Below are 225,255 nucleotides of genomic sequence, written 5' to 3'. Positions count from 1 at the left end.
GATCGCGAGCTGGCAGGTAGTCGACGAACCGGCGGCGTTGTTCGGGCCGGTGCCGGTGGCGCATACCGCGGTCGGCGCGCGGCCGAGCAGGATGATGCCGCCCCACTGGCCCTGCGTCGCGTCGGACACGCCGTTGTTCGCGAGGTTCTGCTGCGAGGTGAAGATGATCGGCAGGTCGCGCGTGCCGATCGCGTTCAGCTTCGAGCCGCGGTTGACGAGCAGCAGGTCGTTGGTCGCTTCCGACGAATCGGCGGCGATCACCACGCCCGGCTCGATCGTCAGCGTCACGCCCGAAGCACCGGTGGTGCCGAGGTCGGTGCCGACCTCGGTCTGGCCGCGCAGGCGGTAGAACACGCCCGCGATCTTCGGCAGCGTCAGGTTGGCGGTGATGCTGGTCGGCAGGCGGCACGCCTTGAAGGTCGAGACGACGCCGTCGTCGATCGTGCCGGTCGGGCAGGTCGCGCTCGAACCGCCGCTGCCGACCGCCGGGACCGCGGTGCACGACGTGCTGCTGCCGCCGAACTGCGCCGAGGTCGAGTTGCAGGTCCAGCCCTGGAACGACGTGTCGGAGGGACCGTTCAGCGCGCCGACATAGTTGGTGCTGGTGAAGAAGCTGTCGATCGACGACGGGTCGGTCGCGGTGACGGCGGAGGTCGCGCTGATCGGATAGACGCCGTTCAGCACGTTGGTGCCGTTGACATTGTTGTTGGTGCCCGCGTTCACGATCGCGAGCTGTTCGTCCGACGTGACGGTGATGCCGTTGACGGTCGTCTGCGCGGCGAACTGCGCGGCGGTCAGCGGCGAGGGCGTGGCCGCCGGGGTCGGCGTGGGCGTCGGCGCGGGGGCGGGAACGGTGATGTTCACGCTGCCTGCACCCGGCGAGGCGACGCCGTCGGCACCGCTGCAACCGCCAAGCGCGGCCGCGGCCGTCGAAGCCATGAGAATAAAGCCGAAGCGCGTGCTGCTGGCCATCACCGAGAACTCCCGAAACGTTGTTGGTCGTTTTGATCGTCCAAGGCTCCCCCTTCGGCCGATCCACGCGATGGCCGTTAGGGGTACTCCGTGACGCTACGGTGCGATTTCGATGACGTTTCGGCGAAACAATGATGGCGTAATTGTTACATCGCAGCGCGGCGACACGCGCGGGGCCGGAATCAGAAACGGCCCCCCGGCACGGCGCTCCGTTGGGAGTCGTCCGTGCCGGGAGGCCGTTGATCTGGTGGGCGCGACAGGGATTGAACCTGTGACCCCACCCGTGTGAAGGGTGTGCTCTACCGCTGAGCTACGCGCCCGGTGAACCGGAGGACGGCGCTCTAGTGCGAGCGGCGCGCCCTGTCCAGCGTTTAATTCACCGAATCCTTCAGGCCCTTGCCCGCCTTGAACTTGGGCTGCGACGACGCCTTGATCGTCATCGGTTCGCCGGTGCGCGGGTTGCGCCCGGTCGACGCCTTGCGCCGCGAAACCGAGAAGGTGCCGAAGCCGACCAGCCGGACCTCGTCGCCCTTCTTGAGCGCCGCCGAGATCACGTCGAATACCGATTCGACCGCCTTCGTCGCATCGCTGCGCGTCAGCCCGGAATGGTCGGCGACCTGCCCGATCAGCTCCTGCTTGTTCATCCCGGCTAACCCCCTTTGTCTGAAAAAATATCGTTACACTCGAACGCGGCAATAAGGCCGCAACGTCGGGCGGTGTCAAAGCAAATTGGCCTGCGGCGCGCAATGACATGCATTGCACCCCTGCGGTTCGTCGCATCCGGCGGGCGACGCGCGCGCGGCGCGCCGCCCCGCGGGATCAGTGCGGCCGCGACTCGGCGATGCCCGGCACCGGCTGCGGCGGTTGCGCCGCCAGATCGTCCGCCTCGCTCCAGTCGATCGCGGTCAACGGCTCGGTCAGCGCGAGGCGCAGCACCTCGTCGACGTGGGCGACGGGCACGATCTCCAGCCCCTCGCGGATGTTGGCGGGGATTTCCGCCAGATCCTTTTCGTTCTCCACGGGGATCAGCACGGTCTTGATCCCGCCGCGCAGCGCCGCGAGCAGCTTTTCCTTCAGACCGCCGATCGGCAGCACGCGCCCGCGCAGCGTCACCTCGCCGGTCATCGCCACCTCGCGCCGCACCGGCACGCCGGTCAGCGTCGAGACGATCGAGGTGACGAGGCCGATGCCCGCCGACGGACCGTCCTTGGGCACCGCCCCTTCGGGCAGGTGGATGTGCACGTCCTTGCGGTGGAACAGGCTGGGCTTGATGCCGTATCCGGGCGAGCGCGCCTTGACGTAGCTCCACGCCGCCTCAACCGATTCCTTCATCACGTCGCCGAGCTTGCCGGTGGTCTTGACCGAACCCTTGCCCGGCACGGTCACGCTCTCGATCGTCAGCAGTTCGCCGCCGACCTCGGTCCAGGCGAGGCCGGTGACGGCACCGATCTGATGCTCCTCCTCGCCCACGCCGAAGCGGTATTTGCGCACGCCTGCGAACTCGGCGAGGTTGTCGGGCGTCACCGTCACCGACGTCGCCTTGCCCTCGAGGATACGGCGCAACGCCTTGCGCGCCAGCTTCGCCACCTCGCGTTCGAGGGTGCGCACCCCCGCTTCGCGGGTGTAGTAGCGGATCAGGTCGCGCAGGCCCGCCTGGGTCAGCTCGAACTCGCCGGGCTTCAGGCCGTGCGCGTCGATCTGCTTGGCGACCAGATGGCGCTCGGCGATCTCGACCTTCTCGTCCTCGGTATAGCCCTCCAGCCGGATGATCTCCATCCGGTCGAGCAGCGGCTGCGGCAGGTTCAGCGTGTTCGCGGTGCACACGAACATCACGTCCGACAGATCGATGTCGATCTCCAGATAGTGATCGTTGAACTTCGCATTCTGTTCGGGGTCGAGCACTTCCAGCAGCGCCGACGCCGGATCGCCGCGGAAATCCTGGCCCAGCTTGTCGATCTCGTCGAGCAGGAACAACGGGTTGGACGCGCCCGCCTTCTTGAGGTTGGTGACGATCTTGCCCGGCAGCGAGCCGATATAGGTGCGGCGATGGCCGCGAATCTCGGCCTCGTCACGCACGCCGCCCAGCGACTGGCGGATGAACTCGCGGCCCGTCGCCTTGGCGATCGATTTGCCCAGCGACGTCTTGCCGACGCCCGGCGGCCCGACGAGGCACAGGATCGGCCCCTTCAGCTTGTTGGTGCGCGCCTGCACCGCCAGATATTCGACGATCCGGTCCTTGACCTTCTCCAGCGCATAATGGTCCTCGTCCAGCACGCTCTGCGCGACGGCGATGTCCTTCTTGAGCTTCGACTTCTTGCCCCACGGCAGGCCGAGCAGCACGTCGAGATAGTTGCGCACGACGGTCGCCTCGGCGCTCATCGGCGCCATGGTCTTGAGCTTCTTCAGCTCGGCGGTCGCCTTGCCGCGCGCTTCCTTGCTGAGTTTCAGCGTCGCGATCTTCTGGGTCAGCTCGGCGATCTCGTCGCCGTCGCCGTCCTCGCCCTCGTTGCCGAGCTCGCGCTGGATCGCCTTCAACTGCTCGTTGAGGTAATATTCGCGCTGGGTCTTCTCCATCTGCCGCTTCACGCGGCTGCGGATCTTCTTCTCGACCTGGAGCACGCCCAGTTCGCCCTCCATGAAGGCGAACACCATCTCGAGCCGCTTGTGCGGATCGGCCTCGACCAGCAGCGCCTGCTTGTCGGCGACCTTGACCGCGATGTTGCCCGCGACCGCATCGGCAAGGCGCGACGGATCGTCCAGCTCGGACAGCTGGGTCGCCGTCTCGGCGGGCAGTTTCTTGTTGAGCTTGGCGTAATTCTCGAACTGGTCGACGACCGAGCGCATCAGCGCCTTCAACTCGGCGCTGGGGTTGGCGACCGCTTCGGCGACGCGATCGGCCATGCCCTCGTCGGCGTCCTCGAGCGTGGTGTCGTCGGCCGCGACCCCGGCGACGGTACCCACCAGATAGCCGTCGACCGTCTCGATCCCGGTCAACGTGCCGCGCGCCTTGCCCGACACGAGCACCCGGACGGTGCCGTCGGGCAGCTTCAGCATCTGCATGACCTCGGCGGTCACGCCCACGTCGTACAGATCGTCGCGCGCGGGGTCGTCCTCGCCCGGATCGAGCTGGGCGACGAGGAAAATCTCCTTGGTGTCCTTCATCGCCGCTTCCAGCGCCGCGACCGACTTGTCGCGTCCGACGAACAGCGGCACGATCATGTGCGGAAAGACGACGATATCCCGCAGCGGCAGCACCGGCAGCGTGAGCGAGGGAACAGGAACAGGATCGATTTCGGACATGCAGACTCCACGACCCGGCCATCGTGCCGGATCCACGTTACTATATGGTGGCTTTGGCGACGCCATCAATCACCGAGCGGTCGCTTGATCGCGCTGTTCCCCGCGCTGCTGCTTGCCGGAGCGCAGGCCCCCGCCCCGCTCCCCGCGCCCGTGCCGCCCGCCACCGCGCGCTCGGGCGGGGCGATCGTTCCGGAACGCGCCGCGCTGCATCTGGCGCAGGCGGACATCGCGATCGAGGCCCTGCCTGCCGCCAGGCTGCTGTCCGGGCGGGTGACGCTGACGCTGCGCACCACCGCCGCGGTGCCGCGCATCCTGATCGACCTCGACCAGATGTTCGCCGTGTCGGAAGTCGCCCTCGACGGGCGCGCCCTGCCGCGCGACCAGTGGCGGCAGGCCGACGGGCAGATCGTGATCGACCGCGCGCTCGGCCCGGGTACGCAGGCGGCGGTGCGCGTCACCTATGCCGGGCCGCCGCGCGTGGCGAAGCGTGCGCCGTGGGACGACGGCTTCGTCTGGTCGCAGTCGAACGGCAAGCCGTGGTTCGCCAGTACCGCCCAGGGCATGGGCTGCGACCTGTGGTGGCCGTGCCTCGACTTTCCGAAGGGCGAACCGGATGCGGTGACGCTGCATCTGACGGTGCCCGCCGGGCTGTCGGCCCCGGCCAACGGCGTGCTGCTGGGCGTCGATCGGCTGAAGGACGGGCGCTCGACATGGCATTGGCGGTCGGGGCCGGTGAACCCCTATGCGCTGGCGATCTCGGTCGGGCCGTATCGCGAGCTGACCGGCAGCTACCGGAGCCGCTTCGGCAACGTCATCCCGCTGTCCTTCTGGCATCTGGAGGGGAATGAGGCGAAGGCCGCGCAGCTGTTCGCCGAATTCGCGCCGACGCTCGATTTCTTCGAGAGCGTGATCGGCCCCTACCCCTTCGGCGCGCAGAAGATGGGGCTGGTCGAGACGCCCTATCTCGGCATGGAGCATCAGACGATCAACGCCTATGGCAACGGCTACAAGCCCGCGCCCGAGGGGTTCGACTGGCTGTTCCAGCATGAATTCAGCCACGAATGGTTCGGCAACCAGATGACGGCGGCCGACTGGGACGATTTCTGGCTGCACGAAGGGTTCGCGCAGTACATGCAGCCGCTCTACGCGAAGTGGCGCGAGGGCGATGCGCGCTATCTGTCGATGCTGCTGATCCAGCGGCAGCGGGTCGAGGCGAAGGCGCCGCTGGTCACGGGCACGCCGCGATCGACGGTCGACATGGCGAAGGCGCCCGGCGCGGACGTGTATTTCAAGGGCGCGTGGATGCTGCACACGCTGCGCCACCTGATCGGCGACCGGGCGTTCCTCGCGGCGACGCGGCGGCTGGTCTATGGGCGGAGCGATCCGAGGCCGGGCAATTTCGCGCCCCGCTTCGCCACGACGCGCGACTTCACCGATGCGGCGGCGCAGGAGAGCGGGCGCGACCTGACGTGGTTCTTCGACGTGTATCTGCGACAGGCGGCGCTGCCCGAGCTGATCGAACGGCGCGACGGCGATACGCTGACGCTGCGCTGGCAGGTGCCGGGCGGCGGCCCCTTCCCCCTGCCCGTCGAGATCGAGGTCGACGGGGCGGTGCGGCAGGTGCCGATGACCGGGGGCGTCGCGGTGCTGCCGGTGCCCGCCTCGGCGCATGTGGTGATCGATCCGATGGCGCGGGTGCTGCGTCGTTCTGCGGCGGTCGAGCGGATGCAGGCACCCTCCGCCGCACCCGCGCGTTGAAGCGATATGAGCGACTTGCAGAAACGTGCCGCCGAGATGGCGGCGACCTTCATGATCGGCGACGGGCTGCTGGGGCTGCTCCAGCCGCGTCGCCATGTCGACCTGTGGCGCGAGGCGGCAGGCGGGGCCGAACTGCTCGTCCGCCCGTTCGTCGACCGGCCGGGGCGCAGACGGGCCTATGCCCTGCTCCAGATCGCCGCAGGGCTGGCGCTCGCCGCGCGGCAGGTCAGGGGACGATCGTCGTGAACAGATAGGCGGCGAAGATCACGAGATGGACGATTCCCGCCAGCACCGTCGTCCGCCCGTTGCCCAGCGTCAGCGTCGATACCAGCAGCGACAGCGCGAACAGCACCAGCGACTTCGGATCGATGCCGAGCGACAACGGCCAGCCCATCACCAGCGACACGATCGCCACGCTGGGGATCGTCAGCCCGATCGTCGCCAGCGCCGATCCCATGGCGAGGTTGAGGCTGGTCTGGAGCCGGTCCTTGCGCGCGGCCTTGACCGCCGCGAGGCTTTCGGGCGCGAGCACCAGCCCGGCGATCAGGATGCCGACGACGGTGAGCGGCAGCCCCGCGCCCAGCACCGCCGCCTCGATCGTCGGCGACAAATCCTTGGCGAGCAGCACCACCCCGACCAGCGCGACCAGCAGCGCGCCGAACGCGATCCATGCGGTGCGCACGCCCGGCGGCGCGGCATGCGCGTCCTTCGGCAGCGATCCGTCGGCGGCGGGCAGGAAGTAATCGCGGTGGCGCACCGTCTGCACCATCACGAAGGTGGCGTAGAGGATCAGCGACACGACCGCGACGAAGGCAAGCTGCGACGGCGAGAGCGTCGGCCCCGCGACGCTCGACGTATAGTTGGGCAGCACCAGCGACAGCACCGCCATCGCCGCCAGCACCGACAGCGCGGCGCTGACCCCGCGCAGCACGAAGCGCTGCTCGTGATGGCGGATGCCGCCGACCAGCAGGCAGATGCCGACGATGAAGTTCAGGATGATCATGATCGCGGCGAACACCGTGTCGCGCGCCAGCGTGGCGACATCGCCCGAACCCGACAGCATCAGCGATACGATCAGCGACACCTCGATCACCGTCACCGCCACCGCCAGCACCAGCGTGCCGAACGGCTCGCCGACCTTGTGCGCCACGACCTCGGCATGGTGGACCGCCGCGATGACGCAGCCGAACATGATCGCCGCCGCCGCGACCGTGCCGACGCCGCCGGTCTTGGCAAGGTCCAGCAGGATCGCGACGAGCCCCAGCACCGGCAGGACCAGCGACCACAGCGGCAATGCCGCCCGGTCGCGCAGGCCGCGCTTGACGCCCGGCGTCACCAGCGCTTCCCCATGTTCCGCCGCAATCGTCGCTTCCCGGTCGGTCGCGTTCGCCATCATGCCTCCCATATCGTTACGGAAAGGCAATGCATCAGCGTGCGGGATGTTTCCCTGAGGCGCGGCGTTTATACGATCGCGTCGATCCAGCCGGGCAGTTCGGACAGGTCGCCCAGTTGCCGGAAGCGCGGGTGCTCGCCCGGCGGTGCCGCGGCTTCATGGCCCCATGCCAGCGGCTGCGGCACGAATGCCGCCCAGGCGCCTGCGGCCAGCGCGGGCAGCACGTCGGACCGCATCGAATCGCCCGCCATCACCGCCCGGGCGGGATCGACGCCATAGCGCGCGAACAGGCGGGTGAAGGTCGCCTCGTTCTTGTCGCTGACGATCTCGATCCCCGCGAAACGATCGCCCAGACCCGAGGCGGCGAGCTTCGCCTCCTGATGCAGCAGGTCGCCCTTCGTCACCAGCACCAGCCGCCCGCGCGCCGCCAGCGCGTCGAGCGTCGCCTCGATATCGTGGAGCAGTTCGACCGGATGCGCGAGCAGCCGCCGCCCCGCCGCGAGGATATCCGCGATCACCCCGCGCGGCAGCCGCTCGCCGCCCAGTTCGAGCGCGGTCTCGATCATCGAGAGGGTGAAACCCTTGGCGCCGTAGCCGTAGAGCTTCAGGTTGCGCGCCTCGCACGCATCCAGCGTCTCGCGCGCGACGTCGGCGGCGACGAACGGCGCGAGCATCGCGACGAAGGCGGCGTGCGCCTCCTCGAAATGGCGCATATTGTGCCAGAGGGTGTCGTCGGCGTCGAGGCAGATGAGGTCGATCGGCATGGGTGCGGGGATAGCGTCGCAACGGATCCGAATAAAGCGGTCGTCCTTCCGGCGGAGGCCGGAATCCATGGATGGGGCGACTGGCGCGCGTCTTTCGCGAGCACCCGACACAATGGATCCCGGCCTTCGCCGGGATGACGAAGCGCGTTGGGCAACCTTCGTCATTCCCGCGCAGGCGGGAATCCATTGCCGCCGACGTATCGATGGATTCGCGCCCCCAGCGTCCATGGGTACCCGCCTTCGCGGAAACGACGGGAAACGAAAAACGGGCGCCGGTTGCCCGACGCCCGCTTCTCATCGAACGGTGGCGATCGTTACGCCGCGCCGCCCGCCTTCTTCTTCTCGGCATAGACGCGGACCGGTTCCTTGCGGCCGTCGATCACGTCCTTGTCGACCACGACCTCGTCCACCCCGTCCATCGACGGCAGGTCGAACATCGTGTCGAGCAGGATGCCCTCGAGGATCGAGCGCAGGCCGCGCGCGCCGGTCTTGCGTTCGATCGCCCGCTTCGACACCGCGACCAGCGCCTCGTCGTTGAAGCCGAGCTTCACGCCCTCCATGTCGAACAGCTTCTGATACTGTTTGACCAGCGCGTTCTTCGGCTCGGTAAGGATCTTGATGAGCGCGGTGACGTCGAGGTCCTCGAGCGTCGCGATCACCGGCAGACGACCGACGAACTCGGGGATCAGCCCGAACTTCAGCAGATCCTCCGGCTCGGTCTGGCGCAGCACCTCGCCGGTGCGGCGTTCCTCCGGCGCGGCGACATAGGCGCCGAAGCCGATCGACTTGCCCTGCAACCGGTCGGCGATGATCTTCTCGAGGCCCGAGAAGGCGCCGCCGCAGATGAACAGGATGTTGGTCGTATCGACCTGCAGGAACTCCTGCTGCGGATGCTTGCGCCCGCCCTGCGGCGGCACGCTCGCGGTGGTGCCCTCCATCAGCTTGAGCAGCGCCTGCTGCACGCCCTCGCCCGACACGTCGCGGGTGATCGACGGATTTTCCGCCTTGCGGCTGATCTTGTCGATCTCGTCGATGTAGACGATGCCGCGCTGCGCCCGCTCGACGTTATAGTCGGATGCCTGGAGCAGCTTGAGGATGATGTTCTCGACATCCTCGCCGACGTAACCGGCTTCGGTCAGCGTCGTCGCATCGGCCATGGTGAAGGGCACGTCGAGGATGCGCGCCAGCGTCTGCGCCAGCAGCGTCTTGCCGCACCCGGTCGGCCCGACGAGCAGGATGTTCGACTTGGCCAGTTCGACGTCGGCGCCCTTCTGCCCGTGGTTCAGCCGCTTGTAGTGGTTGTGCACCGCGACCGACAGCACGCGCTTCGCCTGCTTCTGCCCGATGACGTAGTCGTCGAGCACGTTGCAGATTTCCTGGGGGGAAGGCACGCCGCCGTCCTTCTTGGCGACCAGTGCCGACTTCGTTTCCTCGCGGATGATGTCGTTGCACAGTTCGACGCATTCGTCGCAGATGAACACGGTCGGACCCGCGATCAGCTTGCGCACCTCATGCTGCGACTTGCCGCAGAACGAGCAATACAGCGTGCTCTTGGAGTCGCCACCGCTCAATTTCGTCATTCAATCACCTCAATAGCGCGCCGCGACGCGCGCTTCGATCCGGGCCGCCTACCGTAAACCGCCCTTCCCCGATCGGGCAACCGCCAAAACGTGCCTTGGGCCGGGCGCGGGAAACTCCCCTGCGCGTGGGCGTCATATGATCGCGCGGTGCGCGCTGCACAAGGGACGGCGGATTTCCCGCGCGGTGCCGCTCTGGTACAGCACCCGCGGGGCAGCGGGAAAGGGGCGGACGTGCGACACCAATATGCCAATCTGGACGCGCTGCGCGGCGTCGCGGCGGGGGCGGTGCTGCTGTACCATGCGCACGACTGGTTCGGCACACGGGTCTGGTTCGGCCATGGCTATATGGCGGTAGACTTTTTCTTTGTCCTGAGCGGGTTCGTCATCGCCTTCGCCTATGAGCAACGGCTGGCGCAAACGGGGTCGCTGGCGCGGTTCGTGCGCGACCGGATCGTGCGGCTGTATCCGATGATCGTCGCGGGCGCGGCGCTGGGCGCGGTGGCGTTCGTGGCGCGGGCGAGGTCGAACGGGATCGCGATCGACGGCGGCGCGACCGCGGCGATCGTCGCGGCGGCGGTGCCGTGGCCGGTGACATGGACCGGCGGCGATCCATGGCCGGTCAACCCGCCGATCTGGTCGATCTTCTGGGAACTGGCGGTCAACCTGCTCTTCGCACTCACCGTACGCTGGTGGACGACGCGGATCGTCGCGGCGGTCGTGCTCGTCACGATGCTGGCGCTGGCGGTGCTCAGCTGGCGGATGGGCGGGTTCGTCCACATGGGGCCGATGGCGGACGGATGGGCATTGGGCGGCCTGCGGACGCTCGGCGGCTTCGGGCTGGGCGTCCTGACGCTCCGGCTGCACCGGCAGGGCATCGGTGCCGGTACGGGCAGGCGCTGGTGGGTGGTCGCGGCGCTGCTGCTGGCGACGACGGTGCTGCCCGGCGGAACCGGCGTCGCGCGCTGGCTCGACCCGTTGCTGGCGGCATTGGTGTTTCCCGCGATCGTGCTGGCGGCGGCGGGGAGCGCGTCGCTCGGACACCGGTTCGCGCGGATCGGCGGCGACCTGTCCTATCCGGTCTATGCGGTGCACATGCCGCTGCTGCTGCTGTTCGCCGGGCTGTGGACGCGGCTGGGGCTGAAGGGCGGGGTGTGGCAGCCGGTGGGCGGCGTGGCGATGCTGGTCGCGGTGATCGCGGCGGCGTGGATCGCGCACCGCTTCTGGGACGTGCCGCTGCGCGCCCGCCTGAAACGGCGCAGCGGATAGGACGGGCCGGGGACTTACACCCGGCCCGTCCGGAACGTCAGGCGTTGGCCGGTTCCTCGGGCGCGCCGGGACGCTTGTCGAACACTTGGTCGACCAGACCGAAGGCCTTGGCCTCGTCCGCCTCGAGGAAGGTGTCGCGGTCCATCGCCCGCTCGATATCCTCCAGCGGCTTGCCAGTGTATTTGGCGTAGAGATCGTTCATCCGGCGACGGATGCGCAGGATTTCCTTCGCCTGGATCTCGATGTCCGACGCCATGCCCTGCGCCCCGCCCGAGGGCTGGTGGATCATGATCCGCGCGTTGGTCAGCGCGACGCGCATCCCCGGCTCGCCCGAGGCCAGCAGGAAGCTGCCCATCGATGCCGCCTGCCCGATGCAGACCGTGCCGACGCGGGGGCGGATGTACTGCATGGTGTCATGGATCGCCATGCCCGCCGTGACGACGCCGCCCGGCGAGTTGATGTACATCCAGATGTCCTTCTTCGGATTTTCCGATTCGAGGAACAGCAGCTGCGCGGTGATGAGCGAGGCCATATGGTCCTCGACGCCGCCGGTCACGAACACGATGCGCTCGCGCAGCAGGCGGGAATAGATGTCGAAGCTGCGCTCGCCGCGGCTCGATTGTTCGATGACGATGGGGACGAGGCCGTCGTGAATATCCTGCATTGGGTTCCCGCTCAGTAGGTTTCGGTGCCCTACATCGGCGCTCGGCCAAGGGTACGCAAGGGGCGAAGCGGGGGCGCAAGCGGGCGGCAACGCTTTGGCAAGCGGCGGCGTGGCAGGAGGTGCCATGGCCGCCCCCCGCCCCGCCCCCGCGCCCGTAAGCGACCCCGCCGGGTCCGTCGCGCCCGTGCTGCTGGCGGGCGTCGCGATCCGGCTGCTGTGGCTGGTCGCGGTGCACGGGTCGGTCGATGCGGTGATCGGCGTGGGCGAGGCGACCCGCGTCGCGCTTTCGGTAGCGCGGGGGCACGGGCTGGCCGACCCGTTCTTCGCGGGACAGGGGCCGAGCGCGCATCTGATGCCGCTCTATCCGCTGGTGGTCGGCGGGCTGATCCGATGCTTCGGCAGCAGTTCCGGGGGGATGCTGGTGCTGCTGGCGTTCGCGCTGGCGCAATGGGCGGTGACGCTGCTGGTCGCGCGGCGGCTGTTCGCCGCGCTGGGGCTGTCGCCGGCGGCGCTCCGGCGGGCGACGCTGCTGCTGTGCCTGCTGCCGGTCTATGCCCCGCAGGAGGCGATCGACTTCCGCTATTGGGAAGGCGGGGTTAGCGCGCTGCTGGCGATGCTGTCGCTGTGGTGGATCGTCACGCTCGATCGCGCGGGGGTGCCGGGGTGGACGACGCTCGCGGGGGCGGCGATGCTGGCGGCGCTGACCTTCCTCGTCGCGCCGCCGGTCGGGCTGGCGGTATGCCTGTGCTGGGGATGCTGGGCGCTGCGCAGGCTGCCGGCGCGTCGGGTCGCGGGGTTCGCGGTGGCGGGCTGCTGCGCGGTGCTGCTGTTCGTCGCGCCATGGGCATGGCGCAACGAGCGGGTGCTGGGCAGCGCGATCACCACGCGGAGCAACTTCGGGCTGGAGCTGGCGATCGCCAACCATCCGGCGGCGGTGTCGGGGCGGCGACCGGCGGAAACCTTCGCCGAGCGGCTGCTGGCGGTCCATCCCTTCGCCAGCCCGACCGCGCGTGTCGCGCTGCGGGCGGAGGGGGAGGTCGCCTACAGCCGCCGGCTGGGTGCGGACACGCGGCGCTGGATCGCGGCGCATCCGCTGGACTTCGCGCGCCTGTACCTGCGCCACCTCGGGCAGTTCCTCTTCCCCCGGCCGTGGCAATATTATTTCTCGGGCTGGGAGGCGTTGCGCGTCGAGCGCGCGGTGATCGTGTCGCTGGTGCAGGCGCTGGGGCTGCTCGGCCTTGCCGTGCTGCTCGTCCGGCGACGGCGCGGCGCGGGCTATGTGGCGCTGTACGTCGCAGCGATCGCCCTGCCCTTCGCGGCATTCCAGCCGACGATGCGCTACAGTTATCTGCTGTGGACGCTGCTGGCCTTTGCGGCGGCGTCGCTAGGCGCCGGGGGCCGGATGCGCCAGATAGGCGAGCCGCCGCACCTCGCGTCGCCCGCGCACCACCGTGTCGAGGATCAGCCCGCTGAACAGGCATAGCGAGGCGAGGATCACGAGGCCCGTCGCGAGGATCGCGGTCGGGAAACGCGGCACCAGCCCGGTATGCAGATAGGTCACGACCAGCGGGATCGCGAGCACCACCGCCGCCAGTGCCAGCAGCAGCCCGATCGCGCCGAAGAACCACAAGGGCCGCTCGATCCGGTACAGCGTGGCGATGGTCCGCGCGATGCGGAAGCCGTCGCCATAGGTCGACAGCTTGGACGCCGATCCCTCCGGCCGCGCGAAATAGCGCGTCGGGATCTCCGCCACCGGCATGCGCAGTTCCAGCGCGTGGACGCTGATCTCTGTCTCGATCTCGAACCCGGCGGACAGCGAGGGGAAGCTCTTGACGAACCGCCGCGAGAATACGCGGTAGCCGGACAGGATATCGGTGAAACTGCGCCCGAACAGCCGCGCCAGCATGCCGGTCAGCACCGCATTGCCGAAGCGGTGCCCCCGACGATAGGCGAGCGCCGCCTCGCTCACCCGCTGCCCGACGACCATGTCGAGCTGCTCGTCCAGCAGCCGCGCGACTAGTTGCGGGGCGGCGGCGGCGTCATAGGTCGCGTCGCCGTCCGCCATCACATAGACGTCGGCATCGACGTCGGCGAACATCCGCCGCACCACCGCGCCCTTGCCCTGGATCCGTTCGCTGCGCACCACCGCGCCCGCCGCGCGCGCCACCGCGATCGTATCGTCACCCGAGTTGTTGTCGTAGACGTAGACGACCGCGTCGGGCAGCGCCGCGCGGAACCCCGCGACGGTCGCGCCGATCGCAGCGGCTTCGTTGTAGCAGGGCAGCAGGACGGCGATACGGGGAGCGAAGATGGTCATCGCCGACCCGATAATCTAGTTTCAAACCCGGCCAAAGCGACAACTGCAGAGGACGCATGACGACGACCGCACCCATCGCCGCCCCGCTCCTCCACCGCATCGACCGGTACCGGCAGGCAGTCGCCGGGTACCTCGCCACACGGCGCATCGCCGACCCGGAGATGGTCTTCGCATGGCCCATGGCGATCGGCTTCGGCTTGCTGTGTTTCGCGATCAACTACCCCGGCCGGATCAACATGGACCCGCTCGTCGCGCTGTACGGCGCGGCATCGCCCGCCGAGGTCGGGAACTGGCACGCCCCCGTCCTGGCGTGGTTGTGGGATATTCCCGGATCGCTGATCGGCCAGCCTGCCGGGGCGTTGCTGGTCCAGTCCGCGGTGTTCGCCGCCTATGCCGGGTTCATGCCGCGTGGCGGGCCGGGCATCCGGGATGCGGTCAGCCGGATGGGCGAGCTGCTCTGGCGCTTCATGCTTGCCGGTACCTTCGGCACCATCGGCAAGGACGTCATGCTGCTCGGCCTGCTGCTGATCGCGGTCCAGCTCGTCCGGCGCGGCGGACATCGACCGTTCGGCTTCGCGAGGGGTTTCGCGCTCGCCGCCCTGATCGCGACAAGCCTGACGATCAAGGCACCCAACATCATCCTGTATCTGTTTGCCGCCGCGCTGCTCCTGCCGTTCTTCGCGACGTCCGTCCGGCCGTATCTCGGGCTGGTCATCGCCGGTGCCATTGCGGCGCCGCTGGTCGTCACGGCGGTGCGGACGATCGACCGGAAGGTCTTCCTCGCCGTCGATCGGCATCCCGACCAGCAGATCGTGCTGTTCGACCTTGCGGGCATATCGGTCCTGACCGGGACCGACCAGTTCGCCACCGTCCCCGGCTGGCCCGAACGGACGCTGCCGCCGGTCGCCCGATGCTATACGCCGCATCAATGGGATTCGTTCGCGCCGTGGCGTGGCGGCCCGTGTTCCGGCTATTCCTTCGCCTATGACCGGCTGGACTCCCGCCTGCGCCACCGGTGGTTCGGCGCGATCCTGCGCCATCCGATCGCGTACCTCGATCATCGCCTGACGTTCGCGGCGCATCTCGTGACGACCGGCAAGCATGGCGATTGGGGTGCTGGGGGTTCCGCGCTCAACCGGCCTGATGCCGCCGGTGCGACGCGATCGTTGCAGGAGGTCGCGGCGCGCAGACGTTTCGCGCGGCCGATCCAGCCCTATCGCGATACGATCGGCCCGCTGCCCGCGCGCTGGATCGAATGGCAATTGTTCCGGTCGCCGGTCGGCAACCGGCTGGCGGTGTTCGGCGCGATCCCGCTGCTCGCCTTCTTCTGGTTCCGGCGCGGACGCGGCGTCAGGCCGGGCGCGATCGTGCCGGCGGCACTGGCGGGCGGCAACTTGCTCATGCTCGTCTTCTTCGGCGTGTCGGACGAAGGGCGCTACCTGTTGCCGGGCATGGCATTGTTCTACGTCGCGCTGCTCGCCGCGATCGCGCCGGAACGACCGCGAACCGAAGACGAAAAGGGCGGCGGCGATCCACCGATCGCCACCGCCCCCTGATATCCCGCAACCGCACCACCGGGGTGCGGCGGCAATCGAACGATCAGCCCTCGGCTGCCTCGTCGGCGACCTTCTTCTTGGCGCGCGGCTTCTTGGCCGGTGCCTCGCCCTCGGCCGGAGCGGCTTCCGCCTTCTTCGCCGGTGCCTTGCGGGTCGCGGCCTTCTTCTTGGGCGCTTCCGCCTCGGCAGGCGCGTCGGCGGCGGCTGGTTCCACGTCCTTCGCGGTCACGGCATGGGCATGGTCGTGCCCATGGTCATGATCGTGGTTGCAGTCCGGGCCGTGGACGTGCGGCACCGCGCCTTCCTCGCTCTCGATCGCCGCTTCCAGTTCCTCGCGCGTCACTTCGCGGTCGGTGATCTGGGCCTTGCCGAACAGGAAGTCGACGACCTTGTCCTCGTACAGCGGCGCGCGCAGCTGGGCGGCGGCCATCGGCTCCTGCTGGACATACTGGATGAAGCGCTGACGGTCTTCGGGGCCATACTGCTGCGCGGCCTGCATGATGAGGCGCTGCATCTCCTGCTGCGTCACCTCGACGCCGTTCGCCTGGCCGATCTCCGACAGCAGCAGGCCGAGGCGGACGCGGCGCACCGCGATCTGGCGATAGTCCTCGCGCTCGGCTTCCAGCTCGGCGCGCGCCGCTTCCGGATCGGCCTCATGGCCCGCCTCGTGCTGGAGCTGGTTCCAGATCTGCTCGAACTCGGCCTCGACCATCGACGGCGGCACGTCGAAGTCGTGACCGGCGGCCAGCTGATCGAGCAGCTTGCGCTTCATATGGGTGCGGGTCAGGCCGTTCAGCTCCTGCTCCACCTGCCCCTTGATGAGGCCGCGCAGCTGCTCGAGGCTCTCGAGGCCGAGCGACTTGGCGAATTCATCGTCCGGACCGCCCTCGGCAGGCACCTTCACCGCGGTGATCTTCAGGTCGAAGGTCGCGGGCTTGCCCTTCAGATTCTCGGCCTGGTAATCTTCCGGGAAGGTGACTTCGATCGTCTTCTCGTCGCCCGTCTTCACGCCGACCAGCTGGTCCTCGAACCCGGGGATCAGACGGCCCGAGCCGATCTCGATCGCCATGCCCTCGCCGGTGCCGCCGTCGAACGCCACGCCGTCGACCTTGCCGACGAAGTCCATCACGACCAGATCGCCGGTCGCGGCTGCATGACCCTCGGGCGCGTCGTCATGGCGCTTGTTGCTGCTGGCGAGCTGTTCGAGCTGGGCATCGACCACCGATTCGTCGGCGGGAACGGTCAGCCGCTCCAGCTTCAGATCGTCGATCGCGGGTGCGGGCACGTCGGGCAGCACTTCGAGCGAGACGGTGACGGCGGCATCCTCGCCCGGCGTATACTCACCCGCCAGCGACACCTGCGGCGCGGTGGCCGGGCGCAGCTTCTGCTCGCCGATCAGCGACTGGATGCCGTCCTGGATCGAGGTGTTGAGCGCGTCCTGCGCCAGCGCGGGGCCGTGCATCTTGCGGATCAGGTTCGCGGGCACCTTGCCGGGGCGGAAACCGGGCATGCGGATGGTCGGCGCGACACGCTTCACCTCGGCATCGACCTTGGAATCGATCTCGGCGGCGGTGATGGTCAGCGTGTAGGCGCGCTTCAGGCCCTCGTTCAACGTCTCGACAGTCTGCATTCTCGGGAGCTTTCGTCAATGGAATCGGTTCGGAGCGGCTCCGGCCCTGAGCGGGGCGGCGGCGTCACTGGTGCGGGCGAAGGGAGTCGAACCCCCACATCTTTCGATACTGGAACCTAAATCCAGCGCGTCTACCAGTTCCGCCACGCCCGCCGAGCGGACGCCGCCGGCACGGGCGCGTCTATAGCAGCCGTGCACGTCGGGGCAAGTCGCACGCTTTGCAGATCGCGGGCTCCCTCGCAACCCTCCGGTGCAGCGGGCGTTGAGGGGAGCCAAGGAGAAACCGACCATGCCCGTCGAACCCCCGATCCCCGCCGAGACCCCTGCCCCCGAGCCGGGCGTTGCGCCGACCACGCCGCCGCCGGAGCATCCGGCGCCGCAGAGCGAGCCCGGCCAGCCGAGCGCGCCGCCGCCCGAGATCGACGTGCCCGGCCCCGACATCGACGTGCCCAGCCCGATGCCCGGCGGCGATCCCGGCGTCACCCCGGTCCCCGGCCAACCCGTAATGGAGCAGTGACATGAGCGACCGCGATCGCAGCGCCCACCCCGACAGCGCACCGCAGGACGACACCGACCGCCGCAGCGACATCGAACGCGCAGTGGATTCGGTGAACGGCGATATCGAGCGCGGCGGCACCGACAGCGGTGCCGTGTCGCCGACCGAGCCGACCGTCTCGCCCGACGGCGCGGGCGGTGCAGGCGGGGTCGTTCGCAATCAGGAGGGCGACGGGCAGTAGGTTCGCCCGCTTCCTGGCGCGTTCTCCCCCGCCCCCCGTTCGTCCCGAGCGAAGTCGAGGGACGTGCCGCGGACGCTTCGCAGGGTGCCTCGACTACGCTCGACACGAACGGGCAGGTGCAGAGAACCCACCGCACGGAATACGCCCTACGGAACCCGCCGCGCGGTCAGCACCCGGACCGGCGCGGCGGGCATCTCGCCCTTGAACGCGCCGTTGCTCGATTTCGCCGGATCGACCGGCGTGTCGAGGATCTTCAGCAGGACGTCCCGTCCCTCGACGATCCGGGCAAAGGCCGCATAGCCCTGCCCGTCCGCCGGCACCCCCGGCTGCGCATCCAGCGCACGGCGCTGGTCGCCGACCGAGATGGTGAACTCCCCCCGCGCCGTGCCCAGTCCCAGGCGTGCGATCGAGAGCGTGCCGTCGGTGTGCGACAGCCCGGTCTGGGTCGTCGGCTCGTGCTTGATCGGCGGCAGTATCTTCTTCGCATCGCCATGCGGGCCGAACTGGACGAAGCCGAATTCGGGCGCGACCTTGACCACGCGATAGAAGCTCACGCCGTCGAGCCGCTTCTGATCGACATAGCGCAGGAAATTGGCGGCGCTGATCGGCGCGCGCTTCACCTCGACCTCGACGGTCAGCGTGCCCGCGGTCGTGACGATCGCGACGCGCGGCAGCGGCGGCTCGGGCGCCTGCGCCGCGCCCGGTACCGCCGCGACGACGGCCAGCGCCGCCACGATCGCCCGCCGCGTCGCGCGCATCAGCCCAGCGCCTTCCTGAGCAGGTCGTTGACGACGCCCGGATTGGCTTTGCCGCCCATCGCCTTCATCGTCTGCCCCACGAAGAAACCGAACAGCTTGTCCTTGCCGCCGCGATAGTCGGCGACCTTGTCGGCGTTCTTCGCCATCACCTCGGCGATCGCGGCCTCGATCGCGCCGGTGTCGCTGGTCTGCTTGAGGCCGCGTTCCTCGACGATCGCATTCGCGCCCTGCCCCGTTTCGAGCATGATCTCGAACACCTGCTTCGACAGCGTGCCCGACAGCGTCCCGTCAGCGACGAGACGGAGCAGTTCCGCCCCCTGCGCGGGCGAAACCGGGCTGTCGGCGATGCCTTTACCCAATCGGTTGAGCGCACCGAACAGGTCGGAAATCAACCAGTTGGCAGCGGACTTTGCCGCCACGTCCGAACCGCATGCCGCCAGCAGCGCCTCGAACCAGCGTGCCGTCTCCACCTCGGCGGTCAGCACCGCCGCATTGTAGCGCGACAGGCCCAGTTCGCCTTCATAGCGCGCCCGCTTGGCATCGGGCAGTTCAGGCAGCGACGCGCGGCACTCGTCGAGGAACGCATCGTCGAGTTCGAGCGGCAGCAGATCGGGATCGGGGAAGTAGCGGTAATCATGCGCATCTTCCTTCGACCGCATCGACCGGGTGACGCCCTTGTCGGGATCGAACAGGCGGGTCTCCTGCACGATCCGCCCGCCGTCCTCGATCACCGCGACCTGCCGGTTCGCCTCATATTCGATCGCCGCCATCACGAAGCGGACCGAATTGACGTTCTTGGTTTCGGTCCGCGTCCCGAACTCCTCGCCCGGACGCCGGACCGAGACGTTGACGTCGGCGCGCATCGACCCTTGGTCCATATTGCCGTCGCACGACCCGACATAGCGGAGGATCGTCCTCAGCTTCGAGAGGTAAGCCCCTGCTTCCGCAGGCGAACGCATGTCGGGGCGGCTGACGATCTCCATCAGCGCCACGCCCGACCGGTTGAGATCGACATAGGATCGCGTCGGATGCTGGTCGTGCATCAGCTTGCCCGCATCCTGCTCGACATGGATGCGCTCGACGCCGATCGCCTTGACCGGGCTGTTCGGGTCCTTCTCGTCCAGCACGATCTCGACCACGCCCTCGCCGACCAGCGGGTGGTAGAGCTGGCTGATCTGATAGCCCTGCGGCAGATCGGCGTAGAAATAGTTCTTGCGATCGAACCGCGACCATTTGTTGATGACCGCATCGATCGCCATGCCGGTGCGCACCGCCTGGCGGATGCACTCGCGGTTCGGCGTCGGCAGCATGCCGGGCATCGCCGCATCGACCAGACTGACCTGCGTGTTCGGCTCCGCGCCGAACGCGGTGGCCGCGCCCGAGAACAGCTTGGCGTTCGACGTGACCTGCGCGTGGACCTCAAGGCCGATCACGACCTCCCAGTCGCCGGTCGCGCCACGGATGCGGTAGGTGGATTCAGTCATCTTCTTCTGCTCCGACCAGAGCGTCTCACCGCCGGCTGTTTCCGCCGGCGAAACAACGCCCTGAACAATTCCACTATGGCCTCACCGATCGCTTCAACGAGCAATTCGGCGAGGAACCGCATCTCACCACCACCGGTCCGCGCGCGCGACGAACCCGGCGCGCTGCTCGATCGCCAGCCCGGCGTTCAGCACGCCCTGCTCGTCCAGCGGCTTGCCGATGATCTGCAACCCCAGCGGCAGCCCGTCCTTGTCGACGCCGCCCGGCACGCTCATCGCGGGCAGCCCGGCCAGCGACGACGGCACGGTGAACACGTCGTTGAGATACATCGCGATCGGATCGGCCGACTTCTCGCCCAGCGCAAATGCCGCCGACGGCGCGGTCGGGGTGAGCAGCACATCACACTGTTCCCACGCCCGCTCGAAATCCTGCGCGATCAGCGTGCGGACCTTCTGCGCCTGCGTATAATAGGCATCGTAGAAGCCCGCCGACAGCACATAGGTGCCGATCAGGATGCGCCGCTTGACCTCGTCGCCGAAGCCCGCCGCACGGGTCGCGGCATACATGTCCTGCAACCCGGCTCCGTCGGGCAGCACCCGCTGGCCGTAGCGCACGCCGTCATAGCGCGCGAGGTTCGACGACGCCTCGGCGGGGGCGATGATGTAATAGGCCGGGAGCGCGTACTTCGTGTGCGGCAGCGAAACCTCGACGATCTCGGCACCCGCGTCCTTCAGCCAGTCGATCCCGCGCTGCCACAGCGCCTCGATCTCGGCAGGCATGCCCTCGACGCGATATTCCCGGGGGATGCCGACGCGCTTGCCCGTCAGGTCGGCGTTCAGCCCGGCTTCCCACGCGGGCACGGGCAGGTCGAGCGAGGTCGAATCCTTCGGATCATACCCGGCCATCGCCTCCAGCATGATCGCGCAGTCGCGCACGTCGCGCGCCATCGGCCCCGCCTGGTCGAGCGAGGAGGCGAAGGCGACCACCCCCCAGCGCGAGCAGCGGCCATAGGTCGGCTTGATGCCCGTAATGCCGACGAAGGCGGCGGGCTGGCGGATCGAGCCGCCGGTGTCGGTGCCGGTCGCCGCAGGGCACAGCCGCGCCGCGATCGCCGCCGACGATCCGCCCGACGAACCGCCCGGCGCCATCGCCGCATCGCTCCCCGGACGCCGCCACGGCGAAATGACGTTGCCGAACGCGCTGGTCTCGTTCGACGAACCCATGGCGAACTGGTCGAGGTTCAGCTTGCCGAGCATCCCCGCGCCCGCCGCCCACAGCTTGCCCGAGACGGTCGATTCATACTGCGGCACGAAGCCCTTGAGGATGCCGCTCGCCGCGGTCGTCTCGACGCCCCTGGTGCAGAACAGGTCCTTCATGCCGATCGGCACACCCGCCAGCGGCTTAAGCGGCTCGCCCGCGGCCCGTGCCGCGTCGGCGGCATCGGCGGCGGCGCGGGCATGCTCCGGCGTCTCGACGAGGAAGGCGTTGAGCGGCTTCGCGGCACTGACGACCGCGCTGAACGCATCGGCGACGTCGCGCGCGGAAAAGCTGCCGTCGCGAACGCCGTCGCGGATCGCGGCGACGCCAAGGTCGGTAAGGTCGGTCATGCGGCAGTCCTGAAACGGGGTGATGGGGCGACGATCATTCGATCACCTTGGGCACGGTGAAGAAGCCGTGCTCGCCCTGCGGCGCGTTGGCCAGCACCGCGTCGCGCACGTCGCCGTCGGTGACGACGTCCTCGCGCAGCCGCAGATGGTTGGGGATGACGGCGGTCATCGGCGCGACGCCGCTGGTATCGACCTCGCCCAGTTGCTCGATCCAGCCGAGGATGTTGCCGAGTTCGGGGGCGAGCCGATCGGCTTCGGCGTCGGAGATGGCGATGCGGGCGAGGCTCGCCACGCGCTTCACGGTTGCAGGTTCGACGGACATGGCCCAAGCGGCTAGCATCCCGCCCGGCGCGCGACAAGCGGTCAGCTACAGCACGTCGCCCGCATGGACGATGACGATGGTACCGCCGGGTTCGCGCAGCCGCATCGTGCCGTCCGGCTCGATCCCGTCGAACACCCCCGCCCGCTCGCTGCCATCGGGCAGGCGCACGCGTACCGGCGTGCCGAGCGGTTGCGCCGCCGCGAGCCAGTCGGTGCGGATCGTATCGAGCCCGCCGCGCCGCCATTGGTCGAGCCGCTGCGCGAACCGGTCGCGCAGGCGTTCGGCGGCGTCGCGCGGGGTGAGCAGGATGCCATGGTCGATCAGTGCGGTCGTCGGACGCTCTGCCAGATCGGGATGCTCGGCAAGATTGACGCCGAAGCCGACCACCACCGCATTCCCTGCCCCGCGTTCGAGTAGGATGCCCGACAGCTTGGCCGGACCGATCAGCAGGTCGTTGGGCCATTTGATCCGCGCCCGCCCGGGCAGCAGCGCGTCGACCACGTCGAACAGCGCAAGCGGGGCGACCAGCGCCAGCGTCTGCGCCGGCGGATCGTCCGGGCGAAGGCGGACGATGGTGCTGGCGAACAAATTGCCGCCGCCGTCGATCCACGTCCGGCCCATCCGCCCGCGCCCGGCGACCTGCCGCCCGGCGCGCAGCCAGTCGCCCTCGGGCGCTCCGGCGGCGGCGGCGGTCAGCAGGTCGGCGTTGGTCGATCCGGTCTCGGCGACGAAACGGATCGTCAGAACAGCGCCCGTGCGGCGGTCATCGTCCAAGCGGTCAGCGCCGGCATCAGGAACATGCCGACCGGCGAGATGACGATGGCGCTCGCCGCGATCAGCCCGCCCTCGACCAGCGCAGGCTCGCGCTGGAACGCAGGCGCGGGATCGTCGAAGTACATCGTCTTGACGACGCGCAGGTAGTAATAGGCACCGATCACCGAGGCCGCGATACCGATCACCGCCAGCGGGAACAGCCCGGCCTGCACCGCCGCGTCGAACACCGCATATTTGGCCCAGAAGCCGAGCAGCGGCGGAATACCGGCGAGCGAGAACATGAAGATCGCCAGCGCCAGCGCCAGCGCAGGCCGGGTGCGCGACATGCCCGCAAGGCTCGCCAGCGTTTCCACCGGCTGCCCGTCCTCGCCCCGCATCTGGAGCACGATCAGGAACGAACCCAGCGTCATGACGATATAGATGGCAAGGTAGAACAGCACGCCCGCGACGCCCGCCTGCGTGCCCGCCGCCAGACCGATCAGCGCGAAGCCGACGTTGTTGATCGACGAATAGGCGAGCAGCCGCTTGATATTGCCCTGCCCGATCGCACCGACCGCGCCGAGCACGATCGAGGCGAGTGCCGCGAACACCACGATCTGCCGCCAGTCGGCAACCGCCGGGCCCATCGCCTCGACCGCGACACGCAGCGCCATGCCCATGGCGGCAACCTTCGGCGCGGAGGCGAAGAATGCCGTCACCGGGGTCGGCGCGCCTTCGTACACATCGGGCGTCCACATGTGGAACGGCACCGCCGCCAGCTTGAACGCGATCCCGGCGAACACGAACACCAGCCCGAACAGCAGCCCCGTCGTACGACCGCCGCTATAGGCGGTGGCGATGTCGACGAACAGCGTCGTGCCCGAGAAGCCGTACACGAGGCTGATGCCGTAGAGCAGGATACCCGACGCCAGTGCACCCAGCACGAAATACTTCAGGCCCGCTTCCGCCGAGCGCGTGTCGCGCCGCATGAAGCTGGCAAGGACATAGGCGGCAAGGCTCTGCAACTCGAGGCCGACATAGAGCAGCAGCAGGTCCGCCGCCGACACCATCATGCCCATGCCGCACGCCGACAGCAGGATCAGCACCGGATATTCGGGCTTCAGGTCGTCGCCGGTGGTCCGTGCGAAGAAGCGCGGCGCGATGATGATCGCCACCGCCGACGCGATGTAGATCAGCGCCTTGGCGAACCCGGCAAAGGCATCGGCGCGGTACATGCCGCCAAAGGCGGTGCCGCCCGACGATCCGTTGCCGACTAGCGCCACGCCCGCTCCGGCGAGAACGAATACCGCCGCGATGCTGATCGCGCGCGTCGCCGCCTGCTTGCCCCATGCCGACGCGAGCATCAGCACGATCGCCCCGATGCCGAGCACCAGCTCGGGCAGCGTCATCGTCAATTGTTCGGCGTAGCTCATCAGTGCGATTCCCCGTGCGCCGCTTCGCCGCCGCCCGTATGATGTTGCGCGGCCGCAGCCGCCGGATTGCCCGCGGTCGGACGCGAGTCCGACCCCGGATTGGCCCGCTCGATCCGTTCGAGCAGCAGCGCCACGTCGCCGCGCATCGGCTTCAGGAAGCTCTCGGGATACACGCCCATCCACAGCACCACCGCAGCGATCGGTGCCAGCAGCAGCAACTCGCGCGGATTGACGTCGCGCATCGCCTTAACATCGTCATGCACCAGATCGCCCAGCGCGATGCGACGATAGAGATAGAGCGAATAGGCCGCGCCGAGGATGATGCCGGTGGTGCAGATCAGCGCCGCCCAGGTCGAAACCTGATAGGTGCCGGCAAGGCTCAGAAACTCGCCGACGAAGCCCGACGTGCCGGGCAAGCCGATCGACGCCATGGTGAACAGCAGGAAGAACACGGCATAGCGCGGCATGTTGATCGCGAGACCGCCGTAGCGCGAAATCTCGCGGGTGTGCAGCCGGTCGTAGATGATGCCGACGCACAGGAACAGCGCGCCCGACACCAGCCCGTGGCTGAGCATCACGATCATCGCGCCCTCGATCCCCTGCTGGTTGAAGGCGAACAGGCCGATCGTGACGATCGCCATGTGCGCGACCGAGGAATAGGCGATCAGCTTCTTCATGTCGCTCTGCACCAGCGCGACGAGCGAGGTATAGACCACCGCCACCGCCGAGAGGGTGAAGATCAGCCAGGTGAACTGCCCCGTCGCCTCCGGGAACATCGGGATGGCGAAGCGCAGGAAGCCATAGCCGCCGAGCTTGAGCAGCACGCCCGCGAGGATCACCGAACCCGCGGTCGGCGCCTGCACGTGCGCGTCGGGCAACCAGGTGTGGACCGGCCACATCGGCATCTTGACCGCGAACGACGCAAAGAACGCCAGCCACAGCCATGTCTGCACGTCCGCCGGGAAGTCGTATGCCATCAGCGTCGGAATGTCAGAGGTGCCCGCGACGTCGATCATGTAGATCATCGCGATCAGCATCAGCACCGAGCCGAGCAGCGTGTAGAGGAAGAACTTGTACGATGCGTAGATGCGGTTCGCACCGCCCCAGATGCCGATGATGAGGTACATCGGGATCAGGCCGCCCTCGAAGAAGACGTAGAACAGCAGCAGATCCTGCGCCGCGAAGGTGCCGATCATCAGCACCTCGACGCCGAGGAACAGCGCCATATATTCCGGCACCCGGTTCGTGACCGAACTCCACGACGCGCCGATGCAGATCGGCATCAGGAACACGCTGAGCATGATGAGCATCAGCGCGAAGCCGTCGATGCCCAGCGCCCAGGCGAAGCGCCCGAACACATCGGCATGTTCGACGAACTGCCACTGTGCGCCGCCCACATCGAAGCTGGCCCACAGCGCGATGCCGAGCACGAAGTCGATCAGCGTGGCGACCAGCGCCGTCCAGCGCGCGGCGTTCGCCGACACGAACAGGCACAATACCGCCGCGATGGCCGGCACCGCCAGCATCACCGACAGGATCGGGAAGCCGTTCACTTGTTATTCCCCCGAACCAGTTGCTTGAAACCGCGCATCACGACGCGATCGCCCAGGTGACTGCCGCCGTCAGGCCGATCAGCATGACGAAGGCATAGGTGTAGAGATAGCCGGTCTGCATCTTCACCGCCAAGCGGCTCGACAGCCCGACCAGCGCCGCCGACCCGTCGGGGCCGAAGCGGTTGATCGTCTGCTCGTCGCCGCGCTTCCAGAAGAAGCGACCGAAGGCGAAGGCGGGCCGCACGAAGATCAGATGGTACAGCTCGTCGAAATACCACTTCTTCAGCAGGAAGCGGTGCAGCACGCGGAAGGTATCCGCGATGCCCGCCGCCGTGCCCGGCCGCGCGATATAGATGTAGAAGGCGCTCGCCAGGCCGATCAGCATCACGATCGTCGCGGCCAGTTTCACCATGAGCGGCACCTCGTGCATCGCATGCATCAGATGTTCGTCGAAGAACAGGCTGCCCTTCCAGAAGGTCTCGCCCGCCTCCGGCTCGATGAACCAGTGGTGGAAGACATAGCCCGCCGCGACCGCGCCGACCGTCAGCACGATCAGCGGGATCAGCATGACCAGCGGGCTTTCGTGCGGGTGATAGCCCGCCGTGCCCACGACCACGTCGCTGGCATGCGGGTCATGGGTCGACGGGGCATGGCCCGCGTCTTCCGCCGCCGGATGCGCGTCGTGGTCGTGGTGGGCGTGATCGTCATGGCCATGGCCATGCGCATCGTGCACCGCGTGCTGGATATGCTCCGACCCGGCCCAGCGCGGCTTGCCGAAGAAGGTCAGGAACATCAGCCGCCACGAATAGAAGCTGGTCAGCAGCGCGGCGAAGGTACCGACATAGAAGGCGCCATAGCCGCCCGGACCCGAGGCCCACGCCGCCTCGAGGATCGCGTCCTTCGAGTGATAGCCCGCAAAGCCGCCGACGCCGTAGATGCCGACCCCGGTGATCGCCAGCGTCCCCGCCATCATCGCCCAGAAGGTGAGCGGGATGTGCTTCCGAAGGCCGCCGTAGAAGCGCATGTCCTGCTCATGGTGCATCGCATGGATGACCGAACCGGCGCCGAGGAACAACAGCGCCTTGAAGAAGGCGTGGGTGAACAGGTGGAACATCGCCGCGCCGTACGCACCGACACCGGCGGCGAAGAACATGTAGCCGAGCTGCGAACAGGTCGAATAGGCGATCACGCGCTTGATGTCGGTCTGCACCAGCCCGATCGTCGCCGCGAACAGACAGGTCGCGGCGCCGACGGCGGTGACGACCGACAGCGCGGTCGGCGACACCTCGAACATCGGCGACAGGCGACAGACCATGAACACGCCCGCCGTGACCATCGTCGCGGCGTGGATCAGCGCCGACACCGGGGTCGGCCCCTCCATCGCATCCGGCAACCAGGTGTGGAGCCCGAGCTGCGCCGACTTGCCCATCGCGCCGACGAACAGCAGCAGGCACAGGACGGTCATCGTGTCGGCACGGAACCACAGGAAGCCGATCGTCGAACCCGCCATCGACGGTGCGGCCTCGAGGATCGCCGGGATCGAGATCGTCCCGAACACCAGATAGGTGCCGAAGATGCCGAGCATGAAGCCGAGATCGCCGACGCGGTTGACGACGAACGCCTTGATCGCGGCGGCATTGGCCGAGGGCTTGCGGAACCAGAAGCCGATCAGCAGGTAGGAGGCGAGGCCCACGCCTTCCCAGCCGAAGAACATCTGCACCAGATTGTTCGCCGTCACCAGCATCAGCATGGCGAAGGTGAACAGCGACAGATAGGCGAAGAAGCGCGGCTGATCGGGGTCCTCGCTCATATAGCCCCAGCTATAGAGGTGGACCAGCGCCGAGACGCTGGTGATGACCACCAGCATGACTGCGGTCAGCGCATCGACGCGCAGTTCCCACGCGATGTCCATCCCGCCCGACAGGATCCACGTCGACACCGGCGCGACGCCCGCCGTCGCGGTGCCGGTTAGGAAGGGGATGAAGATGCTCCACGACAGCGCGGCGGCCGCCAGCAGCCCCACCGTCGTCACGATCTTGGGAAAGGCGATCCCGAAGGCGCGGTTCGACAGCCCGGCGACGATCGACGCCAGCAGCGGCAGGAACACGACGATATGGATGGCGCTCATGCGAACGCCCCCGAAACCCGAAAAGCCACCGGCATCACCCCTTCATCCGGTTGACGTCGTCGACCGCGATGGAACCGCGACCACGGAAATAGATGACCATGATGGCCAGACCGATCGCGCTTTCGCCCGCGGCCACCGCCAGCACGAACATCGCGAAGATCTGCCCCACCAGATCGCCCAGCTGCGCCGAAAAGGCGACGAAGTTCAGGTTCACCGCCAGCAGGATCAGTTCGATCGACATCAGGATGACGATCAGGTTCTTGCGGTTCAGGAAGATGCCGAGCACCCCCAGCGTGAACAGGATCGCCGCGACGACCAGATAATGGGTGACCCCGATCACAGTTCGACCCCCTGCCCGACGGGCTGATTGACGTTGCGCGTGGCGTCCTTCGCCCGGCGGTTGATCTGCCGGTTGATGTTCTGCCGCCGCGAGTCGACGCGGACGCGGTGGGTCAGCACGATCGCGCCGATCATCGCCACCAGCAGCACCAGCCCGACGCCCTCGAAGACATAGAGATAGCGGGTGTAGAGCAGCCGCCCGATCGCCTCGATATTGGGCACCGCGACCTCGACCGGCGCGATGCGGCGCGCCATGTCGATCCGGCCCGCGGTCCACGCATAGGCCCCGACGATCAGTTCGACCGCGAGCAGCACCGCCAGCGCCAGCCCTGCGGGCAGATAGCGGACGAACCCGGCGCGCAGTTCGGTGAAGTCGATGTCGAGCATCATCACCACGAACAGGAACAGCACCGCGACCGCGCCGACATAGACGATGACGAGCAGCATCGCGATGAACTCGGCACCGGCCAGCACCATCAGCCCGGCGGCGTTGAAGAAGGCGAGGATCAGCCACAGCACCGAATGGACCGGATTGCGCGACGTGATCGTCAGCGCGGCCGATGCCACCACGATCGTGGCGAACAGATAGAAGGCGAGTGTCTGGATCACGAGCGCTGCTCTTCCCCCTGTTCGCCCCGCTTGCTGCGGGACGATACGCTTGTCAGTTGATCGGCGGCGCGGAGCACCCGCGTGCCGCCGTTACGGAATACCGGCGCCCTTACCGATAGGGCGCGTCGCTCGCAAGGTTCGCGGCGATGGCGCGTTCCCAGCGGTCGCCGTTCGCGAGCAGCTTGTCCTTGTGGTAGATCAGCTCCTCGCGCGTCTCGGTCGCGAACTCGAAGTTCGGCCCCTCGACGATGGCATCGACCGGGCAAGCCTCCTGGCACAGTCCGCAGTAGATGCACTTGGTCATGTCGATGTCGTAGCGCGTCGTGCGGCGGCTGCCGTCGGCACGCGGTTCGGCCTCGATCGTGATCGCCAGCGCCGGGCACACCGCCTCGCACAGCTTGCACGCGATGCAGCGCTCTTCCCCGTTGGGATAGCGGCGCAACGCATGCTCACCGCGGAAGCGGGGCGAGATCGGGTTCTTCTCATACGGGTAGTTGATCGTCGCCTTGGGCTTGAAGAAATACCGCAGCGTCAGCGCGTGCGCCTTCACGAACTCCCACAGGGTGAACGATCGGATGGTCTGGGCGATACTCATGCGGGCAATCCTACGCGGTCGATCATCAGATAACCGGAGACGAGGAAGACGAAGGTCAGCGACAGCGGCAGGAAGATCTTCCAGCCCAGCCGCATCAGCTGGTCATAGCGGTAGCGCGGGACCGTCGCCTTGATCCAGCTGAAGACGAAGAAGAAGAAGAAGGTCTTGGCGAGGAACCAGAGGATGCCCGGCACGAAATAGAGCGGGGCCCAGTCGACCGGCGGCAGCCAGCCACCCCAGAACAGCAGCGCGTTGAGCGCGCACATCAGGATGACGTTGGCATATTCGCCGAGCCAGAACAGCGCGAAGGCCATCGACGAATATTCGGTCTGATACCCTGCGACCAGTTCCGATTCCGCCTCGGTCAGGTCGAACGGCGCGCGCGCGGTTTCGGCGAGCGACGAGATCAGGAACACCACCGCCATCGGGAACAGCAGCGGGTTGAAGCCGAAGCCGTTGATGAAGCCGAGGATATGGCCGCGCTGCTCCATCACGATCGTCGTCAGGTTGAACGAACCGGCCCACAGCACGACCGCGATGAGCACGAAGCCGATCGCGACTTCGTAGCTGACCATCTGCGCGGCGGCCCGCAGCGCCGAGTAGAACGGATATTTCGAGTTCGACGCCCAGCCCGAGATGATGACGCCATACACCCCGAGCGACGACGCCGCGAGGATGTAGAGCAGGCCGACGTTGATGTCCGCCACCACGACGCCGACATCGAACGGGATCACCGCCCAGACGATCAGCGCCACGGTGAAGGTGATGATCGGGGCCAGCAGGAACAGCCCGCGATTGGCCGAGGCGGGGACGATGGTTTCCTGCAGGAACACCTTCAGGCCGTCGGCGAACGACTGCAGCAGTCCCAGCGGACCGACGACGTTCGGGCCGCGGCGCAGCGCCATCGCCGCCCAGACCTTGCGATCGACATAAATAATCATCGCCACCGCCAGCATCAGCGGCAGCGCGATCACGAGGATGCCGACCAGCGTGGCGATCGTCCACGCCCAGCCATAGGGCAGGCCGATGGTGGTTTCAAAAAACGAGGTCACTCGGCGGCCTCCGCGAAATCCTGGCCATGGACAAGTTCGGCCGAACAACGCTGCATCGTCGGGCTGGCCCGGCAGATGGCGTTGGTCAGATAGAAGTCGGCGACCGGATAGGTCACCGTGCCCGACGCCTTAGCGTCGAGCGCGGGCGGGTTCCAGTCAAACCGCACCAGACCTTCGGTCGCCAGTTCGGGCACCGCCGCCGCCATGCCTGCGCGGACGCCGGCGAAATCGTCGAACGGCAGCGTGACGCCCAGCACCTCGCCCAGCGCGCGCAGGATCGACCAGTCGTCGCGCGCATCGCCCGGCGCGAACACGGCGCGGTCGCCGCGCTGCACCCGGCCCTCGAGGTTCACATAGGTGCCCGGCTTCTCGGCATAGCTGGCGCCCGGCAGCACGATGTCCGCCGCCGCCGCGCCCTTGTCGCCGTGATGGCCGATATAGACCTTGGTGCTGTTCGCGAACTGGGTGAAATCCACCTCGTCCGCGCCGAGGAAGAACACCAGCTTCGGGCTCGCCGCCACGATGTCGGCGATGCCGCCCGGCTGCGCATAGCCCAGCATCAGCGCGCCCATGCGGGCGGCGGCGAGATGGACGACGTTGAAGCCGTTCCACGGCGTGCCGTCCTCCAGCGTGCGGACGAGATTGCCGTCCTGCGCCAGCTTGAGCGCGGCACCATGGCCGTTCCTCAGCGCGGCAGGACCGAGGATGACCATCGGCCGCTTGGCCGCATCCAGCGCTTCGGCGGCACGATCGGGCAGGCCGTTCAGCAGCCCCAGATCGTCGCCCAGCCATTCGGCGCGATAGGTCAGATCGACTTCCGGCCCGATGGCGAAGACGCGCGCGCCCTTCTTGATCGCCTTGCGGACGCGGGTGTTGATGAGCGGTGCCTCGTGGCGCAGGTCGCTGCCGACCAGCAGGATCGCGTCCGCCTCCTCGACACCGGCGATGGTCGAGTTGAACGCGACCGCGCCGAGGCTGGTCACGTCATAGGCCATGCCGGTCTGCCGCCCCTCGAGCAGCGTCGAGCCGAGCGCATTCACCAGCGCCTTGGCGGCGAACATCGTCTCGCAATCGAGCAGGTCGCCCGCGATCGCCGCGACCGAGCTGCCGGCGTTCACCGCCGCGATCGCCGCGAACGCTTCGTCCCATTCCGCCGCGACCAGCTTGCCGCCCTTGCGGACATAGGGCTTGTCGAGGCGACGGCGGACCAGGCCGTCGACGGCGTGGCGCGTCTTGTCGTGCGCCCATTCCTCGTTCACGTCCTCGTTGATGCGCGGCACGCAGCGCAGCACCTGCCGCCCGCGCGCGTCGAGGCGGATGTTGGTGCCGACCGCATCCATCACGTCGATCGCGAGGGTCTTCTTCAGCTCCCACGGACGCGCCTCGAACGCATAGGGCTTGCTGGTCAGCGCGCCGACCGGGCACAGGTCGACGATATTGCCCGACAGTTCGCTCGACACCGCCTGTTCGAGATAGCTGGTGATCTGCATGTTCTCGCCGCGATAGATCGCGCCGATCTCCTCCACGCCCGCAACCTCTTCGGCGAAGCGGATGCAGCGGGTGCACTGGATGCAGCGGGTCATGACCGTCTTGACGATCGGCCCCATGTACTTTTCGGTAACGGCCCGCTTGTTCTCGTCATAGCGCGAATGGCCGCGGCCATAGGCGATCGACTGGTCCTGCAGGTCGCACTCGCCGCCCTGGTCGCAGATCGGGCAGTCGAGCGGATGGTTGATGAGCAGGAACTCCATCACGCCCTCGCGCGCGGCCTTCACCATCGCGCTGTCAGTGCGGATTTCCTGATTGTCGGCGGCGGGCAGAGCGCACGACGCCTGCGGCTTGGGCGGCCCCGGCTTCACCTCGACGAGGCACATGCGGCAATTGCCCGCGATCGACAGCCGCTCGTGATAGCAGAAGCGCGGGATTTCCTTGCCCGCCGCTTCGCATGCCTGGAGGACGGTCGCGCCCTGCGGCACCTCGACCTCGATCCCGTCTACCTTGACCTTCGGCATTACCTGGCTTCCTGCGACACGGTCCGCGCGACGGGGACGGTTCCGCGATACAGAACCTCACCCAAAGCGCCTTCCAAAATGGTCTTTCCCAACTTGATCTCCTGCCCGCTCGGCAGGCACGGTCCCAGGAGCGGCGCGAGCGCGGCGAACGCGGCGTCCTGTTCCTTGCTGGCGGCCGGCTTCAGGACGACCGCCTTCGCCGTTTCGGGGTCGCGCTGCACGACGCAGGCCGCGAACGACAGCAACGCGAGTTGCACCGCGATCTCGGGATCGGCAGCGGCCACCGGGGTATGCGCGTCGAACGCCACCGCCGGCATGCGCCACGCCGCCCCGCGACGTTCCGCCTGGTTGCGCCGCCGGTACAGTTCCGTGAACAGCGCGCCGCGCATCAGCAGCGGCTTCATCCGCATCTGGCCCGACGACAGACAATCGTCGTCCGCAGCCTTCGCGACCAGCGTGTCGCCCAGCCGCTCCGCCGGTTGCGCGACGATCGCGGACACCTGCGACGGCTTGCGGTCGACAGTGCAGCGGGCGAACTGCGCCAGCGTCACCCGCGCGCGGGCATGCTCGGACAGGCCGGGCGAGTCCGGAATGCGCGCGCGACGCGGCACAGCGATCCGCGAGCCGGTGTCTTCCTCCACCTGCCGCTGCGCGAGCGCGGGGGACGCGACCGACGACAGTGCCACCATCAGGAGCAGCGCTCGTGTCACTCGGCGGCTTCCTGCATCGGCAGCGCGCCGCGACCGTGCTTCTCGTTGATCCGCCGCTCCAGTTCGGGGCGGAAGTTCTTGATGAGCCCCTGGATCGGCCATGCCGCCGCATCGCCCAGCGCGCAGATGGTGTGGCCCTCGACCTGCTTCGTCACCTGCTGCAGCGTGTCGATCTCGGACAGGTCGGCGTCGCCGGTGCGCAGCCGCTCCATCACCCGCCACATCCAGCCGGTGCCCTCGCGGCACGGCGTACACTGGCCGCAGCTCTCGTGCTTGTAGAAGTACGACAGGCGGCTGATCGCGCGCACGACGTCGGTCGACTTGTCCATGACGATCACCGCCGCGGTGCCGAGACCCGACCCGACCGCCTTCAGCCCGTCGAAGTCCATCGGCGCGTCGATGATATGCTCGGCCTTGACCAGCGGCACCGACGATCCGCCGGGGATGACGCACAGGAGGTTGTCCCACCCGCCGCGGATGCCGCCGCAATGCTTCTCGATCAGCTCGCGGAACGGGATGCTCATCGCTTCCTCGACCACGCAGGGGCGGTTCACATGGCCGCTGATCTGGAACAGCTTGGTGCCGCGGTTGTTCTCGTTGCCGAAGCTCGCGAACCATTCCGCACCGCGCCGCAGGATCGTCGGCACCACCGCAATCGATTCGACGTTGTTGACCGTCGTAGGGCAGCCATACAGGCCCGCCCCCGCCGGGAACGGCGGCTTGAGCCGGGGCTGGCCCTTCTTGCCCTCGAGCGATTCCAGCATCGCGGTCTCTTCGCCGCAGATATAGGCACCGGCACCCCGGTGGGCGAACACGTCGAAGTCATAGCCCGAACCACAGGCGTTCTTGCCGAGCAGCCCCTTGGCATAGGCCTCGGCGATCGCCGCGAACAGCACCTCGGCCTCGCGGATATATTCGCCGCGGATGTAGATGTACGCCGCACGCGCGCGCATCGCGAAGCCCGCGACCAGTGCGCCCTCGATCAGCTTGTGCGGATCGTGACGGATGATCTCGCGGTCCTTGCACGAACCGGGTTCGGACTCGTCGGCGTTGATGACGAGGAAATTGGGCCGGTCGGGCTTCGGCGCCTTCGGCATGAACGACCATTTGGTGCCGGTCGGGAAGCCCGCCCCGCCGCGCCCGCGCAGGCCCGATGCCTTGATGCGGTCGATGATATTGTCCGGCCCCAGCGCCAGCAGCGCCTTCGTATTGTCCCAGTCACCCCGCTTCTGCGCGGCGTCGAGGTTCCACGGCTGGAACCCGTAGACGTTGGTGAAGATGCGATCCTTGTCGGCCAGCATCCTTATCGTCCCTTCCCGATCGCCTTTTCGGCGATGAAATACACGGCGACCATCGCGGCGATGCCGATGGCGATGCCGATCAGCTTCAGCGCACCGACAAACAGTTCGAGCGCGATCCACAGCACCACGATCCCGACGAGGACCGCGAGCAGCAGGCTGCCCAGCGCCCTCATGCCGCCGTCCCCGGCGTCACGCCCCATTCCGGGCGATAGTCGTGGTTCTCGGTCATCATCGCGGCGAGGTTGGTCGGTTCCCCGACCGGCTCGACGGTGTGGCGACCGGGCTCCTGCGTGCCGGGCTTGGGCGTCTCGCCCTTGGCCAGCGCCTCGAGGATCGCGGTGGTGCGATCGTAATCGAGATCCTCGTAATTGTCGTCGTTGATCTGGACCATCGGCGCGGAGGCGCAATTGCCCATGCACTCGACCTCGGTCAGCGTGAACAGGCCGTCCGGCGTGGTCCTGCCCTTCACCAGCCCGCGGTTCTTGCACGCGGCGAACACGTCGTCCGACCCGCGCAGCATGCACGGCGTCGTGCCGCACACCTGCACGTGATAGCGCCCGACCGGTGCGAGGTTGAACATGGTGTAGAAGGTCGCGACCTCGTACACCCGCATGTACGGCATATCGAGTTCGCGCGCGACATATTCGATCACCGGAACCGGCAGCCAGCCCTGCGTCTGCGTCTCCGCCCCCACCTGCCGCTGGGCGAGGTCGAGGAACGGGATGGTGCACGACTGCTGGCGGCCCGCCGGATAGCGCCCGACGATCTCGCGCGCCTTTTCGGCGTTCGCCGGGTTCCACGCGAACCCGCCCCAGCGGGCGCGGACTTCGGCTTCGTCGGGGATCTGGGGTGCGTCGGCCATCAGCGAATGAACTCCACGCGGCTGACCTTGTCGCCGCTGAACGAATAGACGGTCATCACGTCGAACGGGGCGGCTTCGGTCGAGCGGCGGACGCGCTCGTGCAGCACGACGCGCTCGCCCAGCTCGAACGACTGCAACACCTCGGCATGGTTCTGCGGGAATTCGGCGAACACCGCCGCCATGCCGCTTTCCACGCCCGCCCGTCCTTCGCGCACCACGTCACCGCGATACTGCGCCTCGCAGCCGTCGTCGGCGAAGAAGGCGGCATAGCCCGCCGCGTCGCGCGCGTTGTAGCGCGCCATCATCGCCGTCACGGTATCGAGACGGCTCAACGGTCGCACTCCCCGAACACGATGTCCATCGCCCCCAGGATCGCGGTGATGTCGGCGAGCATATGGCCCTTCGACATGAAGTCCATCGCCTGGAGATGGCTGAACGCGGTCGGGCGGATCTTCACCCGGTACGGCTTGTTGGTGCCGTCGGACACCATGTAGATGCCGAACTCGCCCTTGGGGCTTTCGGTCGCGACATACACTTCGCCCGCGGGGACGTGATAACCCTCGGTGTACAGCTTGAAGTGATGGATCAGCGCTTCCATCGACTGCTTCATCTCGCCGCGCTTGGGCGGCACGACCTTGCGGTCGAGGCTGCCGACCGGACCTTCGGGCATCTGCGCGAGGCACTGCTTCATGATGCGCGCCGACTGCCAGACTTCCTCGACCCGGACCATGAACCGGTCGTAGCAGTCGCCCCGCGTGCCGACCGGCACGTCGAAATCGACCTTGTCATAGGCGTCGTAGGGCTGCGCCTTGCGGATATCCCACGGGATGCCTGCGCCACGGATCATCGGGCCGGAGAAGCCCCAGCGCACCGCATCCTCGCGGCTGACGATCGCGATATCGACGTTGCGCTGCTTGAAGATGCGGTTCTCGGCGACCAAGCTGACCGCGTCGCCGAACAGCCGCGGCAGGCGGGTGTCGAGCCATTCGGCGATGTCGGTCAGCAGCTTGAGCGGCACGTCCTGCCGCACGCCGCCCACGCGCAGGAAGTTGGCGTGCATCCGCGCACCCGACGCCCGCTCGTAGAAGTTCATCGTGTCTTCGCGCAGCTCGAACATCCAAAGGTTCGGCGTCATCGCGCCCACGTCCATGACATGCGAGCCGAGGTTCAGCATGTGGTTCATGATGCGGGTCAATTCGGCGAAGAACACGCGCAGATACTGGGCGCGCAGCGGCACCTCGATGTCGAGCAGCTTCTCGACCGCGAGGACATAGCTGTGCTCCATGCACATCGGCGAACAGTAATCGAGCCGGTCCATGTACGGCAGCGCCTGCGCGTACGTCTTGTACTCGATCAGCTTCTCGGTGCCGCGGTGCAGCAGGCCGACGTGCGGGTCGATCCGCTCGATGATCTCGCCGTCCAGTTCGGTGACGAGGCGGAGCACGCCGTGCGCCGCCGGGTGCTGCGGGCCGAAGTTGATCGTATAGTTCTGGATCTCGACATCGCCCGCGGTGGGGTTCGCAGCGTCGATCTGCGCGTCGTAATCGGCCATCACTTGTTCTCCGCCGACGAGGCCTTCGCATCGGGCGAGGGCACGTCGGAATCGACCGGCTTTTCATGCGGCTGGTTGCCGGGATGCGGCGTGCCCGCACCGGTCTGCGCGGTGGACTCGGTCGTCTTCGCCTCGGGCGAATCCGGCTTGGCGTCCTTGACCCGCTCATCGGCACGCTTGACCTGATCGGCGGTCACGGGCGACGGCGAACCCGGCGCCTGCCCCACGGCGGGCTTGGGTGCGGCGGCCTTTTCGTCACCCGGCAGGACGTACTCGGCGCCCTCCCACGGGCTGAGGAAGTCGAAGGTGCGGAAGTCCTGTGCCAGCTTCACCGGTTCGTAGACGACGCGCTTGGCCTCTTCCGAATAGCGCATCTCGACATAGCCGGTCAGCGGGAAGTCCTTGCGCAGCGGATGGCCGCGGAAGCCATAGTCGGTCAGGATACGGCGCAGGTCGGCATTGCCGCTGAACAGCACGCCGTACATGTCGTACACCTCGCGCTCGAGCCAGCCGGCATTGTACCAGATGCCGGTGACGGACGGCACCGGCCGTTCCTCGTCGGTGGTCACGCGCACGCGGATGCGGTGGTTCCGCGTCATCGACAGCAGGTGATACACCACGTCGAACCGCTCGGCCCGCTCGGGATAGTCGACGCCGGCGATCTCGGCGAGCATCTCGTAGCTGAGGCCCGGCGTCTCGCGCAGCGCGGTCATCGCCGCGACCAGCCGGTCGCGGTCGACGGTCAGCGACACCTCGCCGACCAGATCCTGCGCGTGGAGCAGCATGTCGCCGAGCGCGGCGGTGGCCGCATCGATCACGCCCTCGTTGGGCGCATGGCGGGGTGCGGGCGCCCTCAACGCTCGATGCTCCCCGAGCGGCGGATCTTCCGCTGCAACTGCATCACGCCGTACAGCAGCGCCTCGGCGGTCGGCGGGCAGCCGGGGACGTAGATGTCGACCGGCACCACCCGGTCGCAACCGCGCACGACGCTGTAGCTATAGTGGTAATAGCCGCCGCCGTTCGCGCAGCTGCCCATCGAGATGACGTATTTCGGTTCCGACATCTGGTCGTACACGCGGCGCAGCGCCGGGGCCATCTTGTTGCACAGCGTGCCTGCGACGATCATCACGTCGCTCTGGCGCGGGGACGCGCGCGGGGCGGCACCGAAGCGCTCCATGTCGTAGCGCGGCATGTTGACGTGGATCATCTCGACCGCGCAGCAGGCGAGGCCGAACGTCATCCACCACAGCGAGCCGGTCCGCGCCCACTGGAACAGCTCCTCGGTCGAGGTGACGAGAAAGCCCTTGTCGGTCAGTTCGCCGTTCAGGTCGTTGAAGAAACCCTGATCGGGGGCCTGCACCGGCACACCGGCGGCGTTACCCGCGCCGAAGCCGTGCGGCGGCGTGGTCAGTTCTACTCCCATTCGAGAGCTCCCATCTTCCAGGCATATACGAGGCCGAGCGCCAGTTCGCCGATGAACACCATCATCGAGATCCACGCGGTCCAGCCGAGATCGAACACCGAAACCGCCCACGGATAGAGGAACGCCGCTTCGAGATCGAAGATGATGAACAGGATCGCCACCAGATAGAAGCGCACGTCATACTGGCTGCGCGAATCCTCGAACGCGGGGAAGCCGCATTCATATTCGCTGAGCTTTTCCGGCGTGGGCTTGTGCGCCCCGGTGAAGCGCGACGCCACCATCGGCAGCACCACGAACGCCGTCGAGAGCAGCAGGGCGATGCCGAGGAACATCAGGATCGGCAGATATTGCGACAGGTCGACCAAGGCAGGGTCTCTCGCGGTTGCGGTAAGGATTGGCTCAGGCTTTAGGCGGATGGGCGCGGGGCATCAAGGGCGGAACAGGATGAGAATCATTCGCAGCTTCGCCCGCCCTGTCCGCACACGCCCGTCATTCCCGCGCAGGCGGAAATCCATTGCCGCCGGCGCATCGTTCAGAACCGCGACGTCCGTGGCTATGGATTCCCGCCTTCGCGGGAATGACGTTGGCAATCAGGGAGAACCCGCCGCCTCAGCGCAGCGCGCCCGCCACCAGCTTGTGCAGGCGGGTCTGCATCTGTTCGTTGCTCGCGAGCACCTCGCCCTTCTCATACGCGCGGTCGGCCCCGCGATAGTCGGTGACGAAGCCGCCCGCCTCGCGCACCAGCAGCAGGCCCGCTGCGATGTCCCACTTGCTGAGGCCCGATTCCCAGAAGCCGTCGAACCGCCCGGCGGCGACATAGGCCAGATCGAGCGCCGCCGAACCGAAGCGCCGGATGCCCGCGACTTCCGGCGCGACCGCACCGAAGATGCGGGTCCATTCGGCGAAATTGCCATGGCCGAGGAACGGGATGCCGGTCGCGATCAGCGCTTCGGACAGGTCGCGCCGCGACGACACGCGCAGCCGCTGTCCCTGCAACCATGCCCCCCGGCCCTTCTCCGCCCAGAAGCCTTCGTCGGTGATCGGGTTATAGACCATCGCGCAGGTGATCTCGGGCTTGCCGCCCGGACCATTGGGTTCCTCGACCGCGACCGAAATGGCGAAGTGGGGGATGCCGTGCAGGAAGTTGGTGGTGCCGTCCAAGGGATCGACGATCCAGCGCGGCTTGGTGGGATCGCCCTTCACCTCGCCGCCTTCCTCCAGCAGCATGCCCCAGTCGGGCCGGGCTTTCCGCAGTTCCTCGACCAGCGTCTCCTCGGCGCGCTTGTCCGCCATCGACACGAAGTCCGCAGGCCCCTTGCGGCTGACCTGGAGATGCTGGACCTCGCCGAAGTCGCGGCGCAGGCGCGGGCCGGTCTTGCGGACGGCGCGTTCGATGACGGTGATGAGGCCGGATTGGGCGGACATTTCTGGTTCCTGTTGGTTCTTATTTGGCAGCGCCGCGGGCGAAGCCCGCGTCGTCGGTCGCGCGTGCGCGCGCCGGCCGGGCTGGCGGCTTGGCGGAATAGCGTTCGCTATTCCGTCCGGCCGCTGCGCCTCAATCCGCGCGCCTCACATACGTCTGCTCATACACGTCCACGACGATCCGCGTGCCCGAGGCGATATGCGGCGGCACCATCACGCGCACGCCGTTGTCGAGCACGGCGGGCTTGTACGACGACGACGCGGTCTGGCCCTTCACCACCGCATCGGCCTCGACGATGGTCGCCTCGATCGTGTCGGGCAGCTGGACGCTGATCGCCTCGTCCTCATAGAGTTCCATGACGACATCCATGCCGTCCTGCAGGAACGCGGCGGCCTCGCCCAGCAGGTCGCGCGGCAGCGACACCTGGTCGTAGGTTTCCTTGTCCATGAACACCAGCATGTCGCCTTCGGGATACAGGAACTGGAAGTCCTTGGTATCGAGGCGGATACGCTCGACCGTCTCGGCCGAGCGGAAGCGGACGTTGTTCTTGCGGCCGTCGCGCAGGTTCTTCATCTCGACCTGCATATAGGCGCCGCCCTTGCCCGGCTGGGTGTGCTGGATCTTCACCGCCCGCCAGATGCCGCCTTCATATTCGATGATGTTGCCGGGGCGAATGTCGACGCCGCTGATCTTCATGGGAAACCATACCTGTTGGAAAGAGCGAAGCCGCGCCCTTACTCCGCACGCGCGCCACGGGCAAGCAGCGGATAGGGATCGATCGCCTGCCCGCGGTACCACGGCGCCGCCGGGTCGGTCCGCTCGATGCCGAAGTGCAGATGGGTGTTGCCGCGCCCGGCATTGCCGCTGTCGCCGACATAGCCGATGACCTGTCCGGCGCGGACACCCCGCCCCTCCTCGCTTCCCGCCGCATAGCCCGCGAGATGCGCATAATAATAGGACAGCCGCCGGTCGGGCGCGCGGACGTAGAGGGTGATGCCGCCCCCGCCGGGACTGAAGAAGCGCTTCTCCACCACCCCGTCCGCCGCCGCCACCACCGGCGTGCCGAGCGGCGCCATGATGTCGGTGCCGGTATGGCCGCGCGTGCCGTCGCCCCGCACCTCGCCCCAACTACCGCGCAGCGCGGCGGGATCGACGCCCCGCACCGGGACCAGCAACTGGCCGGGCGCCGCACCGACTGCCCCGGCGGCGGCAGTCGGCAGCGCTGCGGCAGGTTGCGGGGCAGCCGGTCGCCCGCCGAAATCGACGAAGAACGCGACGAACAGGCCACCCAGCGCGAACAGGCCCAGAAACGCCCAGCCGATCCGGTTCATGCCGCCCCCTCCCTGCCCGTTACGGCTGGAAGATCGCCGGGGTGCCCGGCTTCACCATCAGCGACAGCCGCGCCACGTCCCAATTGGTCAGCCGGATGCAGCCGTTGCTCTCGGTCTTGCCGATCTTGTCGGGTTCGGGGGTGCCGTGGATGCCGTAATGCTCCTTCGACAGATCGATCCAGACGACGCCGACCGGATTGTTCGGCCCCGGCGGTACGATCTGCTTACTGTCGGACTTGTCGGCGTTGCGCAGGATCGCCGGGTTGTACTGCCAGTCGGGATTAGGCGCGATGCCCTTGATCGTCCATTTGCCGATCGGCAGCGGGTCATGCGCCGACCCCATCGTCGCCGGAAACTGGGCGAGGATGCGGTCGCCGGCATAGGCGCGCAGCCAGCCCTCAGACTTGTCGACCACCACCCGGTCCGCCTGCGGCTGGCTGGCATCGACATTCAGATTGGCCAGCGTCTGGCGATACTCGCCCGACAGGTCGCCCGGATAGTTGCGCGACGACGGCAGCACGTTCGGGAACACCACCCGCGTGCCCGCGCGCAGCGGCGTCTGCGGGCTGTTCAGCGCGACCAGCGTGGCGGGCGTGGTGTGGAACATCTCCGCCAGCTTTTCGAGCGGCGAGCGATAGCCGATCGTGGTCAGCCTCGCCTGATCGGCATAGTCCTTCGGGATCGGATTGGTGTACGGCCCGGCCAGCGCGCGATCGGACAGGGTCAGCGTCACCGTCGCGGGGCGCATGTTCGGACCGAGCGCGGCGGTGGTGCGCGGATCGAGGTTGCCGGTCACCGGCAGGCCTTTCGCGGCCTGGAACCCGCGCAGCGCCTTGGCAAAGGCCGGGCTGGCCTTGCCGTCGATCACGCCGGTGGTGAAGCCGTGGCGATCGAGCAGCACCTGCGCGTGCAAGATGCCCTGATCGATCGGGGGCACCGCCGCCGGTTGCGGTGCCTGCGCCATCGTCGCGGTCCCGATCGCCGCCGCCGCCAGAGCCAAACGCTTCATACCTACCCCATGAAAATCGTTGAGGCAGGATAACGAACGCAGCCTGAAGTCGTTGCGCTACCGGCCGAGGACTTCCCCGAACGCACGGACCGCCGCCGCCTCGTCGCCGTTCCACACCGCGCCGGACACGGCAAGGAAATCGGCCCCCGCCGCCACCAGCGGCGCGGCATTGGCGGGGGTGATCCCGCCGATCGCGACGCACGGCAGCTCGAACACCGCCGACCACCACGACAGGATCACCGGTTCGGGCACGTGGCGCACTTCCTTGGTGGTCGTGGGATAGAATGCGCCGAACGCGACATAGTCCGCGCCGCCCTCGCCCGCTTCCATCGCAAGGTGGCGGCTGTCGTGCACGGTCACGCCAATCTGGACATTGGGGCCGAGCACGTCGCGCGCCTCGCGCGGGTCGCCGTCCTCCTGCCCCAGATGCACGCCGTCCGCGCCCAGCCGCCTGGTCAGGCTGATGCTGTCGTTGACGATGAACGCCACGTCGCGGTCGGCGCAGATGCGCTGCAACGGCTCGGCAAGGCGGGCGGCGGCATGCTGGTCGATGTCCTTCACCCGGAACTGGAACGCCGCGACCGGCCCGGCATCCAGCGCACGGGCGAGCCGATCGGGGAAGCCCCCGGTCACGTCGAGCGGGGAGATGAGGTAGAGCTGGCACGGCGGGCGGCGCACGTCGCGGACGAACTGGGTCGCGAAATCGGGGGACAGCGGGCCGAGCGGATCTTCGTCGAGGGTCATGCCGCCTCCCTGCCCCGGCGGACGCGGCGAGGGAAGCGCGAATCCACGCGACGGCGGGCGGGGCGGGATCGGCATTCGACTTCCCCAGGGTCGTGTTGCATCGATAAGTCTGTCCGCGTCGTCACCCCGGACTTGTTCCGGGGTCCACGGTGCGGCGATCGATGACGCTTGTATGCGGTCCACCGCGTTTGCGGCTTGGTGGACCCCGGAACAAGTCCGGGGTGACGAGACAGGATCGGAAGGTCGGCCCGCCCTAGCGGCTGCGCGACAATTCGGTCGCCATGTCACTTGCGATGGCGATGTCGTCGGCACCGCCCCGTGCCCGCAGCGCCGCGATCCGCTGTCGCATCGCCGGCGCCCGCGCCCGCGACGCGGCGATCGCGACATATTCGCGTACCGTCTTCGCCCAGAGCGAATCGGGGCCGTCCACATCCTCCGCATCGCGCGCGAAGGCGGAACGATAGGGCACGAGGTGTCCGCCGGCGTCGCGCTTCAGGAACAGCAGCACGCGCGTGCCGCGCGGAAAGCGGTAGCGCACGCATCCCCCGATCAGCGCGCCGGGATGCGGCGCGCGCAACTCGCGCGGATCGCTGCGCTCGGCCCCCTCGCCGCCCTTCGCCAGAAAGGCGTCGGGCAGTTCGATCCGCCGCGGCGCGGTCGAACCCTTCAGCACCGCCACCGGCGTCGCCAGCACGGTGCCGTCATATTCGCCCGGGCCTTTGCGCTCACCGTCGATACGCGCGATGACGATCGCATCGGCGGTCGCCGCCAGGTCGAGCGCGGTCGGTACCTTGTAGCCCGACCGCACCGAACAGGCGACGGCCGGGCCGACCGGAACCGCCGCCAGCAGCAATGCCACGACGATCCCGGTCCGCACCGGCGTCACGCCGCCAGCAGCGTCTTCTCGGTCGAGGCGCAGTGGATCTCGTCGATCGCTTCCGCCAGCGCCCTGTCGAACTCCGCTTCGCTCATCTGCGCGCGCAGGTCCGAGAGGAGCGCACGGCTGAAGCTGGCGATGATGCCGGGATTCTTCGCCAGTTCGGCGCACGCCTCGGTCCGGCCGAACCCGCCCGACAGCGCCACGACGCGCAGCACGCGCGGGTGACCGACCAGCGGCTGGAACAGACCGGCCTTCTCCGGCAGCGACAGCTTGAGCATCACCTTCGTCTCGCCGTCCAGCGCGTCGAGCGCCTTGAGCAGTTCGGCGAGCAGCATGTCGTCGGCCTGTGCGCGCTCGGCGCTCTTGATGTTCACCTCCGGCTCGATGATCGGCATCAGGCCGTGGGCGAGCACCTGGCGAGCGACGTCGAACTGCTGCTGCACCACGGCGGCGATGCCTTCGGGGTTCGCAAGGTTGATGACCGAGCGTTCCTTCGTCCCGAAGATGCCCAGCTTGGCGGCACGCGACAGCAGCGTGTCGAGGCCCGGATTGGGCTTCATCAGCTGCACGCCGTTCGCCTCGTCCTCCAGACCCTTGTCGATCTTCAGGAACGGCACGATGCCCTTGTCGGCCAGCGCCTGCGGCACGGGCTTGCCGCCCGCCTGCCCGTCCATCGTCCGCTCGAACAGGATCGCGCCGATCACCTTGTCGCCGGTGAAGGCGTCCGAGGTGATGATGCGGGCGCGCATGTCGTGGATCAGCCCGAACATCTCCTCGTCGCTGCTCCACGCGCCTTCCTCGACGCCATAGCCCTTCAGCGCCTTGGGCGTCGATCCGCCGCTCTGGTCGAGCGCGGCGATGAACCCCTGGCCGTCGGCGATCTTCGCAGTCATTTCAGCGGTATTCATGCTCGGTCCCCTTGGTATCCGATGGAAAACATCACAGCGCCAGCCAGCGCCGCAGCGCCTGGTCGACCTGTTCCATGGCGGTGGCGTCCGCCTGTCCCAGCACGCGCACGATGCGGCTGCGGCGCAGCGTCTTGATCTTGTCGACCTGCGCCTCGCTCTCGACCGAGATGCCGGTCTTGTCCGAAGGTGCGAAGGGCACGCGGAACAGCGTCTCGCCGCCGGTCAGGCTGGTCATCGGGACCAATGTGACCGAGGCATGGGCTTCGTTGAACAGATCGGACTGGACGACGAGGAACGGGCGGCGCTTGACCGACAGGGCCTCCGGCCCTTCGACCAGCACGATCATGCCGCGCCTTATCTCCACCGGCCGTCCTCCGCCTCTACCTTGTCGAAGAAGGCCCAGTCGGCCCCGTCGTCGCGCGCGGCGGCGCGTTCGGACTGGCGGCGCGCTTCGGCGCGGAACGCCTCGTCGTGCAGTTCGACGTAGCGGCGCACCGCATCGCGCGCGATGTCGCTCTTGGAACGCCCCTGCGAACGGGCGACGTTCGCCAGCCGTTCCTCCAATTCGGTATCGAGTCGTACCCCTAGCACCCGCCACACCTCGTTTAACGTGTTGAACGGGTAGCCGGGGTTGCCGCCGGGATCAAGCGGAATGTATTGCTGTCCTACGCTGGCAGCAAGCCGCCATGCCGGGGCCGGGCGTTGCGTCGGCCCCGGCGAACGCTCAGCGCGCCAGTGCGGCGACGCCGGGCAGTTCCCTGCCTTCCATCCATTCGAGGAAGGCGCCGCCCGCGGTCGAGATGAAGCTGAACTGGCCCGACACGCCTGCCTGATTCAGCGCCGCGACGGTATCGCCGCCGCCCGCGACCGACACCAGCGAGCCGTCGGTGGTCAGCGCCGCCGCGGTCCTCGCCAGCGCGACGGTCGCGGTGTCGAACGGCGGCGTCTCGAACGCGCCCATCGGCCCGTTCCACACCAAGGTGCGGCAGTTCTTGAGCACGTCGCCCAGCGCCTCGGTCGCGGCGGGGCCGACGTCGAGAATCATCTCGTCGGCGGCGACTTCGTGGACGTTGACGGTGCGCGTCGCCGGGTTCGGCCTGAACTCGGTCGCGACCACCACGTCGTACGGCAGGTGGATGGTGCAACCCGCCTTGTCCGCCGCGTCGAAGATTTCCTCGGCGGTGCCGGTCAGGTCATGCTCGCACAGCGACTTGCCGACATCGACCCCGCGCGCCGCGAGGAAGGTGTTGGCCATGCCGCCGCCGATGATGAGGTGATCGACCTGCCCGACCAGATGCTTCAGCACATCGAGTTTCGACGACACCTTCGCCCCGCCGACGACCGCCGCGACCGGGTGCTGCGGATTGCCCAGCGCCTTGTCGAGCGCGTCGAGTTCGGCCTCCATCTGCCGCCCGGCGAAGGCGGGCAGCGCGCGCGCGAGGCCCTCGGTCGAGGCATGGGCGCGGTGCGCCGCCGAGAAGGCGTCGTTGACGTAATAGTCGCCGAGCGCCGCCATCTTTTCAACGAGTTCCGGGTCGTTCTTTTCTTCACCGGCGAAGAATCGCGTGTTCTCCAGCACGGCGATGTCGCCGCCCTGCATCGTCGCGATCGCATCCGCCGCGCCGTCCCAGTCGACGAAGCGGACCTCGCGGCCCAGCACGACGCTAAGCGGCTGCGTCACCGGGGCCAGCGACATGCTGGGGTTCGGCTGCCCCTTGGGCCGCCCGAAATGGGCGAGGATCAGCACGATCGCGCCGCGATCGGCCAGTTCGCTTACGGTGCCCACCGCCGCGCGCAGGCGGGTGTCGTCGGTGACGGCCCCGTCGGCCATCGGCACGTTCAGATCCTCGCGGACCAGTACGCGCTTGCCCGTCAGGTCGCCCATGTCGTCGAGCGTCTTGAAATTCCGGCTCATGTCTTCGCTCCCAAATGCCGTTCGGTTCGAGCAGCATGCGAAGCGAGTCGGATGCGTCCGTCGAGAATCCTTCTCGACAAGCTCGAACCTAACGGGGTTGTTCCAACGTTATCGTATCGCCCACCGCGATCTCGCCGCCCTCGATCACCTGCGCCAGCGCGCCGCCGCGCCAGTCGGGGGTGAGCGCGGCGCGAAGCCCTTCGGCGATCGTCTCCATGCGGCTGCACGGATCGCATTCCTTGGTGATTTCCAGCAGCACCGCGCCCACGCGCACCCGCGCGCCGACGGTCTGCGGCAGGTCGAACCCCTCGACCAGCAGGTTGGCACGGCGTTCCCACCACGGCAGGTCGTGGCCGATCAGCGTCATCGCCTGTGCCCAGTCGCCGACTTCCATCAGCGACACCTGCCGCTTGTTGCGGCCGGGTTTCAGGCTGCCGCGGAAATCGCCGTCCAGCCCGCCCTCGCGCGTCACCCGGACCGACGAGACCAGCTCGATCGGCCCGCGCGAGAAGGCGTGGCGGGCGATGCCCTTCAGGATACCGCCCGCCATCGCAGGTCAGCCCAGCTTGGCCATCGCGGTCGCGGTGTCGACCATGCGGTTCGAGAAGCCCCATTCATTGTCGTACCACGACACGACGCGCACCAGCTTGCCGTCGAGCACGGCGGTCTCGAGGCTGTCGACCGTCGACGACGCCGGGGTGTGGACGATGTCCGCCGACACCAGCGGATCGGTCGAATATTCCAGCACGCCCTTCAGCGCGCCCTCGGCGGCGTCCTTGAGCAGCTGGTTGACCTCTTCCCTGGTCGTGTCGCGCTTCGGCGTGAAGGTCAGGTCGACGAGGCTGCCGGTGGGCACCGGCACGCGCACCGCCGAACCGTCGAGCTTGCCCTTCAGTTCGGGCAGCACTTCGCCGACCGCGCGGGCGGCACCGGTGGTCGTCGGGATGATCGACAGCGCGGCGGCGCGCGCACGGCGCAGGTCCGGGTGGATCTGGTCGAGGATCTTCTGGTCGTTGGTATAGGCGTGGACCGTGGTCATCAGCCCGCGCTCGATGCCGATGGCGTCGTTCAGCACCTTGGCGACGGGCGCGAGGCAGTTGGTGGTGCACGATGCGTTCGACACGATCGTGTGGCCCGCCTCCAGCTTGTCGTGGTTCACGCCGTAGACGACGGTCAGGTCGACGTTCTTGCCCGGCGCCGAGATCAGCACGCGGCGCGCGCCCGCGTCGATATGCTTCTGGCACGAGGTGCGGTCGGTGAAGAAGCCGGTGCATTCGAGCACCAGTTCGACGCCCAGTTCGCCGTGCGGCAGGTTGGCCGGATCCCGCTCGGCGGTCACGCGGATGCGCTTGCCGTCGACGACCAGGTCGTCGCCCTCGGCCGACACCGCGCCCGGATACTTGCCGTGGATCGAATCGCGGCTGAACAGCCATGCGTTCGACTTGGCGTCGGCCAGGTCGTTGATCGCCACCAGCTCGAGCCCGCTCTCGGGACGCTCGAGGATCGCGCGCGCCACCAGACGGCCGATACGCCCGAACCCGTTGATCGCTACCTTCGTCATAACCCTAAGTCTCCCTTAGTTCCCGAGCCGCGCCAGCACTTTCGGAGCGATGGCGTCGGCGGTGAGGCCGAAATAGTCGTAGAGCTTGTCCGCCGGGGCCGACGCGCCGAACCGGTCGATGCCGAAGCGCAGGCCGTCGACCATCGTATAGCGTTCCCAGCCGATGGTCGTCCCCGCCTCGATCGAGACGCGCAGGATGTCGTCGGGGCGGGCGTGCGGGAGCACGTCCTCGCGGTACGCGGCGTCCTGCACGTCGAAGCGCGACCAGCAGGGCATCGACACCACGTCGGTACCGACCCCGGCGGCTTCGAGCTTCGCCGCGACGGCGAGGGCGATCTCGACCTCCGAACCGCTGGCGATCAGGATCACCCGGCGCGCACCTTCCGCCGCCTTGAGGCGATAGCCGCCGCGCGCGCTGCGGTTCTCCGATGCGTCGGTGCGCACCTGCGGCAGGTTCTGCCGCGACAGTGCCAGCAGCGACGGTCCGTCGCGGCGCTGCACCGCCAGTTCCCAGCATTCCGCCGTCTCGACCGCATCCGCAGGGCGATAGACGTCGAGGCCCGGGATCAGGCGCAGGCTCATGACGTGCTCGATCGGCTGGTGCGTCGGGCCGTCCTCGCCCAGCCCGATCGAATCGTGGGTCATCACATAGACGACGCCCGCATTCTGCAGCGCCGACAGCCGGATCGCGGGGCGGGCATAGTCGGCGAAGACAAGGAAGGTGCCGCCATAGGGCAGCACGCCGCCGTGCAGCGCCATGCCGTTCATCGCCGCCGCCATGCCGAACTCGCGGATGCCGTAATGGACGTAGCGGCCCGAATAATCGTCGGCGGTCAGCGGCTGGAGCGCCCTGGTCTGGGTGTTGTTCGACGGCGTCAGGTCGGCCGATCCGCCGATCGTCTCGGGCAGCGATGCGTTGATCGCTTCGAGCGCCAGCGACGAGGCGACGCGGGTGGCGATCTTCTTCGGTTCGGCGATCAGGCCAGCGACATGGTCCTTCAGCGACCAGCCCTCGGGCAGGCGATTGGCCATGCGGCGCTCGAACTCGGCGCGATCCGAATGGCTTGCCAGCCGTTCGTTCCATGCGGCATGAAGGTCGCGCCCCTGCGCGCCGATCGCCTTCCACGCATCGGTCAGCGCGTCGGGCAGATGGAAGGGTTCATGTTCCCACAGCAAGGCGGCGCGGGTCGCGAGGATCTCTTCCGACCCCAGCGGCGACCCATGGACCTTGTGGCTCCCGCCCTTGTTCGGCGCGCCCTTGCCGATGACGGTGCGGCAGCGGACCAGCGACGGGCGCGGATCGGCGGCGGCTTCCGCCAGCGCACGCTCGATATCGGCGAAGTCGTGGCCGTCGCACGCGACGACGTGCCATCCGGTCGCGGCATAGCGCGCGCTCACGTCCTCGCTGGTCGACAGGTCGGTCGATCCGTCGATGGTGATGCGGTTGTCGTCCCACAACACGTTCAGCCGCCCGAGCTTCAGATGCCCGGCAAGGCCGATCGCCTCGTGGTTGATGCCCTCCATCAGGCAGCCGTCGCCCGCGATCACCCAGGTGCGGTGATCGACGAGGTCGTCGCCGAACACGGTGTTCAGATGCCGTTCGGCAGTAGCCATGCCGACCGCCATCGCCAGCCCCTGCCCCAGCGGGCCGGTGGTGCATTCGACACCGGGCAGCTCGAAATTTTCGGGGTGTCCCGCGCACGGGCTGCCGAGCTGGCGGAACGACGCGATGTCCTTCAGCGACGGCTTGGCATGGCCGGTCAGGTGCAGCAGCGCGTAGATCAGCATCGACCCGTGCCCCGCCGACAGGACGAAACGGTCGCGATCGGCCCAATGGGGATCGGCAGGATCGAACTTCAGGAACTTCGACCACAGCACGGTCGCGACATCGGCCATGCCCATCGGCATGCCGGGGTGCCCCGAATTGGCGGCCTCCACGGCGTCCATCGAGAGGACGCGGATGGCGTTGGCGAGTTCGAGCTGGGAAATGGTCACGCGCACTCCTGTTGGGCGCCGGAAGACAGAGGTTCGCGCGAGCCTTTGGAACCGCCGCGACGATCCGTCAACCGCCAACGCGCACTCTTGTTTAACATGTTAATCAAACCTAGATGGACAGCATGAGCGAAGGGCCCCAGGCTGCCGCGATCGAGCGGATCGAGCGTGCGCTGGCGCGCATCGAACGCGCGGGACAGGTGCGTGCCTTCGCCACCCATGCGCTCGGCCGTCGCCACGGCGTGCTCAAGGCGCGGATGGAGGAAGCGATCCATGCGCTCGACGCGCTGATCGCGCAGGAAGAGGCGGATCGCTGATGGCGCAACTGACGCTGACCATCGCGGGCCGCCCGCATCTGGTCGCCTGCCGCGACGGCGAGGAGGCGGCGTTGCGCGGATTGGGCGCGATGCTGGAACGACACGCCGCCGCCGCGCAGCGCGCATCGGGCGGATCGTCGGAGCGGACCTTGCTCTACATCGCGCTGATGCTGGCCGACCAACTGGCCGAACGCGAGGCCAACCCGGCGGCGGGCCTGCCGCCCGCGCTGCTCGAACGAATCGCCGAGCGGCTCGAGGCGGTGGCGGCGACGCTGGAGGAACCGGTCGGCGACGACTGAGCATCGCCGACCGGCCATTGTCCCGCGCGCTTCCCGGTCCTATATGGGGATCGGCGGGTACTGCCCGGTGCGAGCCTTGAACTATCCCTGAGGCTATTCCTTCATCCATGGGGGTTGTCCCTGCGCAGATCCTGGTCTGACGTACATGATCCCCACCTGACGTACTGTGCGTCGGTGGATACTCCGGCAAACGGCCCATGGTGGTCCCGCCACCCCATGCTGCCATGATCGACAAGCGCGTGCTGCGGGCACGGCTGCGCGCGGCGCGCGATGCGTTCGTCGCGGGCGGTCCGCCCGCGATCCTGCCGCCGCAGCTGTTCCTCGAGGCGCTGCGCCCCGGCGTAGCGGTGGCGAGCTATGTTCCGCTCGGCAGCGAGGCCGATCCGGCGGCGTTCGATGCGGTAGTGCGGCGCGCGGGTGGCCTGCTTGCCCTGCCCCGGGTGATCGACCGCGCATCGCCGATCGATTTCCGCGATGCCGCCGCGCCGCTGGAGGCCGGGCCGTTCGGCCTGACGCAGCCGGGGGCGACGGCAACGGCAGTCGATCCCGATATCATCCTCACCCCGCTGGTCGGGTTCGATTCGCGCTGCAACCGGCTGGGCCAGGGTGCGGGCCATTACGACCGGGCGTTCGCCCGCTGGCCCGATGCGCTACGGATCGGTATCGCATGGTCGGTGCAACGGGTGGCAGCGCTGCCGGTCGATCCATGGGACGTGCCGCTGCACCTGATAGCGACCGAAACCGACACATGGATACCGGAACCGAATCGATGAACGAACCGAGTTGGCGCAAGCCGGTGGGCGTGCTGGCGATCCTCGCCATGCTGACGCTGTGGGCGGTCGCCGTCGCGATGCTGTCGACGACGGTCGGCGGCTGGCACTGGGCGGTGCAGCTCGGCTTCTATCTGGTCGCCGGGATCGCATGGCTGTGGGTGCTGCCGATGCGGGCGATGCTGCGCTGGATGGAGACCGGTCGCTGGCGGTAGGCGCCGCTTTCCATCACGGAAAGTGGCGCGAGTGACGGGGCTCGAACCCGCGACCTCCGGCGTGACAGGCCGGCGCTCTAACCAACTGAGCTACACCCGCTCTCTAGCGAGGAGGCGGGCTTTAGAAGCGCCGTTCCGGCGTGTCAACGACAGGGTGCAAGAAAGTTTCTGCATCGCCGGACGACACGCGCGAGGCGTCGCTGCGGCAGGGATGGAAGGAGGAAAATCCGCGAGGGCCACCGCGTCCGACGACGCGCTGTGGCGCGAGTGACGGGGCTCGAACCCGCGACCTCCGGCGTGACAGGCCGGCGCTCTAACCAACTGAGCTACACCCGCTCTCTAGCGAGGAGGCGGCCTTTAAGGGGCGGTCGGGGGGCTGTCAACGCCCGCGTTGCCGCCCGCTGCATTTCTTGGGACCGGCACGTCCTGGATCAACGTGCCGTGCTCGAACAGGAAGCCCGCGATGTCGGGCTTCCCCGCGCCCTTCAGCACCGTCTGGATGATGATGAGCAGCGGCACCGCCAGCAGCGCGCCGGGCGTGCCCCACACCCAGCCCCAGAAGCTGAGCGTAATGAGGATCATCAGCGGATTGATCGTCAGGCGGTGGCCGACGACCAGCGGGGTGATGACGTTCGCCTCCACCAGATGTGCGCCGATCATGATCGCAGCGGGCAGCAGCGCGTACCAGATGTCGGTGAAGGTCATCAGCCCGCCCAGCGCCAGCAGCAGCGCGGCGAAGATCGGTCCCAGATAGGGCACATAGTTCAGCAGCGCGACGATCCCGCCCCACATCAGCGGCGTCGGCATGCCGATGTACCAGAGCGCGGCGGCGACCAGCGCGCCGAGCATCAAGTTGATGAAGGTGATCGTGCCGAGATAGGCCGAGGTATCGTCGACGACGTTCTGGATCACCCGCGCGGTCGCCATCGCGCCGCCGAAGCTGGACCGCTTGGTGATCGCCGCCCGGCGCAGGTCGCTCCACCCGGCGAGGAAGAAATAGATGACGAGGATCGCGAAGAACATCTCGAGCAGCGCCGAGGGTGCCGAGGTGGTGACGAGATCGAGCAGCGACTGCGGCGGGGCGACGCTGGTCGTCGTCTGGCGCGCGGGCGCGCTGGCTACTCCGGCGAGCAGGCCGTTCACGAACTTCTCGAGGCTCGCGTAGAAATCGATCAGCGGCGCGACATTGTGCTGCACCCGGTCGATCCGTTCGGGCAATATCTGCGCCCAGCCCCATGCCGGGACCACGATCGAGGCGAGCGCCCCGTTGGCGACGATCAGGAACAGCAGCACGCAGAAAAACGCGGCGAGTGGGGCGGGCACCCGGTGCCGCTCCTGCCATTCGAGCAGCGGCACCAGCGCGATGGCGATCACGATCGCGGCGGTCAGCGGCAGGAAGAAGCGTGCCCCCGCCTGCAACGCGAACGGCAGCGCCAGCACCAGCCCGACGCCCGCGATCAGCGTGAGCGAGGCGAGCAGCCGGTCGCGGCGCAATTCCTCCGGGCTGGCGTCGTCGGCGCGGGGGGCGGGTTCGGGCGGGGGCTGCACGGGATCGACCATGGACGAATCCCTAGCCGGTCGCCGCGGCGCACGCCATCCACCGGGTTCGAATCGCGAACATTCCGGGGCGGAATTGCGCCTGCCCCCATCAGCCGATATGCGCGTCGCCCCGGCCAGGCCGTGCCGGGTGCCGATGCGAGCCTGTCCGTGACGCCTTCCTCCTCTCCGCTGCGACCGCTGGTCGACGATCTCGCGCGGCTGGCGGCGATCGACCGGCGCCGCGCGCTGCTGCCGATCCGGGGGCGGGACTTCGCGTCGAACGATTATCTGGGGCTGGCGGGCGCGCCGGTGCTGGCGCAGGCCGCGACCGACGCGATCGCGCGCGGCGTGCCCGTCGGCGCGGGCGGATCGCGGCTGCTGCGCGGCAACCATGCCGAGCACGAGGCGCTGGAGGCGGAAGCGGCGGCGTTGTTCGGCAGCGAATCGGCATTGTGGTTCTCCAGCGGGTTCGCGGCCAATGCCGCCCTGCTGGCGACGCTGCCGCAGCGGGGCGACCTGATCGTGCATGACGCGCTGGTCCATGCCAGCGCCCACGACGGGATGCGGCTCGCCCGCGCACCGGCAACGGCGGCGGCGCATAACGATGCGCAGGGCTTCGACGATGCGATCGCCCGGTGGCGGGCGGCGGGCGGCAAGGGCACGCCGTGGATCGCGGTCGAGAGCCTCTACAGCATGGACGGCGACCGTGCGCCGCTTCCGGAACTGGCGCAGGTCGCGGCGCGGCACGACGCGGTGCTGCTGATCGACGAGGCGCATGCGACCGGCGTGTTCGGGCCGCAGGGACGCGGGCTGGCCGCCGCACTGGAGGGGCAGCCGAACGTCGTGACGCTGCGCACCTGCGGCAAGGCGCTGGGGTGCGAGGGCGCGCTGGTGTGCGGTCCGGCGGTCGTGCGCGACTTCCTCGTCAACCGCGCGCGCGGGTTCATCTTCTCGACCGCACCCTCCCCGCTGATGGCGGCGGCGGTACGGGCGGCCTTGCGGGTGCTGGCGGACGAACCGGAGCGGCAGGCGGCGCTGCATGCGCTGATGGCGGAGGCGGAAGCGCTGCTCGCGCCGCCGGGGGTCCGGGCGACGGGATCGCAGATCCTGCCGCTGATCGTCGGCGGGGACGGCGCGGCGATGCGGCTCGCTTCGGGGTTGCAGGCGCGGGGCTTCGACGTGCGCGGCATCCGCCCGCCGACCGTCCCGCCCGGCACCGCACGGCTGCGCATATCGCTGACGCTGAACGTCACACGCGACGATGTGGCGGCGCTGGCCGAGGCACTGGGGGAATTGTCGTGAGCGCGATCGTCGTCACCGGAACCGATACCGACGTCGGCAAGACGGTGTTCGCCGCCGCGCTGACCGGCGCACTGGGCGCCCGCTATTGGAAGCCGGTGCAGGCGGGGACCGACGACGGCACCGACCGGATGCGCGTCGCACGGCTGGCGCGTATCGCCGACGATCGGCTGCTGCCCGAAGCCTATGCCCTCGCCACCCCCTGTTCCCCGCACCGGGCGGCGGAACTGGACGGGGTGACGATCGATCCCGACCGGCTGGCGCTCCCCGCGACCGACGGGGCGCTGGTGGTCGAGGGGGCGGGCGGCGTGCTGGTGCCGATCGTCGGCGGCTTCACCTATGGCGACCTGTTCGCCCGCTGGGCGGTGCCGGTGGTGCTGGTCGCGCGCACCGCGCTGGGCACGATCAACCACAGCCTGCTCTCGATCGAAGCGCTGCGGGCGCGCGGGTTGCCGATCCGCGGCGTCGCCTTCGTCGGCGATGCGGTGCCCGACAGCGAGGCGACGATCGTGCGGCTGGGCAAGGTGCGGCGGCTGGGACGCCTCCCCCGGCTCGACCCGCTGACGCCGGAAGCGCTGGCCGCCGCTTTTGCCGCGAACTTCGACGTGGACGACTTCCGGTGAGCGGCTCGCCGATCTGGCATCCCTTCACGCAGCACGGCCTGGGCGAGCCGATCCCGCATATCGTGCGCGGCGACGGGGCGGCGCTGTGGACCGACGACGGGCGGCGGATCGTCGATGCGATCTCGTCATGGTGGGTGACGACGCATGGCCACAACCACCCGCGCATCGCCGCCGCGATCGCCGATCAGGCGCAGCGGCTGGACCAGATCATCTTCGCCGGATGGACCCACGAACCCGCCGAGACGCTGGCAACCGAACTGCGCGCCATCCTGCCGGACGCGCTGACGCGGGTGTTCTTTTCGGACTCGGGATCGACCAGCGTCGAGGTCGCGCTCAAGATGGCGCTCGGCTACTGGCGCAACCGGGGCGAGGATCGGCACCGCATCGTCGTGATGGAGCACGGCTATCACGGCGACACGATCGGCGCGATGTCGGTCGGCGCGCGGGGCGTCTTCAACCGCGCCTATGCCCCGCTGCTGTTCGACGTGGAAAGCATCCCCTTCCCCGCCGCCGGGTCGGAGCAGCCATGCTATGATGCGCTCGAAGCCGCATGCCAGGCGGGCGCGGCGGCGTTCATCGTCGAACCGCTGGTGCTGGGCGCGGGAGGCATGGCGATGTATCCGCCGCCGGTCCTTGCCGAACTGGCGCGCATCTGCCGCCGCCACGACGTGCTGTTCATCGCCGACGAGGTGATGACCGGATGGGGCCGCACCGGCACGCTGACCGCGTGCGAGCAGGCGGACGTGGTGCCCGACCTCATGTGCCTGTCCAAGGGGCTGACCGGCGGCGCGATCCCGCTGGCGGTGACGATGGCGAGCGAGGCGGTCTATCAGGCGCATTACGGGCCTGACCGGGCGACGATGTTCTTCCATTCGTCGAGCTACACCGCCAACCCGATCGCCTGCGCCGCCGCCTGCGCCAACCTCGCCATCTGGCGCGAGGAGCCGGTGCGCGAGCGGATCGCCACGCTCGCGCAGCGACAGGCGGCGCGGCTGGCGGCGCTCTCCGCGCATCCGAAGGTCGCGAACCCCCGGCAATGCGGGACGATCGCCGCGTTCGATCTGGGCGGGCCGGAGGGCTATCTGTCGGCGCGTGCGCCGCGCCTGCTCGCGCGGTTCCGGGACGCCGGGGTGCTGCTGCGGCCGCTGGGCTCGACGCTCTATGTCATGCCGCCCTATTGCATCGACGATGCCGATCTCGACGCGATCTACGCCGCGCTGGGTGCGGCGTGCGACGACGCCTGATCGACCGCCGCCACCAGCATCGAGAGCGCCTCCTCCAGCGCGGCCACCCGCACCGCCCCGCGCCCGATGTCGCCGAAATGGCACTCGCGCGTCGTCTCCGCGCCGTTCCGGATCGCACAGGCGAAGTGGACGAGGCCGGGTTCGTCGCCCGGCGCGCCCGGCCCGGCGAAGCCGGTGACGGACAGCGCGATATCGGCATCCGACCCGCGCAGCGCGCCGCGCGCCATCGCGACCGCGACGTTGCGGCTCACCGCGCCGCAATCGTCGAGCATGTCGCGCTCGACGCCCAACAACTCACATTTCGCGCCCTCGCTATAGACCACGAACCCGCGGTCGAAGGCATGCGACGCCCCCTCGACATCGGTCAGCAGCGCAGCGAGCATGCCGCCGGTACAGCTTTCGGCGGTGACGAACGACAGGTCGCGCGCGCAGGCCGTCTCGAGCAGATCGGCGGCCTTGCGCTCGATCGCGTCAGGCAGCGCGGGGGAGAGCGTCTCGGTCATTGCGCGGCCTTGGCGCGGCGCGTCTCCCACCCCTTTTTGGCGGCGGCGGAACGGTCGGCGGCGGAGCGGTTCGCCGCCGCCTTGCCGCCGCGCCGTGCCGAGGCATGGGTTTCGGGATGGCCACGGCCCGAGCCGGACTTGTTGCCGCCGCCCGAATCCTTGTTGACGGTCGCCCAGGCGCGGGCTTCGGCTTCCTTCTCGGGAAGCCCACGCGCCTCATAGCTTTCCTCGATATGCTGCGCCTTGCGCTTCTGCTTGTCGGTATAGCTGCTCTTGTCGCCGCGTGGCATGATGGCCTCCGTTCTAGCTGCGAAGCCTATAACAAACAGCAGCTTACACCGGTTTCATGCGCTCAGGATCGATCGGTATAACCCATGATAGGCCTCGGCCATCGCCTCGACCGAGAAGCGTTCGGCGACGCGCGCGCGGCACGCTGCGCGGTCGATCGCGCCCACCTGCCCGATCGCGGCGATCGCCTCGTCCAGCGTATCGACGAGGAAGCCGTTGACGCCGTCCTCGATCAGTTCGGGCATCGATCCGCGGTTGTAGGCGATGACCGGCGTACCGCACGCCATCGCCTCGATCACCGACAGGCCGAAGGGTTCGTCGAAGCCGATCAGATGGAGCAGCGCGCGTGCCTGCCCCAGCATGTCGGTGCGCCGCTTGCCGCCGACCGCGCCGTGATAGACGACCGACGTACCATCGATGTGCGGCTCGACCTCGTCACGCCAGTAGCGGTCATCCTGCACGATCCCGGCAAGGTGCAGCCGCCTGCCTGCCGCCTTTGCCGCCGCGATCGCGTCCGCCGCGCCCTTGTCCGGGTGCATCCGCCCGAAGAACAGCAGGTCGTCGCTGCCGGTGGCATCGAACGGAAAGTCGCCCAGCGGAATGCCGTGATGGATCGTCGCGGCATAGCGCAGCGACGGGTGCCGGTCGGCATCGCTGATCGCGACATAGTGCACCCGGTCCTGATAGGGCTGGTACATCGGCAGGATACGGTCGGACGAGAAGCCGTGGATCGTCGTCACCATCGGCGTGTCGACCAGCCCGGAAAAGGCGTGCGCAGGAAAATCGGCCTGGTTGTGGATCAGGTCGAACTCGCCCGCCCGCTCGAAGACATGCGCGAGATGGGCGAACTCCCACACTTTCGCATCGATCGCCGGGTCTTCGCTGTACGGCGCGGGGACCACGCCCGCCAGCGTCGCGCTGGTCACGCTGTCCTGCGTGGCGAACAGCGTCACGTCCAGCCCGCGCGCGACCAGCGCCTCGGTGAGCAGGCTGGTGACGAGTTCCCACGGGCCATAGTGGCGCGGCGGCGTGCGCCACGCGATCGGGGCGAGCATGGCGATGCGCATCAGGAAACTTTCAGGATCAGCCCCTCGGCGGGGCGGAGGTGCAGCGGATCGGCGGGGCCGTCCGGGCGGGTCGAAAGCACGGGATCACCTTCGACGGCTGCGGTCGCATCGCCGAGGTTCAGCGCGACATGATAGCGCGCGGTCCCGTCGCTGCGGACGTACTGCAGCACGTCCCCCTCGGCCCGCACGTCCTCGATCGTGCCGGTCGCCAGCGCGGGCGTCGCGCGGCGCAGCGCCAGCAGACGGCGGTAGAAGCCGAGCATCGACGCCGGATCGCTCGCCTGGTCCATGACGTTCAGCGGCAGGTGCGCGGGATCGATCGGCAGCCACGGCTCGCCGGTGGTGAAGCCGCCGTCCGCAGTCCACGGCAGCGGCGTGCGCACTGGGTCACGCCCCAGTCCCAGCCCCGGCTCGCGCAACTCACGCGGGTCCTGCACCCGGTCGGCGGGCACCTGCGCGTCGGGCAGGCCCAGTTCGTCGCCCTGATACAGCGTCGGCGTGCCGCGCAGCGTCAGCAGCAGCATCGCCGCGACCCGCGCCTGTGCCGCCCCGACCCGCGTCGCGATGCGCGGGCGGTCGTGATTGCCGAGCACCCAGTTGGGCCAGCCGCCCGGCGGCAGCGCGGCTTCATACTCGACGATCCGCGCGGCCAGTTCTGCCGCGTCCCATCTCGCCTCGATCAGCTGGAAATTGAACGGCAGGTGGACGCCGGGCGCGTCGTCCTGCCCGTAATAGGTCATCAGCCTCGGCACCGGCAGATAGATTTCGCCGATCAGCACCGCGCCATATTCGTCGGCCTGCGCGCGCATCGCGGCGGCGATCGCATGCACTTCGGGCTGGTCGGTGGAATGGAGCTGGAGCACGCGGTGCATCTCGCCCATGCCCTCGCGATAGTCGGGGTTGGGCGGATTGTCGGGGAAACCGGCGTGCTTGACCATGTGCCACAGCACGTCGATGCGGAACCCGTCGACGCCGCGCTCGAACCAGAAGCGCATCGCCGCGAGCATCGCGGCCTGCACCTCCGGATTGCGCCAGTTCAGGTCGGGCTGTTCGGGCAGGAAGGCGCGCGAATAATATTGGCCGGTGGCGGCATCGAACGTCCATGCCGGGCCGCCGAAATCGCTGATCCAGTTGTTGGGCGGTCCGCCGTCCGGCGCGGGATCGCGCCAGATGTACCAGTCGCGCTTCGGGTTATCGCGCGACGACCGGCTCTCGACGAACCACGGATGCCGGTCCGAACTATGGTTCGGCACGAAGTCGAGCAGCACCCGCAACCCGCGCGCATGCGCCTTCGCCAGCAGCGCATCGAAATCGGCGAGGGTGCCGAAGCGCGGGTCGATGCCGGTATAGTCCGCCACGTCATAGCCGAAATCCGCCATCGGCGACGGAAAGATCGGCGAGATCCAGATCGCATCCACGCCCAGTTCGACCAGATAGTCGATCCGGTCGGCGATCCCCGCCAGATCGCCGATCCCGTCGCCGTTCGCATCGGCGAACGAGCGCGGATAGATCTGATAGACGGTGGCGGATTCCCACCATGGTTGCGCGGATGAAACGATCGTCACCCGGGCGATAAGCGTCGGACGGGCAAAGGGTTCCGCCCTACCGCTCGAACTCCATGATGACCGCATCGACCGCAAGGCTGTCGCCGGGTTGGTGCGCGATCTTCGCGACCGTACCGGGGCGTTCGGCGCGCAGGATATTCTCCATCTTCATGGCTTCCACCACCGCGAGCGGCTGGCCCGCCTCCACCCGATCCCCTTCGGCCACCTCGACGCGGGTGAGCAGCCCCGGCATCGGGCACAGCAGGAAGCGCGACAGGTCGGGCGGCACCTTTACCAGCATGTGGCGGGTGAGGTCGGCGACATGCGGCGGCAGGACGGTGACGTCATGCGCCTTGCCCCGCGTGGTCAGTCGCCAGCCGGTGATGGTGCGCGCGATGCGGACGGTCAGCGGTGCACCGTCGATCCGCGCGGTGACGGTCCGGTCGGCAGGGCGCCAGTGCATCACGACGTCGAGCGGCGGGGCATCGTCGATGTTGACCGACATGCCTTTCGAATGACCGTCGACGGAAAGGGCGAAGCGCTGCCCGCCGATCGTGACGACCCGTTCGGTCGATCCCGCGATGCGCGCGCCCAGTTGCCCGTCGATCCGGCCGGCGCGGTGCGTCCGCTCCAGATCGGCGACTACCGCGATCGCCGCCAGACGGCGCAGCAGCGCGCCGTCGGCGGGCGCACCGTGGAACCCTTCGGGATATTCCTCGGCAATGAAGCCGGTGGTCAGCGCACCCGAGCGAAAGCGCGGATGCTGCATGATGGCGGAGAGGAAATCGATGTTGTTGCCCACGCCCGCAACCTCGAACGCATCGAGCGCGGCGATCTGCGCATCGATCGCCGCCGCGCGCGTCGGGGCCCAGGTGATGAGCTTGGCGATCATCGGGTCGTAGAACATGCTGACCTCGCCGCCCTCGGTCACGCCGTCGTCGACGCGGACGATCGGCGTATCCTGACCGGCAAGGGGTAGCGGCACCGCCTGCGGATGCCCGCGTCCACGATGCTGCGCATGGCCCCCCTCCCCGTGCCGGGGAGGATGGTAGCGGACCAGCCGCCCGGTGCTGGGCAGGAAGCCGCGATAGGGGTCTTCGGCATAGACGCGGTTCTCCACCGCCCAGCCGTTCAGCGTCACCTGATCCTGCGTGAAGCCGAGCGGTTCGCCCGCCGCCACGCGCAGCATCTGTTCGACCAGATCGAGGCCGGTGATCATCTCGGTGACGGGATGCTCGACCTGCAACCGGGTGTTCATCTCGAGGAAGTAGAAGCCCCGCCCCGTCGTATCCGCGCCCGAGACGATCAGTTCCACCGTACCGGCGGAGAAATAGCCGACCGCGCGGGCAAGGGCCACCGCCTGCTCGCCCATCGCCCGGCGCATCTCGGGCGTGACGAAGGGCGACGGCGCTTCCTCGACCACCTTCTGGTGGCGGCGCTGGATCGAGCATTCGCGCTCGCCGAGATAGACGATGTTGCCGTGCCGGTCGCCCAGCACCTGGATTTCGATATGGCGCGGGCTTTCGATGAACTTCTCGATGAACACGCGGTCGTCGCCGAAGCTCGCCAGCCCTTCGCGCTTGGTCGCCTCGAACCCCTCGCGGACGTCCTGTTCGCTCCACGCTAGGCGCATGCCCTTGCCGCCGCCGCCCGCCGACGCCTTCATCATCACCGGATAACCGATGTCGGTGGCGATCCGCACCGCCTCCTCTGTATCGGCGATCTCGCCCAGATAGCCGGGCACGACGTTCACCCCGGCGGCCTGCGCCAGCTTCTTCGATTCGATCTTGTCGCCCATCGCGGCGATGGCTTGCGGCGGCGGCCCGACGAAGGTGATGCCCGCATCGGCACAGGCACGCGCGAAACTCTCGCGCTCCGACAGGAAGCCGTAACCGGGGTGGATGCAGTCCGCGCCGGTCGCCTTCGCCGCAGCCAGGATCAGTTCGGGGTCGAGATAGCTCTGCGCGGCGGGCGCGGGGCCGAGCCGCACGCTCTCCTCGGCCATCAGGACGTGCGGCGCGCGCGCATCGGCATCGGAATAGACCGCGACCGTCGCGATCCCCATGCGCTTCGCCGTCCGCATTACCCGGCAGGCGATCTCCCCGCGATTGGCGACCAGTATCTTCTTGAACACGTCCACTCTCCTCGTCCGCCCCGTTTGCCGGGGTCAGGCGTTCAATTTCGGCGCAACTCGCGCAGCTGCTGCGCCCGGTCGTTCGTCATGCGCTCCATGCAGGAGAAGCGGGCCAGCGGTTGCGCCGAGCCGCCGCCGTAGATCCCGCCTTCGAGCACGCAGTGCGTATCGCGCAGTTTCAACCACGCACGCTGGCTTTCCAGTGCCGCCGCCGCATAGCCGAACCCGCCGCCGTGCGGCTTGTCGCGGGCGTCGCGCGCCTTCATCGCGGCATAGGTCGCGCGCCACTCGCGGGTCATCGCAGCATCGGCGGCCTGCCAGCCTTGCTGCGCGCAGCGGTTCATCAGCGCCTGCGTCGGTGCCTTGCCGCAATTGCCGCCGACGGCATCGGCCAGCAGCAGCAGGCTCAGCAGCATGACGACTTCCGCATCGGCTCCTCCGCGACCATCGGCACCATCCCCAGTTTCGCGAGCAGCGCCGCATCGGCATCGTCGCCCGCATTGCCGGTGGTCAGCAGCCTGTCGCCGGTGAAGATCGAGTTCGCGCCCGCCATGAAGCACAGCGCCTGCGTCGCATCACCCATGCTCTCGCGACCCGCGGACAGGCGCACCATGCTCAGCGGCATGGTGATCCGCGCGACGGCGACCGTGCGGACGAACTCGATATCGTCGATCTTCGCCAGCGGCGTGTCGGCCAGCATGTTGCCGAGCACCGTGCCCTTGACCGGGACCAGCGCGTTGACCGGCACGCTTTCGGGATGGCGCGGCAACGTGGCGAGCGCATGGACGAAACCGACGCGATCGGCGCGTGTCTCGCCCAGCCCGACGATCCCGCCGCTGCACACGTTGATCCCGGCTGCCCGGACATGCGCCAGCGTATCCAGCCGGTCCTCGAAGCTGCGGGTCGAGATGATGTTCGCGTAGTTTTCCGGCGAGGTGTCGATATTGTGGTTGTAGTAATCGAGGCCCGCCGCCGCCAGCCGCTGCGCCTGATCGGGCGTCAGCATGCCCAGTGTCATGCAGGTTTCCATGCCCATCGCGCGGACGCCCTCGACCATCGCGATCACCGCGGCCATGTCGCGGTCCTTGGGGTTGCGCCATGCCGCGCCCATGCAGAAACGCTGCGATCCCGCCGCCTTTGCCTCGGCGGCGGCGGTCAGGACCGCCTGTACCTCCATCAGCTTCTCGGCCTTGAGCTTCGTATCGGCGCTGGCCGACTGCGAGCAATAGCCGCAATCCTCGGGACAGCCGCCGGTCTTGATCGACAGCAAGGTGCACAGCTGGACCTGCCCGACGGCGTGGTGCGCGCGGTGGACGGTCTGCGCGCGGTACATCAGTTCATCGAACGGCAGGTCGAACAGGTCGGCGATCTCGGCGCGGGTCCAGTTGTGCCGAACCTGTTCGGCACACCCCCGCGCAGGCGGGGGCCCAGCGCCAATAGCGTCGCGCTCGCTGCCCTGGGCCCCCGCCTGCGCGGGGGTACGTCCGTCCGTCGGGGCAACCGGAGCAGTCATCACGTTCATTCCACAGTCTCTCCCACCGGCGGCAGGTTGTGGCCGAGCAGCCGCAACACCTCCGCCGCCGCATGGACCAGGTTGGTGCCCGGTCCGAAAATCGCCGCCACCCCGGCCTCACGGAGCAGCGCATAGTCCTGCGGCGGGATCACGCCGCCCGCCACCACCCGGATATCCGCCCGGCCCGCATCCGCCAACCGGGTGATGAGTTCGGGGATCAGCGTATTGTGCCCGGCGGCAAGGCTCGACGCGCCGACCACATCGACGCCTTCCGCAATCGCGAGGTCGGCGGTTTCCTGCGGCGTCTGGAACAAGGGGCCGGACACGATCTCGAACCCCAGGTCGGCAAAGGCGCTGGCGACGACGTTCGCGCCGCGGTCATGCCCGTCCTGCCCCATCTTGGCGACCAGCATCCGCGGCTTGCGGCCCAGCCGCCGCTCGACCGCCGCGACGCCCTCGCCCGCGCGCGCCCAGCCGTCGTCGTCCGCATGGGCGGGGCCGTAGATGCCCTTGACCGGCGTCACCGCCACCGCATGCCGCCCGAAGGCGACCTCCATCGCCGCCGACATCTCGCCCAGCGTACAGCGCGCCCGTGCCGCCGCGACGCACAGCGCCAGCAGGTTGGCATCGCCCGCCGCCCCGTCCCGCAACGCACCCAGCGCAGCCTGCGCCGCGCCTTCGTCGCGTGCCGCCTTCACTGCCTCGATCCGGCGGATCTGGTCGGCGCGGACCTTGGCATTGTCGATCGAGAGGATGTCGATCGGGGTCTCTTCCGCCAGCCGGTATTTGTTGACCCCGACGATCACGTCCTCGGCGCGGTCGATCCGCGCCTGCCGCGCGGCGGCGGCGCGTTCGATATGCTCCTTGGGCAGCCCCTTGTTCACGGCATCGATCATGCCGCCCGCCGCCTCGACCTCCTCGATCAGCGCCCATGCCTTGTCGGCCAGTTCCGTGGTCAGCGCCTCGACATAATAGCTGCCGCCCAGCGGATCGGCGACATGGGTCATGCCGGTCTCTTCCTGCAGGATCAGCTGCGTGTTGCGTGCGATCCGCGCGGAGAAATCGGTCGGCAGCGCCACCGCCTCGTCGAGGCTGTTGGTGTGCAGCGACTGGGTGCCGCCGAAGGTCGCCGCCATCGCTTCGATGGTGGTGCGGATGACGTTGTTGTACGGGTCCTGCTCGGTGAGCGAGACGCCGCTCGTCTGGCAATGGGTGCGCAGCATCTGGCTGCGTGGGCTACCGCCGAAATCGGCGATGATCCGGCTCCACAGCGTCCGCGCCGCGCGCAGCTTGGCGATCTCCATGAAGAAGTTCATGCCGATGCCGAAGAAGAACGACAGACGGCCCGCGAACGCATCGATGTCCAGCCCGCGCGCCATCGCCGCGCGGACATAGGCCATGCCGTCGGCCAGGGTGAACGCCAGTTCCTGCACCGCGGTCGCCCCCGCCTCGTGCATGTGATAGCCGCTGATCGAGATGCTGTTGAACCGCGGCATGTGCTCGGCGGTATAGGCGATGATGTCCGACACGATCCGCATCGATGGTTCGGGCGGATAGATGTACGTGTTGCGGACCATGAACTCCTTGAGGATGTCGTTCTGGATCGTGCCCGACAGCAGGTCCGGCGACACCCCCTGTTCCTCCGCCGCAACGATGTAGAAGGCGAGGCAGGGCAGCACCGCGCCGTTCATCGTCATGCTGACCGACATGGTGTCGAGCGGGATGCCGTCGAACAGGATCTTCATGTCGTCGATCGTGTCGATCGCGACCCCGGCCTTGCCCACGTCCCCGGCCACGCGCGGATGGTCGCTGTCGTAACCGCGATGGGTGGCGAGATCGAACGCGACCGACAGCCCCTTCTGCCCCGCCGCCAGATTGCGGCGGTAGAAGGCGTTCGATTCCTCGGCGGTGGAGAAGCCCGCATATTGCCGGATCGTCCATGGCCGCCCGGCGTACATCGTCGCCTTCACCCCGCGCGTGAACGGCGCGAAGCCGGGCAGGCCGGGATCGGGCGCATCGGCGGCGGTGTAGAGCGGCTTGACCGTGATCCCCTCGGGCGTGGTCCAGGCTAGGTCCGCGCCCTTCACCTCGCGCGCGGCGAGCTTCTGCCAGTCGTCGATCGTCGGGCCGGTCATGATGCAGTTCCTTGGGCCATGCGGGCCGTGAAGTCGAGCCGTGCCATTCACCGCCCCTCGAACCGGGGGGAACGCCTGGCGAGAAAGGCGGTCGCGCCCTCCACCGCATCGGCGGTGGCACGGGCGGTCGCCTGCGCCTCCGCCTCGCGCGCCATCGCGGTCGGATAGTCGCTGTCGAACGCATGGGTCAGGTTGCGTCGGGCAAGCCCCAGCGCCACGGTCGGCCCCGCCGCCAGCCGCTGCGCCAATGCCAGCGCCTCGGCATCGAGCGCCTCGTCGGGCACGACCGCATGGATCATGCCCCAGTCGAGTGCGGTCGCGGCATCGATCCGCTCGCCCAGCAGCATCATCCGCGCGGCCCGCGCCCGCCCGATCAGGCGCGGCAGCATCCAGCTCGCGCCGCCGTCGGGGACGAGGCCGATGTTGACGAACGCCTGGAGGAAATAGGCGCTGTCCGACGCGACGCAGAAATCGGCGGCGAGCGCGAGGCTGCACCCGATCCCCGCCGCGGGCCCACGCACCGCGCTGACCACCGGCACGTCGAGATCGGCGATCGCCTGCAACGTCGGATGATAGTGATCGGTCAGCGCCGCGCGGGTCGCCGCCGGGCCGTCGACGGCTCCGGCGAAGGCGGCGATGTCCGCCCCGGAACAAAAGGCCCGCCCCGCCGCGTCGATCAGCACCGCGCGTGCATTCCCGCGATCGGCCAGGGCCGCGCGGATCGCATCGAACAGCGCCGGCGGCGCGGCGTTCAGTCGTTCGGGCCGGTCGAGCGTGATGCGCAGCACGTCACCCACGCGCGCCACCCGCAGTTGATCGCCCATCGAATCGCTCTCCCGTATCATTTGTTACGGTTTTGCGGAAAGGCGTCGGCGATTGCCAGCATTAACGTGCCGCGACGCTGTGGCTGCGTCGCGGCACGGGGTCGGCCTACCAGAAGATGTCGTATTCCACGTCGACCACCCGGCCGGTGCGGATGTCGACCAGCAGCGCGTCGTTGTAGTACCGCACCCAGCGATACGGGCCGTATGCCTCAGGCAGGCGATAGTAGAAGGGATCGTTGATCCAGTAATTCTGCCCGAACAGGAACGAATTGAGCGTCACGCCGATGCCGAACCGGCGATAGCCGTATCCCCAGCCCTGCGGCGCGTAATAGCGCGGCAGGCGATAGAGGTTGCGGTTGTTGTTGCGGTATCCGTTCCAGTCGTAGCGGCGGTCGCGGCGCCAGTCGCGGTTCCACTGGCCGCGATCGCTCCACTGGCGGCGGTCGTTCCAGTCGCCCCGATAGCGCCCGTTGTCGCGCCAGTCGTTGTCGCTGCGGTTCCAGTCGCCCCGGTTGCGATCGTCCTGCCGCCGCCACTGGTCGCGCTGCCATTCGCGGCGCTGGCGGTCGCGCTGCGCGTCGTCCTGACGGAAGCGGCCCTGCTGCCATTCGCGGCGCAGCTGGTCGCGATCGATCTGGCCGCGCGCGTCGCGCGGCGGGTCGCGGCGGTCGTTGAAGTCGGGGCGCGGGGCGTCGGGGCGCGGGGCGTCGGGGCGCGGACCTTCGGGGCGCGGACGCTGCCACTCGCCCCGGTCGGGGCGCGGCTGATCGGGGCGCTGCCAGTTGCCGCGGTCCGCACCGCGATCGGGCCGGGGCTGGTCGGGACGCTGCCAGCCGCCGCGATCGCCACGCTCGCCACGGTCCCCGCCGCGCGGCGCTTCGCCACGGGGTTGCGGCGCGTCGACCCGCACACCCGCGTCGAATTCGGCGCGCGCGGCAGGACGCTCGCCGCCCATCCGCTCGATGCGCTCGCGCATGCGCGGCCCGCGCGCCTCGGGTTCGGCCTGCGCCATCGCAGTCGCCGGGATCAGCGTCGTCGCGGTCAGCAACGCCAGCAGGAAACGCTTCGTCATGTCAGCCCTCCATCCGCGTGGCATATGCCTCCGCGTCGATGACACGCTTCTGCACTACATGCGATCAATCGTTGCTGAATGGCGATGACAGGAGATTGAAAGAATATGGTACGCAGGAACCTAAGGCCGGGGCGGGGCAAGCGCAGGCACCTCGCGCGCGGCCTCCGCCGGATCGATGCCGGGCTGCGGCGGCGGATCGAGCGTGGCATCGCCCCGCCCGGCGGCGGCGGCGCGGCGGACCGCATCGATCAGCCGGGGATAGATGCCGCAGCGGCACAGATGGTCGAGCGCGGCGGCGATCTCGGCCTCACCCGGATCGCGGTTGGTCCGCAGCAGCGCGGCGGCGGCCATGACGAAGCCCGGCACGCAATAGCCGCACTGCACCACCTGCGCCGCGAGGAACGCCGCCTGCACCGGATGGCTGCGATCGCGTGACAACCCCTCGATCGTGGTGACGAACGTGCCTTCGAGGCTGCCGATACTGACCTGGCACGACTTGACCGCACGCCCGTCGACATCGACGACGCACGCCCCGCAATGCCCGGTGCCGCAGCCATATTTGGTCCCGGTCAGGTTCGACACGTCACGCAGCGCCCACAGCAGCGGCGTTTCGGGATCGATCCGGTACTCGACCGGATTGTTGTTGACGGTCAGGCGGCTCATCGCCGCGCCTTGTAGGGGCATGTGCGGGCGGATGCCACGCGAAACGGGTCGTTTCCCACGTGCGCCTTGTTCGCGCGCGACCATGACGCGACGTTGGCGGGCATGAGACTCCCCACGCTCTTCGTGCCGCATGGCGGCGGTCCCTGCTTCTTCCTGAACCCCGGCGCGCCGCCCGATCCGATGTGGCGGCCGATGCAGGCATATCTGGCAGGGCTGATCGCATCGCTGCCCACACGGCCGAGGGCGATCCTGATGGTGTCGGGCCATTGGGAAGCGCCGGTCGCGACCGTCCATGTCGGCGAACGGCCCGCGCTGCTGTACGATTATTACGGCTTTCCCGAACATACCTATCGCCTGCGCTGGGATGCGCCGGGCGCACCCGATGTCGCCGCGCGGGTAGCGGCGCTGCTGGGGCGGGCTGGCCTTGCGACCGATACCGAGACGACGCGCGGGTGGGATCACGGCGTGTTCGTGCCGATGATGGTGGCGGTGCCCGACGCCGACATCCCGCTGGTGCAACTGTCGCTGATCGACACGCTCGATCCCGTCGGGCATGTCGCGCTGGGGCGGGCACTGGCCCCGTTGCGCGACGAAGGCGTGCTGATCGTCGGGTCGGGGATGAGCTTCCACAACCTGCGCGCACGGGGGCCGCAGGTGACGCCGGTCGCCGCCGGATGGGATGCGGCGCTGACGGCCGCCGTCACCGATCCCGATCCTGCCGCCCGTGCCTTGCGCGTCACCGCGTGGGAAACCCTGCCCCACGCCCGCTTCGCCCATCCGGAAGCCGAGCATCTGCTGCCGCTGATGGTCGCGCTCGGCGCGGGCGGCGAGGATCGCGCGGTATGCGACTATCGCGATACGGTGCTGGGCTGGGTCGTCTCCGGCTATCGCTTCGGGTGACGCAAGAATGTTGCGCTCCCCCCCACCGGGCTGGCACAAGGGGGGAAACAACCGCAACCGGCGGCAAGGAGAGACGATGCTCGAAGCACTGGAGGCTTTGGAGAAGCGGCGCGCAGGCGCCCGCGCGGGCGGCGGCGAGAAACGGGTCGCGGCACAGCACGCCAAGGGCAAGCTGACCGCGCGCGAGCGGCTCGAGGTGCTGCTCGACCCCGGCTCGTTCGAGGAGCTCGACATGTATGTCGAGCACAATTGCGTCGATTTCGGCATGCCGGATCAGGTGATCCCCGGCGACGGGGTCGTGACCGGATCAGGCACGGTCAACGGGCGGCTGGTCTATGTGTTCAGCCAGGACTTCACCGTGTTCGGCGGATCGCTGTCCGAACGGCATGCGCAGAAGATCTGCAAGATCATGGACATCGCGCTGAAGGTCGGCGCACCGGTGATCGGGCTGAACGATTCGGGCGGCGCGCGCATCCAGGAGGGCGTCGCGTCGCTCGGCGGCTATGCCGAAGTGTTCCAGCGCAACGTGCTGGCCTCCGGCGTGGTGCCGCAGTTGAGCCTCATCATGGGGCCGTGCGCGGGCGGCGCGGTGTACAGCCCGGCGATGACCGACTTCATCTTCATGGTGAAGGATTCGAGCTATATGTTCGTCACCGGCCCCGATGTGGTGAAGACCGTCACCAACGAGGTCGTGACCCAGGAGGAACTGGGCGGCGCGATCACCCACACGACCAGGTCCTCGGTCGCCGACTGCGCGTTCGAGAATGATATCGAGGCGCTGCTGGCGGCGCGCGACTTCATCGATTTCCTGCCCGCCTCCAACCGTACCGGCGTGCCCGAGCGGCCCGGCGACGATCCGTGGGACCGGCTGGAGCCCAGCCTCGACACGCTGATCCCGCCCAGCGCCAACCAGCCCTATGACATGCACGAGCTGATCGTACGCACCGTCGACGACGGCGAATTCTTCGAGCTGCAGCCGGGCCATGCGGGCAACATCCTCATCGGCTTCGCCCGGATCGAGGGGCGCACCGTCGGCATCGTCGCCAACCAGCCGATGGTGCTGGCCGGGTGCCTCGACATCAATTCGTCGAAGAAGGCGGCGCGGTTCGTGCGCTTCTGCGATGCGTTCGAGATTCCGATCGTGACCTTCGTCGACGTGCCCGGCTTCCTGCCCGGCGTCGGACAGGAGCATTCGGGAATCATCAAGCACGGCGCGAAGCTGCTGTTCGCCTATGCCGAGGCGACGGTGCCCAAGATCACCGTCATCACCCGCAAGGCCTATGGCGGGGCCTATGACGTGATGGCGTCGAAGCATCTGCGCGGCGACCTGAACTATGCCTGGCCGACCGCCGAGATCGCGGTGATGGGGGCCAAGGGCGCGGTGGAGATCATCTTCCGGTCGAAAGACCCGGCGGAAGTCGCGGCGCGGACCGCGGAATATGAGGCGCGCTTCGCCAACCCGTTCGTGGCGGCGAGCAAGGGGTTCATCGACGAGGTGATTCTGCCGCACTCCACCCGGCGGCGGGTGGCGCTGGGGTTGCGGAAACTGCGGAACAAGAAGCTCGAGAATCCGTGGAAGAAGCATGACAATATCCCGCTTTGATCGCCGTTGCCTCGGAGGGACGCCATGCCGCTCGGCCGCCTGAACCATGTCGGCATCGCCACGCCGTCGATCGAAGCGTCGATCGAGACCTATCGCACCCTGCTCGGCGCCGAGGCGATCGGGGTGCCGTTCGACCTGCCGGCGCAGGGGGTGAAGGTGTGCTTCATCGACGCACCCAATACCCAGATCGAATTGATCGAGGCGTATGACGATGCGTCGCCGATCGCGGGGTTCCTCGCGAAGAATCCGGCGGGCGGGCAGCATCACCTGTGCTTCGAGGTGGCGGACATCCATGTCGCGGTCGCCGAACTGGTGGCGAAGGGCGCGCGCGTGCTGGGCAGCCCGCGGATCGGCGCACACGGGACGCCGATCGTGTTCGTCCATCCGCGCGACATGGGCGGGGTGCTGGTGGAGTTGATGGAGTCGCCTGAGCACTGAGCGTCATTCCGGCGCAGGCCGGAATCCATGGATACGAGCGTTATCGATGGATTCGTGAACACCCGACACAATGGATTCCGGCCTTCGCCGGAATGACGAGGAGTCTCTCTCGACACCGCCGCCCAACTTTGTTTGAGTCGTGCCCATGACCACCATCGTCCGCAAGCCGCCTGGCGGCCCCTCGCCCGTTCGTGCCGATTTCGGTCGCGATGTCGCGGCAAGGCTCGCCGCCGTGCCCGGCATCCGTCGCGCCAAGACCGACGCCGCCGTGATCTTCGCGCTGCCCGACTTCCTGTCGGCGGAGGAATGCCGCTTGCTGATCGCGACGATCGACCACGGCAGCCGCAAGTCGACGCTGCTGACCAGCAGCCACGATCCGAACTTCCGCACCAGCGACAGCTGTGACCTCGATCGCTGGCACCCGCTGCTCCAGCCGATCGACGAGAAGATCGCCGACCTGCTCGGCATTGCGCGCGAGCATGGCGAGACGATGCAGGGGCAGCGCTATGCGCCGGGGCAGCAGTTCCGGGCGCATAACGACTATTTCAACGAGAACGAGCCCTATTGGGCGTCGATGGCGGTCCAGGGCGGGCAGCGGACGTGGACCGCGATGGTCTATCTGAACGAGGTCGAGCAGGGCGGCGCGACATGGTTCCCGCAGGCGGGCGTCCGCTTCAACCCGCGGCCCGGCATGCTGGTCGCGTGGAACAACATGAACCCGGACGGCAGCCCCAATACGGCCACGCTGCACGAGGGCATGGCGGTGGTCGAGGGGACCAAGTACATCATCACCAAATGGTTTCGCGAACGGGCCTGGACGCCGACGATCGAGCCCTGACGGCGCCGGTTCCGCCCCTCCCTGACCGGGATTTCGCTGCAAGAACCTCCCTTTCGTACCCCGGCGAAGGCCGGGGTCCAGGAGTCCCGGGCGCAAGCCGCTGTTCTACCTGGCTCTGGACCCCCGCCTGCGCGGGGGTACGGCAGGATCAAGTGCTGACCCTGGACTTTCGCGGAGGAATCCCTTTCAGCGAGGGGAGTGTCGGAGAATCAATCCACCCGGATGCGCGTGCCCGTGTCGAAGCCGTCCGCCATCAGTCGCACGATCGCATCGGCCACCCGCCCGGGCGGCTTGACGCTCTGCGGGTCCTCGCCCGGATAGGCACGCTCGCGCATCTTCGTCCGCGTGGCGCCCGGATCGACGATCGCGGTGCGCACCGGCGAGATGTTCGCCATCTCCAGACCATAGCTGGCGACGATATTGTCGAACGCCGCCTTGGACGCGCCGTACATGCCCCAATAGGCCCGCGGCTTGGCCCCGACCGAGGAAGTGACGCCGACCACGCGGCCCGCCCTTGCCAGCCGCAGCATCGGCGAGAAGGCGGCGATCAGCGCGGCGTTGGCGGTGACGTTCAGCGCCATCACCTTGTCGAACTCCTTCAGGTCGAACGACGGCACCGGTCCCAGCGTGCCGAGCGAACCGGCGTTCAGCACCAGCATGTCGAGCGCGCGCCACCGCTCGGCGATCGCCGAGACGAGGCGGGGAATCGCGGTGAGATCGTACAGATCGACCGGGGCGATCGTGGCCGATCCGCCCGCGGCATAGATCGCGTCCTCGACCGCCTCGAGCCCGCCCGCCGTTCGTGCGACGAGGACGACATGCGCGCCCTCCGCCGCCAGCGCCGTGGCGGTGGCCGCGCCGATCCCGCGGCTGGCGCCGGTGACGAGCGCCAGCTGCCCCTTCAACCGGTCACTCATCCGACACGTTCGGCCAGCATCGCGAGTTGATCGACCGTCGTCGTCTCGTCCTGATCGGTCAGCGGCGTCGGATAGTCGCCGGTGAAGCAGGCATCGCAATATTTCGGGCGGACGGCGGTGCGCGACGCCTCGCCCAATGCCCGGTACAACCCGTCGATCGAGACGAAGGCGAGGCTGTCGGCCTGGATATAGTCGGTCATCCCGCCCAGATCGAGCTTGGCCGCGAGCAGCTTGGCGCGCTCGGGCGTGTCGACGCCGTAGAAGCAGGAATGGCGCGTCGGCGGCGAGGCGATGCGCATATGCACCTCCGCCGCGCCCGCATCGCGCATCATCTGCACGATCTTGAGCGAGGTGGTGCCGCGCACGATCGAATCGTCGATCAGCACGATCTTCTTGCCCTCGATCAGCTTGCGGTTGGCGTTGTGCTTCAGCTTGACGCCGAGGTGCCGCACCTTGTCGCCCGGCTGGATGAAGGTGCGCCCGACATAGTGCGAGCGGATGATGCCCAGCTCGAACGGGATGCCCGACGCCTGGGCATAGCCGATCGCAGCGGGGACGCCCGAATCGGGCACCGGGATCACCAGATCGGCATCGACCGGATTTTCCTGCGCCAGTTCGGCCCCGATCGCCTTGCGCACCGAATAGACCGAACGATCGTCGCTGATCGAATCGGGCCGCGAGAAATAGACCCATTCAAAGATGCACGGACGCGGGGACAGCGGCGCGAACGGGCGGATCGAGCGGAGTTCACCGTTCTTGACGATGACCAGCTCGCCCGGCTCCACCTCGCGCACGAATTCCGCGCCGACCACGTCGAGCCCGACGGTCTCCGACGCGAAGATATAGGCGTCGCCCAGCCGCCCCATCACCAGCGGACGGATGCCCAGCGGGTCGCGGCAGGCGATCATCCCCTCGGGCGTCATGCAGATCAGCGAATAGGCGCCTTCGACCTGCTTCAGCGCATCGATGAAGCGATCGAGCAGCGTGCGATAGTTGGACGTCGCGACGAGGTGGATGATGACCTCGGTATCGCTGGTCGACTGGAAGATCGATCCGGTGCGTACCAGATCCTTGCGCAGCCGCATCGCGTTCGACAGGTTGCCGTTATGCGCCACCGCGAACCCGCCCGACGCCAGTTCGGCGTACAGCGGCTGGATATTGCGGTTCGACGTCTCGCCGGTGGTCGAATAGCGGACATGGCCGCAGGCGGTGGCGCCGGGCAGCGCCTCGATCACGTCGGGGCGGTCGAAATTGCCCGCGACATGGCCCTGCGCGCGCTGGGTATGGAACATCGCCCCGTCCCAGCTGCAGATGCCCGCCGCCTCCTGGCCGCGATGCTGGAGCGCATGCAGGCCCAGCGCCACCAGTGCGGCCGCGCCGTCCGCGCCGGAAACACCGAAGATGCCGCACTCTTCGCGCAGCTTGTCGTCGTCGAAAGGATGGGTGGTGAACATAGGCCCTTCCGGGGATAAGCGTGTCACACGACCGCCATATAGGCAGGCGAATTCGATTTGTCGCCCTTTGATCGCCGATTGCGGCGGAACCATGTTTGGGGATAGGGGTTGCGGCGATGGAAAACCGCGACACCGGCATGGTGCTGAACCCCAGATACGACGCCGACGGATTGCTGACGGCGATCGCGGTCCATGCCGAAACCCTCGCCCCGCTGATGGTCGCGCACATGAATGCCGACGCGCTGCGGCTGACGCTCGAGACGCGCGAGGCGACCTTCTGGTCGCGCAGCCGGGCGCGGCTGTGGAAGAAGGGCGAGACGTCGGGCAATGTCCTGCGCGTGGTGGAGGCGCGGATCGATTGCGATCAGGACGCGCTATGGCTGCGGGTGATTCCCGCCGGGCCTGCCTGCCATACCGGGGCGGAAAGCTGCTTCTTCCGCCGGATCGAGGGGGATCGGCTGGTCCCGGCGGCATGAGGGTCGCGGCGCTGCTGGTGGTGCTGCTGGCGGGATGCTCGCCGGGCGGGCCGAACCGGCAGGCGGATGCGGGTACCACGCTGGAGGAAGCGGCGATCGCGCGCGGCGTGGTCCGCGATCCGGCCTCCACCGCGATCACCGGCCTGTATGCGCGCGAGGGCGACCGGCTGTGTCTGGTGGAGCAGGATTCGTCGGCGCGGGTCGGCATGTTCATCGATTACGGCGACGGCATCGGGTGCAGCGCCCGCGGGACGGCGGAGCGTGCGGGCGACCGGCTGGCGATCGACCTGGGGCAAAGGTGCCGGTTCGACGCGGGGTTCGACGGCGACCGCATCCGCTTTCCGGGCGCGCTGCCGGGCAGTTGCGCACGGCTGTGCACGCGGCGGGCATCGCTGGCCGGTCTCGCGCTCGATCGGCTGAGCGAGAGCCGGTCGGAGGCGCAGGCGTTGCGCGATCCGCGGGGAACGGCGCTGTGCGGGTGAGACTTATCTCCCCTCCCTGACAGGGAGGGGTCGGGGGTGGGTCGGCCAGCGAGGGAGCGGTACGCTTGCCTCACACCAACCCACCCTCAGCCCCTCCCTGACAGGGAGGGGAGCAGTCAGATCCCCTTCGCCGCCGCCAGCGCCCGTTCGCGCGCCTCGCGGTGGCCGATCAATTTCCGGGGATATTCCTCCGGGCAGCACCCCGCCGCCTCCGGGTCATGGATCGCCGCGTCGGACAGATGCGCCAGTTCGGGCACCCAGCGGCGGATATAGTCGGCGGCGTCGAACTTCTCCGACTGGGTGAGCGGGGCCATGATCCGCCCGAACATGTTGGAATCGACGCCGGTGCCCGCGACCCATTGCCAGTTGACCGCATTGTTGCCGTAGTCGGCATCGACGAGGCAGTCCCAGTACCACCGCTCGCCCTCACGCCAGTCGATCAGCAGGTGCTTGATGAGGAACGACGCGGCGATCATGCGGACGCGGTTGTGCATCCAGCCGATCTGCCACAGCTGGCGCATGCCCGCATCGACGACCGGATAGCCGGTGCGCCCCTGCTGCCATGCCCGAAGGTCGCGCTTCGCCTCGGCGCCGGTGCGCCATTTCAGCCTGTCGTAGCGGGGGCGGCCGTTCGCGTCGGCGTAGTCGGGCATCGACAGGATCACGCCGCTGGTGAAGTCGCGCCACGCCAGTTCCTTGCGGAAGGTGGTCAGGCTGTCGCCCGATCCGGGCAGCGCGTGCCAGATCTGGCGCGGGGTGATCTCGCCGTGGTGCAGGTGCGGCGACAGGTTGGAACTGCCGTCGATCGAGGGCAGGTTGCGGGCCTCGCCGTATGCGTCGATGCGGGATGCGAAGGATTTGAGCGCCTGCTTCGCGCCTTCCTCGCCGGGGGTCCATGCCTTGCCGAAGGCGATGGACCAGTCGGGCCGGGTCGGCAGCAACTTCCAGTCGGCAAGCGTGTCCGACCTAGGCCATCCGGCGGGCGCATCGATCCGGCGCGGGGCGGTGACGGGTTCTTCGGGCGGAAGCTGCTGGACCAGCGCCTTCCAGAAGGAGGAATAGATTTTGAACATGCCGCCCGATCCGGTCGTGACCTGTTCGGGCGGACGCAGGTGGTTGCCGTCGTGGAGCGTCAGCCGGTCGTCGAGCGCGTCCTGCGCCTTCACCCACCAGGGTTCGTAGTGGCGCATGGCGTGGATGCCGCCCGCGCCGGTTTCCTTGATCAGCGCGTGCAGTTCCTTGACCGCATCGCCGCGGCGCAGGATCAGGCGGCTGCCCCTGGCTCTCAGCGCTTCGTCCAGCGCGGCGAGGCTGTGGTGCAGCCACCAGCGCTGCGCCCCGCCGATCGCCCAGTCGCCCGGTGCCGTGTCGTCGAGGATATAGACCGGGATCACCGGCCCGGCCGCTGCCGCTGCCGCTGCGACCAGCGCGGGTTGATCCGACAGGCGAAGGTCCTGGCGCAGCCAGAGGAGGACGGGTTCGGTCATGCGGGGACGTTACGCCCGCGCGACGACCCCGGTTCCCTCCGCGACGGCGAAGATCGACGCGACATGGCGGTGCGCCACCTCGAGCAGATCGCCGTAGCCGCCGCCCAGCGCGCTGGCGATCGGCAGCCCCCGCGCCCTTGCCAGCGCGCCCATCCAGCGGTCGCGCGCGTCGAGCCCGGCCTGCGTCAGCGCCAGCCGCCCCAGCCGGTCGCCCGCGAACGGATCGACCCCGGCCTGGTACAGGATCAGCGACGGTGCGAAGCGGTCGATCAGCGGCACCAGCGTCGCGGCCAGCGTGGCGAGATATTCGTCGTCGCCCACCCCGTCCGCCAGCCCCACGTCGAGCGTCGAGCGGGCCTTCCTCGCCGGGAAATTCTTCTCGGCATGGATCGAATAGGTCGCAAGCCCGTGCCGCCCGGCGAGCAGCGATGCGGTGCCGTCGCCCTGATGCACATCGACATCGACCACCAGCACCCGCGCGCACGTCCCCTCCTCGACCAGCCGGTTGGCGGCGATGGCGAGGTCGTTGAACACGCAATAGCCCGCGCCGGTATCGGCCAGCGCATGGTGGCTGCCCCCGGCGGTATTGGCGGCATAGCCATGGTCGAGGGCGACCAGCGCGGCGGCATAGGTGCCGCCGGGCACCGCCTGTGCCCTCAGCGCCATCGGCGGGGTGACGGCGAAGCCGATGCGGCGTTCCTTGGCCGGGGGTACCCGCGCCGCGATCACCTCGGCGACATAGGCGTCGTCGTGCACCGCCTCGATCCACGCGCGGGGCATGTGCATGCCGCCGTGCCAGCGCACATCATCGCCGCGCTCGATCAGCAAGTCGCGGACCAGCCCGTTCTTGCCCCAGCGATAGCGGCTCCCCGGCGGCGCCTCGGCGACGTAATCGGGATGATGGACGACATGGATCATGCCGCATAGCTAGGCGTTCGACCCCCGCCGCGAAAGCGGCCCGTATGGAGACGCCGCTTGCCCGACCCCTATGTCCGCCCCGATGTGGCGGTGTTCCTCGACTATCTGACGCGCATGCCGGGGCCGAAGATGCACGAGCTGGACGCCCCCGCCGCCCGCGCGCAATTCGTGGCGATGAAGGACGTCGCCGATCTGCCGGTCGGCGACCTGGCGGTGATCCGCGACATGGACATTCCCGTCGCGGGCGGCAGCATCCCGGCGCGGCTGTTCGACGCACGCGACGATCGCGTGGCCGGGCCGGTGGTGGTCTTCTATCACGGCGGCGGCTTCGTGATCGGCGACATCGCTACCCATGCGGCTTTCTGCGCGGAGATGGCACGGACGCTCGACCTGCCGGTCGTGTCGGTCGCCTATCGCCTCGCCCCCGAACATCCATGGCCGACCGCACCCGACGATGCGGAAGCGGCGGCGCGGTGGATCGCGACGGCACCCGAAGCGCTCGGCCTGAAGGTCGCGTCGCTGGTGCTGGCGGGCGACAGCGCGGGGGGCAAGCTGACGATCACCACCGCCATGGCGCTGCGCGATGCCGCGGCGGCGGTGCCGGCGATCGCGCAGTTCCCGATCTATCCGGCGGCGGATTTCTCGCGGCCCTATCCGTCGTTCGAGCAATTCTGCTCGGGCTATCTGCTGACGCGCGAGGGGTTGCAGTATTTCGCCGATGCCTATCGATCGGACCCGGCCCATGTCCGCGCGTCGCCGCTGCTGGGCGACTGCCACGGCCTGCCGCCCGCGCTCGTCCTGACCGCCGGCCTCGACCCGATCCGCGATCAGGGGCGCGCCTATGCCGCGAAGCTGGCCGAAGCGGGCGTGGCGGTGACGTTCCGCGAGGCGCGCGGCATGATCCACGGCTTCGTGACGCTGCGCCGCGCGATCCCGTCCAGCGTCGGCGACGTGGCGGGTGCGCTCAAGGTGCTGAAGGCGATCGTGGCGGAGGCGGAGGCGGACCGGGTGATGGCGCAGGCGGCGGGCACGCTTCCCTCCCCCGCCCCGACCGTCTAGGAACCCGCCGATGGACAAGACCGCCCTTCCCTATCGCCCCTGCGCGGGCGTCATGCTGATGAACCGCGCGGGACAGGTGTTCGTCGGCCAGCGGCTCGATTCGACGCTGGAGGCGTGGCAGATGCCGCAGGGCGGGATCGATCCCGGCGAGGATGCGATCGCCGCCGCCGTCCGCGAACTGCGCGAGGAAACCGGCGTGCAGGCCGACAAGGTCCGCCTGATCGCGGAGGCGCCGGAGGAACTGTTCTACGACCTGCCCGACGACATGGTCGGCCGGATCTGGCAGGGCAAATGGCGCGGGCAGCGGCAGCGCTGGTTCCTGTTCGCCTTCGACGGCGAGGACAGCGATATCGACATCGCGACCCCCGAGCCGGAGTTCCGCGCGTGGCGCTGGGCCGATCCGCAAGACCTGCCGGGCATGATCGTGCCGTTCAAGAAGACGCTGTACGAAGCGGTACTGGCGGCATTTTCCCCGCACCTGCACCGATGAACCGCCCCGTCGTTGCGACGGGCCGTTCACGCTGGCGCAAGCGGATCGGCTATAGTCGCCGCGCATGCTGAACCCCGCGCTCCTCCTGCCGCTCGGCGCCTATTATGCGGAACTGCCGCCCGAGCCGGACATGCCGATCGAGCTTCGGACGATGCTGGAGGAGGCAATGGCGTCGGGCAACGACGGCGACGTCGCGACCATCGTGAAATACGCCCGCAAGGCCGCGCCGAAACATGCGCAGAAGATCGCCGAACTGGCGTCGCACTATACTTTCGAGCGGACCGAGAAGAACGTGAAGATGCTGCGGACCGCATCGTTCGGTGCCCTCATCAAGGGGCGGGCCGAGATCGGCGGCTGGATCAACGGCGGCAATTCCAACACGCTGGGCGTCACCGCCGTGCTCGACCTGTCGCGCGAGGGCTATCGCTGGCGGCACAAGCTGAAGTTGCAGGCGGATTATCAGGAGAACAACAACGTCACCAGCCGCGAACATTATCTCGCGGCGTTCGAGCCGAACTACAAGGTCGACGACCGGCTCTATGTCTATGGCGCGGCGCAGTATGAATCGGACCAGTTCCTGGGCTATTTCGATCGCTATTCGGCGTCGGGCGGCGCAGGGTACACGGTGCTGGCGCGCGGGCCGGTGACGCTCGACCTCGAACTCGGCCCGGCGTTCCGCTACACCAGCTTCACCGACGGCAATGTCGAGCGCAATCTGGCCGGGCGCGGATCGTTCGACCTCGACTGGAAGCTGACCCCGGCGCTGACCTTCCGTCAGGATACCTCCGCCTATCTCCAGGCGGCGAACAGCACCGTCACCAGCCTGACCGCGATCGACGCCAAGCTGCTGGGGCCGCTGTCGGCGCGTTTCTCCTACAACATCCAGTATGAAAGCCTGCCGCCCGCGGGCCGGGTCAATACCGACACCACCGGGCGTGCGTCGCTGGTCTACGCCTTCTGAGCGCGCTAGAGCGGGGCATGGAGAGACTGTCCCCGGACGAACGGCGGCTGATCGAGCACATCGACGGCGCGGCGATGCTTGCCCAAGTGGAACGCTGGGTCGCGGTCAACAGCGGCACGCGCAACCTTGCCGGGCTGGCGACGATGGCCGGGCTCCTGGCGGATGCGTTCGCGGTGCTGCCGGGCGATATCGAACTGGTCGAGCCTGCGCCGGTGGAGGCGGTCGAGCCGGACGGGCGCATCCGCGCGATCGACCATGGCCGCCACCTGCTGCTGCGCGTGCGTCGGCAAGCGCGCTGCCGGATGCTGTTCACCGGGCATATGGACACGGTGTACGGGGCCGACCATCCGTTCCAGACCGCGCGCTTCAGCGAACCGGGTGTCCTCAACGGCCCCGGTGCCGCCGACATGAAGGGCGGGATCGCGGTGATGCTGGCCGCGCTGGCGGCGGTCGAGGCGAGCGGGATCGCGTCGGACTTCGGCTATGACGTGGTGCTGAACGCCGACGAGGAGACCGGCTCCTTCGCCTCCGCCGCGCTGATCGAGGCGCAGGCCGCGGGCAAGGTCGCCGCCTTCACCTATGAGCCCGCGCTGCCCGACGGGACGCTCGCGGGCGCACGCGGCGGCACCGGCAATTTCTCGCTGACCGTCGCCGGGCGCAGCGCGCATGCCGGGCGCAACCCGGAGGAAGGGCGCAATGCCATCGTCGCCGCCGCCGATCTCGCGCTGCGGCTGGCCGGGGAGCGTCGTCCGGGCCTTGCGGTGAACCCGGCGCGGATCGACGGCGGCGGGCCGAACAACGTCGTGCCCGACCATGCGGTGCTGCGGGTCAACTTCCGGCCGAGGGGCGCGGACGACATTGCGCGGGCACAGGCGGCGATCGACGGCGCGGTGGCGGCGGTGGCCGCGGCGCACGACGTCTCGGTCCATACGCACGGCAGCTTCAACCGCCCGCCGAAACCGATCGACGCGCAGGCCGCGCGGCTGTTCGCGCTGGTGCAGGCAGCCGGGGCCGACATGGGCGTGCCGATCGGCTGGCGCGACACCGGCGGGGTGTGCGACGGCAACAACATCGCCGCACAGGGCGTGGCGGTGATCGACACGATGGGCGTGCGCGGGGGCGCGATCCATTCGGCGGAGGAATATATGATCGTCGACAGCCTGGCCGAACGCGCTGCGCTGTCGGCGGTCGCGATCGCGCGCATCGCGCGAAAGGGGGGATTGTGACGTTCCGCATCCGTGCCGCGCGCGAAGACGATCTGAAATATCTGTATGAAATGGCCAAGCTGACCGGCGGCGGCTTCACCAACCTGCCGCCCGATCGCAACGCGCTGACGACCAAGCTGGAACGCAGCGCCGTCGCCTTCAGCCACGAGGAGGATGCGCCGCGCGACGAGGCGTTCGTGCTGGTGCTGGAGAATATCGACACCGGCGAGGTGCGCGGCACGTCGCAGATCTTTACCAAGGTCGGGCAGCGCTGGCCCTTCTATTCCTATCGCGTCGCGACGCTGACCAAGCACAGCGAGGCGCTGGGGCGGACGTTCCGCGCCGAAATCCTGAACCTCGTCAACGACCTGGAAGGATCGAGCGAGGTCGGCGGGCTGTTCCTCCATCCCGGCGAGCGGGCCGGCGGGCTGGGGCTGCTGCTCGCCCGCTCGCGCTACCTGTTCATCGCGCGGCACCGGGGGCGCTTCGCCGACCGGGTACTGGCCGAGTTGCGCGGGATCATCGACGAGGCGGGCGGTTCGCCCTTCTGGGACGGGGTCGCCGGGCGGTTCTTCGGCATGACGTTCCAGGATGCCGACCAGTTCAATGCGATCCACGGCAACCAGTTCATCGCCGACCTGATGCCGCGCCATCCGGTCTATATCGCGATGCTGCCCGATGCGGCGCGCGCGGTCATCGGCCTGCCGCACCCCACGGGGCGCGCGGCGATGCGGATGCTGGAGAACGAGGGCTTTGCGTATGAGAACTACGTCGACATCTTCGACGGCGGCCCGACGATGACCGCGCGGACCGACCAGATCGCGACGATCCGCGGACGGCGCGAGGCGAAGGTGGTGGCGATCGCCGAGGGGGGCACGCCGTCGATCCTGTCATGCGGGCGGCTGGCCGATTTCCGCGCGGCGCTGGGCGACGTGACGGTGCGGGACGACGGCATCGCGATCGACGCAGGCGCCGCGCGGGCGCTGGGCGTCGAGGTGGGCGCGACGCTGTGCCATGTGGCGCGCTGACATGCTCACCGAGATCAACTTCGACGGGATCATCGGCCCCAGCCACAATTATGCCGGGCTGAGCCACGGCAACCTCGCCGCGACGCGCAATGCGGGCGCGGTGTCGCGCCCGCGCGCGGCGGCGTTGCAGGGCGTGGCGAAGATGCGGGCGAACCTCGCATTGGGGCTGACCCAGGGCATATTGCTGCCCCATGCCCGGCCCGACCGGCGGTGGCTGGCGGCGCTGGCGACCGACTATGCGTCCGCCGCGCCGCATCTGAAGGCGCAGGCGCTGTCCGCTTCGGCGATGTGGGCGGCCAATGCCGCCACCGTCTCGCCCGCGCCGGATACGGCGGACGGGCGCTGCCACCTCTCGGTCGCCAATCTGGTGACGATGCCGCATCGCAGCCACGAATGGCCGCAGACGCTGGCACAGTTGCGCACCGCCTTCGCCGATCCGGCATTTGTGGTGCACGGCCCCGTCCCCGCCCCGTTCGGCGACGAGGGCGCGGCGAACCATATGCGGCTGTGCGAGCAACACGGCGCGCCCGGCTTGGAGGTCTTCGTCTATGGCGTCGGCGGCGGCCCCTTCCCCGCGCGTCAGCATCGCGAGGCGGGCGCGGCGATCGCGCGCGCGCACGGCCTGTCGCCCGCGCATACCCTGTTCGTGCGCCAGTCCGACATGGCGATCGCGGCGGGGGCATTTCACAACGACGTGGTGGCGGTCGCCAACGAACGGGTGCTGTTCGCGCACGAACAGGCGTTCGAGGATCGCCTGCAATTCCACGCCGACCTGCGCGCGGCGATGCCCTCGGTCGAGATCGTCGAGGTACCCGCCGACCGGGTCAGCCTGTCGGACGCCATCGCCTCCTATCTGTTCAACGCGCAGCTGGTGACGTTGCCTGAGGGCGGCGGCATGGCGCTGATCCTGCCTGCCGAGGCGCAGGCGACGCCCGCCGTCTGGGCGTGGTTGCAGGAACTGGTCGCGGGCAACGGGCCGATCCGGCGGCTGGAGGTCGTCAACGTCCGCGAATCGATGGCGAACGGCGGCGGCCCGGCCTGTCTGCGGCTGCGGGTCGTGGCCGATCCGGCGACGATCGACCCGCGCTTCCTCGTCGACGACGCCCGGCTCGACCGGATCGCCGCGCTGATCGAGGCGCATTGGCCTGAGGCGATCACACCCGACGATATCGGCGATCCGGCATTGATCGCGCAGATCGAGGCCGCTCGCGCGAAGCTGCTCGAAACGCTCGACCTTGTCGGGTTAATTGACATTTAACCATATTGCCGGAGTCCAGAACCGCGGATATCCGTTGGTGGCATAGTGCTTGCGAGGTACCTTGCCATGCTGACCCGCCTCAAGAACCTCTTCACCATCAAGTCCAAGTTCGAGGCGTTCCTCGTCATCTACGGCCTTGCCGTCGGCGCGACCGAGCGCGGCGTGGGCTATGTCGAGCAATATCCCGGCGTCATCGGCTGGTTCCTGTTCGCGCTGTGCCCGATCGCGGTGTTCATGGCGGGCGCGCGCATCCTCGATTCGATCGACGCGGAGCGGGCGTTGCGCTAACCGGTCGCCATGCCTCGTGAGATTACCGCCTATTCCAACCCGCAGGTGAAGGCCGCGCGCAGCTTGCGCGAAAAGCGCCATCGCCGCGAACAGCGCCGCTTCCTTGCCGAAGGGCTGCGCATCCTGACCGAGGCGCGCGAGAGCGGGTGGCTGCCCGCCGAACTGTTCTTCGCCAGCGACGAGCGCCACCCGCTGCTCGATACGCTGATCGCCGAGACCGAGGCGTCGGGCGGCATGGCGATCGCGACCACCCCCGACATTCTTTCCAAGCTGTCGGGCAAGGACAATCCCGGCGCGGTCGTCGGCGTCTATGACGAGTTTCCGACCGATCTTGCCGCGATCGACCGGCGCAACGCATCGCTGTGGCTGGTGGCCGAACGGCTGCGCGATCCGGGCAACCTCGGGACGATCCTGCGCACGGCGGATGCGACGGGTGCGGGCGGGCTGATCCTCGTCGACGATTGCGTCGATCCGTTTTCGGTCGAGGCGGTGCGCGCCAGCATGGGCGCGATCTTCACGGTCAGCGTGGCACGAACCGACTGGGCGTCCTTCCACGCATGGCTGCGCAGCGGACCGGGAACGCTGGTGGGGTTGAGCCTCGACACCACGCACGACTATCGCGCGGCGACCTATCCCGATCCGACCTTCCTGCTGACCGGGAACGAGGCGCAGGGGATGCCGCAGCACATGGCCGATGCCTGCGACCTGTTGGTCAAGATTCCGATGCTGGGGCGCGCCGACAGCCTGAACGCAGCGGTGGCGACGGCGGTGATGGCGTACACCGTACTGGGCCAGCATCGCCCGGCCTGAACCTTTGCGGGCACGGCGCATTGAGGCGGCCATGACCCGTCCGACCTTCGCCGCCCTGCCCGCCGTTGAACTCGATGCGCTGAGATCGCCGACGATCGTGCTGTTCGGCGCGAGCGAGGCGACGCCGTACAACAGCGCCGAGCCGAGCCATTCGGCGGATGCTCCCGCAGCGATCCGCAGCGCGTCGATCGGCTTTGCGCGGCAATTGTCGCAGATCGATTTCGACTTGGGCTTCACCCCCTTCCCCGATTCGAAGGATGCGCGTGGCGTCAGCGACGCGGGCGATATCGAAACCAGCCCTGAGGACGCGGCGGGCAATCGCGAACGGATCGAGGCGGCGACGCGCGCGGTGCTGGTGGCGGGTGCGGTGCCGTTCCTGCTGGGCGGCGACGATTCGGTGCCGATCCCGTTCGCGGCGGGTTTTGCCGAGGCGGGGCCGCTGACCGTCGTGCAGGTCGACGCACATGCCGATTGGGGCGACGTGATCCTCGGCGAACCGCTCGGCTATGGCTCGCCGATGCGGCGGCTGGCGGAGATGGACCATGTCGAACACATGATCCAGATCGGGGTACGGGGCCTGGGCAGCGGTGGCGCGTGGCAGATCGACGATGCGCGGAACTGGGGCAGCCGGATCGTCACCGCGTATGACCTGATCCGCCACGGCATCGACGCCGCGATCGCGCAGGTGCCCGCAGGCGGGCGCTATCTCGTGTCGATCGACTGCGACGGGATCGACCCGGCGGCGTTCCCGGCGGTGGCGATGCCGACGCCGGGCGGTCTGCGCTACGAAGAGGTCGTGCTGCTGCTGCGGGGGCTGGCGGAGAAGGGCACGATCGCCGGGCTGGTGCTGGCCGAATATGTGCCGAGCCGCGACGATCCGCAGCGGCTGTGCGCGCTGATGGCGGCGCGGATCGTCGCGGTGGCGATGGGGCTGGTGCTGGGGGCGGTGGACTGATCGCCCTGTTTCGTCACTCCCGCGAAGGCGGGAGGCCATAGTCGTAGCGGTCGCGCTTCCTGCCGGGAGGGTAGCGTATATGGATTCCCGCCTGCGCGGGAATGGCGGCGGGTTTCCGGCGGCAGCCGAAGCCGTCATTCCGGCGAAGGCCGGAATCAATGGATTGGGTGACGTCTCGGCAAGAAGGGCAACGTGGCCGCGTCCCTGGATTGCGGCTTTCGCCGGAATGACGGGTGTAGTCGCGTTATTGTGCCCTGCGCCGGAATGACCGCGGGCACCGGCCTACCCCGCCGCCGCATCCTCCGCCTCGGCAATGGCCACCGTCAGCTTCGTCAGCGGGCGCGGCGACTGTTCGACGATCGGCAGCGGGTCGATCGACTTGCCGCCGGTATCGATGTTCAGCGCCTCGAACCGCTTGGCCGAGGTCATCACCTGCGATTCGAGGCTGCCGACGAAGGCGTTGTAGGCGGTGTTCGCGCCCTCCAGATTCTTGCCGAGACGCGCGACATGCTCGCCCATCTTGGCGAGGCGCGCGTGGAGTTCGCGGCCGAGCAGCCCGATCGCCCTCGCCTCGCCCGCCATCTTCTCCTGCCGCCATACCGCCGCGACGGTGCGGGCGATGGCGATCAGGTTGGTCGGGGTGGCGATCAGCACCCGCCGGTCGAACGCATAGTCCCACAGGTCCGGCGCATGTTCCAATGCCGCGGCGAGGAAATGCTCGCCCGGCACGAACATCACGACGTAATCGGGCGTATCCTCGAACTGCGCCTGATAGCTCTTGGCCCCCAGTTGATTGACGTGGTTCTTCATCGAGGCGACGTGCGCCGCCATGAACGCCGACCGCTCGCCCTCGTCCACCGCGCCGTGCGCGTCCTGATAGGCGTTGAGCGACACCTTGGCATCGATGATGAGGCTTTTGCCGCCGGGCACCTTGACGATCGCGTCGGGGCGCAGCCGCCCCTCCCCATGATCGACCGATACCTCCATCCGGAAATCGGTATGTTCGGCCAGCCCGCAGGTTTCCAGCACGTTGCGCAGCTGCTGTTCGCCCCAGCGCCCCCGCGCCTTGGGGGCGGAGCGCAGCGCGTTGACGAGCTTGGCCGCCTCGCTCTTGACCGATTCCTGCCCGATGCGCATCGCGTCCATCAGGCCCTTCAGCGTACCATACGCCTCCTGCCGCTCGCCCTCGACCTTGCTGATGCTGGCCTCGTAGCGCCGGAGCGTCGCCTCCACCGGGGCGAGCAGCGCCTTGAGCTTCATCTCGTTGGTGTCGCCCGCCTGCGCGAAACGTTCGTTGGCGCGGGTGAGGAACGCGCGCTGCGCCCCGTCGAGCATCACCTGCGCGGTTTCGCGGAACTGCGCCGCCATCGCCTCGCGCGCGTCCTTGAACTCGGCCAGCCGCTCCTCGAACGCGGCGGCATTGGCCTTGAGCGCGGCATGTTCCAGCAGGATCGCATCGCGATCGGCCCGCACCTCGGCCAGCTCGACGCGCAGCGACGGCACCTCGCGCGCGCGCTCGCTGGCCAGCGCAAGGTCGGCGATCGCCTGCTTGAAGTCGTTCTCGCGCCGGTCGCGTTCGTCGCGCAGCAACTGCACCTGGCGACTGCCCGCCAGCCAGCCGATGACGAGTCCGGCCAGCAGTACGGCGATGACGACGAGCAGAAGAACGGGATCCATGCGATACTCCGGGGGAACGGAGTAGGAACCTACCCGTCGCGCGCCGTGGCATCAAGCGATGGCGGACGCGGTTCGTCGCAGCCCTTGCGCATCACATGCGTACCGCGGCGAAGGCCGGGCTCCAGTGGCGAGGCCTGCGTACAGGCTGCTGTCCGTTCCGAACTGTACCCCGGCCTTCCCCGGGGTACGGCGGTATCGAAGCCCGCTTACGCCGCCTTGCGTGCCTTGTTCAGCTTCTTGATGACCATGTCGCGCTTCAGGCGGGACAGATGGTCGATGAACAGCACGCCGTTCAGATGATCCATCTCGTGCTGGAGGCAGGTCGCCATCAGCCCTTCGAGCCATTCGTCATGGGCGTCGCCCTTCTCATCGAGCCACTTGACCCGGCAGCGCGCGGGGCGGACGACATCGGCGAACTGTTCGGGGATCGACAGGCAGCCTTCCTGATAGACCGACTGTTCGTCGGACGTCTCGACGATCTCCGGGTTGACGAACGCATGGGGCGCCTTGACCGGCTTGCCCTCCTCGTCCTGTTCGTCCTGGAGGTCGATGACCAGCACCCGCCTGGGCACCGCGACCTGGATGGCGGCGAGGCCGATGCCGGGGGCGTCGTACATCGTCTCGAACATGTCGGCGATAAGCGTCCTTACCTCGTCGGTCACGCCCTCGACGGGTTCGGAGACGAGGCGGAGGCGGGGATCGGGAATCTCGATGATCGGAAGAATGGCCATGACGCCCTAGCTAATAGCACAGTTTGCCGCGTCAAGCGACCGGGCGACGCGCGCGCAGCGCCTGCGCCAGCGTCCCCTCGTCGAGATAGTCGAGCTCGCCGCCGACCGGCAGGCCGTGCGCCAGCTGCGTCAGGCGCACCGGATATTTCTCGATCCGCTCCGCGATGTAATGGGCGGTGGTCTGCCCCTCCAGCGTGGCGTTCATCGCCAGCACGACCTCGTCGATGCCGCCGCCTGCGACGCGGGCGACCAGCGCGTCGATCGACAGGTCGTCGGGCCGCACCCCCTCCAGCGCCGACAGCCGACCGCCCAGCACATGGAAGCGCCCCGGAAACAGCCGCGAGCGATCGAGCGCCCACAGGTCGGCCACCTCCTCCACCACGCACAGCGAACGGTCGTCGCGGCGCGGATCGGTGCAGATCGCGCACGGATCGGTGGTGTCGACATTGCCGCAGGTCGAACAGGTAGCGAGGGTACGCGCCACCCGGTCGAGCGCCACGAGCAGCGGATCGAGCGCCGTCTCCCGCTTCTTGACCAGATGCAACACCGCGCGCCTGGCGGAACGGGGGCCGAGGCCGGGAAGGCGGGAGAGCGCCTGTGTCAGCGCGTCGATTTCGGGAGAAGCCATCGTGCCCCAAGATAGGGGGTTGCAACCCTAAGCGCCACGGTGTCGAGAGGCCCGATGCGGATCATCTTCATGGGAACCCCGGCCTTTGCGGTGCCGGTCTTGCAGGCTTTGGTCGATGGCGGGCACGATGTCGTCGCGGCGTACAGCCAGCCGCCGCGCCGCGCGGGGCGGGGCAAGGCGCTGACCCCCTCGCCGGTGCAGCAACTGGCCGGGACGCTGGGGATCGCGGTGCGCACGCCGGTCAGCCTGAAACCGGCGGAGGAACAGGCGGCGTTCGCGGCGCTCGATGCCGATGTCGCGGTCGTCGCCGCCTATGGCCTGTTGCTGCCGCGCGCGGTGCTGGATGCGCCGCGGCTGGGGTGCCTGAACGTCCACGGCTCGCTGCTGCCGCGCTGGCGCGGGGCCGCGCCGATCCAGCGCGCGATCCTTGCCGGGGACGCCGAAACCGGGGTCGGCATCATGCAGATGGCGGCGGGGATGGATACCGGGCCGGTGCGGCTGGAGGAGCGGACCCCGATCGGCGACAAGACCGCCGGGGAACTGGCCGAGGAACTGAGCGCGATGGGCGCACGGCTGATGCTGGAAGTGCTGGTCGATCCCGATCGTCATCCCCCGGTCCCGCAGGCGGCAGAAGGCGTGACGCACGCCGCGAAGATCGACAAGGCGGAGGCGCGGCTGCGCTTCGACGGCAGCGCGGTACAGGCCGAGCGGCAGGTGCGTGCCTTCAACCCCGCCCCCGGTGCCTTTCTCGAAGTGCAGGGCGAGCGGATCAAGGTGCTGGCCGCCCATGTCGATCCGGACGCGACGGGCGGGGAACCGGGCACCGTCGTCGGCGGCGCGCTGGAGATCGCCTGTGCCGAGGGCGTGTTGATCCCCACCGCGGTCCAGCGCGCGGGGCGCAGCGCGACCTCTGCCGGGGAACTGCTGCGCGGCTTTCCGATCCCCGCGGGAACGCGCATCGCATGACCCGCTTCGCGCTGGTGGTCGAATATGACGGCCGCCCGTTCGTCGGCTGGCAGCGGCAGGCGGAGGGCGCGAGCGTGCAAGGTGCGATCGAACGGGCGCTGCGTGAGGTGACGCAGGAGGACGCCACCGTCCATGCCGCCGGGCGCACCGACGCCGGGGTTCATGCTACCGCGATGCGCGCGCACGTCGATGTCGCGAAAGCGATCGATCCCTTCCGGCTGCGCGAGGCGCTGAACGCCCGGCTGCCGCCCGATCCGGTGGCGATCCTCGATTGCGTCGCGGTTGCCGAAGACTGGCATGCGCGGTTCTCCTGCATCCGGCGGTCGTACGAATATCAGATCGTCAATCGCCGTGCGCCGCTGACGCACGACCGGGGGCTGGCGTGGCGGGTGCCGCAGCCGCTCGATGCGGGCGCGATGGCGGCGGCGGCGGCACGGCTGGTCGGGCGGCATGATTTCACGACCTTCCGCTCGGCGCATTGCCAGGCGGACAGCCCGCTGCGCACGCTCGACCGGCTGGAGGTGGTACAGGACGGCGACCGCATCGTCATCCACGCCGCCGCGCGCTCGTTCCTGCACCATCAGGTCCGCTCGATGGTCGGCTGCCTCGCGATGGTCGGGCGCGGCAGGCGCACACCCGACGACATGGCGGCGATCCTCGCCGCGCGCGATCGATCGATGCTGTGGCTGAACGCACCGCCCGACGGGCTGTTCTTCGTCGGCGCGGACTACTGACGCGAGAGGCGGGCGACTAGTTCGACATGGGTCGACCAGCGGAACTGGCCGACCGGCTGCACCCAGTCGATGCGATATCCCTGTTCGCACAACATCTTCGCATCGCGCGCGAAGCTGCTGGGATTGCACGAAACATAGGCGATCACCGGCACCTTCGCCTGCGCCAGCGTCGCGGCCTGTTCCCGCGCACCCGCGCGCGGCGGATCGAGAATCACCGCATCGAACCGATCGAGCTCGGCGGGGGTCAGCGGACGGCGGAACAGGTCGCGGTGGTCCGCCGCGACCGCGCGGCCCGCACGCGCCGCCGCCAGTTTCAGCGCCATGATCGCCTCGCGCCCCGCCTCCCCGGCATAGACCCTTGCGCTGGGGGCGCGGGTCAGGGTGAAGGTGCCCAGCCCGGCGAACAGATCGGCGACGATCCCCGCCTCGCCGATCGCCGCGTCCACCGCCGCGACCAACGCCGCCTCGCCGTCGTCGGTCGCCTGGAGGAAGCTGCCCGCCGGGAACGGCACCGGCACGCCGCCCAGCGTGAACGTCACCGGCTGCGGCTCCCAGCGTGCCTCCGCGCCATAGCCGTCGTCGATCGACAGCCGGGCGAGCCCATGCGCCTGCGCGAAGCCGGTCAGCCCCTCCGCCGCCGCCAGCCCTTCGGCGATCGGCCCGGCGATCAGCACGTCCGCCCCCTGATCCACCCGCGCCAGATGGACGTCGGCGCGTGCGCGATCCTTCAACGCCCGCGCCAGCAGCGCCCGCAGCGGCGCGACGAGCGCGAACAGTTCGGGAAGCAGCACATGGCATTCGTGCAGGTCGACGATCCGGTGGCTCGCCCCCTCGGTAAAGCCGAGCGTGACCGCCTTGCCTCGCCGCTCGGCATGGAGCGTTGCGCGGCGGCGGGTGCGCGGGGCGGACAGGACCGCCGGGCGGACGGTCGCCGCCAGCCCCTGTCCGGCCAGCGCGCCTGCCACGCGATCGGCGACGAAGGCGGCCTCGCTCGCTTCGTCGAGATGCTGGAGCTGGCACCCGCCGCAGCTCGGGAAATGGCGGCAGGGCGGCACCTGGCGGTGCGGTCCGGGGACGAGCGTGCCGTCGGCGAGCAGTCGGTCGCCGGGCGCGGCCAGCGCGGCATGGCGTCCGTCGCCCGTCACCCCGTCGCCGCGCGCCGCCACGCGCGTGATGATATCCGCCTCTACCGACATTCCGCGATCGCCCGTCCCAAATGGTCGACCAGCGCATCGGCGATGAACGCCGGTCCGGCAAGCCCTGCCGCACGCCCGTGCAGCCAGACGGCGGTCGCCGCCGCCCGTGCCCCATCGGGTTTCAGCCGCGCGGCGAGGATACCGGCCAGCACGTCGCCCGTCCCGGCGGTGGACAGCCAACTGGGCGCGTCGGCGGCGACGACGACCGTGCCGTCCGGGGCGGCGATCACGGTATCCGGTCCCTTGTGGACGATCGTCGCGCGCGCCTGCCGCGCGGCGGCAATGGTGCGGTCGAGCTTGTTGCCGGACGCATCGGGAAACATCCGCGAAAACTCGCCGCCATGCGGGGTGAGCCACGTCGGCGCGGTACGTCCGGCGATCCGTGCGACACCTTCCGCGCCGAGCAGCGACAGCGCGTCGCCGTCGACCACCAGCGGCGCGGCGCAGGCGAGCGCGGCATCGACCAGCCGGTGCGCGTCGTCATCGCGCCCCAACCCCGGCCCGACCAGCACGGCGGACAGGCGTTCGTCGCCGAGCAATGCCTGCAATGCGCCGTCGTCCGCAACGTCGCGGTGGACGAGCGCGTCGGGCCCGGCACCGTCGTCGCCGGTGAGCATCACATAACCCGCCCCCGCCGACAGCGCCGCCCGCGCCGCCAGCCGGGCCGCACCGGGCATCGCCCCGCCGAGCACCACGACCAGTCCGCGCGTATATTTATGCGCGTCGCGTGCGGGCGGCGCGATCATCGGGCGGGCGATCGTCCGCATGCGGATCGGCAACGCGATGCCGAGATCGGCAAGCCGGACGATGCCGCAGCGCCCCGTCGTGTGCACGGGTTTCAGCGCGCCCAGTGCGACGGTCAGGTCCGGGCGGACCGACCCGGCGAAGTTGTGGACCGCATCGGCATCACAGCCACTCGGCACATCGATCGCCACCACATAGTCCGCCGCCGCGCAGAGCCGGGCGAGCGGCGCCGCCACGTCGGGCGCGAGCGGGCGGGTGAGGCCGATGCCGAACAGGCCGTCCACCAGCACGGGGCACGGTTCGGCATCGGCGAGCGCGATGGTCGGCCCGTTCCAGCGCGCACGCATCCGGGCGGCGCTGCCGTCGGCGCGAGTCGGCAGGGCGGCGACGGTGACCGCCAACCCCCATTCTCGCAAAAACCGTGCGATGACAAAGCCATCACCGCCGTTGTTACCCGGCCCTGCGAGGATCAGCACCGCCCGCCCCAGCGCCACACGCAGTACCTCGCGGGCGACGGCCAGCCCGGCGCGCTCCATCAGCGCATCCTGATCGACCCCGGCGGCGAAGGCGGCTGCCTCCGCCGCGCGCATAGCGGCGGCGGACAGGATCGGCGCGGCAGGCGGCAGGCCGATCATCGCTTCGCGACCGGGCCGATCGTGGCGGGAAGGCGATAGCGCGCGCCGCCGATTGCGACCTCGATCGCGTCGCTGCCCACGATCGTCACCCGCGCGGGTTCGGCACCGTCCGCCGCGACGACGCCCTGCCCGTCCCGCGTGATGCGCAGGCGACGGAACCCGCCGTCCGCCTGTCGCACCGTGAGGATCGTGCCGTCGGCGGAAAGGGTCTGTTCGACGCTACAGGTCCGCGCCAGTGCCGCGTCAGGAGTGGCGGCGCACTCGACCAGTTCGCCAGCATCGGTCGCCGGATTGGCGGGAACCGCATCGTCCCCGCCGCACGCTGCCAGCGCCAGTGGCAACAGCAGCGCGCCGGAGCATTGTCCGACCCGCTTGCGCCACCCTGCCGACCGTTCGTGTCGAGCGCAGTCGAGACACCACAGGCTGCGCTCGCGGCACGTCCCTCGACTATGCTCGGGACGAACGGGAACGGGTGGCAGGGATCGGTCGGAAGATGCGCTAGATATCCGCATAGACATGACGTTCGGCCTTCGCCCCGGGGTGCGTCACCGCCCCCTGGTAGGCGGGGCCGACCGTCGTCGAATAGCGCCACAGCGCCCCCGATTGATAGTCGTTCGTGCGCGGCTGCCACCGTGCACGGCGTTCGGCCAGCACGTCGGCGGGAACGTCGAGGTCGATGTTCCCCGCTTCCGCATCGATGGTGATGATATCGCCATCCTCGACCAGCGCGATCGGGCCGCCCTCGGCCGCTTCCGGCCCGACATGGCCGATGCAGAAGCCGCGGGTCGCGCCGGAGAAACGCCCGTCGGTGATGAGCGCCACGCTCTCGCCCATGCCGAGGCCATAGAGCGCGGCGGTGGTGGACAGCATCTCGCGCATGCCCGGACCGCCCTTCGGCCCCTCATAGCGGATGACGACGACGGTGCCCTCGCGGATGTCGCGCGCCTCGACCGCGGCGAAGGCGTCCTCCTCGCAATCGAACACGCGCGCGGTGCCGGTGAATTGCAGCCGCTTCATGCCCGCGACCTTCACGATCGCGCCTTCGGGGGCGAGCGTGCCCTTGAGGCCCACCACGCCGCCGGTCGGCGACAGCGGGGTGGCGACGTCGTAGATGACCTTCTGGTCGGGGTTCCACGTCACCTCGGCGATGTTCTCGCCCAGCGTCTTCCCCGTCACGGTCATGCAGTCGCCGTCGAGCAGGCCGTTCGCCAGCATCGTCTTCATCAGCATGTAGACGCCGCCCGCCTCGTGCATGTCCTTGGCGACATACCTGCCGCCGGGCTTGAGGTCGGCGATGTAGGGCGTTGATTTGAAAGCCTCCGCCACGTCGAACAGATCGAAATCGATCCCCGCCTCGCTCGCCATCGCGGGCAGGTGCAGCGCGGCGTTGGTCGATCCGCCGGTCGCCGCCACGACGCGCGCGGCGTTGATGAAGGCGGCGCGCGTCGCAATGTCGCGCGGGCGCAGGTTCAGCCGGACCAGCTCCATCACCTGCCGTCCGGCGGCGACCGCGATCTCCTCGCGGCTGCGATAGGGGGCGGGCACCATGTTGGAATTGGGTAGCGACAGGCCGATCGCCTCGCCGACGCAGGCCATGGTGTTGGCGGTAAACTGTCCGCCGCAGGCACCATGGCCGGGGCAGGCGACCTTTTCGAGCGCGGTCAGCTCATGGACCGGACAGGTGCCCGCCGCATAGCGGCCGACCGCCTCGAACACGTCGACGACGGTCACGTCGCGATCCTCGAACCGGCCCGGCAGGATCGACCCGCCATAGACGAAGATCGACGGGACGTTCAGCCGCAGCATCGCCATCATCATGCCGGGCAGCGACTTGTCGCATCCCGCGAAGCCGACCAGCGCATCATAGCAATGGCCGCGCACCGACAGCTCGACCGAATCGGCGATGACCTCGCGGCTGACCAGCGAGGATTTCATCCCCTGATGCCCCATGGCGATGCCGTCGGTCACGGTGATGGTGTTGAACCGGCGCGGCATGCCGCCGCCCGCCACCACGCCGCCACGCGCGGCATCCGCCTGGAAATCGAGCGTAGTGTTGCACGGCGCGCTGTCGTTGCCCGCCGATGCCAGCGCCACGAACGGCTTGGCGATATCCTCCTCGGCGATACCCATCGCGTAATAATAGGAGCGGTGCGGCGCGCGTTCGGGGCCGACGGAAACATGGCGGCTGGGCAGCCGCGACTTGTCGAAGGTCTGGGTCATGGCGACAGCCTATTGCGCCGCAGACCCCTTCAACGCAAGACCATTGCGCACCGCCGCGATCATATCGGCGAGGATGCCCGTCCAGCGCGTCACGCCTGCCGGGTCGGCGATCAGGTCGTTGCGGACCTCGACCGAGAGGGACGCGATCCCCTGCGCCAGCGCATGGCGGTTGAGCGTCGCGTTGAGCAGCCGTCCGGAATAGGGTTCGTTGTCGCCGGTTTCGATCCCCTGCCCGCGCAACCGATCGATCGCGATCCGGGCGGCGCGATCGTCGCGGCCATAGAGGATGCCCGCATGCCATGGCCGGTCGATGCCGACCGTCGCCAGCCGCGGCGTGAAGCTGTGGATCGCGACGATCAGCGACGGGCGGTCGCGGCGCACCTGCGCGCGGATCGCGGCGTGGTAGGGCGCGTGGAACCGGGCGATGCGATCCGCGCGGTCGGCGGTGCGGTTGCCGGGGATGGCGTGGCCGTCGGACACCGCCGGGATCAGCGCGGGGTGATCGCTCTCGCGGTGCAGGTCTATGACGAGGCGCGAGACGGTGCCGAGGATCGCGGGCGCATCGATCGCCCGGGCAAGCGCACGGGTCAGCGGGTCCGCGCCCAGATCGACGCCGACATGCAACGCCAGCAGTTCGGGCGGGATCGCCACATCGTCCGGCACGGCGGCGGAAGCATGGTCGCACAGCAGCAGCGTGCGATGATCGCCGCCGGGGAGGTGCTCGGCGGCGATCATGCGACCAGGCGGACGGCGTCTGGCGAGGCCGTCCACGGACGTCCCGCTCCCGGCGTCTGATCCGCGCTTCCCACACAGCAAGGATCAGGCCAAGCGACCGCCCCTCCGGCAACCGTAGTAAGGCGTACCATGATGGCACGACGGCCTGTCATGCCAGTACCGTATCGAGACACCACCAGCCCGGCCGGGCGGCGGCGATGGTGCGGGCGGCGGCGGTGCAGTCCGCCGCATCGTCGAACAGCGCGAAGCAGGTGGCTCCCGATCCCGACATGCGTGCCAGCCGCACGCCGGGCTGTTCGCCGAGCATCGCCAGCACGTCGTCGATCGCCGGGGCCAGCGCGCGCGCGGGCGGTTCGAGGTCGTTGCGCCCCGCCAGCGCGATCGCCAGCGCGTCGCCGTCCGGCAACGGTCCGCGGTCCGTCCCGTCCCATGCGCGGAACACCGCCGCCGTCGACACGCCGACGTCGGGGTTCACCAGCAGCGCGGGCAATTGCGGCGCGTCGAGCGGTTCGAGCCGTTCGCCCCGCCCGCGCCCGATCATCGTCCGCCCGGCAAGGCAGGCGGGAACGTCCGATCCCAGCGCCACGGCGATGGCGACCAGTTGCGGCGCATCGCTCGTCACGCCCGCCTGCCGCGCCATGGCGCGCAGCGTCGCGGCGGCATCGGCCGACCCGCCGCCGATCCCCGATGCGACCGGCAGATGCTTGTCCAGCGTGATGGCGAGCGGCCTGCCGGGGCCGAAGGCGGCACGGAACGCATCGCGCGCGCGCGTCACCAGATTGTCGCCCTCGCCCGACAGCGTGGCCGCGAACGGGCCGGTGATCGCGAAGGAATCCGCCGCCGCCGGGGCGATCGTCACCCGGTCGCCGTCGCGCACGAACGCGAACAGCGTCTCGAGTTCGTGATAGCCGTCCGCGCGCCGCCCCCGGACATGGAGCGCGAGGTTGAGCTTGGCGGGGGCGTTCTCGACGATCATCGTCCGCCGCTTGCTACGAAGCCGGGCCGTTCGCAAGCTTGGCGGTGAGGCGCGCCTTGTCCGCCCCGTCCGCAAAGGTCGCGGCGGCGGTCCATGCATAGCGCGCCTCGATCCGGCGACCCGATGCCCAGTACACGTCGCCGAGATGCTCGTTGATCTCGAGATCGTCGGGCGCGGCGCGGGCGGCCTCCTCGATCAGCGGCAGCGCGGCGGCGACATCGCCCCGGCGGAACCGCGCCCAGCCGAGCGAATCGGTGATCGCCGCATCTTTGGGAGCAAGGCGATGCGCCTGTTCGAGCAGCACGGTGGCCTTCGCCATATCGCCGCCATGCTCGATCATCGCATAGCCGAGATAGTTGAGCACGCTCGGTTCCTGCGGCGCCAGCACCAGCGCCGCCTGCAACACCGGCAGCGCGGCAGCCCATTGCCCGGCCTGATCGAGCGCGGCGCCATATTGCAGCAGCAGCGTCCAGTCGGCCTGCGTCCCCAGCCGCCTGACCGCATCGGCATAGGCATCGGCGGCCTGACGCGCCATGCCTTCCTCCAGCAGCAGGTCGGCATAGCGGCGCTGCGCCGTGACGTCGGTCGCCGCGTGCGCCGCCGCCAGTCCGAGCGCGGCATCGATGTCGCCGCCGCGCGCGAGGATGTTGATCCGCAGCGCCGCCGCACTCGGCGCGAACGGATCGTCGGCGGGGATCGCCGCCAGCGCCGCCTGTGCCGCATCGTCCGCGCCGCTGCGCCCCAGCGCATCGGCCAGCGCGAGCCGCGCCCGGCTGTATCGGGGATCGAGCACCAGCGCGGCGCGGGTCAGCATGATCGCGAGCGGTTCGGTGCCTTCCGCCGACAGGTCGCCCGCCATCCGGGCATAGAGCCGCGAGATGCCGAAGCGGGCGTCGCCCTTCATGCCCCGCCCCAGCGTCGCCGCCGTGCGCGTCAGCACCGGATCGCTCCCGGCCAGCAGCGCCTGCGCCGCCGCCCGGTCGCCGCCGCGCGCCAGCAACTGCGCGGCGTTGAGCCGCAGGTCGAGGTCGCCGCCCTGCGTACCGAGCAGCGTGCGCAGCGCGACCAGCCCCTCCGCCTGGGTCGAACGGTCGGACAGGAGGCGCAGGGCGCGGTTCTCGGCGGCATAGCGCCGCCCGACCGCGCCGCCCGCCGCTTCGGCGGCAGCGGGCGGCGCGCCGGTCCATTCGGCCAGCATCGGCGCGAGGAAGGCGATCGGCGTGCCCTGCAACCGGGCGAGCGCGGTGCGCTGTCCGGCGGCATCGCGCGCGACCACCGCATCGGCAAAGGCCAGCAACTCGACATCGGCAGGTGCGACATCGGCGGCGCGCAGCACCGCGCCCGCACGGCGGACCAGCGCCATGTCGCCGCTCGCCAGCCCCTCGCGCAGCGCGCGCACCGCGATCACCGGATCGTCCGGACGGGCGGCCAGCGCCGCGCCATATTCCGCCGCGGCCTGCGTCACCTGCCCTTCGGCATCGGCGGCGCGGGCGCGGACATAGGCACGCAACGGATCGACCGGGGTCCGCGGCGTATCCGCGAACGCGGGCGTCGCCAGCATCGCCGCCAGCAGCGCGCCCAGACTACATGTTCGGATAATTCGGTCCTCCGCCGCCTTCCGGCACGACCCAGTTGATGTTCTGCGTCGGGTCCTTGATGTCGCACGTCTTGCAGTGCACGCAATTCTGCGCGTTGATGACGAATTTCGGTTGATCGGTATCCGCCCCCACGATCTCGTAAACCCCCGCCGGGCAATAACGTTGCGCCGGTTCGTCATAGAGCGGCAGGTCGTAGGCGACCGGGACGTCCGGGTCCTTCAGCGTCAGGTGGACCGGCTGATCCTCCTCATGGTTGGTGTTCGACAGGAACACCGACGACAGCCGGTCGAAGCTGAGCACCCCGTCGGGCTTCGGATAGGCGATCGGCTGCACCTGATCCTTGCGCCACAGGCTTTCGTGATCGGGGTGGTGATCCATGGTGAAGGGCATGCGCAGGCCCAGATGCTCCGCCCACATCGTCGCATTGGCGAGGCCGGAGCCGACGAAATCGCCGAACTTCTTGACCAGCGGCACCACGTTGCGGACCTTGCGCAGCTCCTCATACACCCAGCTCGCTTCATAGGCGGCGGGGTATGCGGTCAGTTCGTCGCCCTGCCGCCCGTCGCGGATCGCGGCGAAGGCGGCCTCGGCGGCCATCATGCCCGATTTCATCGCGGTATGGATGCCCTTGATCCGCGGCACGTTCAGGAACCCCGCCGAACAGCCGATCAGCACGCCGCCCGGATAGGTGAGCCTGGGCACCGACTGCCACCCGCCGTCGTTGATCGCGCGCGCGCCATAGGACACGCGCTTGCCGCCCTTCAGGATCGCCGCGATCGCCGGATGGGTCTTCCACCGCTGCATCTCTTGGAACGGCGAGAGATAGGGGTTGGCGTAGTTCAGCCACGTCACGAAGCCCAGTGCCACCTGCCCGTTGGCCTGGTGATACAGGAACCCGCCGCCGTTCGACCCGCGCGTTTCGCTCAGCGGCCAGCCCTGGGTATGGATCACCCGGCCCGGTACGTGGTTTTCCGCCGGAATGTCCCACAATTCCTTGATGCCGAGGCCATAGACCTGCGGCTGGCTGTCCTTCGCCAGATCGAAGGTGCGGATGATCTGCTTCGACAGGTGCCCGCGCACCCCTTCGGCGAGGAACAGGTACTTGGCGTGCAGCTCGAGGCCGGGCTGCCAGTCGGGCTTGCGCGTGCCGTCGCGCGCCACGCCCATGTCGCCGGTCGCGACGCCCTTTACCGATCCGTCGTCGTGATAGAGGATCTCCGCCGCCGCGAAGCCGGGGAAGATCTCGACGCCCAGCCCCTCCGCCTGTTCCGCCAGCCAGCGGGTCAGATTGCCGAGCGATCCGGTGTAGGTGCCCCTGTTCTGCATGAACGGCGGCAGGATGCGGTGCGACACCTCGCTGCTGCCGGTTTCGCTCAGCAGCCAGTGGTGGTTCTCGGTAACGGGCACCTCGGCCATCGGGCAGCTCATGGTCCGCCATTCGGGCAGCAGTTCGTCGATCGCGCGCGGATCGAACACCGCGCCCGACAGGATGTGCGCGCCGACTTCCGACCCCTTTTCCAGCACGCAGACCGCGATCTCGTCGCCGGTTTCCGCCGCCATCTGCTTCAGCCGGATCGCCGCCGACAGACCGGCCGGCCCCGCGCCGACGATCACGACGTCATAGGGCATCGATTCCCGTTCGCTCATCTCACACCCCCGTCTCTGGCGGCGGCGCACCTGCCGCCCCTGTCGTCGCGTGCAGGCAACGACTTGTCCTTCTCCCCGATTTGGACAGATTGACGGGGAGGTCAAGGACAGCCTTAACGGCGGCATGGGGGCGGACCAGCATATCGATTGGCACGGACAGGCGGCGAGCGTGCTGGAATGGTGGCGCGACGCCGGGGTCGATGTGCTGGTCGAGGACGATCTGCGCGACTGGTTCGCCGCCCCCGCATCCCCGGCCGCCGCGCCGGCCGCAGCCGCCCCCGCTCCTCCTCCCGCAGCGGTAGTGCCCGACACGCTCGACGCCTTTCTCGCATGGCGGATGGGCGAGCATGCGCCCGAGGAACGCTGGAACGCTTATCGCCTGCCCGTGGCGATCCGGGCGGGCGCACCGCTGATGATCGTCACCGACCTGCCAGAGGAAAGCGATTCGGAGGCGGGGGCATGGATGACCGGACCGGTCGGCATGCTGCTCGACCGGATGCTCGCCGCGTGCGGCCTTGCGCGCGCGGACGTGGCGATCGCCGGAGTCGCCTGGGCGAGGCCGCTGTCGGGGCGCATCCCGATGGGCGCGACCGATACGCTGGCCGATCTCGCCCGCCGCCTCGTCACCCTTGCCGAACCGCGCCGCGTGCTGCTGTTCGGGCCGGAGGCGTGCCAGGCGATCCTGGGGGCCGACGGGCGGCGCGGCGGTTTACGCGCGCTTAACCACGGCGGGCTATCCTGCCCGACCATCGCCACCCTGCACCCGCGATTCCTGCTGGAGCGACCGCAATACAAGGGCGAGGCGTGGCGGGACCTGCAGTTGCTTTTCAGGGAAACCGACGCATGAGACTTGCCCCACTCGTGTTCGCGGCGCTGATGTTGCCCGCCCTGTCCACCCCCGCGCTGGCCGGGGACGATATTCCCCGCCGGTCGGGCGCAAGCGTCGCCCTTGCGCCGGAACCGCGCATCCCGGCCCAGCTGGCCGATGACGAGCGCGAGGCATATCGCGCGGTGTTCGCCGCGATCCGTGCGGGCGCATGGGCCGATGCCCGGCTCCGGCTGGACGCGATGAAGCCCGGCCCGCTCCACGCCATCGCGCGCGCCGAACTCTATACCGCCAAGGGTTCGCCCAGGGTCGAGCTGCCGCAACTTGCCGCGCTGCTGGCCGAGGCGCCCGACCTGCCGCATGCGCCCGATCTCGCCCGGCTGGCGAAGCTGCGCGGGGCCGACGTCCTGCCCGAACTGCCAGCACAACAGCGGCTGGTGTGGTTCGACGCCGCACCCGTCCGCGTCCGCGCCAGGGCGGTGCGCAGCGACGCCGCCGCCGCGCAGCTGCTGGAGGCGATGAAGCCCTATGTGAAGGCCGACGACGGTGCCGCCGCCGAGGCGCTGATCGCGACCCGCGCCGCCGACCTGACGGCCGAGGCGCTGACCGAGATGCAGGGCCGGGTCGCGTGGATCTATTTCGTCGCGGGCGACGATGCCAATGCCCGGCGGCTGGCGGCGGTGGCGCAGCGCGGCAGCGGCGACTGGGCGGCGCAGGCCGACTGGACTCAGGGGCTGGCGGCATGGCGGCAGCAGGATTGCGCCGCCGCGCAGACCGCCTTCGCCAGCGTGGCACAGCGCGCGACCGACACCGAACTGCGCTCCGCCGGGCTGTACTGGGCGACGCGCGCCGACATCGCCTGCGCCCGCCCCGATCTGGTACAGGCCCGGCTCCAGACCGCCGCGCAATATGGCGAGACCTATTACGGACTGCTCGCGCGGCAGGCGCTGGGACTGGTCGAGCCGAAGGGCGGGACGACCGCGCCCGTCACCGCCGACTGGCGCACGCTGGAACGCCGCCCCAATGTGAAGGTCGCCGCCGCGCTGGTCGAGGTGGGCGAGGACGCTCTGGCCGACAAGGTGCTGCGGCATCAGGCGCGGATCGGCGGCGCGGAGGATTATGCCGCGCTGACCCGCCTGTCGGGCAATCTCAACCTGCCCGCGACGCAGCTGTGGCTGTCGCACAACGGCCCGCAGGGCGCGCGCCCGCTGACCGAGGCGCGCTATCCCGCGCCCGACTGGACGCCCGAGGGCGGCTGGCGCGTCGACAAGGCGCTGGTGTTCGCCCACACGCTTCAGGAATCGCGCTTCAATGCCGATGTGGTCAGCCCGGCGGGGGCCAAGGGGCTGATGCAGGTCCGCCCCGGCGCACTGGCCGACTATGCCCGCGCCCATGGCCTGACGCTGGACAAGGCGTCGCTTGCCAAGCCGCAGATCAACATGGCGGTGGGTCAGGGCTATCTCGAACAGCTGCGCGACCGCCCGTTTACCGGCGGGCTGCTGCCCAAGGTCATCGCCGCGTATAATGCGGGGCCGACCCCGGTGGAGGCATGGAACCTGCAATCGCGCGACGGCGGCGATCCGCTGCTCTACATCGAATCGATCCCGTTCTGGGAGACGCGCGGCTATGTGATGACGGTGCTGCGCAACTACTGGATGTACGAGAAGCAGGCGGGCAAGGCCTCTGCCAGCCGCGCCGCGCTGGCGCAGGGGATGTGGCCGAAGTTCCCCGGCCTGCCCGGTGCCGCCGCGGTGCGGGTGGTCGCGGGCGTCGCGAAGCGGGTCGCCGATGCCAATTGACGAAGCCCGTGCGTTCGTTCCGGTGCGGATCGCGGTGCTGACGGTGTCCGACACGCGCGGACTGGCGGAGGATCGCTCCGGCGATACGCTGGTCGCGCGGATCACCGGTGCGGGGCATATCCTCGCCGATCGCGCGATCGTGCGCGACGATGTGGAGACGATCGTCGCGCGACTGCATGCGTGGATCGACGATCCGCAGGTCGATTGCATCGTCACCACCGGCGGCACCGGCGTGACCGGTCGCGACGTGACGCCCGAGGCGGTCGAGGCGGTCGCGACCAAGCTGATCCCCGGTTTCGGCGAGCTGTTCCGCTGGCAGAGTTACGCCAAGATCGGCACCTCGACCATCCAGTCGCGCGCCACCGCCTGTGTCGCGCGCGGCACCTATGTCTTCGCGCTGCCCGGCTCCACGGGCGCGGTGAAGGACGGGTGGGACGGCATCCTCGCCGAACAGCTCGACATCCGCCACCGCCCCTGCAACTTCGTCGAGCTGATGCCGCGCCTGCTGGAGCGGTAACCGGACGCGCGCTACTTCTTCGCCGCGGCGCGCTTCTCCTCGATGAACTTCGCGAGCTGACCGTCGAGCTGGGTGTACCAGTCGACCAGTTCGGCGAACTGCGCCTGGCTCATGCCGCCGACCACGGTCGCGTCGATCGCCTCGCGCATGTCGCCGTCGCTGTCGATCCAGACCTTCAGGAACCGGTAGCGGTTGTTCCATTCGTTGGCGAGCGCGGGGGTGAGCAGCGGGTCCTTCTTGTACCACGACCAGATCTGGAACGACTTGCAGTCCTTCAGCCCGTCGCACTCGAAGAAGTCGATCGTGAAGTTCGCGCCGTTGGTCGCGCTCTGGACATAGGGCTCGCCCGATTTGTTGACCTTGACCTCGGCCTTGTACCCCGCCGTCCTGAGCGCCGCCGCGACATTGCCCGGCTGGCGCAGGTCGGCAGGCTCCGCCGCCTGCGCACCCAGCATCGCCAGCACACCCATCACCGTAACGATCATCCCGATTCCCCCGTTTCAGCCCCGCCCCGTCCTATCGCATCATCCGGCGTCCGCCACCATCGCCGCCAGCACATGGCCGTCGGGATCACGGAAATGGAACCGCCGCCCGCCGGGAAAGGCGAAGACCGGCTGCACCACCGTGCCGCCCGCCGCCTCGACCGCCGCCAGCGTCGCCTCCAGGTCCGCGACCTCGATCACCGGCAGCAGCGTGGTGAGCGTGGTATCGGCATCCAGCCCGACGTCGGTATCGCCGGTCGTCGTCGCGGCATAATCCGGCCCGAAGTCGGTAAACGTCCAGCCGAGCGCCGCCGTGTAGAACGCCTTTGCCGCGCCGGTCGAACCGACCGGCAGTTCCAGATAGTTGAGCCGTGCCATATCGCCCCCCTGTTCTTGATTCGTTCATGCTACCGCAGGCGTGGCAGCCGATGCAAGCGCGTCCATCAGCGCCCTCCGGACAGCCCGCCGTCACTTCCTCCGGCGAATCGCCCCCAATTCCGGGGTTCATCGGGCAGGATGGCAAGCGCGTGGCGGGCGAGCGACCTGACCTCGTCCCAGCGCGGATCGTGGAACAACGCTTCCCGCCGCCAGAATGCCGCGTTCGCCTCCCCGCTCCACCGCACCAGCGACGCATCGAGCGGACGGATCGCAGCCGCCTCCGCCTCGCTCAGTTCGTCATGCGCGATCATGTCGTTCGCAGCCATGAAGATGTCGTCGAGCCCGATGGCGAGTTCGTCGTTGCCATAGGCCGCCGCCGACCCGCCCCCGGTCAGACGGACGAACATCGCGTCGAGACAGGCGACCTGCTCTGGCGCAGGCGCGGCCAGTTGCCGCACCGCTTCGCGCAACAGTTGATATCGGCTCGGCACAGCCGAACCTACCGCACCGCCCACGCGGCGCAAGCGGAACCGGCGCTTGCCGTTTTGTTCGATATATGTTCTCTCACTCTCCATGAAGATCGCGGGACGAGGTGCTACCGTCAATGCAGCAAGCAGCCGCTTCGCCCTGCCCGAGCGTGAGGCCGACGGCGACTGGCTCGACTGGCGCGAGACGGTGGACGGCGCACTGCCGGTGCCGCGGACCAGTGTGACGGTCGAGCGACCGCGCACGATCCTTGCCCGCAACGCCTCGCCCGACATTCCCTTCGACCGTTCGATCAACCCCTATCGCGGCTGCGAGCATGGCTGCATCTATTGCTTCGCACGACCCACGCATGCCTATCACGACCTCTCCCCCGGCCTCGATTTCGAGACGCGGCTGTTCGCCAAGCCCGATGCCGCCGCGCTGCTCCGCGCCGAACTGGGCAAGCCGGGCTACAGCGTCCGCCCGATCGCGATGGGCACCAACACCGATCCCTATCAGCCGATCGAGCGCGAATGGCGGATCACGCGCGATTGCATCGCGGTGCTGGCCGAGACGCGCCATCCGCTGACCATCACCACCAAGTCCGACCGGGTGGTCCGCGACCTCGACCTGCTGGGCGGGATGGCGGCGCAGGGGCTGGTGTCGGTGACGCTCTCGGTCACGTCGCTCGACCCGGCGATCGCCCGGACGCTCGAACCGCGCGCGCCGCATCCCGAAAAGCGGCTGGCGGCGGTGGCGGCGCTGTCGGCGGCGGGCGTGCCGACCTATGTGTCGATCTCGCCGGTCATTCCCGCGATCACCGATCATGAGGTCGAGCATCTGATCGAGCGTGCCGCGCGGGCCGGGGCGCGCGCCGCCTATTTCCTGCCGGTGCGGCTGCCGCATGAGGTGGCGCCGCTGTTCCGCGCGTGGCTGGACGCACATTTCCCCGATCGCGCGGGCAAGGTGATGGCGACGATCCGGGACTTGCGCGGCGGGCGCGACAACGACCCCGGTTTCCATTCGCGGATGCGGGGGCAAGGTCCATGGGCAGAGCTGCTCGCCACGCGCTTCGCCATCGCCTGTCGCCGCCACGGGCTGACCCGGCGGGGCACGCCGCTGCGCTGCGACCTGTTCCGCCCGCCTGCGGGCGCGCAGGGCGAATTGTTCTGAGCGGCATCCACGGAACCGTTGCCCTATCGCAACGTATTCGCCGGGAGGAAGCGACAGGGACAGGACGGATGACGGCAGGGAAATGGACGGCGGCGATGCTGGTCGCGGCAAGCGTGGCGGCCCCGGCGGCGGCACAGCAGACGCGATCGATCTCGCAGAGCGACCGGGCACAGGGCGCGCAGGCCAATCCGCAGCTCGTCGCGCAATATGGCGGCAAGTACAGTGGCCCGCAGGCGGCCTATGTCGAGCGCGTCGGCAAGCGCGTCGCGGTGCAGTCCGGCTTGTCGAACGCCAGCGGCGACTTCACCGTCACGCTGCTCAATTCGCCGGTCGAGAACGCCTTCGCCATCCCCGGCGGCTATGTCTATGTGACGCGCCAGCTGCTGGCGCTGATGAACAGCGAGGCGGAGCTGGCGGCGGTGCTGGGGCATGAGGTCGGCCATGTCGCCGCGCGGCACAGCAATTCACGCAGCACGCGATCCACGATCGGCAGCCTGTTCGCGGCGGGCCTCGGCGCGCTGACCGGCAGCGACATCCTCGGCCGGGTGGCCGGGATCGGGTCGCAGCTCTACACCCTGTCCTACAGCCGCAGCCAGGAATATCAGGCCGACCAGTTCGGCGTGCGCTACGCGACCGCCGCGGGCTATGCCCCGATCGGCATGGCCGAGGCGCTGGCGCAGCTGAACGAGGCGCAGGGGCTGGCGGCGCAGACCTCGGGCCGCGGCGGCAATGCCACGCCGACATGGATGAGCACCCATCCCAACGGCGCGGAACGGGTCCGCCGCGCCGAGGGACTGGCGCGGCAGGCGGGCGGTGCCGCCGCCCCGGCGCAGGACGTGACCTATCTGCGGATGCTCGACGGGCTGCGCTATGACGACGATCCTGCACAGGGGGTGATCGAGGGCAGCACCTTCCGCCATCCGGGCTTGCGCATCCGCTTCACCGCGCCGACCGGCTATGCGATGGCCAACGGCACTGATGCGGTATCGATCAGCGGCCAGGGCGGGCAGGCGGAGTTCCGCATGGCCGCGGCAGGCGATCCGGCCAACGTCGCGCAGCAGCGGCTGACCGCGCTGGGCGCGACCGCCGTCGGCGAGCCGCAGCGGACGCGGATCAACGGCACCGAAGTCGCGATCGCGACCACCCGCGCCACCGCCAACAATCGCGCGGTGGACGTGACGATCGCCGCCTATCGCTATCCCTCCGCGACCTATTATTTCCAGATCGTCACGCCCGCGGGCCAGGGCATCGGACCGTTCGAGCCGCTGCTGAACAGCTTGGCCCCGCTCAGCCAGGCGGAGGCGCAGGCGATCACCGGCAAGCGCATCCGCATCGCCACCGTGCGCGCCAGCGACACGATCGACAGCCTGTCGCGCCAGATGGCCTATCCGGATTTCCAGCGCGAGCGGTTCCTGACACTGAACGGACTCGGCGACGACGCGCGGCTGGTGCCGGGGCAGCTGGTAAAGCTGGTGGTGCGGGGGTGACATATTCCCCCGCCGGGAAGGATTCGTCCGCGACGGTCCTTTCCCGTACCCCCGCGCAGGCGGGGGTCCAGGAGCCACGGACGCAAGCCGTTGTTGTGCTTGGCTTTGGACCCCCGCCTATGCGGGGGTACGGCAGGACCAGGGGTTAACCTTGGACTTTCGTAGAGGAAGCCTCGACGGAAAGGGTTGGGGGCGGATTGGCATGCGACGCGCGCGACGCTCCCTCGCGGGCCGACCCACCGCCGGTCCCTCCCTGCCACGGAGGCGCGGTAATCAACCCGATCGCAGCCGCCCGACCCCGGCGTCGCGCTCGAAGAGGTACAGCGCCACCCGCGCCGCCTGCCCTCTCGGTCCGGTCAGGCCGCCGTCGCGATCGACCAGCAGCCGCGCGTCGGCGTTGGCGCTGGGCAGCAGTTCGCCCAGCATCTCCGGCGTCGCGATACGAAAGCCCGCCTCCCCCGACTGACGGGTGCCGAGCAGTTCGCCGCCGCCGCGCAGGCGCAGATCCTCCTCGGCGATGCGGAAGCCGTCGTTGCTCTCGCGCATCAGCGCGAGGCGCGCGCGCGAGGTTTCCGACAGCGCGTTGCCGCGCAGGAGCAGGCACACCGACCTGCCGCCGCCGCGCCCTACCCGACCGCGCAGCTGGTGGAGCTGGGCAAGGCCGAAGCGGTCCGCCGCCTCGATCACGATCAGCGTGGCGTTGGGCACGTCGACGCCCACCTCGATCACCGTCGTCGCGACCAGCACGCCCGCGCGGCCCGAGGAGAACTCGGCCATCACCGCGTCCTTCTCCAACGGCTTCATCCGGCCATGGACCAGCGCGACCTTCTCGCCGAAGCGCGCGCGCAGCGCCTCGGCCCGCGCCTCGGCGGCGGCGAGGTCGGACTTCTCGCTCTCCTCGACCAGCGGGCAGACCCAATAGGCCTGTTTCCCCGCCGACAGATGCCGGGCGAGGCCGTCGACCACTTCGTCCAGCCGGTCTTCGGACAACACCACCGTTTCGATCGGCTCACGCCCCGGCGGCATCTCGTCCAGCCGGCTGACGTCCATCTCACCGTACTGCGCCAGCGTCAGCGTGCGCGGGATGGGGGTGGCGGTCATCACGAGGAGATGCGGCGGGGTCTGCGCCTTGGCCTGCAACATCATCCGCTGCGCCACGCCGAAGCGATGCTGTTCGTCCACCACCACGAGTCCCAGGTCGCGGTAGCCGACCGTTTCCTGAAAGATCGCATGGGTGCCGACGAGGATGTCGATCTCGCCCGACGCCAGCCCCATCAGCACGCCCTCGCGCGCCCGCCCCTTGTCGCGCCCCGTCAGTGCCGCGACGGTCACGCCGGTCCCGGCCAGCTGGCGTTGCAGCGTCGCATAATGCTGTCGCGCGAGGATTTCCGTGGGGGCCAGCAGCGCCCCCTGCGCCCCGCCCTCCACCGCGATCAGCAGCGCCATCAATGCGACCAGCGTCTTGCCCGACCCGACATCGCCCTGCAGCAGGCGGAGCATCGGCTGGGCCTGCGCCATGTCGCCCTCGATCTCGGCGATGGTGCGCGACTGGGCACCGGTCGGCCGGTACGGCAGGTCCAGTTTGCTCCGCAGCCGCCCGTCGCCGGTCAGCGGACGCCCCCGCCGCGCCCGCGCCTCGCCGCGCACCAGCAGCAGCGCCAGCTGGTTGGCGAACACCTCGTCATAGGCCAGCCGCTCGCGCGCCTTCGCATCGGCGGGATCGGCGTGGATGCGCGCCAGCGCCGCGCGCCATGCGGGCCAGTCGTGTTTGGCGAGCAGGCTCGGCTCGATCCATTCGGCAAGCTCGGGCGCACGCTCGACCGCCTGTTTCGCCAGCAGCCCCAGCCGCCGCGAGGTCAGCCCCTCCGACAGCGGATAGATCGCCTCGCGCTCGGGCAGCGCATCGGGCTCGTCGATCGGCAGCACATGATCGGGGTGGACCATCTGCAAGTCCTGCCCATAGGTTTCGAGCTTGCCCGACACCAGCCGCGTCTCCCCCAGCGGGAACAGCTTCTTCGCCCAGCCCGACGATCCGCCGAAATAGACGAGGCTGACGGTGTTGCCGTGCGCGTCCTCGGCGCGCACCCGCGTCGGCCCGCGCCCGGCGCTGACACGATAGTCGACGGCGGTCAGCGGAATCGCGATCACCCGCCCCGCATCCTGCGCCATCAGCTCGTCGCGCTTCAGCCGGTCGACCCAGCCGCTCGGCAAATGGAACGCCACGTCGACCACCCGCGCCAGCTTCAGCCGTTCGAGCGGCCTTGCCAGCGCGGGGCCCACCCCTTTCAGCGAGGTGACTTCGGCGAACAGCGGGTTGAGGACTTCGGGACGCATGACTATTTCACGCCCTATCGCGAGTTTGTCGCCTGTGCGAGCCTCGCTGCCCGATATCCGCATCAAGGACACGCAATGGACCGCGAAACCCGCCTCAAGCGCCTGAAATTCCGCAGCTGGCACCGCGGCACGCGCGAGGCGGACCTGATGATCGGCGGCTATTTCGACCAGCATAGCGCGACGTGGAGCGACGCCGACATGGACTGGTTCGAGACGTTTCTCGAGGAACAGGACGTCGACATCATGGCATGGGCGATGGGAGTGCAGCCGCCACCGGTGCAGTTCGACCATCCGGTGCTGCATGCGATGCGGGCGATGGATTTCGTGCCGGTCAGCCGATAACTCCCTCTCCCCGCCAGCGGGGAGAGGGGCGGGGAGAGGGGGCTTCCGGCAACGTTCCGCCCTCCCCCTCTCCCAACCCTCTCCCCGAAGGGGAGAGGGCTAAAGGTACAAGATGCCCGACCTTTCCAAGATCCTTGCCGCCCCCCGCAGCCTGACACTCTCCGGCGTTCCCGCGGGCTTCCTCCCCGTCCTGCTCGCCGACCTCGCGCGCGGCGCGAAGGGCGATCTGGTGCACATCGCGCCGGACGAGGCGGCGATGCGGGCGATCGCGGCGACCGCGCCGTTCTTCGCGCCCGATCTGAGCGTGGTCCAATTCCCGGCATGGGACTGCCTGCCCTATGACCGGGCCAGCCCGACGCTGCGTTCGATGGCCGAGCGGCTGGCGGCGCTCCACGCGCTACAGGCCAGGCCGAAGGGCCCGCGCCTGATCCTGACCACGGTCAATGCCGCGACCCAGCGCACGCTCACCCCGTTCCGCATCCGGCAACTGGTGGCGCGGCTGGCGCCGGGCGAGCGTATCTCGCTGCCCCGGCTGTCGGCGCTGTTGCAGGCCAATGGCTACAACCGGGTCGATACCGTCCATGACGCGGGCGAGTTCGCGGTGCGCGGCGGCCTCGTCGACCTGTGGCCGTCGGGGTCGGAGAGCGGGCTGCGGCTCGACCTCTTCGGCGACGAGATCGAGACGGTGCGGACCTTTTCGCCCGAGGACCAGCGGACGACGGGCCGGGTCGACGGCTTCACCCTGCTTCCTGCCTCCGAAGCGCTGCTCGACGAGGAATCGATCAAGCGGTTCCGCACCCGCTATCGCGAGAAGTTCGGCGCGAACGCGACCGGCGACCCGATCTATCAGGCGATCAGCGACGGCCGCCGCCTGTCGGGGATGGAGCATTGGCTGCCGTTCTTCGAGGAACGGCTCGAAACCTTCTTCGACCATCTGTCACCCGACGCGGTGATCGTGCGCGACGCGGGCGTACCCGCCGCCGCCGAGGCACGGTTCGAATCGATCGCCGACTATCACACCAACCGCGTGCGCGCGCAGACCAGCGATCCGGGCAGCTACCGCCCGCTGCTCCCCAATGCGCTCTACCTGTCGGGCGAGGAATGGGCGAACCGGCTGACGGATGCCGCCGCGCATCAAGTGACGTCGTTCCACGAACCCGAAAGCGCGACCGTCGTCGATTTCGAGGTCGACAGCCCCCGCGACTTCACCCCCGAGCGCACGCAGCAGGCGAATATCTACGAGGCGGTGGTCGATCACATCACCGCGCTTCGCAAGCAGGGCCGCAAGCCGGTGCTCGCCAGCTATTCCGAAGGCGCGCGCGAGCGGTTGATGGGCCTGCTCGCCGATCACGACCTGACCGGCGTGTCGACCGTGGAGACGTGGCAGCAGTCGCTGGGCGGCGCGAAATCCACCGTATCCTTCGTCGTCCTGCCGCTCGACCATGGCTTCACCAGTGCCAGCGTCGCGGTGCTGACCGAGCAGGACATGCTGGGCGACCGCCTCGTCCGCCGGGCGAAGCGGCGCAAGAATACCGACGCCTTCTTGCAGGAACTCGCCACCCTGTCGCCCGGCGACCTCGTGGTGCACAGCGATCACGGCATCGGGCGCTATGTCGGGCTGACGCAGGTACCGGTGGCCAAGGCGCCGCACGACTGCGTCGCGCTGGAATATGCGGGCGGCGACAAGCTCTACGTGCCGGTCGAAAATCTCGAAGTGCTGAGCCGCTATGGCGCGGGCGAGGAAGGCGCATCGCTCGATCGCCTCGGCGGCGAGGCGTGGCAGCGGCGCAAGGCGCGGATGAAGGAGCGCATCCGCGAGATCGCGGGCGAGCTGATCGCCACCGCCGCCAAGCGCGCGCTGCGCCCTGCCGACGTGGCCGAACCCGACAGCGGCGGCTATCCCGCCTTCGTCGATCGCTTCCCCTATCAGGAAACCGAGGATCAGGAACGCGCGATCGCGGACGTGATCGAGGATCTGGGTGCGGGCCGGCCGATGGACCGGCTGGTCGTCGGCGACGTCGGCTTCGGCAAGACCGAGGTGGCGTTGCGCGCGGCGTTCGTCGCGGCGATGGCGGGGATGCAGGTCGCGATCGTGTGCCCGACGACACTGCTGGCGCGGCAGCACTACAACAATTTCAAGGCGCGGTTCGAGGGCTTCCCGATCGAGGTCGGTCGCCTCAGCCGCCTCGTCACCGCGACCGAGGCGAAGAAGGTGCGCGACGGCCTCGCCAACGGCACGATCGATGTCGTGGTCGGCACCCATGCGGTGCTGTCGAAACAGGTCGATTTCAAACGCCTCGGCCTCGTCATCGTCGATGAGGAACAGCGCTTCGGCGTGACCCACAAGGAACGGCTGAAGGCGATGAAGGCCGACGTGCACGTCCTGACCCTCACCGCCACGCCGATCCCGCGCACGCTCCAGATGGCGATGAGCGGCCTGCGCGAATTGTCGGTGATCCAGACCCCGCCGGTCGATCGCCTCGCCGTCAGAACCTATATCATGCCATGGGACCCGGTGGTGCTGCGCGAGGCGTTGCTGCGCGAACATTATCGCGGCGGCCAGGCCTATTTCGTCACCCCGCGCATCGCCGACCTGCCCGATATCGAGAAGTTCCTGACGCAGGAGGTGCCCGAGATCCGCTATGTCGTGGCGCATGGGCAAATGGCCCCGACCGAGGTCGAGGAACGCATGTCGGCCTTCTACGACAAGCGCTACGACCTGCTGGTGTCGACCACCATCGTCGAGAGCGGGCTGGACATTCCGTCCGCCAACACGCTCATCATCAACCGCGCCGACAAGTTCGGCCTCGCCCAGCTGTATCAGTTGCGCGGGCGCGTCGGGCGATCGAAGACGCGCGCCTATGCCTATATGACCACCCCGCCCGAACGGCTGGTGAGCGAGGCGGCGGAGAAGCGGCTGAAGGTCCTGTCCGACCTCGAATCACTCGGCGCCGGGTTCCAGCTTGCCTCTCACGACCTCGACATTCGCGGGGCGGGCAACATGCTGGGCGACGAACAGTCGGGGCATATCAAGGAAGTCGGCTTCGAGCTGTACCAGTCGATGCTGGAGGAGGCGATCCTCGACGCCAAGGCGGGCGGGCTGCGCGCCGACGCGCCCAAGGACTATTCGCCGACGATCACCATCGACGCGCCGATCCTGATCCCCGAGGACTATGTCCCCGACCTCGACCTGCGCATGGGGCTGTACCGCCGCCTGAACGACGTGGAGGATCGCGCGGGGATCGATACCTTCGCGGCGGAGCTGATCGACCGGTTCGGCAAGCTGCCGCTGCCGACCGCCAACCTGCTGCAACTGATCGAGGCGAAGCTGAACGCCAAGAAGGCGTGCATCGCCAAGATCGACGTCGGTGCCAAGGGCGCGATCGTCAGCTTCCACGAGGACAGGTTCCCGAGCGTCGACGGGCTGCTCGCCTATGTCGACAAGCTGAACGGCACCGCGAAGCTGCGGCCCGACATGAAGCTGGTGGTCAGCCGCAGCTTCCCCGATCCGCAGGCGCGGCTCAACGCCGCCTTGCAGATTTCGCGGGGCCTCGCCAAGGCGGCGGGATGAAGCGTATACTCATGATCGCCGTTCCGCTGGCCGTGATCGTCGTGGCGACGATCACCGCCTATGTCCTGATCGGCAATCCCAAGCCCGCGAACCCGCGCAGGCCCACCCCCTATGCCACCACGCCGATCGACACGCCGACACGCGATCCGCTGGCCAGGCAGGAGGCGCGGCTGGCGCACATGCTCGCCCCGCCGCCGCAGGACGGGCTGCGCTTCGTGGCGGTGCCGCAGGGCGGGCAGGCTGATTACGCCTTCCAGATCGCGGTGCACGCGCTGGGCGCACCGGCCAAGGCGATCCTGATCGTGACGCCGCATGACGGCGGGCGTCCGCAGCGCCACCGCTTCAACGTCCCCCGGCAGGAGGAAAGCGCGTTCTTCCGCGTGATCGACGCGGTGCTCCCCCGGCTGCCGCGCGGCGACACGGCGGCGGGCGGCGGCACCCCCGCCGCGCTGGAGCGGATCGGCGGCGGCGGCAGCCGGACGTGGACCACCACCCTGCCCGACGCCGACTGGGCGGTCATCGATACCGCCATCCGCGACCTGATCGCGCGTCATGCACCGGCGGGCGCGTTGCCGAACGGGGCGGACTGGGTACGTCAGCGTCCGATCCGATAGGGTCGGACCGCGCAGTACGTCGTTATCTCTTGTCGATTCCGCCCTTCCACTGGGCGAGGCCCTTGGCGCGCTTGGTGAACTCGGCAGCGTCGGAGGGCAGCAGATTGGGTTTGTAGGTCAGCCCGCCCGCGCCCATCTTGCATTGCACATAATAGGTTTCGCCGGGCTCGACCTCCAGCGTCAGCACATCCTTGCTGTCGGCCGACGTGGTATAGGCATGCTGGCCCGGCGCGACCGATACCGCGTGGTACTTGCCCGCGCCCAGTCGTGCGACCTCCGCCGTGCCTTCGCGGACGGTACACCCGAGCGCGCCGCCCATCATGGTGCCCGACCGGAAGAACACGACCTGCCCCGCGCCCGCCGCCGGTGCGACGATGCGACCGGTCTTGGTCGCGATATCCTGCGCCACGGCGCTACCGGCACACAGCGCCGCCGCGAGCCCGATCATGATGCGATACTGCATGTCATTCCCCCTCTTTCATCGTTCCGCAACCCGGTGCGACCGGCGTCGTGACCGCCACGATGGCGCGACCCTGCTGCCCGGCAGGAATCACGCGGTTATGGCCCGCGACCAGGAACCCCGCGAACGGGATCGTCGATGCGACGACCGCAGCCCCTTCGTTGCCTGCTCCCTTGGCGATCAGCCGCAGGCCGCGCAGCGGCACGATCGTGCCGCCGCAATCGATCCGGCGCGCCGCGACGATCAGTTCGCCGGGACGGCCGAGGCCCCCGGCCTTTGCGGCATGGACCACCTGCCCCACGCCCGGCGTCCCGGCGTCCCGGCGGGCAGCAGGACGCGGCCGTCGACCGTCACGTCGCTCGCGACGCGCAATGCAAAGAAATCGCCGTTGACAACGGTATTGGAGGCGACCGGAACGGCAAGTTCGACGATCACCGGCGTGTCTGCCGGCACGTCGACCGGCGTCGCGGACTGCACGCCGCCCGCCGCCAGCATCAGCGCGACCACCCGATTCGCCATCATCCGGCACCCCCTCGGGACCGGAACGTATACCCTCATTTGGCGGCGATCAACGCCGCCAGCGCAGGAACCTCCAGCGGTTCGGCGCACAGGAACCCCTGGTACAACTGGCACCCCTCCGCCGCCAGCGCCTCGCGCTGTTCGACCGTCTCGACTCCTTCGGCGACGACGGTGAGGCCCAGCGCGCGGGCCATGTCGATCACGCCGCGCACCACCACCCGGTCGCGCGCCGACCCGACGATGTCCTGCGCCAGCCGCTTGTCGATCTTGAGATAATCGAGCGGCAGCGCCTTGAGATAGGCGAGGCTGGAATAGCCGGTACCGAAATCGTCGATCGCCACCTGACAGCCCGCCGCCCGCAACGCGGCGAGCAGCCCCGCCGCCGCGCCCAGTTCGGCGATCAGCCCGCCTTCGGTGATCTCGATGGTCAGCCGGTCGCGCGGGAATCCGCTGGCATCGGTGCGGGCCAGCAGCGTGTCGGCGAAATCGGCGTGGGTCACGTCCTCGGCGGTCACGTTGATCGACAGCCGCAGCGCGCCCAGCGCTTCCGGCCATGCCGCCGCGATCCGCAGCGCCTCCTGCTGGACATGCGCCGACAGGCTGGTGGTCAGCCCGGCCTGCGCCGCCGCCTCGAACAGCAGTTCCGGCCCCAGTTCGCCCTCGCGCCCGTGCCGCCAGCGCGCCAGCGCCTCCACGCCGATGATCCGCCCGTTGGTGAAGCGGACCTGCGGCTGGAACAGGATCGCGATCTCCCGCCGCTCGATCGCGCGCGCCACGTCCGCCGCCAGCCGCTGCGCGTCGCGCGGCAGGACCGGGCGCTCGCCGTCGCCCGCGCGCGCGCCGGGCAGCTTCGACTGTACCCGCCGGACCAGCGCCGCCCCGTCCTCGCCGGGCATCGCCGTCCCGCTTGCCTGACGCAGCGTCAGCGCCACCATGTCGCTGCCCGCGACGAACGGGCGGGCGAACGCCTGCGTCAGCGACTGCTCCAGCGTCCGTTCCTGGCCGTGCGGCAGCAGCACGGCGAACTCGGTCCCGCCCAGCCGCGCCACCGCCGCGCGCGGCGTGCCGATGTCGCGCAACGTCCGCTCGACCCGGCGCTCCACCGCGCGCAGCAGCGCGTCGCCCGCCGCCCGACCCTGCCGCCGGTTGACCGGATCGACCCCGCCGATCGCCAGCACGCGCACGCCCGGTGCCTCGCCCGCGTCGATCCGCCGGTCGAGCCAGCGCAGCGTGCTGGTCAGGTCGCGCACCGATCCCAGCGCATCGCGCACTACCGCGCCGATGTCGCCGACCCGCGCCAGCGGCTCGACCAGCGCGTGCAGCCGCCCGCTGTGCGGATCGCGCGCGACATGCTGCACCACCCGGCCCAGCGCGGGCAGGTCATGCGCGAAGGCGGTGGCCGGTGCCGTAGCCCCCAGCCGCCGCATCGCCGCCAGCGCGGTGCGCCGCCCGTCACGCCCCAGCAGCCGCAGCGCCTCGCGCGGGGGCAGCGCCTCGGCCGCACCGATCGTCTCGGCCAGTGCGGCGGTCAGTTGCACGCTGCCCCGCCCCCGGTCGAGCCGCCAGCCGAGCGGGGCACCGCCCCCGGCCAGCGGATCGTGCCAGCTGCCGCCGGTGCGCTGGACATGGCGCTCGGCGAAGCGCACCGCCTGCACCAGCATCTCCTCGGTCACGGGGCTGACGAGGAAATGCGTCGCCCCCACATCGAACAGGCTGCCCAGCCGGTCGGCATCGCCCCGCGCCACCAGCACCAGCAGCGCATCGCCATGCCCCGCCACCCGCGCCAGTTCGGCGGTGGCGGCGATCCCTTCCTCGATCGCGCCGCGCGCATCGACGATCGCGATCGCGGTGCCGCTGGCCGCCACGCGCTGGCGCAGGCCGTCTGCGCGGCGCGCGGCGACCACCCGCCATCCCGCCCGCGCAAGGATCAGGGCCAGTTCGTCACGCTGCCGGAACGACAATACGAACAGCGCTCGCTCGTGCGCCGCATCCAGGCCGTGCCCGTTGGATATGCCCCCACCCATCGCACGACCCTAGGGGGCGGATTTCCGCACTGCAATGGACACCTTGTATGGTGGCGCAAGGCGTCCTAGCTCTGGCGCGATGACCTGCGCCCCCTCCCTGATCGACGCGCATGGCCGCACCATCCGCTACCTGCGGATATCCGTTACCGACCGCTGCGACCTGCGCTGCCGCTATTGCATGGCGGAGGCGATGACCTTCCTGCCGCGCGACCGCCTGCTCAGCCTCGAGGAGATCGCGGTGATCGCCGAGCGATTCGTGGCGCGCGGCATCGACAAGATCCGCCTGTCGGGCGGCGAGCCGCTGGTCCGGCGCGACGTGACCGACCTGTGCCGCCGCCTCGGGCGGATGCTGGGCAACGGGCTCGACGAACTGACGATGACCACCAATGCCACCCGGCTGCGCGCCCATGCGCCCGCGCTGGCGGAGGCGGGCATCCGGCGGATCAACGTCAGCCTCGACAGCCTCGATCCCGCCACCTTCCGCTACGTGACCCGCCACGGCGATGTCGCGCAGGTGCTGGACGGCATCGCCGCCGCACGCGACGCGGGACTGGCGGTCAAGATCAACATGGTGGTGCTCAACGGGCTGAACGAGGATCAGGTCGGCGACATGCTCGACTGGTGCGGGCGCGAGGGGCACGACCTGTCGCTGATCGAGACCATGCCGCTGGGCGCGATCGACGAGGATCGCACCGACCGTTTCGTGCCGCTGACCCGCGTGTTCGATTCGCTCCGCGAACGCTTCACCCTGACGCGCGACAGCCACCAGACCGGCGGTCCCGCGCGCTACTGGCGGGTCGGGGAGCATGGCAACCGGCTGGGGCTGATCTCGCCGCTGACCGCCAATTTCTGCGCCGGATGCAACCGCGTGCGGCTGACGACCGAGGGCAGGCTGTACCTGTGCCTCGGCCATGACGATCATGTCGATCTGAAGGATGCGCTGCGCAGCGGCGGGATCGACGCGCTCGACGCCGCGCTCGACGCCGCGCTGCCGCGGAAGCCGATCGCGCACGACTTCCGGATCGCGGCGGGGGCCGCGCCCGCCGTCGCGCGCCACATGAGCGTCACCGGCGGATGACCCGGCTGGCATTGCTCGCCTCCCCCACCCCGCCCGCACGCGCGGCTGAGGAGGCGCTGCGCGAACGCTACGACTGGGTCGGGATCGAGGATGCCGACCTGATCGTGGCGCTGGGCGGCGACGGCTTCCTGCTCCAGGTGCTGCACATGCTGCTGGAGCGGCGGCGGACGGTGCCGGTGTTCGGGATGAACCTCGGCACCGTCGGGTTCCTGATGAACGAATGGCGGATGGACGATATCGAACGCCGCCTGAGCCGCGCCAAGCCGTTCAAGGTGTCGCCGCTGACCATGACCGCCACGACGATGGACGGCGAGGTGCGCGTGCTGCCCGCGATCAACGAGGTGTCGCTGCTGCGCGAGACGCGCCAGACCGCCAAGCTGGAGGTGACGGTCAACGACCGCATCGTGATGCCCGAGCTGGTGTGCGACGGCATCCTCGCCGCCACGCCCGCCGGGTCGACCGCCTACAACCTGTCCGCCAACGGACCGATCCTGCCGATGGGGTCGGGGATGCTGGCGCTGACCCCGATCAGCCCGTTCCGCCCACGGCGCTGGCGCGGTGCGATCCTGCCCGACAAGGCGCGCATCTCGCTGCGCGTGCTCGAACCCGACAAGCGCCCGGTATCGGCGGTCGGCGACCAGCGCGAGGTGCGCGACGTGGCGCAGGTGGACGTGTGCGTCGACCGGGTGCGCGACCTGACGCTGCTGTTCGATCCCGAACACGCGCTCGACGACCGCATCACGATGGAGCAGTTCGCGGGCTGACGCGGAAAAGTGAAATTAGGCGTTGCAAAGCCTGATTCGGCTGCTAAAGACGCGGCCTCGCAGTTGTTCCCTGATAGCTCAGCGGTAGAGCTCTCGACTGTTAATCGAGCGGCCGTAGGTTCGAATCCTACTCAGGGAGCCAGCGACACCCCGACATCATCGGCAAGACTTTCCCCGGTCCGGGGAAGTCGATGGTCATGGGCGGCGCGGCATCGCATCGCCTTGCGGGCGACAGCCGAATGCCTGGAACATGTCGGGAAGGTCGCCGCGTCTGGGCGAGCCGCGCAGCATCTCCGCTTCCATCACGCGGCACCGCCGATCATTGTGCCATGCCAGTTCCCGCGCCTGGACGAAGATCTGCGTGGCGAACAGCACGGTCATCACGGTCGCGCCGAGGAACATGCCTGCTGCAAGCTGCCGCACGCGACGAGTGCGCCCGCGGTGCGCGCGTTCCAGCGCGAGGACGATGACGAACGCGCTGAGGCCGCAGCGCGCCAGTTCGACCGCATCGGCATAGCGGATCAGCGGCGCACTGAACCACGCCAGCGTCAGCAGGCCGATGCCATATCCCCAGTACCGCTGGCCGATATCGTCCGTTGCCGCCCGCGCTTCCGCCATCGCCCGTCTCCCCGTTTCGGTTTGCATAAGCAGGACCATAGCCATTCGCGTAGCGAAGCTGTACCCGACGCGAACGTCGCCCCGTTCAGCCGCCGCTAATCTCATCTGGTGCACGGTCCACCGGCTTGAGCCACGGACCCGAACCGGCGACCGTTCGTTTACCAACCATGGAGAATCGCCATCGGTCGGGAACCATGGCGGCAGTGGAGAAACTGATGTTGCTGCATCCCAATTCCCGTGCCCGCCTTCGCGCGATCGGCACGACGCTCGTCGGTGCGCTGGCGCTTGCCGCCTGCGCCACGCCGACCCCCTATCAGCCCGCGTCGGGCAGCGGCTTCTACCGCAACGGCTATAGCGACCAGCAGATCGAACCCAACCGCTATCAGGTCAGCTTTTCCGGCAACAGCCTGACCTCGCGCGAGACGGTCGAGCGGTACCTGCTCTATCGCGCGGCACAGCTGACGCTGGAGCGCGGCTACGACTATTTCATCCTCGCCGACCGCGACACCAACCTGCGCAGCCGCACCTATTCCACGCCCGGCTTCGGCCCGGCATGGGGCGGCGGCTTCGGCTGGGGCGGCTGGGGTCCGGCATGGCGCTATCGCAGCCCGGCATTCGGCTGGCGCGCGTGGGACCCGTTCTGGGGTGATCCGTTCTTCGGCAATTCGATGGATATCCGCACCATCGACAAGTATGAGGCGATGGCCGAGATCGTGCTGGGGCGCGGTCCCAAGCCGGGCGACAACATCCGCGCATTCGATGCGCGCGACGTGCTGCGCAACCTCGGGCCCTCGGTCACGGCACCGGTCGATCGCCGCTGATCGACCGCCCCGCCCGACATGACAAAGGCCGCTGCCCCGTGGGGCGGCGGCCTTTCCTTTTGGGCGAACGCCCCCGTTTCCGGGGGCGCGGCGCGTCATGCGACCAGCGCGCCGTGGCAATGCTTGTACTTGCGCCCCGATCCGCACGGGCACGGCGAGTTGCGGCTGACGCGCCCTTCCCAGCTCGCCGGATCCTCGCCCAGCGCTTCCGGTTCGCCGATCGGCATCTGGAGCGTCGGCACATGGGTGGTGATCAGCCCCCGCGTCGCGGCGTCGATGTCCCACGTATCGTCCTCGCCGGTCAGCGGGTCGATGTGCATCGTCAGGAAATCGGGCAGCTCGGGCAGTTCGGGCGGCGGCGCAAAGTTGAAGTTGGCGTGCGCCATCGTCCGCGTCACATCCTCGCGGATACCCGCCAGCATCCGCTCGAACAGCGCGAACGCCTCCTGCTTGTATTCGTTGATCGGCGTCTTCTGCGCGTACGCCCGCAGGTGGATGACGGCGCGGAGCGCGTCGAGCATCGCCAGATGCTCCTTCCAGTGATGGTCGAGCGTCTGGAGCAGGATCGACTTCTCGATCTGGGTCCAGCCCTCGGGGTCCATCTCCGCCGACTTGGCGTCGACCAGCGCGTCGGCGTCCCTGCGGATGCGTTCTTCCAGCGTCTCCGCGTCCAGCCCGTCCTCGTGCGCGACCCAGTCCGCCACCGGTGCATCGACGCCGAGCAGTTCCTGCGCGCGCTCCTGCAGCCCCGCAACATCCCACTGTTCGGGATAGCTGTCGGGCGGCACCGCGTCGCCGACGATCGAATTGACCACCGCATGGCGCATGTCGACCACCACGTCGCCGACCGCATCGGCATCCATGATGTCGGCGCGCTGTTCGTAGATGACCTTGCGCTGGTCGTTCATCACGTCGTCATATTCGACGACCTGCTTGCGCACGTCGTAGTTGCGCGCCTCGACCTTCTTCTGCGCGGTCTCGATCGCGCGGGACAGCCACTTGCTGCCGATCGCCTCGCCATCCTCGATATTGTTGCGCATCATCTTGGCGAACAGCGTGTCCGGTCCGAAGATACGCAGCAGATCGTCGTCGAGGCACAGGTAGAAGCGCGACAGCCCCGGATCGCCCTGTCGCCCCGAACGGCCGCGCAGCTGGTTGTCGATGCGGCGGCTCTCGTGCCGTTCGGTGCCGAGCACGAACAGGCCGCCCGCCGCCAGCACCGCCTGCTTCTCCTCGACGATCTCGGCACGGATGCGCGCCGCCACCGCCTCATATTCGCTCGTCCCCTCGACCAGATCGGGATGCTCGTCGAGCATGCGGAATTCGAGGTTGCCGCCGAGCTGGATGTCGGTGCCGCGCCCGGCCATGTTGGTCGCGATCGTGACCGCGCCCAGCCGCCCGGCCTGCGCCACGATATGCGCCTCCATCTCGTGATAGCGCGCGTTCAGCACCTTGTGCGGCACGTCCTCGCGCGAGAGGAATTCGGACAGCAGCTCCGACTTCTCGATCGAGACGGTGCCGACCAGCACCGGCTGGCCCTTCGACGCATGTTCGCGGATCTTCCTGGCGATCGCGCGGAACTTGTCCTCCAGCGTCTTGTAGAACTCGTCCTCCTCGTCCACGCGGCGGACCGGCACGTTGGTCGGGATCGACACGACGTTCATCTTGTAGATGTCGAAGAACTCGGGCGCCTCGGTCGCCGCCGTGCCGGTCATGCCCGACAGCTTGGGGTACATGCGGAAGTAGTTCTGGAAGGTGATGCTGGCGAGCGTCTGGTTCTCCGGCTCGATATTCACGCCTTCCTTGGCCTCGCACGCCTGGTGCAGGCCGTCGGACCAGCGGCGGCCGTCCATCATGCGCCCGGTGAACTCGTCGATGATGACGACCTTGCCGTCCTTCACGATGTAATCGGTGTCGCGCTTGAACATCACGTTGGCGCGCAGCGCCTGGTTGACGTGATGCACGACCTGCGTGTTCTCGAAGTCGTAGAGGTTCGCCCCGACCAGCAGCCCGGCATCCTCCAGCATGCGCTCGACCTTTTCGGTGCCGTCCTCGGTCAGCACGATCGACTTCTGCTTCTCGTCCTTCTCGTAATCGTCGGGCGACAGCCGCTTCACGATCTCGTCGACCGAGCGGTACAGGTCCGACTTGTCGTCGGTCGGGCCGGAGATGATGAGCGGGGTGCGCGCCTCGTCGATCAGGATCGAATCGACCTCGTCGACGATCGCGAAGTTGAACGGACGCTGCGTCATCGACGCGCGGTCGAACTTCATATTGTCGCGCAGGTAATCGAAGCCGAACTCGTTGTTCGTGCCATAGGTGATGTCGCTGCCGTACGCCGCGCGGCGCTCGTGATCGGCGAGATTGGGCACGATCACGCCCGTGGTCAGCCCGAGGAAGCCGTAGACCCGCCCCATCTGCTCGGCATCGCGCCGCGCCAGATAGTCGTTGACGGTGACGACGTGGACGCCCTCGCCCGGCAGCGCGTTCAGATAGCAGGCGAGCGTGGCGACCAGCGTCTTGCCCTCGCCGGTGCGCATCTCGGCGATCTCGCCGCGGTGGAGCACGATGCCGCCGACCATCTGCACGTCGAAATGGCGCATGCCGAGCACGCGGCGCGACGCCTCGCGCACGGTGGCGAACGCTTCGGGCAGCAGCGAATCGAGCTTCTCGCCATTGGCGAGGCGTTCGCGGAACCTGGGCGTCTGCGCCGCCAGTTCCTCGTCGGACATGGCGGTCATCTGCGGCTCGAAGCCGTTGACCTTGGCGACGATGCCGCCGAGCGACTTGACGTAGCGGTCGTTGGACGAACCGAAGAGCGATTTGGCGAGGCCACCGAACATGGGCGTGGAATCCTTCAGGCGATAGGGCGTGCGCGCCGGGCCGGATGGGCCGCTGGTCGCGCGGGCATGAAAACGGGATGGGAACGCGCGAGGGCGCTATTCGTGACGACGCAGCGTCCGTGCGCGCACGTCGACATAGGGCGGCGGCGTGCGCGACAGCGGCTGCGGATCGCGCAGCAGCGGCTGTCCGGGCCGGGTGGCGACGGTGTGCCGCGCTTCGGCGGCGGTGCGCGCCACCTGTCCCGCCACCGCCTGTGCCGCCGCCACCTGCCGCGCCTGAAGCGCGCCCACGCCGGGCAACAGCCCGGTAAGGCCGGTCAGCAGCGCGGAGAGGAACAGCAGCAAACGCAAGCGATACGTCCGGACGTGATGGTTTCGCGACGGGTCGCCCGATCGCACTGGTTCGGGACATAGGGTAGCGGCGTGCCCGCGTCCACCCGGCGCGGGTTACTTCGCGGGCTGGAACGCCGTCGAGGTGGTACGGATCAGGCTGACCGGCGCCCGGCCCGGCTCCGCCTTGAACAACTGGCTGGGGGAGCAGGTTGCCGCCGGATCGGCGGAATCGACGACCCGGCAGTCCGAAACCCGCCCGTCGGCGTCGATCGTCATACGCTCCTCGCGCGTCCATCGCGGCGGAACGTCCGATCGGAACATCGCCTTCGCGGCGGCTGCGCCGTTGACGCGATCCTCGGTGATATAGGTCAGCACGCCTGGTTGCTGCTGGTTTCCGGCCATCAGCGCCCCGACCATCTTATCGTCGCCCGGACAGGGTTGCAGCACCGGCGCGGCATCCGCCGACGTCCAGAACTCGCATCGCACCAGCTCGCCCCCGGTACCGATGGTCACTCGATAGGCAATGGCGAAGGACTCGAGCCCGTCGTTCGGCAGGTTCCACGAGAAGCGCAGCTGCGCCGTCGACGCGATCGGCTTGCCCGCGGCATCGCGTGCAGGCTGGAACGCCGCGCGTGCGCTCAGCAACCCACAGGTCGTGTCGTTCAGGAGCGGGGTGGCGCCGCTTCCCTCGCAGGCGGTGACCTTGCCCGCCGCGTCGATCGTGAGCTTCGTCCGGACGACGCCTTCCTGTCCCTCGCGCATTGCCGTCACCGGATAATCGTCCGGCGTGACCCACGATCCCGGATCGATCGGCACCGGCCCCGTCTGCGCCAACGCCCCGCTACTCCAACAAAGCGTTGCAACCGCCGCGCCCATGCGTAGGAACCGCCGCATACCCATCCCCCTGCCCCGTGACCGGTGCAGGCTAGACCGGACCCGCGCCCCATGTCGACTGCCACCTCCCCGCTCGCCACGCCGTTTCCCGCGCTGCCGCCGATCGGGGGCGTGACGCTGCGCGTCGCGCGGGCGCGCTACAAGACATGGGACCGCTGCGACCTGACCTTCGTCACGCTGGCCGAGGGAACGAGCGTCGCGGGCGTGCTGACCAACAGCAAATGCCCCTCGCCCGAGGTGGAGTGGTGCCGCCGCGCGCTGGTGCTGGGCCATGCCCGCGCGCTGGTGGTGAATGCAGGCAACAGCAACGCCTTCACCGGCGACCGGGGCCGCGCCGCCGTGGAGGCGATCGCCGCGCGCACCGCGCAGGCGATGGGCTGCCAGCCCTCCGACGTGTTCGTCGCCTCCACGGGCGTGATCGGCGTGCCGCTGCCGATCGACAAGGCGGAGGCCGGGCTCGATGCCGCGTTCGTCGCCGAACCCTGCGGCTGGGAAGCGGCGGCGGAGACGATCGGCACCACCGACACCTTCACCAAGGGCGCGTTCACCACCGCGAAGGTCGGCGACCGGACCGTCAAGCTGGCGGGGATCATCAAGGGGTCGGGCATGATCGCGCCGGACATGGCGACGATGCTGGGCTTCGTCTTCACCGATGCGGCGGTCGATCCGGCGTTCCTGCAAGCCGCGCTGGAGGCGGCCAATCGCCGCACCTTCTCGTGCATCACGGTCGATGGCGACACCTCGACCAGCGACACGGTGCTGGCGTTTGCCACCGGGGCGGCGGGCAACGCCCCGATCGCATCGTTCGACGACGAGGGCGCGGACGCCTTTGCCGCCGCGCTTCACGACCTGTGCCGCCAGCTCGCGCATCTGGTGGTGCGCGACGGCGAGGGTGCGTCGAAGTTCATCGCCGTGACGGTCGAGGGCGCGACCAGCGACGGCAGTGCACACCGCGTCGCGATGAGCATCGCCAACTCGCCGCTGGTCAAGACCGCGATCGCGGGCGAGGACGCCAATTGGGGCCGCATCGTCATGGCCGTCGGCAAGGCGGGCGAACCGGCCGAGCGCGACAAGCTCGCCATCCGCTTCGGCACGACGCAGGTCGCGGAGGGCGGCCTGGCCGTCACCGGCTATGACGAAGCGCCGGTCTCTGAACATCTGAAGGGGCAGGAGATCGAGATCGGGGTGAACCTGCATCTGGGCGAAGGCACGGCCACGGTGTGGACCTGCGACCTGACGCACGGCTATATCTCGATCAACGCCGATTACCGGAGCTGACGCTCCGCAGCGTGGCGCTGCCCGGACCCGGGCAGCGCCACACGGGCCATCAGCCCAGTTCGCTTTCGAGCCACGCCTTCAGCTGGCTCTTGGGCCGTGCGCCGAGCAGGTCGGCGACCGGCTGGCCGTTCTTGAACAGCTTGAGCAGCGGGATCGACTGGACGCCCATCGACCCGGCGACTTCGGGGTTGGCCATGATGTCGACCTTGGCGATCGTCACCTTGTCGCCCAGTTCCTCCGAAATCTCCTCCAGCGCGGGGGCGATCATCTTGCACGGGCCGCACCAGTCCGCCCAGAAATCGACCAGCACCGGCTTGTCGGACTGCAGCACGTCGGCGGAAAAGCTGGTGTCGGTAACGGTCTTGGTCGGCATGGGGAAATCTCCTTTACGGCCCCGTATCTATGGACGGTTCGCCGCCACCTCAAGCATCCGCCGCGAAGCTTTGTTCCCCGGCCCCATAGCCCGGCTTGTGCCGCGCCAGCAGCGCGTCCGGCAGCACGAACAGCGTCGGTCCCGCCGTGTACAGCAGCGCCGCCTCGACCGCGTGGTCGGGAAAGATCACGCGCAGCGCGGCGGCATAGGCCGCCATCTGCTTGAGGTGATAGACCGGAATTTCGTCGATCCCGTCGGGAACGCGCCGCCCGGTCTTGAAATCGACCACCCGTACCCGGGTTTCGCCGATGCAGAGGCGATCGACGGTACCCGCCACCACGTCGCCGCCGGGCAGCGCCGCCGCGATCGGTGCCTCGGCCAGCGCGTCCGGCCCGAACAGGTCGGCGAAGGCGGGATCGTCGAGGATCGCCATCGCGTCGCGGGTCAGACGCCTGCGGAGCGCGGCATCGGCGATCCCCGCCGCCCCGGCCAGCCAGCGCTCCGCCGCTCCCGCACGCTCCTCGCGCGGCAGGTCGGGCAGCCGCTCGAACAACTGGTGGAGCAGCCGCCCGCGCTCCGCCGCGGCGCGCATCAGCGCGGTCGGCGGCGGGTCGGACACCTCGTCCTCGCCCAAGGCGGAAGGCGCGAGGGGGCGTGACGGGCGCGCCTCCTGCGGCGCGGCGGCGTGCAGCCACGCCGGGGGTGCGACAGGATCGGCAGGGGCCAAGGCGGAGCGTCCGCGCGGCTTGACCGGCCTGGCCGGTTCGCGCCCGGTGAACACCCGTTCGCCCTCCCCCGCCGCCACGCCCAGCCGGTCGAGCGCCGTCGCCGCCGCCGCATACCAGCTGAGGTCGGGCGGTACCCCGTCGCATTCCGCCGAGGGTGCGCCCGCGATCACCAGCCGCTCTTCGGCCCGGGTCGCCGCGACGTAGAACAGCCGCCAGTGTTCCTGCAACTCGCGCGCGTCGAGCGCCGCGACCACCGCGTCCACCGGCGTGCCCCGCTCGGTCTTGCGCGGGCGGAACACCGGGAAGGCGTCACCGCCATGATCCTCGGGCGCCCAGCGCACCATCGAACGCTGGCTGTTGGTCGGATCGATCGCGGAATCGGCCAGCAGCACCAAGGGCGCCTGCAACCCCTTCGAGCCATGCGCGGTCATCACCCGCACCGCCCCGCCCGATGCGCCCGCATCGCGCTTGATCTCCACCTCGCCCCGGTCGAACCATTCGACGAAACGTTGCAGCGAGGGCGTGGCGACATGCTCGAATGCCAGCGCGGCATTCAACAGTTCGTCGATCGGATCGCGTGCCTCCTCGCCCAGCCGCGCGACGAGCTTGCGCCGCCCGTCCAGCTCGCCCGACAGGATTTCCTCGAGGAAGCGATAGGGCGTGGTAAAGTCCGCCCGCCGCAGGATGCGCGACAGCGGCTCGACGGCATCGCTGTTCGTCTGCCGCAGATGCCGCCACAGGCTGCCGCCTTCGCGCAGTGCGCCGCGCAGCAGCTGTTCCTGAGTCCAGCCGATCAGCGGCGATACCAGCAGGTTGGCGAGGCTCAGGTCGTCCTCGGGCTGCAACGCAAAGCGGATCGCGGCCAGCAGATCCTGCACCGCCAGCGGCGCGTCGAGCCGCAGCCGGTCGACCCCCGCCACCGGCACGCCCTCCGCATACAGCCGTGCGACGATCAGCGACGCGAGGTCGCCGCGGCGCTTGACCAGCACCATGACGTCGCCCGGCTCCAGCATCCGCCCTTTGGACTCCAGCGGCAGCGTGCCGATCCAGCCCTTGATCGCCTTTGCGATCTGTCCGGCGATCTTGCGCGTGGCGTCGTCGATCCAGCCTTCCTCGCCCTCCGCCGGAGCCTCGACCACGGTCGGGGCCCACAGCGTCACGCTGCCCGGTCCCGGCACCTCGCTGTCGTGCGGTTCGGGAGTGGCGGTGCCCATCCCCTCGCCGGGCAGCGCGGCGATGGCGGCGTCGACGAATTCGAGCACCGGCCGCGTCGTGCGGAAACTATGGGTCAGCGACAGCGTGTCCAGCTCGCGCGCCGGGCCGACATAGTCGTCGGGCAGCTCGGCGCGTCGGGTGAAGTCGCGATGCGCCGCCTCGAAGAAGATCGGGTCGGTACCCTGGAAGCCGAAGATCGCCTGCTTGTAATCGCCGACGACGAACAGCGTCCGCATCCCCGCCGCGCGCACCGCGTCGCCGCTGAAATATTCCTCCACCAGCGACCGCACGATCGCCCATTGCTGCGGATTGGTGTCCTGCGCCTCGTCGATCAGGACATGCTCGGTGGTCTGGTCGAGCTTGAAGCGGACCCATTCGCCGATGCCCGGCTGTGCGAGCAGCGTCAGCGTCTCGCGGATCAGATCGTCGAAATCGACCCCGCCGATCCGCCGCTTGGCGCGGGCATAGCCATCGGCATAGGCCCGCCCCGCCTCCAGCGCACCCGCCAGCGCATCGGCATAGCCTGCCTGCCCGCGCAAGCCGATCAGCTCGCCCGCGCGGGTGCCGACCCCGGTGGCGAGTTCGTCATAGTCCGGCTCGGCGGCGAGCACCCTGGCCTTGGCGACCTTCAGCGTATCCTTCTGGGTGAAGAACATCGACCGGAGTTCGTCCAGCCGCTGCGCCCGGTCGTGGGGAATGCGCGCCAGCCAGCCGAGGATCGCCGCCGCCAGCTTGTCGCCGGTCGGCGTCCCCCATGCCCTGTTCGCGGCGGCCAGCCGTTCGAGCGCGTCGGTATCGAATTCGTCGTCGCTGCATGCCTCGGCAATCGCATCCTCGATATCACCGGTCGGCAGCGCGAAGGCGCGGCGCAGGAACGGCTGGATGCCGCTCGGCAGCCCGGCCATCGCCTGCGGCCATTTGGCACATTCGCGCAGGAACGCCTCCGCCGCGCCCTCGCCCATGCGCAGGCTCATCGCGGCGATCGCGTCGCCGATGCGGGTCGATCCGCCGCGCTGTTCCTCGACCAGCAGCTCGGCCAGCGCCTCGCGCGCCAGCCCCGCCTCCTCGCGCGCCTCGAGCGGGCGGAAGCCGGGCACCAGCCCCGCCTCGACCGGAAACCCCGCGAGCAGGCTCTGGCAGAAGCCGTGGATCGTCTGGATGCGCACCCCGCCGCCCGGCGCATCGAGCACGCGGGCGAACAATGCGCGGGCACGGGCCAGCAGCGCCTCGTCGTTCACGTCCTCGCCCAGCGCGAACAGGTCGAACTTCAATTCCTCGCGCGGCGCCCGCACCCAGCGCGCAAGACGGGTGGCGATCCGCTCGGCCATTTCCGCCGCGCCCGCCTTGGTAAAGGTCAGGCACAGGATCGCCGCCGGATCGACGCCGCGCAGCAGCAGGCGGAACACGCGGGCCGACAGCACGTGCGTCTTGCCGGTCCCCGCCGATGCCGACAGCCAGACATGGCGATGCGGATCGGACGCCGCCGCCTGATCGTCCTTCAGCCGCTGGAGCGCGCGGACCTCACTCACGGCCATACCATTCGTCGCGGCGCATCAGCTGGTCATATTCGGCATAGGGGGCATATTCGGGCACCAGCTTGGCGGTGAACGGCGCGTCGCCGGTCAGGAAGGTCGCGACGGCATCCTCGAAATGCTGCTTCGCCAGCGCGACGAATTCGGCGGTGGGCACCTTCCTGCCCTTCGATCCGTCGGGCGACACCGGCGAGCTCATCTTGCCGAAGCCGTCGCGGTCCTTGATGAGCGACCAATATTCAAACGCCGCCGCCGTGCCCGCCACCTTCGGAAACACGCCGCGCTCGGCCATCAGCCCCAGCAGCCCCAGTTGCAGGCTGTAGCCTGCCTTCACCGCCTTGGGACTGGGCGCCTTGCCGGTCTTGTAGTCGATGATGGCAAGGGTGCCGTCGGCGGCGCGGTCGATGCGGTCGGCCTTGCCCGACAGCTCGACCCCGGCGATCGGCAGCACGCCTGCCACCTCCACGCCGATCACGTCGCGCCCTTCGGCCAGCTTCTCCTGCGTGAAGCCCGCCACCCAGTCGATCGCCTCGCGCAGGCGCGGCACCCACAGCGCGCGCAGCAGCGGATGGATGCGCGGATCGTCGGACAGCGCATCGAGCCTGCGCCGCAGCTTCACCGGATCCAGCCCGTCCTCGCGCGCCCAATGTTCCAGCACGCCATGTACCGCCGTGCCGCGCCACGCCGCCGTCGGATCGGCATCCACCGCGTCGAGCGGCGACAGGCGCAGCATCCGCCGGGCGTAGAAGGCATAGGGGTCGGCCTTCAGCCGATCGACCTCGGTGACGGAAATGCGGCGCGGGCGCAGCGCGACCGCCGGCTGCGGCGCGGGTCGCCCGGCGGCGGCATAGCGCGCGGGCCGGTCGATCGCCCGCGCCCAGTCGCGCAGGTGGTTCGCCCGCTCCAGCCCGTCGTCCAGCGCCTGCAACCGCAGCCACAGCCGCGACGCGATGGTCGGCGCGGTCGCATCGCGCGCCGCCCGCGTCAATATCACCTCTCGCCCGCCCAGCGCCGTCGCGAAGTCGAACGCCGACAGCCCGATGCGCCGCTCCAGCCCGGCGAGCCCCAGCTCCTGCCGGATGCGCGGGGCGAGCCACGGATCGGGCGCGGGCAGCGCAGGCCACACCCCTTCGTTCAGCCCGCCGAGGATCATCAGGTCGGCGGTCTGCAACCGCGCCTCCAGCAATCCCAGGATCGCGAGGCGCGGGTGCGCGCCCTGCGCCGGGCGCACCGATGCCTCGTCGAGCAGCGTGCGCAGCAGCGCGGGGAGCGCCAGCGGCGCGACCGTCGGCGGCCCCTCGACGCTTCTGGCTTCCAGTTCGGCGATCAGTTCGGCGGCGCAGCGACCCTCGGGCCGCCGCCATGCCGCATCGCCCGCGAGCGCGCTCGCCGTCTCGCGCACCAGCGCCAGCAGTTCGGCGAGCGGCTGCGGCCCCTTCCCGAACCCGGTGGCGAGCGGTTCGAGGATCGGGCGCACCGTATCCCAGAACGGCAGTGCCGCCGCGCGCAGGCCCGCATCGCGCGGCTCGCCCTCGCGCAGGTGCCGGTCGATCCCCGCCAGCCCGGGTGCTGGCCGCGGCCCGCGCAGCACGCGGTCGAGCCGCCGCACCCCGTCGAGCCAGCCGATCCGGTCGTCGTCCTGGGCGACCAGCGGATGCTTGAGCAGCGCCAGCAGCGCGACCGGGGCGAAGCCTTGCGTTGCCGCCTCGACGATCGCCAGCAGCAGCGTGCCGGGCGCGAGCACCGCCAGCTTCTGCCCCGCCGAATCGTCGATGGTGATGTTCCACCGCGCCAGATGCGCCGCGACCCTTGCCGCCAGCATCCGGTCCGGCGTCACCAGCGCGGCGGTGCGCCCCGGCGTCTCCAGCGCCTCGCGCAGGGCGACGGCGATCGTCTGCGCCTCCTCCGCCGGGGTGGCGAGTTCGACCATGCGTACGCCCGACAGGCGGCGATCGGCGGCGGGAACGTCGATCCAGTGGTGGGTGCGCTCCGCCGGGGCCAGCGCGGTGGCGATGGCGCGGCTGCGCGTCGGGGTGGCGTCATGCTCGCTCGCCGCCTGCCAGCGTACGAAATCGTCGCGCGTCACCCGCATCCGGTCGAGCAGCAGCTTCAGGTGGAACTGCGGATGCGTCTCGATCGAGCGCTTCCGCCGCCCGGTGACGGGATCGGGGTCGTGCGGCCCGAGCGACTGCCACTCCTCCTCCGCCATCGCGGTGTCGAGGCCGGGCAGCACCACCATCCCCCGCTCCATCCCCGCGATACAGCGCAGCAGCTGCGCCACCGCAGGCGCGCTGGTGGTGATGCCCGCCGAACAGACGAAGCCCCTGGGCGGCGTGGCGGTCCAGCGCCTGCACAGCCGTTGCAGCAGCAGCGTGCGCCGCTCGGCCATGTCGATCCGCCCGCGCGCCGCCAGCTCGCCCGGCCAGCGATCGAGCACGATGCGGAACAGTTCGAGCGAGCGTTCCCAATGCGCCGACAGCGATTCGTCGAGCGCGATATCGTCCAGCGCGTGCGGCGACACCTCCTCGACCAGCAGCTGGTCGAGCGTGTGCGCGAGATCGCCCGCCAGCCGCACCGCCTCGCCGCCGTCGACCGAGCGACCGGCGCGGGCGCGCTCCTCCGACACCAGCCGGGCGAGGATCATGCGCCGCTCGAGCGGATCGATCGCGGGCGACACCGGATCGCCCATGTCGGCGGGATCGGCGAAGGCACCGGCGGCTTCCTCCACTTCCGGATCGCCGATCGCGACCAGCCGGGGGAGCAGCAGCCCGCCGCCGCTGGCGCGCACGAACGCCTCCTGCACCGTCCGCCTGGCACGGTTGGTCGGCACCAGCACGACACCCTGCGCCAGCCGCATCCGGTCCCCGCCGAACCGCCGGATCAGCCCGACCGCGAGCGCGTCGGCGAACGCCCGGTGGAGCGGGATGGTATAGAGGTTCATGCCGTGGCGGTCAGCCATCGGCGAGGACGGCCTCGGTAAAGGGAATCGCGGCAGGGGTGCCGACGTCGAACCACAGCCCCTGGTGCACCACGCCGAACGCGCGCCCCGCCTCGATCGCGCGGTTCCAGAACAGGTTGGTCGAGAACGCGCCCTCGGGCCAGTCGGCGATGAGGCGCGGCGACAGGATCTGGACCCCGGTGAACACGAACGGGGCGAGGCGACCGGGCTTGCGCCGCCCGGTGATGCGCCCCACCGCATCGATGTGGAAATCGCCCTGCCCCCGATGGCTCTGCGCCTGCGCCAGCGGCACCAGCAGCAGCAGCGCGTCCATCGCCGCATCGTCCCACAAATGGCTGAGCAACCGGATCGAATCGACCGGCCCGTCGACCCACAGATTGTCGCTGTTGACGCAGACGAACGGCTTGTCCCCGATCAGCTCGCGCGCCTTCACCAGCCCGCCGCCGGTTTCCAGCAGCTTGGCACGCTCGTCCGACACCGCGACCTCGATGCCCTTCACCCGGTGCTTCAGATGCGCTTCCATCGCATCGGCAAGGTAGTGGACGTTGACCACCGCACGCTTGACGCCCGCGCCGCGCAGCCGGTCGAACACATGGTCGATCAGCGGCTTGCCCGCCACCTCGACCAGCGGCTTGGGCCGCATCGCGGTCAGCGGGCGCATCCTTTTGCCCAGCCCCGCCGCCATCACCATCGCCGTCTCCGGCACCGGGGCGGTCGGGTTGGGGCGGATCGAACGGAGCGTGGTCATGCGAGTTCCTGCGGATCGCCGCGACGGTGCGGCGGGATATTGTCGTCGAACCAGCGCGCAAGGCCGGAGAGCGAGGGATGCGCCAGATCGCGCTCGATATAGCGCCATACGCGCGGGCACAGCGCGCCATAGCGCGGCTTGCCGTCGCGCCGCCACAGCCGCGTGAAGATGCCGAGGATCTTCGCATTCCGCTGCGCGCCGAACAGGTGGTAGGCTGCGTCGAACCCCTCGCCTACCCCGGTCGCCTGGACATAGCGGGCGAGCATCGTCGCCTCGATCACCGGCGGCACGTCGCGCCGCGCGTCCTGCAACAGCGACACGAGGTCGTAGGCGGGATGCCCGGCCAGCGCGTCCTGGAAATCGAGCAGCCCCAGCCGACCGTCGTCGAGCAGCATCAGGTTTTCGGCATGATAGTCGCGCAGCACCGTCACCACCGGCATCTCCGGCAGCGCGTCGAACGCCGCATTCCATGCCGCGCGATACCCCTCTGCATCGACCGCCAGCCCCAGCGCGTCGCAATACCATTCGATCAGCAGATCGGCCTCGCGCAGGATGAAGGCGCGGTCGTACGGCGGGACCGGCGCGGCCTCGTGCCGTTGCAGCCGCAGCAACTGGTCGACCGCCGCCGCATAGAGCCGCGCCTCGCTCTCAGGCGCGGCGTCCACCGTCTCGCGCAGCCGCATGTCGCCGAAATCCTCCAGCAGCATGAAGCCCTTGTCGGCATCGTCGGCAAGGATCGCAGGCGCGGCAAAGCCCCGCTCGGCCAGCCATTGCGCCATCTTCGCGAACTTGCGCGTATCCTCGGGCGGGGGCGCGTCCATCAGCACCGCGGTCCGCCCCGCCTCCACCACGCGGTAATAGCGGCGGAACGAGGCATCGACCGCCAGCGGCAGTATCTGCCCCGCGCCCCAGCCTGCGTGCGAGAGGAAAGCGGATGCCGCGTCGCGCGGGTTCAGGTCAGCGGCCATCGGCGTTCCCAAGCCTGCGGCACCCGCGCTGTCAAGATGCGCCCGCCGCCGTCGGCGAACGCCAGCGTCAGCCACAGCGCGTCGTGCCAATGGCTGTCGGGCAACCGCTCGGGCCATTCGACCAGCAGCGCCGCTTCGTCGCGCGCGTCGTCCAGCCCCAGTTCGTCTGCTTCGGCCGCATCCTCGATCCGGTAGAGATCGATGTGCAGCACCGGCAACGACACCTCGGGCGGATCGTACGGCTGGACGATCGCGAAGCTGGGCGACGGTGCTTCGCCGTCCAGCCCCAGCGCCGCCAGCACGCCGCGCGCGATGCTGGTCTTGCCCGCCCCCAGCGGCCCCGACAGCGCCACCACGTCACCCGCGCGCAATACCGCCGCAAGCCGCGCGCCGAACGCCTGCGCCGCCGCCTCGTCCGCCAGCAGCATCACGGCTCGCGCGGCAGGTCGATGGTGACGAGCGTCCCCACGCCCTTCTCCGACACCAGCTGGATCGTCCCGCCATGCGCCTCGACCGCCTGTCGCGCCAGCGGCAGGTCGAGGCTGAGCGCACGTTCGCCGACGCGGGTCGCGCCCGCCTGCGCGAACCGGTCGAAGGCGCGCGCCGCCGCATCCGCCGACATGCCGGGGCCGTCGTCGGACACCACGATCCGCACCCGCGCGGCATCGCCGTCGACGTGCAGCAGTACCCGCCCCCCGCTGCGCAGACCGGTGATCGCATGGTCGAGCAGATGGCCGATCGCCTGGCGCAGCCGCCGCGCGTCGCCCAGCATCACCCCGGCCGAGGGCATGATCTCCGTCGCCAGTTCGATCCCGCGCGCCGCGGCGCTGCCGCGCGCCGCGTCCGCCGCCTCGCTCGCGACCAGCTTCAGCGACACCGTCGCACGGGCGATCGGCGTCGTCTCATGCGCGGTCAGGTCGAGCGTGTCGTCGATCAGCCCGCTCAGCCGCTCGACCGATTCGAGGATCGCGTCGGTATAGCGCTGCCCGTCGTCACTGAGCGTACCGGCATAGCCGCCGTGCAGCATCTCGGCGAACCCCTTGATCGAGGTCAGCGGGGTGCGCAGTTCATAGCTCATCGAGGCGACGAACGCGGTCTTGACCCGGTCCGCCGCCTCCAGCGCCTCGTTGCGGTCGCGCAGCGCCTGTTCGACCCGGCGGCTGTCGGAAATGTCGAGCATCGTCAGCAACGCATTGCCGTCGGGCAGCGGCACCGCGCCGAATTCATAATGCCGCCCGTCCGCCATCGCGAAGCGGCCCGATCGCTGCATGCGCTGCTGCGTGGCGAAGCGGACCAGTTCGGGGATCAGCGATGCGCGGCCCGGATTGGCCAGCGTCTCTGCCACCCGCTCCGCCAGCGCATCGACGCGCGGGTGCGAATCGAGGAAGGCATCGTCCAGCCCCCACACCTGCCGGAACTTCGCGTTCCAGATCTGCAACCGGCCATCAGCGGCGAATACGCCCAGCGCCTCGAACAGATTGTCGAACGTCGCGGTCCGCACCCGCAGCAACGTGTCGCGCGCGCTGGCGAGTTGCACCTGTTCGGTGCGATCCTCGAAGATCAGCAGCAGCCCCCCTTCGGGCAGCGGCTGCGCGACGACGCGCAGGTGGGTGCCGCCCGGCAGGTGCCACTGCTCCTCGATCGCGCCCTCCGCCGCGCGGAACCAGTCGCGCCGCTCCGCCTTCCATCCGGGGAAGTCGCGTACCTCGGGCAGGCGCTTGGCCTCGCGCATGCGTTCCAGCACCCGGTCGAATTCGGGGCGGTCGGCCAGCCATTCGGGCCGCATCGCAAAGGTACGGCGGAACGGCTGGTTGCAGAATTCCAGCGTGCGGTCGGCCGAGAATTGCGCCACCCCCGCCGACAGCCGGTCGAGCATCGATCGCTGCGCATCGCGCGCCCGCTTGAGCCCGCCGCGCGCCTCCTCGATCTCGTGCACGTCGATCGCGAAGCCGCCGGTGCCGCCGTCGCGCAAGGGGGTGTCGTGCACCCGCAGCATCCGCCGCGCGCCGTTGATCGTCGCGGGCATGGCGGCGGCCTGCGGCTGGCCGGTGTCGCGCGCGATCGATGCGCTGGCCAGCGGCCCCCCCATCCCCACCCCGTCGACCAGCTCCACCTGCCGTCCGATGACCTCCGCCGCATCCGCCGCATCCACCGCGCGGACATAGGCCGTGTTCACCATCGCGAGGCGCAGCGTATCGTCGCGATACCACATCGGGATCGGCGCGGCCTCGATCAGGCTGGAAAGCGCCTCGAACGCCGCGCGATATTCCTCCGCCTCATGCCCCAGCGTCGCGATCTCGTCATGGAATTCGGTCGCGTCGAAGAACCAGACGAGCACCCCGCCCGGCGCGTTCAGCCTGGGCGGCGCACGGTCGCCGATCGCGAACAGCGAGCGGGCCGAACCGTTGGCGCGCACGACCGTGCGGAACGCGCGCCCGCCGCGCTGGGCCGCGGTGACCGCTTCGGTCAGCCGTTCGGCGCTGCCCGCCTCCAGCCCGCCGTCGCCCTGCGCGAGATCGCCCAGCATCACCGGCATCTCCGCCTGCCCCAGCCGGTCGGCCAGCGCACGGTCGAGGAACACCCGCCCGTCCGAACGGACCAGCATCGACAGGGCGGGCGAGGCGGCATGCTGCGCCGCCAATGCCTCGAACATCTGGCTGTCGCGCCGCGCCAGCCGCCGCGCGGCAAGCCCGCGGTGCATCATCCATCCACCGGCCGCGATCAGCAGCGCGATCAGCGCGCCGCACAGGATGGCGATGGTCGGGTCGATGACGATCAAGTGGCGGCTCCGCACAATGGCACCGGGAAACGGCACGCCCGTACGTCCATAGGACGAAGCGGGGGCATGCGGAAAGGGATCAACGGCTTCCCCGCGCGGCGGAGCGCGGTAAAGCTGGCCACGAAGGAGACGCCATGCCCGCGAACGCCACGCTGCCCGACCTGCAACGGATCCTCGACCAGGCGGCGGGCTATGACCCCGCCGCGACGCGGATCACGATCTCGCCCGGGCTGGCGGGATGGATGCTCGATCACCGCACGTCACTGGCGTTCACCTCCTACCAGACCGGCCAGCTGATCCTCGCCGGGGTCGATCCGCAGGGGCGCGTGGCGTTCGACGAACAGAATTACGCGCGCGCAACCGGCTTGTGCTTCGCGGAGGGGGCGCTGCACGTCGGGTCGCTGTTCCAGCTGTGGCGGCTGGAGAACATGTTGCAGCCGGGACAATATGCCAATGGGGCGCATGACGCGGTGTTCGTGCCCCGCGCGGCGGCGACGGTGAACTATGTCGACACGCACGAGATCGACGTGGACGCCGATGGGCGGGTGCTGTTCGTCAACACGCGCTATTCCTGCATCGCGACCGCCGACGCGCGGTGGAGCTTCCGCCCGTTGTGGAAACCGGCGTTCGTGTCGGAACTGGTCGCCGAGGATCGCTGCCACCTGAACGGCTTCGCGCTGGTCGACGGTCGCCCCGCCTTCGCCACCGCGGCGGGCATTTCGGACCGGAAGGGCGAATGGCGCGCCAGCCGGACCGGCGGCGGGGTGCTGATCGATATCGCGCGCGACGCGATCGTCACCGACCGCCTGTCGATGCCCCATTCGCCGCGCTGGCACGACGGCGCGATCTGGCTGCTCGATTCGGGGCGGGGACAGCTGGTACGGATCGATCCGGCGAGCGGCGCGATCACGCCGGTCGCCTCCTGCCCCGGCTTCCTGCGCGGGCTGGCGTTCCATGGCGGACATGCCGTCGTCACCGTCTCCCGCACGCGCGAGAGCAGCGCGCGCGACCTCACGCAGCAGACCGATTTCGAGCGCAGCGGCACGCCGTCGCAATGCGGGGTGCTCATCATCGAGCTGGCGAGCGGGCGGATCGTCGAATCGATCCTGTTCGACGGGCGCATTACCGAGATGTTCGCCGTCGCCGTGCTGCCCGGCATCCGCAACCCGATCTCGCTCGGGCCGCAGACGGTCGACATGATCGGCACGGTCGCATTCGATCCGGCATGGACGCCGCACCGCTGGTAGCGCGCGGCGGGATGCAGGCGCTGCACCCCGCCGCCCGATGGCCTGATCCGGCGGGACCGGAGCAGGCCGGTACCGCCTCCACGCACGTGGGTCAGACCCTACGCCCGCCTCAGAACCCGACCGAGGCGCCGACCCGGAAATACCGCCCCAGCACGCCGGGGAAGTAGGTCACGGTCCCGCCGCCGGTGGGCGAGGGATAGGGCGGCTTCTGGTCGAGCACGTTGTCGACGATCAGCCGCAAGCTGAAGTTCGGCTGCACACGGAACGTCGCGCCCATGTTCACGAACGCCACGTCGTTCAGCTTGTTCGGCGTGCGGAAGAACGCCGTGGCATTGGGGTCGATCGACACCGGCCCGGTGTAGTTCACCTGGACATAGGTGCTCAGGAAGTCGTCGTTGTAGCTCAGCGTGCCGACCGCCGAATGCTTGGGATAGCCGATTCCGTTGTCGGTCTGCGACGGGGTGGCCCCCGCTTCGGAGGTCGAGGTCAGCGTGTCGAGATACTGGTAGCTGACGTTCAGCCCGATCGTCCGGTCGCCGCCGAGCAGTTCGGCCGGGGTGCGATAGTCGACCGAGGCCAGGATGCCCTTGTAGTTCAGCGCCGCGCCGTTGAAGTAGCCGGTCTGGATGAAGCTCAGCTGCTTGTCGGCCGCACGGCGGAACAGCGAACAGAACGGGCTGTTCGGATAGCTCGGCGAATCATAGCAGTTGGCGACGATCTGGTCGGAGCTGAGCTGGGTGATGACGTCGTTCACCTCGATGTCGACATAATCGACCGAGGCGGTGAAGCCCTTCACGAAGCGCGGGCGCAGCACCGTGCCGACGGTGAACGCCTTCGACTTCTCGTTGCGCAGGTTGCGGTTGCCCGCCACCGCCTGCAGGAAGCTGGCGTCGTCCGACTGCGCGTCGAAATTGGCGGGGATCCCCGCCGCCGCGCAATTCTTGGCGCGGGTGGCGGCGTTGGCCCCCTGATCGCGCTGGAACTGGTCGCACGGATCGGTCGCGAAGCCGAAGAAGCTGGACGCCGGGTTGAACGCTTCGGTGATGAACGGCGAACGGATCGCGCGGGTATAGTTGCCGCGGACCGTGATGTCGGCGATCGGCTGCCAGCTGGCGCCCGCCGTCCACGTCGTGTCGCCCTGCGCGATCGAATGATCGACGTAGCGCGCCGCACCCTGGATTTCCAGCGAGTGGAAGAACGGGATATCGTTGTCCGGCCCGATCAGCGATGCGCGCAGTTCGCCGAACACCTCGTCGGTGTTGTAGCTGCCGCTCAGCGGCTGGATGATGACGAGCTGGCCATAGGGCACGCGGTCGTTGGTCGGATCGCCGTCGCCGTCGGCATCGGTGCGCGGATCGGGATCGGGCGCGCCGGAATAGGCCGGGCCGGGATCGAAGCTCTGGCTTTCCTCGCGATGTTCATAGCCGAGCGCGAACGACAGGTCGCCGCCGGGCAGCTTGAACAGCGGGCCGGTGACCGACGCCGTGACGATCCGCTGCTTGTTGACCGAATTGGGCGTGCCGAGCGCGGTCACATAGTCGCGCGCGGCCTGCGACGTCTGCTGCCCGAACAGGTTCAGCGGGGCGCAGGTGGTGCTGATCGTCGGGGCGGGCGAATTGACCGCGCCGGGGCGGCAGACGATGTTGCCGCTGGAATCGCGCACCGCATCCACCGCGTTGAGGAAATTCTGCGTCACGATCATCGGCGTGCGCGCGTTGGTTTCCGACCGGCCGTAGTTGCCGACGATCTCGAACGTCCATTCGCGCCCGAACGGCGAGTTGAACTTGCCGTCGATCCCCGCGACATAGCGCTGGATCTCGACGTTGCCGGTCGAGCGACCGGTGGTGACGTCGGTATTGGCGCGGTTGAGCAGGAAGGTGTCGCCGTCCGCCTGCGCCTGGATGATGCTGCGCGCCTGCGGCGACAGGAACGGGTTGTTGGTCGACAGGATGATCGCGCCCGCCGGATCGCCCGCATAGCCGAACAGATAGCTGTTGTATTCCGGCTGGTCGCGCAGGTTCACGCCCTGGCTGCGGCTGTACCAGCCTTCGCCGAACAGGCGGATATTGTCGGTCAGCTCGAAGTTGAGCAGCATGTTGGCGTTGTAGCGCTCGGTATCGGTCAGCAGGTTGTTGAGCGGTACGAGGCTGAAGCCGTTGCCGCCGTCCGCGTTGATGTTGAACGTCAGCGGATTGCCCTGCGCGTTCAGCGGGCCGAACGACCGGCCGAAATCGATCGGGATCAGATTGCCCGACGCATCGAAACGCAGCGCATTGCCCTGCGCATCGACGAAGCCCGCCTGCGGGAAGCGCAGCGTCGCCTGCTGCCCCTTGCTGACCGGAATGAAGTCGAAGATCAGCGGAATGCCGAATTCGGAGATGGTCGGGATGCGGCGATCACCGAAGATGACGTTGCTGAACGGCGAATTGCGGTCGTTGGGGCGCCCGTAGAAGCGGGTGAAGCCGATGTCCGGGCGATCGGTCTGCAACAGCCCCTCGCCCTTGTTGTATTCGCCCGAGACGGTGACGTTCAGCCGGTTGTCGATGAAGCTCCGGCCCGCCAGCGCGCGGAAGCGATAGTTCGCCGCGTCGCCGCGTTCGGAGATGCCGTACTGGCCGTCGAGCTCGAATCCCTGGAAGTCGCGCTTCAGGATGACGTTGACCGTGCCCGCGATCGCGTCGGAGCCATAGATCGGCGCGCCGCCGATGACGATCGTCTCGACCCGGTCGACCAGCTTGGTCGGGATGACGTTCAGATCGACCTGGTTGCCGCCCTGCCCGGTCGGACCGAAGATCGACGCGGTGTTCGACCCGACGAACCGGCGTCCGTTGACCAGCGTCAGCGTGCGTTCCGAGCCGAGGCCGAGGAAGTTGACGAAGCTCTGCCCCGGACCGAAGCTCGACTGCCCGCCGACCGGGCTCGACCCCGGCACGCCGAAGGCGGGAAGCTCGTTCAGCGCCTGCCCCAGCGTCTCGAAACCGCGCTGTTCGATCTGTTCGGAACTGACGACGACCGCCGGTTCGATCGAATCGAAATTGGGGCGCGCGATGCGCGATCCGGTGACGACGATCGTATCGTCGCTGGTGGTGGTGGTCGTCGTCGTCGTCGTGGTGGTGGTCGTCTCCGGCGAGTCCTGCGGCACTGCCGTCTCGTCCTGCGTGGCCGTCGTCGCGGCCTGTGCCATGGCCGTGGACGGAACACAGGCGATCGCCAGCGCGACGACCGACACGGATCGACCCGAAATTTTCCTCATCATGCGAAACCCCCGTTTAGCGCGTAACCGTATACAAGCGTGGCACCGGGGGGCGTCGCAATTCCCTGCAAGATCACACCGCGATAATTCCGGCGGCTGTGACATTGCGGCAACACGACAAACCCCGCCGGCAAATACCGGCGGGGTCTGGAAAAATAGAATGCTTACAGCAGGATCAGTAGCGGTAATGATCCGGCTTGAACGGCCCGTCGACCGGCACGCCGATATAGTTCGCCTGCTTCGGCGTCAGCTTCGAGAGCTTCACGCCCAGCTTTTCGAGGTGCAGCGCCGCGACCTTCTCGTCGAGGTGCTTGGGCAGGACGTAGACTTCGTTCTTGTAGTTCTCGCCCCTGGTCCACAGTTCGATCTGCGCCAGCACCTGGTTGGTGAACGACGACGACATCACGAACGACGGGTGGCCGGTGGCACAGCCGAGGTTCACGAGGCGGCCCTTGGCCAGCACGATGATCTGCTTGCCGTCGGGGAACTTCACCAGATCGGTGCCCGGCTTCACTTCGTCCCACTCATAGTTGCTGAGCGCGGCGATCTGGATCTCGCTGTCGAAATGGCCGATGTTGCACACGATGCTCATCGGCTTCATCTTCGCCATATGCTCGGCGGTGATGACGTCGGCGTTGCCGGTCGCGGTGCAGAAGATGTCGGCGCGCTCGACCGCCTCTTCCATCGTCACGACCTCGAACCCTTCCATCGCCGCCTGGAGCGCGCAGATCGGGTCGATCTCCGTGACCATCACGCGCGCGCCGCCGTTACGGAGCGACTGGGCCGAGCCCTTGCCGACGTCGCCGAAGCCCGCGACGCACGCGACCTTGCCCGCCAGCATGACGTCGGTCGCGCGGCGGATCGCGTCGACCAGCGATTCCTTGCAGCCGTAGAGGTTGTCGAACTTGGACTTCGTGACCGAATCATTCACGTTGATCGCCGGGAAGGGCAATTCGCCCTTCTTCGCGATCTCGTAGAGGCGGTGGACGCCCGTGGTCGTCTCTTCCGACACGCCCTTCAGGTTCTTGACCGTCTCGGTCAGATAGCCCGGACGCTTGGCGACGAACGCCTTGAGCGCGCGCTGGAACTCGACCTCTTCCTCGTTCTCGGGCTCTGGCAGGGTCGCGCCCGCCTCGATCTTCGCGCCCCACAGGGCGAACATCGTGGCGTCGCCGCCGTCGTCGAGGATGATGTTGGCGGTCTGCTCGCCCCAGTTGAAGATGTCGCCGACATAGTCCCAATAGTCCGCGAGGCTCTCGCCCTTGATCGCGAACACCGGAATGCCCTTGGCGGCGATCGCGGCGGCGGCATGGTCCTGCGTCGAGAAGATGTTGCAGGTCGCCCAGCGGACATCCGCGCCGAGCGCTACCAGCGTCTCGATCAGCACCGCGGTCTGGATCGTCATGTGCAGCGACCCGGTGATGCGTGCGCCCTTGAGCGGCTGCGACGCGCCGAACTCGCTGCGCAGCGCCATCAGGCCCGGCATCTCGGTTTCGGCGATCTCGATTTCCTTGCGACCGAAATCGGCGAGGCCGATGTCCTTGATGACGTAGTCGGTCGGCTTGTCAGCGATGGCGGTGGCCATGGGAACTCCTGCATGGGGCCATGGGGCACGCCCATGGCGGATGCGGCCCTCTACCCAGCCGCACGGAGAAACGCAAACCCCAATATAAAGACTTCTTTATATCGCGTTCAGGCAGTACCTGCGCCGGGCGACAGCAGCTTCGGATCGATCCCTGCGCGGGCGAAGCCGCGCCGCCACCGCTCCGGCGTCGGCACGTCGAACAGCAGGCCGCCGTCGCCCGCGACGTTCAGCCAGCCGTGGCGCGACAGTTCGGCCTCCAGTTGCCCCTCGCCCCATCCGGCATAGCCGAGCGCGATCAGGAAGCGGCGCGGCCCGCTGCCCTCCGCGATCGCGCGCAGCACGTCGATCGATCCCGACAGCGCCCAGCGGCCCGCCACATCGATCGTGTCCTGCCCGCCCCAGTCGGCGTCGTGCAGCACGAACCCGCGCCTCGGCTCCACCGGCCCGCCCAGATGCACCGCCACGTCGGGCGCGACGCCGGGCGCGATGTCGAGCTGTTCGAGCAGGCTGTGCAGCGTCAGCCCGTCGATCGTCTCGCCGATGCCGACGCCCATCGCGCCGCCCTCGTCATGGCTGCACATGGCGATGGCCGCATGGTCGAAGCGCCGGTCGCCGATACCGGGCATCGCCAGCAATATGTCACCCGTCAGGAATCGCGTCTGGTCCATGGTCCGGCGGACGCTAATCGCGCAAGCGGCGCGACGCCATGGTTGAAAAGCACCTGCCCGCCACCCACCCTCGCGGCAGCGGCATATTTTTCGTGCCCGGAGATACCAGCATGACCATCCAGACCGGCGACCGCCTGCCCTCCGCCAAGCTCGTCAAGGTGACGTCCGACGGCCCCGACCAGGTTTCGACCGACGATTATTTCGCCGGGCGCAAGGTCGCGCTGTTCGCGGTGCCCGGCGCCTTCACCCCGACCTGCTCGGCGCGCCACCTGCCCGGCTTCGTCGAACGGGCGGCGGCGTTCCGCGCGAAGGGCGTGGACGAGGTGGCCTGTACCGCCGTCAACGACGCCTTCGTCCTCTCCGCCTGGGCAAAGGCGAACGACGTGGGCGACAAGGTGACGATGCTGGCCGACGGCAACGGCGACTTCGCCCGCGCATTGGGCCTCGACAGCGACGCCTCGGCGTTCGGCATGGGCTTGCGCTCGAAACGCTATGCGATGCTGGTCGACGACGGCGTGGTACGGGCGCTGCACGTCGAACAGCCCGGCGCGTTCGAGGTCAGCTCGGCGGAGAACCTGCTCGCCGACCTGTGATCGCGCCGCGGGGGAACCGTCCGCGACGGACCGAGTTACGGAACGGTTACGTAACCATATCGAACCGGAAGGAGCGCATATGACCAAGGTTCCCCCCAATGATCCGCTGACCCCGACCGAGAAGTCGCTGGGCGAAAAGGCCTCGGCGGCCTTCGCCACCACCAGGGAAACGGTCAGCGACGCAGCCGCCCGGTCGCGCGACGCGGTGGCGGAAGCCGCCAAGTCGACCGCCGAGACGGTCAAGGCACACCCCGGCGCCACCGCCGCGATCGTCGCCGGAGCCGCCGCCGCGATCGCCGGAGCCGCATTCGGCGCGTCCAGGCTGATCGAGAAGAAGCGCGAGGCCGATGCGGTCGACACGCTGCCCGAGGTCGCGCCCTCGGCGGACTGACAACGATTGCTCCCCGGCGCATGGGATCATGCGCCGGGGGTTGCCTTGTCCCGACGGCCCGCTAAGCCATGGTCGATGACGCAGGCTTCCCAGATCGTCGCCGAACTCGATCGGCTCTACACCGCATCCGTCACCCGGCTGCGCACCGCACTCGACCGCTATCTAACCGACGGCACGCCCCCGCCTTCCTCGGCGCGGATCGACGGGTCGTTCGCCTATCCCGAAATCCGCCTGAGCTATCGCGGCGGCAGTGATCGTCCGATGCCGTCGCGCGCCTATGGCCGCCTCACCACGCCCGGCGACTATCGCATCAGCGTGACCAAGCCCGCGATGTTCGCCGCCTATCTGACCGAACAGCTCGACCTGCTGATCGCCACCCACGACGTGATCGTCGAGGCGGTGCAGGGGCGGCAGGAAATCCCCTTCCCCTATGTGCTCGACGCGGGCCATGCGCTCAGCCTCGACACGGTGTCGGCGGCGGAACTGGCGCGCTATTTCCCCGCGACCGAACTGGCGCATATCGGCGACGAGATCGCCGACGGGCTGTGGGCCGCGCATGACGACAGCCGCCCGCTGGCGCTGTTCGACGGGTTGCGCACCGATTTCTCGCTCGCGCGGCTGCGCCACTATACCGGCACCCCGCCCGAACACATCCAGCAGTACGTCCTGTTCACCAACTACCACCGCTACGTCGACGAATTCGTCCGCTGGGCGGGCGAGCAGCTGAAGCCCGGCGCGGACGGCACACCCAGCCGCTACACCGCGCTGTCGGGGGCGGGCGGGGTGCTGGCGACCGCGGGCGACGATGCCGAACGCATGGTCAGCGACAGCGCGTGGCGGCGGCACCAGATGCCCGCCTATCACCTCGTCGCGCCCGACGGCACCGGCGTCACGCTGGTCAACATCGGCGTCGGCCCGTCGAACGCCAAGACGATCTGCGATCACCTCGCGGTGATGCGGCCCGAGGCGTGGCTGATGATCGGCCATTGCGGCGGCCTGCGCCCCAGCCAGCGGATCGGCGACTATGTGCTGGCCCATGCCTATCTGCGCGACGACCATGTGCTCGACGACGTGCTGCCCCCGGAAATCCCGGTGCCCGCCATCGCCGAGGTGCAGGTCGCGATGGCCCGCGCGGCGGAGATCGTGTCGGGCCAGTCGGGCGACGAACTCAAGAAGCGGCTGCGCACCGGTACGATCGTCACCACCGACGACCGCAACTGGGAATTGCGCTTCAGCCGCTCGGCACTGCGCTTCTCGCTCAGCCGCGCGGTCGGCATCGACATGGAATCGGCGACGATCGCGGCGCAGGGATATCGCTTCCGCGTCCCCTACGGCACGTTGCTGTGCGTATCGGACAAGCCGCTGCACGGCGAACTGAAGCTGCCGGGACAGGCCAACCGCTTCTACGAACGCGCCATCAACGAGCATATGCGCATCGGCATCGAGGCGTGCGAGCAGCTGCGGCTGGAAGGCGCGCGCCTCCACAGCCGCAAGCTGCGCGCGTTCAACGAACCGCCGTTCCGGTAGGTACTCCCCCGGCTTTCGGGTCGGACATCATCGGGCCACCACGCGCCGTGTTCGCGGCCCGTCCCGCGACGATGCTCGGGACGAACGGTCGATCGCGCGAAGGGGCAAATCCCGATCCGTTCGTGTCGAGCGCAGTCGAGACACCTTGGGCTACCCTTGCCGCACAAACCTCGACACCGCTCGGGACGAACGCAGACGCCGCCTAGCGCGTGATGACGTGATGTTGACCCGTCGTGACGGAGCGGAATGTCGTTCGTGGACAGGAGCGAGGAAGGAACGGGGCCTTGCCCCCGTGACGGACGAGCGACGACGCCACGGACGACATTCCGCCCGCCGCGCAGCGGTTGTCCTGAGCCGCCCGCCGGACGTCGTCGCGCCGCTTGCACGGGCTACCAGCCCGCGCTGCGCGCCGCTCCTCGCCGACGAACGGCTCAGGACAATCACGACGGGTCAACATCACGTCATCACGCTCTAATAATTCCACTGCAACTGCGTGCGCAGCAGGCTGCCTTCCGCGCGCCCGATCCGCCGCTCGTCCGCCTCCGCCCGCTCCATCTCGGCATAGGCGATGGTCAGCTCGATCGGTTCCCACGGATGGAACTCGATGCCCAGCTCGACCTCTTCGGTATCGAGCGGCGGGGCGTTGAGCGCCGCCTTCCACCCGCCTTCGTATCGCTGCCAGCGGGCATAGGGCATGAACGGCCCCAGCGGCGAGCGCGCCACCCGCGCCATCGCCTGGACATAGCCGCCGCTCAGGCGACGATCGACGATCCGCCGCAGCGCCCGGTCATATTCCGGCCCGCGCCCCCAGTTCCATTCCGCCTGCAAGCCGAACGGCTGCGGATAGAGGATGGCGTGCAGCGCGATGCGTTCCTCGGTGAACGGCACCGCGCTCACCCCGCCGCCGCGCAGCTCGGGCTGGACCCGGTTGTGCAGCGCCGAGCCGCCGACCTCCAGCACCTGCCCCGCAAACGCACCGCCCAGCCCGTCGAGCGCGAACGGCCATGTCGCCATCGCCGTCACCATCACCGCGTCGTTGCTCTCCTCGCGGTTGACCCCTTGCCCGTTGAAGACGCCTAGGCCGAACGCGCCGTAATTGCCGAACAGCTTCTGCCCCTCCTTGCCCAGCCGGTCCCAGATCGCCTGCGTGGCCGCCGGGGTGTAATAGGCGACGACGCCGATATCGCGCTCGCTCGGCACCGCGCTGTTGATCGCATCCGCGCGGTCCAGCGTCAGCCGGTTGCCCGAGGATTGCAGATCCTCCCAGCCATAGGGAATCTTCGACTGGCCGAAACGCAGCCGGACGCGCTTGTCGGCGTCGAGGAACACGTCGGCATAGGCATCGCGCAGTTGCAGGAAGCCCTCGCGCCGCTCGCCGACCGACTGGTTGGCGACATTCTGCGCGAAATCGGGCTGGAGATAGAAGGACACGCGGTCGTTCAGGTCGCCCTGCAAGACCAGCCGGATGCGGCGGAAGGTAAAGCCGGTGTTGTCGCCGATCCCGCCGTCATGCACCGATCGCAGCCGGGCGACGCCGTCCGGCGCGGTCCGATCGCCCGACAGGATCTCGTTCAGCCGCAACTGGGTATAGCCGCGCAGCGTGATCCGTTCATACCACGGCTTGCGCTTCGGCACGGGCGCGGCGGCGAGGCGTTCGGGCGCGGGCGGCGGGCTGGTCGGCGCCGCCGCGACCGGCGCGGGGGCGGCGACCTGCGCCCGTTCGGCCTTCATCTCGGCGATGACCGCCTTCAGCTCGTCGATCTGGCGCTGGAGGTCCTGCACCGTCTGCGCAGGCGCAGGAGACGCGGCGAGGATGGAGACGGCGAGCGTCGCCGGGAACAGGTGCTGCATGGGCCCGCGCCATGCCGGGGGGCGATGGCGCGGGTCAAGCGGTCATTGTGACGGTTCGGTGACGGTCAGATGTGCAGCGCGCGGCCATAGGCGCCGAGCACCGATTCGTGCATCGATTCCGAGATGGTCGGGTGCGCGAACACCGTCTCGGTCAGTTCCTGTTCGGTCGTTTCGAGCTGGCGGGCGATGACATAGCCCTGGATCATCTCGGTCACTTCCGCGCCGACCATGTGCGCGCCGAGCAGCTCGCCGGTCTTCGCGTCGAACACCGTCTTGACGAAGCCTTCCGCCTCGCCCAGCGCGATCGCCTTGCCGTTGCCGATGAACGGGAACTTGCCGACCTTGACGCTATAGCCCGCTTCCTTGGCCTTCGCCTCGGTGAAGCCGACGCTCGCCACCTGCGGGCGGGCATAGGTGCAGCCGGGAATGTTGTTCTTGTCCATCGCGTGCGGGTGCACGTCCTTGTTGCCCAGCGCCCTGGCGATGGCCTCGGCGGCGATCACGCCCTCGTGGCTCGCCTTGTGCGCCAGCCACGGCGCGCCGGTCACGTCGCCGATCGCCCAGATGCCCTCGACATTGGTCTTGCCGTATCCGTCGGTCTTGATGTGGCCGCGCTCGGTTTCGATCTTCAGCGCTTCCAGCCCGATGTTCTCGGTATTGGGCACGATGCCGATCGCGACGATCGCATGGCTGAATTCGGCCTGCTCGACCTTGCCGTCCGGCCCCTTGATCGCGGCCTTGACGCCCGACGCGGTCGCTTCAAGCTTCTCGAGGCCCGACTTGGTGCGGATGGTCATGCCCTGCTTGGTCAGCGCCTTGGTCATGAACTCGCTGACTTCGGCATCCTCGACCGGCATGATCCGGTCGAGCATCTCGACGATGGTCACGTCGGCGCCCATGTCGTTGTAGAAGCTGGCGAATTCGACGCCGATCGCGCCCGATCCGATGACCAGCAGCTTGGTCGGCATCTCGGGCGGCACCATCGCGTGGCGATAGGTCCAGATCTTGGCCCCGTCCGCCTTGGCGAAAGGCAGGTCGCGGGCGCGGGCGCCGGTGGCGATGATGATGTGCCTGGCTTCCAGCTCGGTAGTCTTGTCGCCCTGCTTGACCGACAGCCTGCCCTTGGCGGTGATCGTGCCGACGCCCTCATGGACGGCGACCTTGTTCTTCTTCATCAGGCCCTTGACGCCCGCGTTCAGCTGGCCCGCCACCTTGCGGCTGCGATCGACCACCTTGGCGAGATCGAACGACGGCTTCTCGGTCGACAGGCCGTATTGCGCGGCGTGCATCATATAGTGATAGATTTCGGCCGAGCGGAGCAGCGCCTTGGTCGGGATGCAGCCCCAGTTGAGGCAGATGCCGCCCAGCCGCTCGCGCTCGACGATCGCGACCTTGAGGCCGAGCTGGCTCGCGCGGATCGCCGCGACATAGCCGCCGGGGCCGGAGCCGAGCACGATGAGATCGTAGGATTCAGCCATCACTTTGCCTTCTTGCTCGATGCTGCCCGGTCGAGCAGCCGTTGTCGTGGTGCGGGGGCCATCCCCGCGAACTCATCCGTCGATCGGGCGGGGGCGCCGATGCTCGTCGATCGCGACGAACACGAAGCGCGCCTGCGTCACCCGGTTCACCGCCTCGCCGAAGCGGTCGCGACGCCATGCCTCGACCTCGATCGTCATGGAGGTGCGGCCGACCTTGACGATATCGGTATAGACCGACACCTCGTCGCCCACCGCGACGGGGGCGTGGAACTGCATCGCGTCGACCGCGATCGTCACCGCGCGGCCCCGGGCATGACGCGCCGCGACGAGGCCCGCGGCCATGTCCATCTGGCTCATGATCCAGCCGCCGAAGATGTCGCCGTACGGGTTGGTGTCGGCGGGCATGGCGGTGACGCGCAGCGCGGGCTGACCGGGGGGTGGGGAAACCGCATCCTCAACGATCATCGACTGCCCCCTTCGCCCGTTCCTCGGCCATCGCGCGCTGCACCTGGCGGACGCCCAGCACCGCGACGACCGCCATCGCCACCCATGTCACCGTCCAGATATCGCGCCGCCCCAGCGGATAGGACCATGCCGACAGCGACCCGATGGCCCATGCCGCCGCGAGTCCCGCGACGACATGGACGATCTCGGTCAGCAGCCGCGCGCGCATTTACGCGATCAGGCCGAGCGGCGACTCCACCAGCGCCTTGAACAGCTTGAGCATCTCGGCACCGTCGGCACCGTCGATCGCGCGGTGATCGAAGCTGCCGGTCGCGGTCATCACGGTCGCGACGCCCAGCGCGTCGTCGACGATGTACGGGCGCTTCTCGCCCGCGCCGACCGCGAGGATCATGCCCTGCGGCGGGTTGATGACCGCCTCGAACTGCTTGATGCCGAACATGCCCATGTTGGAGAGCGAGGCGGTGCCGCCCTGATATTCCTCGGGCTTCAGCTTGTTCTCCTTGGCGCGACGGCCCAGGTCCTTCATCTCGGTGCTGATCTTGGCCACGCCCTTGTTCGCGGCGTCGCGGATGATCGGGGTGATGAGGCCGGTCGGCGTCGACACCGCGACCGACACGTCGGCGCGCGAATATTGCACCATCTCGTTGCCGAGGAAGGTGACGTTGCACTTGGGGCTCGATTCGAGCGCCACGCCCAGCGCCTTGATGAGCAGGTCGTTGACCGACAGCTTGACCCCGCGCGCGTCGAGCGACTTGTTGAGGTCTGCGCGCAGCTTGAGCAGCGCATCCAGACGGACATCGACCGTCAGATAGATGTGCGGGACCTGCTGCTTCGATTCGGTCAGGCGGCGTGCGATCGTCTTGCGGATGTTCGACAGCTTCTCGACCGTGTGCGGGATCGAATCGTCGAACCAGACGGCGGCGGGCTTGGGCGCTTCGGCAGCGGGCGCAGGTGCGGCGGCGGCGGTCGGCGCAGGGGCGGCGGCTTCGGCCTTGGATGCGGGGGCCGCACCGGGCTTCGCGCTCTCGACATCGGCCTTGACGATGCGGCCGTTCGGGCCGCTGCCGCTGATCGCGGAAAGTTCGAGGCCCTTGTCGGCGGCGATGCGACGGGCAAGCGGGCTGGCCTTCACGCGACCGCCGTCGGACGCGGCGGCACCGGCCCCGGCGGGGCGGCCATGGTCCGACGCACCGGCAGGAGCAGGTGCCGCCTCGCTGCCGGTCTTGTTCGGATCAGTCGCGTCCGGCTTGCCCTTGAACTGGCTGTCGGCGGGCTCCGGCGTCTCCGCCTTCGCCGGGGCCGAACCGATCGCGGAGGCGTCCTCGCCCTCCTCGAGCAGGATCGCGATGACCGCGCCGACCTTCACATTATCGGTACCCTCGGCGACCAGCACCTTGCCGATCGTGCCTTCGTCGACCGCCTCGAACTCCATCGTCGCCTTGTCGGTCTCGATCTCGGCCATGATGTCGCCGGACTTGACGGTATCGCCTTCCTTCACCAGCCATTTGGCCAGCGTCCCCTCTTCCATGGTGGGGGACAGGGCGGGCATCTTGATCTCGATCGGCATGGGGCAGATTGGTCCTCTCAGGCTCGTCGCGCCTCTTCGCCGCAGGGGCTCTCCGGGTCAAGCCCCGCACACCGACTTGCGCCGTTCCCCGCGTCCGGCGCATGAATAATTCCTGAAGGGGAGAGCGATGCGTATCTATCTTGTGGTCGTCGACGAACATCCCGAGAGCGCCGTCGCGCTGCGCTTCGCCGCAAGGCGTGCGGTGAAGACCAACGGCGGGGTCGAGGTGCTGTCGCTGGTCGAGCCGCAGGAGTTCGCTCCCTGGGGCGGGGTGCAGGCGACGATCGAGGAAGAGGCGAAGGAACGCGCAGAGGCGCTGGTGCAGGCGGCGGCGGGCACGCTGATCGCCGAATCGGGCCTGCAACCCAATCTGACGGTGCGCGTCGGCGACGGCCCGCGAATCGTGCGCGAGATGATCGCCGCCAATCCCGAGATCGCCGCACTGGTGCTGGGCGCCGCCGCCACGGGCGCGCCGGGACCGCTGGTCGCGCATTTTTCCGGCACCGATGCGGGGGCGCTGCCGGTACCGGTGATGATCATCCCCGGCAGCCTCGACAGCGCGGCGATCGACCGGCTGAGCTGAACGGCCGTTCAAGTCGGGTTCAGCTGCTTCGACGCATCTGCAAAGCTGGGTTGCCGTGCGGGGGAGAGCCGCGCAGTGCCTCGCGCTCGATCCCCCGCGGGCTGCTGCTGTTCGCCGGATGTCCGGCAGCGTCCTCTCTTATATTTCAGCGCAGCGCTGGCCGAATCCCGTTAGCGCGGTACGCAGACAAAAAAAAGGGCCGGCGGAGCCGACCCTGAAAAGTTTTAGGAGAGGATGCCTGAAAGGCACAGTCGTTGTGCACCGCGACGCAAACGTTAGCAATTGCAAAAAACGAAACCAAACATTCCATTTCTGCAATAATCAGACCGGAGCGATGGGTTTTGCCGCGCGACGGGTATCCGCTGAAACGGGTTGAGCCGGGCGGAACGACACGGCATCGTGCGCGTCATGCTACGCCAGACCGCGCTTGCCGCCCCCGCCCTTGCCCTGCTGCTCGCCACGCCGGTCGCGGCGCGGGACACCCCCTCCCCCGCCCGGCTGCGCGCCGACGTCGCGACGCTGGTGGGGTTCGGCACCCGCCACACCGCGTCCGACCCGGACCATCCGACGCGCGGCATCGGCGCGGCGCGGCGCTGGTTCGCGAACGAACTCACCCGCATCGGCACCGGTTGCGGCAACTGCATCACCGTCGCCAACATCGCACGCGGCTTCAGCGGCCCGCGCGCGCCGAACGGGGTCAACATCGTCGACGTGCTCGGGTTCCAGCAGGGCCGCGATCCGAAGCGCGTCGTGATCGTGATGGGCCATATCGACAGCCGGGTCAGCGACGTGATGGACGCGACCAGCGACGCGCCCGGCGCGAACGACGACGCCTCGGGCGTGGCGCTGGTGCTGGAGGCGGCGCGCATCCTGTCGAAGGAGAAGTTCGACGCGACCATCGTCTATGCCGCGCTGTCGGGCGAGGAACAGGGGCTGTGGGGCGCGCAGCTGCTGGCCGACACCGCGAGGGAACGCGGCTGGACGGTCAGCGCGGTGCTCAACAACGACATCGTCGGCAACACGATCGGGCAGGACGGCCGCCGCGTCGCCGACCGGGTGCGCGTGTTCTCCGAAGGCATCCGCGCATCCGAGACGATCGAGCAGCAGATCGCGCGGCGTGCGGCGGGCGGCGAGGACGACGGCCCCTCGCGCGCGCTCGCCAAGACGGTCGACGCGGTGGCCGCCACCCTGCCCGGCGGGCTCGATGCGTTCCTCGACCGGCGTCCCGACCGCTTCGGGCGCGGCGGCGATCACGAGCCGTTCCTGAAGCTCGGCTATCCGGCGATCCGCTTCTCGGTGGGCGTCGAGAATTACGACGCGCAGCATCAGGATCTGCGCCGCGACGGGGCGCGCGTCTATGGCGACACGATCGACCGGATGGACTTTCCCTATCTGGCGAAGGTGACGGCGCTCAACGTCGCGACCATCGCCCGGCTCGCCGCCGCACCTGCCGCGCCCCAGACCGCTTCGATCGAAGGCGCGCTGGCGACCGATACGACGGTGCGCTGGGCGACGGTGCCGGGCGCGGCAGCCTATCGCGTGCGCTGGCGGCGCAACGACGCGCCGGACTGGACCGGCGCGCGCGATGTCACGGGCACGGAGGCGGTGCTGAAGGGCGTGATCGTCGACGACCATTTCGTCGGCGTCTCCGCACTATCGGCATCGGGGGCGGAGAGCATCGTCACCTTCGCCGGGCGCGGCGTGCGATGATGGCGCGACGCCGCGTCACCGGCGGTCGGGGTTACTCGGCCGCATCCTCGACGGTGTAGGTCACGACCTCGTCGGTCGTGGTGGTGATCGGCGGATCGATCGTGATCGTCGTCACCGTGTGCGGCGGGTAATAATAGCCGTCGGCGACATAGCCGCCTTCGGGACCATAGCTGGTCGTCGTCGTCGTGTAGCTGGTGCCGGGCGTCAGCACGACCGGCGTCGCCTGCCCCCCCGCCGTGCCAGGGGCGATCGGCTGCGGCGACGCTCCGGCCAGAATGACCGGCCGGGTACCGTTGTAATAGCGTCGCTGCGACACGGTCTGCGCGGGTCTCAGCAACGGCGTGCCGGTGCGATAGCTGCGCGGGGTGCGGCCGCTCCAGTCGATGCCGCGACGATAGTCCAGCACGCGCCCCTCGCGATCGACCAGCACGGCGACGTCGTAATAACGGTACCAGCCGTTCCCGACCTGCGGCGTCGGCAGGCCATAGGTCGACCAGTCCCGGATATAGAAGCTGGGAGCGATACAGTAGCGCGGCATCACCGTACCGCGAACCGGCGTGCGATAGGCGTCCCTGCTGTCGGGTGCGGCGGAACCGGCCGCCCAGCGACCGTCCGTCATACCGCCCAGGCGCGCGACTTCGGCCTGCGCCCGCGCGGCATCGTTCGCGGTCTGGGCATGGGCGGCGGAAAAAGGCACTGCGGCGACAAGCAAGGCGGCGGCAGTCGCCAGGTTCGATATACGCATCGGTCAGGCTACTCCCTGATCGTCGCGCGCCATGACGCACGCGCGAACATGGTTATCAAAACCTTACTAGCACCCGGGTTCCCTTTTACAATATTTGCGTACGTATCGACGCCGTCGGAAATCAGGCGATGCGCGGGCCCAGCAGGCGCATCAGCGCCTCGCATCCGGCCGCGTCGCCCGCGTCGAATCGGCCCGCGACCGGGCTGTCGAGATCGAGCACGCCGATCAACGCGCCCTGCACGACGATCGGCACCACCAGTTCCGACCGGCTGTCGGCATCGCAGGCGATATGGCCGGCAAAGGCATGTACGTCGGGCACCAGCTGCGTCTCTCGCGTCGCCGCCGCGGTGCCGCACACCCCCTTGCCCAGCGCGATGCGGATGCAGGCCGCCTTCCCCTGGAACGGCCCCAGCACCAGCTCGCCCGCGACCAGCCGGTAGAAGCCCGACCAGTTGAGATCGGGCAGATACTGCATCAGCAGCGCCGACGCATTGGCCATGTTGGCGATCGGGTCGGGCTCGTCGGCGGTCAGCGAATCGAGCGCGGACAGCAGATCGCGGTAGAGATCGGCCTTGTCGGCGGCGGAAATGTCGAACTGGTACATGGGGGCGCATGTAGGCGCACGCTTCGGCGCGGCCAATCCGGTTCGTCGGGTTTTAACGATCGCCGCTGCGCTCGAGGCGCAATTTACGGATAGCCTGGATCATCGCCCCGACCGCAACGACGCCGCCGAGCAACCCGCGCCAGAGGCTGAACCCGTCTGACACGGCGACGATGGCCGCGACAAGCAACGCCAGTGCCAGCTGTCCGTACGTCACCTGCGCCAACGCTCGCTCGCGTACCTCCCGCTTCGTCCGGGCAGGCCCCGCCACGGGGCGTCGCGCCAGCGCCCGGGCGGGAGCGGTCCACGCCCAATAGCCGGAGCCGAGACAGGCCGTGAGGATGGCTGACAGGCCGACCGCCACGATAACGTTGCGCTCGTCGTTCGTGGCGTCGGGCATGGCCAGGACGGGCACGACGCACAGCAACAGCGTGGCAACCATCAGCGCCCACATGAGACGCTTCACCCGGTTCACGAACGCCGCCGCGAACGCATCGCGCTCGGCCGCACTGACGCGGATCGGTGGCCCCGTCATGCTCTTGCGGAAAACAACGCTGCCCTCGTCCGCCTCAAACTGATCGAGGAACAGCGAGCGCATCCGCTCCAGATGACGCTTGAAGAACATCGGCCGAGCATATCCCGCCCCGGACCGATGTGAAAGGGACGACCGTGCGACGCCGTTCCATCTATCGTCAATCCACCCGCACCCTTCCCCGCCCCGCCTTCACCTGCGACCGGCCCTTCTTCGCATCCACCCGCCGCACCTGCGACGCCTTGGTCGGCTTGGTCGCGCGGCGTTTCTTGGGCACGATCGTCGCCTCGCGGATCAGGTCGAACAGCCGTTCGCGCACCTCGCGCCGGTTCATCTCCTGCGAGCGCGAGGCGTCGGCGCGCAGCGTCAGTACGCCGTCCTTCGTCAGCCGCGATCCGGCAAGCACCGCAAGGCGCGCCTTCACCGCATCGGGCAGCCCCGGCGAGGCCGTCACGTCGAAGCGCAGCAGCACCGCGCTGTCGGTCGTGTTGACATGCTGCCCCCCGGGGCCGGAGGCGCGGGTGAAACTTTCGACCAGTTCGCCGCTATCGATCGAAATCGACCGGGTGATCGGGATGCGCGGCACCTATCCCTCGTCGAAACCGGCGGCGGCGAAGCTCCGGGGCCACGGCGCGGTCACGTCGATCGCGGGCTTGTTGTCGCGCGGCACCATCAGTCCGGCAGCGTGGAGCAGCATGCCCTTGCCCCCGCGACCATAGACCGGATCGCCCGCCACCGGGCACCCCAGCCCCTCGGCCATGTGCACGCGGATCTGGTGGGTCCGCCCCGTCTCCGGGAACAGCGCGACCAGCGCGCGTCCGTCCACCACCCGCAGCAGCCGCCAGTTGGTGCGCGCCGCCTTGCCACGGCGATCGCCGACCATCCGCCATCCGGCCTCGGCGGTGCTGACCTTGGCGAGCGGCAGGTCGATCTCGCCCGATTCCGCATCGGGCACGCCGTCGAGGATCGCCAGATAGCGCTTCGTCACCCGCCCCTGCTCGAACGCCTGCTGGAACCGGGCATGCGCCTTGGGATTGCGCGCGAGCAACAGGCAGCCGCTGGTGTCGCGGTCCAGCCGGTGGACCGGCGTCGGCTCGCGCTGGAAGGTGAAGCGCAGTTCGTCGGCGCGCGCGACGATGCTCGGCGATCCGTCGCGGGGCGGATCGACCGGAAGGCCGGCGGGCTTGTCGAGGACGATCGCCTCGCCGTCGATGAACAGTACCAGGTCGTCAAGCATTCCCCTCCCTTGCCATCCTTGCGCCCGCCATGCCAGTGCGCAGCGCAAGGACGAGAGGATGCAACCGGAGACGTTCGTGCGCCGACCGATTCCCGCCCCCGCCTGCCTGTCGCTGTTCGCCGCCGCCTGCGCGCCGGTCGCGGCACCGCCGCCCGCACCGGTCGCGACGCCGGTGCCGCAGGCCACCGCCTCCCCCGTCGCGCCGCCGGTCGTGTTCGCGCCGCCGCCGCCCGCGCCGGTCGCGCTGTGCGGTCGGGGCATGGTGCGGCCGGGCCTCGACGGGCGGCTGTTCAACCATTTCCGCTATGTCGATACCCCTGCGACGGCGCTGGTGCCCGCTCCGGCGGCACTCGGCGGATCATGCCGGGTGCATCCGGCGATGCTCGGCGACCTCGAACGGATGCTGGCGGCGGCGAACGGCGATCCCGCTGTCGCGGGTACGCTGCGCGCGGTGTCGTGCCACCGGTCGGAAGCGTTGCAGCGCCAGACCTTCTGCGGCGGCATCGGCGCCGACGGATCGGGCAGTTTCGCCGAGCGCGCCTGGGCATCCGCGCCGCCGGGGCACAGCGAACATGCCACCGGCTATGTCATCGACTTCGGGACCAGCACGTCGCGCGCGTGCGATGCGGAGGCATGTTTCGCCGCCACCCCGGCGGGACGCTGGCTGCGCGCCAATGCGCCGCGCTTCGGCTTCGAGATGTCGTTTCCCGCGGGCAACCGGCAGCAGGTGAAATGGGAGCCGTGGCACTGGCGCTGGGTCGGGACCACGCCCGAGGCGCCGGGCGCGGCCGTTCCGCGGGCGCTGTTCGCCGACGCGCGGGCGCGCTTTCCCGCCGGTCCCGCCGTTCCTTGATCGGAGCGTTACGATAAAGAAACGATCGACAGGTGACGGCGCCGCAATCGAATATCTCCGCGACCCCAACAATATGCACTTATTGTAACGAAGTATTTCCGTTACTCGAAGATTACGGGCATATTGCTAAGGCTTATCGATGAGCAATATACCTTTGTAACGAAATATTTCCATATGGTTGCGGTCATCGCATTGTGTTACTATAACGACACACCACGTTGCAAATCTTTGACACATGCTTGCGACCGTGATTGCGAAGTCCGGATCGCGTTGCTTTAACGGACCCCATGGACCGTCGGAACATCTTCCGCCGGGGCCAGATCAGTGCGCATGACCTGACGTGCGCCGGTCCAAACATTGGGGGTTTCAACAAGATGACAGGATTCCGTTCGCGATTGCTGACGACGACGCTGCTGGTCGGCGCGGCGGTGACGTCGATCCCGACGATCGCGCAGGCGCAGGTCGCCGAAGCCACGACCGGCACCGGGCTTCAGCCCGACGCCCCGGTCGCCGAGGGCCAGGACGAGGGCACGATCACCGTCACCGGATCGCGCATCCAGCGGCGCGACCTCACCTCGCCCAGCCCGATCGCGCTCGTGAGCGCCGAAGAGTTCAAGCTGACCGGCGCGGTCAACGTCGAACAGGTCATCAACACGCTGCCGCAGGCGGTGCCCGGCACCACCGGCTTCTCGAACAACCCGGGCAGCGGCGCGGCGACGCTCAACCTGCGCAACCTCGGCACCACCCGCACGCTGGTGCTGGTCAACGGCCGTCGCTGGATGTCGTACGACACCAACCAGATCGTCGACCTGAACACCATCCCGCAGTTCATGCTGCAGAACGTGGAAGTGCTGACCGGCGGCGCATCGGCGACCTATGGTTCGGACGCGATCGCGGGCGTCGTCAACTTCAACCTGCGCCAGGACCTCGACGGCGCGATCCTCGGCGGGCAGTACGCGCTGACCGAACAAGGCGACGGCGCGCGCTATGACGTGAACTTCGCGGTCGGCACCAAGTTCGACGACAACAAGGGATCGGTGACGGTCTACGCCAACTACACCCGTCGCGAACCGATCTTCCAGAGCGCCCGAGCCTTTTCGCGCAATGCCGCGGGTGACGGCTGCATCGTGCGCGGCACGACCAACTCGGCGACCGGCATCGGCACCAACCTCGGCGGTTCGCTGGCCACCTGCGCGGCGCGCGGCGGCGAAGTGGGCCTCGTGCCCCAGGGTTCGGCCTCGACCCCGATCGCGACGCTGCCCGGCCTGACCTCCTCGACCGGGCTCGGCTATATCTTCAATCCGACCGGCGGCGGCACGCGCGCGTTCAACGATCCGGCCGATCTCTACAATTTCGCGCCCGACAACTATCTGATGCTGCCGCAGGAACGCTACCTGATGGGCGGCTACGGCAGCTACGAGATCCTGCCGAGCGTCACCGCCTATACCGAAGTCAGCTTCGTCAAGAACTCGGTCCCGCAGGAACTGGCCCCGACGCCGATCGGCCAGGCGCTGAACCTGCAGATCGCCAGCCCGTGGTTCAACGAACAGACGCGCGGCCTGCTGCGTCCGCTCGACACCGACGGCGACGGCTATGTCACGACCAACGTTAGCTTCCGGTTCAACCAGTCGGGCCCGCGCAACGTCGACGCCAGCCGTACTGCGTTCCGCCTGCTCGGCGGCGTGCGCGGCGACATCACCGACGCGCTGCGGTTCGACGTCTACTATATGTACGCCCGGACCGAGAACCAGCAGTTCCAGCAGGGCAACATCTCGCGCAGCCGCTTCGCCGCGGCGACCGAGACGGAAATCGTGAACGGCACCCTGCGCTGCCGCAACGCCACCGCCCGCGCGGCGGGCTGCCAGCCGCTCAACGTCTTCGGCCTCGGCCTCGCCGATCCGGCGGCGATCCGCTATGTCACGATCAATTCGACCAACCTCGAACGCTCGGACCTGAAGAACTTCGTCGCTTCGGTGAACGGCGACCTGTTCTCCTTCGGGGCGGGCGTCGATCCGGTGGCGTTCGCCGCCGGTGTCGAATATCGCGGCATGTCGGCGAGCTACACGCCCGACACCTTCCTCGCCTCGGGCGACGTCGCGGGCTTCAACGCGGGCCAGCCGACCAGCGGCGAATACAGCGCGCGCGAAGTCTTCGGCGAACTGCGCGTGCCGGTGCTGAGCGAGAACTTCCTCCACAAGCTCGAGTTCGACGGCAACGTCCGCTATTCCGACTATTCGCTGGCGGCGGTCGGCGGGGTGTGGACCTATTCGGCGGGCGGGCAGCTCTCGCCGATCCGCGACATCACCTTCCGCGGCCAATATGCCCGCGCGGTGCGCGCGCCGAACGTGCAGGACCTGTTCGGCGGCAACTCCACCGGCTTCCCGGCGGCGCAGGACCCCTGCTCGGATCGCGGCGTGGCGGCGAACCGCACCGACGCCATCCGCGCGCTGTGCATCGCCAACGGCGTGCCTGCGGCCAACGTCTTCACCCGCGCGGTGCAGCCGAACGCCCAGATCCAGGCGAACTTCGGCGGCAACCCGAACCTGAGCGAGGAAACGTCCGACACCTACACCGCCGGTGTCGTGCTGCGCCCGAGCTTCATCCCGCGCCTGAACGTCACGGTCGACTACTTCAACATCAAGGTCGAGAACACGATCGCCACCTTCGGCGGCGGCCTCAACGATGCGCTGTCGCTGTGCTTCACCGTGGCGCAGAACCTGAGCAACCCGATCTGCTCGATCTTCCAGGGCATGCGCAACACCACGACCGGCGCGCTGGGCGAGACGGCGGGCGGGCGCAACCCGAACGTGCTGTCGGCGAACATCGCGACGCTCAAGACCTCGGGCATCGACGTGGCGGTCGATTATTCGCTGCCGCTGGAATTCTCGATGACCGGCAACGGCCGCTCGAACGTCAGCTTCTCGTTCCTCGGGACCTATCTCGACAAGTTCCGCAGCACCGCGGTGGCGAGCATTCCCGAGCGTGAAGTGATCGGCGAAGGTTCGGTGCCGCAGATCCCGACGACCAACCCGCTGCCGAAGTGGAAGCACAACGCCCGTCTGACCCTGTCCGACGGTCCGGCGCTGCTGTCGCTGCGCTGGCGGCACCTCGGCCCGGTCAAGGACCGCCGGCTAGAGAACACGTTCGTCGGCCTCGTCCGCACGCCGCAGGACGCTGCGCTGTTCCCGAACGCCCGCATCGCGCCTGCCGACTATTTCGACCTGTCGGCCGGGTTCGAGGCGACCAAGACGTTGCAGATCAACTTCGGCGTCAACAACCTGCTGAACGAGAAGCCGACCGTCCTCGGCTCGCTCCAGGAGCAGGCGAACACCTTCCCCGGCACCTATGACGTGCTGGGTCGCGACTTCTTCGTGGGTGCACGGCTTCAGTTCTGACGCTGCCACGATCGTACGGACAGGGGGGCATCCGCGGCGACGCGGGTGCCCCTTTTCCTGTCAGGCCACGTCGAAGGCGACGGTCATCCGCCTGCCCGCCGCGATCGGGCGGGTGCCGTGGAACAGGGTGCTGGGGAACAGCACGCAGTGGCCGACGCGCGGCACGATCGTCGCGATCGGCGGCAGGTCGAGCCGCAGATTCTCCGGCGCGCGCCCGAGTTCGAGCACGCCCGGCGCGGCTTCCGGCACGGTGAAATAGGCGGCGGACGACAGCAGCCCGTGCGGATGGACATGCGGCGCATGGCGACCGCGCCCGTCCAGCCGGATCGACCAACTGCCCACCACCCGCCACGGCGCGTCGCGACGCGCGAGCAGCGGATGCACCGGATCGACGGGCGGCAGCCCCTCGCGGTAGCGCGCGATCGCTTCGTCCACCGCGCGGGCGATCGCCCGGATCATCGGCGCGTCGCGCTGGAACAATGCCCCGCGCGTCTGGCTGCCCTGTTTGACCGACTGGCCGATCGGCATCGCCGCGCGGTCGTGCAGCGCGTCCAGCGTCGTGCACGCCGCTGCCCGCTGCGCCGCCGACAGGTCGAGCGGCAGTTCGCGGATCAGCGCCGGATGGCGGTGGAGCCATTCGTGCCGCGCATCGCCCAGCACGCGCCACGCCAGGTCGCGCAGGCTCCATGCGGTCACGTCATCGGCGCGCACGGCCAGCGCCGCGGCGAGCAGCCGTTCCGCCAGATCGGGTGCACCCGTCCGCAACGCCTGTCGCGCGCGGGCGACCTGCCAGTCGGGGGTGTCGCCGCCGAACCGATCGAACAGCGCCGCCGCCGCACCATCCTCCCCCGCCTCGCCGCGCGCGATCGCCTCCGCCAGCACCAGTTCGTCGCGGTCGCCGACCCGCCGCCGTGCCGCCGCCAGCACCTCGCCCGCATCGGCATGGCGATCGACCCCGGCCAGCATCGCCGCCCATGATCGCTCCGCCGCGCCGTCGGGATGCACCGCGACGGCGCGGGGATAGTGATCGCAGAACCCTTCGCGCTCGCCCGCTGCCCAGCGCAGGCCAGCGTAGAGTTCGAGCGCATCGACCCATTGCGGCAGGTGCAGCGCCAGATCGGCGGCAATGCCGAGTGCGGCGGGACGATCGCCCGCCGCCTCCAGCGCCTGTGCCAGTCCGTGCAGCAGCCATGGATCGCCGGGGCTGACGCGCAGCGCCCGGTCATACTGCGCCACCGCATCCTCCGCCCCCCGGTCGAGCGCGGTGCGGGCCGCGCCGTGCAGCGCGCGGACATGGCGCGGATCGCGGGCGAGCTGCGCGGCATAGCTGTCGGCGGCGGCGCGCAGGTCGCCGATCGCGGTTTCGGCGGCGGCGCGCGTCGTCCAGTAGCGCGGCAGCGCGGCGAGCGCGGCTTGCCCCGCGGTCAGTTCGGCGACCGCCTCGCCCGCGCGGCCCAGCCGGGTCAGCATCACCGCGCGGTTGATCGCCGCCTCGCCGAGGCGCGGATCGATCGCCAGCGCACGGTCGAACAGCGCCAGCGCCTCCGCCGCGCGTCCGGCGCCCGCGTGGAAATTTCCCGCGCTGTTGGCCAGCGCCGCATCGCGGGGAAAGGCGGCCAGCGCCTGTGCGAACAGCCGCTCCGCCCCGGCATCGTCCCCCCGCTTCGCCGCCGCCAGCGCCGCTGCCCGCATCGTCGCCGCATCGCTCATCGGTCGCGAAACCAGCCGGTGATCGAATAGCGTCCGACCGGCGCGAACGGCGGGACATAGCTGACGGCATGGGCGCACGGCACCGCGAACATGCTGAGCGCGTTGAACCGGGGCCGATAGCCCGCGATCACGTCGCCGTCGTCGTCGAGGAACTGGAGATAGCCGCCCCAGTCCGGCCGCCAGTCGAGCGCGCACAGCGACAGGACATAGGCGATGCGCCACCCCTCCCCGACATGCGAATCGCTGTGTTCCGCAAGGAACTGGCCGGGCGCGAACAGCGTCGCCTGCGCATCGGCCTTGCGCAACTCGGGGATGCCGGTGACGTCGCGCACGAGGTCGAGGAACGGCGCGTCGTTGATATGCTCCAGCAAGATGTCGTGCGGCCCACCGGGCGCCCACCGCTGGAGATAGCCGTCGAGGATCGGATAGCGGGCGTAGGAAAAGCCGTAGTCGCGCCCGCGCATCGCCGCCTCGATCCCCTCGCGGATCGCTGCGCGCCGATCGGGGGCGAGCGCGGCGAATTCGGCGGCGCTCAGGCCGACGGGCTGTTCGGTGCCGATGCCATAGGCGATGCCCCATGGCGTCTGTTCGGCGATCAGCCGGTGGAGCGCGCGCGCCGAATCGTCGGTCAACACGTCGCGGATCTGCACCCGGCGGTCGGTCGCGAACCGGCGGGCAAGTGCTGCGCGATCAAGGGCGGGGTTCAATCGGAGGAGTTCGATCATGTCCCGCGAATTTCGCGCAGCATCGCGCGCGGTGCAAGGCTTCACCCGCGCCGCGATCGATGGCAGGACTGCTAGCCGAAATGTTCGCGCTCCCACCCGCACTGGATCTGACAGCCCTCGCCGCCGCCTATCGCCGGGACGGGCGGGTGGTGATCGACGGCCTGCTGCCCGCCGACGCGGCGGTGGCGCTGGCCGCGCACCTGCGGACGCGGGGCGACTGGCGCAAGCTGGTGCTCAGCGGCACGCAGGTCGCCGAATTCGACCGCGCAGGATGGGCGGCGATCCCGCCCGACCGGGCCGAGGCGCTGAACCTCGCCGTCTATGCCGCCGCGCGCGCCGGGTTCCAGTTCCGGTTCGACAGCATCCGGGTGTCCGACGCCCGCGCCGACCGCGCGGCCGATCCGACGCCGCTCGGCGCCTTCGCCCGGTGGATGTCGTCGGATGCGGTACTGGCGATGCTGCGGACGATCACCGGCGCGGCGGATGTCGCCTATGCCGATGCGCAGGCGACCGCCTATGCCCCCGGCGACTTCCTGACCGCGCACGACGATGCGGTCGCGGGCAAGCACCGCCGTGCCGCCTATGTGTTCGGGCTGACCCCGGACTGGCGGCCCGAATGGGGCGGGCTGCTGCTGTTCCACCGGGACGGCGGGCGGCTGGACGCGATCGCCCCCGGCTTCAACCGGCTGACGCTGTTCCGCGTGCCGCAGGAGCATAGCGTGAGCGAGGTGACACGCGCCGCTCCCGCCCGGCGCTATTCCGTGACCGGCTGGCTGCGCGCGGGGATGCAGCCGTAGCGGCGGCGCGAGGTACGATCGCGGCGGTTCAATTCCGCCGGCAATCGCGGTAGCGTCGGGTCCGGTGAAGGATGGTCTGGGGGGGAAACGGTTTCATGCGGATCGATATCTTGCCGACGACCCTGCGGGGCATCGCCGCACTGTCGCTGGCCATGGACACACCCGCAGCAGCCGCGCCGGTCGCCGAGCAGCCGGTAACGCTCGTCCAGTTGATGCAGCGTTCCGGCGCGACCGCCAACTGGCACGACTTCCCTGCGCCGAAGGAGATTCGCGTCGATCCGGCGACGCTGCGCATGATCGCGGCGCTGCGTACCAGATTGACCGCCCCCGGCGAGGTCGCGACGATCGGCTATCTTACCGCGGACAGGGCGCCTGCCTTCACCGGGCTGGCGGGCGGCAACGTCAACAACGTCTCGACGGCGCAACTGCACCAGCAGGTGAAGGCCGCCGGGCATCTTCCCGCACTGGACCTGCATACCCACCCGCAATCGGGGTTGCTGCACAGCTTCTTCGACCTGATGCAGACCAGGAACGGCGGATGGCCCTCGATCGTCGTGAACGATGCGGGCACCTTCCTCGCGCTGCCGCCGTCACGCCCCGTCAAGACGAACGTCGAGGCGGTCGCGAATCTGGCGTCGCTGGAGGATGCGCTGGACCTGCCGTGCCTGATGTACCGACAGCCCGCCGCATTGCGCGACGAAGCCGGACGGATCGGGCAGATCCGGCGCTTCGCCCCGCTCGGCTACAGCTTCTATCAGCTCGATACGGCACGCGGCGTGTTCACCCGGATCGAGCCGATGGACCCGTTCAACCTGGTGGACTATGCCACCCGCTACAAGGCCGATCTGATCGCGGCGATGCGCATCCAGCCGTCGCGCCGGTCGATTACCGACATCCGCGACGCGCTGCGCGACAAGACGCTGGCTGCGGTGATCCGGCAGGATCTCGGCAGCGGCATCGACACCTATCTGCCGCTCCTCTACGCGGGATGGGACAAGTTCGTGCTGATGGACATGTATTCCGACAACCGGCGCGATCCCGCCAGCCCGGTGATGGCGATCGTCAAGCCCAGGGAAGCCGACGGACGCTGCATCGGCAGCCGCGCCATGGTCTATTTCCTGCCGGGCGGCGATCCCTATGCAGTTCCGGATTCGGGGTTCCGGATCGATTACGACGGCGCGGCGGTGACGATCGAAGAATTGCCGAAGCCGACGCGCTCGCCCTTTCGCTGACGAACGAAGGGGCGGCCCGTCGCCGGACCGCCCCGCCGCCTCAGCCGAAGACCTTGGCGGCCAGTTCGGCGATGCGCTTGCCCTGATGCCGCGCGCCGCCCAGTTCGATCTCGGTCGGCTGGCGGCTGCCGTCGCCGCCCGCGATGGTCGATGCGCCGTACGGGGTCGATCCGTTCACCTCGTCCAGCCCGGTATGGCCTTCATAGCCATAGTCGAGCCCGACGATCGTCATCCCGTGGTGCAGCAGGTTGGTGATGATCGAGAACAGCGTCGTCTCCTGCCCGCCGTGCTGGGTCGCGGTCGAGGTGAAGGCGCCGCCGATCTTGCCGACCAGCCCGCCCCTGGCCCACACCCCGCCGGTCGTGTCCCAGAACGCCGCCATCTGGCTCGACATGCGACCATAGCGGGTGCCGGTGCCGACGATGATCGCGTCATAGTCGGTCAGTTCGTTCGGATCGGTCAGTTCGGCATGATGGTCCGCCACGACGAAGCCCGCCGACTGCGCGACCTCCGCCGGGGCGGTTTCGCGCACCCGGCGGACGTCCACTTCCGCCCCGGCGGCGCGGGCGCCCTCGGCAACGGCATCGGCCATCTTGGCGACATGGCCGTAGGACGAGTAATAAAGGACGAGGACCTTCGACATGGGCAACACTCCTGGCAAACGAAACGTTCGGATCATTCGGCGTCGACGAGGACGATTTCGGCATCCTCGGTCGCGGTGATAGTGACGGTCTGCCCGCCCGACAGCGCGGCACCGTCGCGCGCCTGAAAGGCGACGCCGTCGATGGTGATCGCGCCGGTCGCGGCGACCAGATAGGCGTGACGCCCCGCCCCCACGCTATGTTCCACCGTTTCCCCGGCCTTCAGCGTCGCGCCGAGCACCCGGGCATCGGCGCGGATGCGCAGCGCTTCGGGATCGGCGTCCGACCCGCTGGCGAGCACGACGAACTTGCCGGAGCGTTCGCCCTTCGGGAACGGCTTGGCCCCCCATGACGGCTGGCCGCCCTTCTGGCGCGGCTCGATCCAGATCTGGAAGATGCGGGTCGTCTCGGGCTCGAGATTGTATTCGGCGTGGCGCACGCCGCTGCCCGCGCTCATCACCTGCACGTCGCCCGCCGCCGTGCGGCCCTTGTTGCCGAGCGAGTCCTGGTGGGTGATCGCCCCGGAACGGACATAGGTGATGATCTCCATGTCCTTGTGCGGATGCGGCGGAAAGCCCGAATTGGCGGCGATCTCGTCGTCGTTCCACACCCGGATCGCGCCCCAGCCCATGCGGGCGGGATCATAATAGTTGGCGAAGCTGAAATGGTGGCGGGCGTTCAGCCAGCCATGGTCTGCATGGCCGAGGCTTGCGAAGTCACGTTTGTCGATCATCGTCGATCTCCTTGCTTGACCCCCAAGATAGGTCGCGCGACAGTCGCGTAAACGGAAACGTCAGAAACCGATCGTTTCGCCGGAGGTATCATGCGACTTCCCGATTTCGAGGCATGGGCGATGTTCGCCTGCGTGGTCGAGCATCGTTCGTTCAGTGCCGCGGCCCAGTCGATCGGGGTGTCGAAGGCGACCGTGTCGAAGGCCGTCGCCCGGCTGGAGGCGTCGCTCGGCACCACGCTGTTCCATCGCACCTCGCGGCGGCTGACGCTGACCGATGCGGGCCGCTCGCTCAGCGAACGCGCCGCGCGTATCCTCGGCGAGGCGCAGGCGGCCGAGGAACAGGCGCGCGACGCCGCCGCCGCGCCCAAGGGGCTGGTCCGCGTCGCCGCGCCGATGTCGTTCGGGCTCGCCTATGTCGCGCCCGCCGTCGCCGATTTCCTGGGCGAGCATCCCGGCGTCGAGATCGACCTGACCCTGTCCGACGCGAAGGTCGATATCGTCGCGGAGGGGATCGACATCGCGCTGCGCATCGCGGAACTGCCCGACAGCTCGCTGCGCGCCCGCCGCCTCGCCCCCGTCGCGGTGCGGATCGTCGCCGCGCCCGCCTATTGGGACGCGCATGGCCGCCCGACGCATCCCGCCGACCTCGGTCATCATGCCTGTTTCGGCTATACCAACCTGACGCACCCCGTCTGGCATTTCCGGCATGGCGAGGAGGAGGTGGCGGTGCGCCCCGCCGGGCCGCTGGCCACCAACAACGGCGAGGCGATGCTGCCTGCGCTGCGTGCGGGCCTCGGCGTGGCGCGGCTGCCCGACTTCCTCGTCGATGCCGATATCGCCGCCGGGCGGCTGGAGGCGGTGTTGCCCGACTGGAGCAGCGGCGGCATCGCGCTGCACCTGCTCACCCCGCCGGGCACCCTGCGGCCCGCCCGGGTCGAGGCGCTGATCGCCTTCCTGTCGGAAAGGTTCCGGCGGATCTGCGCCGCGCGTTAACCGCGCTCGCTAACGTACCGTTGTCGTTTAAGCGCAAATTAACCTTTTGCCTTCATACGGCTTTCCATTAATGTTTCTGCTTTCACGCACTTCAGGGAAGGCGTGCCGCGAAACGGGGGACTGCCGATGCGCGTGTTGCTGATCGAGGACGAACCGACCACTGCCAAGGCGATCGAGCTGATGCTCTCGTCGGAAGGGTTCAACATCTACACCACCGATCTGGGCGAGGAAGGCCTCGATCTGGGCAAGCTGTATGATTACGACATCATCCTGCTCGACCTGAACCTGCCCGACATGCACGGCTATGACGTGCTCAAGAAGCTGCGCGTGGCGCGGGTGCAGACGCCGGTGCTGATCCTGTCGGGCGTGGACGAGATGGATTCCAAGGTCCGCTCGTTCGGCTTCGGCGCCGACGACTACGTCACCAAGCCGTTCCACCGCGAGGAACTGGTGGCGCGCATCCATGCCGTCGTCCGCCGGTCCAAGGGCCATTCGCAGTCGGTGATCCGCACCGGCAAGCTGGCGGTGAACCTCGATGCCAAGACCGTCGAGGTCGACGGTGCGCGGGTGCATCTGACCGGCAAGGAATATGCGATGCTCGAACTGCTCTCGCTGCGCAAGGGCACGACGCTGACCAAGGAAATGTTCCTCAACCACCTCTATGGCGGCATGGACGAGCCGGAACTCAAGATCATCGACGTCTTCATCTGCAAGCTGCGCAAGAAGCTCAGCACCGCCTGCGACGGCGAGAATTATATCGAGACGGTATGGGGCCGCGGCTATGTGCTGCGCGAGGCCGACGAAGTGGGGCAGGTCGCGGTCGCCTGACCGCGGCTCACCGCTTGGCGATCGCCCCGCCCATCTCCAGCCGCTTGCCGTTGGTGATGATGACGCGGTCGCCGAGCTTCGTCGCCGCGAACAGCTTCTTCGCGAATTCGATCGGCACGCCGATGCAGCCGTGCGTGGCACCGCCCGCCACCACCTGACTGCCGTGGATCGAGATGCCGTCGTCGGTCAGCCGCAGCATATACGGCATCGGCGCGTCGTAGAGGTTGCTGACATGGTCGGCATCCTTCTGCGTGATGGTCAGCGCGCCGAGCGGCGTCGGCTTCCAGTCCGCGCCGTACAGCACCACCGCGGTCCCGATCTCATAGCCGTCGCGGAAGATCGACAGCACCTGCGCGTCGAGATCGATGGTGATGACGATCGGCCCGGTCCTGGGCGCACCGCTTTCGTCCCATAGCCAGCGACCATGGGTGAACGGCCCGTCGATCTGCAGGATGCGGCGGACGACCATCGCGTCGGGCGGCGCGTCGGGCGACGGCGCGACCGGGGCGGGCTTCGCCGCGACGCGGACGGGCGAAGTCGCCGGGGACGGCGTGGCGCCGGGTGTCGGCGCATCCGGGCGCGCCCGCCCGATCAGCACGCCCGCCGCGCCGGTCGCGCCGAGCGCCCCGATCAGCAGCGCCACACCCAGTCCGGTTCGCAATCCGTATCCCATGCCACCCATATAGGGTCCGTTCACGCCCACGGCACGACCCGATTGTCGTGCCGCGATGATACGTTCGACGGACGTAGCGACATTATCGCCGGGGTGTGCCGTCCGCCTTCAGCGGCCACGCCTGATAGCCGCCGACCCAGGTTTCGAGCACGCGGGTGGCGCGCAGGTCGGCGGGGCTGGCCACCACCGGATCGCGATCGACGACGATGAAGTCCGCTTTCTGCCCCGGCTGCAGCGATCCGAAGCGGCCTTCCGCGAAACCGGCGAAGGCGGCGTCCTGCGTGAACGCCTTCCACGCCTGTTCGCGCGTCACCTTCTCCTCCGGCCGCCAGCCGCCGGGCGGCTGGCCACCGGCATCCTCGCGGGTGAAGGCGGCGGCCCAGCCGACGAACGGATTGGGATGCTCGACCGGATAGTCCGATCCGAACGCCAGCCGTCCGCCGCCGCGCAGCACGGTCGCCCAGGCATAGGCCCCCTTGAGCCGCGCCTCGCCCAGCCGCGCCTCGGCCATCGTCCGGTCGCCGGTGGCATGGACCGGCTGCATCGAGGCGATGATGCCGTTGCGGCCCAGCGCGGGCAGGTCGGCGGGATCGACGACCTGCGCATGTTCGATCCGCCAGCGGCGATCGTCCTTGTACGACGATGCGATCTCGGCGATCGCGTCGAGCACCTGCCGGTTCGCCTGATCGCCGATCGCGTGGATCGCCAGCTGGAACCCGTCCATCGTCGCGCGGCTCATGACGTTCAGCAGCGTGGTGTCGCCGATGAACGACAGCCCGCGCTGCCCGGGCGCGTCGCTATAGGGCGCCTTCAGCCACGCCCCGCGCGATCCCAGCGCGCCGTCGGCGTACAGCTTGATCCCGCCCATCCGCAGCCGGTCGCCATAGAGCCACGGCGTAGGCCCCGCGCCCGCGACGGTCAGCGCGGTGTCCAGCCCCATGCCGTAGCTCATGATCCGCACGCGCAGCTGGCCGATGTCGCCCATGCGGCGGAACACCTGCCAGTCGTCGACGGTCGTGCCCATGTCGGCGGTGGCGGTGATGCCGTTCGACAGCAACGTCTCCTGCGCCTTCAGGAAGGCGGCGTTGCGTTCGCGCGGCGAGGGCTTGGGCCGCGCGGCGTCGAACAGCGACGCGGCGGCATCGACGAACACGCCCGAGGGCTGGCCGTTCGCCATCTCGATCCGCCCGCCCGGCGGCGACCTGGTCTGCGCGGTGATGCCCGCCGCCTTGATCGCGGCGCTGTTGGCCCAGACGGCATGGCCGTCGGCGCGCTCCAGCAGCACCGGCTTGTCGCCGACCGCCGCATCGAGTTCGGCGGCGGTCGGGAAACGCCCCAGCCCCCATGCTTCCTGGTTCCAGCCGCCGCCGGTGATCCACGAGCGGTTGCCGTTCGACCGCGCATAGCTGCGGATCGCCTCCTGCGCCGCCCCGAGCGAGCGGGTCGCCGACAGGTCGATCTCCAGCCCGCGATAGCCGAGCGACATGACATGGCCGTGCGCGTCGATCATGCCGGGGATGACGATGCGCCCGCCCATGTCGCTGCGCCAGTCGGGGCGCTTGGGCGGCTTCTCGCCCTTCGGCACCAGCCGGACGACCCTGCCCTCCTTGTCGACGACGATCGCGGCGAAGCGCACCACCCGTCCCTGCGCGTCGAGCGTCACGCCGTTGACATTGTCGATCAACCCGTCGGCATGGGCGGTCCCGGCCAGCAGCAGCGCGGCGGCGGCGATCAGCGTCCGCCTCATTTCGGCAGCCTCCGCACCAATGCGCTGGTATCCTGTCGTCCGCCGCCCATCGCCTGTACCTCGGCATAGAATTGATCGACCAGCGCGCTGACCGGCAGCGTCGCTCCCTGCCGCCGCGCCTCGTCGAGCGCGAGGCCCAAATCCTTGCGCATCCAGTCGATCGCGAAGCCGAAGTCGAACTTGTCCTCCGCCATCGTCGGCCAGCGGTTCACCATCTGCCAGCTCTGCGCCGCGCCGCCCGAAACGGCGTCCAGCACCTTGTCGAGATCGAGGTCGGCCTTTTGCGCGAACCGCAGCGCTTCGGACAGGCCGCCCAGCACGCCTGCGATGCAGATCTGGTTGACCATCTTGGTCGTCTGTCCCGCGCCCGCGCCACCGACATGGACGATGCGCTGGGCATAGGCGGCCATGATCGGCTCGGCGGCGGCGAAGGCCTCGGCGGTGCCGCCGCACATGATCGAGAGCTTGCCGTTCTCCGCCCCTGCCTGTCCGCCCGACACGGGCGCATCGAGCACCAGCAACCCCTTCGCCGCCCCCGCCTCGGCCAGTTCGCGGGCGATCGCGGCGGATACGGTGGTATGGTCGGTGAACAGCGCGCCTTCCCGCATCGCGGCGAACGCGCCGTCCGCGCCCAGCGTCACCTGCCGCAGGTCGTCGTCTTTGCCGACGCAGGCGAATACCGCGTCCGCGCCCTCCGCCGCCTGTGCCGGGGTGTCGGCAACGGTGCCGCCGTGCGTTGCTGCCCATGCATCGGCCTTCGCCCGTGTACGGTTGTAGACGACCACCGAGTGTCCGGCGGCGACGAGGTGCCCGGCCATGGGCGCGCCCATGACGCCGGTGCCGATGAATGCGATATGTGCCATGGCCGGGGTGTAGGCCGGAGCCGGCGCGGGGGGAAGCAGGCGGTTGCGAACGGTCCGGTTTTTCGTTCGTCCGCAGGACCAGCGCCCTACCCCGGCGAAGGCCGGGGTCCAGTCGCCGGGTATCAGCGATCGATCGCCGATGCCTTCCATCTGGACCCCGGCCTACGCCAGGGTACGGGCGTTATCCGGATGGCACGGACTCTCCCGTCAGGCAGGCTGCCCGTTGCCGCCGCTTGCCCCGAAGATCTGCCCCGTCGAATAGCTCATCAGCGGGTCCGCCGCGGCGACATACAGCCCGGCGATCTCGGCGGGCTGGCCCGGCCGCCCGAGCGGCGCGCTCTTGCCGAAGCTCTGCTGCTTTTCGGGCGTCGCGCCGCCGCTGACCTGCAACGGGGTCCAGAACGGCCCCGGTGCGACCGCATTGACGCGGATGCCCTTGGCCGCGAGCTGCTTGGCCATTGCCTTGGTGAAGTTCAGCACCGCCGCGCGGGTCAGCGCATAATCGACGATGTCCGGCGACGGGTCGCCCGCCTGCTCGGACGAGGTGTTGACGATGACCGACCCCGGCCCCATCCGCGCCACTGCCGCCTTGGTCAGCCAGAAGGGCGCATAGACGTTGGTCTTCATCGTATCGTCGAAGTCCTGCGACGATATCGAGGCGATGTCGGGCCGGGTCTGCTGCCGCGCGGCATTGTTGACGAGGATGTCGAGCCCGCCCAACTGCTGAGCCGCTTGTGCTACGAGCTGGCGGCAGAAGCCTTCGTCGCGCAGGTCGCCGGGAATCGCCACCGCCTTGCGCCCGGCCTCGCGGATCAGCGCCACGACCTCGCGCGCGTCGCTTTCCTCGGCGGGAAGGTAGTTGATCGCCACATCCGCTCCTTCGCGGGCATAGGCGATGGCGGCGGCGCGACCGATGCCGCTGTCGCCACCGGTGATAAGCGCCTTCCTGCCTGCCAGACGGCCCGATCCCTTGTAGCTCGTCTCGCCATGGTCGGGACGCGGCGTCATCTTCGAGGTGAGGCCCGGCCACGGCTGGCGCTGCACCGGGAACGGCGGCCTGGGATAGGCGGCGGCGGCGGGCGTGGTCGCCTGTCCCCCGCTCCCCTGCGCGATCGCGGGTGCGGCAGCGGCGGCTGCCCCGGCAAGGGCTGCGCCCGCGACGAAGGTACGGCGATCGGTATCGGGCATGGCGTGCGGCTTTCCGGCTGGGGGTGTCGCATGGAGACGCTCGCGTGCCCGCACGGGTTCCCCTGCCGGTCCAAATCGGCTACGCGCCCGCGATGGCTACCAACCCGATCGCTCCGCCCGCCCTGCCCCTTTCCGTCAACGACGTGCGTCAGGCGGCGATGCGCATCGGCGGATCGATCGTCCGCACGCCGACCCTCGTCAGCCGCACCCTGTCCGAGCTGACCGGCGCGACCGTGTATCTGAAGTTCGAGAATCTCCAGTTCACCGCCGCCTACAAGGAACGCGGCGCACTCAACACGCTGCTGCAACTCGACGAGGCGACCCGCGCCAAGGGCGTGATCGCGGCATCGGCGGGCAACCATGCGCAGGGCCTCGCCTATCACGGCAACCGGCTCGGCGTGCCGGTCACGATCGTGATGCCCAAGCCGACGCCGACCGTGAAGGTCATGCAGACCCGCAGCCACGGCGCGACCGTGGTGCTGGAGGGCGAGACGTTCGACGCCGCCTATGCCCATGCCCGCAGGCTGGAGGCCGAACAGGGCCTGACCTTCGTCCACCCGTTCGACGATGCGCGGATCATGGCGGGCCAGGGCACCGTCGCGCTCGAAATGCTGGAGGACGTGCCCGGGATCGACACGCTGGTCGTGCCGATCGGCGGCGGCGGACTCATCAGCGGCATGGCGACCGTCGCCCGCGCATCGGGCCGCGATATCGAGGTCGTGGGGGTACAGGCCGAGCTGTTCCCGTCGATGTACAACCGGCTGCACGGCACCGCGATGGACTGCGCGGGCGACACGCTGGCGGAGGGGATCGCGGTCAAGCAGCCCGGCGGCCTCACCGCACAGGTGGTCGAGGCGCTGGTCGACGACATCGTGCTGGTGAGCGAACGGCAGCTGGAAGAGGCGGTCAGCCTGCTGGTCCAGATCGAGAAGACCGTGGTCGAGGGCGCAGGTGCGGCGGGGCTCGCGGCGCTGCTGGGCCATGGGCCGCGGTTCAAGGGCCGCACCGTCGGCATCGTCCTGTGCGGCGGCAATATCGACACGCGGCTGCTCGCCAACGTGCTGTTGCGCGACCTGGCGCGTTCGGGGCGGCTGGCGCGGCTGCGCATCCGGTTGCAGGACCGGCCCGGCGCGCTGTTCCACGTCGCCAAGATCTTCCACGAACACGGCGTCAACATCATCGAGGTGTATCACCAGCGCGTGTTCACCACCCTGCCTGCCAAGGGGCTGATCACCGACATCGAATGCGAGACGCGCGACCGGGCGCATCTCGACGGGCTGATCGAGGGGTTGCGCGACGGCGGCTATGAGGTGAGCACGGTCGAACTGGCCTGAACCGGCGGACCGCCCGCGCCGTCCGATCGGAGGCGCGGCGGCCCGTTAACCGTCAATCGGCGCAAAGCGGCTTTTCATGCGGGCGTCCGAGCGCCATATCTAGGCTCGTTCAGTTCCTTGACGCTGTCTGACGAAGGATCGACGGGTGACCGCGCCGTTTCGTTTTCCCCGTTTCTTCGTGACCGCCCCCGGCCCCTGCCCCTATCTGCCGGGGCGGCAGGAGCGAAAGGTCTTTACCGAGCTGAGCGGCCCCAATGCCGATGAGCTGAACGACGCGCTGGGCCGCATCGGCTTTCGCCGCAGCCAGGGGGTCGCCTATCGCCCCAGTTGCGTCGGATGCAGCGCGTGCGTTTCGGTGCGGGTCGTCGCGGGCCGGTTCGCCGCCAATGCTACCCAGCGCAAGCTGCTCAAGCGCCACGCCGACCTGGAAATCCGTGCCTGCAAGCCATGGGCGACCGAGGAGCAGTTCCGCCTGCTGCGCCGCTATCTCGACGCGCGCCATCCCGGCGGCGGCATGTCGTCGATGGACGAGAGCGACTATGCCGACATGGTCGAACATTCGCCGGTCACGTCGTGGATCGTCGAATATCGCGAGCCCGGCGTCGACGGACGCCCCGGACGGCTGGTGGCGGCGTGCATCACCGACGAACAGTCCGACGGGCTGTCGATGGTCTACAGCTTCTTCGAGACGGAGGACGAGACGCGGCCCGGCCTCGGCACCTTCGTGATCCTCGACCATATCCGCCGCGCGCGCGCGGGCGGGCTGCCGCACGTCTATCTCGGCTATTGGGTCAAGGGGTCGCCGCGCATGACTTACAAGACCCGCTTCCGCCCGATGGAAGCGCTGGGGGCCACCGGCTGGGCGCTGCTGGAGCAAGTGGATGCGATAAAGCCACCCCCGGTCGCGGTCGTCGCATAGGACTGGCCAACATCCAGCGACGGTGCGGCATCTCCGCTCCCTGAAAGGATGCCTCTGCGAAAGCCTCGCTTTCGTACCCCGGCGAAGGCCGGGGTACGGGCAGTTTCGGGTCAGCCGCGCGACGTTCGCAGCGGAATGCTGGAAGGGGGGAGCAACTTCGTCGATGATTCCGCGGAATGTCGATCCGCACACTGCCGGTACCCGACGCGGAACGGGCGCCCGGTCGTGTGACCGGACGCCCGTTTCCGTTCCGACCCGCCGGGACATGCGCCCCGGCGATCGCGCATCAGCCCTGGCGGGCCTTGAAGCGGCGGTTGGTCTTGTTGATGACGTAGATACGGCCGCGACGGCGGATCACGCGGTTGTCCCGGTGACGATCCTTGAGCGACTTCAGCGAATTGACGATCTTCATGGTTCGGCTCTCAAACGGCAAAAAGGCCGTTCGCACGGCCGGAAACGAAGCGTCGCCTATCCGCCCCCGCCCGTGCCGTCAAGACCCGCCCAGGGATTCGCGGTTCCGAAACGGTATCGCAATGAACCCAATCGCCACGTCCGCACGTTGAGCGCCACGAGAAGTGCCAGCAACGGGACGAATTACATGAACAGGACGATCGCCCTCGCCTTTGCCGCCGCCGCAGCGGTCGCGACCTCCGCGTGCACCACCACCGGGTCGCAGGTGCGTCCGGTCGATGTGACCCGGTTCCACCTGAACCAGCCGATCGCCAAGGGCAGCTTCTCGATCGAGCCGCTGTCGACCAATGCCGTGATCAGCCCCGAATTCCAGACCTATGGCAACGCCGTCGCGCGCGAGATGGAGAAGCTGGGCTTCGCGCGGGCCGGGACCACGCCGTCCGACCTGATCATCGCGGTCGCCTTCACCCGCGCGACCCGCGGCTTCGTCGAGCAGCGCCCGCCGGTGTCGATCGGCATCGGCGCGGGCGGCGGTGGCGGCGGCTGGCGCGGCGGCGGGCTGGGCGTCGGCGGCGGCGTGGGCTTCGGCGTCGGCGGTGGCCAGCGCGAGGTGGTGGGATCGGAACTGGCGGTGCAGATCCGCCGCCGCAGCGACGGCACCACCATCTGGGAAGGCCGCGCCGTGACCGACTCGCTCGAACGCACCGCAGGCGCGCAGCCGGTGTTCCAGGCCGATCGGCTGGCCAATGCGATGTTCCGCAACTTCCCAGGCGAGTCCGGAATCACTACGACGGTGAAATGAGCATCGTCATCAACGCCGCGTTCGACAGCGGCAACATCCGCGTGGTCGCCGTGCAGGGCGACGTGATCGACCTCGAGATCGTCGCCGACCATCTGTCGGACTTCTACCAATGGTTCCACTTCCGCGTCGCCGGGGCGCGGGGACGGACGCTGACCTTCCGCATCGTGAATGCGGGCGGCGCGGCCTATGCGTTCGGCTGGCCGGGCTATCGCACCCGGATGAGCACCGACCGGCAGGCATGGCGGCAGGTCTATACCGGCTATGCGAACGGGGTGCTGACCTTCACCGCCACGATTCCCGGCGATCTCGCGTGGTTCGCCTATTTCCAGCCCTATACGCTGGAGCGGCACGCCGATCTGGTCGCCCGCATCGCCGCCCGCCCCGGCGTCGCCCACCGCGAACTGGGCCAGAGCCTCGACGGACGCGCGATCGACTATCTGACGCTCGGCACCGGCGCGTTGCAGGTCTGGGCCTATGCCCGGCAGCATCCCGGCGAATCGATGTGCGAATGGTTCATGGAAGGGCTGCTGGAGAAGCTGACCGATCCGAAGGATGTGACCGCCGCGCGCCTGCGCGAGCGCTGCACCTTCCACTGCATCCCCAACATGAACCCCGACGGGTCGTATCGCGGGCATCTGCGCACCAATGCGGCGGGGGTGAACCTCAACCGCGAATGGCACGCGCCCACGCCGGAGCGCAGCCCCGAAGTGCTCTGCGTCCGCAATCGCATGGACGAGACCGGCGTCGACATCGCGATCGACGTGCACGGCGACGAGGCGATCCCGGCCAACTTCATCGCAGGCTATGAGGGCATCCCGAACTGGACCGATGCGCACGGCGCGCGCTTCACCGCGTTCGGGGCGGCATGGGCGGCGGCGACGCCCGAGTTCCAGACGAAGCTCGGCTATCCCGTTGCGGCGGCAGGACAGGCCAACCTGTCGATGTCGACCAACCAGCTCGCCCAGCGCTTCGGCGCGCTCAGCATGACGCTGGAGATGCCGTTCAAGGATCATGACGCCAACCCCGACCCCGAATTCGGCTGGTCGGGCGAACGCTCGAAGCGGCTGGCGCACAGCTGGCTGGAGGTACTGGCGGCGTTCGAGGCGTGATCGTCCGCGCAGGCGGGCTGGACCATCCCGCCACCGCCGCGCTGCTGACCGCGCATCTGGCCGACATGCAGGCGTCGTCGCCGCCGGGGTCCGTCTACGCGCTGGACCTGCGCGGCCTGGCGACGCCGGACATCGCCTTCTTCACCGCTTGGGACGGGGAGGCGCTGCTCGGCTGCGGCGCACTGCGGACGCTGGGCGACCGCGACGGCGAGGTGAAGTCGATGCGCACTGACCGCGACGCGCGCGGGCGCGGCGTGGCGCAGGCGATCCTCGACCGGATCGTCGCCGAAGCGCGTGCCGCGGGCCTCACCCGGCTGCTCCTCGAAACCGGGACCGGGGCGATGTTCGATGCCGCGCACCGGCTCTATGCCCGCAACGGCTTCGTGCCGTGCGCGGCGTTCGGCGACTATGTGGCGACCGACTTCAACCGGTTCCTCTGCCGCCTGCTTTAGGCTAGGCGCGCTTGAGACAACTGCAACGGAGGTTCCATGCCCACGCTCGTCCTGATCCGCCACGGCCAGTCGGCCTGGAACCTCGAGAACCGCTTTACCGGCTGGTGGGACGTGAACCTGACCGCGCAGGGCGAGGCGGAGGCCAAGGCGGCGGGCGAGCTGCTGGCAGCCAAGGGCCATGACTTCGACCAGTGCTTCACCAGCTTCCAGACGCGCGCGATCAAGACGCTGAACCTCGCGCTGGAGGCGATGGGGCGGCTGTGGCTGCCGGTGGAAAAGGACTGGCGGCTGAACGAGCGTCACTATGGCGGCCTCACCGGGCTGGACAAGGCCGAGACGGCGGCGCGCCACGGCGACGAGCAGGTCAAGATCTGGCGCCGCAGCTTCGACGTGCCGCCGCCGCTGCCGGAAGCGGACAGCCCGTGGGACCTGTCGGCCGATCGCCGCTATGCCGGGATCGACATTCCGCGGACCGAAAGCCTGAAGGACACGATCGCCCGCGTCCTCCCGTACTGGGACAGCCGCATCGCGCCCGAGCTGAAGGCGGGCAAGCGGGTGCTGATCTCGGCGCATGGCAATTCGTTGCGCGCGCTGGTGAAGCATCTGTCGGGCATCCCCGACGACGAGATCACGGGCCTCGAAATCCCGACCGGGCAGCCGATCGTCTATGAACTCGCCGACGACCTGACCCCGACCGACCGTTATTATCTGAGCGAGCGGTAAACCGCACGTTCGTCATTCCCGCGCAGGCGGGAATGACGATTACCAAAGGCAGGGTGACTCTCCCGCTTGCCCTGCCCCGCCCCCTTCCCTAAGCAGCGCCCTCCCACAAGCGTTACGGGCAGGCAATGGACGACGCACCGCTGGTCGGCATCATCATGGGCAGCACTTCCGACTGGGAGACGATGGCGCACGCCGCCGAGACGCTCGCGAAACTGGGCGTGCCGCACGAAACCAGGGTCGTCTCGGCGCACCGCACCCCCGCGCGGCTGGTCGATTATGCGACGAGCGCGGTCGAGCGCGGCCTCAAGGTCGTGATCGCAGGGGCCGGCGGTGCGGCGCATCTGCCCGGCATGGTCGCATCGATGACCCGCCTGCCGGTGCTGGGCGTGCCGGTGGAGTCCAGGGCGCTGAAGGGCATGGATAGCCTGCTGTCGATCGTCCAGATGCCGGGCGGTGTCCCGGTGGGGACGCTGGCGATCGGCAAGGCCGGGGCGATCAACGCCGGGCTGCTCGCCGCATCGATCCTCGCGACGCACGACGATGCGCTGGCCGAACGGCTCGACGCATGGCGCGCGGCGCAGACCGATAGCGTGGCGATCGATCCGCGATGAGCGCGCTCGCCCCAGGCGCCACGATCGGCATCATCGGCTCGGGCCAGCTCGGGCGGATGATCGGCATGGCGGCGGCACAGCTCGGCTATCGCATCCATGTCTATGCACCCGAGACGGGACCGGCGAACGACGTGGCCTTCGCCTATAGCAAGGGCGCGTACGACGATGTGACGGCGCTCAGGGCGTTCGCGGCGGCGGTCGATGTCGTCACCTACGAGTTCGAGAACATCGCCGCCGCGCCGATCGCGGCGCTGGGCGACAAGGTGCGCCCGTCGGCCCGCTCGCTGGAGATCGCGCAGGACCGGGTGCGCGAGAAGCGCTTCGTCGAGGAACTGGGCGGCACGCCCGCCCGCTGGGCCGAGGTCGCCGATCGTGCCGCGCTCGATGCCGCGATCGCTGCGGTCGGCTGCCCGGCGGTGCTCAAGACCACCCGCTTCGGCTATGACGGCAAGGGGCAGGCACGGCTGGCGTCGCCCGCCGATGCCGATGCGGCATGGGACGCGATCGGCGGCGGGCCTGCCGTGCTGGAGGCGTTCGTCGATTTCTCCGCCGAATTCTCGGTCGTGCTGGCGCGCGGGCGCGATGGCGTGGCGGCGCTCTATCCGTCGTCGCGCAATGTCCACAAGGCTGGCATCCTCGATACCACCACGGTCCCCGCTCCGGCGATCGAGCCGTGGCTGGCCGACGCGCGGGCGCTGGCGGGCAAGGTCGCCGAGGCGCTCGGGCATGTCGGGGTGCTGACGCTCGAGTTCTTCTGCGGCCCCGACGGCGCGGTGTTCAACGAAATGGCCCCGCGCGTCCACAATTCCGGCCACTGGACGATCGAGGGCGCGGAAACCTCGCAGTTCGAGAATCACGTGCGGGCGATCCTCGGCCTCCCGCTCGGCAGCGTGGACCTGACCGCCGCCCGCGCGGAAATGACGAACCTGATCGGGGACGACGTGAATGCGTGGGGCGAACTGGTCGCCGAAAGCGGCGCACACCTGCACCTGTACGGCAAGCGCGAGGCGCGTCCGGGCCGCAAGATGGGCCATGTGACCCGGATCGAGCGGTAGCAGTTCCTCCCCGGCACGGGGAGGGGGACCAGCGAAGCTGGTGGACGGGGGCGTCCGCAGACGCGGCGGTAGCGTTTGGCGATGCCCCCTCCACCACCGCCTTCGGCGGCGGTCCCCCTCCCCGTGCCGGGGAGGACCATGGGATTACCCCTCCACTCCCAGCTGCCACAGCACGAACGCCATTTCCTCCGCCGCCTCGCGCAAACTCTCCCACCGGCCCGACTTGCCGCCGTGGCCCGCGCCCATGTTGGTCTTGAGCAGCAGCACGTTGCGATCGGTCTTGGTCGCCCGCAGCCGCGCCGCCCATTTGGCGGGTTCCCAATAGGTCACGCGCGGATCGTTCAGCCCGCCGGAGATGAACACCGGCGGATAGTCCTGCGCCGTCACATTGTCGTACGGGCTGTACGACCGGATCAGCTCGAACGCCGCCTTGTCCTCGATCGGGTTGCCCCATTCGGGCCATTCGCCGGGCGTCAGCGGCAGGCTGTCGTCGAGCATGGTGTTCAGCACGTCGACGAACGGCACGCTGGCCACCACCGCGCCCCACAGATCGGGGTCGGAGTTCATCACCGCGCCCATCAGCTCACCGCCCGCAGAGCCGCCGGCGATGGCGATCCTGCCCCGGTCGGTGAAGCCCAGCTCGATCAGCCCCTTCGCCACATCGACGAAATCGTTGAAGGTATTGGTCCGCTTCTCCAGCTTGCCGTCGAGATACCATTGCTGGCCGAGATCGTCGCCGCCGCGGATATGCGCGATCGCGAACGCCATGCCGCGGTCGAGGAACGACATGCGGCTGGTCGAGAAGCCCGGCGGGATCGCATAGCCGTATGCGCCATAGCTGTAGAGATAGAGCTTGCCGGTGCCGTCGCGCGGGAAATCCTTCGGGTACACCACGGAACAGGGAATGGCGGTGCCGTCGCGCGCGGTGATGTGCAGCCGCTCGGTCGCATATTTCGCCGGGTCATAGCCCGAGGGAATCGTCTGCACCTTGCGCACGGTGAGGTCACCCGAGTTTACGTCATAGTCGTAGACGGTGCCCGGCGTGACCATCGATTCATAGCCGAGCCGCAGCGTATCGACCGCATATTCCGGATTGTCGCCGAGGCCGACGACATAGCTCGCTTCGGGAAACTCGATCGGCCTGGCCGCGCCGCCCGCGTAATCGTGCAGCCGGATCTGGTCGAGGCCGTCGAGACGCCCCTCGACCACGAAGAAATCGGCGAAGGTCGTCACCCCGGTCATGTAGAAATGCGGATCGGCGGGGATCGCCTCCTCCCACACGTCCGGCGTCTCCAGCTTCGCGGTGGCGAGGCGGAAGTTGGGATGGGTGTCGTTGGTGTGGATATAGAGCATGCCGTCATGCTCCTCCACGTCATACTCGACATGCTCCTCGCGCGCGCGGACGAGGATCGGGGTCGCGGTCGGATCGTCGGCGGGGATCAGATAGACCTCGCTGGTCACGTGATCCCCCGCCGAGATGACGAGGAAGCGGCGCGACTGGGTTTCGCCGACCGACACCCGCCAGCCCTCGTCCGCCTCGTGATAGAGTTCGATATCGTCCTCGATCGCCGTCCCAATGCGGTGCAGCCGGGCATTGTCGGTGCGCCACTGCTCGTTGGCGAGGCCGTAGAGGAAGCCGCTCGAATCGGCGGTCCAGACCAGTTCGGACAGCGTGCCCGGAATCGTGTCGGGCAGCAGTTCGCCGGTGGTCAGATCCTTGACCCGCGCCTCGAACCGTTCGCCGCCGTCGTCGTCGATCGCATAGGCTAGCAGCCGCCCGTCGGGGCTGACCGACAGCGCGCCCAGCCGGAAATATTCCTTGCCCTCGGCCAGCGCCGGTTCGTCGAGGATCAGTTCATCGTCGCCGCCCGCAACCGGCCTGCGCCACCAGCGGCGATATTCGCCGCCGGTCTCGAAATCGGACCAGTACCACCAGTCGCCGTCGCGCTGGGGAACGGTGGCGTCGTCCTCCTTGATCCGGCCGCGCATCTCGGTGAACAGCGTGTCGATCAGCGGCCGGTGCGGCTGCATCACCGCGTCGAAATAGTCGTTCTCGGCCTTGAGATAGGCGAGCACGTCGGCGTCCTCGACCTTGGGATAGTTCGGGTCGCGCAGCCATGCCCATGGGTCCTGCACGGTGATGCCGTGGCGTTCGTAGCGGTGGGGGCGCTGTTCGGCGATGGGCGGGATCGGGTTCGTCATAGGGCGCCCATGTGGGGCGGGTTCACCGGGAAGTCGAGCAGGGAAGAAGGAAGAAGGCTGGTTCGCGCGGAGGCGCGGAGGCGCGGAGGGGTGCGCTTGCGGCTCGGTCCGCCGCGATAGCGGCTGTCTTGCTTCCGGTTGCCGCAGGTGCAAGTGTTCCGCTGACGCGGAACGTTCACACGAACACACCCCCTCCGCGCCTCCGCGCCTCCGCGCCTCCGCGCGAACCAATATCTTCTTCCTTCCCGCCCCGCCCCGCTGGTATCGCCCGCGCCATGACCGATCATCACGCCCGCCTGACCGCCCTGCGCATCGCCCTCACCGACCAGAAGCTCACCGGCTTCGTCGTGCCGCTGACCGACGAGCATATGAGCGAATATGTCGGCGCCTATGCCCAGCGGCTGGAATGGCTGACCGGGTTCAAGGGCTCGGCGGGGAGCGCCATCGTACTGGCGGACAGGGCAGCGATGTTCACCGACGGGCGCTACACGCTGCAGGTGCGCGAGCAGGTCGACGCCGCCGACTGGGAATTCGTGCAGGTGCCCGCCACGTCGGTGACCGACTGGCTTGCCGTCCATGCGCAGGCGGGCGACCGGATCGGCTATGACCCGTGGCTGGCGACGACCGGATGGGTCGCGGCGGCGCAGGGCGTGCTGGCGGCGAACGGTGCGGAACTGGTCGCGGTCGACGCCAATCCGATCGACACGCTATGGGCGGACCGCCCCGCCCCCTCGCCCGCGCCGATGAACGTGTACGACGATGCACTGGCCGGGCGTTCGTCGGCGGACAAGCGCGCGGCGATCGGCGACTGGCTGGCCGAACGGCGCGCCGATGCGGTGGTGCTCTCCGCGCTCGATTCGATCGCATGGACGTTCAACGTGCGCGGGACCGACGTGGCGCGGACCCCGGTCGCGCTGAGCTATGCGATCGTCCATGCCGACGGCACCGCCGACCTGTTCGCGGCACCGGGCAAGGTCGGCGAGGAGGTCGCCCGCCATCTCGGCAATGCCGTCACCGTGCGTCCGATGGCAGACTTTCCCGCCGCGCTGGGGCAACTGGCGGGCAAGCGCGTCGCCGCCGATCCCGACCGCGCGGTCGCTGCGATCCACGACCGGCTCGCCGCCGCCGGTGCCGCGATCCTGCCCGAGCGCGATCCGACCGTGCTGGCCAAGGCGATCAAGCACCCCGCCGAGATCGCCGGACACCGCGCGGCACAGGCGCGCGACGGCGCGGCGATGGCGCGCTTCCTGAAATGGTTCGAGGAAACCGCCCCGGCGGGCACGCTGACCGAACTGTCCGCTTCGGACCGGCTGGCGGCGATCCGCGCCGAGACCGGGCTGCTGCTCGACCAGTCGTTCGACACGATCAGCGCGACCGGCGCGCACGCCGCCAGCCCGCATTACAAGGCGACCGTGGAGAGCGACGCACCGATCCTGCCGGGGCAACTCTACCTCATCGATTCGGGCGCGCAGTACCGGGACGGGACGACCGACATCACCCGCGTCATGCCGGTGGGGGCGGTATCGGACGAGATGCGCGACCGCTTCACCCGCGTGCTGAAGGGTCATATCGCCATCGACAGCGCGGTGTTCCCCGACGGGACGCTCGGTGGCCATATCGACGGCTTCGCGCGGCGGCCGCTGTGGGAAGCGGGGCTCGACTATGCCCATGGCACCGGCCACGGCATCGGCGCCTATCTGTCGGTGCATGAAGGGCCGCAGCGGATCGGCGCGCCGAACTATCCGGGCGGCGGGCCGCTCGAGCCGCTGCGCGCGGGCATGATGCTGTCGAACGAGCCGGGCTATTACAAGGCGGGCGAATACGGCATCCGCATCGAGAATCTGGTGCTGACGGTGGCGCGCGACATCCCCGGCGGCGACCTGCCGATGCTGGGGTTCGAGACGCTGACCTTCGTGCCGATCGAGCGGTCGCTGATCGTGCCAGCATTGCTGACCGACGGCGAGCGGGCATGGGTCGATGCCTATCATGCGAAGGTCGCCGACCTGCTCGTGCCGCTGCTCGACGGCGAGACGGCGGCATGGGTCGCGGCGAAGTGCGCGCCGCTGGGCGGATAGGGCCGCGCCGTCCGCTCGGTTCGTATCGGGCGTCGTCGGGACACGGCGCGGAGCGCGCGGCGCGCCCCTCGACTACGCTCGGGACGAACGAGGGTCAGGCGCGCCCCGAAGCGCCGCGACTCAGGCCGAATCGCGCTCCGCCAGCATCGGCGACAGCACGACCGAGGGTGCGTCCTCGCCCGCGATGCGGCGGAACAGCGCATCGACCATCGCCTTCGCGCCGGTCGCCAGGTCCTGCCGGACGGTGGTGATGCGCGGCACCGCGCTCAGCGCGATCGGCAGGTCGTCATAGCCCACGACCGGCATGTCGCCCGGCACCCTGATCCCGCGATCGGCGAGCACCCGGAGCGTCGTGACCGCGATCACGTCCGATGCCGCCGCGATCCCGTCGATATCGCGGCCCACCCGGTCGAGATGCCCGGCGATCTCCTGTTCCATGATGTCGGAGGCGAGATGGGTGTCGAGCTGCACCGGCCGGTCGGCGATGCCCGCCGCCGCCATCGCCTGCGCCACCCCGTCATACCGGTCGCGGATTTCGGGGGCACGGACCTCGCCGAGGAACGCGATGCGGCGGCAGCCGCGCGCGATCAGCCGCTCGCCCGCCAGCCGCCCGCCCGCGACATTGTCGGTGCCGACCGCGCAGTGGACCTGCCCCGCATGGTTGCTGCTGCCCCATGCGACGAGCGGGCGATAGCGCGCGGCGACCCGCTCGATCGTCGGCAACTGGTCCGACTGGCCGATCAGCAGCACCCCGTCCATCATCCCCGAATCGACGATCCGCTCCAGCCAGTCGGCGGCGTCGGGAATGATCCGCGACAGCATCAGGTCATAGCCGTCCTCGGTCAGCCGGTCGGCGAGATGGCCGAGCATCGTCATGAAGAACGGGTCGGACAGATGCTGCCGCCGTTCGTGCCCCAGCGGCACGACGATGCCGATCACGCCGGTGCGCTGGGTGCGCAGGCGGCTGGCCATCTGATTCGGGCGGAAGCTGTGCTCGGCGGCCAGCGCCTGGATTCGGTCGCGCGTCTCGGCGTTGACCAGCGACTTGCCCGCCAGCGCGCGCGATACCGTTCCTGCCGACACCCCGGCAAGCCGGGCAAGGTCGGCGATCGTGCGCACGCGGGGCGGAGAGTGGCGATCCTGATCCATCCGCCTGCTTGTAGGAGCAATCCGCGATCCGCGCCTAGCGCAAATCGTCGCCAGTCCATGCGGTTTGCAAAGGATTGCAAGGGTCGCTAATGCCGGTTCAGGGGGGATCGCGGACTTGCCCGGCGGGGCGGGAAGGCGCGACAACAGGGGATGGAAGGGCAAGACATGCACGAACCGATCGTCGCGGGCGTCGAACTGGGCGGGACCAAATCGATCGCGGTGATCGGTCGCGGGCGGGAAATCCTCGCGCGCTGCCGGGTGCCGACCACCACGCCGGACGAGACATTGGGCGCACTGTCCCGCCAGATGGCGGCATGGCGCACCGAATATGCGCCGGAAGCGATCGGGATCGCCAGCTTCGGCCCCATCTCGGTCGAACGCGGCACGATGCTCCCCACCCCGAAGCCGCACTGGGCATGGGCGGATATCGTCGGCCCGCTGGCGCAAGGGTTCGATTCGGTGGCCTTCCACACCGATGTGACCGGCGCGGCGCTGGGCGAGGGACGCTGGGGCGCAGCCGTGGGCCTGTCCGACTATCTCTATGTCACCGTCGGCACCGGGGTCGGCATGGGAGTGATCGTCGGCGGGCGTCCCGTCACCGGCATGATGCACCCGGAAGCCGGGCATATCCGCATCCGCCGCGACGCCGGGGACGATTTCGCCGGGGCCTGCCCGTTCCATGGCGACTGCCTCGAAGGGCTGGTGAGCGGCCCGGCGATCGCCGCGCGCTGCGGGCACGGCGCGCACCTGCTGGCGGCGGACGATCCGACGTGGCGCCATGTCGCCGATGCGCTGGGGGAAGCGTTCGCGATGCTGTTCCTCACCCTGTCGCCCGCGCGGATCATCGTCGGCGGCGGAGTCGGCTTGGGCCAGCCGCACGTCCTGCCGCTGGTGCGCGCGCGGACGGTGGCGGCGCTGGGCGGCTATCTCGGCTATGTCGATGCGGCGACGATCTCGGCGCAGATCGTCCCCGCCGCGCTGGGCGAGGAGGCGGGGCCGCTGGGCACGCTGGTGATGGCGCAGCAGTTGCTGAACACCGCATGATCGCGGGTGGCAGCGGCGCGCGGCGCTGCTAGGGTTCGCGCGATGAGCGAGCCCTCCGCCGATCCTTCCACCGCATCGCGCGGTACCCAGACGCTGATGCGCGGCCTCGATCTGGTGGAGGCGCTGCGCGACACGCCGCTGCGCGTCGCCGAACTGGCGCGGGTGCTGGGGCTGACGCGGACCACCACCCACCGGCTGGCGGCGGCGCTGGTGGAGCGCGGCTATGTCGCCCCGGCGGAGAAGGGCGCGCTGACCTTGGGGCCGATGCTGCTGCAACTGGGCTTCACGGCGCACCGCAGGATCGACATGGTGCGCGTCGCCCGCGCGCGGATGGAGGCGCTGTCCGCCGATACCGGGCTGTGCGTGTTCCTCGGGCGGCGCGAGGGCGACCATTCGCTCCACCTCGACCGTGCGGCGGGGCGGCAGCGGCTGGAGGTATCGACCCGCCCCGGCGACCGTCGCCCGGTGGCGCAGACGGGGCTGGGCAAGGCGCTGCTGTTCGACGAGGACAAGGCGACGCTGGCCGAACTGCACCGCGCCGCTGCGCCTGCGGCATCGGCGGCGGCGACCGCGGCCTGGGTCGCGGACATGCGCGCCAACGCCCGGCGGGGGCATGTCATCCATGACAGCGTCGGCAACGACGGCATCCGTTCGATCGCCGCGCCGATCCGCGACGTGACCGGCGGGATCGTGGCGGCGATCGGCATTCCGACCGCCGCGCAATATCTGACCGACGACAAGGTGGCGATCATCGGGCCGAAAGTGGCCGCCACCGCCGCCGCGATCAGCCGCGACCTGGGTTACGAATCGGACCCGCCGGTCCCGGTCGCGTGATTGTCCGCCCCGCCGGAGCCGCCGTGATAGTCCTTCAGGCTCTGCCCGCCGTCGAAGCGGCCTTCGTGCGCGTCGTCATGCGGATTGGGATAGGCCCCGCCCGATGATTCGCCGCCGCTCGGCGCGCGGTTGACCCCGTCGGGGGTTGCGGCGCCCTTGTGATCGGGCATCGCCTGATTGGGTTGCTTGTCGGCCATGGGAGCATCCTTCGCGTTGTGAGAAGCCGTTGCAACGCATGGGCTTACGCGAAGGATGCTCCTACCTTCCCTCCGTTCGTGTCGAGCGCGGTCGAGACACCGTTCGTCGCGCTACCGGCACGTCCCTCGACTTCGCTCGGGACGAACGGCGGGCAGGTTCACGCCACGGCGAAGCTGCCGTTCACCCCCTCCGCTTCCGCCGAGGGCGCGATCCAGATGCGGAAGCTGCCCGGTTCCAGCGTCGGGCGGTTGGCAGTGCCGATGAAGCGCAGGTCCGCCGCCTTCAGCACGAACTCGACCACCTTCGATTCACCCGGCGCCAGCGTCACGCGGGCATAGTCCTTCAGCTCGCGCACCGGGCGGGTGATGCTGGCGGCGACGTCATGGACGTAGAGCTGCACCACCTCGGTCGCGGCGAGCCTGCCGCTGTTGGTGACGCGCGCACGGACGGTCAGGCTGCCGTCCAGCGCCATCCGCCCGCCGCCCAGATCGAGGTCGCTGTACGCGATCCGGCCATAGGTGAGGCCATGCCCGAACGGGAACAGCGCGGCGTTGGGCCCTTCGCGATAGCGCGCCTTGTAGGTGGTGAGCGGTCCCGGCGGATTGGGCCGCCCGGTGGTCTTGTGCGCATAATAATAGGGCTGCTGCCCCGTCGCATAGGGAAAGCTGACCGGCAGGCGGGCGGAGGGCGCCATGTCGCCGAACAGGATGTCGGCGGTGGCAGGACCACTCTGCGAGCCGAGGAACCAGGTGACGAGGATCGCCCGCGCATCGAGCACCGGCTTTTCCAGCACCATCGCCCGCCCGTTGCGCAGCAGCACGACCGTCGGCTTGCCCGTCGCCAGCACCGCCTGCGCCAGATCGAGCTGGGCTTGGGGAATGCCGATATCGACGCGCGACTGCGCCTCGCCCGACATCGTCTGCGACTCGCCGATCGCCAGTACCACGATGTCGGCGACCGACGCCGCGCGCACCGCCGCATCGATCCCGCCGGGGATCGGATCGGTGATGCCGGAGCCGTCCACCGCGCTGACCATCGTCGGATCGCTGACCGCCGCCCGCACGCCGGTCAACAGGTCGACCGCCTCGGCATCCGATCCATAGACGTTCCAGGTGCCGATCAGCTCGCGCTGCCCCTGCACGAACGGACCGATCAGCGCGATGCGCTTGCCCGCCTTGGGCAGCGGCAGCAGGTCGCCGTCGTTCTTGAGCATCACGATCGACTTGGCACCCGCCTCGCGCGACAGTTTCAGATGCTCGGGCGTGCGCACCCGCGCCTTCTCGCGGCGGGGGTCGATGCGGCGGAACGGGTCGGCGAACAGGCCCAGCTGCACCTTCATCGCCAGCACGCGGCGCACCGCCTCGTCGAGCCGCGCCATCGGCACCTCGCCCTTCGCCACCAGATCGGGCAGGTGTTTGATATAGAAGCCCGACTGCATCGACATGTCGACCCCGGCCATGAACGCCAGCTTCGTCGCCTCACGCGCGTCGGCGGCGAAGCCGTGCGCGATCAGTTCCTCGTCGCCGGTATAGTCGGACACGACGACCCCGCCGAAGCCCCATTCCTTGCGCAGCACCTGATCGAGCAGCCACGGATTGGCGGTGGCGGGCACGCCCGACAGTTCGTTGAACGACGCCATCGTCGTCGGCGCGCCGGCGGCGAAGGCGGTCTGGAACGGCGGGAAATACACCTCGCGCAGCGTGCGTTCGGACACGTCGACCGTGTTATAGTCCAGCCCCGCCTCCGCCGCGCCATAGGCGGCGAAATGCTTGGCGCAGGCGGCGACCGCGTCGTCGGCGGTCAGCCCGCGCCGCCCCTGGAACCCGCGCACGCGCGCATCGGCCATGCGCTTGCCGAGCAGGATATCCTCTCCCGAACCCTCGATCCCCCGGCCCCAGCGCTGGTCGCGGGCGATGTCGACCATCGGCGCGAAGGTCCAGTCGATGCCCGCCGCCGACGCCTCGACCGCGGCGGCGCGGGCGGTCCGCTCGGCAAGGTCGGCATCGAAGCTGCCCGCCTCGGCCAGCGGCATCGGGAAGACGGTGCGAAAGCCGTGGATGATGTCGGCGGCGAACAGCAGCGGGATTTTTAGCCGCGCCTCGCGCATCGCGACGGTCTGCATCCGCCGCGCCATTTCCGCGCCGTTGCCGTTGAACACGCCGGTCAGCCTACCCGCGCGCACCTGCGCCAGCTGTTCGTCGAAGGTCGCGGTGGCGCTGATCGGGTTCAGCGCGTTGGCGGCACCGCCCGCCCAGGCGGCGGCCATCAGCGTCAGCTGCCCCGCCTTTTCCTCGACGGTCATCTGCCCGATCAGCGATTCGACCGATGCGGGCAACGTGCCCGGCGCCTGTGCCAGCAGGGCGCGCGCGGGCGATGCGCTCCACGCCGCCACCGCGCCTGCGCCCATCATCAGCGCGCGCCGCGAAATGCGGAAGTCTTCCATGCCATCCCCTCTGCTCTGTCGCCGCCAGCCTTAGCATCGGCTGCCCTGCGAATCTCGGTTGAACCGCGTTGTAGTTTCTTGTAACCGGTTACATCAAGAGCGATCGGCAGCAGGCCGACAGATTCGCCGCGACGACGCGGCGCAGGGAGTGGACGACGAAGGCGATGGCGAATGCCACCATCCGCGATGTAGCCCGGGCTGCGGACGTGTCCGTCGCGTCGGTGTCGCGCGTGCTCAACGGCCTGAACAACGTCCGCCCGGCCCTCCGCGAGAAGGTGGAGGCCGCCGCCGCGCAACTCGGCTATGTCCCGCATGCGGGCGCCCGCTCGCTCAGCCTCGCCCGGTCGAACGCGATCGGCGTGCTGCTGCCCGACCTGCACGGCGAATTCTTCTCCGAACTGCTGCGCGGCATGGACCGCGAGGCCTCCGCGCGCGGCCTGCAACTGCTGCTCTCCAACATGCATGCCGATCCGGCGCGTGCCGTAGAGGCGCTGCACACCATGCGCGGGCGGGTCGACGGGATGGTGGTGATGGCCCCGCATATCGATCCCGACCGGCTGGCCGGGCATATGCCCGGCGGCGTGCCCGCGATCCTCGTCAACTGCGCGCCGCACCACCTGCCCCGGCCCGAACTGCGCATCGACAATGTGCTGGGCGCGCGGATGATGGTCGAGCATCTGGTCGCCGCCGGGCGTCGCCGCATCCTGCATCTGGCGGGGCCGGTCGGCAACATCGACGCCGAGGAGCGCGTCGAGGGCTATCGCGCGGCGATGCGCGACGCCGGGCTGGAACCATGTGTCGAACGTGGAACCTTTCTCGAGGAATCGGGCGTTGCGCTGGCAGAACGACTGATCCGGGAGAGGAGCGGCATCGATGCGGTGTTCGCCGCCAACGACATGATGGCGATCGGCGTCCTCATGACGCTGCGCCGGGCGGGCGTCGCCGTGCCCGACGATATCGCCCTCGCCGGGTTCGACGACGTGCCGCTCGCCCGCCTGATCTCGCCCGCGCTCACCACGCTTCGCATCGACATCGCCCGTCTGGGCGAGCGTGCCGTCATCCGGCTGATCAACCTGATCGCCGGGGGCGAGGACCGCAATATCGAACATCGCGCACCGGTCCTGGTGGTGCGCGAAACCACCATATCCAGGGAAAACCCGGAACACCGGGTCGCAAGGGGAATGACAGCATGAGCAAATCCATCTTCCGCGCGGCGCTCGTCGCCGCGACGACGCTGGCGGGCGGCGCGGTGCTGCTGCCGGTGGCGGCACAGGCGCAGGTCGGGCAGGCATCGCTGCGCGGCACGATCACCTCGCCGCCGGGCAATGCCGTCACGTCGGTGACGATCGTCGAGGTCGCGACCGGCTATCGCCGCACCGCCACGCTCGACGCGAACGGCGCGTACAACTTCGCGTCGCTGCGCGCGGGCACCTATCGCCTCGAGATCCAGCTGACCAACGGCACGCGCAATTCGGACGAGTTCACGCTGCGCGTCGGGCAGACCGCCGGGCTGGACATCGACCTGTCGACCGCGACGGCGGCCCCCTCCCCCTCCGCCCAGACCGCGACCGGCGAGGATGTCGGCGCCGCGCCCACCACCGGCGGCCCCGCCACCACCGGCGAGGACGACGGCGGCAGCGACATCATCGTCACCGGCACCCGCATCCGCTCGCTGTCGGGCGGTCAGGTCGGCATCAACATCACCCAGCGGCTGATCGAGCAGCTGCCGCAGAACAACCGCAACTTCCTCGCCTTCGCCGATCTGGCGCCGGGCGTGCGCTTCATCGAGGAAGGCGCCAGCGGCCAGGCCCGTATCCAGGGCGGTGCGCAGCGCAGCAACTCGGTCAACGTCTTCATCGACGGCGTGAGCCAGAAGGATTACGTCCTGAAGAACGGCGTGACCGGCCAGGATTCGACGCCGGGCAACCCGTTCCCGCAGCTGGCGATCGGCGAATATCAGGTCCTGTCGTCCAACTACAAGGCGGAGTTCGACCAGGTCAGCTCGGTCGCGATCACCGCGACTACCAAGTCGGGCACCAACGAGTTCCACGGCGAGGGCTTCGTCGACTTCACCAACCAGGACCTGCGCGACTTCCGCCCGACCGAGCTGTTCCCGCGCCGCGTGGCGAAGGTGGATACCAAGGACATCCAGTACGGCGTGGCGCTGGGCGGCCCGATCGTGAAGGACGTGATGCACTTCTTCGTCAGCTACGAAGGCAAGCGGCAGGACCGCCCGGTCGACGTGCTGCCGGGCAACGGCGTCGACATCAACGTGCTGCCCGCCGACCTGCGCAGCCGCTTCGGCAACTTCACCAACACGTTCAACGAAGACCTCGTCTTCGGCAAGATCGACATCGTGCCGACCGCCGAGGATCTGATCGAGTTCACCGGCAAGTATCGCAAGGAAGGCGGCGACCAGCTCAACAGCGGCATCAACGCCTTCTCCACGCGCACGATCAATTCGGTCGAGGAACTGCGCGGCATGGCGCGGTGGCAGCATACCGCCGATTCGTGGATCAACGACTTCCGCGTATCCTATGAAGACGTGACATGGTCGCCGCAGCCCGCCGAACCGGGCATCAACCAGTTCTTCCAGCGGACCGAGCAGCGCGCGAGCGGCCCGGTGCGCATCGACCTGCTGCGCATCGGCGGCGGCACCAATTTCCAGGACAAGGGGCAGAAGGGCTGGACCGTCCAGAACGACTTCACCTGGACCGGGTTCGACAACCACACCTTCAAGGTGGGTGCCAAGGCCAAGTGGGTCACGCTCAACACGCTGGAACAGAATAACGTCAACGGCTCCTACACCTATGACGTGAACCTCAACAGCCCGACCGGCTTCCAGACCGACATCCCCTATCGCCTGCAATTCGGCGCGCCGAGCGGCTTCGGCAATTCGGTGATCGAATCGAAAAACTTCCAGTTCGGCATCTATGCGCAGGACGACTGGGACGTGACGAGCCGGCTGACGCTGAACATCGGCGTGCGCTGGGACTATGAACGCACCCCCGCCTTCCTCGACTTCGTGACGCCGCAGTCGAACCTGACCGCGATCTCGCCCGCGGTCTATCCGAACCTCCAGAACGCCGACTACAATATCAACGACTTCATCTCGACCGGGAACAACCGCAAGGCGTTCACCGGCGCGATCCAGCCGCGGCTGGGCTTCACCTACCGCTTCGACGAAGCGGGCCGGTTCACGATGTTCGGCGGCTATGGCCGGTCGTACGACCGCAACCAGTTCGACTTCCTGCAACAGGAGCTGTCGGTCGGCTCGTTCCAGCAGCGTACCTTCCTGTTCCAGGGCGCGAACCCGCTCAACCAGTGCACCCCGTCCGCGACCTGTATCCCGTGGAACCCGATCTACCTGACGGCGGAGGGTCGCGCACAGCTTGCCGCCAGCAGCACCGGCGGCGGGCGTGAGTTGCGCTTCATCAACAACGACCTGCGCATGCCCTATTCGGACCAGTTCTCGCTGGGCTTCCGCTCGCGCTTCAACCCGGTCGAGCTGGAAGTCGGCTATACCCACATCACCAGCCGCGACGGCTTCGTCTATCTGCTGGGCAACCGCCGTCCCGACGGGTCGTTCTTCGCGGCCGGGCCGACGGCGGCGGCGCCCACGCCGCAGTCGCCCTTCCCCTTCACCCCGCCGGGCTTCGGGTCGATCATCATCGGCGACAACGGGCTGAAGTCGGATGCGGACGCGGTGTACGTCAAGCTGACCAAGCCCTATTCGGCGACCTCGCCGTGGAGCCTCGACGCGACCTACACCTTCACCGAAGCCAGCGAGAACCGGCAGTTCGGCGAGACGTTCAGCCTCGATTTCCCGTCGATCGACGATTATCCGACGCTGCGTTCGGTGGGCGTTCCGCGCCACCGCTTCGTCGCGGCGGGCAGCGTCGATACCCCGATCGGGCTGACGCTGTCGGGCAAGTTCCAGATCGAATCCCCGCTGTATCAGGTCGCACCGCTCGATACGTCGACGCCGTTCCGGCGGACCTTCGTCGGTACGTTCCGCGAGAGCCTGGGCGACCAGTGGGGCCGTCGCCAGCTCGACGTGGCTGCGACGAAGTACATTCCGATCCGCTTCGTCAACGATACCGCGCGGATCCGCTTCCGCGTCGATATCATCAACCTGATGAACGACCGCAACTTCATCGATTTCAACAACAACCCGCGCGACAACAGCCGGACCGACGGCACGCAGTCCATCTATGGCGAGCGGTCGTCGTTCAGCATCGGCGGCAATCCGCCGCGCACGATCAAGCTGTCGGCGGGTTTCAACTTCTAACCAGCCCCCCCTTGCCGGAACGGGTGCCCCCTGCCCGTTCCGGCATTTTTCGTTCCCAACCGAAGGGCCAGCCCGTGATCGATCGCCGCCATTTCCTCCTTGCCGGCACCGCCGCGGTCCTTGCCGGTTGCGTGCATGCGGGCGGCACGGCCAGCGCCGCCGCGCCCGACCTGCTGACCGATATCCAGGAACGCGCGTTCCGCTTCTTCTGGGACACCACCGATCCCGCGACCGGCCTTGCGCCCGATCGCTGGCCGACGCCCAGCTTCGCCTCGATCGCCGCCGTCGGCTTCGCGCTGACCGCATACGGCGTCGGCGAGAAGTATGGCTGGATCACCCGCGATCAGGCGCGCGACCGCACGCTCGCCACGCTGGAGTTCTTCGCCAGGGCCCCGACCGGCCCCGCCGCGACCGGCACGTCGGGCTACAAGGGCTTCTTCTACCATTTCCTCGATGCGAAGACCGGCACCCGCTTCGGGCGGACCGAGCTGTCGACGATCGACACGTCGCTGCTGCTGGGCGGCGTGCTGTTCGCGCAGAGCTGGTTCGACCGCGCCGAGCCGAAGGAAGCGCGTATCCGCGATCTGGCGGAGCAACTCTATCGCGCGGTCGAATGGGACTGGATCGTGCCGCGCCCACCGTTCGTGTCGATGGGCTGGCATCCGGAGAGCGGCTTCATCCGTTCCGACTGGAACATCTATAACGAGGGGATGATCCTCTACGTGCTGGCCCTCGCCAGCCCGACGCATCCCCTGCCCCCGGCGACATGGGCCGCACTGACGAAGCAGTTCGACCGGAGCTGGGGCAATCGCTGGGGCGAACCGCACCTCCAGTTCGCACCGATGTTCGGCCACCAGTACAGCCATGTCTGGATCGATTTCCGCGGCATCCGCGACCCCTACATCGCATCCAAGGGCATCGACTATTTCGAGAACAGCCGCCGCGCGACCTATGCGCAGCGCGCCTATGCCAATGAAAATCCCGGCGGCAAGGTCGGCTACGGCGACGAGTGCTGGGGGCTGACCGCCTGCGACGGGCCGGGCGACTTCAAGGTCGTGATCGACGGGCGGGAGCGCGAATTCTTCAGCTATTCGGCGCGCGGCCCCGGCGAGCGCGACGACGGCACGATCGCGCCGACCGCCGCGCTCGGTTCGGTCGCCTTCGCGCCGGAGATCGTCGAGCCGATGATCGCGAAGCTGCACGCCCGCTACGGCGCGGGCGTCTACGACAAATACGGCTTCCTCGATTCGTTCAACCCGACGCTGACCCGCAGCGACCGGCCGCTCCGGCACGGCAAGATCGTGCCCGGTGTCGGCTGGGTCGACGGCGACTATCTCGGCATCGATCAGGGGCCGATCGTACTGATGATCGAGAACCGGCGGTCGGGCATGATCTGGGAGGTGATGCGGCGCAACCCGCACATCCGGCGCGGGCTGGCGCGGGCGGGCTTCACCGGCGGCTGGCTGGCGTGATGCTCGCCGCGCTGCTGGCCGCCGCCGCGCTGCAGGCGCAGCCGCTCGACCGGTTCGACGATGCGGCGGCGTGGGAGGCGGCATCGTCGGACGGGGTGACCGCGCGGTCGTCGGTCGCGGACGGCGCGTTGCGGCTCGACTATGACTTCGCGCAGGTATCGGGCTACGCCTTCGTCCGGCGGACGCTGCCGATCGTGTTTCCCGACCACTGGGAAATGCGGCTGAAGGTGCGCGGCAGCGGCGGGGTCAACGACCTGCAGATCAAGTTCACCGACGCCGACGGCACCAATGTCTGGTGGGTGGTGAAGCCCAGTTTCCGCCCGTCGGGCGAATGGCAGGAACTGCGCATCCGCCCGCGCGACGTGCAGTTCGCCTGGGGTCCGACGAGCGACAAGGCGCTGAAGGCGACGCAGGCGGTCGAGATCGTCGTCGTGCGCGGACGCGACGGCGGCGCGGGGCATGTCGAGCTGGACGACTGGACGTTCGAGACGCTGCCCCCGCCCCGCCCGCTGCCCGCCCCGGTCGCGAGCGATCCCAAGGCGATCGACGGCGACCGCACGACCGTGGCGAAGCGGCCGGTGACGATCGACTTCGGCGGTCCCCGCGAACTCGGCGGACTGGTGCTGCATTGGGCCGGGGCCGCCCCCGCCTATGCGATCGAGGCATCGGACGACCGCCGCCGCTGGCGCACGCTGCGCACCGTGACGGGGGGGGACGGCGGCAGCGACCCCGTGGCGCTGCCGGATACCGAGACGCGCTACCTGCGCATCACCGGCGCGACCGGGCTGGCCGAAGTCGAGGTCAAGGACCGCGCTTGGGCGGAAACGCCCAACGCCTTTGTCACCGCGCTGGCGAAGCAGGCCCCGCGCGGCAGTTTCCCGCGCGGCTTCACCGAACAGAGCTACTGGACGCTCGTCGCGAACGACGGCGGCGGCGCCAGCGGGCTGATCGGCGAGGACGGCGCGATCGAGGTCGCCAAGGGCGGATTCTCGATCGAACCCTTTGTCGTGGACGGCGGGCGGACCGTCGCATGGTCCGATGTGGCGACGACGCACCGGCTGGAGGACGGCTATCTGCCGATGCCCCATGCCGAGTGGCGCAGCGACGGCTGGACACTCGATACGCAGCTGTTCGCCGATGCCGCGACTGACCGGCTGATGGCGCGCTGGACGCTGGTCAACACGGGCACCACGCCGCGCACGCTGCGGCTGGTGCTGGCGGTGCGGCCGTTCCAGGTGAACCCGCCCGCGCAGTTCCTCAGCCAGTTGGGCGGGGTCAGCCGGATCGAATCGATCGGCTGGGACGGCACCGCGATGGCGGTGACGACGCCCGGCGCGATCCCCGGCGATCCCGCGACCACGCGGCGGCTGTACCCGCTGGCGAAGCCCGATGCGGCATGGGCGACGCCGTTCGATCGCGGCGCGCTGGCATTGCCGGCACTGCCGACGGCAGCCGCGCAGGTGAGCGACCCCACGGCGCTGGCCTCGGGCGGGATCGCCTATGACGTGACGCTGGCCCCCGGCGCGCGCTGGTCGACGGCGATGGCGATCGGCGGCGATGCGGCGATTACCCCGGCGCAGTTCGATGCCGCGCACGCCGCCACCGCCGCGCGCTGGCGCCAGACGCTGGGCGCGGTGACGATGACCGTGCCGGAGACGAAGCGCGCGGTGGCCGATACGGTCAAGTCCGCGCTGGCGCAGGTGCTGATGAGCCGCGACGGCCCCGCGCTCAAACCCGGCACGCGCTCCTACGACCGCAGCTGGATCCGCGACGGCGCGATGATGACCGAGACGATGCTGCGCATGGGTGTTGTGGCACCCGGCCGGGCCTTCGCCGACTGGTACGGGCCGAAGATCTTCGCGAACGGCAAGGTGCCGTGCTGCGTCGATGCGCGCGGCCCCGATCCGGTGCCCGAGAACGACAGCCACGGGCAGTACATCCACCTCGTCACCGACCTGTATCGCTATACCGGCGACAAGGCGGCGCTGGCGCGCGACTGGCCGAAGCTGGACGCGGCGCGGCGCTATATGGAAAGCCTCGCGCAATCGGAGCGGACCGACGCGAACCGGACGCCGGAGCGGCGGATGCTCTATGGCCTGATGCCGCCGTCGATCAGCCACGAGGGCTATTCGGCCAAGGCGCAGTACAGCCTGTGGGACGATTTCTGGGCGCTGACCGGCTACAAGGACGCCGCCTATGCCGCGCGCGTACTGAACCGGCCCGAGGCGGCGGAGATCGCGGCGCAGCGCGACCGGTTCCAGGCCGATCTGCATGCCGCCATCGCCGCGGCGGTCCGGCACTGGAAGATCGACTATATCCCCGGCGCGACCAGCATGGGCGATTTCGACGCGACCTCGACCACCATGGCGCTCGACCCGGCGGGAGAGCAGGCACGGCTCGACCCGGTCCTGCTCGCCCACACGTTCGACCGGCAATGGCGGCGGGTGATCGCCCGACCGGTCGGCAGCGACTGGACCGACTACACCCCGTATGAACTGCGCAACGTGTCGGCGATGGTGCGGCTGGGCCGGCGCGACCGGGCGAACCGGATGCTGGATTTCTACATGGGCGACCGGCGGCCCGGCGGCTGGAACGGCTGGGCCGAGGTCGTCGGGCGATCCCCACGCGACATCCGCTTCCTCGGCGACCTGCCGCATGCGTGGGTCGCATCGGACTTCATCCGCGCCGCGCTCGACCTGTTCGCCCATGTCGATCAGGACCGCCAAGCGATCGTGCTCGGCGGCGGGCTGGACGACGACTGGCTGGCCGGGAACGGATCGGACGTGAAGGGCCTGCGCACCCCCTATGGCACCGTCGATCTGGCGATGCGCAGCGACGGCGACCGGGTGCTCGCCACCATCGGCGGCGGGGCGATGCCGCCGGGCGGGTTCGTGCTGCGCTGGCCGCTGGCGGGCCGGGCGAAGCGCGCGACGATCGACGGCAGGCCGGTGCCGATCGACGGCGATACCGTGCGAGTCCCGGCACGCGCGGGACGGATCGCCGTCGTGATGGAACGCTAGCCACCGCAACTCGTTACGCCTGCGCGTCGTATACCAAGACGGAACGGCGCGAAGGGGGAACATGGGGCGGCCACGGGTCTGGATCGGGATATCGGCGTGCATCGCGCTGGCGGCGTGCAACCGCCATCAATCGGCGCTGTCGGTGTTCGGCGAGGAGGCGGCGACCGTCCGTCACCTGACCGTGGTGATGCTGATCGGCGCGGTGGTGATCGCCGCCGGGGTCGCCGGGCTGATGATCGCCGCCGTCCGTGCGCCGGAGGGCCGACTGACCCTGTCCGGGGGCATGCGGATGGTCGGCTGGCTGGGCGGCTTCGTGCCGGTCGTGGTGCTGCTCGGCCTGCTGCTCTACAGCCTGCCCGCGATGCGTCCGTTGCCGGTGGCGGCGGGCGACCTGCGCATCGCGGTGGAGGGCGAGCAATTCTGGTGGCGCGTCCGCTACCAGCCGCCGGGCGGCACCCCCGTAGAGAGCGCCAACGAAGTGCGGATTCCGGTCGGTCGCACCGTGCAGTTCGACCTGACCGCAGGCGACGTGATCCACAGCTTCTGGATTCCCGGCCTCGCGGGCAAGATGGACATGATCCCCGGCCGCACCAACCGGCTGGTGGTGCGCGCGACCAGGGCAGGCAAGTTCCGCGGCGTCTGCACCGAATTCTGCGGGCTGAGCCACGCGCTGATGGCGTTCGACGTGGTGGCGATGGAGCCCGCCGCGTTCGACGCATGGCTCGCGGCAGAAGCACGCCCCGCCCCCGCGCCACCTGGCGGCAGCGTCGCGGCGGCAGGCGCACGGGCTTTCGTCGCCGAGGGCTGCGCCGGATGCCATGCGATTGCGGGCACTGCCGCGAAGGCCCGGATCGCGCCCGACCTCACCCACTTCGCCAGCCGGACCTCGCTGGGCGCGGGTACGCAGCCGATGACCCGCGACGCGCTCGTCCGCTTCATCCTGAACGCGCCCGCCGTGAAGCCCGGCGCGCGGATGCCCGCCTACACCCATCTCCCGCGCGAAGAGGCACAGGCCATCGCCGCCTATCTGGAAAGCCTGAAATGAGCCTGCACGCGCAAGACGATCCCGCGCTCCGCGCCGCGCAGGAAGAACGGCTGCGCGCGGTATGGAAGGCGCCGCAGGGCATCTTCCTGCGCTGGACCGACTGCAACAACAACCGCGTCGGCGCGTGGTACACGCTGACCGCGTTCGGCTTCATGCTGTTCGCGGGCGTGCTGGCACTCGTCATGCGCACGCAGCTGGCGGTGCCCGACAACGATCTCGTGTCGGCGAACAGCTTCAACCAGCTGTTCACGCTGCACGGTTCGATGATGATGTTCCTGTTCGCCGTGCCGATGTTCGAGGCGGTGTCGATCATCCTGCTGCCGCAGTTGCTGGGTGCGCGCGACCTGCCGTTTCCGCGTCTGTCCGCCTTCGGATACTGGTCGTTCCTGCTGGGCGGGGTATTCGTCGGCGGATCGATCTTCTTCAACGTCGCGCCCGACGGCGGCTGGTTCATGTATCCGCCGCTCACCACCCGCACCGACCTGTCGGGACTGGGCGCCGACATCTGGATGCTGGGCCTGAGCTTCATCGAGGTGTCGTCGGTGGCCGCCGCCGTCGAGCTGATCGTCGGCGTGCTGAAATGCCGCCCGCCCGGCATGCGGCTGAACCTGATGCCGCTCTACGCCTGGTACATCCTCGTCGTCGCGGTGATGATCCTGTTCGCCTTTCCCCCGCTGATCGCGGGCGACGTGCTGTTCGAGATGGAGCGGCTGCTGAACTGGCCGTTCTTCGATGCGGCGCGCGGCGGCGATCCGCTGCTGTGGCAGCACCTGTTCTGGATCTTCGGCCATCCGGAGGTCTATATCGTCTTCCTGCCGTCGATCGCGCTGTTCGCGATGATGATCCCGACGTTCGCGCAGCGCCACCTGCTCGGCTATCCGTGGATCGTGCTGGCGGCAGTCGGCACCGCCTTCCTGTCGTTCGGCCTGTGGGTCCACCACATGTTCGCGACCGGCCTGCCCAAGATCAGCCTCGCCTTCTTCTCCGCCGCGTCCGAAGCGGTGGCGATCCCGACCGGCATCCAGATCTTCGCGTTCATCGCCACGCTATGGGCGGGCAAGGTCAAATGGTCGACACCGTTGCTCTATGCCAGCGGGTCGCTGGCCATCTTCGTGATCGGCGGCCTCACCGGCGTGATGGTCGCAATCGCGCCGTTCGACTGGCAGGCGCACGACACCTATTTCGTCGTCGCGCACCTGCATTACGTGCTGATCGGCGGCACGCTGCTGCCGCTGTTCGGCGGGCTGTACTATTACTGGCCGCTGATAACGGGGAAAAAGCTGTCCGACCGGATGGGGCGCACCGCCTTCTGGGTGTTGTTCGTCGGGGCGAACCTCACCTTCTTCCCGATGCATTTCAGCGGGTTGTTCGGCATGCCGCGGCGGGTGTTCACTTACCCCGCCGAACTGGGCATCGGCTGGCTGAACCTTGCCTCCACCTGCGGTGCCTATCTGTTCGCGCTCGGCACGCTCATCATCTGCATCGACCTCGCCCGCTCGCCGTGGCGGGCCAAGGCGCCGCGCAACCCGTGGAACGCGGGCACGCTCGAATGGCTGGCGCATCCGGACGACGAGGATTGGGGCATCCGCTCGGTCCCGCTGATCGAGGGGCGCTATCCGATCTGGGACCAGAAGGATTTCGTGAAGAAGGTCGACGAGGGTCGCTTCTTCCTGCCCGATGCCGAGGAAGGACGGCGCGAGACGATCGTCACCACCGTGCTCGACGCACGCCCGCTCTATGTCGTGCGCCTCGGCACGCCGAGCTGGGTGCCGATGCTGACCGCGATCGCGCTGGGCAGCGTGTTCATCCTGACGACCTATCACCTCTACTGGTGGTCGCTGGCCGGGGCGATCGCGACGCTGGGGTTCGTGCTCTACTGGCTGTGGACCGGCACCGCGGAGATTCCGGAGAAGGAGTGCAAGCCGATCGGCCACGGCATCGAGCTGCCGCTCTATGTCTCCGGATCGGCGGCGCCCGGCTGGTGGGCGATGTTCATCACGATGATGGCCGACGCGACCGCCTTTTCCGGCCTCGTCTTCGGCTATTATTTCTTCTGGACGGTACATCCCGAATTCCCGCCCTCGGGACCGGGGATGGACGGGCCGGGCGCCTTCTGGCCGATGGTGGCGCTGGGCCTTGCCGCGCTGAGCTGGGGTGCGACGGTCGCGGCGCGCGGGCTGAACCGGCGCGGCGGCGTGGGTGCGGCACGGTTGCTGCTGGGCATCGGCATCGCCGCCAGCCTTGCCGGGATCTGGGCGGGATTGCAGGGGCCGCTGACCACCGGGCTCGATCCCGAGCTGCACAGCTATCCCGCGATCGTGTGGGTGCTGGTGATCTGGACCACCGCGCACGCCGGGGTCGGGGCGATCATGCAGGGCTATACGCTGGCGCGCAGCATCGCCGGGCGGATGACGCCGCGCCATGACGCCGATCTGCGCAACATCACCGTCTACCAGCATTTCATGGCACTGACCGCCGTCGTCACCTATGCGACGATCGGCCTGTTCCCGGGGGTCGCATGAAGCACGGGCTGCACGGCATGGTGGGGCGGCTGAAGGTCACGCTCTGGTCGCTGATCGTCCCGCCGACGGTGTGGGCGGTGCATTTCCTCTTCTCCTATCTCTGGGCGGCGATCCATTGCGCGAAGGTCGGCGGTTTTCCGCGTCTCCCCATTCTCTACGCGGTCGGCACCGTCGCCGCGCTGGCGATCATCCTCGCGTCGGGGATCGTCGCGCATCTCCAGTCGCGAGTGCCGGGCGACGACCCCCCGCACAAGGAGAGCACCGACCGCGACCGCATCCGCTTCCTCGCCTTCTCGACCGTGCTGCTGGCGGCGCTGAGCTTCGTCGGCGTGATCTTCACCGCCGCGCCGGTGCTGTTCCTGACGGATTGCCGGTGAGGCGCTGGGCGCTCCTGACCGGGCTGACGCTGCTGCCGGTCGGGTGGTTCGCCGCCGCGCAGGCTGGGATGGTCGGCCACATGGCGGGCCATATGATCGCGGTCGCCGTCGCCGCACCGCTGATCGCGATCGGACTGATGGACGGCCGCCATGATCCGGCGCGGCGCTGGCCCGGAATCGTCACCCCGCTCGCCATGTCGCTGGTCGAACTGGTGACGGTATGGGGCTGGCACCTGCCCGCGCTGCGCATGCTCGCCGATACGTCGCAGCTGGCGATGGTGATCGAGCAGGCGTGCTTTCTCATCGCCGGGCTGCTGCTGTGGAGCGCGGTGCTCGGCACCGGGCGGGATCGGCGCGCGGGCGGGGTCGGCGCGCTGCTGCTGACCTCGATGCACATGACCCTGCTCGGCGCGCTGATCGGCCTTGCCCCGCGTCCGCTCTATCCGGCGATGGCCCACGGCATGCACGATGCGCTGGCCGACCAGCAGCTGGGTGGCGTCGTCATGCTGATGGTCGGCGCGGCCAGCTATTTTCTCGGCGGGCTGGCGGTGCTGGCAACGCTGCTCAGGCAACCGGAGCCGCAACCATGACCATCCGCCTGACGTGGAAGCGCGTGATCGTCACGCTGCTGGGGCTGTTCGCGCTCGGCATGGCCTATGCGTGGTCGGGGCTGTTCAACGTCGCCGCGTCGTCGGGGCATTGGGCGGTGACCGACTGGTTCCTGCACTGGGTCATGCGCAATTCGGTGCAGACCCGCGCGGCGCTGAGCGTGCCCGACGAAGCGTCGGATGCGAGCGGGCTGGTCAGCGCGGCGGGCTATTACGCCACGTCCTGCGCATCGTGCCACGGCGCACCGGGTGTCCGCCCGCTGCCGCTGATGCAGCAGGCGACGCCGCCTGCGCCGGACCTCGCGAAGAACGCGAAGGAATGGACCGACAAGCAGCTCTACTGGATCCTCGAACATGGCGTGAAGTTCAGCGGCATGCCCGCATGGGCCGCGAAGGACCGCCCGGACGAGGTGAAGCGGATGGTCGCGTTCGTCCGCCTGCTGCCGACGATGACGCCGCAGCAATATCGCCTGCTCGCCGGGAGCAACGCGCAGGGGTTCGGTGCCGCCAACGGCCGGTTCGACAGTTGCGCGGGCTGCCATGGGCCAGACGGCCTCGGCCGCGGGCAGAAGGATATTCCGGTGCTGGCCGGGCAGAACCCCGCCTATCTCGCCGCCGCGCTGGAAGCCTATGCCACCGGGCGTCGCCAGAGCGCAGTGATGGGCAATGCCGCCGCGCAACTGACGCCGGAAGAGCGGGTGGACCTCGCCCGCCGCTTCGCCGCGATGCCGAACGGAATCGGCGGGGCGGGGCGTCCTGCCCGCGATGCCGAAGCGCTGGCGATCGTCGAACGCGGCCTGCCGCGCGAGCAACTGCCCGCCTGTCGCAGCTGCCACCTGCCCGGCGTCGCCAACCGCTATCCGGTGATCGACGGGCAGCGCGCGGCCTATATCGCGCAGCGGTTGCGCCACTGGCGCGGCGAGAAGGAAGTGGTCGACGCGCGCAAGGATCAAGCGACGATGCCGGTGATCGCGCGGCGCATCCCCGAGGACATGATCGACCGGGTGGCGCGGGTGCTGGCGGGGGAATAAGCCCCCACGCCCCCCTCGACTGGCGCGGCTGAGGCGTTAGAGCGTGTTCAGGCTGGGTAGAGGCATCGTGACGGAGCCGATTTTGGTTCAGGGCAAGAAGCGAGGAGCGGAGCGATGCTATGGCATCGTGACCGACGAGCGACGCCGCGCTGGGCCAAAATCGGCCCGCCGCTTCGCGGTTGCCCTGTCGCGCCCGCCGGCTGCGTCGGGGTGCCCCGCAAAGTATTACTTTGCGGGGGCCCGGCTGCGCGCCTTGCAGGTAGCCCCGCTACCTGCTGCACCACGCTCCTTGCCGGACGAACACGACAGGGCAATCACGATGCCTCTACCCAGCCTGAACACGCTCTAGGGTCGGGTCGACCATGGCGCAACGACCCCTTTCTCCCGGCCCCGCCGCGATCGATCCGGCGGTCCTGCTGCGCGCCTATGCCGCGGGCATCTTTCCGATGGCCGACGATCGCGATGCCCCCGATATCTACTGGGTCGAGCCGAAATATCGCGGCATCCTGCCGTTGGAGGGGTTCCACCTGTCGCGCTCGCTGCGCAAGCTGATCGTGCGCGATCGCTATCGCGTCACCGCCGACCGGGCCTTCGCCGACATCATCCGCCTGTGCGCCGAATCCGCCGCCGACCGGCCCGACACCTGGATCAACGCGGCGATCGAAGCCGCCTTCCTCCGCCTCCACGCCATGGGCCATGCCCATTCGATCGAGGTGTGGGACGGCGACCGGCTGGCGGGCGGGCTCTACGGCCTCGCCCTCGGCGGCGCGTTCTTCGGCGAGAGCATGGTCAGCCGCGCGCCGAGCGCATCGAAGGTCGCGCTGGCATGGCTGGTCGCGCGGTTGCGCGTCGGCGGGTTCCGCCTGCTCGACTGCCAGTTCCAGACCGCGCATCTGGCGACGATGGGCGCAGTAGAGATTCCGCGCGCGCGTTATTCGGCGCTGTTGGCGGGGGCGCTGGGTTCGGACGGGGCCGGTTCGGACGGCGCAGCAGTCGCCGATTTCGGCGCGCTCGAGCGGCGCGCCGCCGGTGCGTCGGTGGCAGCGCCTCCGACCGATACCGTGTCCGGTCCCTTGTCCGGGAAGGACATCGTGCAGCTCTTGGGCCACACGTCATAGATCGGGTGCGGCACGACGTTGAGCGCCGGACGCTCCTTGAACAGCCAGCCCGAGAACGCCCGCCGCCACTTCGCGTCCGCGCCGCGCACGTCGAGTTGCACGAACGCGCCGGTATATTGCTCCTGCTCCCACGGCGCGGTGCGCTCGCACGCGCGCAGGCGGACGACGACATCGCCGATCCGCACCCCCTGTCCGGGGCGCAGCGTCAGGTCGCGGGTTTCGCCGTTGCGCTTGTTGAGCAGCCCGACCACCGCGACGCGCTGCGCCATCGGGGTGGCACCCGCTAGCAGCTTTTCATCCAGTCCGGTATCGACGCTGACGACTTCCGCCGCCTGTCCGGTGCGTGGGCGGGTGGCATCGGGCACCGTGGCTTCCGCCGCGACCGGGGCGTCGGCGGTGGAGCGATCCTGCCATTTCTGCCAGCCGAACCAGCCGAGCACCGCGACCAGCAGCGCGATCCCCAGCCCCGCCAGCCGGCGGCGGGCGTTCACGCCTCGGGGCTCCACGCCTCATAGTCGCCGGTGGCGCGGACGCGCGCGCCGCCCTTGTCCAGCACGCCGGGCGGGCGATAGGCGAGCGCGGTGCCGGTCTGGTTCTCGATCGGCGGCTGCTGCCACTGGCGCACCGGCGGCAGCGATTCGTCGGGCGTTCCCTCGATCTGGTGGTGCAGCCAGCTGAACCAGTCGGGCGGCACCCGGCTGGCATCGTTCGATCCCGCATAGATCACCCAGCGGCGCGGACGCCCCGCGGTATCCCGCCCGCCTTCGTAATAGGCGTTGCCGAGATGGTCGGTGCCGACCTGCTTCTTGCCGCGCAGGCCCATCCAGGTGCCGAAGGTGGCACCGTTCCACCAGGTGAAGATGTTCGCGAAGATACCCATGGCCGTCCGCTTAGCGCCCCGCCGCCGACACGACAATGGGGCGGTTCATTTCCACGTCACCTTGTCGCCCGCGGCGATACCCAGTTCGGCGCTGCGCCCGCCCGCCAGTTCGAGCACCGCCGACACCGGCTCGCCCGATGCGACCGGGGTTTCGCTGAACGGCACCGTATTCTCCGCGATCGTCGCGATCGTGCCGTCGGGTCGGATGAACAGGATGTCGAGCGGGCTCGGCGTGTTCTTCATCCAGAAGCTGGCGGCCTTCGGCGGACCGCCGCCCGGCGGATAGGGCGCGAAGAGCATGCCGCCGTCCGCCGGAATCGCGGTGCGGTACATCAGCCCCTGCTGCTGCTGCGCCTCGCTGGCGGCGACATCGACGTTGAAGCGATGCGCCGGTCCGGCGGCGGTCGCGATCGTCACCTCGGTCCGCGCCGGTTCGCCGCTCGCGGTCGAATCATTGCCGGGGGCGCTTCCCTGGCACCCGCCCAGCGTCGCCAGCAGCGCGCACGCCGCCAGACCCGCCAATCCTCGCATCGTCACGCCGTCACTCGCCCTTTTCGACCACTACCGCCAACGGGCCCTTCTGCCCCTCGACGATGCGGGCGACAAGCCGCTGCTCGGGATCGACCTCCTCGATCCCGCCGCGCCGCAGGGTCTCCATATGGACGAACACGTCGCCCGGCCTGCCGGTGCGGATGAGGAAACCATAGCCCTTCAGGCGGTTGAACCATTTGACCGTCACCGGCTCGAACGGTCCCGCCTGATCGGCCAGCGCAGCACGCTCGGCCCGTTCGGGCGCGCGGCGCACCGGCTCGACGGCGTTGGTGAGATCGATGTCGAGGATTTCGGTCGCCTGCATCCCCCGCGCGCGGCGCACCGCATGACAGGTTATCCGCGCCCCTTCGGGCAGGGTGCGGCGACCATGATCCTGCAATACCGAGAAATGGACGAGCACGTCGCCGACGTCCGCATCGTCGGACACGACGAAGCCGAAGCCGCGCGTGACGTCGAACCATTTGACGACACCCGCGACCAGCACGACATGCTCGTCGTCCCCGGGAACGGCCATGGTCCGGCCCGAAACGACCGAGAATTCGTCGCTGACTTGTCGTGCCTCCGCGCGCATGTATTCGCAATCCCCCTCGACCCTTTGTATCACGATGTTTCGTGAAGGCGACGATTTCTTTGCACTTAGGTGTAATCGTCGGGCGGCGCTTCGATGTCGACGGGGTCGAGCGACAGGATTCGCCGGGCGAGCGCCGGGGCATGCCCCGCGCGCACCATCGCCGCGACCTGCTTCTCGCGCGCGGGGCGTTCGACCGCCGCCGGTCCGAACGGGCCGATCCGCCGCCGCCGGGCGAACGCCATCGCGACGGCCCACGCCGTGCCGTCGATATCCTCGTCCAGTGCGGCGCTGTCCGCCTGCGCGACACCGGCATGGCGCAGCGCGTCGCGCACCCGGCGCGGACCCAGCCCGCGCCGCGCCATCGCCGCCGCCTTGCCCTCGGCAAAGGCTGCGTCGTCGATATAGCGCAGTTCGACCATGCGATCGGCCAGCGCGGCGGGATCGACCGCCCCCGCCTGCCCCCGCTCGCGCAGCTTGCGGCGCAGGTAATCGACCAGTTTCGCCCGCGTCGTCGCGAACCGCTCGACATAGCGCAGCGCGAGGCGTTCGAGCGCCTGCTGGTCGAGCGGCGGCGGCGGGCGGCGGGGTTCGCGGGGCATGCGCCATGTTTGTGCCACACTGGCCGATGATTTTGCAAAGCGACTGTGCCGCGCGGCCGGTTGTCGCTATGGCGATCCGCTTGGGAGCCGCGTGTTGCCCGTAATCGGTGCCGTGAGTTGGACGAGAATGACGACGAATATTGCAGTATCCCCCGCAGCAGCGCCGGTGGCGACGCCGACCGTCGACCCGCTTCCCCGCCGCTTCGCCGATTTCGCGACGCTGGGCGAGGCGATGGATTATGCCGCCACCGGCGCGCGCGGGCTGAACTTCCATGATGCGCGCGGCACGCTGAAGCGACCCTATCCGTTCCGCGAGATGCGCGAGGATGCGATCGCGCAGGCGCACCGGCTGATCGCGCACGGCGTCCGCCCGAAGGACCGCATCGCGCTGATCGCCGAGACGGGGCCGGAATTCGCCGCGCTGTTCTTCGGCGTCGTCTATGCCGGGGCATGGCCGGTGCCGCTGCCGCTGCCCACCTCGTTCGGCGGGCGCGAGGCCTATGTCGAGCAGTTGCGCGTGCAGCTGGCCAGCTGCGATCCCAAAACGCTGTTCTACCCGGCCGAACTCGAAGCGATGGCCGGTGAAGCCGCGCGGGTCGCGGGCGTCGAGGGGATCGACTGGGAGCGCTTCTCGACCACCGACGCACCGGCGGCGGAGCTGCCGCAGGCCGACACCGACGACATCTGCTACCTGCAATATTCCAGCGGCTCGACCCGCTTTCCGCACGGGACCGAGATCACCCATGCCGCGCTGCTGAACAACCTGTCGGCGCACAGCCACGGCATGCAGCTGGTCGGCGAGGATCGCTGCATCTCGTGGCTGCCGTGGTATCACGACATGGGGCTGGTCGGCTGCTTCCTGTCGGTGGTCGCCAACCAGGTTTCGACCGATTATCTCAAGACCGAGGATTTCGCGCGCCGTCCGCTCGCGTGGCTCGACCTCATCACCCGCAACGAGGGGAATTCCATCTCCTATTCGCCGACCTTCGGCTACGACATCTGCGCAAGGCGGATGTCGAGCCAGACCAAGGCGGCGGACCGGTTCGACCTGTCGCGCTGGCGGCTGGCGGGCAACGGCGCGGACATGATCCGGCCCGACGTGATGCAGTCGTTCGTCGACGCCTTTGCCGACGCGGGGTTCAAGGCATCGGCCTTCCTCCCCTCCTACGGCCTTGCCGAGGCGACGCTGGCGGTGGCGATCATGCCGCCGGGCGAAGGGATCATCGTCGAGCTGGTCGAGGAAACCGAACTGTCCGGCCATGCGGGCCGCGAGGACCGGCCGCAGCGCTATCGCGCGATCGTCAACTGCGGCAAGCCGGTCAAGGATATGACCGTCGAAATCCGCGAGGAGGACGGCACCCCCCTGCCCGAACGCGCGATCGGCAAGCTGTGGTGCCGCGGCCCCTCGCTGATGACGGGCTATTTCCGCGATCCCGAAGCGACCGCCGCCTGCATGGTCGACGGCTGGCTCGACACCGGCGACATGGCCTATATGTCCGACGGTTACGTCTATATCGTCGGCCGTGCCAAGGACATGATCATCGTCAACGGCAAGAACCACTGGCCGCAGGACATCGAATGGGCGGTGGAGCAGCTGCCCGGCTTCAAGGCGGGCGACATCGCCGCCTTCGCGATCACCACGCCGGGCGGCGAGGAAACCCCGGCGGTGCTGGTCCAGTGCCGTGCATCGGACGAGGGCGAGCGCCAGCGACTGCGCGAGGAGATTCGCGAGCGGGTGCGATCGGTCACGGGCATGAACTGCGTGATCGAACTGGTCCCGCCGCGCACCCTGCCGCGCACCTCTTCGGGCAAGCTCAGCCGGGCGAAGGCGCGCAAGCTGTATCTGGACGGCGAGATCAAGCCCTATGCGATCGCCGCCTGATCCAGCGCGCGGGGCATTTTTCGCTGTCCTACACCCCGCGCGATCGATACAAGCAACAAACGGCCTTGCCCTTCCGGTTCTACCGGGATAGAGGCCGCCTCCGCACACGAGTGTAGCTCAGCTGGTAGAGCATCGGTCTCCAAAACCGAGGGCCGGGGGTTCGAATCCCTCCACTCGTGCCAGCGCACTCGCGCGCCCAACCTTCAGGACGCCGACGATGTTCCGTGCGCTGTACGACTGGACGCTCCGCCTTGCGAACCACCGCCATGCGGTGCGCAGCCTTGCCGTCGTATCCTTTTGCGAAAGCTCGTTCTTTCCGATCCCGCCCGATGTCGTGCTGGTGCCGGTCATCCTGCAGCACCGCACCCGCGCGTACCAGATCGCGGCGATCTGCACGATCGCGTCGGTGCTCGGCGGGATCGTGGGCTACGGGATCGGCTATTTCCTGTGGGACACGATCGGGCGCTGGGTGATCGACCTGTACGGATTGCAGGACAAGGCCGCCGCGTTCCAGGCGTCGTTCGCCAAATACGGCGCGGCGATCATCCTGCTGAAGGGCCTCACCCCGATCCCGTTCAAGCTGGTGACGATCGCCTCGGGCCTCGCCAAGTTCAATTTCGGGCTGTTCGTGCTGACCGCCGCGATCACGCGGGCGTTCCGCTTCTTCCTGATCGCCTTCCTGCTCAAGCGCTATGGCCAGCCGGTGCAGAAGTTCATCGAGGAGCGGCTGACGCTGATCGGCACGCTGGTGGTGGTGGCGCTGGTCGGCGGGTTCGTCGTCGTCGGCATGTTGTAACCGTTTCGGATACGATACTGGCAATTCGTACACTATTCCGGGTATAGCCTTCGCCGCTGCATGCGCCCGCATGCGGTTGTTGGGGGATATATTCATGCGTTTCATGTCGCTCGCCGCGATCGCGGCGGCAGTTTTCGTCGTGCAACCGGCCGTCGCGCAGGATGCGCCGCCGGTCGAACCGCCGGTCGCGCCCGACGTACCGGGCAAGGACCCGCTGACCGGCCTGCGGGTCGAGGCGGCGGCGGGGTATGACCGGCTCGAAGCCTATTACATCGAGGACGACACGAAATATTACGACGGGGCCAACGGCATCCGCTATGGCTCTGAAATCGGCTATGATTTCGCGATCGGCAGCGTCGTGGCGGGGGCCTATGCGTCGTACACCGGGTCGAGCGTCGACCGGTGCGACGACCTCGACGTGTTCGTGCTGTGCCAGCAGGCGGGCAACGAGATCGCGGTCGGCGGGCGCGTCGGCGGACGGATCGGCTATGCGTCGCAGCTCTATGCGAAGCTCGGCTATTCGCAGCTGACGCTGAACCTGTCGGCGGCGGGCACCGCGTTCGAGGAGACGTATCGCGGCGTGCAGTACGGCATCGGCGGCGAGTACGGCATCGGCAACGGCGCGTATCTGAAGGCCGAGGTGATCGGCTCCAGCTTCGGCACCGGCGACACCATCTACGAAGACCTGAACTTCGAGCGGCGCAGCGTCACGGTCGGCCTCGGCTACCGGTTCTGATCCGCCGCGCGGGGGCGAGCGGCGCGACGCTCCCCCCGCGCGCTTGCGCTGCCGGTGGTTCGTCGCTAGATACCATGCCCAATCCGACAGCGTGGATGGGCCGCGCCGGTTTCCTTCGGAAGGAACCGGTCGGGGTCTTGTGCCCCGCTGCGGTCGACACAGTAACGAGGATGGGCGCGTGGCCAAGGTTTCCCCAGTCGAGTTCATGCGGCAGGTCCGTGCCGAAACCGCCAAGGTGACGTGGCCGACCCGCAAGGAAACGGTGATGACCGCGGTGATGGTGGTCATCATGACCACGCTGCTGGCGATCTTCTTCCTCGGCGTGGATTCGGCGTTCGACGCGATCGTCAAGGCGCTGCTGCGCCTCGCCCAGTAATCCCCGACCACGTAATCCCCGAACAAGCACAAGGGTAATTCATGTCGCGCTGGTACATCATTCACGCCTATTCGGGGTTCGAGGGCAAGGTTCGCGATTCGATCATGGCGGAGGCGACGCGGCTCGGCCTCGACCATGCCGTCGAGGCGATCGAGGTGCCGACCGAGAATGTGACCGAGGTCCGCCGCGGCAAGAAGGTGCAATCCGAGCGCAAGTTCATGCCCGGTTACGTGCTCGCCAAGCTGGACCTGAGCGACCAGGTGTATCACCTCGTCAAGAACACGCCGAAGGTGACGGGCTTCCTCGGATCGTCGGGCAAGCCGCAGGCGATCAGCGAGGCCGAAGCCACGCGGATGCTCAACAGCAAGGAAGAGGCCGCCGCGTCGCCCACCAAGCACAAGATCAAGGTCGATTTCGAGATCGGCGATTCGGTCAAGGTGCTCGACGGCCCGTTCGCGAGCTTCAACGGCGTGGTCGAGGAACTGGACTTCGACAAGTCGAAGGTGAAGGTCTCGGTCTCGATCTTCGGGCGCGCGACCCCGGTGGAACTGGACTTCGAGCAGGTGGAACGAAGCAAATAGGGCTACGCCCTATTTGCTGTCCGCACACGGTTAGCGCCAGCTAAGCGTGAGACGGCGGACACCGGCCGGCGGGTGCAACCCGACCGACGTTGGCGGCGCGGGGCGTAGGCCCCGCGCCGTTTACTTTTCAGAAATAGAAAGTTGCTCAAAATCCCCGAATTCGGACTGTAGCAAATCCAGTTGCTCCTGATCTTCTTCAGGAAATATGACATACGCTTCTCTGACCTGATTATTAATCCTGTATATACTGTACTCTTTGGGATGGTACGATCTTATTATAACTATGGCAGCACCCGCAGTATCTAGGCTATGCATATTAATTCGATAGCGAAGACTGATAGCCCCAGAAGAAGATTTATCCCCTCTATATATTCTAGAGTCTATACCTACGGAAACTTTTCCGTTTGTGGCAGTTACATCCCAAAGATTGGCGTCATTAGTATCGTCGTCGTTTTCTTCAAGAAGGAATAGTTTTGATTCGATTCCGTAGCTTTTAATCGACTCCGATACACCCTTCTCATACTCAAACCAATCTACACCGGCACTCTCCTGTGTATAGGAAAAGCATATTCTCGCTACAGCTTCGGGGAAATCTGTATTCTTCAGACTATTCAAAAAATCATTATCTGCATTACGCGACACTCTAACTTGGGCAGCCGCAGAATTAATTTTCGATTTTATCTGGTGAACAAGCAGATTTGCGAAACCGCATACTGCAATAATCGCTAAAAGTGCTTCATCGTGATCAAAATCCAATTTATAATCATGCGTTGAAGGATTTCTGTAATCTTGCCGGTACCTAGTAAATTTGGTTAAAACCCTTGGCCTGACAGTTCCATTACCCTCAAGATAGCTTTCAATATCAAATGGACTAACTTTTGCTGGATCTTTTCCAGCAAGAACGCGGTAAGCCTCTTTCAAAGATCCTTCATAAGCTTGATTTGTTCGGTATATAGCATCCGTGCACGCGTCGGGATCGACTGCTTTATCGCGTTCATAGTGACGGATAGCCGCCTTTACATGCCTGACGATTGCATTCAGGCCTGTAGAATGATCGCCCTTCGGTAGCTCTTGAATTGCCTGCTCTAATAGCAATATTAAATCCATCAGCGTAATCCAAAGGTAGGATAGCGAAATTTACTGAGTAACAGTGTTTTATTCAAATCGAAATTCAAGCTCGCCCTTCGAAATCTCAACTACCGCTCCCTAAGCGCCATCGCCAACATCACCTCCCACCCCACTGGCTCCTGCGTCCACCGCGCCGCCACTCCAGCTGCGCATGTTCCACCATCCGCGCCTCCTCCTCGTCGAGCATCCTGCGCACCCCGTTCTCGCGCACGCGGCGTTCGATCCATGCCGCGTTGCTCTCGCCGCGTTTCGGCCCGAACGCAGGGTCCGCCAGTTCCTTCACCCGCCGGTCGTTCCAGCCGATGAGCAGCATCGCCTGATGCACCGTCATCGGCGGGATCGGCGGGGGATCGTTGTGGCGCCAGTGGTCGTGGACGTTCGCCTCGGGCAGCGAGCTTTCGAGCAGCGCCGCTTCCAGCCGTTCGGCGCCCATGGCCAGCGCCACGCGCATCTCGCGGGCGAAGCCGGGGTGGGTGCGGGCGCGGGCGTAGAAGCTCGAATGGGCGAAGCCTGCCGCCTGTGCCGACAGGCGCACGTTGGCGGTGGCGCTCAGCGCCGCGAGGAAGCGCTGCTCGGCGTCGCGGTCGATGCGGCGGGCCTTGCCGGTGCGCAGTTGCAGGCGGCCTTTGGCGCGGACGACATGCGCCGTGTCGTCGGCGCGGGCGGGATCGGCCAGACGGGCGGCGGCGACGGCGAGGGCCGCTTCCCAGCGCTGGGCGAAATCGGGGTCGGCGTTCCGCCGCTTGGTCAGCATCGAGCGGTTGAGGTTCAGCGTGCGCGCGGCGTCGCGGGCGTTGCCGGTGCGCTCGAGTTCGGTCAGGAACGCGGCGTTCTGCAGCGCCTGGGCGCGGGTATAGGGTCGGCGGGCCATCCCTGAAACCGATCATGGCAAATCCTACATTGCAAGTGCGCATGGTTTCGACTATGCGCGCACCCTTCCCAAACGACAGTTTCGGAAACCATGGCGGGAGGCGCACCGGCAACGGGCTTGCGCCGCACGAACCGCTAAACTTGAAAGAGAGTGAACCATGGCCAAGAAGATTACCGGCTATATCAAGTTGCAGGTGCCCGCGGGCGAAGCCAAGCCGTCGCCGCCGATCGGCCCGGCGCTGGGTCAGCGCGGCGTGAACATCATGGAGTTCTGCAAGGCGTTCAACGCGCAGACCTCGGCGGGCGACACGCCCAAGGGCACGCCGCTGCCGACGATCATCACCGTCTATGCCGACCGTTCGTTCAGCTTCGAGACGAAGACGCCGCCGGCGACCTATCTCATCAAGCAGGCGATCAACCTGAAGTCGGGCTCGAAGGAGCCGGGCAAGGTGAAGGCGGGTACGATCAAGCGTTCGCAGCTGAGCGACATCGCGACGATGAAGATGAAGGATCTGAACGCCAACGACATCGACGCGGCGACGAAGATCATCGAAGGTTCGGCCCGCGCGATGGGCCTCGAAGTGGTGGAGGGTTGAGATCATGGCCAAGCTGACCAAGAAGGCGAAGGCCCTCGCCGCTGCCGTCGATTCGCAGAAGCTGCACGGCGTCGATGAAGCCATCGCGCTCGCCAAGACGCATGCGACCGCCAAGTTCGACGAGACGATCGAAGTCGCGCTGAACCTCGGCGTCGATCCGCGTCACGCCGACCAGATGGTCCGCGGCGTGGTGACGCTGCCCAAGGGCACCGGCAAGACGGTGCGCGTCGGCGTGTTCGCGCGCGGCGCCAAGGCCGAGGAAGCCACCACGGCGGGTGCCGATGTGGTGGGCGCCGAGGATCTGATGGACGCGATCCAGGGCGGCAAGATCGACTTCGACCGCTGCATCGCGACGCCGGACATGATGGGCCTCGTCGGCCGTCTCGGCAAGATCCTGGGTCCGAAGGGCCTGATGCCGAACCCGAAGCTCGGCACCGTGACGATGAACGTCGCCGCCGCCGTCGAAGCCGCCAAGGGCGGTCAGGTGGAGTATCGCGTCGAGAAGGCCGGTATCATCCATTCGGGCATCGGCAAGGCGTCGTTCCCGGCCGAAGACCTGCGCGCGAACTTCGATGCGCTGGTCGATGCGGTGGTGAAGGCCAAGCCGTCGGGCGCCAAGGGCAAGTATGTGCGCAAGGTCGCGCTCAGCTCGTCGATGGGCCCGGGGATCAAGGTGGACACGGCCGAGGTCGCAGGCGCCTGATCCGCACCGTTTTAGCGCCAAGCTAAAACGGAGACGGATGGCGCCGGCCGGCGGGGCGCAAGCCTCCGGCCGACGACGCGGGACTTGCTCCCGCGTCGGCCGCCACAGGAAACAGGGGTCGGACGCATCGCGCTTCCGGCCCCTTTCTCGTGCGTGGCGTTTCGATCGCGAGCACCCGACACAATGGATTCCGGCCTTCGCCGGAATGACGACGTGTGCCGATCAGATGTTGCCCTGCTCCTCCTCCGGCACCTCGTCGTCGGGGCCATAGTAGAGCGCGGCGCATTCCGCGCGCAGCACGCCGCCCTCGATCGCTATATCGTCGCGATAGGCATCCGCGATGAACGACAGCGTGTCGATATGGCGGTCCTCGAAGTACATGCGGTGCACGTCGTCGCGGCCCGCGCCATAGACGACGCGCGCGACCTTCGACCAGATCGTCGCCATCGTGCACATGCCGCAGGGTTGCAGCGTGGTGTAGAGCGTCGCCCCGCGCAGTTCCATGTCGCCCACGCCTTCACAGGCGCGGCGGATCGCCATCATCTCGGCGTGGGCCGTGGCGTCGGGGAGTTCCTCCGTCCGGTTCGGCTCGGCGGAGAGGATGCGCCCGTCGCGGACGATCACCGCGCCGATCGGGGTGTCGGCGGGGTCGGTGCCCTTGGTGCGGGCAACGGCGATGGCTTCGCGCATCCAGCGTTCGTCCTGGGTCATGGGGGCGGAACGCTGCTGGTGGCGATTTGTCTCTTTCAAGAGAAGAAGTTGTTTCACGCAAAGGCGCGGAGACGCGAAGGGGTCACGTACCGGGCGGCGGTGACCGTGCAGCAGTGATGATAGAAGGGGGAAAGGCGCTGGCGCGCCGCTGTCCTCTCCCCCCACCCCCGTCACAGATTCAACAACGCCGGATCGCCGCCCTTGGCCATGATGTTGATCGATGTCGTCCGCTCCGCCGCATAGCGCAGGAGGGCGTCGGGGCCGCCCGCCTTGGGGCCGGTGCCCGAGAGCCCCTCGCCACCGAAGGGCTGGACGCCGACGACCGCGCCGATGATCGAGCGGTTGACGTACACGTTGCCCGCCGGGACCAGCGCGGCCACTTCCTCGGCGAAGCGGTCGATCCGGCTGTGGATGCCGAGCGTCAGGCCATAGCCGCGTGCCGCCAGGGCTCCCGCGACCGCGGGCAGGTCGGCGGGATCGTAGCGGTAGATGTGGAGGACCGGGCCGAAGACCTCGCGCTCGAGGAAGTCGGGCGTCGGCACCTCGGCGATGACCGGGGCGAAGAAGCTGCCCCGGCCCTCCTGCCCCTGCGTATCCGCGCGGAAGAGGATCTTCGCCTCGCGCTCCAGCCGTTCGACGTGCCGGGCAAGCGCATCACGCGCCTCCGCATCGATCACCGGGCCGATGTCGGTCGCGGGGTCTGCGGGATCGCCGATCGCCATGCAGGCCGCCGCCCCCACCAGCGTCTCGATCGTCGCGTCGGCGGTGTCCTTCGGCAGGTAGAGCAGGCGGAGCGCCGAACAACGCTGCCCCGCCGAGCCGAAGGCGGAGAGCAGCACGTCGTCGACCACCTGTTCGCGCAGCGCGCTGGTATCGACGAACAGGCCGTTCAGCCCGCCGGTCTCGGCGATGAACGGCAGGATCGGCCCCTTCCGGTTGGCGAGCTGGCGGTTGATCGCCCAGGCGGTGTCGGTGCCGCCGGTGAAGGCGACGCCCGCGATGGCCGGGTGGCCGACCAGCGCCGCGCCGACCTCCGCGCCTTCACCGGGCAGCAGTGCCAGCAGGTCCGGGTTCAGCCCGGCGGCGTGGAACAGGCGGACCGCCTCGTACGCCACCAGCGGGGTCTGTTCGGCGGGCTTGGCCAGCACGGCATTGCCCGCCGCCAGCGCCGCCGCGACCTGTCCGGTGAAGATCGCCAGCGGGAAGTTCCACGGGGAGATGCAGACGAACACGCCGCGCCCGTGGAGTTCGATCTGGTTCACCTCGCCGACGGGTCCGCGCAGGACGGTGGGGCCAGCGAACCGGTCTTCGGCGAGCAGCGCGTAATAGCGGCAGAAGTCGATCGCCTCGCGCACTTCCGCCACCGCATCGTTCAGCGTCTTGCCCGCTTCGGCGGAGAGAATGGCGATGAAGCGGTCCATCTGCGCATCGAGCGCATCGGCCATGGCGCGCAGCACCTTGCCGCGGTGGTAGCCGCCCGCAGCGTCCCAGGCGGGTTGCGCGGCGCGGGCGCGAGCGGCGGCTTCGTCGATGTCGGCGCGGGTGGCGTTGACGATGCTGCCGATGGTCCGGCTGCGGTCGGACGGGCTGGTCATCGGCACCGCGCTGCCGGGCCGGGCCTGTCCGCCGACGAGCGGTCCGGCGGCGATCGGCCGGCAGGCAGCGGCGGCCCTTGCGGCTTCGGCGCGGACGGTGGCGATCGAATAGTCGCGGCCCGCCGGATTGGCGCGGCCGTGATAGATGGCGGCGGGCGACGGCAGGCGCGGATGCTGGTGCGGCTGGGCGGCGACAGCAGCGACCGGATCGGCGACCAGCGTCGCGGCGGGCACCTCCTCGTCCAGCAGCGCGTTGACGAAGCTGCTGTTCGCGCCGTTTTCCAGCAGGCGGCGGACGAGATAGGGCAGCAGTTCCTCATGCCCGCCGACCGGCGCATAGGCACGCAGGACGAGCGGGGCAGCGCCCCCCGCCCCGTTCGTGTCGAGCGCAGTCGAGACACCGCCCGCGCCTGCCGCGCGGTACAGCCCCTCGCCCATGCCGTGCAGGCGCTGGTGCTCGATCTTCACGCCCGCGCGTGCGGCCATATGGCGCACCGCCATCAGCGTATGCGCATTGTGCGTGGCGAATTGCGGATAGAGCGCGGGCGCGGCGGCGATCAGCTTGTGGCCGCACACCAGATACGACAGGTCGGTCGCCGCCTTGGAGGTGAACACCGGATAGCCCGGATGCCCCGCCACCTGCGCGCGCTTGACCTCGCTGTCCCAGTAGGCGCCCTTGACGAGGCGGACCATGATCCGCCGCCCGGTGTCGCGCGCAAGGCGTTCGAGGCCGTCGATCACGCCGCGCGCGCGCTTGCCGTACGCCTGCACCACGACGCCGAGGCCGGTCCAGTCGCCGAGATCGGCCTCGCGGGCCAGCCGGTCGATCAGTTTCAGCGACAGGGCGAGGCGATCGGCCTCCTCGGCATCGATCGCGAGGTTCAGGTTGTGGCGCGCGCCGATCCGGGCGAGGCGGTGCATGCGGGGATAGAGGTCGGCGAACACCTCCCCCTCGCGCACCGCTTCGTAGCGGGGGCACAGCGCGGAGAGCTTGACCGAGACGCCATGGCCCTCCTCGGGCGTGCCGCCCGGCGCGCGGGCGCGGCCCACCGCCTCGATCGCGGCGGCATAGATACGCTCGTACCGCTCGGCATCGGCGGCGGTGCGGGCACCTTCGCCCAGCATGTCGAACGAGCAGAGATAGCCTTCCTTCGCGGCGCGCTTCAGCGCGTCCTCGATGGTGGCGCCCAGCACGAACTGGTCGCCCATGATGCCGACGGCGGCGGCCAGCGCGCGGCGGATCACCGGCTCGCCCAGCCGCCCCGCCAAGCGCCGGATCGTCTCGCCCACGCCCGCCGCGCCGCCCTCGCCCACCAGCTTGCCGGTGAGGGTCAGGCCGATGGTCGAGGCGTTGACGAACAGGCTGGACGACTGCCCCAGATGCGCCGCCCAGTCCGCCGCGCCGACCTTTTCGGCGATCAGCCGGTCGCGGGTCGCGGCATCGGGGGTGCGCAGCAGCGCCTCGGCAAGGCACATCAGCGCAAGGCCTTCCTGCGTGCCCAATGAGAATTGCTGGAGGAAGCCTTCGACCACGCCGGGCTTGGCGGCGGCGGCGCGGGTGCGCTCGACCAGCTTCGCGGCGTCGCGCACGATATCGGCGCGGTCGGTGGTGGTCAGCGGCACCTGGGCCAGCAACTGGGGCAGCAGCACCGATTCGTCGGTGAACTTGTCGGAATCGAGGGCGTCCCAGTCGATTGCAGGCATCGGTCTCTCCATGTGGTATCGACGGTATATCGGGGATCGGGGTGAAGGTGCTTCGGTTGTTCGGGCGTGGTGGCGATGATGTGGTTGCATTTCGCCGTTCCGTGTCGCAAAACTTCGCCAATCCGGCGAAGGCCGGAATCCATGGTCACGGAACGCCGCGTGCAGGTCGCCAGCACCCGACACAATGGATCCCGGCCTGCGCCGGGATGACGAACCGAAGGGATTGGACGCACGCCCATGGACCAGACCGACCGCAAGCTGCTGCGCGTGCTGCAACACGACGGGCGGATCACCAATCAGGCATTGGCGGCGCAGTGCGGCCTCTCCCCCGCTGCCGCGTTCGAGCGGGTGCGTCGGCTGCGCGAGAGCGGGGTCATCCGGGGCTATGCCGCGCTGCTCGATCCGGCGAAGCTCGACCGGTCGCTGCTGGTGTTCATCGAGGTGCTGCTCGACCGGACGACGGCGGACGTGTTCACCGCCTTCGGCAGCCATGTCCGCGACCTGCCCGAGGTGCTGGAATGCCATATGGTCGCGGGCGGGTTCGATTATCTGCTGAAGGTGCGCATGGCCGACATGGAGGCGTATCGCGCGTTCCTCGGCCGCACGCTGACGACGGTGCCGGGCGTGCGCGAGACGCGGACCTATGCGGTGCTGGAGGAGGTGAAGGCGACGACCGCGCTGCCGTTGTAGCGACGGGGCTGTAGCGCCAGGGCGACCGATCGCCGCGACATGCGTTGTTGCGTCGGCCAAGGGCTGTGATAGCTTGGGCGAACGAGTCCGCCGGGAGACGGAAAGATGGTCGCGATCGCAATGCCGAACGGTCCACGGGTGCTGGCGCTGGCCGACGGGGCGCCGCCCCCCGCCATGGCCGACGCGATCGAGCGGCTGCGCGCGACGCTGCTGCCGCTGGGCCGCGCGACGGACGGGGACCGCAACCTGCTGGGTGCGAGGATCGACCGCTTCGTCGGCGACGGCGATGCGCCGGTGATCCTGCTGGCGCATGGCGCGGGGTGTCGGGCTGCGGCGTGGTGGGCGCGGCTGTCCCCGGCGCATTATGTGCAGCGGGTGGCGGGGGCGATCCTCGTCGATCCGGCGGTGGAGGCGGGGCGCGACCGCTTCGCCTCGCCCGGCATCGCGCTGCCGTTCCGATCGGTCACGGTCGATCGCCACGGCCCCGCCGCGATCGCCGATCTGGCGCGCGAATGGGGCAGCGAACTGGTCGCGGAGGGCGACGAGGAAGCGGCGCGCGGCGGGCGGCTGCTCAAGATCATCGAACGGCTGAGCGGCGCGGTGGTGGCGCATGACGTGCGGACGGCACGGCGGCTGGCGCGACTGGGGTAGGGATCGGGCGGGGGTGCGTTGCCCCCCGTTTGCTTCGAGCGCCGATCGAGCCTGTCGAGATCGCGGTCGAGAAGGCGGTTCTGCCGGCACGGCGTTCTCGACGGACGCTTCTCGACTTCACTCGAAGCTGCTCGAACCGAACGGTATCGGGTGAGGGCTACCCCCGCCGCCGCGGCAGCAGCGCGTTGCGCATCGCGAAGTTCGAATTGATCCGCGTCACGCCGGGCAGGCGCGACAATATGTCGGTGTGCAGCGCCTCGTACGCGGTCGCCGATTCCACCGCGACGCGCAGCCAGTAGTCGGACTGGCCGGTCATCAGCCAGCATTCCTCGATTTCCGGGTGGCGGCGCACCGCCGCCTCGAAGCGGGAGAGATATTCCTCGGTCTGGCGCTCCAGCGTGACCTGCACGATGACGGTCGCGCCATGATCCGCCGGGTCGGCGCGGGTGACGACGGTATAGCCGCGGATCGCGCCGTTATCCTCGAGCAGGCGGATGCGGCGCAGGCAGGCCGACGGCGACAGCCCGACCTCGGCGGCGAGCGCGTTGTTGGGGCGGCGCGCGTCTTGGCGCAACAGGCTGAGCAGTTTGCGGTCGATCGCGTCGAGGGTCATGATGTTGCGTCATGCGCTCAGGGCATTGCGTGAGGCAACAGATTTGGCAGATCATGCGACGGTTGCGAACCATCTGCCGCGTGGTCCGTAGTAGCATCGCCCCGACAAGGAGAGCGCATGAGCGTGGTGACGATCGATCTGGACGCACTGGTCGCCAATTACCGCACGGTCGCCGCCGCGGTCGCGCCTGCGCGGACGGCGGGCGTGGTCAAGGCCGACGGCTATGGGCTGGGCGCGGGGATCGTCGCCGATGCGCTGTACGGCGCGGGCTGCCGCGATTTCTTCGTGGCGCTGACGTCGGAGGCGGTGGCGCTGCGCCCCACCCTGCCCGCCGATGCGCGGCTGTTCGTGCTGAACGGCATCGCACCGGGCGAGGAAGCGGCGCTGATCGCGGCGGATGCGGTGCCGGTGCTGAACGCGCCTGCCGATATCGCGCGCTGGCGGGCGGCGGCGAAGGATGCGGGAAGGCGATTGCAGGCGGCGGTGCAGGTCGACAGCGGCATGTCGCGCCTCGGCCTCGCGCCGGGCGAGGTGCGGGCGATCGCCGACGATCCGGCGCTGCTGGACGGGATCGCGCTGGTGCTGGTGATGAGTCATTTCGCCTGCGCCGACGAACCCGGCACCGCCGCCAATGCCGCGCAGCGCGACCGGTTCGCCGAACTCGCCGCGCTGCTGCCGCCCGCCGGGCGCTCGCTCGCCAATTCGGGCGGGGCGTTCCTTGGGCAAGACCATCACGGCGACCTCGTGCGACCGGGAATCGCGCTGTACGGCGGCGATCCGCAGCCGGGGCTGGCGATGCGCCCGGTCGTCACCATCGAAGCGCGGATCGTACAGGTCCGCGATGTGGCTGCGGGCACCGGCGTCGGCTATGGCCTCACCTCGGTCGCCGGGCATGACCGGCGGATCGCGACGCTCTCCTACGGCTATGCCGACGGCTGGCCGCGCGCGCTGGGCAACAGGGGGATCACGCACGTCGGCGGCCATCCCGCGCCGATCGCGGGGCGGGTGTCGATGGACAGCATCTGCATCGACGTGACCGGCGTTCCGCCCGAGGTGCTGGCCGGGGCGACCCATGCCGAGCTGGTCGGCCCGCACCGTACGCTGGACCAGGTGGCAGCGGACGCGGGCACGATTTCCTATGAGCTACTGACCGGGCTTCGGCACCGGCACGCCCGGCGCATCCTGCCGGTCCGCACCGCGCGAGAGGAGAGCCCATGCGCATCGTGATCCTTGGCGCCGGGGTGATCGGCGTCACCTCGGCATGGTATCTGGCACAGGCGGGGCATGCGGTCGTGGTGATCGACCGGCAGGCGGGGCCGGCGCTGGAGACGAGCTTCGCCAATGCGGGCGAGATTTCGCCGGGCTATGCCTCGCCCTGGGCCGCGCCGGGCATTCCGCGCAAGGCGCTGAAATGGCTGTTCATGGAGCACGCCCCGCTGATCCTGCGCCCGCAGCTCGACATGGCGATGCTGCGCTGGCTGGTCGCGATGCTCGGCAACTGCAATGCGCGCGACTATGCGGTGAACAAGGCGCGGATGGTGCGGTTGGCGGAATACAGCCGCGACCAGCTGATCGCGCTGCGCCGGGCCACCGGCATCGCCTATGACGAGCGGTCGCAGGGCACGCTGCAACTCTTCCGCGAGGAGAAGCAGCTGGCCGGGATCGACAAGGATATCGCAGTGCTGAAGGCCGACGGCGTGGCCTATGAGGTGCTCGACCGCGCGGGCTGCATCGCCGCCGAGCCGGGCCTGTCGGGCAGCAACATGGATATCGCGGGCGGCCTGAGGCTGCCGGGCGACGAGACGGGCGACTGTTTCAAGTTCACCAACGCGCTGGCCGATATGGCGGCGGCGGCGGGGGTCGAGTTCCGCATGGGTACGACGATCACCGCCATCCGCCGGTCGGGCGACCGCATCACCGGCGTGGACACCAGCGGCGGGCCGGTGACGGGCGACGCCTATCTGGTGGCATTGGGCAGCCATTCGCCGAAACTGCTCGCACCCCTCGGGCTGCGGGTGCCGGTGTATCCGGTGAAGGGCTATTCGATCACCGTGCCGATCGTCGACGAAGGGCGCGCGCCGGTCTCGACGCTGCTCGACGAGAGCTACAAGGTCGCGATCACCCGGCTGGGCGACCGCATCCGCGTGGGCGGCATGGCGGAGATTTCGGGGTTCAACAACGACCTGCCCGAGGCACGGCGCGCGACGCTGGAATATTCGCTCGGCAGCCTGTTCCCCGGCGCAGGCGACATCGCGCGGGGCAGCTACTGGAGCGGGCTGAGGCCGATGACGCCCGACAGCACCCCGGTGGTGGGGCCGACCCGGTTCGCCAACCTGTGGCTCAACACCGGCCACGGGACGCTGGGGTGGACGATGGCCTGCGGATCGGCGGCGGTGATCGCCGACCTGATGACCCACGGCAAGGCGGCGATCGCGACGGAGGATCTGGGGCTGGCGCGCTACTGACGCCTTGCGGGCATGGAACGGTCGCGGATCAGGCGGCGACCATCTCCACCGGATAGCTGGCCGACAACACCGGCAGTATCTGGC

General features: G+C 68.8%; 213 protein-coding genes, 6 tRNA genes and 1 pseudogene (2 of these 220 running past the window's edge). 89 read left to right on the top strand and 131 right to left on the bottom strand.

Features of this window, described 5'->3' with window-relative positions; genetic code table 11:
- The 4 genes from ABLE43_RS05115 to lon form a co-directional block, all read right to left on the bottom strand.
- Positions 1–972 carry the 5' portion of a hypothetical protein gene (locus ABLE43_RS05115; RefSeq protein WP_348977399.1) on the bottom strand. The gene continues 642 nt to the left of window position 1, outside the view, so 972 of the gene's 1,614 nt are visible here — the first part of the coding sequence; it begins with the start codon at positions 970–972; its stop codon lies off the left edge, out of view.
- 245 nt (positions 973–1,217) lie between these two features.
- Positions 1,218–1,292, bottom strand: a tRNA-Val gene (locus tag ABLE43_RS05110).
- Between the two features lie 51 nt (positions 1,293–1,343).
- Entirely contained in the window at positions 1,344–1,616 is a 273-nt protein-coding gene (locus tag ABLE43_RS05105; RefSeq protein WP_348977398.1) for an HU family DNA-binding protein, read from the bottom strand.
- A 175-nt stretch (positions 1,617–1,791) separates the two neighbouring features.
- Positions 1,792–4,272 (bottom strand): endopeptidase La, encoded by a 2,481-nt coding sequence (gene lon / locus ABLE43_RS05100; protein ID WP_348977397.1) that lies wholly within the window; start codon positions 4,270–4,272, stop codon positions 1,792–1,794.
- A gap of 84 nt (positions 4,273–4,356) precedes the next feature.
- Here lon and ABLE43_RS05095 point away from each other — a divergent pair, with 84 nt between their 5' ends.
- Positions 4,357–6,030 carry a M1 family metallopeptidase gene (locus ABLE43_RS05095; RefSeq protein WP_348977396.1) on the top strand — a complete coding sequence of 558 codons (1,674 nt, stop codon included), beginning with the start codon at positions 4,357–4,359 and terminating at the stop codon, positions 6,028–6,030.
- Between the two features lie 6 nt (positions 6,031–6,036).
- Positions 6,037–6,276, top strand: coding sequence for a hypothetical protein (locus ABLE43_RS05090; RefSeq protein WP_348977395.1), 240 nt, complete (start codon positions 6,037–6,039; stop codon positions 6,274–6,276).
- Here the strand turns inward: ABLE43_RS05090 and ABLE43_RS05085 are convergent.
- The 3 genes from ABLE43_RS05085 to clpX all read right to left on the bottom strand — a co-directional run bounded on the left by ABLE43_RS05085 (position 6,257) and on the right by clpX (position 9,767).
- Positions 6,257–7,426, bottom strand: a complete 1,170-nt coding sequence (locus ABLE43_RS05085; protein WP_348977394.1) for a calcium:cation antiporter — start codon at positions 7,424–7,426, stop codon at positions 6,257–6,259. The two genes, ABLE43_RS05090 and ABLE43_RS05085, sit on opposite strands and share 20 nt — an antisense overlap.
- Positions 7,427–7,491: 65 nt before the next feature.
- Positions 7,492–8,187: an HAD family hydrolase gene (locus tag ABLE43_RS05080; protein ID WP_348977393.1), complete on the bottom strand. Its 696-nt coding sequence runs from the start codon at positions 8,185–8,187 to the stop codon at positions 7,492–7,494.
- A gap of 314 nt (positions 8,188–8,501) precedes the next feature.
- On the bottom strand, positions 8,502–9,767 hold the full coding sequence (gene clpX, locus ABLE43_RS05075) for an ATP-dependent Clp protease ATP-binding subunit ClpX (RefSeq protein ID WP_348977392.1): 1,266 nt from the start codon (positions 9,765–9,767) through the stop codon (positions 8,502–8,504).
- 231 nt (positions 9,768–9,998) lie between these two features.
- Here clpX and ABLE43_RS05070 point away from each other — a divergent pair, with 231 nt between their 5' ends.
- Positions 9,999–11,033, top strand: a complete 1,035-nt coding sequence (locus ABLE43_RS05070; RefSeq protein ID WP_348977391.1) for an acyltransferase family protein — start codon at positions 9,999–10,001, stop codon at positions 11,031–11,033.
- A 37-nt stretch (positions 11,034–11,070) separates the two neighbouring features.
- Here the strand turns inward: ABLE43_RS05070 and ABLE43_RS05065 are convergent, their stop codons facing one another.
- A complete protein-coding gene (locus ABLE43_RS05065) occupies positions 11,071–11,697 on the bottom strand; it encodes an ATP-dependent Clp protease proteolytic subunit (RefSeq protein WP_348977390.1) in 627 nt (208 codons plus the stop codon).
- A 124-nt stretch (positions 11,698–11,821) separates the two neighbouring features.
- Here ABLE43_RS05065 and ABLE43_RS05060 point away from each other — a divergent pair, with 124 nt between their 5' ends.
- Positions 11,822–13,180: a hypothetical protein gene (locus tag ABLE43_RS05060; protein ID WP_348977389.1), complete on the top strand. Its 1,359-nt coding sequence runs from the start codon at positions 11,822–11,824 to the stop codon at positions 13,178–13,180.
- Here ABLE43_RS05060 and ABLE43_RS05055 read toward each other — a convergent pair.
- A complete protein-coding gene (locus tag ABLE43_RS05055; protein ID WP_348977388.1) occupies positions 13,082–14,014 on the bottom strand; it encodes a glycosyltransferase family 2 protein in 933 nt (310 codons plus the stop codon). The genes ABLE43_RS05060 and ABLE43_RS05055 overlap by 99 nt on opposite strands.
- Before the next feature lie 56 nt (positions 14,015–14,070).
- Here ABLE43_RS05055 and ABLE43_RS05050 point away from each other — a divergent pair, with 56 nt between their 5' ends.
- Positions 14,071–15,570, top strand: a complete 1,500-nt coding sequence (locus ABLE43_RS05050; RefSeq protein WP_348977387.1) for a hypothetical protein — start codon at positions 14,071–14,073, stop codon at positions 15,568–15,570.
- Positions 15,571–15,613: 43 nt separating this feature from the next.
- Here ABLE43_RS05050 and tig read toward each other — a convergent pair whose 3' ends face one another.
- Together tig and ABLE43_RS05040 are read right to left on the bottom strand one after the other, a co-directional pair.
- Positions 15,614–17,200 carry a trigger factor gene (gene tig, locus ABLE43_RS05045; protein ID WP_348977386.1) on the bottom strand — a complete coding sequence of 529 codons (1,587 nt, stop codon included), beginning with the start codon at positions 17,198–17,200 and terminating at the stop codon, positions 15,614–15,616.
- Between the two features lie 68 nt (positions 17,201–17,268).
- Positions 17,269–17,353 (bottom strand) — tRNA-Leu (locus ABLE43_RS05040).
- A gap of 136 nt (positions 17,354–17,489) precedes the next feature.
- On the opposite strand from ABLE43_RS05040, the gene ABLE43_RS05035 reads away from it, so the two are divergent.
- Positions 17,490–17,717 (top strand): hypothetical protein, encoded by a 228-nt coding sequence (locus ABLE43_RS05035; protein WP_348977385.1) that lies wholly within the window; start codon positions 17,490–17,492, stop codon positions 17,715–17,717.
- A gap of 1 nt (position 17,718) precedes the next feature.
- The gene (locus ABLE43_RS05030) at positions 17,719–17,937 is read left to right on the top strand and encodes a hypothetical protein (RefSeq protein WP_348977384.1); all 219 of its coding nucleotides are present in this window, start codon (positions 17,719–17,721) and stop codon (positions 17,935–17,937) included.
- Positions 17,938–18,083: 146 nt separating this feature from the next.
- Here ABLE43_RS05030 and ABLE43_RS05025 read toward each other — a convergent pair whose 3' ends face one another.
- From ABLE43_RS05025 to tkt, 35 genes are all read right to left on the bottom strand, one after another.
- Positions 18,084–18,695 carry a peptidylprolyl isomerase gene (locus tag ABLE43_RS05025; RefSeq protein ID WP_348977383.1) on the bottom strand — a complete coding sequence of 204 codons (612 nt, stop codon included), beginning with the start codon at positions 18,693–18,695 and terminating at the stop codon, positions 18,084–18,086.
- Positions 18,695–20,179 (bottom strand): Asp-tRNA(Asn)/Glu-tRNA(Gln) amidotransferase subunit GatB, encoded by a 1,485-nt coding sequence (gene gatB / locus ABLE43_RS05020; protein ID WP_348977382.1) that lies wholly within the window; start codon positions 20,177–20,179, stop codon positions 18,695–18,697. Before gatB ends, ABLE43_RS05025 begins: the two co-directional genes overlap by 1 nt.
- A gap of 123 nt (positions 20,180–20,302) precedes the next feature.
- Complete coding sequence (gene gatA / locus ABLE43_RS05015) at positions 20,303–21,784, bottom strand: Asp-tRNA(Asn)/Glu-tRNA(Gln) amidotransferase subunit GatA (protein WP_348977381.1); 1,482 nt, start codon at positions 21,782–21,784, stop codon at positions 20,303–20,305.
- A gap of 34 nt (positions 21,785–21,818) precedes the next feature.
- Positions 21,819–22,106, bottom strand: a complete 288-nt coding sequence (gene gatC / locus ABLE43_RS05010) for an Asp-tRNA(Asn)/Glu-tRNA(Gln) amidotransferase subunit GatC (protein ID WP_348977380.1) — start codon at positions 22,104–22,106, stop codon at positions 21,819–21,821.
- A 45-nt stretch (positions 22,107–22,151) separates the two neighbouring features.
- Positions 22,152–22,880: a biotin--[acetyl-CoA-carboxylase] ligase gene (locus tag ABLE43_RS05005; protein ID WP_348977379.1), complete on the bottom strand. Its 729-nt coding sequence runs from the start codon at positions 22,878–22,880 to the stop codon at positions 22,152–22,154.
- Positions 22,847–24,292: an NADH-quinone oxidoreductase subunit NuoN gene (gene nuoN / locus ABLE43_RS05000; protein WP_348977378.1), complete on the bottom strand. Its 1,446-nt coding sequence runs from the start codon at positions 24,290–24,292 to the stop codon at positions 22,847–22,849. Before nuoN ends, ABLE43_RS05005 begins: the two co-directional genes overlap by 34 nt.
- Positions 24,292–25,845, bottom strand: coding sequence for an NADH-quinone oxidoreductase subunit M (locus ABLE43_RS04995; protein ID WP_348977377.1), 1,554 nt, complete (start codon positions 25,843–25,845; stop codon positions 24,292–24,294). Before ABLE43_RS04995 ends, nuoN begins: the two co-directional genes overlap by 1 nt.
- A 37-nt stretch (positions 25,846–25,882) precedes the next feature.
- Positions 25,883–27,973, bottom strand: coding sequence for an NADH-quinone oxidoreductase subunit L (gene nuoL / locus ABLE43_RS04990; protein WP_348977376.1), 2,091 nt, complete (start codon positions 27,971–27,973; stop codon positions 25,883–25,885).
- Positions 27,974–28,007: 34 nt separating this feature from the next.
- Positions 28,008–28,313, bottom strand: a complete 306-nt coding sequence (nuoK, locus tag ABLE43_RS04985; RefSeq protein ID WP_348977375.1) for an NADH-quinone oxidoreductase subunit NuoK — start codon at positions 28,311–28,313, stop codon at positions 28,008–28,010.
- Entirely contained in the window at positions 28,310–28,921 is a 612-nt protein-coding gene (locus ABLE43_RS04980; protein ID WP_348977374.1) for an NADH-quinone oxidoreductase subunit J, read from the bottom strand. Before ABLE43_RS04980 ends, nuoK begins: the two co-directional genes overlap by 4 nt.
- Before the next feature lie 109 nt (positions 28,922–29,030).
- On the bottom strand, positions 29,031–29,516 hold the full coding sequence (nuoI, locus tag ABLE43_RS04975) for an NADH-quinone oxidoreductase subunit NuoI (protein ID WP_056452175.1): 486 nt from the start codon (positions 29,514–29,516) through the stop codon (positions 29,031–29,033).
- Complete coding sequence (nuoH, locus tag ABLE43_RS04970; RefSeq protein ID WP_348977373.1) at positions 29,513–30,568, bottom strand: NADH-quinone oxidoreductase subunit NuoH; 1,056 nt, start codon at positions 30,566–30,568, stop codon at positions 29,513–29,515. Before nuoH ends, nuoI begins: the two co-directional genes overlap by 4 nt.
- Complete coding sequence (gene nuoG / locus ABLE43_RS04965) at positions 30,565–32,580, bottom strand: NADH-quinone oxidoreductase subunit NuoG (RefSeq protein ID WP_348977372.1); 2,016 nt, start codon at positions 32,578–32,580, stop codon at positions 30,565–30,567. The genes nuoH and nuoG overlap by 4 nt, the downstream gene beginning before the upstream one ends.
- Positions 32,580–33,269 carry a hypothetical protein gene (locus tag ABLE43_RS04960; protein WP_348977371.1) on the bottom strand — a complete coding sequence of 230 codons (690 nt, stop codon included), beginning with the start codon at positions 33,267–33,269 and terminating at the stop codon, positions 32,580–32,582. The genes nuoG and ABLE43_RS04960 overlap by 1 nt, the downstream gene beginning before the upstream one ends.
- Positions 33,270–33,286: 17 nt before the next feature.
- Positions 33,287–34,591 (bottom strand): NADH-quinone oxidoreductase subunit NuoF, encoded by a 1,305-nt coding sequence (gene nuoF / locus ABLE43_RS04955; protein WP_348977370.1) that lies wholly within the window; start codon positions 34,589–34,591, stop codon positions 33,287–33,289.
- A gap of 2 nt (positions 34,592–34,593) precedes the next feature.
- Positions 34,594–34,764 (bottom strand): hypothetical protein, encoded by a 171-nt coding sequence (locus ABLE43_RS04950; protein ID WP_348977369.1) that lies wholly within the window; start codon positions 34,762–34,764, stop codon positions 34,594–34,596.
- A complete protein-coding gene (locus ABLE43_RS04945; RefSeq protein ID WP_348977368.1) occupies positions 34,761–35,453 on the bottom strand; it encodes a complex I 24 kDa subunit family protein in 693 nt (230 codons plus the stop codon). The genes ABLE43_RS04950 and ABLE43_RS04945 overlap by 4 nt, the downstream gene beginning before the upstream one ends.
- Positions 35,453–35,794, bottom strand: coding sequence for a nuclear transport factor 2 family protein (locus tag ABLE43_RS04940; protein WP_425475227.1), 342 nt, complete (start codon positions 35,792–35,794; stop codon positions 35,453–35,455). The genes ABLE43_RS04945 and ABLE43_RS04940 overlap by 1 nt, the downstream gene beginning before the upstream one ends.
- The gene (locus ABLE43_RS04935) at positions 35,782–37,005 is read right to left on the bottom strand and encodes an NADH-quinone oxidoreductase subunit D (protein ID WP_348977367.1); all 1,224 of its coding nucleotides are present in this window, start codon (positions 37,003–37,005) and stop codon (positions 35,782–35,784) included. Before ABLE43_RS04935 ends, ABLE43_RS04940 begins: the two co-directional genes overlap by 13 nt.
- Positions 37,005–37,862, bottom strand: coding sequence for an NADH-quinone oxidoreductase subunit C (locus ABLE43_RS04930; RefSeq protein ID WP_348977366.1), 858 nt, complete (start codon positions 37,860–37,862; stop codon positions 37,005–37,007). Before ABLE43_RS04930 ends, ABLE43_RS04935 begins: the two co-directional genes overlap by 1 nt.
- A complete protein-coding gene (locus ABLE43_RS04925; RefSeq protein WP_348977365.1) occupies positions 37,859–38,428 on the bottom strand; it encodes a NuoB/complex I 20 kDa subunit family protein in 570 nt (189 codons plus the stop codon). Before ABLE43_RS04925 ends, ABLE43_RS04930 begins: the two co-directional genes overlap by 4 nt.
- Positions 38,419–38,793: an NADH-quinone oxidoreductase subunit A gene (locus tag ABLE43_RS04920; protein WP_348977364.1), complete on the bottom strand. Its 375-nt coding sequence runs from the start codon at positions 38,791–38,793 to the stop codon at positions 38,419–38,421. Before ABLE43_RS04920 ends, ABLE43_RS04925 begins: the two co-directional genes overlap by 10 nt.
- A 244-nt stretch (positions 38,794–39,037) precedes the next feature.
- Positions 39,038–39,853, bottom strand: coding sequence for an inositol monophosphatase family protein (locus tag ABLE43_RS04915; RefSeq protein WP_348977363.1), 816 nt, complete (start codon positions 39,851–39,853; stop codon positions 39,038–39,040).
- A 130-nt stretch (positions 39,854–39,983) separates the two neighbouring features.
- Positions 39,984–40,547, bottom strand: a complete 564-nt coding sequence (gene efp / locus ABLE43_RS04910) for an elongation factor P (protein ID WP_348977362.1) — start codon at positions 40,545–40,547, stop codon at positions 39,984–39,986.
- A gap of 38 nt (positions 40,548–40,585) precedes the next feature.
- Positions 40,586–41,182 (bottom strand): M23 family metallopeptidase, encoded by a 597-nt coding sequence (locus ABLE43_RS04905; RefSeq protein ID WP_348977361.1) that lies wholly within the window; start codon positions 41,180–41,182, stop codon positions 40,586–40,588.
- Positions 41,183–41,201: 19 nt separating this feature from the next.
- Positions 41,202–42,191, bottom strand: a complete 990-nt coding sequence (locus tag ABLE43_RS04900; RefSeq protein ID WP_348977360.1) for a L,D-transpeptidase family protein — start codon at positions 42,189–42,191, stop codon at positions 41,202–41,204.
- 57 nt (positions 42,192–42,248) lie between these two features.
- Entirely contained in the window at positions 42,249–42,935 is a 687-nt protein-coding gene (thiE, locus tag ABLE43_RS04895; RefSeq protein WP_348977359.1) for a thiamine phosphate synthase, read from the bottom strand.
- A 253-nt stretch (positions 42,936–43,188) separates the two neighbouring features.
- Entirely contained in the window at positions 43,189–43,821 is a 633-nt protein-coding gene (locus ABLE43_RS04890; protein WP_348977358.1) for a hypothetical protein, read from the bottom strand.
- Positions 43,818–44,723: a fructose bisphosphate aldolase gene (locus ABLE43_RS04885; protein WP_348977357.1), complete on the bottom strand. Its 906-nt coding sequence runs from the start codon at positions 44,721–44,723 to the stop codon at positions 43,818–43,820. The genes ABLE43_RS04890 and ABLE43_RS04885 overlap by 4 nt, the downstream gene beginning before the upstream one ends.
- Before the next feature lie 31 nt (positions 44,724–44,754).
- Complete coding sequence (locus ABLE43_RS04880) at positions 44,755–45,069, bottom strand: type II toxin-antitoxin system PemK/MazF family toxin (protein WP_348977356.1); 315 nt, start codon at positions 45,067–45,069, stop codon at positions 44,755–44,757.
- 8 nt (positions 45,070–45,077) lie between these two features.
- Positions 45,078–45,314 (bottom strand): ribbon-helix-helix protein, CopG family, encoded by a 237-nt coding sequence (locus ABLE43_RS04875; protein ID WP_348977355.1) that lies wholly within the window; start codon positions 45,312–45,314, stop codon positions 45,078–45,080.
- A gap of 133 nt (positions 45,315–45,447) precedes the next feature.
- On the bottom strand, positions 45,448–46,638 hold the full coding sequence (locus ABLE43_RS04870; protein ID WP_348977354.1) for a phosphoglycerate kinase: 1,191 nt from the start codon (positions 46,636–46,638) through the stop codon (positions 45,448–45,450).
- An 88-nt stretch (positions 46,639–46,726) separates the two neighbouring features.
- Positions 46,727–47,188, bottom strand: coding sequence for an MOSC domain-containing protein (locus ABLE43_RS04865; RefSeq protein WP_348977353.1), 462 nt, complete (start codon positions 47,186–47,188; stop codon positions 46,727–46,729).
- A 6-nt stretch (positions 47,189–47,194) separates the two neighbouring features.
- The gene (gene gap / locus ABLE43_RS04860; RefSeq protein WP_348977352.1) at positions 47,195–48,199 is read right to left on the bottom strand and encodes a type I glyceraldehyde-3-phosphate dehydrogenase; all 1,005 of its coding nucleotides are present in this window, start codon (positions 48,197–48,199) and stop codon (positions 47,195–47,197) included.
- Between the two features lie 15 nt (positions 48,200–48,214).
- Entirely contained in the window at positions 48,215–50,194 is a 1,980-nt protein-coding gene (tkt, locus tag ABLE43_RS04855) for a transketolase (protein ID WP_348977351.1), read from the bottom strand.
- Between the two features lie 122 nt (positions 50,195–50,316).
- Between tkt and ABLE43_RS04850 the strand changes: the two genes are divergently transcribed.
- The 4 genes from ABLE43_RS04850 (at position 50,317) to ABLE43_RS04835 (ending at position 51,792) form a co-directional block, all read left to right on the top strand.
- Positions 50,317–50,508 (top strand): hypothetical protein, encoded by a 192-nt coding sequence (locus ABLE43_RS04850; protein ID WP_348977350.1) that lies wholly within the window; start codon positions 50,317–50,319, stop codon positions 50,506–50,508.
- Complete coding sequence (locus tag ABLE43_RS04845; protein WP_348977349.1) at positions 50,508–50,807, top strand: cell division protein ZapA; 300 nt, start codon at positions 50,508–50,510, stop codon at positions 50,805–50,807. The genes ABLE43_RS04850 and ABLE43_RS04845 overlap by 1 nt, the downstream gene beginning before the upstream one ends.
- 224 nt (positions 50,808–51,031) lie before the next feature.
- Positions 51,032–51,580, top strand: coding sequence for a 5-formyltetrahydrofolate cyclo-ligase (locus ABLE43_RS04840; protein ID WP_348977348.1), 549 nt, complete (start codon positions 51,032–51,034; stop codon positions 51,578–51,580).
- Positions 51,577–51,792 (top strand): DUF2842 domain-containing protein, encoded by a 216-nt coding sequence (locus tag ABLE43_RS04835; RefSeq protein WP_348977347.1) that lies wholly within the window; start codon positions 51,577–51,579, stop codon positions 51,790–51,792. Before ABLE43_RS04840 ends, ABLE43_RS04835 begins: the two co-directional genes overlap by 4 nt.
- 23 nt (positions 51,793–51,815) lie before the next feature.
- On the opposite strand, the gene ABLE43_RS04830 is transcribed toward ABLE43_RS04835, so the two are convergent.
- The 3 genes from ABLE43_RS04830 to ABLE43_RS04820 form a co-directional block, all read right to left on the bottom strand.
- Positions 51,816–51,892 (bottom strand) — tRNA-Asp (locus ABLE43_RS04830).
- A gap of 159 nt (positions 51,893–52,051) precedes the next feature.
- A tRNA-Asp gene (locus ABLE43_RS04825) sits at positions 52,052–52,128 on the bottom strand.
- A 21-nt stretch (positions 52,129–52,149) separates the two neighbouring features.
- Positions 52,150–53,352 (bottom strand): AI-2E family transporter, encoded by a 1,203-nt coding sequence (locus tag ABLE43_RS04820; protein WP_348977346.1) that lies wholly within the window; start codon positions 53,350–53,352, stop codon positions 52,150–52,152.
- 147 nt (positions 53,353–53,499) lie between these two features.
- On the opposite strand from ABLE43_RS04820, the gene ABLE43_RS04815 reads away from it, so the two are divergent.
- The 3 genes from ABLE43_RS04815 to ABLE43_RS04805 are packed head-to-tail and all read left to right on the top strand — an operon-like array spanning position 53,500 to position 56,497.
- A complete protein-coding gene (locus ABLE43_RS04815) occupies positions 53,500–54,633 on the top strand; it encodes an 8-amino-7-oxononanoate synthase (RefSeq protein WP_348977345.1) in 1,134 nt (377 codons plus the stop codon).
- Entirely contained in the window at positions 54,624–55,253 is a 630-nt protein-coding gene (bioD, locus tag ABLE43_RS04810; RefSeq protein WP_425475229.1) for a dethiobiotin synthase, read from the top strand. Before ABLE43_RS04815 ends, bioD begins: the two co-directional genes overlap by 10 nt.
- Positions 55,250–56,497 carry an adenosylmethionine--8-amino-7-oxononanoate transaminase gene (locus tag ABLE43_RS04805; RefSeq protein WP_348977343.1) on the top strand — a complete coding sequence of 416 codons (1,248 nt, stop codon included), beginning with the start codon at positions 55,250–55,252 and terminating at the stop codon, positions 56,495–56,497. The genes bioD and ABLE43_RS04805 overlap by 4 nt, the downstream gene beginning before the upstream one ends.
- On the opposite strand, the gene ABLE43_RS04800 is transcribed toward ABLE43_RS04805, so the two are convergent.
- The 11 genes from ABLE43_RS04800 to ABLE43_RS04750 all read right to left on the bottom strand — a co-directional run bounded on the left by ABLE43_RS04800 (position 56,461) and on the right by ABLE43_RS04750 (position 68,240).
- The gene (locus ABLE43_RS04800) at positions 56,461–57,000 is read right to left on the bottom strand and encodes a CinA family protein (protein WP_348977342.1); all 540 of its coding nucleotides are present in this window, start codon (positions 56,998–57,000) and stop codon (positions 56,461–56,463) included. The genes ABLE43_RS04805 and ABLE43_RS04800 overlap by 37 nt on opposite strands.
- Positions 56,997–57,290, bottom strand: coding sequence for a plasmid stabilization protein (locus ABLE43_RS04795; protein ID WP_348977341.1), 294 nt, complete (start codon positions 57,288–57,290; stop codon positions 56,997–56,999). The genes ABLE43_RS04800 and ABLE43_RS04795 overlap by 4 nt, the downstream gene beginning before the upstream one ends.
- Before the next feature lie 54 nt (positions 57,291–57,344).
- Positions 57,345–58,355 carry a glycosyltransferase family 4 protein gene (locus tag ABLE43_RS04790; RefSeq protein WP_348977340.1) on the bottom strand — a complete coding sequence of 337 codons (1,011 nt, stop codon included), beginning with the start codon at positions 58,353–58,355 and terminating at the stop codon, positions 57,345–57,347.
- Positions 58,355–59,986, bottom strand: coding sequence for an alpha-amylase family glycosyl hydrolase (locus ABLE43_RS04785; protein ID WP_425475226.1), 1,632 nt, complete (start codon positions 59,984–59,986; stop codon positions 58,355–58,357). The genes ABLE43_RS04790 and ABLE43_RS04785 overlap by 1 nt, the downstream gene beginning before the upstream one ends.
- Positions 59,958–62,033: an ATP-binding protein gene (locus ABLE43_RS04780; protein WP_348977338.1), complete on the bottom strand. Its 2,076-nt coding sequence runs from the start codon at positions 62,031–62,033 to the stop codon at positions 59,958–59,960. Before ABLE43_RS04780 ends, ABLE43_RS04785 begins: the two co-directional genes overlap by 29 nt.
- A gap of 41 nt (positions 62,034–62,074) precedes the next feature.
- Positions 62,075–62,449, bottom strand: coding sequence for a lysozyme inhibitor LprI family protein (locus ABLE43_RS04775; RefSeq protein WP_348977337.1), 375 nt, complete (start codon positions 62,447–62,449; stop codon positions 62,075–62,077).
- Positions 62,440–63,546: a biotin synthase BioB gene (gene bioB / locus ABLE43_RS04770; protein ID WP_348977336.1), complete on the bottom strand. Its 1,107-nt coding sequence runs from the start codon at positions 63,544–63,546 to the stop codon at positions 62,440–62,442. The genes ABLE43_RS04775 and bioB overlap by 10 nt, the downstream gene beginning before the upstream one ends.
- A gap of 5 nt (positions 63,547–63,551) precedes the next feature.
- The gene (scpA, locus tag ABLE43_RS04765; RefSeq protein WP_348977335.1) at positions 63,552–65,681 is read right to left on the bottom strand and encodes a methylmalonyl-CoA mutase; all 2,130 of its coding nucleotides are present in this window, start codon (positions 65,679–65,681) and stop codon (positions 63,552–63,554) included.
- Between the two features lie 47 nt (positions 65,682–65,728).
- Complete coding sequence (locus ABLE43_RS04760; RefSeq protein ID WP_348977334.1) at positions 65,729–66,505, bottom strand: enoyl-CoA hydratase-related protein; 777 nt, start codon at positions 66,503–66,505, stop codon at positions 65,729–65,731.
- A gap of 106 nt (positions 66,506–66,611) precedes the next feature.
- Positions 66,612–67,577 (bottom strand): RcnB family protein, encoded by a 966-nt coding sequence (locus tag ABLE43_RS04755; RefSeq protein ID WP_348977333.1) that lies wholly within the window; start codon positions 67,575–67,577, stop codon positions 66,612–66,614.
- Between the two features lie 120 nt (positions 67,578–67,697).
- The gene (locus tag ABLE43_RS04750; protein WP_348977332.1) at positions 67,698–68,240 is read right to left on the bottom strand and encodes a (2Fe-2S)-binding protein; all 543 of its coding nucleotides are present in this window, start codon (positions 68,238–68,240) and stop codon (positions 67,698–67,700) included.
- Positions 68,241–68,342: 102 nt separating this feature from the next.
- Here ABLE43_RS04750 and ABLE43_RS04745 point away from each other — a divergent pair, with 102 nt between their 5' ends.
- From ABLE43_RS04745 to ABLE43_RS04730, 4 genes are all read left to right on the top strand, one after another.
- Entirely contained in the window at positions 68,343–69,140 is a 798-nt protein-coding gene (locus tag ABLE43_RS04745) for a DODA-type extradiol aromatic ring-opening family dioxygenase (RefSeq protein ID WP_348977331.1), read from the top strand.
- Positions 69,141–69,216: 76 nt separating this feature from the next.
- Complete coding sequence (locus tag ABLE43_RS04740; RefSeq protein ID WP_348977330.1) at positions 69,217–70,743, top strand: acyl-CoA carboxylase subunit beta; 1,527 nt, start codon at positions 69,217–69,219, stop codon at positions 70,741–70,743.
- Between the two features lie 24 nt (positions 70,744–70,767).
- Positions 70,768–71,181: a methylmalonyl-CoA epimerase gene (gene mce, locus ABLE43_RS04735; RefSeq protein ID WP_348977329.1), complete on the top strand. Its 414-nt coding sequence runs from the start codon at positions 70,768–70,770 to the stop codon at positions 71,179–71,181.
- Positions 71,182–71,326: 145 nt separating this feature from the next.
- A complete protein-coding gene (locus ABLE43_RS04730) occupies positions 71,327–72,019 on the top strand; it encodes a prolyl hydroxylase family protein (protein ID WP_348977328.1) in 693 nt (230 codons plus the stop codon).
- Positions 72,020–72,228: 209 nt separating this feature from the next.
- Here the strand turns inward: ABLE43_RS04730 and ABLE43_RS04725 are convergent, their stop codons facing one another.
- Positions 72,229–72,936, bottom strand: a complete 708-nt coding sequence (locus ABLE43_RS04725; protein ID WP_348977327.1) for an SDR family NAD(P)-dependent oxidoreductase — start codon at positions 72,934–72,936, stop codon at positions 72,229–72,231.
- On the bottom strand, positions 72,933–74,390 hold the full coding sequence (gene purF, locus ABLE43_RS04720; protein ID WP_348977326.1) for an amidophosphoribosyltransferase: 1,458 nt from the start codon (positions 74,388–74,390) through the stop codon (positions 72,933–72,935). The genes ABLE43_RS04725 and purF overlap by 4 nt, the downstream gene beginning before the upstream one ends.
- Before the next feature lie 116 nt (positions 74,391–74,506).
- Here purF and hisI point away from each other — a divergent pair, with 116 nt between their 5' ends.
- Together hisI and ABLE43_RS04710 are read left to right on the top strand one after the other, a co-directional pair.
- Positions 74,507–74,866 (top strand): phosphoribosyl-AMP cyclohydrolase, encoded by a 360-nt coding sequence (gene hisI / locus ABLE43_RS04715; protein WP_348977325.1) that lies wholly within the window; start codon positions 74,507–74,509, stop codon positions 74,864–74,866.
- Positions 74,863–75,348, top strand: coding sequence for a hypothetical protein (locus ABLE43_RS04710; RefSeq protein ID WP_348977324.1), 486 nt, complete (start codon positions 74,863–74,865; stop codon positions 75,346–75,348). The genes hisI and ABLE43_RS04710 overlap by 4 nt, the downstream gene beginning before the upstream one ends.
- Positions 75,349–75,464: 116 nt before the next feature.
- Here ABLE43_RS04710 and ABLE43_RS04705 read toward each other — a convergent pair whose 3' ends face one another.
- Together ABLE43_RS04705 and ABLE43_RS04700 are read right to left on the bottom strand one after the other, a co-directional pair.
- Complete coding sequence (locus ABLE43_RS04705) at positions 75,465–76,835, bottom strand: cryptochrome/photolyase family protein (RefSeq protein ID WP_348977323.1); 1,371 nt, start codon at positions 76,833–76,835, stop codon at positions 75,465–75,467.
- Positions 76,836–76,844: 9 nt separating this feature from the next.
- Entirely contained in the window at positions 76,845–77,753 is a 909-nt protein-coding gene (locus ABLE43_RS04700) for a histone deacetylase family protein (RefSeq protein ID WP_348977322.1), read from the bottom strand.
- Between the two features lie 57 nt (positions 77,754–77,810).
- Between ABLE43_RS04700 and ABLE43_RS04695 the strand changes: the two genes are divergently transcribed.
- The 9 genes from ABLE43_RS04695 (at position 77,811) to ABLE43_RS04655 (ending at position 85,807) form a co-directional block, all read left to right on the top strand.
- A complete protein-coding gene (locus ABLE43_RS04695) occupies positions 77,811–78,812 on the top strand; it encodes an alpha/beta hydrolase (RefSeq protein WP_348977321.1) in 1,002 nt (333 codons plus the stop codon).
- A 10-nt stretch (positions 78,813–78,822) separates the two neighbouring features.
- A complete protein-coding gene (locus ABLE43_RS04690; protein ID WP_348977320.1) occupies positions 78,823–79,302 on the top strand; it encodes an RNA pyrophosphohydrolase in 480 nt (159 codons plus the stop codon).
- Between the two features lie 64 nt (positions 79,303–79,366).
- Positions 79,367–80,263 (top strand): DUF481 domain-containing protein, encoded by an 897-nt coding sequence (locus tag ABLE43_RS04685; protein WP_348977319.1) that lies wholly within the window; start codon positions 79,367–79,369, stop codon positions 80,261–80,263.
- 17 nt (positions 80,264–80,280) lie between these two features.
- The gene (locus ABLE43_RS04680; protein ID WP_348977318.1) at positions 80,281–81,489 is read left to right on the top strand and encodes a hydrolase; all 1,209 of its coding nucleotides are present in this window, start codon (positions 80,281–80,283) and stop codon (positions 81,487–81,489) included.
- Complete coding sequence (locus ABLE43_RS04675) at positions 81,486–82,496, top strand: arginine N-succinyltransferase (protein WP_348977317.1); 1,011 nt, start codon at positions 81,486–81,488, stop codon at positions 82,494–82,496. The genes ABLE43_RS04680 and ABLE43_RS04675 overlap by 4 nt, the downstream gene beginning before the upstream one ends.
- Position 82,497: 1 nt before the next feature.
- Positions 82,498–83,754 (top strand): N-succinylarginine dihydrolase, encoded by a 1,257-nt coding sequence (locus ABLE43_RS04670; protein WP_348977316.1) that lies wholly within the window; start codon positions 82,498–82,500, stop codon positions 83,752–83,754.
- A 66-nt stretch (positions 83,755–83,820) separates the two neighbouring features.
- Positions 83,821–84,042 carry a hypothetical protein gene (locus tag ABLE43_RS04665; RefSeq protein WP_348977315.1) on the top strand — a complete coding sequence of 74 codons (222 nt, stop codon included), beginning with the start codon at positions 83,821–83,823 and terminating at the stop codon, positions 84,040–84,042.
- Between the two features lie 9 nt (positions 84,043–84,051).
- The gene (locus ABLE43_RS04660) at positions 84,052–84,852 is read left to right on the top strand and encodes a TrmH family RNA methyltransferase (protein WP_348977314.1); all 801 of its coding nucleotides are present in this window, start codon (positions 84,052–84,054) and stop codon (positions 84,850–84,852) included.
- A gap of 31 nt (positions 84,853–84,883) precedes the next feature.
- The gene (locus ABLE43_RS04655; protein ID WP_348977313.1) at positions 84,884–85,807 is read left to right on the top strand and encodes an arginase family protein; all 924 of its coding nucleotides are present in this window, start codon (positions 84,884–84,886) and stop codon (positions 85,805–85,807) included.
- 282 nt (positions 85,808–86,089) lie between these two features.
- Here the strand turns inward: ABLE43_RS04655 and ABLE43_RS04650 are convergent, their stop codons facing one another.
- The 3 genes from ABLE43_RS04650 to recR form a co-directional block, all read right to left on the bottom strand.
- Positions 86,090–87,484 (bottom strand): DNA recombination protein RmuC, encoded by a 1,395-nt coding sequence (locus tag ABLE43_RS04650; protein ID WP_348977312.1) that lies wholly within the window; start codon positions 87,482–87,484, stop codon positions 86,090–86,092.
- Between the two features lie 206 nt (positions 87,485–87,690).
- Positions 87,691–88,215, bottom strand: a complete 525-nt coding sequence (def, locus tag ABLE43_RS04645; protein ID WP_348977311.1) for a peptide deformylase — start codon at positions 88,213–88,215, stop codon at positions 87,691–87,693.
- Positions 88,216–88,246: 31 nt separating this feature from the next.
- Positions 88,247–88,843: a recombination mediator RecR gene (gene recR, locus ABLE43_RS04640; RefSeq protein WP_348977310.1), complete on the bottom strand. Its 597-nt coding sequence runs from the start codon at positions 88,841–88,843 to the stop codon at positions 88,247–88,249.
- A gap of 54 nt (positions 88,844–88,897) precedes the next feature.
- On the opposite strand from recR, the gene fmt reads away from it, so the two are divergent.
- Positions 88,898–89,809 (top strand): methionyl-tRNA formyltransferase, encoded by a 912-nt coding sequence (fmt, locus tag ABLE43_RS04635; protein WP_348977309.1) that lies wholly within the window; start codon positions 88,898–88,900, stop codon positions 89,807–89,809.
- Positions 89,806–90,543: a tRNA pseudouridine(38-40) synthase TruA gene (truA, locus tag ABLE43_RS04630; protein WP_348977308.1), complete on the top strand. Its 738-nt coding sequence runs from the start codon at positions 89,806–89,808 to the stop codon at positions 90,541–90,543. Before fmt ends, truA begins: the two co-directional genes overlap by 4 nt.
- Here the strand turns inward: truA and ABLE43_RS04625 are convergent.
- The 8 genes from ABLE43_RS04625 to ABLE43_RS04590 all read right to left on the bottom strand — a co-directional run bounded on the left by ABLE43_RS04625 (position 90,537) and on the right by ABLE43_RS04590 (position 100,294).
- Entirely contained in the window at positions 90,537–91,739 is a 1,203-nt protein-coding gene (locus ABLE43_RS04625) for a class I SAM-dependent RNA methyltransferase (protein ID WP_348977307.1), read from the bottom strand. The genes truA and ABLE43_RS04625 overlap by 7 nt on opposite strands.
- A complete protein-coding gene (locus ABLE43_RS04620) occupies positions 91,730–93,118 on the bottom strand; it encodes an NAD(P)H-hydrate dehydratase (protein ID WP_348977306.1) in 1,389 nt (462 codons plus the stop codon). The genes ABLE43_RS04625 and ABLE43_RS04620 overlap by 10 nt, the downstream gene beginning before the upstream one ends.
- Positions 93,115–93,459 carry a hypothetical protein gene (locus tag ABLE43_RS04615; protein WP_348977305.1) on the bottom strand — a complete coding sequence of 115 codons (345 nt, stop codon included), beginning with the start codon at positions 93,457–93,459 and terminating at the stop codon, positions 93,115–93,117. Before ABLE43_RS04615 ends, ABLE43_RS04620 begins: the two co-directional genes overlap by 4 nt.
- Before the next feature lie 157 nt (positions 93,460–93,616).
- Complete coding sequence (ilvD, locus tag ABLE43_RS04610; protein ID WP_348977304.1) at positions 93,617–95,338, bottom strand: dihydroxy-acid dehydratase; 1,722 nt, start codon at positions 95,336–95,338, stop codon at positions 93,617–93,619.
- A gap of 9 nt (positions 95,339–95,347) precedes the next feature.
- Positions 95,348–96,073, bottom strand: coding sequence for an N-formylglutamate amidohydrolase (locus ABLE43_RS04605; RefSeq protein WP_348977303.1), 726 nt, complete (start codon positions 96,071–96,073; stop codon positions 95,348–95,350).
- Between the two features lie 148 nt (positions 96,074–96,221).
- Positions 96,222–97,049: a 4-(cytidine 5'-diphospho)-2-C-methyl-D-erythritol kinase gene (locus ABLE43_RS04600; RefSeq protein WP_348977302.1), complete on the bottom strand. Its 828-nt coding sequence runs from the start codon at positions 97,047–97,049 to the stop codon at positions 96,222–96,224.
- A 13-nt stretch (positions 97,050–97,062) separates the two neighbouring features.
- Complete coding sequence (locus ABLE43_RS04595) at positions 97,063–98,610, bottom strand: hypothetical protein (protein ID WP_348977301.1); 1,548 nt, start codon at positions 98,608–98,610, stop codon at positions 97,063–97,065.
- Between the two features lie 22 nt (positions 98,611–98,632).
- Positions 98,633–100,294 (bottom strand): electron transfer flavoprotein-ubiquinone oxidoreductase, encoded by a 1,662-nt coding sequence (locus tag ABLE43_RS04590; RefSeq protein ID WP_348977300.1) that lies wholly within the window; start codon positions 100,292–100,294, stop codon positions 98,633–98,635.
- 124 nt (positions 100,295–100,418) lie between these two features.
- Between ABLE43_RS04590 and ABLE43_RS04585 the strand changes: the two genes are divergently transcribed.
- From ABLE43_RS04585 to moaB, 3 genes are read left to right on the top strand one after another with little or no spacing between them, the layout of a single operon-like run.
- The gene (locus ABLE43_RS04585) at positions 100,419–101,141 is read left to right on the top strand and encodes a uracil-DNA glycosylase family protein (RefSeq protein WP_348977299.1); all 723 of its coding nucleotides are present in this window, start codon (positions 100,419–100,421) and stop codon (positions 101,139–101,141) included.
- Entirely contained in the window at positions 101,138–102,919 is a 1,782-nt protein-coding gene (locus ABLE43_RS04580; RefSeq protein ID WP_348977298.1) for a lytic transglycosylase domain-containing protein, read from the top strand. The genes ABLE43_RS04585 and ABLE43_RS04580 overlap by 4 nt, the downstream gene beginning before the upstream one ends.
- The gene (gene moaB, locus ABLE43_RS04575) at positions 102,909–103,436 is read left to right on the top strand and encodes a molybdenum cofactor biosynthesis protein B (protein WP_348977297.1); all 528 of its coding nucleotides are present in this window, start codon (positions 102,909–102,911) and stop codon (positions 103,434–103,436) included. Before ABLE43_RS04580 ends, moaB begins: the two co-directional genes overlap by 11 nt.
- 11 nt (positions 103,437–103,447) lie before the next feature.
- Here the strand turns inward: moaB and ABLE43_RS04570 are convergent, their stop codons facing one another.
- From ABLE43_RS04570 to ABLE43_RS04560, 3 genes are all read right to left on the bottom strand, one after another.
- Complete coding sequence (locus ABLE43_RS04570) at positions 103,448–103,921, bottom strand: YbjN domain-containing protein (RefSeq protein ID WP_348977296.1); 474 nt, start codon at positions 103,919–103,921, stop codon at positions 103,448–103,450.
- 39 nt (positions 103,922–103,960) lie between these two features.
- Positions 103,961–104,296, bottom strand: coding sequence for a VOC family protein (locus ABLE43_RS04565; protein ID WP_348977295.1), 336 nt, complete (start codon positions 104,294–104,296; stop codon positions 103,961–103,963).
- Positions 104,297–104,361: 65 nt separating this feature from the next.
- Positions 104,362–104,787 carry a hypothetical protein gene (locus ABLE43_RS04560; RefSeq protein ID WP_348977294.1) on the bottom strand — a complete coding sequence of 142 codons (426 nt, stop codon included), beginning with the start codon at positions 104,785–104,787 and terminating at the stop codon, positions 104,362–104,364.
- 82 nt (positions 104,788–104,869) lie between these two features.
- Between ABLE43_RS04560 and ABLE43_RS04555 the strand changes: the two genes are divergently transcribed.
- Complete coding sequence (locus tag ABLE43_RS04555) at positions 104,870–105,934, top strand: PA0069 family radical SAM protein (protein ID WP_348977293.1); 1,065 nt, start codon at positions 104,870–104,872, stop codon at positions 105,932–105,934.
- A 68-nt stretch (positions 105,935–106,002) separates the two neighbouring features.
- Positions 106,003–107,421, top strand: a complete 1,419-nt coding sequence (locus ABLE43_RS04550) for a M48 family metalloprotease (protein ID WP_348977292.1) — start codon at positions 106,003–106,005, stop codon at positions 107,419–107,421.
- Between the two features lie 273 nt (positions 107,422–107,694).
- Here the strand turns inward: ABLE43_RS04550 and recG are convergent, their stop codons facing one another.
- Complete coding sequence (gene recG, locus ABLE43_RS04545) at positions 107,695–109,755, bottom strand: ATP-dependent DNA helicase RecG (protein WP_348977291.1); 2,061 nt, start codon at positions 109,753–109,755, stop codon at positions 107,695–107,697.
- 75 nt (positions 109,756–109,830) lie between these two features.
- Here recG and ABLE43_RS04540 point away from each other — a divergent pair, with 75 nt between their 5' ends.
- From ABLE43_RS04540 to ABLE43_RS04530, 3 genes are all read left to right on the top strand, one after another.
- A complete protein-coding gene (locus tag ABLE43_RS04540) occupies positions 109,831–110,097 on the top strand; it encodes an FAD assembly factor SdhE (RefSeq protein WP_348977290.1) in 267 nt (88 codons plus the stop codon).
- 112 nt (positions 110,098–110,209) lie between these two features.
- Positions 110,210–113,668 (top strand): transcription-repair coupling factor, encoded by a 3,459-nt coding sequence (gene mfd, locus ABLE43_RS04535; protein WP_348977289.1) that lies wholly within the window; start codon positions 110,210–110,212, stop codon positions 113,666–113,668.
- On the top strand, positions 113,665–114,282 hold the full coding sequence (locus tag ABLE43_RS04530; RefSeq protein ID WP_348977288.1) for a hypothetical protein: 618 nt from the start codon (positions 113,665–113,667) through the stop codon (positions 114,280–114,282). The genes mfd and ABLE43_RS04530 overlap by 4 nt, the downstream gene beginning before the upstream one ends.
- 22 nt (positions 114,283–114,304) lie before the next feature.
- Here the strand turns inward: ABLE43_RS04530 and ABLE43_RS04525 are convergent, their stop codons facing one another.
- From ABLE43_RS04525 to ABLE43_RS04510, 4 genes are read right to left on the bottom strand one after another with little or no spacing between them, the layout of a single operon-like run.
- Positions 114,305–114,745 carry a hypothetical protein gene (locus tag ABLE43_RS04525; RefSeq protein WP_348977287.1) on the bottom strand — a complete coding sequence of 147 codons (441 nt, stop codon included), beginning with the start codon at positions 114,743–114,745 and terminating at the stop codon, positions 114,305–114,307.
- 1 nt (position 114,746) lies between these two features.
- A complete protein-coding gene (locus ABLE43_RS04520) occupies positions 114,747–115,043 on the bottom strand; it encodes a hypothetical protein (RefSeq protein ID WP_348977286.1) in 297 nt (98 codons plus the stop codon).
- Positions 114,986–115,264, bottom strand: a complete 279-nt coding sequence (locus tag ABLE43_RS04515) for a hypothetical protein (RefSeq protein ID WP_348977285.1) — start codon at positions 115,262–115,264, stop codon at positions 114,986–114,988. The genes ABLE43_RS04520 and ABLE43_RS04515 overlap by 58 nt, the downstream gene beginning before the upstream one ends.
- 32 nt (positions 115,265–115,296) lie before the next feature.
- Positions 115,297–117,285: an EAL domain-containing protein gene (locus tag ABLE43_RS04510; RefSeq protein ID WP_348977284.1), complete on the bottom strand. Its 1,989-nt coding sequence runs from the start codon at positions 117,283–117,285 to the stop codon at positions 115,297–115,299.
- 79 nt (positions 117,286–117,364) lie between these two features.
- Here ABLE43_RS04510 and moaA point away from each other — a divergent pair, with 79 nt between their 5' ends.
- The 3 genes from moaA to ABLE43_RS04495 all read left to right on the top strand — a co-directional run bounded on the left by moaA (position 117,365) and on the right by ABLE43_RS04495 (position 119,269).
- A complete protein-coding gene (moaA, locus tag ABLE43_RS04505; protein ID WP_348977283.1) occupies positions 117,365–118,363 on the top strand; it encodes a GTP 3',8-cyclase MoaA in 999 nt (332 codons plus the stop codon).
- Entirely contained in the window at positions 118,360–119,127 is a 768-nt protein-coding gene (locus ABLE43_RS04500; protein WP_348977282.1) for an NAD kinase, read from the top strand. Before moaA ends, ABLE43_RS04500 begins: the two co-directional genes overlap by 4 nt.
- Positions 119,128–119,194: 67 nt before the next feature.
- Positions 119,195–119,269, top strand: a tRNA-Asn gene (locus tag ABLE43_RS04495).
- A gap of 53 nt (positions 119,270–119,322) precedes the next feature.
- Here ABLE43_RS04495 and ABLE43_RS04490 read toward each other — a convergent pair.
- Complete coding sequence (locus tag ABLE43_RS04490) at positions 119,323–119,745, bottom strand: hypothetical protein (protein ID WP_348977281.1); 423 nt, start codon at positions 119,743–119,745, stop codon at positions 119,323–119,325.
- A 215-nt stretch (positions 119,746–119,960) separates the two neighbouring features.
- Between ABLE43_RS04490 and ABLE43_RS04485 the strand changes: the two genes are divergently transcribed.
- A complete protein-coding gene (locus ABLE43_RS04485) occupies positions 119,961–120,566 on the top strand; it encodes a CC0125/CC1285 family lipoprotein (RefSeq protein ID WP_348977280.1) in 606 nt (201 codons plus the stop codon).
- Between the two features lie 95 nt (positions 120,567–120,661).
- Here ABLE43_RS04485 and secA read toward each other — a convergent pair whose 3' ends face one another.
- The 3 genes from secA to ABLE43_RS04470 all read right to left on the bottom strand — a co-directional run bounded on the left by secA (position 120,662) and on the right by ABLE43_RS04470 (position 124,576).
- Positions 120,662–123,409, bottom strand: a complete 2,748-nt coding sequence (gene secA, locus ABLE43_RS04480) for a preprotein translocase subunit SecA (protein ID WP_348977279.1) — start codon at positions 123,407–123,409, stop codon at positions 120,662–120,664.
- A gap of 96 nt (positions 123,410–123,505) precedes the next feature.
- Positions 123,506–123,760, bottom strand: coding sequence for a hypothetical protein (locus tag ABLE43_RS04475; RefSeq protein ID WP_348977278.1), 255 nt, complete (start codon positions 123,758–123,760; stop codon positions 123,506–123,508).
- A gap of 96 nt (positions 123,761–123,856) precedes the next feature.
- Entirely contained in the window at positions 123,857–124,576 is a 720-nt protein-coding gene (locus ABLE43_RS04470) for an energy transducer TonB (protein WP_348977277.1), read from the bottom strand.
- Positions 124,577–124,687: 111 nt separating this feature from the next.
- On the opposite strand from ABLE43_RS04470, the gene argJ reads away from it, so the two are divergent.
- Complete coding sequence (argJ, locus tag ABLE43_RS04465) at positions 124,688–125,914, top strand: bifunctional glutamate N-acetyltransferase/amino-acid acetyltransferase ArgJ (RefSeq protein WP_348977276.1); 1,227 nt, start codon at positions 124,688–124,690, stop codon at positions 125,912–125,914.
- 49 nt (positions 125,915–125,963) lie between these two features.
- On the opposite strand, the gene trxA is transcribed toward argJ, so the two are convergent.
- The 7 genes from trxA to ABLE43_RS04430 are packed head-to-tail and all read right to left on the bottom strand — an operon-like array spanning position 125,964 to position 137,141.
- Positions 125,964–126,287, bottom strand: a complete 324-nt coding sequence (trxA, locus tag ABLE43_RS04460; protein ID WP_348977275.1) for a thioredoxin — start codon at positions 126,285–126,287, stop codon at positions 125,964–125,966.
- 49 nt (positions 126,288–126,336) lie between these two features.
- A complete protein-coding gene (gene addA / locus ABLE43_RS04455; protein ID WP_348977274.1) occupies positions 126,337–129,765 on the bottom strand; it encodes a double-strand break repair helicase AddA in 3,429 nt (1,142 codons plus the stop codon).
- The gene (gene addB / locus ABLE43_RS04450; RefSeq protein WP_348977273.1) at positions 129,752–132,721 is read right to left on the bottom strand and encodes a double-strand break repair protein AddB; all 2,970 of its coding nucleotides are present in this window, start codon (positions 132,719–132,721) and stop codon (positions 129,752–129,754) included. The genes addA and addB overlap by 14 nt, the downstream gene beginning before the upstream one ends.
- Positions 132,714–133,469, bottom strand: a complete 756-nt coding sequence (locus tag ABLE43_RS04445) for a nucleotidyltransferase family protein (RefSeq protein ID WP_348977272.1) — start codon at positions 133,467–133,469, stop codon at positions 132,714–132,716. The genes addB and ABLE43_RS04445 overlap by 8 nt, the downstream gene beginning before the upstream one ends.
- Positions 133,466–134,437 (bottom strand): aminoglycoside phosphotransferase family protein, encoded by a 972-nt coding sequence (locus ABLE43_RS04440; RefSeq protein WP_348977271.1) that lies wholly within the window; start codon positions 134,435–134,437, stop codon positions 133,466–133,468. Before ABLE43_RS04440 ends, ABLE43_RS04445 begins: the two co-directional genes overlap by 4 nt.
- On the bottom strand, positions 134,422–134,865 hold the full coding sequence (gene tsaE, locus ABLE43_RS04435; RefSeq protein WP_348977270.1) for a tRNA (adenosine(37)-N6)-threonylcarbamoyltransferase complex ATPase subunit type 1 TsaE: 444 nt from the start codon (positions 134,863–134,865) through the stop codon (positions 134,422–134,424). The genes ABLE43_RS04440 and tsaE overlap by 16 nt, the downstream gene beginning before the upstream one ends.
- A complete protein-coding gene (locus ABLE43_RS04430; RefSeq protein WP_348977464.1) occupies positions 134,865–137,141 on the bottom strand; it encodes a sensor histidine kinase in 2,277 nt (758 codons plus the stop codon). The genes tsaE and ABLE43_RS04430 overlap by 1 nt, the downstream gene beginning before the upstream one ends.
- 209 nt (positions 137,142–137,350) lie before the next feature.
- Here ABLE43_RS04430 and ABLE43_RS04425 point away from each other — a divergent pair, with 209 nt between their 5' ends.
- Complete coding sequence (locus tag ABLE43_RS04425; protein ID WP_348977269.1) at positions 137,351–138,463, top strand: TIGR03032 family protein; 1,113 nt, start codon at positions 137,351–137,353, stop codon at positions 138,461–138,463.
- A 109-nt stretch (positions 138,464–138,572) separates the two neighbouring features.
- Here the strand turns inward: ABLE43_RS04425 and ABLE43_RS04420 are convergent, their stop codons facing one another.
- From ABLE43_RS04420 to ABLE43_RS04410, 3 genes are all read right to left on the bottom strand, one after another.
- Positions 138,573–141,719 (bottom strand): TonB-dependent receptor domain-containing protein, encoded by a 3,147-nt coding sequence (locus ABLE43_RS04420; RefSeq protein ID WP_348977268.1) that lies wholly within the window; start codon positions 141,717–141,719, stop codon positions 138,573–138,575.
- Between the two features lie 172 nt (positions 141,720–141,891).
- Positions 141,892–143,301, bottom strand: a complete 1,410-nt coding sequence (gene ahcY / locus ABLE43_RS04415) for an adenosylhomocysteinase (RefSeq protein WP_348977267.1) — start codon at positions 143,299–143,301, stop codon at positions 141,892–141,894.
- A gap of 107 nt (positions 143,302–143,408) precedes the next feature.
- Entirely contained in the window at positions 143,409–143,969 is a 561-nt protein-coding gene (locus ABLE43_RS04410; RefSeq protein WP_348977266.1) for a YqgE/AlgH family protein, read from the bottom strand.
- Between the two features lie 110 nt (positions 143,970–144,079).
- Here ABLE43_RS04410 and ABLE43_RS04405 point away from each other — a divergent pair, with 110 nt between their 5' ends.
- The 3 genes from ABLE43_RS04405 to ABLE43_RS04395 all read left to right on the top strand — a co-directional run bounded on the left by ABLE43_RS04405 (position 144,080) and on the right by ABLE43_RS04395 (position 146,480).
- Positions 144,080–144,562, top strand: a complete 483-nt coding sequence (locus ABLE43_RS04405; RefSeq protein WP_348977265.1) for a peroxiredoxin — start codon at positions 144,080–144,082, stop codon at positions 144,560–144,562.
- A gap of 79 nt (positions 144,563–144,641) precedes the next feature.
- The gene (locus ABLE43_RS04400; protein WP_348977264.1) at positions 144,642–144,953 is read left to right on the top strand and encodes a hypothetical protein; all 312 of its coding nucleotides are present in this window, start codon (positions 144,642–144,644) and stop codon (positions 144,951–144,953) included.
- 75 nt (positions 144,954–145,028) lie between these two features.
- Positions 145,029–146,480, top strand: coding sequence for an AMP nucleosidase (locus tag ABLE43_RS04395; protein WP_348977263.1), 1,452 nt, complete (start codon positions 145,029–145,031; stop codon positions 146,478–146,480).
- A 471-nt stretch (positions 146,481–146,951) separates the two neighbouring features.
- Here the strand turns inward: ABLE43_RS04395 and ABLE43_RS04390 are convergent, their stop codons facing one another.
- The 5 genes from ABLE43_RS04390 to ABLE43_RS04370 all read right to left on the bottom strand — a co-directional run bounded on the left by ABLE43_RS04390 (position 146,952) and on the right by ABLE43_RS04370 (position 151,841).
- Positions 146,952–148,331, bottom strand: a complete 1,380-nt coding sequence (locus ABLE43_RS04390; protein ID WP_348977262.1) for a porin — start codon at positions 148,329–148,331, stop codon at positions 146,952–146,954.
- A gap of 65 nt (positions 148,332–148,396) precedes the next feature.
- Positions 148,397–149,809, bottom strand: coding sequence for a dihydrolipoyl dehydrogenase (lpdA, locus tag ABLE43_RS04385; RefSeq protein ID WP_348977261.1), 1,413 nt, complete (start codon positions 149,807–149,809; stop codon positions 148,397–148,399).
- 72 nt (positions 149,810–149,881) lie between these two features.
- Entirely contained in the window at positions 149,882–150,274 is a 393-nt protein-coding gene (locus ABLE43_RS04380) for an acyl-CoA thioesterase (protein ID WP_348977260.1), read from the bottom strand.
- Complete coding sequence (locus ABLE43_RS04375; RefSeq protein ID WP_348977259.1) at positions 150,264–150,482, bottom strand: hypothetical protein; 219 nt, start codon at positions 150,480–150,482, stop codon at positions 150,264–150,266. Before ABLE43_RS04375 ends, ABLE43_RS04380 begins: the two co-directional genes overlap by 11 nt.
- On the bottom strand, positions 150,483–151,841 hold the full coding sequence (locus ABLE43_RS04370) for a pyruvate dehydrogenase complex dihydrolipoamide acetyltransferase (protein WP_348977258.1): 1,359 nt from the start codon (positions 151,839–151,841) through the stop codon (positions 150,483–150,485).
- A gap of 127 nt (positions 151,842–151,968) precedes the next feature.
- Here ABLE43_RS04370 and ABLE43_RS04365 point away from each other — a divergent pair, with 127 nt between their 5' ends.
- Positions 151,969–152,424, top strand: a complete 456-nt coding sequence (locus tag ABLE43_RS04365; protein WP_348977257.1) for a universal stress protein — start codon at positions 151,969–151,971, stop codon at positions 152,422–152,424.
- Positions 152,425–152,832: 408 nt separating this feature from the next.
- Positions 152,833–154,134: a M20/M25/M40 family metallo-hydrolase gene (locus ABLE43_RS04360; RefSeq protein WP_348977463.1), complete on the top strand. Its 1,302-nt coding sequence runs from the start codon at positions 152,833–152,835 to the stop codon at positions 154,132–154,134.
- 31 nt (positions 154,135–154,165) lie between these two features.
- Here the strand turns inward: ABLE43_RS04360 and ABLE43_RS04355 are convergent, their stop codons facing one another.
- From ABLE43_RS04355 to ABLE43_RS04335, 5 genes are all read right to left on the bottom strand, one after another.
- Entirely contained in the window at positions 154,166–154,879 is a 714-nt protein-coding gene (locus ABLE43_RS04355; RefSeq protein ID WP_348977256.1) for an RcnB family protein, read from the bottom strand.
- 121 nt (positions 154,880–155,000) lie between these two features.
- Complete coding sequence (locus ABLE43_RS04350) at positions 155,001–155,483, bottom strand: GAF domain-containing protein (protein ID WP_348977255.1); 483 nt, start codon at positions 155,481–155,483, stop codon at positions 155,001–155,003.
- A 52-nt stretch (positions 155,484–155,535) separates the two neighbouring features.
- Complete coding sequence (locus ABLE43_RS04345) at positions 155,536–156,105, bottom strand: hypothetical protein (protein WP_348977254.1); 570 nt, start codon at positions 156,103–156,105, stop codon at positions 155,536–155,538.
- A 67-nt stretch (positions 156,106–156,172) separates the two neighbouring features.
- Positions 156,173–156,598 (bottom strand): alternative ribosome rescue aminoacyl-tRNA hydrolase ArfB, encoded by a 426-nt coding sequence (gene arfB / locus ABLE43_RS04340; protein WP_348977253.1) that lies wholly within the window; start codon positions 156,596–156,598, stop codon positions 156,173–156,175.
- A complete protein-coding gene (locus tag ABLE43_RS04335) occupies positions 156,599–157,249 on the bottom strand; it encodes an RluA family pseudouridine synthase (RefSeq protein WP_348977252.1) in 651 nt (216 codons plus the stop codon).
- Between the two features lie 58 nt (positions 157,250–157,307).
- Between ABLE43_RS04335 and ABLE43_RS04330 the strand changes: the two genes are divergently transcribed.
- Both ABLE43_RS04330 and ABLE43_RS04325 read left to right on the top strand, forming a co-directional pair.
- Complete coding sequence (locus ABLE43_RS04330; protein ID WP_348977251.1) at positions 157,308–158,102, top strand: M15 family metallopeptidase; 795 nt, start codon at positions 157,308–157,310, stop codon at positions 158,100–158,102.
- 374 nt (positions 158,103–158,476) lie between these two features.
- On the top strand, positions 158,477–161,497 hold the full coding sequence (locus ABLE43_RS04325; RefSeq protein WP_348977250.1) for a TonB-dependent receptor domain-containing protein: 3,021 nt from the start codon (positions 158,477–158,479) through the stop codon (positions 161,495–161,497).
- 60 nt (positions 161,498–161,557) lie between these two features.
- Here the strand turns inward: ABLE43_RS04325 and ABLE43_RS04320 are convergent, their stop codons facing one another.
- Together ABLE43_RS04320 and ABLE43_RS04315 are read right to left on the bottom strand one after the other, a co-directional pair.
- A complete protein-coding gene (locus ABLE43_RS04320; protein ID WP_348977249.1) occupies positions 161,558–163,207 on the bottom strand; it encodes a putative 2OG-Fe(II) oxygenase in 1,650 nt (549 codons plus the stop codon).
- Positions 163,204–163,932 carry a 2OG-Fe(II) oxygenase gene (locus ABLE43_RS04315; protein ID WP_348977248.1) on the bottom strand — a complete coding sequence of 243 codons (729 nt, stop codon included), beginning with the start codon at positions 163,930–163,932 and terminating at the stop codon, positions 163,204–163,206. Before ABLE43_RS04315 ends, ABLE43_RS04320 begins: the two co-directional genes overlap by 4 nt.
- A gap of 80 nt (positions 163,933–164,012) precedes the next feature.
- On the opposite strand from ABLE43_RS04315, the gene ABLE43_RS04310 reads away from it, so the two are divergent.
- A complete protein-coding gene (locus tag ABLE43_RS04310; RefSeq protein ID WP_348977247.1) occupies positions 164,013–164,729 on the top strand; it encodes a 2OG-Fe(II) oxygenase family protein in 717 nt (238 codons plus the stop codon).
- A gap of 95 nt (positions 164,730–164,824) precedes the next feature.
- On the top strand, positions 164,825–165,961 hold the full coding sequence (locus ABLE43_RS04305; protein ID WP_348977246.1) for a hypothetical protein: 1,137 nt from the start codon (positions 164,825–164,827) through the stop codon (positions 165,959–165,961).
- 40 nt (positions 165,962–166,001) lie between these two features.
- Here ABLE43_RS04305 and wrbA read toward each other — a convergent pair whose 3' ends face one another.
- Entirely contained in the window at positions 166,002–166,604 is a 603-nt protein-coding gene (wrbA, locus tag ABLE43_RS04300) for an NAD(P)H:quinone oxidoreductase (protein WP_348977245.1), read from the bottom strand.
- A gap of 32 nt (positions 166,605–166,636) precedes the next feature.
- A complete protein-coding gene (locus ABLE43_RS04295) occupies positions 166,637–167,335 on the bottom strand; it encodes a pirin family protein (protein ID WP_348977244.1) in 699 nt (232 codons plus the stop codon).
- A gap of 90 nt (positions 167,336–167,425) precedes the next feature.
- Between ABLE43_RS04295 and ABLE43_RS04290 the strand changes: the two genes are divergently transcribed.
- Together ABLE43_RS04290 and ctrA are read left to right on the top strand one after the other, a co-directional pair.
- Positions 167,426–168,328: a LysR family transcriptional regulator gene (locus tag ABLE43_RS04290; protein WP_348977243.1), complete on the top strand. Its 903-nt coding sequence runs from the start codon at positions 167,426–167,428 to the stop codon at positions 168,326–168,328.
- 126 nt (positions 168,329–168,454) lie between these two features.
- Complete coding sequence (ctrA, locus tag ABLE43_RS04285) at positions 168,455–169,156, top strand: response regulator transcription factor CtrA (RefSeq protein WP_348977242.1); 702 nt, start codon at positions 168,455–168,457, stop codon at positions 169,154–169,156.
- A 7-nt stretch (positions 169,157–169,163) separates the two neighbouring features.
- On the opposite strand, the gene ABLE43_RS04280 is transcribed toward ctrA, so the two are convergent.
- From ABLE43_RS04280 to ABLE43_RS04265, 4 genes are all read right to left on the bottom strand, one after another.
- Positions 169,164–169,829 carry a L,D-transpeptidase family protein gene (locus ABLE43_RS04280; protein ID WP_348977241.1) on the bottom strand — a complete coding sequence of 222 codons (666 nt, stop codon included), beginning with the start codon at positions 169,827–169,829 and terminating at the stop codon, positions 169,164–169,166.
- Between the two features lie 82 nt (positions 169,830–169,911).
- The gene (locus ABLE43_RS04275; protein ID WP_348977240.1) at positions 169,912–171,576 is read right to left on the bottom strand and encodes an amidohydrolase; all 1,665 of its coding nucleotides are present in this window, start codon (positions 171,574–171,576) and stop codon (positions 169,912–169,914) included.
- Positions 171,573–172,439 carry an NAD(P)-dependent oxidoreductase gene (locus ABLE43_RS04270; protein ID WP_348977239.1) on the bottom strand — a complete coding sequence of 289 codons (867 nt, stop codon included), beginning with the start codon at positions 172,437–172,439 and terminating at the stop codon, positions 171,573–171,575. The genes ABLE43_RS04275 and ABLE43_RS04270 overlap by 4 nt, the downstream gene beginning before the upstream one ends.
- 207 nt (positions 172,440–172,646) lie before the next feature.
- The gene (locus ABLE43_RS04265) at positions 172,647–173,627 is read right to left on the bottom strand and encodes an SDR family oxidoreductase (protein ID WP_348977238.1); all 981 of its coding nucleotides are present in this window, start codon (positions 173,625–173,627) and stop codon (positions 172,647–172,649) included.
- Between the two features lie 92 nt (positions 173,628–173,719).
- Between ABLE43_RS04265 and ABLE43_RS04260 the strand changes: the two genes are divergently transcribed.
- A complete protein-coding gene (locus ABLE43_RS04260) occupies positions 173,720–174,961 on the top strand; it encodes a threonine ammonia-lyase (protein WP_348977237.1) in 1,242 nt (413 codons plus the stop codon).
- 145 nt (positions 174,962–175,106) lie between these two features.
- Positions 175,107–175,880, top strand: a complete 774-nt coding sequence (locus ABLE43_RS04255; RefSeq protein ID WP_348977236.1) for an arginyltransferase — start codon at positions 175,107–175,109, stop codon at positions 175,878–175,880.
- Between the two features lie 286 nt (positions 175,881–176,166).
- Here the strand turns inward: ABLE43_RS04255 and ykgO are convergent, their stop codons facing one another.
- A complete protein-coding gene (ykgO, locus tag ABLE43_RS04250) occupies positions 176,167–176,292 on the bottom strand; it encodes a type B 50S ribosomal protein L36 (RefSeq protein WP_055755695.1) in 126 nt (41 codons plus the stop codon).
- A 186-nt stretch (positions 176,293–176,478) separates the two neighbouring features.
- Between ykgO and ABLE43_RS04245 the strand changes: the two genes are divergently transcribed.
- The 6 genes from ABLE43_RS04245 (at position 176,479) to ABLE43_RS04220 (ending at position 181,043) form a co-directional block, all read left to right on the top strand.
- Positions 176,479–177,093 carry a DUF4136 domain-containing protein gene (locus tag ABLE43_RS04245; RefSeq protein ID WP_348977235.1) on the top strand — a complete coding sequence of 205 codons (615 nt, stop codon included), beginning with the start codon at positions 176,479–176,481 and terminating at the stop codon, positions 177,091–177,093.
- Positions 177,090–178,202, top strand: a complete 1,113-nt coding sequence (locus ABLE43_RS04240; protein WP_348977234.1) for a M14 family metallopeptidase — start codon at positions 177,090–177,092, stop codon at positions 178,200–178,202. Before ABLE43_RS04245 ends, ABLE43_RS04240 begins: the two co-directional genes overlap by 4 nt.
- Positions 178,199–178,654, top strand: a complete 456-nt coding sequence (locus ABLE43_RS04235; RefSeq protein ID WP_348977233.1) for a GNAT family N-acetyltransferase — start codon at positions 178,199–178,201, stop codon at positions 178,652–178,654. Before ABLE43_RS04240 ends, ABLE43_RS04235 begins: the two co-directional genes overlap by 4 nt.
- Before the next feature lie 36 nt (positions 178,655–178,690).
- Positions 178,691–179,377, top strand: coding sequence for a 2,3-diphosphoglycerate-dependent phosphoglycerate mutase (gene gpmA / locus ABLE43_RS04230; RefSeq protein ID WP_348977232.1), 687 nt, complete (start codon positions 178,691–178,693; stop codon positions 179,375–179,377).
- Positions 179,378–179,502: 125 nt separating this feature from the next.
- A complete protein-coding gene (gene purE, locus ABLE43_RS04225) occupies positions 179,503–179,988 on the top strand; it encodes a 5-(carboxyamino)imidazole ribonucleotide mutase (protein ID WP_348977231.1) in 486 nt (161 codons plus the stop codon).
- On the top strand, positions 179,985–181,043 hold the full coding sequence (locus tag ABLE43_RS04220) for a 5-(carboxyamino)imidazole ribonucleotide synthase (RefSeq protein ID WP_348977230.1): 1,059 nt from the start codon (positions 179,985–179,987) through the stop codon (positions 181,041–181,043). Before purE ends, ABLE43_RS04220 begins: the two co-directional genes overlap by 4 nt.
- Positions 181,044–181,187: 144 nt before the next feature.
- On the opposite strand, the gene ABLE43_RS04215 is transcribed toward ABLE43_RS04220, so the two are convergent.
- Positions 181,188–183,245 carry a S9 family peptidase gene (locus tag ABLE43_RS04215; RefSeq protein ID WP_348977229.1) on the bottom strand — a complete coding sequence of 686 codons (2,058 nt, stop codon included), beginning with the start codon at positions 183,243–183,245 and terminating at the stop codon, positions 181,188–181,190.
- A 275-nt stretch (positions 183,246–183,520) separates the two neighbouring features.
- Here ABLE43_RS04215 and ABLE43_RS04210 point away from each other — a divergent pair, with 275 nt between their 5' ends.
- Positions 183,521–185,320: an aminopeptidase P family protein gene (locus ABLE43_RS04210; RefSeq protein WP_348977228.1), complete on the top strand. Its 1,800-nt coding sequence runs from the start codon at positions 183,521–183,523 to the stop codon at positions 185,318–185,320.
- Between the two features lie 120 nt (positions 185,321–185,440).
- Here ABLE43_RS04210 and ABLE43_RS04205 read toward each other — a convergent pair whose 3' ends face one another.
- Positions 185,441–186,469 (bottom strand): LacI family DNA-binding transcriptional regulator, encoded by a 1,029-nt coding sequence (locus tag ABLE43_RS04205; protein ID WP_348977227.1) that lies wholly within the window; start codon positions 186,467–186,469, stop codon positions 185,441–185,443.
- A gap of 165 nt (positions 186,470–186,634) precedes the next feature.
- Here ABLE43_RS04205 and ABLE43_RS04200 point away from each other — a divergent pair, with 165 nt between their 5' ends.
- Positions 186,635–187,513 carry an ROK family protein gene (locus tag ABLE43_RS04200; RefSeq protein ID WP_348977226.1) on the top strand — a complete coding sequence of 293 codons (879 nt, stop codon included), beginning with the start codon at positions 186,635–186,637 and terminating at the stop codon, positions 187,511–187,513.
- Positions 187,514–187,555: 42 nt separating this feature from the next.
- Positions 187,556–188,347 (top strand): IclR family transcriptional regulator, encoded by a 792-nt coding sequence (locus tag ABLE43_RS04195; protein WP_348977225.1) that lies wholly within the window; start codon positions 187,556–187,558, stop codon positions 188,345–188,347.
- Here the strand turns inward: ABLE43_RS04195 and ABLE43_RS04190 are convergent.
- Complete coding sequence (locus ABLE43_RS04190) at positions 188,314–188,544, bottom strand: hypothetical protein (RefSeq protein ID WP_348977224.1); 231 nt, start codon at positions 188,542–188,544, stop codon at positions 188,314–188,316. The two genes, ABLE43_RS04195 and ABLE43_RS04190, sit on opposite strands and share 34 nt — an antisense overlap.
- Positions 188,545–188,702: 158 nt before the next feature.
- Positions 188,703–190,988, bottom strand: coding sequence for a glycoside hydrolase family 3 N-terminal domain-containing protein (locus ABLE43_RS04185; RefSeq protein ID WP_348977223.1), 2,286 nt, complete (start codon positions 190,986–190,988; stop codon positions 188,703–188,705).
- Positions 190,989–191,152: 164 nt separating this feature from the next.
- Between ABLE43_RS04185 and ABLE43_RS04180 the strand changes: the two genes are divergently transcribed.
- The 10 genes from ABLE43_RS04180 to aat all read left to right on the top strand — a co-directional run bounded on the left by ABLE43_RS04180 (position 191,153) and on the right by aat (position 206,472).
- Positions 191,153–192,181: a LacI family DNA-binding transcriptional regulator gene (locus tag ABLE43_RS04180; protein ID WP_348977222.1), complete on the top strand. Its 1,029-nt coding sequence runs from the start codon at positions 191,153–191,155 to the stop codon at positions 192,179–192,181.
- Positions 192,178–195,279, top strand: coding sequence for a TonB-dependent receptor (locus ABLE43_RS04175; RefSeq protein ID WP_348977221.1), 3,102 nt, complete (start codon positions 192,178–192,180; stop codon positions 195,277–195,279). The genes ABLE43_RS04180 and ABLE43_RS04175 overlap by 4 nt, the downstream gene beginning before the upstream one ends.
- Before the next feature lie 74 nt (positions 195,280–195,353).
- Positions 195,354–196,751 (top strand): glucoamylase family protein, encoded by a 1,398-nt coding sequence (locus ABLE43_RS04170; protein ID WP_348977220.1) that lies wholly within the window; start codon positions 195,354–195,356, stop codon positions 196,749–196,751.
- Positions 196,751–199,771, top strand: a complete 3,021-nt coding sequence (locus ABLE43_RS04165; protein ID WP_348977219.1) for a discoidin domain-containing protein — start codon at positions 196,751–196,753, stop codon at positions 199,769–199,771. Before ABLE43_RS04170 ends, ABLE43_RS04165 begins: the two co-directional genes overlap by 1 nt.
- Before the next feature lie 61 nt (positions 199,772–199,832).
- Positions 199,833–200,816 carry a cytochrome c oxidase subunit II gene (coxB, locus tag ABLE43_RS04160; protein ID WP_348977218.1) on the top strand — a complete coding sequence of 328 codons (984 nt, stop codon included), beginning with the start codon at positions 199,833–199,835 and terminating at the stop codon, positions 200,814–200,816.
- Positions 200,813–203,338: a cytochrome c oxidase subunit I gene (gene ctaD, locus ABLE43_RS04155; protein WP_348977217.1), complete on the top strand. Its 2,526-nt coding sequence runs from the start codon at positions 200,813–200,815 to the stop codon at positions 203,336–203,338. The genes coxB and ctaD overlap by 4 nt, the downstream gene beginning before the upstream one ends.
- Entirely contained in the window at positions 203,335–203,715 is a 381-nt protein-coding gene (locus ABLE43_RS04150) for a hypothetical protein (RefSeq protein ID WP_348977216.1), read from the top strand. The genes ctaD and ABLE43_RS04150 overlap by 4 nt, the downstream gene beginning before the upstream one ends.
- Entirely contained in the window at positions 203,712–204,305 is a 594-nt protein-coding gene (locus tag ABLE43_RS04145) for a cytochrome c oxidase assembly protein (protein WP_348977215.1), read from the top strand. The genes ABLE43_RS04150 and ABLE43_RS04145 overlap by 4 nt, the downstream gene beginning before the upstream one ends.
- Positions 204,302–205,354 (top strand): c-type cytochrome, encoded by a 1,053-nt coding sequence (locus tag ABLE43_RS04140; RefSeq protein ID WP_348977214.1) that lies wholly within the window; start codon positions 204,302–204,304, stop codon positions 205,352–205,354. Before ABLE43_RS04145 ends, ABLE43_RS04140 begins: the two co-directional genes overlap by 4 nt.
- Before the next feature lie 362 nt (positions 205,355–205,716).
- Entirely contained in the window at positions 205,717–206,472 is a 756-nt protein-coding gene (aat, locus tag ABLE43_RS04135) for a leucyl/phenylalanyl-tRNA--protein transferase (protein WP_348977213.1), read from the top strand.
- 35 nt (positions 206,473–206,507) lie between these two features.
- On the opposite strand, the pseudogene ABLE43_RS04130 reads toward aat, so the two are convergent.
- The 5 genes and pseudogenes from ABLE43_RS04130 to ABLE43_RS04110 form a co-directional block, all read right to left on the bottom strand.
- Positions 206,508–206,741: pseudogene (locus ABLE43_RS04130) on the bottom strand (DUF2155 domain-containing protein); the annotation flags it as partial.
- 218 nt (positions 206,742–206,959) lie between these two features.
- Entirely contained in the window at positions 206,960–207,352 is a 393-nt protein-coding gene (locus ABLE43_RS04125; RefSeq protein WP_348977212.1) for an NADH:ubiquinone oxidoreductase subunit NDUFA12, read from the bottom strand.
- Between the two features lie 45 nt (positions 207,353–207,397).
- Complete coding sequence (locus ABLE43_RS04120) at positions 207,398–207,883, bottom strand: DUF192 domain-containing protein (protein WP_348977211.1); 486 nt, start codon at positions 207,881–207,883, stop codon at positions 207,398–207,400.
- A 10-nt stretch (positions 207,884–207,893) separates the two neighbouring features.
- The gene (locus ABLE43_RS04115) at positions 207,894–208,418 is read right to left on the bottom strand and encodes a cold-shock protein (protein ID WP_348977210.1); all 525 of its coding nucleotides are present in this window, start codon (positions 208,416–208,418) and stop codon (positions 207,894–207,896) included.
- Between the two features lie 122 nt (positions 208,419–208,540).
- On the bottom strand, positions 208,541–209,074 hold the full coding sequence (locus ABLE43_RS04110; protein WP_348977209.1) for a regulatory protein RecX: 534 nt from the start codon (positions 209,072–209,074) through the stop codon (positions 208,541–208,543).
- A gap of 127 nt (positions 209,075–209,201) precedes the next feature.
- On the opposite strand from ABLE43_RS04110, the gene ABLE43_RS04105 reads away from it, so the two are divergent.
- The 6 genes from ABLE43_RS04105 to nusG all read left to right on the top strand — a co-directional run bounded on the left by ABLE43_RS04105 (position 209,202) and on the right by nusG (position 213,445).
- The gene (locus ABLE43_RS04105) at positions 209,202–210,956 is read left to right on the top strand and encodes a fatty acyl-AMP ligase (protein ID WP_348977208.1); all 1,755 of its coding nucleotides are present in this window, start codon (positions 209,202–209,204) and stop codon (positions 210,954–210,956) included.
- A 106-nt stretch (positions 210,957–211,062) separates the two neighbouring features.
- Positions 211,063–211,138 (top strand) — tRNA-Trp (locus tag ABLE43_RS04100).
- A 35-nt stretch (positions 211,139–211,173) separates the two neighbouring features.
- Complete coding sequence (locus ABLE43_RS04095; protein ID WP_348977207.1) at positions 211,174–211,752, top strand: YqaA family protein; 579 nt, start codon at positions 211,174–211,176, stop codon at positions 211,750–211,752.
- A 94-nt stretch (positions 211,753–211,846) separates the two neighbouring features.
- On the top strand, positions 211,847–212,488 hold the full coding sequence (locus ABLE43_RS04090) for an outer membrane beta-barrel protein (protein WP_348977206.1): 642 nt from the start codon (positions 211,847–211,849) through the stop codon (positions 212,486–212,488).
- A gap of 178 nt (positions 212,489–212,666) precedes the next feature.
- Positions 212,667–212,864 (top strand): preprotein translocase subunit SecE, encoded by a 198-nt coding sequence (gene secE / locus ABLE43_RS04085; RefSeq protein WP_348977205.1) that lies wholly within the window; start codon positions 212,667–212,669, stop codon positions 212,862–212,864.
- Positions 212,865–212,905: 41 nt separating this feature from the next.
- The gene (nusG, locus tag ABLE43_RS04080; protein ID WP_348977204.1) at positions 212,906–213,445 is read left to right on the top strand and encodes a transcription termination/antitermination protein NusG; all 540 of its coding nucleotides are present in this window, start codon (positions 212,906–212,908) and stop codon (positions 213,443–213,445) included.
- A 120-nt stretch (positions 213,446–213,565) separates the two neighbouring features.
- Here the strand turns inward: nusG and ABLE43_RS04075 are convergent, their stop codons facing one another.
- Together ABLE43_RS04075 and ABLE43_RS04070 are read right to left on the bottom strand one after the other, a co-directional pair.
- Complete coding sequence (locus ABLE43_RS04075; RefSeq protein WP_348977203.1) at positions 213,566–214,552, bottom strand: hypothetical protein; 987 nt, start codon at positions 214,550–214,552, stop codon at positions 213,566–213,568.
- Positions 214,553–214,670: 118 nt separating this feature from the next.
- Complete coding sequence (locus tag ABLE43_RS04070; protein WP_348977202.1) at positions 214,671–215,444, bottom strand: hypothetical protein; 774 nt, start codon at positions 215,442–215,444, stop codon at positions 214,671–214,673.
- A 157-nt stretch (positions 215,445–215,601) separates the two neighbouring features.
- On the opposite strand from ABLE43_RS04070, the gene rplK reads away from it, so the two are divergent.
- Complete coding sequence (gene rplK / locus ABLE43_RS04065; RefSeq protein WP_348977201.1) at positions 215,602–216,039, top strand: 50S ribosomal protein L11; 438 nt, start codon at positions 215,602–215,604, stop codon at positions 216,037–216,039.
- 4 nt (positions 216,040–216,043) lie between these two features.
- Complete coding sequence (gene rplA, locus ABLE43_RS04060) at positions 216,044–216,742, top strand: 50S ribosomal protein L1 (protein WP_348977200.1); 699 nt, start codon at positions 216,044–216,046, stop codon at positions 216,740–216,742.
- A gap of 222 nt (positions 216,743–216,964) precedes the next feature.
- Here the strand turns inward: rplA and ABLE43_RS04055 are convergent, their stop codons facing one another.
- Entirely contained in the window at positions 216,965–217,453 is a 489-nt protein-coding gene (locus tag ABLE43_RS04055) for a nucleoside deaminase (RefSeq protein WP_348977199.1), read from the bottom strand.
- A gap of 170 nt (positions 217,454–217,623) precedes the next feature.
- Positions 217,624–220,752, bottom strand: a complete 3,129-nt coding sequence (gene putA / locus ABLE43_RS04050; protein WP_348977198.1) for a bifunctional proline dehydrogenase/L-glutamate gamma-semialdehyde dehydrogenase PutA — start codon at positions 220,750–220,752, stop codon at positions 217,624–217,626.
- 237 nt (positions 220,753–220,989) lie between these two features.
- Here putA and ABLE43_RS04045 point away from each other — a divergent pair, with 237 nt between their 5' ends.
- Positions 220,990–221,442, top strand: a complete 453-nt coding sequence (locus ABLE43_RS04045; RefSeq protein WP_348977197.1) for an Lrp/AsnC ligand binding domain-containing protein — start codon at positions 220,990–220,992, stop codon at positions 221,440–221,442.
- A 105-nt stretch (positions 221,443–221,547) separates the two neighbouring features.
- A complete protein-coding gene (locus ABLE43_RS04040; protein WP_348977196.1) occupies positions 221,548–222,093 on the top strand; it encodes an alpha/beta hydrolase in 546 nt (181 codons plus the stop codon).
- A 157-nt stretch (positions 222,094–222,250) separates the two neighbouring features.
- Here ABLE43_RS04040 and ABLE43_RS04035 read toward each other — a convergent pair whose 3' ends face one another.
- Positions 222,251–222,706, bottom strand: coding sequence for an Lrp/AsnC family transcriptional regulator (locus ABLE43_RS04035; RefSeq protein WP_348977195.1), 456 nt, complete (start codon positions 222,704–222,706; stop codon positions 222,251–222,253).
- Between the two features lie 117 nt (positions 222,707–222,823).
- Here ABLE43_RS04035 and alr point away from each other — a divergent pair, with 117 nt between their 5' ends.
- Positions 222,824–223,933, top strand: a complete 1,110-nt coding sequence (alr, locus tag ABLE43_RS04030) for an alanine racemase (protein ID WP_348977194.1) — start codon at positions 222,824–222,826, stop codon at positions 223,931–223,933.
- The gene (locus ABLE43_RS04025; RefSeq protein WP_348977193.1) at positions 223,921–225,171 is read left to right on the top strand and encodes a D-amino acid dehydrogenase; all 1,251 of its coding nucleotides are present in this window, start codon (positions 223,921–223,923) and stop codon (positions 225,169–225,171) included. Before alr ends, ABLE43_RS04025 begins: the two co-directional genes overlap by 13 nt.
- 28 nt (positions 225,172–225,199) lie before the next feature.
- Here ABLE43_RS04025 and ABLE43_RS04020 read toward each other — a convergent pair whose 3' ends face one another.
- Positions 225,200–225,255, bottom strand: partial view of a hypothetical protein gene (locus tag ABLE43_RS04020; RefSeq protein WP_348977192.1) — the 3' portion only. Its footprint extends 1,105 nt past the window's final position; the window shows 56 of its 1,161 coding nt (coding positions 1,106–1,161); the start codon falls outside the window, past its right edge; its stop codon occupies positions 225,200–225,202.

The sequence above is a fragment of the Sphingomonas silueang genome, from assembly GCF_040049155.1.
GTDB classification, from domain to species: domain Bacteria; phylum Pseudomonadota; class Alphaproteobacteria; order Sphingomonadales; family Sphingomonadaceae; genus Sphingomonas; species Sphingomonas silueang.
The sequence above is the reverse complement of the archived record's forward strand: the minus strand, read 5'-3'. Positions and strand labels throughout refer to the sequence as shown.

What these genes read in the sequence shown, in the direction of transcription:
- ABLE43_RS05105 (WP_348977398.1), bottom strand. Translation starts at nt 1,616, where the DNA reads ATGAACAAGCAGGAGCTGATCGGGCAGGTCGCCGACCATTCCGGGCTG.
- lon (WP_348977397.1), bottom strand. Translation starts at nt 4,272, where the DNA reads ATGTCCGAAATCGATCCTGTTCCTGTTCCCTCGCTCACGCTGCCGGTG.
- ABLE43_RS05090 (WP_348977395.1), top strand. Translation starts at nt 6,037, where the DNA reads ATGAGCGACTTGCAGAAACGTGCCGCCGAGATGGCGGCGACCTTCATG.
- ABLE43_RS05085 (WP_348977394.1), bottom strand. Translation starts at nt 7,426, where the DNA reads ATGATGGCGAACGCGACCGACCGGGAAGCGACGATTGCGGCGGAACAT.
- ABLE43_RS05080 (WP_348977393.1), bottom strand. Translation starts at nt 8,187, where the DNA reads ATGCCGATCGACCTCATCTGCCTCGACGCCGACGACACCCTCTGGCAC.
- clpX (WP_348977392.1), bottom strand. Translation starts at nt 9,767, where the DNA reads ATGACGAAATTGAGCGGTGGCGACTCCAAGAGCACGCTGTATTGCTCG.
- ABLE43_RS05065 (WP_348977390.1), bottom strand. Translation starts at nt 11,697, where the DNA reads ATGCAGGATATTCACGACGGCCTCGTCCCCATCGTCATCGAACAATCG.
- ABLE43_RS05060 (WP_348977389.1), top strand. Translation starts at nt 11,822, where the DNA reads ATGGCCGCCCCCCGCCCCGCCCCCGCGCCCGTAAGCGACCCCGCCGGG.
- ABLE43_RS05055 (WP_348977388.1), bottom strand. Translation starts at nt 14,014, where the DNA reads ATGACCATCTTCGCTCCCCGTATCGCCGTCCTGCTGCCCTGCTACAAC.
- ABLE43_RS05050 (WP_348977387.1), top strand. Translation starts at nt 14,071, where the DNA reads ATGACGACGACCGCACCCATCGCCGCCCCGCTCCTCCACCGCATCGAC.
- tig (WP_348977386.1), bottom strand. Translation starts at nt 17,200, where the DNA reads ATGCAGACTGTCGAGACGTTGAACGAGGGCCTGAAGCGCGCCTACACG.
- ABLE43_RS05035 (WP_348977385.1), top strand. Translation starts at nt 17,490, where the DNA reads ATGCCCGTCGAACCCCCGATCCCCGCCGAGACCCCTGCCCCCGAGCCG.
- ABLE43_RS05030 (WP_348977384.1), top strand. Translation starts at nt 17,719, where the DNA reads ATGAGCGACCGCGATCGCAGCGCCCACCCCGACAGCGCACCGCAGGAC.
- ABLE43_RS05025 (WP_348977383.1), bottom strand. Translation starts at nt 18,695, where the DNA reads ATGCGCGCGACGCGGCGGGCGATCGTGGCGGCGCTGGCCGTCGTCGCG.
- gatB (WP_348977382.1), bottom strand. Translation starts at nt 20,179, where the DNA reads ATGACTGAATCCACCTACCGCATCCGTGGCGCGACCGGCGACTGGGAG.
- gatA (WP_348977381.1), bottom strand. Translation starts at nt 21,784, where the DNA reads ATGACCGACCTTACCGACCTTGGCGTCGCCGCGATCCGCGACGGCGTT.
- gatC (WP_348977380.1), bottom strand. Translation starts at nt 22,106, where the DNA reads ATGTCCGTCGAACCTGCAACCGTGAAGCGCGTGGCGAGCCTCGCCCGC.
- nuoN (WP_348977378.1), bottom strand. Translation starts at nt 24,292, where the DNA reads ATGAGCTACGCCGAACAATTGACGATGACGCTGCCCGAGCTGGTGCTC.
- nuoL (WP_348977376.1), bottom strand. Translation starts at nt 27,973, where the DNA reads ATGAGCGCCATCCATATCGTCGTGTTCCTGCCGCTGCTGGCGTCGATC.
- nuoI (WP_056452175.1), bottom strand. Translation starts at nt 29,516, where the DNA reads ATGAGTATCGCCCAGACCATCCGATCGTTCACCCTGTGGGAGTTCGTG.
- nuoG (WP_348977372.1), bottom strand. Translation starts at nt 32,580, where the DNA reads ATGCCGAAGGTCAAGGTAGACGGGATCGAGGTCGAGGTGCCGCAGGGC.
- ABLE43_RS04960 (WP_348977371.1), bottom strand. Translation starts at nt 33,269, where the DNA reads ATGGTGGCACTGTCGTCGGTCGCGTCCCCCGCGCTCGCGCAGCGGCAG.
- nuoF (WP_348977370.1), bottom strand. Translation starts at nt 34,591, where the DNA reads ATGCTGGCCGACAAGGATCGCATCTTCACCAACGTCTACGGGTTCCAG.
- ABLE43_RS04950 (WP_348977369.1), bottom strand. Translation starts at nt 34,764, where the DNA reads ATGAGGGCGCTGGGCAGCCTGCTGCTCGCGGTCCTCGTCGGGATCGTG.
- ABLE43_RS04945 (WP_348977368.1), bottom strand. Translation starts at nt 35,453, where the DNA reads ATGGCCGACGCACCCCAGATCCCCGACGAAGCCGAAGTCCGCGCCCGC.
- ABLE43_RS04935 (WP_348977367.1), bottom strand. Translation starts at nt 37,005, where the DNA reads ATGGCCGATTACGACGCGCAGATCGACGCTGCGAACCCCACCGCGGGC.
- ABLE43_RS04925 (WP_348977365.1), bottom strand. Translation starts at nt 38,428, where the DNA reads ATGGGAGTAGAACTGACCACGCCGCCGCACGGCTTCGGCGCGGGTAAC.
- ABLE43_RS04915 (WP_348977363.1), bottom strand. Translation starts at nt 39,853, where the DNA reads ATGTCCGCCCAATCCGGCCTCATCACCGTCATCGAACGCGCCGTCCGC.
- efp (WP_348977362.1), bottom strand. Translation starts at nt 40,547, where the DNA reads ATGAAGATCAGCGGCGTCGACATTCGCCCCGGCAACATCATCGAATAT.
- ABLE43_RS04905 (WP_348977361.1), bottom strand. Translation starts at nt 41,182, where the DNA reads ATGAACCGGATCGGCTGGGCGTTTCTGGGCCTGTTCGCGCTGGGTGGC.
- ABLE43_RS04900 (WP_348977360.1), bottom strand. Translation starts at nt 42,191, where the DNA reads ATGAAGCGTTTGGCTCTGGCGGCGGCGGCGATCGGGACCGCGACGATG.
- thiE (WP_348977359.1), bottom strand. Translation starts at nt 42,935, where the DNA reads ATGACCCTCGACGAAGATCCGCTCGGCCCGCTGTCCCCCGATTTCGCG.
- ABLE43_RS04885 (WP_348977357.1), bottom strand. Translation starts at nt 44,723, where the DNA reads ATGAATACCGCTGAAATGACTGCGAAGATCGCCGACGGCCAGGGGTTC.
- ABLE43_RS04880 (WP_348977356.1), bottom strand. Translation starts at nt 45,069, where the DNA reads ATGATCGTGCTGGTCGAAGGGCCGGAGGCCCTGTCGGTCAAGCGCCGC.
- ABLE43_RS04870 (WP_348977354.1), bottom strand. Translation starts at nt 46,638, where the DNA reads ATGAGCCGGAATTTCAAGACGCTCGACGACATGGGCGACCTGACGGGC.
- ABLE43_RS04865 (WP_348977353.1), bottom strand. Translation starts at nt 47,188, where the DNA reads ATGGCGGGCGGTATCCTGAAGGGCATCGCCCGCCACGCCTTCTCGCGC.
- gap (WP_348977352.1), bottom strand. Translation starts at nt 48,199, where the DNA reads ATGACGAAGGTAGCGATCAACGGGTTCGGGCGTATCGGCCGTCTGGTG.
- ABLE43_RS04850 (WP_348977350.1), top strand. Translation starts at nt 50,317, where the DNA reads ATGAGCGAAGGGCCCCAGGCTGCCGCGATCGAGCGGATCGAGCGTGCG.
- ABLE43_RS04845 (WP_348977349.1), top strand. Translation starts at nt 50,508, where the DNA reads ATGGCGCAACTGACGCTGACCATCGCGGGCCGCCCGCATCTGGTCGCC.
- ABLE43_RS04840 (WP_348977348.1), top strand. Translation starts at nt 51,032, where the DNA reads ATGATCGACAAGCGCGTGCTGCGGGCACGGCTGCGCGCGGCGCGCGAT.
- ABLE43_RS04835 (WP_348977347.1), top strand. Translation starts at nt 51,577, where the DNA reads ATGAACGAACCGAGTTGGCGCAAGCCGGTGGGCGTGCTGGCGATCCTC.
- ABLE43_RS04820 (WP_348977346.1), bottom strand. Translation starts at nt 53,352, where the DNA reads ATGGTCGATCCCGTGCAGCCCCCGCCCGAACCCGCCCCCCGCGCCGAC.
- ABLE43_RS04800 (WP_348977342.1), bottom strand. Translation starts at nt 57,000, where the DNA reads ATGACCGAGACGCTCTCCCCCGCGCTGCCTGACGCGATCGAGCGCAAG.
- ABLE43_RS04795 (WP_348977341.1), bottom strand. Translation starts at nt 57,290, where the DNA reads ATGCCACGCGGCGACAAGAGCAGCTATACCGACAAGCAGAAGCGCAAG.
- ABLE43_RS04790 (WP_348977340.1), bottom strand. Translation starts at nt 58,355, where the DNA reads ATGCGCATCGCCATGCTCGCCCCGATCGCGTGGCGCACGCCGCCGCGC.
- ABLE43_RS04785 (WP_425475226.1), bottom strand. Translation starts at nt 59,986, where the DNA reads ATGCGGTCATCATGGAGTTCGAGCGGTAGGGCGGAACCCTTTGCCCGT.
- ABLE43_RS04775 (WP_348977337.1), bottom strand. Translation starts at nt 62,449, where the DNA reads ATGCTGCTGAGCCTGCTGCTGCTGGCCGATGCCGTCGGCGGCAATTGC.
- bioB (WP_348977336.1), bottom strand. Translation starts at nt 63,546, where the DNA reads ATGACTGCTCCGGTTGCCCCGACGGACGGACGTACCCCCGCGCAGGCG.
- scpA (WP_348977335.1), bottom strand. Translation starts at nt 65,681, where the DNA reads ATGACCGGCCCGACGATCGACGACTGGCAGAAGCTCGCCGCGCGCGAG.
- ABLE43_RS04760 (WP_348977334.1), bottom strand. Translation starts at nt 66,505, where the DNA reads ATGGGCGATCAACTGCGGGTGGCGCGCGTGGGTGACGTGCTGCGCATC.
- ABLE43_RS04755 (WP_348977333.1), bottom strand. Translation starts at nt 67,577, where the DNA reads ATGACGAAGCGTTTCCTGCTGGCGTTGCTGACCGCGACGACGCTGATC.
- ABLE43_RS04750 (WP_348977332.1), bottom strand. Translation starts at nt 68,240, where the DNA reads ATGAGCCGCCTGACCGTCAACAACAATCCGGTCGAGTACCGGATCGAT.
- ABLE43_RS04745 (WP_348977331.1), top strand. Translation starts at nt 68,343, where the DNA reads ATGAGACTCCCCACGCTCTTCGTGCCGCATGGCGGCGGTCCCTGCTTC.
- ABLE43_RS04740 (WP_348977330.1), top strand. Translation starts at nt 69,217, where the DNA reads ATGCTCGAAGCACTGGAGGCTTTGGAGAAGCGGCGCGCAGGCGCCCGC.
- mce (WP_348977329.1), top strand. Translation starts at nt 70,768, where the DNA reads ATGCCGCTCGGCCGCCTGAACCATGTCGGCATCGCCACGCCGTCGATC.
- ABLE43_RS04730 (WP_348977328.1), top strand. Translation starts at nt 71,327, where the DNA reads ATGACCACCATCGTCCGCAAGCCGCCTGGCGGCCCCTCGCCCGTTCGT.
- ABLE43_RS04725 (WP_348977327.1), bottom strand. Translation starts at nt 72,936, where the DNA reads ATGAGTGACCGGTTGAAGGGGCAGCTGGCGCTCGTCACCGGCGCCAGC.
- purF (WP_348977326.1), bottom strand. Translation starts at nt 74,390, where the DNA reads ATGTTCACCACCCATCCTTTCGACGACGACAAGCTGCGCGAAGAGTGC.
- hisI (WP_348977325.1), top strand. Translation starts at nt 74,507, where the DNA reads ATGGAAAACCGCGACACCGGCATGGTGCTGAACCCCAGATACGACGCC.
- ABLE43_RS04710 (WP_348977324.1), top strand. Translation starts at nt 74,863, where the DNA reads ATGAGGGTCGCGGCGCTGCTGGTGGTGCTGCTGGCGGGATGCTCGCCG.
- ABLE43_RS04705 (WP_348977323.1), bottom strand. Translation starts at nt 76,835, where the DNA reads ATGACCGAACCCGTCCTCCTCTGGCTGCGCCAGGACCTTCGCCTGTCG.
- ABLE43_RS04700 (WP_348977322.1), bottom strand. Translation starts at nt 77,753, where the DNA reads ATGATCCATGTCGTCCATCATCCCGATTACGTCGCCGAGGCGCCGCCG.
- ABLE43_RS04690 (WP_348977320.1), top strand. Translation starts at nt 78,823, where the DNA reads ATGGACAAGACCGCCCTTCCCTATCGCCCCTGCGCGGGCGTCATGCTG.
- ABLE43_RS04685 (WP_348977319.1), top strand. Translation starts at nt 79,367, where the DNA reads ATGCTGAACCCCGCGCTCCTCCTGCCGCTCGGCGCCTATTATGCGGAA.
- ABLE43_RS04680 (WP_348977318.1), top strand. Translation starts at nt 80,281, where the DNA reads ATGGAGAGACTGTCCCCGGACGAACGGCGGCTGATCGAGCACATCGAC.
- ABLE43_RS04670 (WP_348977316.1), top strand. Translation starts at nt 82,498, where the DNA reads ATGCTCACCGAGATCAACTTCGACGGGATCATCGGCCCCAGCCACAAT.
- ABLE43_RS04665 (WP_348977315.1), top strand. Translation starts at nt 83,821, where the DNA reads ATGCTGACCCGCCTCAAGAACCTCTTCACCATCAAGTCCAAGTTCGAG.
- ABLE43_RS04660 (WP_348977314.1), top strand. Translation starts at nt 84,052, where the DNA reads ATGCCTCGTGAGATTACCGCCTATTCCAACCCGCAGGTGAAGGCCGCG.
- ABLE43_RS04655 (WP_348977313.1), top strand. Translation starts at nt 84,884, where the DNA reads ATGACCCGTCCGACCTTCGCCGCCCTGCCCGCCGTTGAACTCGATGCG.
- ABLE43_RS04650 (WP_348977312.1), bottom strand. Translation starts at nt 87,484, where the DNA reads ATGGATCCCGTTCTTCTGCTCGTCGTCATCGCCGTACTGCTGGCCGGA.
- def (WP_348977311.1), bottom strand. Translation starts at nt 88,215, where the DNA reads ATGGCCATTCTTCCGATCATCGAGATTCCCGATCCCCGCCTCCGCCTC.
- recR (WP_348977310.1), bottom strand. Translation starts at nt 88,843, where the DNA reads ATGGCTTCTCCCGAAATCGACGCGCTGACACAGGCGCTCTCCCGCCTT.
- fmt (WP_348977309.1), top strand. Translation starts at nt 88,898, where the DNA reads ATGCGGATCATCTTCATGGGAACCCCGGCCTTTGCGGTGCCGGTCTTG.
- truA (WP_348977308.1), top strand. Translation starts at nt 89,806, where the DNA reads ATGACCCGCTTCGCGCTGGTGGTCGAATATGACGGCCGCCCGTTCGTC.
- ABLE43_RS04625 (WP_348977307.1), bottom strand. Translation starts at nt 91,739, where the DNA reads ATGTCGGTAGAGGCGGATATCATCACGCGCGTGGCGGCGCGCGGCGAC.
- ABLE43_RS04620 (WP_348977306.1), bottom strand. Translation starts at nt 93,118, where the DNA reads ATGATCGGCCTGCCGCCTGCCGCGCCGATCCTGTCCGCCGCCGCTATG.
- ilvD (WP_348977304.1), bottom strand. Translation starts at nt 95,338, where the DNA reads ATGACCCAGACCTTCGACAAGTCGCGGCTGCCCAGCCGCCATGTTTCC.
- ABLE43_RS04605 (WP_348977303.1), bottom strand. Translation starts at nt 96,073, where the DNA reads ATGATCGCCGCCGAGCACCTCCCCGGCGGCGATCATCGCACGCTGCTG.
- ABLE43_RS04600 (WP_348977302.1), bottom strand. Translation starts at nt 97,049, where the DNA reads ATGATCGTCGAGAACGCCCCCGCCAAGCTCAACCTCGCGCTCCATGTC.
- ABLE43_RS04595 (WP_348977301.1), bottom strand. Translation starts at nt 98,610, where the DNA reads ATGCTGGCGACGCCCGCGTTCGCGGATACGCCGCGGACCCCGGTCGAT.
- ABLE43_RS04590 (WP_348977300.1), bottom strand. Translation starts at nt 100,294, where the DNA reads ATGAGCGAACGGGAATCGATGCCCTATGACGTCGTGATCGTCGGCGCG.
- ABLE43_RS04585 (WP_348977299.1), top strand. Translation starts at nt 100,419, where the DNA reads ATGGGGGCGGACCAGCATATCGATTGGCACGGACAGGCGGCGAGCGTG.
- ABLE43_RS04580 (WP_348977298.1), top strand. Translation starts at nt 101,138, where the DNA reads ATGAGACTTGCCCCACTCGTGTTCGCGGCGCTGATGTTGCCCGCCCTG.
- moaB (WP_348977297.1), top strand. Translation starts at nt 102,909, where the DNA reads ATGCCAATTGACGAAGCCCGTGCGTTCGTTCCGGTGCGGATCGCGGTG.
- ABLE43_RS04570 (WP_348977296.1), bottom strand. Translation starts at nt 103,921, where the DNA reads ATGATCGTTACGGTGATGGGTGTGCTGGCGATGCTGGGTGCGCAGGCG.
- ABLE43_RS04565 (WP_348977295.1), bottom strand. Translation starts at nt 104,296, where the DNA reads ATGGCACGGCTCAACTATCTGGAACTGCCGGTCGGTTCGACCGGCGCG.
- ABLE43_RS04555 (WP_348977293.1), top strand. Translation starts at nt 104,870, where the DNA reads ATGAAGATCGCGGGACGAGGTGCTACCGTCAATGCAGCAAGCAGCCGC.
- ABLE43_RS04550 (WP_348977292.1), top strand. Translation starts at nt 106,003, where the DNA reads ATGACGGCAGGGAAATGGACGGCGGCGATGCTGGTCGCGGCAAGCGTG.
- recG (WP_348977291.1), bottom strand. Translation starts at nt 109,755, where the DNA reads ATGCGTCCCGAAGTCCTCAACCCGCTGTTCGCCGAAGTCACCTCGCTG.
- ABLE43_RS04540 (WP_348977290.1), top strand. Translation starts at nt 109,831, where the DNA reads ATGGACCGCGAAACCCGCCTCAAGCGCCTGAAATTCCGCAGCTGGCAC.
- mfd (WP_348977289.1), top strand. Translation starts at nt 110,210, where the DNA reads ATGCCCGACCTTTCCAAGATCCTTGCCGCCCCCCGCAGCCTGACACTC.
- ABLE43_RS04530 (WP_348977288.1), top strand. Translation starts at nt 113,665, where the DNA reads ATGAAGCGTATACTCATGATCGCCGTTCCGCTGGCCGTGATCGTCGTG.
- ABLE43_RS04525 (WP_348977287.1), bottom strand. Translation starts at nt 114,745, where the DNA reads ATGCAGTATCGCATCATGATCGGGCTCGCGGCGGCGCTGTGTGCCGGT.
- ABLE43_RS04515 (WP_348977285.1), bottom strand. Translation starts at nt 115,264, where the DNA reads ATGATGGCGAATCGGGTGGTCGCGCTGATGCTGGCGGCGGGCGGCGTG.
- ABLE43_RS04510 (WP_348977284.1), bottom strand. Translation starts at nt 117,285, where the DNA reads ATGGGTGGGGGCATATCCAACGGGCACGGCCTGGATGCGGCGCACGAG.
- moaA (WP_348977283.1), top strand. Translation starts at nt 117,365, where the DNA reads ATGACCTGCGCCCCCTCCCTGATCGACGCGCATGGCCGCACCATCCGC.
- ABLE43_RS04500 (WP_348977282.1), top strand. Translation starts at nt 118,360, where the DNA reads ATGACCCGGCTGGCATTGCTCGCCTCCCCCACCCCGCCCGCACGCGCG.
- ABLE43_RS04490 (WP_348977281.1), bottom strand. Translation starts at nt 119,745, where the DNA reads ATGGCGGAAGCGCGGGCGGCAACGGACGATATCGGCCAGCGGTACTGG.
- ABLE43_RS04485 (WP_348977280.1), top strand. Translation starts at nt 119,961, where the DNA reads ATGTTGCTGCATCCCAATTCCCGTGCCCGCCTTCGCGCGATCGGCACG.
- secA (WP_348977279.1), bottom strand. Translation starts at nt 123,409, where the DNA reads ATGTTCGGTGGCCTCGCCAAATCGCTCTTCGGTTCGTCCAACGACCGC.
- argJ (WP_348977276.1), top strand. Translation starts at nt 124,688, where the DNA reads ATGTCGACTGCCACCTCCCCGCTCGCCACGCCGTTTCCCGCGCTGCCG.
- trxA (WP_348977275.1), bottom strand. Translation starts at nt 126,287, where the DNA reads ATGCCGACCAAGACCGTTACCGACACCAGCTTTTCCGCCGACGTGCTG.
- addA (WP_348977274.1), bottom strand. Translation starts at nt 129,765, where the DNA reads ATGGCCGTGAGTGAGGTCCGCGCGCTCCAGCGGCTGAAGGACGATCAG.
- addB (WP_348977273.1), bottom strand. Translation starts at nt 132,721, where the DNA reads ATGGCTGACCGCCACGGCATGAACCTCTATACCATCCCGCTCCACCGG.
- ABLE43_RS04445 (WP_348977272.1), bottom strand. Translation starts at nt 133,469, where the DNA reads ATGACCACGCTCCGTTCGATCCGCCCCAACCCGACCGCCCCGGTGCCG.
- ABLE43_RS04440 (WP_348977271.1), bottom strand. Translation starts at nt 134,437, where the DNA reads ATGGCCGCTGACCTGAACCCGCGCGACGCGGCATCCGCTTTCCTCTCG.
- tsaE (WP_348977270.1), bottom strand. Translation starts at nt 134,865, where the DNA reads ATGCTGCTGGCGGACGAGGCGGCGGCGCAGGCGTTCGGCGCGCGGCTT.
- ABLE43_RS04430 (WP_348977464.1), bottom strand. Translation starts at nt 137,141, where the DNA reads ATGATGCACCGCGGGCTTGCCGCGCGGCGGCTGGCGCGGCGCGACAGC.
- ABLE43_RS04425 (WP_348977269.1), top strand. Translation starts at nt 137,351, where the DNA reads ATGCCCGCGAACGCCACGCTGCCCGACCTGCAACGGATCCTCGACCAG.
- ABLE43_RS04420 (WP_348977268.1), bottom strand. Translation starts at nt 141,719, where the DNA reads ATGATGAGGAAAATTTCGGGTCGATCCGTGTCGGTCGTCGCGCTGGCG.
- ahcY (WP_348977267.1), bottom strand. Translation starts at nt 143,301, where the DNA reads ATGGCCACCGCCATCGCTGACAAGCCGACCGACTACGTCATCAAGGAC.
- ABLE43_RS04410 (WP_348977266.1), bottom strand. Translation starts at nt 143,969, where the DNA reads ATGGACCAGACGCGATTCCTGACGGGTGACATATTGCTGGCGATGCCC.
- ABLE43_RS04405 (WP_348977265.1), top strand. Translation starts at nt 144,080, where the DNA reads ATGACCATCCAGACCGGCGACCGCCTGCCCTCCGCCAAGCTCGTCAAG.
- ABLE43_RS04400 (WP_348977264.1), top strand. Translation starts at nt 144,642, where the DNA reads ATGACCAAGGTTCCCCCCAATGATCCGCTGACCCCGACCGAGAAGTCG.
- ABLE43_RS04395 (WP_348977263.1), top strand. Translation starts at nt 145,029, where the DNA reads ATGACGCAGGCTTCCCAGATCGTCGCCGAACTCGATCGGCTCTACACC.
- ABLE43_RS04390 (WP_348977262.1), bottom strand. Translation starts at nt 148,331, where the DNA reads ATGCAGCACCTGTTCCCGGCGACGCTCGCCGTCTCCATCCTCGCCGCG.
- lpdA (WP_348977261.1), bottom strand. Translation starts at nt 149,809, where the DNA reads ATGGCTGAATCCTACGATCTCATCGTGCTCGGCTCCGGCCCCGGCGGC.
- ABLE43_RS04380 (WP_348977260.1), bottom strand. Translation starts at nt 150,274, where the DNA reads ATGATCGTTGAGGATGCGGTTTCCCCACCCCCCGGTCAGCCCGCGCTG.
- ABLE43_RS04375 (WP_348977259.1), bottom strand. Translation starts at nt 150,482, where the DNA reads ATGCGCGCGCGGCTGCTGACCGAGATCGTCCATGTCGTCGCGGGACTC.
- ABLE43_RS04370 (WP_348977258.1), bottom strand. Translation starts at nt 151,841, where the DNA reads ATGCCGATCGAGATCAAGATGCCCGCCCTGTCCCCCACCATGGAAGAG.
- ABLE43_RS04365 (WP_348977257.1), top strand. Translation starts at nt 151,969, where the DNA reads ATGCGTATCTATCTTGTGGTCGTCGACGAACATCCCGAGAGCGCCGTC.
- ABLE43_RS04360 (WP_348977463.1), top strand. Translation starts at nt 152,833, where the DNA reads ATGCTACGCCAGACCGCGCTTGCCGCCCCCGCCCTTGCCCTGCTGCTC.
- ABLE43_RS04355 (WP_348977256.1), bottom strand. Translation starts at nt 154,879, where the DNA reads ATGCGTATATCGAACCTGGCGACTGCCGCCGCCTTGCTTGTCGCCGCA.
- ABLE43_RS04350 (WP_348977255.1), bottom strand. Translation starts at nt 155,483, where the DNA reads ATGTACCAGTTCGACATTTCCGCCGCCGACAAGGCCGATCTCTACCGC.
- ABLE43_RS04345 (WP_348977254.1), bottom strand. Translation starts at nt 156,105, where the DNA reads ATGTTCTTCAAGCGTCATCTGGAGCGGATGCGCTCGCTGTTCCTCGAT.
- ABLE43_RS04335 (WP_348977252.1), bottom strand. Translation starts at nt 157,249, where the DNA reads ATGCTTGACGACCTGGTACTGTTCATCGACGGCGAGGCGATCGTCCTC.
- ABLE43_RS04330 (WP_348977251.1), top strand. Translation starts at nt 157,308, where the DNA reads ATGCAACCGGAGACGTTCGTGCGCCGACCGATTCCCGCCCCCGCCTGC.
- ABLE43_RS04325 (WP_348977250.1), top strand. Translation starts at nt 158,477, where the DNA reads ATGACAGGATTCCGTTCGCGATTGCTGACGACGACGCTGCTGGTCGGC.
- ABLE43_RS04320 (WP_348977249.1), bottom strand. Translation starts at nt 163,207, where the DNA reads ATGAGCGATGCGGCGACGATGCGGGCAGCGGCGCTGGCGGCGGCGAAG.
- ABLE43_RS04315 (WP_348977248.1), bottom strand. Translation starts at nt 163,932, where the DNA reads ATGATCGAACTCCTCCGATTGAACCCCGCCCTTGATCGCGCAGCACTT.
- ABLE43_RS04310 (WP_348977247.1), top strand. Translation starts at nt 164,013, where the DNA reads ATGTTCGCGCTCCCACCCGCACTGGATCTGACAGCCCTCGCCGCCGCC.
- ABLE43_RS04305 (WP_348977246.1), top strand. Translation starts at nt 164,825, where the DNA reads ATGCGGATCGATATCTTGCCGACGACCCTGCGGGGCATCGCCGCACTG.
- wrbA (WP_348977245.1), bottom strand. Translation starts at nt 166,604, where the DNA reads ATGTCGAAGGTCCTCGTCCTTTATTACTCGTCCTACGGCCATGTCGCC.
- ABLE43_RS04295 (WP_348977244.1), bottom strand. Translation starts at nt 167,335, where the DNA reads ATGATCGACAAACGTGACTTCGCAAGCCTCGGCCATGCAGACCATGGC.
- ABLE43_RS04290 (WP_348977243.1), top strand. Translation starts at nt 167,426, where the DNA reads ATGCGACTTCCCGATTTCGAGGCATGGGCGATGTTCGCCTGCGTGGTC.
- ctrA (WP_348977242.1), top strand. Translation starts at nt 168,455, where the DNA reads ATGCGCGTGTTGCTGATCGAGGACGAACCGACCACTGCCAAGGCGATC.
- ABLE43_RS04280 (WP_348977241.1), bottom strand. Translation starts at nt 169,829, where the DNA reads ATGGGATACGGATTGCGAACCGGACTGGGTGTGGCGCTGCTGATCGGG.
- ABLE43_RS04275 (WP_348977240.1), bottom strand. Translation starts at nt 171,576, where the DNA reads ATGAGGCGGACGCTGATCGCCGCCGCCGCGCTGCTGCTGGCCGGGACC.
- ABLE43_RS04270 (WP_348977239.1), bottom strand. Translation starts at nt 172,439, where the DNA reads ATGGCACATATCGCATTCATCGGCACCGGCGTCATGGGCGCGCCCATG.
- ABLE43_RS04265 (WP_348977238.1), bottom strand. Translation starts at nt 173,627, where the DNA reads ATGCCCGATACCGATCGCCGTACCTTCGTCGCGGGCGCAGCCCTTGCC.
- ABLE43_RS04260 (WP_348977237.1), top strand. Translation starts at nt 173,720, where the DNA reads ATGGCTACCAACCCGATCGCTCCGCCCGCCCTGCCCCTTTCCGTCAAC.
- ykgO (WP_055755695.1), bottom strand. Translation starts at nt 176,292, where the DNA reads ATGAAGATCGTCAATTCGCTGAAGTCGCTCAAGGATCGTCACCGGGAC.
- ABLE43_RS04245 (WP_348977235.1), top strand. Translation starts at nt 176,479, where the DNA reads ATGAACAGGACGATCGCCCTCGCCTTTGCCGCCGCCGCAGCGGTCGCG.
- ABLE43_RS04240 (WP_348977234.1), top strand. Translation starts at nt 177,090, where the DNA reads ATGAGCATCGTCATCAACGCCGCGTTCGACAGCGGCAACATCCGCGTG.
- gpmA (WP_348977232.1), top strand. Translation starts at nt 178,691, where the DNA reads ATGCCCACGCTCGTCCTGATCCGCCACGGCCAGTCGGCCTGGAACCTC.
- purE (WP_348977231.1), top strand. Translation starts at nt 179,503, where the DNA reads ATGGACGACGCACCGCTGGTCGGCATCATCATGGGCAGCACTTCCGAC.
- ABLE43_RS04220 (WP_348977230.1), top strand. Translation starts at nt 179,985, where the DNA reads ATGAGCGCGCTCGCCCCAGGCGCCACGATCGGCATCATCGGCTCGGGC.
- ABLE43_RS04215 (WP_348977229.1), bottom strand. Translation starts at nt 183,245, where the DNA reads ATGACGAACCCGATCCCGCCCATCGCCGAACAGCGCCCCCACCGCTAC.
- ABLE43_RS04210 (WP_348977228.1), top strand. Translation starts at nt 183,521, where the DNA reads ATGACCGATCATCACGCCCGCCTGACCGCCCTGCGCATCGCCCTCACC.
- ABLE43_RS04205 (WP_348977227.1), bottom strand. Translation starts at nt 186,469, where the DNA reads ATGGATCAGGATCGCCACTCTCCGCCCCGCGTGCGCACGATCGCCGAC.
- ABLE43_RS04200 (WP_348977226.1), top strand. Translation starts at nt 186,635, where the DNA reads ATGCACGAACCGATCGTCGCGGGCGTCGAACTGGGCGGGACCAAATCG.
- ABLE43_RS04195 (WP_348977225.1), top strand. Translation starts at nt 187,556, where the DNA reads ATGAGCGAGCCCTCCGCCGATCCTTCCACCGCATCGCGCGGTACCCAG.
- ABLE43_RS04190 (WP_348977224.1), bottom strand. Translation starts at nt 188,544, where the DNA reads ATGGCCGACAAGCAACCCAATCAGGCGATGCCCGATCACAAGGGCGCC.
- ABLE43_RS04185 (WP_348977223.1), bottom strand. Translation starts at nt 190,988, where the DNA reads ATGGAAGACTTCCGCATTTCGCGGCGCGCGCTGATGATGGGCGCAGGC.
- ABLE43_RS04180 (WP_348977222.1), top strand. Translation starts at nt 191,153, where the DNA reads ATGGCGAATGCCACCATCCGCGATGTAGCCCGGGCTGCGGACGTGTCC.
- ABLE43_RS04175 (WP_348977221.1), top strand. Translation starts at nt 192,178, where the DNA reads ATGAGCAAATCCATCTTCCGCGCGGCGCTCGTCGCCGCGACGACGCTG.
- ABLE43_RS04165 (WP_348977219.1), top strand. Translation starts at nt 196,751, where the DNA reads ATGCTCGCCGCGCTGCTGGCCGCCGCCGCGCTGCAGGCGCAGCCGCTC.
- coxB (WP_348977218.1), top strand. Translation starts at nt 199,833, where the DNA reads ATGGGGCGGCCACGGGTCTGGATCGGGATATCGGCGTGCATCGCGCTG.
- ctaD (WP_348977217.1), top strand. Translation starts at nt 200,813, where the DNA reads ATGAGCCTGCACGCGCAAGACGATCCCGCGCTCCGCGCCGCGCAGGAA.
- ABLE43_RS04150 (WP_348977216.1), top strand. Translation starts at nt 203,335, where the DNA reads ATGAAGCACGGGCTGCACGGCATGGTGGGGCGGCTGAAGGTCACGCTC.
- ABLE43_RS04140 (WP_348977214.1), top strand. Translation starts at nt 204,302, where the DNA reads ATGACCATCCGCCTGACGTGGAAGCGCGTGATCGTCACGCTGCTGGGG.
- aat (WP_348977213.1), top strand. Translation starts at nt 205,717, where the DNA reads ATGGCGCAACGACCCCTTTCTCCCGGCCCCGCCGCGATCGATCCGGCG.
- ABLE43_RS04125 (WP_348977212.1), bottom strand. Translation starts at nt 207,352, where the DNA reads ATGGGTATCTTCGCGAACATCTTCACCTGGTGGAACGGTGCCACCTTC.
- ABLE43_RS04120 (WP_348977211.1), bottom strand. Translation starts at nt 207,883, where the DNA reads ATGCGAGGATTGGCGGGTCTGGCGGCGTGCGCGCTGCTGGCGACGCTG.
- ABLE43_RS04115 (WP_348977210.1), bottom strand. Translation starts at nt 208,418, where the DNA reads ATGGCCGTTCCCGGGGACGACGAGCATGTCGTGCTGGTCGCGGGTGTC.
- ABLE43_RS04110 (WP_348977209.1), bottom strand. Translation starts at nt 209,074, where the DNA reads ATGCCCCGCGAACCCCGCCGCCCGCCGCCGCCGCTCGACCAGCAGGCG.
- ABLE43_RS04105 (WP_348977208.1), top strand. Translation starts at nt 209,202, where the DNA reads ATGACGACGAATATTGCAGTATCCCCCGCAGCAGCGCCGGTGGCGACG.
- ABLE43_RS04095 (WP_348977207.1), top strand. Translation starts at nt 211,174, where the DNA reads ATGTTCCGTGCGCTGTACGACTGGACGCTCCGCCTTGCGAACCACCGC.
- ABLE43_RS04090 (WP_348977206.1), top strand. Translation starts at nt 211,847, where the DNA reads ATGCGTTTCATGTCGCTCGCCGCGATCGCGGCGGCAGTTTTCGTCGTG.
- nusG (WP_348977204.1), top strand. Translation starts at nt 212,906, where the DNA reads ATGTCGCGCTGGTACATCATTCACGCCTATTCGGGGTTCGAGGGCAAG.
- ABLE43_RS04075 (WP_348977203.1), bottom strand. Translation starts at nt 214,552, where the DNA reads ATGGATTTAATATTGCTATTAGAGCAGGCAATTCAAGAGCTACCGAAG.
- ABLE43_RS04070 (WP_348977202.1), bottom strand. Translation starts at nt 215,444, where the DNA reads ATGGCCCGCCGACCCTATACCCGCGCCCAGGCGCTGCAGAACGCCGCG.
- rplK (WP_348977201.1), top strand. Translation starts at nt 215,602, where the DNA reads ATGGCCAAGAAGATTACCGGCTATATCAAGTTGCAGGTGCCCGCGGGC.
- rplA (WP_348977200.1), top strand. Translation starts at nt 216,044, where the DNA reads ATGGCCAAGCTGACCAAGAAGGCGAAGGCCCTCGCCGCTGCCGTCGAT.
- ABLE43_RS04055 (WP_348977199.1), bottom strand. Translation starts at nt 217,453, where the DNA reads ATGACCCAGGACGAACGCTGGATGCGCGAAGCCATCGCCGTTGCCCGC.
- putA (WP_348977198.1), bottom strand. Translation starts at nt 220,752, where the DNA reads ATGCCTGCAATCGACTGGGACGCCCTCGATTCCGACAAGTTCACCGAC.
- ABLE43_RS04045 (WP_348977197.1), top strand. Translation starts at nt 220,990, where the DNA reads ATGGACCAGACCGACCGCAAGCTGCTGCGCGTGCTGCAACACGACGGG.
- ABLE43_RS04040 (WP_348977196.1), top strand. Translation starts at nt 221,548, where the DNA reads ATGGTCGCGATCGCAATGCCGAACGGTCCACGGGTGCTGGCGCTGGCC.
- ABLE43_RS04035 (WP_348977195.1), bottom strand. Translation starts at nt 222,706, where the DNA reads ATGACCCTCGACGCGATCGACCGCAAACTGCTCAGCCTGTTGCGCCAA.
- alr (WP_348977194.1), top strand. Translation starts at nt 222,824, where the DNA reads ATGAGCGTGGTGACGATCGATCTGGACGCACTGGTCGCCAATTACCGC.
- ABLE43_RS04025 (WP_348977193.1), top strand. Translation starts at nt 223,921, where the DNA reads ATGCGCATCGTGATCCTTGGCGCCGGGGTGATCGGCGTCACCTCGGCA.